Source organism: Aliirhizobium smilacinae, assembly GCF_006335145.1.
GTDB classification, from domain to species: Bacteria; Pseudomonadota; Alphaproteobacteria; order Rhizobiales; family Rhizobiaceae; genus Neorhizobium; species Neorhizobium smilacinae.
On record NZ_VDMN01000001.1, the window covers coordinates 170,981 to 397,695 of the forward strand.

Here is a 226,715-nt window from a genome sequence, read left to right on the forward strand (position 1 = left end):
TGCCCGGGCCGAAGACCATATCCATAGCGGATTGCCGCAAGCGTGGGCCTCGCAAGAGCCATGCGCTACTCCTTGTTCTATTTTAGAAACGTCACCGACAAGTAGGGCGGAAACGGTGACAGAATGTGGCGATTTCGAGAGATGGACGGATTGTAATCCAACGGTCGATTAATATTCAGGTTCCGGATACCCCCAGACCGTGAATGTCGATCGCATCCCCATCTCAACACAATGGTTTCGCCGGCTCATCTCACAGTTTCGGCATTAAAGCTGCAAGCCGGATAGAAAGGGCCGATCGCACACGGCGAAAGCCAGCATTTAACGGCATGAGAGCCTTAATTGCGCATGGCCAGGCCATCGGAAAGACTTTATTATTAGCTTCACCTTATGTTACACTCACCGCCCTTGAATGTGACGACCTAGTGAATGCTGCAGGATTCGACAAGTCAGATGAACGCCCCGCGACTAGAACTCGCGGTGAGGCGGGCGCAAGCCGCAGCCACACTTGAGCGCCTTCCGACGACGCTTACGGTGAATGCTGCCGTGTCGTTTTCGGCTCTGCTGATGAGTTCGATCAACCGAGGCATCACCACGTTTGCCGTCATCTGGTTCGGCGCTACTCTGGCAACGATCGTCGGGCGATTTGCCGTGGGCACGATGGTGAAACGCCGCCGGATGGACAAGCTGCGACCGAACCTTTGTCTTCGCCTGATGACCGGCGGCGCGTTCGTCAGCGGTATCGCCTGGGGTGCCCTGCCCTTTGTTCTCTCCGATTTCGATGCGCTGGGCGTCGATGGCGGCATCTATATCCTGATGTGCGGAATGGCCACAGGCGCGGTGCTGCTCGGTACTGGTCATGCAGTCACGGCACTGGCCTTTGCCTTTCCCGTCCATATTGCCGTCGTTACAACCCTGCTGATGAGCAAGGCGGCCGGGGGGCAGCTTCTCGCGCTCAACGTGCTGGCGCTGACCCTTGTGCTCTACAAGAGCAGCATGAAGGGCCAGGCGATCGTCATCGGCAATATCGAGGCGCAGGTAAAGGCGACGGCGCTGGCGCAATCGCTCAGCCGGGCGAATGCCAGCATTCTCAGCGCCAATGAAAGCCTCGAGGTTCTCGCCAATCGCGATCCGCTGACAAGCGTCGCCAACCGCGCCGCGTTCAACGTCTCGCTCGAACGCGGCATCGAAAATGCCCGCGCACATGACGAGCAACTGGCGCTGCTGATCCTCGATCTCGACCGGTTCAAGACGATCAACGACACGTTCGGCCATTCGGCCGGCGACGAGTTGCTGCTGGAAGCCAGCCACCGGCTGCGCGAGGCCGTCGGCGAACGTGGTTTTATCGCAAGGCTGGGCGGCGACGAATTCGCCGTCGTCATCGGCGGAGCCACCGCGGCGGCCGAAGCGCGCCAGCTGGCTGCCCGCATCCTCGACCGCGGCCGCGAACCGTTCGTCATCCGCGGACGCCCGGTCGTCTCCGGCGTGTCCGTCGGCTTTGCCACATGGCCGGAACATGCCGAAAGCGCTGCAGACCTGTTCGTATCCGCCGACATGGCGCTTTACCGTGCCAAGGACGAAGGCCGCGGCCAGTGGCGGGAATTCGACCCGTCGCTGAAAGCCCGCGCCGACCGCCAGCGACGGATCGAACAGGATCTTGCCGGCGCGATCGCGTCGGGTGCCCTCACCGTCTTCTTCCAGCCGCAGGTCGAACTTGCGCAGAATGGCGTCATCGGCTTCGAGACGCTGGTGCGCTGGACCCATGCGTCGCTCGGCGCCATCGCACCGCCGGAAATCGTCGCGGCAGCGCATACGGCCAATCTTTCCGAGGCCCTGACTGCGAGCATCGCAACCGGCGCCTGCCGACTGCTCACCACGCTGCCCTCGCTCGGCTTGCCGGAAGCGACCGTGTCGGTCAACGTCTCGCCGCGTGAATTCGAGCTCTATTCCGTCGCCGAAACGCTCGACCGGATCACCCATGCGCATGGCATCGATCCGGCTTTGTTCGAGATCGAGATCACCGAGGAAGCGATCCTCGACACGCTGGTGGCCGGCGAGCAGCTGAAACATATCGAACGCTCCGGTTACAAGCTCGCCGTCGACGATTTTGGCGCGGGCCATTCGTCTCTGGCCTACCTCGTCACGCTGAAGGTCGACCGGCTGAAACTCGACCGCCGTTTCGTCGCCGGCATCGAGACGAGCTTCCAGAACCAGGAAATCGTCGGCGCCATGGCGGGGCTGGGCAAGGCGCTGGCAATGGACATCATCGCCGAGGGCGTCGAGACGGCGGAAGAAGCCGCCACCCTGCGCGGCCTCGGCTGTCCCGCCGCCCAGGGCTATTTCCTCGGCCGCCCGATGCCGGTCGACGCCATCGCCGGCTGGCTGCTGACACGGGTGCTGACGCCGGCTGCCTAGGCAGCGAAAAACCGTTTCCCTTTTGTACTCATTTTCCGGTTCGCCCCCTTCACTTTGACGAAAACTCTCTCCATATTCGCGACATGGCCAGATCCCCGAAAAAATCCACGCCCGATACCCGCGAAGATCATTCCGGTTTCGGTGAAGCTCCCCAGTCGTCGTTCGAAGGCGCGCCGCTTGAAGGCAGCGTCTCCGACTGGGTGAGGCAGCTCGAATCGGAAGCCGAACTGTCGGGCATGGAGACACAGCGCCAGATCGCCTCCAAGGCGGGCAAACACCGCAAGAAGATCGAGATCGCGGCGCGCGAGGAAGCCATCAAGGCCGCCGCCAAGGAAACAGCCAAGGCGAAGCCGAAAACCGCAAAACACACCACCGCCAGCAAAACCGCCCGCGGCGTCTCGATCGGCGCCTCCAACGATCCGAAAACCCGCGCCGCCGCCGGCCTCAATCCGGTCGCCGGCATGGATGTCTCGCTGGAAGAAGCCGAACACCTCGCCACCGGCGCCGTCACCGCCACGGTCGAAGCCTTGTCGGCCCTGATCGAATCGGGCAACCCGCTGTTCAAGGACGGAAAACTGTGGACGCCACACCGGCCTGCCCGCCCGGAAAAATCCGAAGGCGGCATCAACATCCGCATGTCCTCCGAATACGAACCCGCCGGCGACCAGCCGACTGCGATCAAGGACCTCGTCGAGGGCATCAACAACAACGAGCGCAGCCAGGTGCTGCTCGGCGTCACCGGCTCGGGCAAAACCTTCACCATGGCCAAGGTGATCGAACAGACCCAGCGCCCCGCCGTCATCCTCGCGCCCAACAAGACGCTGGCCGCCCAGCTCTATTCCGAGTTCAAGAACTTTTTCCCGGACAACGCGGTCGAATATTTCGTTTCCTATTACGACTATTACCAGCCGGAAGCCTATGTGCCGCGCTCCGACACGTTCATCGAGAAGGAATCGTCGATCAACGAACAGATCGACCGCATGCGCCACTCCGCCACCCGCTCGCTGCTGGAACGCGACGACTGCATCATCGTCGCCTCGGTCTCCTGCATCTACGGTATCGGTTCGGTCGAAACCTACACCGCGATGACCTTCCAGATGGAAGTCGGCGACCGCCTCGACCAGCGCCAGTTGCTCGCCGACCTCGTCGCCCAGCAATACAAACGCCAGGACATCAATTTCATCCGCGGCAGTTTTCGTGTCCGCGGCGACACGATCGAAATCTTCCCCGCCCACTTGGAAGATGCCGCATGGCGCATCTCGATGTTCGGCGACGAGATCGACTCGATCACCGAATTCGACCCGCTCACCGGCCACAAGACCGGCGACCTGAAAAGCGTCAAAATCTACGCCAACTCGCACTATGTCACGCCGCGCCCCACCCTCAACGGCGCGATCAAATCGATCAAGGACGAGCTGAAAGTCCGCCTTGCCGAGCTGGAAAAGGGCGGCCGCCTGCTGGAAGCCCAGCGCCTCGAACAGCGCACCCGCTACGATATCGAAATGCTCGAAGCCACCGGCTCCTGCGCCGGCATCGAGAACTATTCCCGCTATCTCACCGGCCGCAATCCCGGCGAGCCGCCACCGACCCTGTTCGAATATATCCCCGACAACGCGCTGCTGTTCATCGACGAAAGCCACGTCTCCGTCAGCCAGATCGGCGGCATGTATCGCGGCGACTTTCGGCGCAAGGCGACGCTCGCCGAATACGGCTTCCGTCTCCCGTCCTGCATGGACAACCGCCCGCTGCGCTTCGAGGAATGGGATGCGATGCGCCCGCTCACCGTCGCCGTCTCGGCCACGCCCGGCAACTGGGAAATGGAACAGTCCGGCGGCGTGTTTGCCGAACAGGTCATCCGCCCCACGGGCCTGATCGATCCTCCCGTCGAAGTCCGCTCGGCCCGCTCCCAGGTCGACGACGTGCTCGGCGAAATCCGCGAAACCGCGCAAAAAGGCTATCGCACCCTCTGCACGGTGCTCACCAAGCGCATGGCCGAAGACCTCACCGAATACCTGCACGAACAGGGCGTTCGCGTCCGCTACATGCACAGTGACATCGACACGCTGGAACGCATCGAGATCATCCGCGACCTGCGCCTCGGCGCCTTCGACGTCCTCGTCGGCATCAACCTGCTGCGCGAAGGCCTCGACATCCCGGAATGCGGTTTCGTCGCCATCCTCGATGCCGACAAAGAGGGTTTTCTCCGGTCGGAGACATCGCTGATCCAGACCATCGGCCGTGCCGCGCGTAACGTCGACGGCAGGGTCATTCTCTATGCCGACAAGATCACCGGCTCGATGCAAAGAGCGATGGACGAAACCGCCCGCCGCCGCGAAAAACAGGTCGCCTATAATACCGAACACGGCATCACCCCGGAATCGGTAAAGGCCCGCATTTCCGACATTCTCGACTCTGTCTACGAGCGCGACCACGTCCGCGCCGACATTTCCGGCGCGTCCGGCAAGGGTTTTGCAGACGGCGGCCACCTGGTCGGCAACAATCTCCAGACCCATCTCAACGCGCTGGAAAAGAGCATGCGCGATGCCGCCGCCGATCTCGACTTCGAAAAAGCCGCCCGCCTGCGCGACGAAATCAAACGCCTCAAGGCCGCCGAACTGGCAACCATGGACGATCCGATCGCCAGGGACGAGGCAAGATCGCAGGAAGGCGGCGGCAAGGGCAGCAAGCGAGGTGGAGCAAGCGCTTCCCGCGAGTCGATCTCCCCCCTTGTGGGGGAGATGTCCGGCAGGACAGAGGGGGGCGCCTTACCCTCCGAGCCTGCGGCCATACCCCCCTCTGCCCCTGTCGGGGCATCTCCCCCACAAGGGGGGAGATCAGGGGAGCAAGCCTCCTACTTCGCCAAACCCACCCTTGACGACATGGGCCCGGGTACCGACGCCACGCGCCCGCTCTTCCGCCGCAACAGCCTCGACGAAATGACCGTCGGCCGCACCGAAAAGCCGGCCAACGCCCCCTTGCCCGAACGCCCGCCGGAAACCTACAGCACCAAAAAACGCTTCTCGCCGCTCATGGAAGGCCAACCCGAACGCGCCGATCCGTCCGCTGCTGGCGAGCGCAACGAGACCCGAGCCAAGGACGATCCAAGGCCGATCGTGCGCGGCAAGGTCGGTGCCGGGAGTTATGAGGATGCCGGAGAGCAGAAGCGCAAGGGACGGACGAAGGGCAAGACGGGCCGGCCGGGGCGGTGACCACGGCACATCTGAAATCTATCGGTGAATGGATCGGGACATAAACCCGGTCCATCATGCGTATTGGATGAAAGCTGTCTGGTCCGCATTCTGGTTATATGCCCGAAGAAATCCGACCGGAAAAATTGCTGCAGTATTCCTGCTGATTGCCTCCACCTGATTGCCGCCTCGTCGCTACGGCAGCCCGCACGACAGAAAACCTTCACCTAAGATCAGACGCCGGCTTCCGTTGAACATGCCAGGAAACGCTCCATGAGCATAATAACTTTGAAACGTCATTTTCTTTTAAATGAAACTACATTTTTTTCGCATTGAAACACCGTTTCAATTTCGTAGGCTCCGCGTGTTCATTCAGGAGGAAGGTAATGAATAGACGTCAATTTATCGGTTACGCGAGCGCAGCCGGAGCACTTTCCATAAGCGGTTTTCCGACGCCTTACGTGGCGAAAGCAGCAGCGTCGGATGCCCCGAAATCGTTTCGCGACCCACTGTCGGGCCATCTGGTTCGCCGATTGTCGCCAAATCCGGGCTCGCATGTGCTGTATTTCACCGACAATGCATTCACTGCAGATGGCCGTTACACGGTCTACGATTCCGCTCGGGGCTGCGACGTCGTCGACCTGCAGACATTCGAGGCTGTACCGCTGATCGAGGGGCCTTACGAATGCATGATGGTCTCGCGCAACGAGAATATCGCCTATGTGTATCACAAGGATGCCAAGGGTGGCGGCAAGGACGCGACGGGACTGAACTACTATGCCGTCTCTATACCCGACGGTAAGGTTACGCAGATTGCCGAGAATATGAACGGCACGCTGTTTCAGTCCAACGCCGACGAAACGCTGATGCTGGGCCGCTGGCAGGAGCGCGAATACGAACTACAGCCCGGCCCCAAGGTCGCGGGCACCGATGGCGGCTACAACGCCATCGGTCCCGACGGCAAGCCGATGAGCTTCGCAGATGCCAAGATGTACCGCATGGCAGAGCGACTGAAGCAGAGCATCCCGATGGAGATCTTCACCATCGACCTGAAAACGGGCAAACGCAACACGGTGCTGCAAGACGATCACAACTGGCTCAATCACGTCGTCTTCTCGCCGACCGATCCGGGCCAGATCATGTATTGCCACGAAGGGCCTTGGCACATGGTGGACCGGATCTGGACAGTGCGCGCCGATGGCTCAGCCAAAACCTGCATCCACCACCGCAGTATGGAGATGGAGATAGCCGGCCACGAGTTCATCTCGGCTGACGGCAAGGCGATTTGGTATGACATCCAACGCCCTCAGGGCGAAAACTTCTGGCTGGCGAGCTACGACATGACGACCGGCGAGCGTATCTGGCGTCACATGGAGCGCAACGAATGGTCGCTCCATTTCAACACCACGCGCGACGGCAAACTGATCGGCGGCGATGGTGCAGGTCTGGATCTCGATTCGCATGCGCCCGACGGCAAATATATCTATCTCTACGAAGAGGAACTCGTGGAGGACAAACGCACGCTCGGCGCCGATACGCAGGATCTGATCCGTCCGGGCAAGCTCAAGTCGAAAAAAGTCGTCGACCTGACCTCGCACGATTACCGCACCGAACCAAACGTGCAATTCTCCGCGGATTCGAAGTGGCTGACATTCAAGTCGAACATGCATGGAGAGATTCACGTTTATGGGGTTGAGGTCGAGAAATCGGCCTGACGTGACGCGATCTTGCCATTGAGGCGACCTCTTCATCCGCGCCATTGTAGGGAACTACAAAACGATGGCGCGGAATTGCGGCATTTGCGCTGAGATACAAACAGTTCGAACGAGATGGAGCCTGCACATTCTCATTGACCTCGCGGCTGCGCTCGAAGAAACGACCAACGCAAGAACGATCTCCTCAATAATACTCAATCACCGTATCGCTCAGCACCACCCTCACTACCCGGTAGAGATAAAAGAACCCGGCGATCCCGAAGGTGATGATGATCAATATCCCCCAGATGATCACGTGGCCGATCGAGGAGATCAGGTCGAAATTGCAGCGCAGTTTGCCGATCGGGCGGCCCGATTGGTCGAGCACTTCCGTCCGGTTCAGCACCGCCCGGTTGAGATAATAGGGAAAGACCAGCAGCGCGAGGCCGAAGGTGATGATCGTCAGGACGACCCAGACGATGACATGGCCGATCGACTGACCGATCGAAAATTCGCAGCGCAGACGCGCCGCCCGCGACCCGGTCTGAGCCGCCTGCAAGAGCTGGTTCATGCTGTCCTGTCCCCCGACACGATGATGGTTGCCCGAGGCCACAGTGCCAGAAGCTGACAGGGTGTCAATTGCGGCAGATTTTTCGTTGTAGGGTGAAATCTACTCTCGGAGGCGGTCAGCGAAACAGACCTATCCGTCTTGCTCATTCCCAAGACGCTGGAACGTCTGCAAGGCAACGGTCGCCGGTAGAAGACAAAGATCCCCTCACCAACAAAATCTAAGACTTAGCTTTGCTAAGATCTTGATTTTGTAACCTCTCCCACAAGGGGAGAGGTAAAGCGTCGAGGGTGCCGCACCCGTATCTCTCCCCTTGTGGGAGAGAAAGCAATTTCGAAATCTTAGCCGAAGGCTAAGTTTCAGAAATTGCAAGTGAGGGGATCCCTCCGTCCGGGGACGTTTCAAACCTCCCGCTCAACAAATCCAATCCTTTACATCTTTTTCCATCCCCACCCTCCAAACCCATGCCTACAATCCTCCCGTTCCGTCATGGATACACCGGCAGGCGTGCCGGCGAGGCGGGACCGGCGCTGGTGGTGGCGGGACGACGTGAATCGTCACCACCGGGGTCCGCGGAAAAAGGTCTCCCTCCGGCGACACGGGGGAAGCGGATAAGGTTTCGGACCGGCCTTTCCGCTTCTGATGCCCGAATGGCGCGTCGGATGTGCCTGTGCGGCACACAGGGTGGCTTCAGGGATGGTTTCGCCGGGCTGCTGAAGTCCGCCTGCCAAAAGCGGGTAGCCCGGCGGCGGTAAAGCGGAGTGTTGGCGGTAAGTCGTTCCGCCCGTGTTTCGTGGCATCAGACGAACACCATCCGGACAGGCCAAGGCAGAGGGACCGGAGTCGCGGATAAAAACTGCCGAACGGGGCGCTGAGAGGTGCCACATAAACTAAAACTTACGAGGCAGCTTTCAGCGCCCCGTCCGTTCAAGTCTCTCCTATCGGGGAGCGTTCTTCGGGCTGGACCCGAGGAAAAACGAGGATCGCCAAGGGGAAACCATGCCCAGTGAAAAAAACCACTCGATACCAATCTCGCCATGCGTACCGCCGAGGCGTTGGCGACACCCCATATTGCCTGCCGCCGCCGCAGTTGCAGGCGCGGCCAGCGTTGTCGCTGGTATTTTTCCGACACCGGCGAGCCCTGCTGCCTCGGCAATCTCAATTCCGCCGAGAGGGCAATGTTCGACGAGATCTATCAAGCAGCGCATTTCGCCAAGGGGTTTCTCGGGAGCGATGGCGCGTTTTTCAACACGACGAGCGGGCCGCAACGGCTGCTTGACGATCTGGCGATCGCGATTGCCCGCAACTTGCCGAACCGCTGGATGGCCAAACAATGGGACGCGGCCCGGCGCGCAAGGGAAAAGCGGATGGCAGCGGCCGACAGGCAGGCCAGTACGGACGGCTGAGGCAATGCGGCAAGCGTCCGGACGCGGCTTGAGCCTTCCCCTCGCCGCCTCGCCTTATCCCCGCTTTCGGAAGGGCGGCAGCTGGCGCAGGCCGGAGAGCACTTCCACCTCGCCGGCGCTTTTCGGCTTGCCGAGCAGAAAGCCCTGCAACTGTTCGATACCTTCCTCGATCACCATCCGGTGCTGGCCAAAAGTCTCGATGCCTTCGGCGACGACCGGCAGGTCGAGGCTCTTGCCCAGCCCGATGATCGCCTTGACGATGGCGCGGGCGCTCTCGTCCTCCTCCATCTGCCAGATGAAGCTGCGGTCGATCTTGATCTTGTCGAAGGGAAAGGTCTGCAGGTTGCTGAGCGACGAATATCCGGTGCCGAAATCGTCGATGACGATCAGTACGCCGAGCGCGCGAAGCTTTTTCAGCATGGCGAGCACCGCGTCGCGGTTTTCGATCAGCGAGGTCTCGGTGATTTCCAGCTCCAGCCGGTGCGGTTCGAGCCCGCTGTCGGTCAGCGCTGCTGCGACCGTATCGACCAGATCGGGGAAACGGAACTGCACCGCCGAGACATTGACCGCCACCGCCAGGCCGTCGTCCCATGAGGCGGCGGTGCGGCAGGCCTCGCGCAGCGCCCATTCACCGAGCGTGACGATGATGCCGGTCTCTTCCGCCACCGGGATGAAAGTCGCAGGCGAGACCTGGCCGAGATCCGGGTGGTGCCAGCGCATCAGCGCCTCGTATCCGGTGCAGGTGCCGTTCGAGGCATCGAACAGCGGCTGGAAGACGAGCGACAGCTGGTCGCGCAGAGCCGCGTGTCGCAGCTCGCTTTCCAGCAGGCGGCGCTGGCGCAGGTCCGCGTCCATGTCGGCGGAATAGAAGGCAGCCGTGCCGCGGCCGGAGAATTTGGCGTTGTACAGCGCCATGTCGGCGGCATTGCGCAACTCGTCGGCGGTGCGGCCGTCCTCGGGGAAGATCGACACGCCGATCGAGACGCCGACCGCCTTGGGATCGAAATTGACGTTCATCTCCTGCCGGAACGTATCGAGGATACGGTCGGCAAGCAGATAGGCGGCAGTCGGCTGGTCGAGGCCGGGCTGGAGGATGATGAATTCGTCGCCGCCGATGCGGGCCGGCGTGTCGGTCACCCCGGCGCAGCGGCGCAATATGTCGGCGACCTTGACCAGGACCCGGTCGCCCTCGGCATGGCCGAACACGTCGTTGACGGATTTGAAGCGGTCGAGATCGAGTGCCAGCACCGCCAGCCGCTCGTCGGCGCTGCCGGCGATATCGATCGCCGCCTCCAGCTTTTCGTTGAACAGCGAGCGGTTGGGAAGGTCGGTCAGCGCATCGTGGCGGGCCATGTGCTCGACCCTCAGTTCGGCGATGCGCTTTTCGGTGAGGTCGCGGACCGCAAGGACCTGGCACTGGCGGCCGCGATATTCGATCGTGTGGACCGCGACTTCGAGAAAGGCCTCCTTGCCGGGCTTCAGCGGTCCGGCCTTCAGGGGTTGTGCCTCGACGGCACGGGTGCGCTCGACATCGATCAGCGAGATCCCGTCGGCCGCGACCATCAGCGCGTCCGGCGAACGGCCGATCACATCGCGGTCACGCAGGCCGAGCATGGCGGGGAACCGCGCATTCGCCTCGATGATGACGCCCTCGCGGACAACCGCCAGGCCTTCGAGCGTCGCATTGGCGAAACCGCGAAGGTCGGTGAGATAGCGGTCGAGGAAACTTGCGATCATGCCGGCGACGATGATCATGCCGACAACGACCGAGACGGCCCAGACCATCCAGATCCGCCCGCTGCCGTCCAGCGAGGCCTGCGGCAGCGACGGATCAGGCACAAGCGTGGTGGCCGACATGGCGGAGAAATGCAGGAGGCATATGGACAGGACGCTCGCCGCAACGGCCGCCCACAGGCCGCGACGGCCCTTGCGGCGCATCGACATGCGGAAAGCGAAAGTGAGAAGACCGATCGACAACAAGGCTGCGACCGGAATGATGCCGATCTCATAGTGGATGGTCGCTGCTGCGCGTATCGAAGCGGTGCCGGTAAAATGCATGGCGGCAACGGAGACGGTCGCTGCCGTGCCGGCGAGGATTTCGCTCTTCAGCGTGCCGCCCTCGGCGATCTTGAGGCTTGCCCAGAAACCGACGGCGGCGATGATGGCGGAAAGCACCGTGCGGAAGAGCTCGAACTCGATGTCGATCGTGCCCTCATAGGCGAGCATGGCGACGAAATGGGTAGCCCAGACCGAAAGCCCGCCGGTGACGGCTGCAACGAGAAGCCAGATCTTCCGGCGTTTTTCGCTACATTCGATTGCCCGGCGATGGATCAGAAAGAAAGCCAGCATGCCAATGACGCATATGCCGGCTGCGAGAGCCACCAGGGCGTGATCGTGCTGGACCGCGACGCATTCCAGAACCTTGAACATCATACACTACCAGATCCAAGCGGTGATTGATTTCACCGTCTATGGCTGGAACATTACGGGTACGCTATTTAAGAAACATCTAATATGAAGCAACGCAAGCGTGTCGCATTTCGGGACGCGCACGTTTTCCCATAGAATACTGGGGGTCTAAACCGCGATCCGCTCAGCCTCGCGCTCGCGAATGCCGGCAAGATCGATGGCGGCGAAGGCGGCTGAAATGATTTCGGTCCCGGCGCCGGGTTTTGTCGCCTCTGAAGACAGGATCTGGCGGAACCGCCTTGCGCCTGCATAACCCTGAAACAGCCCGACCATGTGGCGGGTGACATGGTGCAGCCTGCCGCCAGAGGCGATCACCTCTTCGGCATAGGCGATCATCGTGTCGCGCAGTGCCAGCCAGTCGGTATCGGACGCGCCGCCCTCTGCACAATCCGAGCCTTCCAGCATGGCGTCGACGCCGGCCAGAAGACCGGTATTCTGATAGGCGGCGCGGCCTAGCATGACGCCATCCATCACCGCCAGGTGACTTTTCGCCTGATCGAGATCGGAAATGCCGCCATTGATGCCGAGAAAAACGTTCGGGTTCTCACGCTTCATGCGGTGGACAAGATCGTAGTCGAGCGGCGGGATTTCGCGGTTTTCCTTTGGGCTCAGCCCCTGCAGCCAGGCCTTGCGGGCATGGATCCAGATCGCATCGGCCCCTGCACCGATCATCCGGTCCAGAAAATCCGGCAGGACGTCCGAGGGCTCCTGATCGTCGATGCCGATGCGGCACTTGACCGTGACGGGTGCCGTCGAAACCGTCTTCATCGCGGCAACGAGATCGGCGACATGGCCGGCATCACGCATCAGGCAGGCACCGAACGTGCCGGACTGTACGCGGTCGGAAGGGCAGCCGACATTGAGATTGATCTCGTCATAGCCATAATCGCTGGCAATGCGGATCGCTTCGGAGAGCTTGCCAACGTCCGAACCGCCAAGCTGCAGCGCAACGGGATGTTCTGCCGGCGAAAAAGACAGGAGACGATCGCGCGGACCATGAATGATCGCATCGGCCACCACCATTTCGGTATACAGCAGTGCGCGCGACGAAAGCTGCCGGTGCAGATAACGGCAGTGGCGATCTGTCCAGTCGATCATGGGCGCGACCGCGAAAATCTTTTCCCCGGATGTCAACGCTGTCTGGTAAAAGCTCACGTCATCTGCTCCGCATAGGCTCGACACTATGCCATGTCCTGCGGCCTCGGGGATATTCCCGATCGAAAGGCCTGTGATAAATTCGGAAACCGTCCGCGCCTTCGGGCGGGTGGACGGAATTGCGGTGCTATACAGTCGAACGTCTGGAAAAGGAAGGCTCGGCTGGTGCAAAGCTGTCGGCAAGGGGAACCGGATCGCATCTTGTCCGTTGATGCTCGTATCCATTTCAACCAAGGAATTTCCATGGCCCGCGATTTATCCGCCGATATCGAACGCCTGACCGCCCAGCTGACAGACCTCCGTGCCGCTCTGGCGAAACAGGCCAGCGTGTCGGCGGACGATGCTTCAAGCTATATCGTGCCGCGTGCCCGCCAAGCGGTACGCCAGCTTCGCCATGAGGGTTACCAACTCTCCGACACCGTGCGTCGCAACCCGGGAACAACGACCGGCGCAATCGTCGGCGCATTGGCACTGACGGCTGCTTTTGCATTTCTGTTGTCTAAAGCCGGTTCGGACCGGGACTAAAATACAAAGGCGGCCGCAAGGCCGCCTTTCGAAAATTCCCAGATAGCAACGGCCCCTCTTTCCGTGGAACCTTGCCGAACTTTGGATTGGCGTCAGTCAAAACGGACGCCCGCAGGCCACCTCAATGAACCGAGGGTGCATCGTCTTCTTCAAGAAAACTCTTCACTCCGTCGCGTTCGGCAGTCGCCAGAAACTCTTCCCAAGCGGCCTGGTCGGTTTCGAAATTCTCTTCCCAGGTCGTGACGACTTCGGTCTGGCTGATGACTTCGAGCGTCCAGTCGCCATTGGTGCCGGCTTCGCGAAAAATATCGACCAGAACGGTCACGTCGTCATCTTCGAATTCGCCAGAGAATTCTGAATGCTCGAGTGAGGGTTCTTTGGGCGCTTTTGATGCTGACTGTTTCGGCTTTGGCGGTTTCGACATGGGGGCGACTTTCGATTCTTCTGCTGTTCAGCCTAAGGGATGACCGGAATATCGGCGCTGTGCAAGAGATAGATGGTGTCGGATCGCAGAAGCGGAAGCGTCTCTCGCAGCCTTTTTTGGCACCCCGATAAAATATCCCCCTGCCGTACCCAAGGGTTGGAAATGGGCTAGGATTGTTTGAAAAATTGTTGGACAAAGCCTTCCAGCATTTATCGTTTCAAGGATACCCAGATGCGCGCTACCGTGATCCCCGCCCCCGAATCCGTACTTCTCGACGTTGTCGGTGCGACCGAACAGTTCCCGGTTCGCCGGGTCTATTGTGTCGGCCGCAACTATGCCGACCACGCGATCGAAATGGGGCATGATCCTTCGCGCGAAGCGCCCTTCTTTTTCCAGAAGAATGCCGACAACGTTTATAACGGCGAAAGCTTTCCCTACCCACCTCTATCGTCCAACGTGCATTTCGAGGTGGAACTGGTGATGGCGCTTTCCGGCGGCGGTGCCGATATCCCCGCCGAAGACGCATTGTCCAAGGTCTATGGTTATGGCGTCGGCATCGATTTCACTCGCCGCGACCTGCAGGACCAGATGAAGAAGGCGGGCCGTTCTTGGGAAGTGGCAAAGGCATTCGAAAAATCGGCTCCGGTTTCGGCACTCGTGCCGGCTTCGAAGATCGGCCATCCGCAGGACGGTTCGATCTGGCTCGACGTCAATGGCAGCCGCAAGCAGGATGGCGACCTGAACCAGATGATCTGGAAACTGCCGGAAATCATCGCCGAACTTTCCAAACAGTTCGTGCTGGCGCCGGGCGACATCATCATGACCGGTACGCCGGCCGGTGTGGGCGCGATCGTCAAGGATGACAAGGTGACTTGTGGTGTGGCCGGCGTCGGCGAATTGTCGCTGACGGTGATCTAAGCCTTTCGGCAGGGAGACCGCGGATGCCGATCTACGCACTCGGAGAATTTGCACCGAAACTCCCTGAACCGGACCGCTACTGGGTGGCGCCGGATGCCAATGTCATCGGCAAGGTTGTGCTTGGCGATGACGTCGGCATCTGGTTCGGCGCGACCTTGCGTGGCGACAACGAGCCGATCACGATCGGCGCCCGCTCCAACATTCAGGAAGGCGTGATGGTGCATACCGATCCCGCCTTCCCCGTCACGATCGGCGCAGACTGCACGATCGGGCATCATGCGATCGTGCATGGCTGCACGATCGGCGACAATTCTTTGATCGGCATGGGCGCGACGATCCTGAACGGCGCGAAGATCGGCAGGAACTGCCTTGTCGGCGCCAATGCACTCGTCACAGAGGGCAAGGAATTTCCCGACAATTCGCTGATCGTCGGCTCACCAGCCAAGGCGATACGCCTGCTGGACGAAGAAGCGGCAGCAAAGCTCACCGCTTCTTCGGCACGGTATGTGGAAAACTGGAAGCGGTTTTCGCGGGACCTGCGAATTTTGTGACGAAGCCGGAGCGATTCAGCATGTCCGGGATGGCCTCGTGACAGCCATCAGAACAGCAGCTTTACCCCAGTCAGGTTTCGAATTGCGCTTTTCAGCAGGTTGAATACCGCGCTCAGAATTTTCTGTGCGGTCACATAAGCCATGAACGCGAACTGCTTGAGCGCACTGTTCAGGTTAACCTCCAGCAGATGCAGCGTCGCATCCGCTTCCTTGTCGTCGATAATACCGCCGGCGAGTTTGGCCGCGACTTCGGCCGTCTTTTCGGCGATGAATTTGAAGTGATAGGTCATTTCCCCCTTGATCTGAGTCCACTGTTCCAGTGCGACATCCTTCACCACCGACACGAGGCCATCAAACAGTTCGTCGGCAGATTTCGGTTTGAACTTCGATACATCAAAAGCCATGACATCCCCCTATTTGAGCGCGCCTTCCATCGTCTTCGGAATGGCGCAAATGTTCTTGACGATAGCGATATTATCTAGCTCGTTCCGGGCCTGCCCTTCACGCGCGAACCTCTTTCTGGAGAACTCGATCGCGTCCCAGCACGCCTGGATATTCTGGGCGACCAGTTCGGCCGCCTTCGCCGCTGGCTGACCTTCCAGATATGCCGGACGCTTCGTTGCCAGATCCTGAGCCTCCTTCGCGGAAGCGAGGGCAGAAATGTAGAGCGGTTCGACACCGGAATAAGCGACGGGCTGTGGCGCCCTGGTCTCGATCAGTATCTCAAGCTTCGTCAGCTCGGTCCCCACCACACCGAGCTTCTGAAAGATGACGTCGCTATATTTGGGCGCAAAGGTCAGGCATCCGGCAAGCAGAACCGGCAGGCATACGGATGATGCAAATGCAGAAAACCTCATGACGTCCCCCAATATTTCGATAGGGAAAACTCTACATAAGGTTTAGTTATTTTCAATAGGCGTATTTAGGGTTGTATTTTTTTATTTTATCAGGCGGCGCATTTTTCGCAAAGGCCGCGGATTTCGATCGTCGTCTTGGACGGCTTGAAGCCCTTGGATTTGGCCCAGTCGCCAAGATGATGATCGACCTCGTGATCATGGAATTCGATCACCTGGTTGCAGCTTTCACAGATCGCGAAAGCGACCGTGCCCTGGCCGTGATTGTGGCTTCCGCCGCAGCATTCGCTTTCCCGATGGGCGCAGGCAACGAAGGCATTCAGACTTTCCAGCCGGTGCACCATGCCGAATTCGGTGAGCTTGTCGAGCGCGCGATAAACCTGCAGCGGCGCGCGAAAACCGTGGTCGCGCAGCTTGTCAAGGATCGTATAGGCGCTCATCGGGCCTTCGGCGCGGTTTAGCGCATCGAAGACCAACGTCTGGTTCTTGGTCAGGGCCGGATTGACGATCGGGGCGTTCATCCTTGCACTCCCTTGTTGGCGGGCCGCTCGCGGGTGGTGCGGCCGAAGGCGGGAATCAAACTTACGACGAAAAGTAGGAGTGCCGCGACCACGATGGTAGGGCCGGACGGCGTATCATAGGTGAGCGAGCCGAAAAGACCGCCAACGACGGCCGCAGCTCCGATTAGAGAGGCGAAAACCGCCATCCATTCCGGGCTTGCCGAAAAGCGGCGCGCGGTGGCGGCCGGAATGATCAGCAAAGACGTGATCAGCATGATGCCGACGATCTTCATGGCGATGGCGATGACGAGCGCCATCAACAACATGAAGAACAGTTTTGTCCGCGCCGGGTTCATGCCTTCGGCTTCCGCGACATCCTCGCTGACGGTGGAGGCGACGAGCGGGCGCCAGAGCCAGATGATCGCGGCGACGACCACAGCCCCGCCGCCCCAGATCAGCGCGATATCCGATGGGGTGACGGCGAGAATATCGCCGAACAGGAAGGCGATGAGATCGATCCGCACCCAGGTCATGAAGGCGACGAGAACCAGGCCGATGGCCAGAGCGGAATGGGACAGGATGCCGAGAAGCGCATCGGCCGAGAGCGACTGGCGGCGCTGCAGCAGAAGCAGCACGGCCGAAACGAGGACGGAGACACCGAAGACGGAGAGGAGAAGATTGACCTCGAAAAACAGCGACAGAGCCACGCCGAGCAGCGCCGAATGGGCCATCGTATCGCCGAAATAGGCCATGCGCCGCCAGACGACGAAACAGCCGAGCGGGCCGGCGGTCAGCGCCACGCCGACACCGGCGACCAGTGCGCGAATGAAGAAATCGTCAAGCATGGCGATGACCCTCCCGTTCAGTCACCGGGTGGGGATGGGCATGGTCGTGGCCGTGATGATGATCGCCATGGGTATGGTCATTGGCGTGATCATGGGCTGCATCATCGTGATGGTGGCCGTCGTCGGGATGGCAATGTTCGGTGATAGAACCATCCGCATGGCGGACGCGGCCGTCCGGCAGATGGGTGTGGTCGTGGTGGTGATTATAGACCGCCAGAGAGCGTGCATTGCCACCGAACAGCTTCATGTAATCCGAGCTCTGGCTCACCACTTCCGGCGTGCCGCGGCAGCAGACATGGCCGTTGAGGCAGATCACCGTATCGGTGCCGGCCATGACCATGTGCAGATCATGCGAAATCATCAGGATGCCGCAGCCAGTGGAATTGCGGATGGTGCGGATGAGGTCGTAAAGGGCGCTCTCGCCGGCAAAATCGACGCCCTGCACCGGTTCGTCGAGCACCATCAGGTCCGGCTTGCGGGCAATCGCGCGGGCAAGCAGCGCACGCTGGAATTCGCCGCCGGAGAGATGGCGGACTTCCGCGCCGATCAGATGCGGAATGCCGGTCGCTTCGAGGGCCAAGGTGATTTCAGCTTCTTTCAGCGGGCCGGTCAGCGTCATCAGGCGGCGCACCGAGAGCGGCATGGTCCAGTCGATCGCGAGTTTTTGCGGGACGTAGCCGATACGAAGAGCTTTGCTGCGGATGACGGTGCCCTCGTCCGCTTTCAACACGCCGATCGCCATCTTCGCGGTGGTCGACTTTCCGGCGCCGTTGGGGCCGATCAGGGTAACGACCTCACCGCGGGCGATCGAAAAATCGACACCGCGGACAAGCCAGCGGCCGTCACGGCGAATGCCGGCATTTTCGAGTGAAACAAGGGTTTCGGCCTCACCGGCCTGTTTTTTGGGGGCAGAAGAGGCCCGGCTGGTCATCAGCATGATCGGCGAAATTTCCTGTTGTCACCCGTCATGCCACACGTTATAGCATAACGCAATTGATGTAATAACATTACGTCAGCAAACAAGGAAACTGACCATGAAATTTGCCGCCGCCCTTCTTCTCTCTTCGGCCGCCATGATCGCCGCGCCCGGCGCGTTTGCCGCGACACCCGAGGTCGTCGTCTCGATCAAGCCGATCCACTCTCTGGTCGCCTCGATCATGAAGGGCGTTGGCGAGCCGAAGCTGATCGTCGAAGGCGCGGCCTCGCCGCATACCTACAATATGCGACCTTCGAATGCGGCGGCACTGCAGAAAGCAGACCTGATCTTCTGGGTCGGGCATGGCATGGAGGCCTTCCTCGAAAAGCCGCTCGAAGCGCTCGGCTCCAAGGCAACGGTGGTAACGCTCGAGGATGCGCCGAGCCTGACCAAGCTGAAGTTCCGCGAAGGCGGCGTCTTCGAGCCCGAAGCGGAAGAGGAAGGCCATGATCACGGCCATAACCACGGCGCGGGCGAAGCACATGCCGACGGCGAGGATGACGGCGATCACGATCACGAAGGCAATGACGTGCATCTGTGGCTCGACCCGATGAACGCCAAGGCGATGGCTGCCGAGATCGAAAAACAGCTGGTGCAGGCCGATGCGGAACATGCCGTCAGCTATCAGAAGAATGCTGCCGAGCTGATGAAGCAGCTCGATGCACTCGATGCCGAGCTGAGGACGACGCTGGAACCGATCAAGGACAAGCCGTTCATCGTCTTCCATGATGCCTACCAGTATTTCGAACATCGGTATGGCGTAAAAGTCGCAGGCTCGATCACGGTCAGCCCCGAATCGATGCCGGGTGCCGAACGGGTGAAGGAAATTCACCGGAAGGTCGAGGATCTGGGCGCGACCTGCGTGTTCGCCGAGCCGCAATTCGAACCGAAGCTGGTAAAAGTGGTGAGCGAAGGCAGCAAGGCCAAGTCCGGCGTGCTCGATCCGGAAGCCGGCGCGCTGAAGGAAGGCCCGGACCTCTATTTCACGATGATGCGCGGTATCGCCACTTCGCTGAAGAGCTGCCTGTCGCAGTAATGCGAAGGACCGGTGGAGTTCCCCTCACAACCGGTCTCAAGGGCAGAGGATCGGCGGGCGCAAACCACACGCCCGCCGATCTCATTTCGGGATTTCTTAACGCGCCGCGATGATGCTGGAAATGACGCCGGTGGCGATGCCGATCATCAGATAGTCGTTATCGACCTTCACCCACTTGTAGCCGCGCGGCGGGGCCGACAGGCGGTAACGGCGGTAATCGCGCACGTCAGCCATGCGGCGGCGCTCGGCCGCAGACGCACGATGGCCCTTGGACCAGCGCTGCTTGTGGATGACGACCTTCTTGTCGACATGCACAGTCTTGTTGACGCGCTTGTCTACGTGCTTTTCGACCTGGCGACCGCGATCGCGGTCGTTGCGCCATTCCTGCGCCTGGGCGGCAGTTGCGATCGGGCCAGCCAGAACGGTGGCGGCGACAAGTGCGACAATGAACTTCTTCATGGCTAAATCCTCGCGTTGAACACATCCGAGAATTAAGGCTCAAGCGATGAACGACGTATGAATGCAAGATTAAATATGCGTAATGAAAATATGGACTTGCAGTAACGTTCTCACGACAGGAATTAACGATTCCGCAAGCCCTTCGGGAAATCAGCCGGGAATCGCCTCGTAGGAAAAACGGCTGAAATCCGCGGTCTTCGTCCTGCCCGACGTATCGAAGGCGAACAGGCCGGCAAAGGCGCCGGTAAACGAGCCGTGTTCACCACGGCCACCCTCATCGGAAATGACGCTGGCGTCCAGGACCGGGCCGATCGTTTCCCAATAATTGGTTCTGCTGGAACGCCAGGAAAACTGCAGGTCGTTGTCGCGGATCTGCATGGCAAGCTCGACAGGACCTTCCGGGATGGAGACGCCGCTTCCGGCCGGAAACTGCATGCGGCCATGCGGGAAGTCACCGGGGCAAGAGAAGATGGTCACGACGCGGCCGAGCTTTTCATGCAGGGTGACGACGAGGGCGTGGAACTTGTGGCGATTGTAATAATGGGTCAGGCCGCAAGCCTGCTGGTAGATATCCGGTGCAAAGGCCTCGAGCGTGGTTTCTGCGCGAAACCTGTGATGTTCCTGCCGGCGTGCGACGATCGCCTGTTCAAACCATGAACCGATGCTTTCCCGGCCGATCAGGCGCAGGCATCCCGGCCGGGCCGTCAGGCTGAAGATGCGGTCAGGTTCGGGCGTGCGCAGCCATTGGAAATCGATCGGTAGTTTTTCACCATCGAAGCTGTAATCGATACGGGCAGGTTTTGCGATCGGCTCAGCATCGGTCGGTGCGGGAACATCAACATTCGGCACAAGGCCGCCCTCAGCAAGATAAAGCCAGTCGTCATCCTTCCAGACACATTTCTGCAGACCGGTTTCGCGTCCGAGCGGGGAGCGGCGATGGGGAGAGAGCGGCCGGCTGCAGAGATGGGTGTGATAGATGTCACCATCCGGTGTCTCGACATATTGGCCATGCCCTGCCCGCTGCAGAACGGCTTCGGGATTACCTTTCGAGGTGATGAGATGCGTATCGGGATGCAGCTGATACTGGCCGTCGATCGTGCGTGATCGCGCCATGGTCACCGCGTGGTCGTAACCGGTGCCGCCCTCGGCGGTGGTCAGAAAATACCAGCCGTTGCGCTTGAAGAGATGCGGCGCCTCGACGAGGCCGAGCGGGCTTCCGGGAAAGATGTTGGTGATCGGGCCTTTCAGCATCTTCGTGTCGGCGTCCCATTGCTGCAGCAGGATGCCGTCGAAGGCCGGATGTTTCGGCGCGCCGCCGTAACTTTCGGTGCGGTGGTTCCACTGCATGTTGACGAACCATTTGCGGCCGTCTTCGTCATGAAAGAGCGACGGATCGAAACCGGAGGAATTGACATAGACGGGATCGGGCCAATTGCCCTCGATGGTCGGCGAGGTGACGATGTAATTATGAGCGTCCTTGAAATTGCCGTCGTACCGTTTGACGTCGGTATAGACGAGCCAGAACAGGCCATCGGCATAAGACAGGCACGGCGCCCAGACGCCACAGCTGTCAGGATTGCCACGCATGTCCAGCTGGCTTTTTCGCTCCAGCGGGCGGCGGACGAGCGTCCAGTTTACGAGATCGCGGGAATGGTGGATCTGCACGCCCGGATACCATTCGAAGGTTGAGGTGGCGATATAATAGTCTTCGCCGACACGGCAGATCGATGGGTCGGCGTTGAAGCCCGGCAAAATCGGGTTGCGTATCATATGTGTCTCCTCCCACATTGATTGCTTTGAGGTCGTGGCAGGCAAGTCCCCTCTGGCCTGCCGGCCATCTCCCCCACAAGGGGGGAGATGACTCGCGGCACCCACCTGCTCTCGTTGAGCCACGACGGAGGGACCAGGTTAAGCCCTCCCCCTTGTGGGGAAGGTTGGGAGGGGTCTTTTGTCCCTCGGCGCTATACCTAACGGAGGCAGGAAAGTGTGCGGGATTACTTGTTTCGCGCTGGCCCCTGACGTTCCGCCGAAGCAGCCCAGATGTTGATGTCGGCGTCCCTCGCGAACGTGTCGATCTCGGCCAGTTCCTCCGCAGTGAAATCACGCTTCTCCAGAGCCTTGACGCAATCCTCGACCTGCTCCGGTCGGCTTGCGCCGATGAGCGCGGTCGTTACCCGATCGCCGCGCAGGACCCAGGAAAGCGCCATCTGTGCCAAAGTCTGGCCGCGACGTTCCGCAATGGCGTTGAGGCCCTTGAGGTTCTCGATGTTCCGGTCGTTGAGGAAGGCCGGGCGAAGCGACTTGCCCTGGGCGGCGCGGCTGTCTTCCGGGATGCCGCCGAGATATTTCGACGTCAGCATGCCCTGCGCCAGCGGCGAAAAGACGATCGAGCCGACGCCCAGATCTTCGAGCGTATCGAGCAGGCCGTCTTCCTCTACCCAGCGGTTGATCATCGAATAGCTCGGCTGGTGGATGAGGACCGGCACGCCCATCTGCTTCAGAATTTCGACCGCCTCGCGGGTGCGCTTCGAATTGTAGGACGAGAGGCCGACGTAAAGCGCCCTGCCCGAGCGGACGATGTGCTCCAGCGCGCCGCAGGTCTCTTCCAGCGGCGTATCAGGATCGAAACGGTGCGAATAGAAGATATCGACGTAATCGAGGCCCAAGCGCTTCAGGCTCTGGTCGCAGGAGGCGATCAGGTATTTGCGGCTGCCCCATTCGCCATAAGGACCCGGCCACATGTTGTAGCCGGCTTTCGACGAGATGATCAGTTCGTCGCGATAGCCCCGAAATTCCTCGCGCAGGATCTGGCCGAAGGCGAGTTCGGCGCTACCAGGCTTCGGGCCGTAATTGTTGGCGAGATCGAAATGGGTGATGCCGAGGTCGAATGCCTTCTGGCAGATATCGACCTTGCGCTGATGCGGCGTGTCGTCACCGAAATTGTGCCAGAGGCCGAGCGAGATCGCCGGCAGCTTGAGGCCGGATTTGCCGCAGCGATTATAGGTCATGCTTTCGTAGCGGTTATCCGCCGGGAGCCAAGCCATATGAATATTCCTCCAAATGAAACCGGCGCCGAACCTCATTTCCGGCGCCGGGGAACAGTTCTAGCGTCTCACGCCAGAAGCGCCAGTGCTTCGTCTATGCCAAGTGCCGCAGGTTTGGTGCAGGTCGTGGTGGTGCCTATGAAATTTCCCTCGGCACCGGATCTCAGGATCGAGGTCATCACGTCGACGCCGTGCAGCGCCCGGTCGATCGAGCAACGGATATCGCGCCCTTCGATAAGGGCCATGGCCATATCGGCCAGGCCCGCGGTGCGGTAGTTGGCGCGCGGTCCGTTCGGATGTTCCTGGTTGGCCTTGCCGAAGGGATGATCCCAATCCTTCAGGGGCTTGATGTCCTTGTCGCGACCGCTCGCCTCGACTACGCCGCCGAAAAAGTTCGGATCCGGCACGTAGATCGAACCTTCCGTGCCGTAGAGTTCCATATTGGCATGGCGATGCGACCAGACATCCCAACTGGCCGATAGAGTGATCGTCGCTCCTTCGGCGAATTCTAGAAGCGCGTGGATATTGGTCGGAGTTTCGACGGGGATGATCGTACCCTTGAGCGGCTCGCTGGTGACGGTACGGGTCGGGTTCGCCATCGTGGTCAAAGCCGCGACGCGCTTTACGGGCCCCAGGAAGTTGATCAGGTTGGCGATGTAATAAGGTCCGAGATCGAGGATCGGGCCACCGCCATTGAGGAAGAAGAAACCCGGATTGGGGTGCCACATCTCCATGCCGGGGCTCATGACGTGGCAGGTGCCCGAGGTGATGCGCCCTACCCCGCCCTCCTCGATATAGGCGCGGGCAAGCTGGTGAGCGCCGCCGAGAAACGTGTCGGGGGCACAGCCGATGGCGAGACCTTTTTCCCGGCCGAGCGCCTGCAGTTCCTTGCCCTGCTGGAGCGTCACCGTCAGCGGTTTTTCGGAATAGACATGCTTGCCGGCCTGAAGGATGGCCTTGGAGACGGCAAAATGCGCATCGGGGATCGTCAGGTTGACGATCACGTCGAGTTCCTCATTGGCGAGCAAATCTTCGACCGTCTGCGCCCTGACGCCGTATTCCTTGGCTTTTACCTCGGCCGCCGCTGGATTGATGTCGGCACAGGCCAGAACCTTGATACCCTTGAACAGCGGCGACAGTGAAAAATAGGTGGTGGAAATGTTGCCGCATCCCAGGATGCCGACGCCAAGTTCCTTGGTCATTTTGAAGCTCCGAATGATTATCTGAGATCAATAGGTGTTGAAGGCAGCGATGGAGCGGGAGGCGAGCCGTTCGATATCCTTCGGGTTGTCATGCTCCAGAACGTAATATTTCGCCGAAGTCTTGGCCTTCAGCGCGGCGATCAGATCCTTCCAAGGAACGGTGCCGTGGCCGACATCGGCCCAGCCATCCTCATCTGCGTTCTCACCTACCGGCGCTATGTCCTTGACGTGAACCGCAGTGATTTTTCTGCCATAGCTTTCGATCCAGGCAAAGGGATCGGCACCGCCGCGGATGACCCAGGCGATATCGGCCTCCCAGGTGAGATCCGGTCCGCCGGCAAAGATCTGCTCCTGCGGTGTGGAGCCATCGGCGAGCTGTTTGAACTCGAAGTCGTGATTATGCCAGCCGAATGTGTAGCCGGCATCCTGATAACGCTTGCCGGCTTCAGCAAGGCGCTTGCCGAAGGCAAACCAGCCGGCGGCGTCAATCGGGCGCTGGTCGGCAACCAGATGCGGGCAATAGATCGCCTCGACGCCGAGCGTTTTTGTGATCAGCAGTGCCTGTTCCGGCTCCTTTTCGAGAAGATCGATGCCGAAATGGCCAGTGGGCATGGTCAAGCCATTGGCGTCGAGTTCGGCACGCATGGCCTTCAGGCCCGCCTCGTCGAGCGTTGCGTAAAGCGCGCCATAACCCTCGACATGTTTGTAACCGTTCTTCGCCACGAGTTTCAGCACATCGGACAGCGGCGGGAAATTGCGGGCGCTGTAAAGCTGGAAACCAAAGGTCGTCATGTCATCCTCCTTGAAATGAAATGTCACCCTGCGGACTGGCAGGATTGAAGATCGTAGATGCGGAATTTTGGTGGGCCTGCCGCCGGCTCGCTCGGGGTGAAGCGAACCTTTCGGTTTTCGCCGGCGGCAAGATCGAAAGCGTTGTCGGAATAACGGCCTGGCGTTTCGCTCTCGATCAAGACGAAGAGCGCGAGGCCGGCTGACTGGACGAGAATGTCGAATGAGCCATCACCGACCGGAGACACGGAGATTTCAAGACGCGCGGGCTGAAGCTCCAGCGCCTTGTAGCTTTCCATGACATGATGGCCCTCGCCGCCCGAACCGTTCGAGGTGGTGAAACTCCAGGCCAGGAGGCAATCCTTCGAAACAGCGTCTGAACCGATGGTCAGCGCCGTCACGGCCGCATCGGGCGAGCAGACTGCATCAACGCTCAGGAGTGAATGCCGTTTCCCGTCAAGATCCAGGAGCGAGACGTTAAGCGTGACTGTGACCTCTTCAAGCGTATCGTTGACCAGCGAGAAGCGGATTTCCTTACCGCCTTCCGACGGGATGGCGGCAACCGAGACTGGCTGGAAGAAGCGCCGGGCCATGTAATGCAGCACTTTCCAGCTGCCGCCGTAATCGAGGCTTGCCCAGGAGGCGACCGGCCAAGTGTCGTTGAGCTGCCAGTAGAGAGCCCCCATGCAATGGGGTTTCAGCGAGCGCCAGTAATCGACCGCCGTCTTGATGGCGATGCCCTGCTGGACCTGGCTCAGATAGACGAAATTGGCAAAGTCGCCGGGGAAGCGGAAATTGCGGAACATGGTGGCGGCGATGCGTTCGTTGCCGCCGACATTGCGCTGGTGATGCTCCATGACCGGAGACGCAATATTGAGGTCCTTCTCTTCCGCGTAGGTGTGGATGACCGGCAGCGACGTATAGGACTGGAAACCGAATTCGGAGCAGAAACGCGGTTTGACATCGCGATAGTGTTCGAACGGTTTATTCTCGTGCCAGACGGACCAGAAATGCATGTCTCCGGAACCATCGGCATGCCAGGCATCGCCGTAATCCAGATAACCGGAGGCAGGGCTGGACGGCCACCAGATAGCCTGCGGCACGGCCTTTTTCATCGCCCGTTCGATCGTGTGGTTCAGCCGGTCATAGGAGACGAGATAACGGTCGCGGTTGGTGCGGGTTTCCTCGTACCAGAGTAGCGCGCCGACAAGCTCGTTATCGCCGCACCAGAGGACGATCGAGGGGTGAGAGATCAGGCGTTTGGTCTGGTACTCGACCTCGTGTTCGACCTTTTCAAGGAAGTCGGGCGTCGAGGGATAGATATTGCAGGCGAACTGGAAATCCTGCCAGACCATCAGGCCCAGCCTGTCGCAGGTATCGTAAAAGGTCTCGTCCTCGTAGAATCCGCCGCCCCAGATGCGGATCATGTTCATGTTGGCGTCGACGGCGGATTGCAGAAGGTCTGCCGTCTTTTCCGGGCTCGTCAGAGAAAACAGCGCGTCGGCGGGTATCCAGTTGGCGCCGCGGCAGAAGATTTCGCGGCCGTTGATACGGAAGGCGAAACGGCTACCGGCCTCGTCCTTATCGGTCAGCAGTTCGACGGTACGGAGCCCGATCTGTTTCTTGATCGTTTCGGTCGGTGTGTCGACGGTGAGCGGATACAGCGCCTGTTCGCCGCTGCCCGCCGGCCACCAGAGTTTTGGCTGCTCGATATGGAAGACATGTTGAACCGTGTTCTCGCCGGGGCGCATGCCGCAATCGAGGCGGGTGCGTTCATCCCCGAGCTGGAGGTGGATCGGTATCACGCCCTGGGCGTCGGCATGGAGGGACACGGAAAGGTGGAGATCGACCGACCCTTCGTTGTGGTGTCTCTGCTCGGTGACGATATGTTCGATGCGCGCGGTTTCGAGGCGCCTGACGGCGATATCGCCGTAGAGGCCGAGCGGGGCGATGGCAAGGTTCCAGTCCCAGCCGAAATGGCATTGCGGCTTGCGCAACATGTTGCCATCGGGGATGGGGCAGTTCTTGGAGAACGGAAGGTAGAAAGGCTGTCTGGCCTGACGTTCCGCGCCTGCTTTTATGTTGGAATGGAAGAGGATGCGGATGGTATTTTCGCCGGGCTTGATGGCCTGCGAGACATCGGGGCGGTAGCGGCGGAAGCAATTGTCGGCCGAGAGAACCGGTACGTCATTGATGAAGATGATTGCCACCGTATCGAGATAGGTGAAATCGAGATACCACGAGCCCTCGGGGTCATCGACGTTGAAGCTCCGCTCGATCTGCCAGTCCTGATGGGCCACCCATTGGACGTCGTTTTCGTTGCGGCCGATATAGGGGTCGGGGATGATGCCGGCGGTTTTGAGCGCTGTGTGGATATCGCCGGGAATCGGCATGCTGGTGGCGTGGGCGCTGTCGGGGGATGAGAGGTTCCACTTGCCGGAGAGCGGGATGGTGGTCATTGAGGCCTCCCGGAGAGGTCACCATTTGCGGCAACCAGCCCCCCTCTGGCCTGCCGGCCATCTCCCCCACAAGGGGGGAGATCAGCTAGGCTCACCGGTCTTCTCCAATTTTCACCGGAACTCGTCTCACCAGTTTGCTTGCTCTGCATTTGAAGGCTCAGCAAAGAGCAAGCGTGGAGCTTGAGCAAAGGGCGCTCCACTTGTGCTCTCCCCGCTTGTGGGGGAGATGGCCGGCAGGCCAGAGGGGGGTGGAACGAGGGACGGAAGACAGCCATCAGATCCGCTCCTCCGTCTCCGCGTCGAAAAGCGAGGCCATGGTCATGTCGAAGCCTAAGCGGACTTTTGCGCCGACGGCGTAGCGCCGGGCACCACCGATGCGGACCGAGATCGTGTGGGCGGCGAGTTTCAGCCAGATCAGATTGTCGGCGCCCATCGGCTCCTCGATATCGACGATTGCGTCATGGGCTTCCTCGCCTGCCAGATCGCCATCGACCTTGATATGTTCGGGGCGGACGCCGAGCACGACCTTGCGGCCGGGAGTGAGCGCCTCAATCGTCTCGTAGCCGGCGAGCGAAAAGCTGGTGCCGTTGGTTCTGAACACCGTGCGGCCGCCATCGTCGGCCAGTTCGCCGGTCAGAAAGTTCATCGAGGGCGAGCCGATGAAGCCGGCGACAAACTTGTTTTTCGGGCGATTGTAGATGGTGATCGGGTCGTCCAATTGCTGGATGACACCGCTCTTCATGATGGCGATGCGGTCGGCGAGCGTCAGGGCTTCGATCTGGTCGTGGGTGACGTAGATCATCGTGTTCTTCAGCGACTGGTGCAGACGCTTGATTTCGACGCGCAGTTCCGAGCGCAGTTTTGCATCGAGGTTGGAGAGCGGCTCGTCGAAGAGAAAGACGTCGACATCGCGGACAAGCGCGCGGCCAATCGCGACGCGCTGGCGCTGGCCGCCGGAGAGCGCTGCGGGCTTGCGCTGCAACAGCGGCTCGATCTGCAGGATGCTCGAGGCGCGGGCGATGCGCTTGGCGATCTCGTCCTTGGGCATGCCGGCGACCTTGAGGCCGAAGGAGAGGTTTTTCTCGACCGTCATCTGCGGGTAAAGCGCGTAGGACTGGAAGACCATGCCGATGCCGCGGTCCTTTGGCTCTTCCCAGGTGACGTTCCTGTCCTTGATGAAGATCTGGCCGTCGGTCGGCTCCAGCAGGCCGGCGATGCAGTTCAAAAGCGTGGACTTGCCGCAGCCGGAAGAGCCGAGAAGGACGAGGAATTCGCCATTCTTGATATCGAGATCGAGGTTCTGGAGAACCGTCACCGCGCCAAAGGATAGTGACAGATCACGGATGGAAACACTGTTGGAGAGGTCGGTCATCAAGGCTTACCCCTTTACTGCGCCGGCGGCGATGCCGCGAACGAACAGCCGGCCGGAGACGAAATAGACGATGAGCGGAACAGCGCCGGTGAGCAGCGTTGCTGCCATGTTGACGTTGTATTCCTTCACCCCCTGGACGGAGTTGACGATGTTGTTGAGCTGGACGGTCATCGGGTAGGTATCCGGCCGCGTGAAGACGACGCCGAAGAGAAAGTCGTTCCAGATGCCGGTGACCTGGATGATGATCGCGACGACGAAGATCGGCAGCGACATGGGCAGCATGATGCGGCCGTAGATCTGCCAGAAGCCGGCGCCATCGATGCGCGCCGCCTTGAACAATTCCTCCGGCAGGCCAGCGAAATAGTTGCGGAAGAGCAGCGTCAGGATCGGCATGCCGAAGATCGTGTGGACGATGACGAGGCCGGTCAGCGAGCCGTAGATGCCGATTTCGCGCAGGATGATGACCAGCGGATAGATCATCACCTGGTAGGGAATGAAGGCGCCGATGATGAGGACGGAGAAGAACAGTTCCGAACCCTTGAAGCGCCAATTGGCGAGCGCATAACCGCTGACCGAGGCAACCGCGATCGAAACGATGACGGAAGGAACGAGGATGCGCACCGAGTTCCAGAAACCGCGCGAGAGGCCGTCGCAATTGAGACCGGTGCAGGCTTCGGCCCAGGCCTTCACCCAGGGTTCGAAAGTGATTTCCACCGGCGGCGAGAAGATGTTGCCGAGACGTACTTCCGGCATGCCCTTCAGCGAGGTGACGACCATCACGTAGAGCGGCAGGAGATAATAGAGCGCTGCAAGGCCAAGGATGCCGTAGATCATGACATTGCGACGGGAGAGCACTTTCCTCGGCTTTTTTCCGCGCGGGCCGGATGCGAGTTCAGTTCTGACTGCGTCCAATGCCGCGCCGGTCGCGTTGAGAGTGGAGACGTCAGCCACGCTTCTTCCCTCCGAATTCGAGATAGGCCCAGGGGACGATGACGATGGCGACGGTGAGCAGCATCATGGTGGAGGCTGCAAAGCCCTGCCCCAGATTCTGCGCCTGGAACATGTAATCGTAGACGTATTTCGCCGGGACTTCGGACGCATTGCCGGGGCCGCCCGACGTCTGCGCCACGACGAGATCGTAGAGCTTGACGATGCCGCTGCCGATCAGCACGAGCGTGGTGATGAAGACCGGGCGCATCATCGGGATGACGACGAAGATATAGGTCCGCCACATCGGGATTCCGTCGACGCGCGACGCCTTCCAGATGTCTTCGTCGATGCCGCGCAGCCCGGCAAGCATCAGGCACATGACGAGCCCTGTCCCCTGCCAGAGACCGGCGATCAGAATGCCGTAAATGACGATATCGGGATTGTAGAGCGGGTCGAAGGTGAAGCTGGTCCAGCCGAGCGAGCGGACGATGCCCTGAACGCCGAATTCCGGGTTGAGGATCCACTGCCATACAAGCCCGGTAACGATGAAGGACAGGGCGAACGGGTAAAGGAAGATCGTACGGAAGGCACTTTCGAAACGGATTTTCTGGTCCATCAGTGCCGCCAGAACGAAGCCGACCACGAGCGAGAAGATCAGGGACAGGATGCCGTAGATCATCAGGTTCTGGATCGAAATTATCCAGCGGGACGAGGCCCAGAGGCGCTCATACTGGTCTAAACCGACAAAGCTCGCCCGCGGCAGAAGCCTTGAATTGGTGAAGGAGTAGATGACCGTCCAGATCGTGCCGCCGAAGAAGACGACAGCGGCAACCAGGATCATGGGGGTGAGCGCAATCTTGGAATTGAGATTGCGGAAAAGCTGATTGGGGCGACCCGATGACTTGGGCATCGGCTTTGATACGCCCGACTGCTGTGGCATGGGATGGGGCATTGTTCCTCCTCGATCGGCATGCGCAAGGCGCAGCCTTTCCTTCCGGCCCCGCCCTCCTTGCGAAGGTGGGCGGGGCCAGCGCGGTTCAGGATCGTGATGGAGCTATCAGTCCGCCGAGCCGATGATGGAGGCGAAGCGCTGCTGGGCCTGTTCCGGCGTCATCGATTCCTTGGCGAAGAATTCGGACATCAGGTCCTCCTTCTGCTTCTGCGTATCGGCCGAAACGAGCTGGTCGGTGCTGATTGCCGTACCGCCCTTGGAGATGATCTCGATCCCCTTCTTCATGCAGTCGTTTGCGGCAGCAAGATCGACGTCACTGCGGATCGGAACCGAACCCTTCTTGAGGTTGAAAGCGACCTGGACCTTGGGATCGACAATCGTTTCAGCCAGCACTTCCTGCGCCTTGGATTTTGCCTCGTCCTTCAGAAGCGGGAAGTAGATGGCGTCGCCGCCGGTCGTCAGGGTCTGGTTCAGGCCAAGGCCTGGAAGGCAGCTATATTCCTTGCCGGCCGTCTGACCCGCCTGCTGGAATTCGCCCTGTGCCCAGTCGCCCATGATCTGGCCGCCGGCCTTGCCGGTGATGACCAGATTGGTGGCCTGGTTCCAGTCCTGCACGTTCGATCCCTTGGCAAGCTTGCGGGCGTCATCGGCCGCCGCGAAGATCTTTGCCATTTCGGGGCCTGCTGCAGTTTCTTCATCCTTGTCCTTGTAGACCTTGTTGTAGAGATCGGTGCCGCCCAGCGAGATCACCAGCGTGTCGAACAGGCCGTTGACCTGGAAGGCCGAGCCGCCGACGGCGAGCGGCTGAAGACCTGCTTCCCTCAGCTTGGGACCCGCAGCGACGAACTCGTTCCAGTCCTTCGGCACAGGCACGCCCGCTTTTTCAAAGGCGGCGTTAGACAGCCACAACCATTGCCAGGAATGGATATTGACCGGCGCGCAATAGATCTTGCCCTCAAAAGTGCAGCTGTCGAGCAGGCTGGTTGGCTTGATGATGTCCTTCCACTTGCCCTTTTCGGCGACGTCATTGAGATCGCGCATGAGGCCGGATTGAACCAGTTCCTCGGCCTGGCGGCCATGGTTGAACTGGGTGGCGCCCATCGGATCGCCGCCGGTAATGCGACTGATCATGATCGGGCGGGCGGTGCTGCCGGAACCCGCGATGGCACCATCGACCCATTTGTTGCCGGTCGCATCGAATGCGGTTGCCAGCTCCTTGACGGCCGCCGCCTCACCTCCCGATGTCCACCAATGCGTGACTTCCAATTCAGCGGCCATTGCTGCGCAAGGCAGTGCTGCAGTGGCGGCCAGAACGGCCGCAAATGCACGAATACGCATGAGTCTCCTCCCTCACTGAAACGTTGCAGTAAAAAGCTATGGCAATCGCCAAAGAGTAGCAACCCCGGATAGAGTAAATATTCTTGAGTAAAATGCAAAACACAATCATAAATGGAAAAAACTAAACACTGACGTGGATAAAAAGCCTTGTTATATCGAATTTTAGATCGATCCATGACGATTTCATTTCGCAATCGCACAAAAGTATGTGCGCCTGCGTTGTGTATCAACATAGTTGCATTTTTTCAAAATTATTATGGAAATGCGTGCGAAATTTACCTGTAACGTTTCAGTTTTTTGCCGTAAGAAGCTTTTTTAATATGAATGCACCCTAAAATTCGCTTTTCAGTGCGAGCGGCACAATGGACGACCACAGCAAACGATCTATCCCGGCTCCCATCGCCGGCGAACGCCCTACCCTGAAGACCATCGCCTATATGACGGGGCTCGGAATCACGACCGTTTCTCGTGCACTGAAGGATGCTCCGGATATCGGTTCGGAAACGAAGGAGCGCGTGCGGCTGGTAGCACGGCAGCTCGGTTACCAACCGAACCGGGCGGGTGTGCGACTGCGAACCGGCAAGACAAACGTGATCGCGCTCGTGCTGAGCATCGAGCAGGAGTTGATGGGCTTTACCAGCCAGATGGTACAGGGCATTTCGGAAGTACTGGGCGGCACCCAGTATCACCTCGTGGTGACGCCACATTCCTTCGAGAAAGATCCGATGGTGCCGGTTCGCTATATTCTCGATACCGGCTCTGCAGATGGCGTGATCATCTCGCGCATGGAACCAGACGACCCGCGCGTACGTCTGATGACGGAGCGTAATCTTCCTTTCGTCACCCATGGACGAACGGATATGGGAATCGCTCATCCGTTCCATGATTTTGACAATGAGGCCTATGTCTATCAGGCGGTGGAACGTCTTGTGCGGCGGGGACGTAGACGTATCGCGCTACTGGCGCCGCTCAGCCGGTTTTCCTATCAAATCCACAGCCGGATCGGCTTCGAACGCGGATTGACGGATTTTCAGGCGACCGAGGTTTCCATGGGGCGGATGACGACGGAAACACCGCTTGAAGAAATTCGCGCTTACGCCGAGCGTCTCTCCCGCCTTCCCGAGCCACCGGACGCGATTATCTCGCTCAGCGGATCCGCCTCGATCGCGCTGGTTGCCGGTACCGAAGCTGCGGGACGTCGATTGGGAAAAGAGATCGATATCGTCTCGAAACAATCGGCCGAATTCCTGAACTGGATCAGGCCGGAAATGCTCACCGTGACGGAAGATGTGCGCCATGCGGGTCAGGAACTGGCCAAGGCCGTGCTGGCCCGCATCGACGGCGTAGCGCCCGAATTGCTGCAGAGCATCGATGGCCCCGTCTGGTCGGAAATGGGACCGAAAGACTGACAGGTGATGCGAAAAAGCCCGGCACTTGGCCGGGCTTTTTTATCTCGTTCGTGAACTTCGATCAGGCGAAGTCGGCCAGACCGCTGCCCCAAGGGCCGTGATGCTTGTCGACGCCGTCGAGGCGGTCGAAGCCGTGGGCGCCGAAGAAATCGCGCTGGGCCTGGATCAGGTTGGCCGTGCCCCTGCCCCGACGGTAGGCGTCGAAATAAGAGAGAGCCGAAGTGAGCGCCGGAGCCGGAAGACCGTTCAGCGCCGCATAGGAGACGATACGGCGCAGCGCACCATCGGTTTCCTTGACGAGCTGCGAAAAGGCCGGCGTGACGATGAGGTTTGCCACGTTCGGGTCCTTGCTGAAGGCCGAGGTGATCTCATCGAGGAACTGCGAGCGAATGATGCAGCCGGCGCGCCAGATTTTCGCGATGGTCGGCATCGGCAGGTTCCAGCCGAATTCCTTGGAGGCTGCGGCCATGACCGCGAACCCTTGCGCATAAGCGCCGATCTTGGCGGCCAGCAATGCGAGTTCCAGATCGGCGAGGAAGGCCATGCCGTCCTTGGGACGTTCGACCAGAGCCGGTTTGCCGAGGATTTTTTCGGCGGCCTGGCGCTCTGACTTGAGCGAAGAGAGGACACGGCCGGCGACGGCGGCTTCGATCGCGGTCGCAGCGACGCCCATGTTCTGGGCCTCAATGACCGACCACTTGCCGGTGCCCTTCTGGCCGGCGCTGTCGACGATGACGTCGACCATCGGCTTTCCGGAGATCGGATCGTTGGCCTTCAGCACCTTTTCCGAGATTTCCATGAGATAGGAATCAAGGCGGCCTTCGTTCCAGCGACCAAAGACGCCGCCGATTTCGGCTGCGCTCATGCCGAGGCCATCGCGCAGGATGCCGTAGATTTCGGCGATCATCTGCATATCGGCATATTCGATGCCGTTATGGATGGTCTTGACGAAGTGTCCGGCGCCATTTTCGCCGAGCCAGTCGACGCAGGGTTCGCCGTTGAACTTGGCCGAGATCGAGGTCAGGACCTTCTCGACGCGCTTCCAGCTGTCTTCGGTGCCGCCGACCATGATCGAAGGGCCATGACGCGCACCTTCTTCACCGCCGGAAACGCCCATGCCGATAAAGGTCAGGTCGCTGCCTTCAAGGCTCTTGAAGCGGCGCATCGTATCGCGGAAGTTGGCATTGCCGGCGTCTATCATGATGTCGCCGGAAGACAGGTATGGCTTCAGGAGTTCCATCTGCTGATCGACCGGATCACCGGCCTTGATCATGATGATGATCGGCCGCGGCGGGCGGATTGCCTTGATGAAATCTTCCATCGTTTCGCACGGAATGATCTGGCCCTGAAGAGCGCCTGCATCCGCGTAGAATTTCTTGGTGACTTCAGTCGTGCGGTTGAAGACCGCGATCTTGTTGCCTTTTTCAGCAATATTGAGGGAAAGGTTGGCGCCCATGACGCCAAGACCGATTAGGCCGATTTCTGCCTGTTCCACGGGAGGAGCCTCCGATTGTGTTGCGCCTTCTTTTGGCACCGCAGCGACTGGGGGGCAAGGGACCGATTGTCTAAATCGGCCACATTGTGCATTTGTCTGACCCCATAATTCCAGCTCATCAGCCGGGGCGATCCTCACCATCGTCGATGATGCGCCAGGCGGCGCCATCGAGATCATCATACTGGCCGTTCTTCAGCGACCAGAGGAAGGCTGCAAGCCCCAGTCCACCGAGGAAGAGCGCGACCGGGATGAGATAGATGAGCATGTTCATGCCGCGCGCATCTCCTCTTTCGCGGACGGCACTGACGGCTCCGTCCGCGGCAGCAGGTCTTCGGTACGCACCCGGTTCAGCCGCAGCGCGTTGACGACGACGATGATCGACGAAGTCGACATAGCCACGGCCGCAATCAGTGGCGTAGCATAGCCGGCCAATGCAATCGGCACGGCGATGATGTTGTAACCGATGGCGAGTGCGAAATTCTGCCGGATCAGGTGGCCCGCACGGCACGAAATATCGATCGCCAGGGCAACGGAATTGAGGCTTTCGTGCATGAAGACGAAATCGGCTGCCTGACGGCCGATATCGGCGGCGGTGGCGGGCGCCATCGAGACATGCGCCGCGGCAAGCGCCGGTGCGTCGTTGATGCCATCGCCGACCATCAGCACCTTGCGGCCCTCATCGGCAAGCGAGGCGCAATAATCGGCCTTGCCCTTGGGCGAGATTTCCGCCTTCCAGCGGGCGAGGCTGAGCTGATCCGCCAAGGCCTTTACCGGCCCGATCCGGTCGCCCGATACGACGGCGACGGGCATGCCGTCGTGTTCGAGCGTGCGGATGGCCGCAGATGCATCCTGGCGCAGTGCATCCTCGAAACGAATGCAGGCGACTTCCTGGCCATCGCGCGACAGCATGACTTCGAGGTCGGTGTTTTCGCTGCCAGTCGTCTCGCCGCAAGCAAAACGACGGTTGCCGAGCCGGTAGAGACCCTCGGCGCGGCGTGCCTCAAGCCCGCTTCCGGGGATTTCGATCACGTCGTCGAACAGCGGGAAAGGGCCTGCGGCGACGGCGCAAATCGCGCGCGAGAGAGGATGGCGGGAATGGGCGGCAAGGCCGGCAGCGAGAGACAGGACGGGACCCGGGATATCACTGCCGTTGACGAGACGCGGGCGGCCGAGCGTCAGCGTTCCGGTTTTGTCGAAAACGACGCTGTCGGCCTGGGCGAGCCGCTCCATGGCCGAGCCGTCCTTGACCATTATGCCGTTCTTGAACAGGCGGCCGGCGGCCACGACCTGCACGACCGGCACGGCAAGGCCGAGCGCGCAGGGGCATGTGATGATCAGGACCGCGATGGCGATCAGCATGGCGCGCTTCCAGTCGCCGCCGGCAAGGCCCCAGGAGACGAAGGCGGTGAGTGCCAGAAGGTGGACGGCGGGCGAATAAAACTGCGCGGCGCGGTCTGCGAGCCGGCGATACCCGGCCTTGGCGCCTTCGGCCACTTCCATCAGGGTGATGACCTCAGCAAGGAAGGATTCCTTTGCGGTGGCGGTCACCTTGATGACGAGCGAGCCGGTGAGGCTCAGCGTGCCGGCATGCACGATGGCACCGGGAGCGACCGCCTGCGGCACGCTTTCGCCGTTGACGATCGAGACGTCGAGATCGCTTGCACCCCATTCCACTGTGCCATCGACGGGGATGCGCTCGCCGGCTGCGATGGCGACGCGGTCACCCGGTTTTACATCCTCGACAGGGCGATATTCGCGTGTTCCGTCGTCGGCCAAAACCATGGCACCGCGCGGTGACAGGCGTGCGAGGCCGCTGATCGCCGCCCTCGCCCGGTCGCGCATGATGTGGTCGAGCGTGCGGCCGATCAGCAGAAAGAACAGCAGCGAGACGGTCGCATCGAACCAGGCGTGTTCGCCGTGATGCATGGTTTCCCATAGCGAGACCGCATAGGAGAGCGTGATCGCCAATGCGATCGGCACGTCCATGTTGGTGCGGCCGCGTTTCAGCACGGCCCAGGCGGAGGCATAAAAGAAACGGCCGCCATAGATCAGCGCGGGCGCGGCGATGAAGGCCGAAATCCAGTGAAACATGTCTCGTGTGGCATCATCGGCGCCGGACCAGACGGAAACCGACAGAAGCATGATGTTGGCGGCGGCAAAACCGCAGAGGGCCACGGCACGCACGAGATCGCGCTGCAGCTTGTCGCCGTCATCCAGCGAGGCATCGAACAGATAGGCGTCGTAACCGGTAGCCGCTGTGATCGAGCCGACGAAATCGGCCGGATCGACAGCCGGCTCATCGGGTTTCTGGTGCCAGACGATCGAGACGCGTTTGGTCGAGAGGTTGACGCGGGCCTTCTCCACCGAGGGCATGGCTTTCAGCGCGTTCTCGATCGAGACGATGCAGGCGCCGCAATGGACGCCCGGCACGCTCAGATCCACCTGCCGCCTGCCCTCGCCGAGTTCACGGCTTGCCAGCAGCATTTCTTCCGAAGACGGTGCGGATCTGACGATCTCGCCTTCCGATCCGGGTGCACAGCAGCTCATTTTTTTGCTCCATGCACGGAGACACGCTCCGCATGATGCAGGATGCGCTCGCCGCCGCGTTCGGCTATCGCTTCGACGATCCAGTGTCCCGGCAGGATCTGGCGGGAGGCGGCGAAGACGCCCTGCCCTTCGGCCACCATTTCGATGCTGAAATCCTGATGTTCGCCGACCGGGCGCTTGAAGTTCAGGACGAGGCGATCTGTCGCGACCGGCTGGCCATCTGCGCCGAGAACTTCGTAACGGACACCGTCTGCTGTAACTGCGAGCCTGCCGTTGACGCCGGTTGCGGCAAGCGCTCGCGCCTGGGCGACCTTGCCGTTGAACTGCTGACTGGCGACATAGGTATTGGGGACGACAAGCCCGCTCCAGCTGGTAATGGCGTTATAGGCCATGAAGACATTGACCGAGATGATCGTGCCGAAGAAGAGCACCATCACGCCCGCCATGTGCCAGCCCGTGAAAACGAAGCTCTTTTGCGATGCTGTGCTCATCTTTTGCCTCCTGGTACGAAGAAATTAGCCGAATAACTGTTGTGCTCATTGCTGGAGCGGTCTTCGGCAATGAAATGGAAGGATGTTTCGGTTTTTGCCTGATCCCGTGGCAACGTGACGTAGACCTTCAGAGCCATTGCCTTGTCCGGCGGCACTTCGATGGCAAATGTCCGTCCCGGCACGTCGGTCATGCCGATGATCTTCATCGTCGCGTCCGGCACGCCGTCGAGCGACAGCATGATCGTGCGCGGTTCGGGGATCATGTTGAGTAGACGGACCGTATAACCGTTGCGGATCGAACCATCCGATTCCATGACGAATTGCGGGTTGCGGTCATGGAGCACGTTGATCTCCAGCCGGTCGCGGGACATCAGTGCCACGACGAGACCGATGCCGACCGCCGTCCAGACGCCCATGTAGAGCAGCGTGCGTGGCCGGAGCAAAATCTTCCAGTCGAAATGGCGGATACCTTCGACGAAACCACCATCCGGCTTGCGGGTGCGGGTGGGATCGATCGGCTGCGTGCTACCGGCCGTCGCCAGTGCCATGTTGGTGTCGTATTCGTCGAGCGTGGCATAAGCGATCAGGCCGCGCTCCTTGCCGATCTTGTCCATCACGCCATCGCAGGCGTCGATACAGAGTGCGCAGGTAATGCAGGCCATCTGCTGGCCGTCGCGAATATCGATGCCCATGGGACAGACCGCGACGCAGGCGTTGCAATCGACGCAATCGCCGACGATCTGCCCGCTGGCAGCCGCCTTCTTGGCGTGGCGGCTGCGCGGTTCGCCGCGCCAGTCATTATAGGTCACGACCAGCGAATGCTCATCGAGCATGGCGCCCTGGATACGCGGCCAGGGACACATGTAGATGCAGACTTGTTCGCGCATCAGCCCGCCGAGCAGATAGGTCGTGGCGGTCAGGATGGCGACGGTGGAATAGGCGACAAACGCGGCCTGACCGGTGATGAAATCGAAGGCGAGCGACGGCGCATCGGCGAAATAGAAAATCCAGGCGCCGCCGGTTGCGATCGCAATGGCGATCCATATGGCATGCTTGGCGACCCGCTTCGAGATCTTGTCAACCGTCCACGGGCCGGCATCAAGCTTCATCCGTGCGTTGCGGTCGCCTTCGATGAAACGCTCGACGACCAGGAACAGATCGACCCAGACCGTCTGGGGACAGGCATATCCGCACCAGGCGCGACCAACGGCCGAGGTCAGCAGGAAGAGGCCGAAGCCGGCCATGACCAGAAGGCCCGCGACGAAGATGAATTCCTGCGGCCAGATCTCGATGAAAAAGAAATAGAAACGCCGGCTGGCGAGATCTACAAGCACAGCCTGATCGGGCGCGTAAGGACCACGGTCCCAGCGTATCCACGGCGTGAGATAATAGATACCGAGCGTGACAAGCATCACCAGCCATTTAAACTGGCGGAATCGTCCCTCGGCCCGCTTGGGAAAAATCTTCTTGCGCTTTTCGTACAGCGGCTGGCGTTTTTCGCCGGGCGAATGAACCGCCTTGACATCAATCCGTTCGACAGATGCATCGCTTGAGGCAACGCTTTCGGCGGTATAGAGATTCATCGGAACATTCCTTCGTCCCATGCCTTTTCCCACCGCGCGGCCCTATATTCCTTGACGCAAGTCAAGCCACGCGGCATTCGCAGACTGGTTCGCGCTTCCGCCCATGCCGGCGACAGAACGGAGATCACCATGACCCCAATGCCTGCGCGCATCATTCATCTGACGATCGACAGGCCCTGGCGTGACGTCTATACATTTGCTGCCCAGCCGGAAAACATGCCCCGCTGGGCTGCGGGCCTCGCCTCCGGCTTGAGCCGCGAAGGCGAGGACTGGATTGGCGACGGCGGCTCGATCGGCAAAATCCGGGTACGGTTTGCACCCGAGAACGATTTCGGCGTCATGGATCACACAGTCACGCTTCAGACCGGTATCAGCGTCGAAAACGCCCTGCGGGTCGTACCGAATGGTGACGGTGCGGAAATCATGTTCACCCTGCTCAGACAGGCGGGAACGGACGACCAGGCTTTCGAGACGGATGCCGAGGCGATCCTTAAAGACCTCAGCACCCTGAAGGCTATTCTCGAAAAGTCGTAGCCACCCACGCGCGCGCCGTCTTGAAAGAAGATTGATGGCCGGGATCCGAGGATCCCGGCCCCGAGAGAGTTTCCGACCTGAACGGCCTGAAACTCTACTCCCCGCCCCCCAGGGAATGGACATAGACAGCGAGCTGCTTGACGGTGACATCACCAAGACGAGTGGTCCAGGCTGGCATGACGCCATGCTTCGGTGCGCGAATCTGGCCTGCGATCTGCTCTTCGCCATGCACTTTCAACCAGATAGCGTCAGCAAGGTTCGGGGCGCCAAGATCACGATTACCCTCGGCATTTTCGCCATGACAGGATGCGCAATTATCAAGGAAAACCTGCTTTCCCGGCTCGACCATCGAAGGATCCCGTGGGTTCCCCGTCAGGCTGACGACATAGGCTGCGGCCTGACGGATTTCTTCGGGCTGAAGCACATCGGCGAAAGCCGTCATTTCTCCGATACGGGTATCAGGATCGACGGCATCGCGAATGCCATGCGCGACCGTCTGGTAGATCGCATCCACGCTGCCGCCCCAGAGCCAGTCGTCGTCGTTCAGGTTCGGGTAACCTTCTCCACCGGCTGCGCCGGTGCCGTGACAGGGCGTGCAGTTGACGCGGAAAGCCGCTGCACCACCCGCCGTGGCGAACTGGTTGAGTTCCGGATTGGCGATGATTTCCTCCGGCGTTGCGGCCGCAAGCTTTTCGAGGATCGCACCTTGAGCCGTTTTCGCGGCCGCCAGTTCGGTCACAAGTTCGCCACGGCTGGAATAGCCAAGAACACCGCGGGTTGCATCATTCACCAGCGGCCATGCCGGATAAAGGATCGTGTATCCGAGAGCCCATACGATGGTGGCGTAAAACGTCCATACCCACCAACGGGGCATGGGGTTGTTCAGTTCGCGGATGCCATCCCACTCGTGACCGGTGGTTTCGACGCCGCTGATCTCATCGATGTGTTTGTCCGCCATCTTAGTCCTCCTTCAGAGGGATCTGGGCGGCCTCGTTTGCATGAGACTTCGAGCCCGGGCGCAGGGTGAACAGAATGACGCCGGCAAAGAAAAGGGCCATGGCAAGCAGCCCCCAGCTATCGGCGAATTGGCGGAGTGCGGTATAGGTTTCCATATCGCGCCCTCCTCAGCGGTAACCGGTTGTGTCGTCATAGGTCGAGAAATCGACCAGCGTGCCGAGCATCTGGAGATAGGCGACCAGCGCGTCCATTTCGGTCAATTTGGCCGGGTTGCCGTCGAAATCGCCGACCTTTGCCTTCGGATAGCGGGCCAGCAAAGCGCTGGTATCGGCATTGGGATCCGCCTGTGCCTTCAGATCGGCATTCGCCTCGGCAATCATCTCGTCGCTATAGGGAACGCCGACGGTGCGATTTGCCTTGAGGTCCATAGAGATGTCGGTGATTTCCAGCGGCGTTTCCTTCAGGAAGGAATAGCTCGGCATGACCGATTCCGGCACGACATCACGCGGCTCGACAAGGTGCTGAACGTGCCATTCGTTGGAATAACGATCGCCGACGCGGGCCAGATCAGGCCCGGTCCGCTTCGAACCCCACTGGAACGGATGGTCGTACATCGATTCCGCCGCAAGGCTGTAATGACCGTAACGTTCCACTTCGTCGCGGAACGGGCGGATCATCTGGCTGTGACAGACATAACAGCCCTCGCGGATGTAGATGTTGCGCCCGGCAAGTTCCAGCGGCGAATAGGGCCGCATCCCGTCGACTTTCTCGATGGTGTTTTCGAGATAGAAGAGCGGTGCGATTTCCACGATGCCGCCGATCGAGACGACGAGCAGCGAACCGACCAGAAGAAGCGTGGCATTTCGCTCGATGAATTTGTGTTTATCGAGAAGAGACATGTGTCAGCTCCTTATTCGGCCGGCTGCAGACCGGCAGGGGCGACACCGGGAGTGCGTTCCTGCCGTTCGTGACCGAGAATTGTCATTGTGACGTTGAATGCCATGATCAGTGCACCTGCCAGGAACATCAGACCGCCAAGGGCGCGCAGCAGGTAATAGGGGAACATGGCTGCGACCGATTCCGCGAAGGAATAGACGAGGAAGCCCTGGTCATCGTATTCGCGCCACATCAGGCCCTGCTGGATACCGGCAACCCACATGACGGCGGCGTAGAGAACAATGCCGAGCGTGGCGAGCCAGAAGTGCCAGTTGACCAGTTGGATGCTGTAGAGCCGGTTGCGATTCCACAGTTTCGGCACGAGGAAGTAGATCGCGCCGAAGGTGATCATGCCGTTCCAGCCGAGTGCGCCTGAGTGAACGTGGCCGATGGTCCAGTCGGTATAGTGGCTGAGCGAGTTGACGGCTTTTACCGACATCATCGGGCCTTCGAAGGTCGCCATGCCGTAGAAGGCGACGGCCATGACCATCATGCGGACGATCGGGTCGGTGCGGATGCGATCCCAGGCACCGGAAAGCGTCATCAGGCCGTTGATCATGCCGCCCCAGGAGGGCATCCAGAGCATGATCGAGAAGACCATGCCGAGCGTCTGGGCCCAATCGGGCAGCGCCGTGTAATGCAGGTGGTGCGGACCGGCCCAGATATACATGAAGATCAGCGCCCAAAAGTGGATGATCGACAGGCGATAGGAATAGACCGGGCGGTTCACCTGCTTCGGGATGAAATAATACATCATGCCGAGGAAGCCCGCGGTGAGGAAGAAGCCAACCGCGTTGTGGCCGTACCACCACTGCGTCAGCGCGTCCTGCACACCTGAGAAGGCCGAGTAGCTCTTGACCCCGAGGAAGGAGACCGGCATCGCCAGATTGTTGACGATGTGCAGCATCGCGATGGTGACGATGAAGGCCAGATAGAACCAGTTCGCCACATAGATATGCGGCTCCTTGCGCATAAGAATCGTGCCGAGGAAAACCACGAGATAAGCGACCCAGACGATGGTCAGCCAGATGTCGACATACCATTCCGGCTCGGCATATTCCTTGCCCTGGGTGATACCGAGCAGATAGCCGGTTGCCGCCATGACGATGAAAAGCTGATAGCCCCAAAACACGAACCAACCGAGATTGCCGCCGAACAGGCGGGCCCGACAGGTGCGCTGGACGACATAAAACGATGTGGCGATAAGGGCGTTGCCACCGAAGGCGAAGATGACCGCCGAGGTGTGCAGCGGCCGCGTGCGACCGAAATTGAGCCATGGCTCGATGTTAAGATCGGGAAAAGCCAGCTGAAGGGCGACGACCAGGCCGACCAGAAAGCCGACGACGCCCCAGAAAACGGTGGCGATCGTGCCGTATTTAATGACTTCGTCGAAATATTCCGACTTAACCGGAACGGACCGCGGTGCGCCGGCCGGTGCGAAAGAGACGCGGCGCAGCATGACGATGCTGCTGATGCCGAGTACCAGGAAAAGCACCCACATATGGGCGGAGAACAGGCTATCATGCGCATAGGCCGCGCCAAGCAGCGCCAGGAATGTCCCGATTACCAGCGCTGCAGTTTCCAAAGGGTAGTTCATTGTTGGTATCCCCCAACGGCGTGATTGGCCGTCGCGAGGGTGGCGAAACATCGATTCCCATCGAATCCCCCTGCCACTTTCCGTCGCGACCACCGCGACAGATGGCAGCAGCCAACGCCAAACGCCTTGATTTGAATCAACGCAAATAAGCCGGCCATGATGGAACGTCGGATGATCAACGGCCAATGCAGGTTTCGGAGGTCAGACTTGAGACACGATATCGATCTGACGAATGCAATTCTGTCCGCTCAACCCGTCCGGCACTCCAGTCAGGACGTCATGATGTCGTGGATACGGCACGCGCATGAGGAACAGCTCGCGCTCTGCGGCGCGTTGGAAGAGATCGCCGATTCGCTGCCGGCGAGCGTCAATCGGCAGAAGTGCATTTATGCCGCCAAGGCGCTCTGTCCGCTGATCCGCAGCATGCACCAATATGAAGAGAACGTGCTTTTCCCTTATCTGAGCCAGCGGCATGCGAATGCCGGACCGATGCTTGCGACGCTTTCCCGGCTGAAATTCGAACATTTCGAAGATGAAGGTTATGCGGAAGAGTTGACGGAAGCGCTTCTGCGCCTCGGGTCGGGCGAGCCCGTCAACGACGAGGCGGTGGGTTATATGCTGCGCGGTTTCTTCGAGGGTGTCAGGCGTCACATCGCTTTCGAAAAGGCACATCTGCTGCACGACTATCTGCCGTTCAGCCCGATATCGGAATAGACGCGGCACTCAATCAGTCGCCCCGGCGCCGACGGCGATCTTCCTTTTCCTGCATCACCACCAGCGCTCCGATCAATGTTCCCGACCGGCTTATCGGCGACATGCGGCAGTGAATGACGACCGTACGGCCCTCGATCTTGTCGGCATAGGTGAAAGTCAGGCTTTCGCCGGAAAAACAACGATCGAGACAAGGCTGCAGGTCATGGCGGAAATGGTGCAGGCCGACAAACTCGGCGAAATGACGCCCGATGAGGGTATCGCGCGGCATATCCATCCGCTGCGCATTGGTGTCGTTGCTGTAAAAGATGCGGTAGCCAGGTGCGACGACCACGACCCGTTCCGGCAATTTATTGAGCAAAGCATCGTCGAGATAGCCGTCGGCGATCGCTTGGGCGACATCGACCGGCTGCGAAGTATCTTCGGCGGCTTCCGATTTAGATGGCAGTGACTGGCCGGTCACCAGATAACGCTCGACCAGCATTTGCAGCAGATGGCCGTTACGCCTTACGCAGCCGCCATCATCGGCTTCCTCGTTCAGGAGATCGAGCGCGAAACGGAACTGCACGCCGATCGCCGACTGATCGCGCCCCTGGCTACCAAGTATAGCCTTGACGAGCGGATCGATTTCCCGGTCGATCCGAGAAACAGCATCGTCGTCTTCTTTTTCGACTGCCTGGCGAAGGTCGGAATATTTCGCCCAGAACAGATCAATCAATGCTTTCAAAATCGACCCCTCTCAAAACAACGCGAGAAGTGGTGCCTTCTACCTGATGCGAGCCTAGCCTGCATAAGATATGATTATAATTAATCAATTCGTCTAGTGCGGCCCCCATTTATGGCTCACAACTTACCATAGAGTCACAGATTACCAAGGAGACGGGTCAACGCTCGACCGTTTTCTTGATGTTCCAACGGTCGTGGTACCAGAGCCATTGCTCGGGATACTCGCGAACCCAGCTTTCAACCTTGTCGTTGAGAACCTGCGCGGTGCCCTGGACATCGAGATTGCCCTTCTCATCGCGCGGCAGATCGATCTTCGACTCGATTTCCAATCGGAACCTGTTGTCGGGCAAACGGATGCAGCGGGCCGGATAAACCTCGGCATCGAATTGCCGGACCAGCTTGGCCAGCAACGGGTTCGTCTTCACGGGGCGGCCGAAAAAGGAGGTCCACAGGCCCTTCTTGAACTTCTGATCGACGAGAACCCCAACCCCGCCACCGGCCTCTAGCCGACGCGCAAGCGCGAAGGACGAGCCTGCATGCGAAGGAACTAGCTGCCCCATGCGGGCGGCGCGGAAGGAAAACACTTTATCGGCGATGTATGGATTGTTGGGCGGCCGGAAGAGAACCATGACTTCAAGGCCGAAGGCCTTGCCGGCGACCGGCAGCAGTTCGAAATTGCCGGTATGCGCCGTGAAGACGATGAACGGCCGCGGATTGTCGCGCAGGTCGAGGAAGATCGGGATCCCCGAAACTTCCACCCTGCCAGACGTCTTCTGCTCCGGATCGAAATCGAACAGACGATCCAGAAAGACGTATTCAGCGGCCATGCGGCCCATATGTCCCCAGCTGGCGACAGCGATATCCTCAAGCTCTTTCTCAGATTCTTCCGGGAAGGCATTGCGGAGATTGGTCATCATCAGCTTGTGGCGCCACAGCTTCGGGCCGACGAAGCGGGCAACGCGATCGATATAGCGAATGGCCGGATCGGCCGGCAGGATCTTCAGGAGATTTAGCAGACCGAAGGTCGCCTGCGCCACTGACCATTGCTGGAAGTTGCGAAGCGTCAGGACGATGCGGGTGATGACCATCTTCATGGGGATGGCCTCAGTCCATCCTCAGGACGATCTTGCCGAAGATCTGGCGGGTTTCCATGCGCTCCAGCGCCTTGTCGATCTCGTCGAAAGTGACTTCGGTATCGATGACCGGATGAACTATGCCGCGCGCCATCTTCTGCATGGCATCGGCCATGTTCTCCATACGGCAGCCGAAGGAGCCGAGGAGCTTCAACTGTTGCTGGAAGAGCATCATCAGGTTGAGGTCGGTCGAAACGCCGGAGGTCGAGCCGCAGGTGACGAGGCGGCCGCCGCGCTTCAGGCAGAACATCGAGGCAGCGAACGTGTCCTTGCCGACATGTTCGAAAACGACATCGACACCCTTCTTCTTGGTCAGCTTGCGCACGACACCCTCGAAGCGGTCCTTGCGGTAGTTGATGACGTGATCGGCGCCGAGCGCCTTGGCCTTCTCGATCTTGTCGTCGGAGCCGACGGTGGTGATGACGGTGCAGCCAGTCTTCTTGGCGAGCTGGATGGCCGCCGAACCGATGCCGGAACCCCCGGCATGGACGAGGATCGTTTCACCCGGCTGCAGCTTGGCATTGTCGAACAGCATGTGCTCGACCGTGCCGAAGGTGACCGGAGCAAGCGCTGCCGCGACGGCATCAACGCCCGGAGGGGCCGGAACGAGGAGACGCGCCGGGAGATTGGTCTTTTCCTGCGCAAAACCATCGAGATGGAAGCCGTGAACACCGGAGACGTTTTCGCAGAGATTGTCACGCTTCTCACGGCAAGGCTTGCACAGGCCACAGGTACGGGCGCCGTAGATCGATACGAGCTGGCCGGGAAGGACATTGGAGACGCCGGAGCCGATGGCCTCGACGACGCCGGAGGCTTCTGCGCCTATCGTCAGCGGCATCTTGCGCTTGGCGAATGCCATGCCGCGCCAGCCCCAGACGTCAATGTGGTTGAGCGCCACGGCCTTGACGCGCAACGTCACTTCACCCGGACCCGGTGCTTCCGGCTCGGGGATATCGACGGCTTCGAGCTTGCGGTCATCGATCAGTTGCAGCGCGCGCATGTTCTTCTTTTCCTTCCGGATGCATCAGGCAGGCATGGCGCGGCCATACACCACGCGTCATGCTCGGGCTTGTCCCGAGCATCTACCGACTTTCATTCTTATTCTCGACGTCAGCAGATCCTCGGCACGGGGCCGAGGAAGACGTCCTTTAGCTGTGGCGCAGGCCTTAGACCGGTTCCAGCGTCATGACAAGGCTGGCGTTCTGGCCGCCGAAGCCGAAGGAATTGGACAGGACTGCCTTTGGCGCTCCATCCCGCTTCACATTCGGCACCACATCGAGCTCGATCGTCGGATCGGGATTGGTGTGGTTGATGGTCGGCGGCAAGGTGCCGGTCAACATGGTCTGGATCGAGAACACCGCCTCGACTGCACCCGCTGCCGTCAGCGTGTGACCGATCATCGACTTGTTCGACGAGGCCGGAATGTTCTTCAGGCGATCACCGAAAACGGCGAGCATGGAGCCATATTCCATCTTGTCGTTTTCAGGCGTCGATGTGCCGTGGGCATTGATGTAGCCGATACCGGCTTCGTCCATGCCGGCATCTTCCAGCGCTGCGCGAATGGTGGCAATCGCCGGGCCGCCATCCGGCGAAGACCGGGTGCGGTGGAAATGATCTGCCTTTTCGCCCAGCCCCTTGATGATGCCGAGAACCGTTGCACCACGGGCAAGTGCGGATTCGACCGATTCGAGCACGAGTGTGGCCGCACCTTCGGCGATGACGAAACCGTCGCGATCCTTGCTGAAAGGTTTTGATGCCTTTTCCGGCGGGTCGTTCTGGGTGGAGAGAGCAGAAAGCAGCGAGAAGCGTACCAGTGCCTCGACGCTCACGGAACCATCGGTCGCGGCCACGAGAGCCCGGTTGGTGCGACCCTGACGGATTGCCTCGACGCCGAGCTGGATCGCGGTCGCGCCGGAAGCACAGGCCGTCGACAACGTTACCGGCAGGCCACGCGTGCCGAACATGTCGGAAAGGCGCTCGGAGATTGAGCCAAACTGGACGGCTTCGAGGAAGACCGGATCGGGCCGTTCACGCATGGCTGTCAGGAAGCGCTCGTAGGCATCGCCTTCGACCCTAGACGGCGGTGAACGATCCGCGAGCGCGAAACGGTCGTGCCATTCGGGCTCGACCGGAGGTGCTGCAAGAAATAGCGGGCCATCGAAATCGCCGGAAAGCCCTGCCTGGGCCAGTGCTTCCTTGGTCGTTTCGCGGGCAAAGGCGAAGGAGCGTTCGACCGAATTGTTTGCCGGGACGGCAATAAAATCCACTGTGCCGCTGATGCGGGTCGACAGGCCATCGGTCGGGAATCGGGTGATCTTGTGGATACCGGACGTGCCGGAGGTCAGTGCCGCCCAGTTGTCGGAAAGCCCCTGGCCAAGCGATGTGATGACGCCCATGCCCGTGACCGCCACGAGAGGACGGCCGAGATGATCCGTGAAGCGATTGTCACTCATCTTCAACTCCTTCAGGCGTTGGCCGAGAGGACGGCAACGCCCTCGCCGCGTATGTAACCGACCGTGGTCACCACCGCATGTTTCGCGGGCTTGGTCATCGGCTTTTCGTGTTCGGCGTCGAAAGCGGGAACAAGCGCCGCACCGTCGAGCGAAAGGGCCGCGAGCGCCAGACCCAGCGGGAACTGAGCTTCCATCGCATGCCCTGTCGCACCGCCGAAACCACGGATCGCCGCGCCGTCGAATTCCTTTTCCAGCACCGCCTTTTCGCGTGCAGCCAGATCGACAAGGCCGCTGGCGCCGGAGAACACGACCGTGTCGTCGCCCTTAAGGCCGGAGGCCGGAGCGGAGAGACGCGACAGGCGCTTTTCGAGCCTGCCTTCGTCACGGTTGCCACGATCGCCTTCGACAGCGTCAACGACAGCGTAGATATGGGCACCGCGGGCTTCGGCACGGGCACGGGATTCGAGAACGAGGAATGCCCCGACCGAACCGGTGATCATGCCGCCGCCATTATCCGGCGAGCGCGACCATAGCGGCTGCCAGTCGCCCGTCGCATGGGCACGGATGCCTTCGACGAGGAGCAGGATGTCAGCGCGCTCGGCAATGAAGGCACCACCGACGAGGCTGTGGCTGGACTGGCCGGCCTTGATGCGGTGATAGGCAGTCTCGACGGCAGAGATACCGGCCGCTTCCTCGCCCATGAAGGTGCGCGACGAGCCGGTGACCTTGTGGACGATCGAGATATTGCCCGCCATCAGGTTTGACAGCTGTGCGAGAAAGAGCGTCGGCCGAAGTTCGGTGGTCAGCTTCTCGTTCAGGAGAATGTCGCGGTCGTTGCGCTTCAGCGCTTCATCGACGATCAGCGAATCGACCTTGATGTCGCGCTCGCCGCCGCCTGCAGCAACGATCATATCCATCGAGGCGCAAGCTTCCGCATCTTGCTTGAGACCAGCGTCATCGAGCGCAAGACCGGCCGAAAAAACGCCGAGGCGCTGCCAGTTTTCCATCTGCCGCTGGTCACGCTTGACGATCTGTGCAGACCAGTCGATTTCCGGCAGCGGATGAACGGGATAGGGCGCGAAACGCTCGGTCTCAACCTTCGGCGCGCCGGCGGCCGACTGCGACAGGAGCGCGACATGCGCTTCCTTGCCGACGCCCTGCCCCGTCACGATGCCGATACCGGTGATCACAACATCATTGTCAGACTTCATCTTTGTCCTCTTTGCGGACTTCACCCGCGACGCGGGCTTCAGGCGGTAATATTCTAATCGCATGTCGTGGTCGCAAAACCGACGGACATGTTTGCGCGACCTGGTTCAGCCGCGGAGTTTCATCGCAGCGACCAGACCGACCTCTTCCGCGCGCTTGCGCACGATGGGCGCCAGCGGGATTTCGGAAAACGGCATGGTGCGCAGCTTCAGCTGTGCATCACAGACCTTCTTGCCGCCAGACGTTATCTTCGCCTTGGTGACGGCATAACCCGAGCCTTCGTGTTCCAGAAACGCCTCGATGTCGAGCACGGCTTCCGGCTCGACGAACGCGCGCATCTTGGCGCCATCGACGGACATCAGGAACGGCATGGCGGCAAAATCGGTCACGGCAAGAACCAGCATGCCGGACGCCTGCGCCATCGTTTCAATAAGAAGGACACCCGGCACGAGAGGCATGCCGGGGAAATGGCCCTCGAAGACCGGGCTTGTCGCCGGCACAATCGAACGCGCCTTCAATGTCTTTCCGTCGAGATCGAGCGTTTCCACCCGATCTATCATCTGGAAATATTCAAGCAGCATGGCAGATCAGCCTTTGGCTGCCTTCAGCTCGTCAATCTTGGCGCAGAGGTTTTTCAGGACGAAATACTCTTCCGTCGAAACCTTGCCCTCGTTGACTTCCTGGGTCCACTGCTCGAGCGGAATCTTGATGCCGAATTCCTTGTCGATCGCGAACACGATGTCGAGGAAATCGAGGCTGTCGATGCCCAGATCGTCGATCGTGTGGCTTTCCGGGGTGATGGTTTCCCGGTCGATTTCGCTGGTTTCAGCAATGATGTCAGCAACTTTGTCGAATGTAGCAGTCACGCCCATGTCCTCTGAGAATAGGTAATTCAGAGCCCCACATAGGGAAAATGGTTCCAAATGCCAATGGCTTCGTTTTTCCCGCAGTCAATTTGCACCGAAACTGTTGCCGAAACAGCGACCGCCTAGACCGCAATCGAGTGCCTTCCCGCACCGGTTTCGAGGTATCTATCGAAGACTGCGGCGATCGTTCGGGCAAAAGGCCTGCCTTCCGGCGTGATGGTGAAGGAGGTATTACCGACCCGGCAGATATCATCCGGGTTCTGCCTGGCAAATGCGCGGGCCTCGGTGATCAGGTCATGTGCGCCCGCCGGAAACCGTGCCAGCAAAGGCATGAAATCGAAGCCGAAATCGCACATCAGCCGCTCGATGACATAAGCGCGCATGCGATCGTCTTCCGACAGTTCTATCCCCCTCACCGCAGCGAGTCCGTCCCCCTCCACCATCCGCTGATATTCGCCGGTCGCCGGCATGTTCTGCACGTAACCGTTGGGAAGCTGGCTGATCGACGAGGCGCCGAGCCCGATCAGCGCATCGGCACTATCGGTCGTATACCCTTGGAAATTGCGCCGCAGCCTCCCGGCGCGCGCAGCAATGGCCATCGAATCGGTCGGCTTGGCAAAATGATCTATGCCGATCTGCTCGTAACCGGCGTCCAGCAGCATGCGGGAGGCGAATGTGCTCTGATGGAAACGCTCAGTTACGTCAGGCAAAGCCGTTTCGGGAATCATCGTCTGGTGCTTCTTCATCCACGGAACATGGGCATATCCGAAAAGCGCGATACGATCGGGCGAGAGCGAGAGAATATCCGAAACCGTGCGCCCGACACCTTCCAGCGTCTGATAAGGCAGGCCGTAGAGAACGTCGCAATTGACTGATCCGACGCCACGCGCCCTCACGGCATCGACGACCGATTTCGTCTGCTCGAAGGTCTGGATGCGGTTGATCGCCTTCTGCACCGTCGGGTCGAAATCCTGAACGCCGAGGCTTGCCCGCGTCAGACCGATTGCGGCAAGCGCATCGTAGCGCGGCTCATCCAGGTCGTTCGGGTCCATCTCGACGCTGATTTCGGCATCGTCCGCAATATCGAACGATGCCTTCAGACAGTCCATCAGATCGACCATGTCCTCCGGCTTCAGCATCGTCGGGGAGCCGCCGCCGAAATGGATGGCCGTGACCCTTGCGCCTTTGCCGATACGTTTGCCGACGGCTTCGATCTCCCGGCGCAACGCGACGAGATAAGTGGTGATCGGCTCGTAGCGCAGAATCTGCTTCGTGTGGCAGGCACAGAACCAACAGAGCCGGTCGCAATAGGGGATGTGCAAATAGAGTGAAAGGCTGTTTCCAGCCCCAAGTTCGGACAGCCACTGCGAATAGATGTCGCAATTTACACCAGTGTGAAAATGCGGCGCAGTCGGATAGCTAGTGTAACGCGGCACCGAGCCTGAATATTTCGCAAGCAATCTTTCACTCATGGCGCACCTTTTCTCATGTGCTTCAAGAGCTACCTGCGGAATATTTTAGCGACTTTGACTTGAATCAAGCATGAGAACGTCAAGTGAACCAAGTTCGGACCATTAATCGCCGCCTGCAGCGCCGCGCGTCACTTCTGGCGCACCGATAACGCTGTTGCTTTTGGGCAGTGCATCCAGATGCCGAAAATCAATTCCGATTTTCGCACCGGGTGCGCCGGTGTGGGGGAATGGGAATGGATGCGCAGCTGAAAATCTTGGACATTCACGAAGTGCCGTTGGTTTGTCGTGGCTGCGACGCGCGCCATAACGGCGTCTGTTCCACCCTCACTCCGCATCAACTGACCGAACTGAACAAGCATTCCCAGCGCAAGGCAGTAGAAGCCGGCACCGAGCTTATCGGTCAGGGCCAGCAGGTTCATTCCTATTCGAATATCCTGAAGGGCGTCGTGAAGCTATCAAAGATCATGGCGGATGGTCGCCAGCAGATCGTCGGCCTGCAATTTGCCCCCGATTTCATGGGACGCCCATTCCACGGCGAGAGCCTGATGGCCGCTGAAGCCGCTACCGACACAGAGCTATGCGTGCTGCCGCGCAAGATCCTCGAGCGGATGATCTCCGAATCGTCGGAACTCGGCAGCCGTCTGCATAATCAGGCGCTGACAGAGCTGGACGAGGCGCGCGACTGGATGCTGACGCTCGGGCGCAAATCCGCACGCGAGAAGGTCGCCAGCCTGCTGGTGCTGGTGGCCGCCCATGCCGATCCCGACCGTCTGGGCGACTGCGCATTCGAGCTGCCGCTATCGCGCGCCGACATTGCCGATTTTCTCGGCCTGACTATTGAAACCGTCAGCCGGCAGATGACCAAGCTGCGCAAGGATGGCCTCATTCACATCGAGAACAACCGGCAGGTCTACGTGCCGGATCTCGACAAGCTGGCCGTAACCGCGGGCGGCGACTGATCGCCCCCGCTGGTCGTTTCCTGACCGCCCGCGCCACGACTGCACCGATCGTTAAGGCGCGCGTCCTTCCACGAGAACGGCACGGATGGCTTCAAGGACCGCTTCCGGCTGGATACCGTTGCAGACGATCTGGCTCGGCACGCCATCCCAGGCGCTGCCGATGTATTTGCGACCATGGTCGGGAGCCTGAATGGTCTTTCCGTCCGCAAGGCCGCCACAGACGACCCGGACCGGACCGGTCGTGACCTCGAAGAGATGCGGCTCGGTGAGATAGACGCAGGCGCAGCTGTCGTGCAGTGCCATGCCGTCGAGACCGACGCGCTGGCGATAGAAATCGATGTAATATTGCGAAAGATCCGACAGGAGCTTGAGTTCGGCGGGTCCGGCCTCGACCATTTTTGCCAGATAATCCGCCGACATGGTGGTCTTCAGGGTCACGTCGAGGCCGATGATCGTGACCTTCCAGGGCGCCGTGAAGACGACATCCGCGGCTTCCGGATCGCCATGGATATTGGCCTCTGCCGCCGGCGTCACATTGCCGTTGACGTCGAAGGCGCCGCCCATAATCACCACTTCCTTGACCAGCGCGGCAATTTCCGGATCGGCTTTCAGCGCCAGCGCCAGATTGGTCATGCGGCCGACAGCGACGAGCGTCACATTGCCCGGATCGGCTTTCACGGTGTCGATGATGAACTGTGCAGCCGAGCGCTCGTCCAAAGGATGGTCGATATCCAGCGGCACGCCGATATTGCCGAGCCCGTCCTCGCCATGGACGACCGGGGCGAAATGCGCGGCATCACGGCCATCGTCGTAAGCCTTGCCTGCGCCTTTGGCGATCGGCGCCTCGATTTTCCATTTCTGATGAAGGAACTGTGCGTTTCGGGTGGTGATCTCGATCGGCGCATTGCCGAATACGGTCGTGACGCCAATCAGATCGATGCCCGGATGTCGGTGGAGATAAAGGAGTGCCATGGCATCGTCTACGCCAGGATCGGTGTCGAATATCACTTTGAGCATGCGGGCTTATCCAGTCTTAATATCGAATGCGAGGCCGCGCACCATAACGGCATTCGGACGAGGTGCAATCCCGCCAAAACATCCTTCAGCGACTGTGCTTTCGGCAGGCCTTGCCCGTGACCGGGTTCGGTGCCACAAGGCGGCTCCCGCCTGAAATTCTCCAGACTGAGTGCATTCCCCCGTGCCTGATATCGCCTTCGAACTGCTGTTGATCCTGTTTCTTGCTGCCTGTTTTGCCGGGTTTGTCGATTCGATCGCCGGCGGCGGCGGACTGATCACCATCCCGGTTCTGTTGATCGCGGGCATACCACCACTCGAAGCGATCGCCACCAACAAGCTCCAGGGGCAGTTTGGCGCGGCTTCCGCAACGATTGCCTATGCGCGCAAGGGCCATATCAACCTACACAGCCAGTTGCCCATGGCACTCATGGCGGTGGTGGGCGGAGCGGCCGGGGCGGTTCTCGCCTCGGTCGTGCCGGCGTCGGCGCTGGCGGCCACGATCCCGTTTCTGCTGATTGCGATCGCCCTGTTCTTCGCGTTCAAGCCCAGCCTCTCGGACGTGGATGGTCGCAGGCGGATAACACCGTTCGTTTTCGGCCTGACCGTCGTACCGCTTGTCGGGATCTATGACGGGCTGTTCGGGCCGGGTGCCGGCTCCTTCTACATGCTGGGTTTCGTTCTGCTTGCCGGTTTCGGCATGCTGAAGGCGACGGCTCACACGAAGCTCATCAACTTCGGCTCGAATTTCGGCTCGTTCGTGGTTTTTGCGCTGAGCGGATCGATCCTCTGGAAGGTCGGGCTGCTAATGGGTGTCGGCCAGTTCATCGGCGCGCAGATCGGATCGGGGCTGGCGATGAAAAAGGGCGCCAAGATCATAAAACCGCTGCTGGTACTGTCATGCCTCGTGCTGGCAACGAAACTGCTTGCCGATCCCAACCACCCTGCCCGGCTCTGGCTGGGCTGGTAACAGCATCACCGTTTACCCCTTCATCCGAAGCGGCAGTCCGGCGGCGACGAAAAACACCTCGTCGACTACTGCCGCAACCTGCTGATGCAAACGTCCGGCATGATCGCGGAACTCGCGCGCCATCTTGTTTTCGGGCACGATCCCAAGACCGACCTCGTTCGAAACGAAGATGATCCTGGCTTCAAAAGTGGAAAGCTGCGCGGCGAGCTGGGCGGAGCGCGCCGGAATGTCTTCACCCTGCATCATCAGGTTGGTGACCCAAAGCGTCAGGCAATCGACAAGCACGACACGGCCGGGTGCATCTATCGCGCCAAGGGTGCGGGTCAGTTCGACGGGCTCTTCGTGGGTCACCCAGGATGGCCCCCGATCGTCCTGATGGCGTGTAATGCGCTCACGCATCTCGTCGTCATAGGCCCGTCCGGTTGCGACATAGTGCCGTTCAAGCCCGGTCGCCTGGGCCAGACGTTCGGAGAAGGACGATTTTCCCGAGCGAGCGCCGCCAAGCACAAGAGCAGTTTTACCGGATAGGATCATCGGGAGAAGGTCGCGTGAAAGCCAGACGAAACCGGACGATTCGTAGATGTCGGAGGCGTCCGGTCCGTGTTCGGGTTTGTCTGGATTCGCATTACCATTTCATGGTCAGCCATGTGCGCGATGAAGTCAACAGGCCGGGCGGAATAGGGACTGACGACCGGCGGACTGCGCATTTGGACGCACTATCCTTTTTGCGACATCACGTGACGATTTACAGAGTGGCGCGACGACTTTTGCAGGCGTATTGGATTATCAAAATATAAGGCTTCGCGATCAAATCGCGGCCACCGAGGAAACACCCAAATGCTTTACGTGTTCAAGAACAGCAACGGCGTTCAGATCGCCTGGAATTCCGAGGCTCCCAAGGCTTTCAGGAACTCCCGTCCGTCGGACAATGCGCGACGTATGTCGATATTCGGGTTCATCAGAACGTCGAATTCCGGCTGAGGATTCCAGGCCGGAATTTCACCCCGTTTACATGAGGGTGCTCGAAGATCAGAGCCTACTGATCGTGTACTTGCGCGAAGCACATCTATCGCAAAAAGCGACAACAGCACCATGACCAAATCTTTTATCCCGGAAAACGCCTGAGGCGAATAAAGGGGCAACCGGTACGCTCTACAAAATCCGGTGCCACTGGCGGTGCATTCGTCCGCGCCCAGATATTTAGCGCGACTTCCTTACCGGATGGTTATTGGCACGCACGCGAAACGCGTAATATTCGCCCTTCGCGTATTTTTTTCGTCACAATACGATTTATTCCAAAACTTTTCCGCGACGCTAATCGACTACAAAACGTCAAATCTCGGGCGTGACTTTGTCGTCCATTGTGATCGCCCCATGAGGGCGAAAGTCAAACAGCGCATATAGACGGCATTTGATCGTTTTTAGCCCTTGCGCACAGCACAAATCACGATCTTCCAAAGAGTTACGCTTGAGTGTCGGATAAGCGCTACTCACAGCTACTGTTGATTTATTTGATGGAAGCCGTACGTTGACGGTGCTGACACGGAAATGCGCGCACTCTGTGGCGGTTGCCCAGATGACGAAAAGACGCATGGGGAACAGCGACCACACATCGGACGGAGCCCTTGCGGCTCTCCCAAAAAGTGGATTTTCGCCAACGGATTTCGGTAGCACCGGCTCCACGTATCGATTGTCAACACTAAGACTGGGAGGTCTTAACGATGCAAAAACTCCTCGCTTCCACCGTCTTTGCAGCCGGTCTCTATGCATTCGCCGGGTCAGCCTACGCGGAATGTGGTTCGGTCTCCATTGCGGAAATGAACTGGGCTTCGGCCGGCGTCGCTGCGAATGTCGATAAGATCATTCTCGAAGAAGGTTACGGCTGTACCGTCGAGCTCGTCACCGGCGACACGATGCCCACGTTCACCTCGATGAATGAAAAAGGCCAACCGGACATGGCGCCGGAATTCTGGGTCAATGCCGTCCGCACGCCGCTCGATGCGGCGGTCAAGGAAGGCCGGCTGATCGAAGCCGCCGAAATCCTCGCAGATGGCGCAGTCGAAGGCTGGTGGATCCCGAAATTCCTGGCGGACGCACATCCGGACATCAAGACCGTGCAGCAGGCGCTGGCACATCCTGAACTCTTCCCCGCTCCGGAAGATCCGTCCAAGGCTGCCGTGACAAACTGCCCGTCTGGCTGGAACTGCCAGGTTTCGACCGCCAATCTCTACAAGGCGCTCGGCGCCAAGGAGAAGGGTTTCGATCTGGTCGACACCGGCTCCGCCGCCGGCCTCGACGGATCGATCGCCAGTGCATTCGAGAAAAAGACCGGCTGGCTGGGATATTACTGGGCACCAACAGCCATTCTCGGCAAATACGAGATGGTGAAACTGTCCTTCGACGTGCCGCATGACAAGGCAAACTGGGACGCCTGCACCGCCATTCCTGATTGCGCCGATCCGAAGGTCAATTCCTATCCGACCTCCCAGGCCTTCACCGTCGTGACAAAGCAGTTCGCCGACAAGGCAGGCGTTGCGATGGATTATATCAAGGCCCGCAAGTGGACCAACGCGACCGTCAACGGCATCCTCGCATGGCAGACCGACAACCAGGGCACCAATGCCGATGCCGCCAAGCATTTCCTTGAAAACCAGCCGGACATCTGGACCAAGTGGGTCGCGCCCGACGTTGCCGAAAAGATCAAGGCATCGCTTTGAGCCTAACAAGGGGTGGCGAATCTCGCTGCCCCTTACCCTCGCGACGTCGCTGAGACCTGCGGCATGTCGCGGCGAGATGCGCGGCATCAAACGCCGTCCAGCAATATTGCCTATCTGGGTATAAGCCATCGCGACCGGAAAGCCATGCTGGTTCGCGGAGCCCACGCAGACTATAGAAGCCCGGAGCAATTTCCGCAAAACTGGACACACGCTTTGCGTCTGGAATTGGGCTGAAACAACGAGATAGAGCGGTTTCGCGTTTCGAAGAAAGGCGAAAATGTTCTTGGCAGAAGAAGGGGAAAAACATGGCGATCTGCGAGTACCTGCCGCGAGCCCTCTGTCGGTTCCCGGCCATCAGCGACAGCTATATCCGCCAGGCGCGTCAGGTCATCGACGAGGGCTTCAAGGGTATCGTGCGTGAATACGGCAGTATCATCGATATCGTCGTGCGCCCTCTGCAATTGTTCCTGAACTATCTGGAGCGGCTGTTTACCACATCGCCCTGGACGGTGGTTCTGATCGTGATGCTGCTGGTCGTCTATTTCGGCAGCCGCAGCATACGCATCACCATCGGCACGGCGATCGGCATGGTCCTCATCGGCGTGGTAGGCCTTTGGGAAGACACGATGACGACGCTGGCGATCGTCACCGTTTCGACCCTGATCGCAATCATCATCGGGCTTCCGATCGGCATCCTTATGGCCCGTTCGGACAGAATCCAGGGTGTGATCAACCCGATCCTCGACGTGATGCAGACTATGCCGAGCTTCGTCTATCTTATCCCGGTCGTGGTGATCTTCGGGATCGGCAAGGTGCCGGGCCTGATCGCCGTCGTCATCTATGCCGTGCCACCGATGATCCGCCTTACCAATCTCGGCATACGGCTCGTCGACAAGGAAGTGCTGGAAGCGGCCGACGCCTTTGGCTCCTCGCCCGGCCAGAAACTCTGGAACGTGCAGATGCCTCTGGCGCTGCCGACGATCATGGCCGGCATCAACCAAACGATCATGATGTCGCTCGCCATGGTGGTCGTCGCATCTATGGTCGGGGTCGGAGGGCTCGGACGCAACACGCTGCAGGCGATCAACAACCAGTTCTTCACCTTCGGCTTCCTCAACGGTTTTGCGCTTGTGGCGATCGCCATCATCTTCGATCGGACCAGCCAGGCCTTCGGCAAGCGACTTCAGCGTCATTCGGAGGTAGTCCATGGCTAGTCACGGCATCGAGATCAAAGGCCTCTACAAGATCTTCGGCCCTCGCGGGCGCGATCATGTCGAGGCGGTCAAGAACGGCCTTTCGAAGGCGGAACTCAACGAGCGATATGGCCATGTGCTTGGCCTGAAGGATATCAACATTTCCATGCCGGCCGGTGGCATCACCGTCGTGATGGGGCTGTCGGGATCCGGAAAATCGACGCTGATCCGCCATATCAACCGGCTGATCGAGCCGACCTATGGCGAACTGATCTACGACGGCGTCAACATCTGCGGCATGAACGAGCGTGCGTTGCGCGAATTCCGCCGCCACAAGACGGCGATGGTATTCCAGAAATTCGCATTGCTGCCGCATCGCACGGTGATCGAGAACACCGTCTATGGCCTGGACATACAGGGCATCTCGCGCTCGGAAAGCACAAAAAAGGCAAAATACTGGATCGAGCGTGTCGGTCTTTCCGGTTTCGAGAACCACTATCCGAACCAGCTTTCGGGCGGCATGCAGCAACGCGTCGGACTTGCCCGTGCACTGACCAATGACGCCGATATCCTGCTGATGGATGAAGCCTATTCGGCTCTCGACCCGTTGATCCGCGTCGATATGCAATCCGTACTTCTCGACCTTCAGGCGGAACTGAAAAAGACCGTGGTCTTCATCACCCATGACCTCGACGAGGCATTGAGGCTCGGAGACAAGATCGCGATTCTGCGTGACGGCCAGGTAGTGCAGCAGGGAACCGGTCAGGAGATCGTCCTGTCACCGGCCGATGACTACATCACCGCCTTCGTCAAGGAAGTAAACCGCAGCCGTGTAATCCAGGCAAAAACGGTGATGAAGCCGTTCGACGGACAAGCGGAAGGAGTACGCATCGGAGCGACGACCACGCTCGAATCCGCGGCCAAAACGATGACGGAGAACGGTCAGACCAAAGCGACGATAACCGACGACGCCGGCACGCCGATCGGTACGCTCGACCTGCAGACGATGATTGCGGCGATGGTGACGCCGGCCGGTTCCGAAACCTCGAAGATGGCAGCCGAATAAGGACGGAAACAGAAGTGCAGGCGTCGCAGCCGGCACATTGCCTGTCAGTTGAAAGCATATAAAGGAAGCTTTATATCCGAATTTCGATTTTCAGGAGGACGCCATGCCGACGACCAATCCATTGACCGATCTGCTTGCTGAAAAAGGCGTCCTTCTGGCCGACGGTGCAACGGGTACCAACCTGTTTGCAGCGGGGCTCGAGGCCGGTGAGGCGCCGGAACTGTGGAATGAGGCGCATCCGGAGCGGATCACCAAGCTGCATCAGGATTTCGTCGATGCGGGCGCCGACATCATTCTGACAAACACATTCGGCGGCACGCGCCATCGCCTGAAGCTGCATCACGCGCAGGATAGGGTATTCGATCTCAACAAGCGCGCGGCCGAGATCGCCAAGGCGGTGGCGGATAGCGCCGGCCGCAAGGTGATCGTCGCGGGTTCGGTCGGTCCCACCGGAGAGTTGCTCATCCCGCTCGGGGCGCTGTCCTATGAAAATGCCGTCGAGGCCTTTGTCGAGCAGATGGAAGGCTTGAAGGCCGGCGGCGTCGATGTCGCCTGGATCGAGACCATGTCGGCGGTGGACGAGATCCGTGCGGCCGCCGAGGCCGCAACCAAGGTCGGCCTGCCCTACACCTATACCGGATCCTTCGACACGGCCGGCAAGACGATGATGGGGCTCAATCCCAAGGATATTCATAGCGTTGCCGGTGACATCGGTTCCGGGCCGGAGGCGGTTGGCGCCAATTGCGGCGTCGGCGCATCCGACATCCTCTCCTCTCTGCTTGACATGACCGAGGCGGCGCCGGACGCGATCACCATCGTCAAAGGCAATTGCGGCATTCCGGAATTCCGTGGCTCGGAGATCTATTATTCCGGCACGCCGCCGCTGATGGCGGAATATGCCCGGCTTGCCCGTGACGCCGGCGCAAAAATCATCGGCGGGTGCTGCGGCACGTCGTGCGAACATCTGGCCGCCATGCGCGTCGCGCTCGACGATTATACACCGCGCCCTCGCCCGACGATCGAGGAAATCGTCGACAAGATCGGTCCGCTCCGCAATAAGACCGCGAGTGAATCCGGTGGCGATTCCGGCCGGGAGCGCCGTCGTCGCCGGGGCTGAAGGCAACGGGGACAAGAGCATGACCAGTGTATCGCCAATCGGAAGTCGCGAAACTGTCGCCGAAGGGCTGACCAGCCTTTCGGACGACAAGCAGAGCTGGCTGAAGCTGCTGATGGAAAATCCGGCGCAGGACGACCTGATCCTGGCCGGGGTTCACCTCTATCTCGATCAGGCATCCGAAGGGCGTTTCCTCAATACGCTGAAACTGCAGAAATGCGGCGAGTGGCTTGGCAATACAGCGCCGGACCGGCTGCAGATCCATCTGGCGGAAGCGGCAAAATCCAGCCAGCATCCCGCCTATCAAGCCTTCAGGCAGGGCCTGACCCACTCCGGAGGCCTGGAGCGGGCCTATCCGAAGGCACCGGTCTGAAGAATGCTCTCCTTCTAGCGCTTTAGCGTCTCGGCAAGCCGGACCAGATCCATGAATACCGATCGATAACCGAACGGGTCTTCGCCGCGCGCCTTGCGGGCGATATCGAGGATCGAGCCATAAGAATAGGCGTCGAGCGCTCGTGTGCCGCGCAGCTTCTGGCCAAAGGCGGCAACGGCCGTTGCAAAACGGACATCCTGCGGAGCGGCACCGAAATCGCCCACTGCATTTTCCGGCGTCACCGCCGTGGTGATCAGTTTGCTCGTGTCACCATCCGGTTGCTTGTAGCGAATCTTGACGAAGGCGAGTTCATCGGAAGCCGGTGCCGGCACGGGCTCCGATTGCGGCGTGGAATACCGCAGCGGATCATTGAGCACCGCCTCGCTGCCCTTCGGCGTCACTTCGTAGATCGCCGTCACCGAATGTCCGGAGCCGATATCGCCGGCATCGACGCGATCGTTGTTGAAATCCTCGCGCTTCAGGGCGCGAGTCTCGTAACCGATCAGCCGGTATTCGGCGATCTTTTGCGGATTGAACTCGACCTGGATTTTCACGTCCTTGGCGATCGGGAAAAGTGTCGAGCCCGCCTCCTCCACCAGCGCCTTTTGGGCTTCGGCAAGCGTGTCGATATAGGTGGCCGTACCGTTGCCGTTCTGGGTGAGGGTCTGCATCAGGCTGTCGTTGAGATTGCCCTGGCCGAAACCGAGTACTGAAAGATAGATACCATCTCGGCGGCGGTCTTCGATCAGGCGCTTGAGATCCTCGTCGCTCGATGCGCCTATATTAAAATCGCCGTCCGTCGCCAGCATGACGCGGTTGACGCCCCGACTGATGAAAGCCCGGCGCGCCAGACTATAGGCTGCCTCGATCCCCTGTGCGCCGGCGGTCGAGCCACCCGGCTGCAGCGTATCGATGGCGTTCAGGATTTTCTCACGCTCGCTGGCAGACGTAGGCTCGAGCACGGTGCCGGCAGAACCGGCATAGGTGACGATCGATACCTTGTCTTCCGGCCTCAGCTTGCCGACCAGAAGGCGGAAAGCGCCTTTCAGAAGCGGCAGCTTGTCGGGTGCATTCATCGAACCGGAGACATCGATCAGGAAGACCAGATTGGCGGGTGGGGCCGCGGATGGCGCCATATCATAACCCTTGATCGCGACGCTCATCAGCTGTGTACCGGCATTCCAGGGCGTCGGCGTGACGGTAACGGTGGTGCGGAACGGTGTGTCCGCCGATTGCGGACGTGGCCAGTCGTAAGGGAAATAGTTGACCATTTCCTCGACGCGAATGCTGTCGGGATCGGGAAGCCGCCCCTGCATCAATGCGCGACGGACAACGGAGTAGGATGCCGTATCGACATCGACGGAGAGGGTCGATACCGGATCGGTGACGACGCTTCTGACGGGATTGGGGTCGGCATTGGCGAAACGATCGCGGCCCTGTTCCTGCTTCGGCGGAACGGCATCAAAGGTTGCAGTGTTGCCATAACGCATGTCCGCCTGAGGGGCGGCTCGAGAAGCCATAGGCGCCGCAGGCGATGGAGATACGGGCTCGACCATGGGGGCTGGCGATGGCTTGGCCAATTGCAGCGTCGATCGTTTTGCAGCTCCGCCGGATGCCTGCTCCTTGTTCAGCAATCTCGCGGTTTCACCTGCATTGAAATCACTTTGCCGTTCGACCTGTGGTCCGACATCTCCCTTTTGCGCCTGCTGCATCGGCGCCTCTGCTGGAGGTGGAACTGAGATCTCGGTCGCCACCGGTAGACTGCCACGCTTCAGTTCGAAGGTGAGATAGGCGGCGGATGGGACGAGCAGAAGCGCGGCAAGTGCCGAGCCTGCAAGATAGTGATGCCGGGTAATCATGTTGTTGCTCCAGATCCGGTTGAGGATGGAGCTTTGACGGTGCCACCAGGTTTTTCCTTGGGTATGTGTCGCGTTTTTTTCATCCGTATCGAAAGCCTGCATGGCGGCGGCAAGCGCACGGGCGCGCGCTGCTTCCGATGGCGCGGGAGCCGGCGGACTGTTGCGCAATCTGTCGAATTCGTCGGTCATGGTCAGACTGCCTCCCTGTTCAAAAGGTCTTTCAATCGCTTGCGGGCCTCGTGCAGGTGCCAGGAGACGGTCTTTTCGGAACAACCGAGCACATCCGCCGCTGCCGCATGGCTGAGCCTTTCGGCATAAACGAGCAGGACCGCATCGCGCTGCTTTTCCGGCAAGGTGCGAACAGCCGTCCAGAGAGTGTCATCTCCGCCATCATCGCGTTCACAAGACGCCGCGGCATAAAGCGGATCTTTTGCGAGCCGTTGCTCGTCGCGGCTGCGGCGGGCGGTCCGGCGCTGGTGATCCCGGACAGCATTGAGCGTCAATGTGTAGAGCCAGGTGCGAAAGGTTGAAGCGCCGCGGAAGCCACGGATGGCCCTGCCCAGCCGGAGGCAGACATCCTGGGTGATGTCTTCCGCATCATTTGCGGTACCGCACCACCGCCAGGCGACCGCATGGATGAAATCGTAATGCGTTTCGATCAGTGTCGAGAACGCATCCCGGTCACCTTCGCACGCTTTCTGGAAGATCTCGGCGTTCAAGCTCGTCGCGTCCGCTTCTCTGTCATTTCAAGCTTAGACGCTGGATGCGAGAAAATCCTTGGGTGACCGGTGAAAAAATCTGCGATGTGCCTCTGTCGAGATAAAGCAACGGCCGACCCCTATCATCAGGGGCCGGCCGATATCTGGCAGGTCGCCACATTTGCAATGGTCAGTGAGCCCGATCAGGCTGGAACGGCGGGCTCTCGCACGTCGTCGAGCAGGAAATAGGCGACGACGTATTTTGTCGTGTATTTGACGCCGCTGTCGGAGACGCCCTCCACAGATCCGCCATCGGCCGGATGCCAGGTGTGATAATGCGGATTGTTGGTAATCAACGTGATCGCCTTGCCGGAAAACCGTCCATCCAGCCGGTAACGGGTCTCGGCCAGCGGCCAGATCCGCTCGAAATCCTGCTGTGACAAGCGAACTTTCAGTGCCGACCGGTGGATCGCTTCGACCTCCAGGCCATCCTCGTCCACCGAGGCTGGGGCCTCCAGCACGACTTCCTCGGCGTCGTTCAGTACGTAGTCATATTCGTCAGGCCACATACGTTTCATTCAGTCACTCCTCCCAGATGGCTTTATATGTCAGGCCTCATAAATGTAGCGCGTCAATTCGCAGACGCAATGTCCATTGTGACGCGTCTCACTTCAGGGCCTGCATGTGGAATTTCAGCTGGTCCGGCGGGTAGCGGTATGCGGCGCCGATCGGACAGGCATTGCGTGCGAGGCAGCCGGAGATCATGCAACGGCTCTGCCCTTCTTCCGTGACCAGATGGCTTTGACAGGCGCAAACGGCAAAGTCAGCAGGATCAGGGCGGATGGCTGAGACGGGACAGGTCGTCAGGCACGGTTTCGTGTGGCAATGGTCACAGGCATGTCTCCCAACGGTGACAGCATCAGCCATATCGTCCCGTCCAATCTGCTCCGCGAAGCCGATCGCGCCGCGATAACCGTGCCAGAGGCCGTATTCGGGATGGATGAGGATACCGAGCGGCGAGGGTTTCAACCCTTCCGCGCGCATCGCCCATTGCTGAAATGGCTGCCATGGAGGATCGGAGGGGAAATAGGCGGTGCCGCCAAGTGTTTGCGCCAGCGGGTAAATGATCTCCTTCGACCATGTGTCGAGTGGATCGGGGCCATCATAGGTCTGCTTCCATCGAGAAAAGGCCGGCCAGATCGAGCCACCGACATTGCCGATCAAGACCACCGAGGCGGCGTGACTGCCACTCGCCAGCATAGGCCCCTCGCCCGCTGCAAAATCCACCGTGCCGCGGACCAGGATACAGCTCGAGTTCAGGGCGGCTTCGATCTCGCGACGGATAGGGTGGGTGCCGCTCATGGTTTCAGCGCGGCCCCTTGTATTCGTAATGTGGTCGCCAGACGCTGCCCTGAATGAAATCAGCGACCTGTCTCGCACCGCCTTGCTCCCTGGCGGCCTCGGGCTCTCTTCAGGTGAAGGCGTCGGGCATCGAATCCTTGCGACCCTTGATGAAGGCAAGCAAGGCCTCGTCGATCGCCGGATCAAGCGGCGGGGCTTCATACCTGTCGAGCCATGAGCGGCACAGCGCGTTGGCGCGGTCTTCGATGCGCTTGGCTCCTTCGATTTCCCACTGTTCGAAGGAATTGTTGTCGGCAAGCGCCGAGCGATAAAAGGCCGTCTGGAAATGCGCCTGGGTGTGGGCGCAACCGAGATAATGGCTACCCGGGCCAACCTCACGGATAGCATCGAGCGCCTGCCCCTCGGCCGACAGGTCGATGCCTTCGGCCATCTTCTGCATCATGCCGAGCTGATCCTGGTCGATCATGAATTTCTCGTAGGACGAGACAAGGCCGCCTTCGAGCCAGCCGGCTGCATGCAGCACGAAATTCGTGCCCGCCAGAAGCGTCATGTTCAGCGTATTGGCCGATTCGTGCGCCGCCTGTGCATCCGGGACCTTGGAGGCACAAAGCGAGCCGCCGGTGCGAAACGGCAGGCCGAGACGACGGGCGAGCTGGGCGGCTCCATAGGATACCAGTGAGGGTTCCGGCGTGCCGAAGGTCGGCGCTCCCGACTGCATCGAGATGGAGGCAGCAAAGGTTCCGAACAGAACGGGCGAGCCGGGGCGAATCAGCTGGGTGGTTGCGGCACCGGCCAAAACTTCGGCCAATATCTGCGTCAGCGTGCCAGCGACCGTGACCGGGCTCATGGCGCCCGACAGGATGAAGGGCGAGACGACCGAAGCCTGATTATGCCGCGCATAGACTTTCAGCGCGCCGAGCATGGTGCCGTCGAAGACCATCGGCGAGTTGGCGTTGATGAGGTTGAGCGTGACGCAGTTGTTCTCGACGAATTCATCACCGAAAACGAGCTTTGCCATGGCTATCGTGTCTTCGGCGCGTTCCGGCGCGGTGACCGAGCCCATGAACGGCTTGTCGGAATATTTGATATGGCTGTAGATCATATCAAGATGGCGCTTGTTGACCGGAACATCCACCGGCTCGCAGACCGTGCCGCCGGACGAATGCATCGAGGGTGCAAGGTAGGAAAGTTTTACGAAGTTGCGGAAATCCTCGATCGTCGCGTAGCGGCGATTGCCTTCAAGATCGCGGACGAAGGGCGGGCCGTAGACGGGAGCGAAGACCGTGGCCTTGCCGCCGATATGCACACTGCGTTCCGGATTGCGGGCGTGCCAGGTGAATTCCTTCGGCGCGGTTTTCAACAGTTCTCGGCAAAGGCCTTTGGGGAAATGCACGCGGCTGCCGCGGACATCGGCGCCGGCCTTGGCCCATAGTTGCAGCGCTTCCTCATCGTCGCGGAACTCGATGCCGATCTCCTCCAGGATTGTATCGGCGTTACGCTCGATCAGTTCCAGACCTTCTTCGTCGAGAGCCTCGTAGGTTCCGATCTTGCGGGTGATATAGGGCAAGGATGCGCCGGGGCCTCCACCGGTGCGCGCCGCACGCCTGCCGGCTGCACCGCGTTCGCCGCGGCCGCGCCGTCCGGAACCGCCTGCGTCCGTCTGCTGGCTGATGTCGTCCATGATCGTCCTCACCTTGCGTCACTTTGTCTTTTGATGCGCCATGCTATGCCTCCAGACAAGTCCTCTTCTGCCTTCCTGCGCCACGCACTTGTGCGAGACAGACATTCTCTTCTGTCGCGACAGGTGTCGCTTTCCGACGTGCAACGTCGCTTACGAAAGAAATTGCGAAACAAAATGAGGCTAGACATAGTTGCGGGTGTAACGCGATCCGGAACATCGCCTCAAATCAGGGAAGAGAATTCATGTCAGACGACGACATCATTCTTTCGGAGCTCTCCGACGAAGAACTTGTTCAGCAGATGCATGACGATCTCTATGACGGCCTCAAGGAGGAGATCGAGGAAGCGACGAATATCCTGCTCGAGCGCGGCTGGACGCCCTATGACGTCCTGACCAAGGCGCTTGTCGAGGGCATGCGCATCGTCGGCATCGATTTCCGCGACGGCATTCTCTTCGTGCCGGAGGTGCTTTTGTCTGCCAATGCAATGAAGGCGGGGATGTTCATCCTGCGGCCGCTTCTTGCCGAAACCGGTGCGCCAAAGCTCGGCAAGGTGGTGATCGGCACTGTAAAAGGCGACATTCACGACATCGGCAAAAATCTCGTCGGCATGATGATGGAAGGTGCCGGCTTCGACGTCGTCGATCTCGGGATCAACAATCCGGTCGAGAACTATCTCGACGCGATCGAACGCGAAAAGCCGGATATTCTCGGCATGTCGGCGCTTTTGACCACGACCATGCCTTATATGAAGGTCGTGATCGACACTTTGAAGGAAAAGGGCATTCGCGACGATTATGTCGTGCTGGTGGGCGGAGCGCCGCTGAACGAGGAATTTGGCAAGGCTGTCGGTGCCGACGCCTATTGCCGAGACGCGGCGATTGCGGTGGAGACCGCCAAGGATTTTCTCTCTCGCCGGCACAACAGTCTCGGCGCGGTCGGCTGAAGGTTTGCCGCCGTGCCCGTGGACACGGCGGCACCGAACTTATCGAGCCGCGGCGCGGTCTACACGACGGCCGGCGTCCTGCGTGGCATTCACGGTATTTGCCGTATCCTGGCCCATTCCGCGGATGGTGTTGCCGCAGGAGGTGAGCGAAATCGTGGTCGCGAAGAGTGCGGCGATAACTGTAACTGTCTTGGCCGTCATGGTGGAATACTCCGATGGGTAAGGATCAAATTGTGTCGGAAAGTGATTTTCCGGCTATGGAACGTTCCAATCGCGAAAAAGTTCACGTGATTGCGTGTGGAGCGATCGCAAGGGAAATTATCGCTGTTTCCCGGCAACAGGGGCTCGACCATATCGACCTCAATTGTCTGCCCGCGATCTGGCACGCCTACCCGCAGAAGATCGTTCCAGGACTGGAAAAAGCGGTCGCCGCAGCACGCAAAAGCGGCTTTTCACGCATCTTCTTTGCCTATGCCGATTGCGGCACCGGCGGCGAGATCGACCGGCTCTGCGAGCGCGAGGGCATTGACCGGATCGAAGGACCGCATTGCTATTCGTTCTTTTCCGGCAACGATGCGTTCAACGACAAGGCGGACGACGATCTGCTTGCTTTTTTCCTGACCGATTTTCTCGCCCGCCAATTCCGCGCTTTCGTCATTGAGCCGCTCGGCCTTGATCGCCATCCCGAGCTGAAACCGATGTATTTCGGCAATTACAGGAAGCTGATCTATCTCTCGCAGGAAGAGGACGAAGACTTGAAGCGCAAGGCGCAGGAGGCGGCGGATTATCTCGGGCTGGAATACGAATATCGCTTCACCGGCTATGGCGATCTGACCTCGGCGATGCGATCGGCGTGAAGCCTTGTCGGATCCATGCAATGCAAAACGTTACGAATACCGAACGGCGTCGTTTTTTGCTTGCCGCTACGTCGTGTGAAGCACAGAGCGAACGGAAAGGCCGGTGCATGTTCAACATGGTCATACGGAGGAATTCATGGCGGATCGCATCGTCGTCTTCTGGCGGGATATCCCGGCTCAGGTAATCATCAAGAAGGGACGACAGACCGCCAAGCGCGAGCTTTCGTTACGTTTCACCGAGGCGATCGATATGTGTGCCATGCGCACGGGTGCTGCCGAAACCGACGATTATCTCGCCGAATGGCGCAAGGCCGATTCGGTTCCGGTGTCCGACGATTTGGAAGCTGAGGCGGACAGGGCCGCTGCCGAGCTGGAAGCAGCATACGACAAGGAAAAACTCGTGGCGCTGGTAAAGGCCGGCGGCCGCGAAAGCGCCTGAACCCAACCAGCATTCGACAATCAGCCTTCCCAACAGCCGGAGAAAGATATGACCCGCACCATCGTCGCATCCGCAAGCCGGGAAGTCATCATCGGTTTCGACCAGCCCTTCTGCGTCATCGGCGAGCGGATCAACCCGACGGGGCGCAAGAAACTCGCTGCCGAGATGATCGCGGGCAATTTCGACACGGTCATCAGGGATGCGCTGGAACAGGTGGCCGCGGGCGCGACGATGCTCGACGTCAATGCCGGGGTCACTTCGGTAAACCCGAACGAAACGGAGCCGGGCCTGCTGGTACGGACGCTGGAAATCGTCCAGGGGCTCGTCGACGTGCCGCTGTCGATAGACAGTTCGGTGACGGCTGCAATCGAGGCGGCGCTGAAGATTGCCAAGGGTCGGCCGCTGGTCAACTCCGTCACCGGCGAGGAGGAAAAACTCGAAGCCATCCTGCCGCTTTGCAAGAAATACGACGTACCGGTCGTGGCAATCTCCAATGACGAGACCGGCATCTCGATGGACCCGGACGTGCGTTTTGCGGTGGCGAAAAAGATCGTCGAGCGCGCCGCGGATTACGGGATCAAATCGCACGATATCGTCGTTGATCCGCTGGTCATGCCGATCGGCGCGCTGGGCGATGCGGGCCGGCAGGTCTTCGCGCTTTTGCGGCGCTTGCGCGAGGAGCTGAAGGTCAACACGACCTGCGGGTTATCGAACATTTCCTTCGGCCTTCCGCATCGTCACGGGATCAATGCCGGCTTCATTCCGATGGTGATCGGCGCCGGCATGACGAGCGCGATCATGAACCCGTGCCGGCCGCAGGAAATGGAGGCGGTACGCGCCGCCAATGTGCTAAATGGCACCGACCAGAACTGCACGAACTGGATCATGACCTATCGCGACTATAAGCCTGCCGAAGGCGGCGCGGCGGCGGCCAGCCCTGCCCCATCGACCAGCGGTGGTCGCCGTGGCGGACGGGCCGCACGGGCGGGCGCAGGTGCGGCGACGGAGTAGGCAAACAAGAATGGCAGACCTTTCCCAACGAGATCCCCTCGTCCTGTTCATGCCGTCCGGCAAGCGTGGCCGGTTTGCTGTCGGCACGCCGGTGCTCGAAGCCGCGCGGCAACTCGGGGTCTATGTCGAGAGCGTGTGCGGCGGGCGGGCGACCTGCGGGCGCTGTCAGATCTCGGTGCAGGAAGGCAATTTCGCCAAACACGGGATCACCTCGTCAGTCGACCACCTCTCGCAGGTCGGGCCGAAAGAGGAGCGTTACGACCGGGTGCGCGGACTGCCCGATGGACGCAGGCTTTCCTGTTCGACGCAAATTCTAGGTGATCTGGTCATCGACGTGCCGCAGGATACTGTCATCAACGCTCAGGTGGTGCGCAAGGCTGCCGACGAGCGGGTTTTCGACCGCAATCCGGCGGTGCGCATGTGTTATGTCGAGGTCGAGGAACCCGACATGGAAAAGCCGCTCGGTGATCTCGACCGGCTGAAACTGGCGCTTTCGACCGACTGGCATTTCGATGATGTCGAGGTCGATTTCCATATCATCCCGCAGGTGCAGCAGATCATGCGCAAGGGCGAATGGAAGGTGACGGCTGCGATCCACAAGGACCGCGAAGACGAGCGCCCTCGCCTGATCGCGCTTTATCCGGGTCTGAAGAACGAGGCTTACGGGATCGCCTGTGATATCGGCTCGACGACGATCGCCATGCACCTGTCGTCGCTTCTATCCGGCCGTACGGTGGCGTCGGCCGGCACGTCCAATCCACAGATCCGCTTCGGCGAGGACCTGATGAGCCGGGTTTCCTATGTGATGATGAATCCTGACGGGCGCGCCGCGATGACGGAGGCCGTACGCGAGGCTCTGAACGGGCTGATCGACAAAGTCTGCGCAGATGGCGAGATTTTTCGCACGGACATTCTCGACAGCGTGTTTGTCGGCAATCCGATCATGCATCATCTGTTTCTCGGCATCGACCCGACCGAACTCGGTGGCGCGCCGTTTGCACCTGCTGTTTCCGGTGCTGTCGAGGTGAAGTCGGCTGAAATCGGCCTGCCGATGAATGCCGGCACACGCACCTATCTTCTGCCCTGCATTGCCGGGCATGTGGGGGCCGATGCAGCCGCCGCAACGCTGTCCGAAGGGCCGCATCGGCAAGACGAGATGATGCTGATGGTGGATATCGGCACCAATGCGGAAATCGTGCTCGGCAATCGTGCCCGCGTGGTTGCCGCATCTTCGCCCACAGGGCCCGCCTTCGAAGGCGCGGAAATTTCGTCGGGCCAGCGGGCGGCACCGGGCGCAATCGAACGTGTGCGCATCGACCCGCTCACACTCGAACCGCGTTTCCGGGTAATCGGCGTGGAGCCTTGGTCCGACGAGCCGGGTTTTGCCGAGGGCGTAGCGCAGGTCGGCGTGACGGGCATCTGCGGCTCCGCGATCATCGAGGTCATCGCCGAAATGTTTCTTACAGGGATCATTTCCGAAGACGGTGTCGTCGATGGAGCAATGGCCGGTCGCAGCCCGCGCATCCTCGAAAACGGTCGCACGTTCTCCTACCTGCTGCATGATGGCACGCCGAGGATCACGGTAACGCAGAACGACGTGCGCGCCATCCAGCTTGCCAAGGCCGCCCTTTATGCCGGCGTCAAACTGCTGATGGACAAACAGGGCATGGACCACGTGGACCGGATCGGGCTTGCCGGCGCCTTCGGCACGTTCATCGACCCGAAATATGCGATGGTGCTGGGCCTGATCCCCGATTGCGATCTGGACAAAGTGAAGGCCGTCGGCAATGCGGCGGGCACGGGAGCCCGGATGTGTCTGCTCAACCGCGACTACCGGCGCGAAATCGAAAGGACTGTCCAGCAGATCGAGAAAATCGAGACTGCGCTGGAACCGAAATTCCAGGAGCATTTCGTTGCCGCGATGGCATTGCCGAACAAGGTCGATGCCTTTCCGAACCTTGCTCTGGTTGTCACATTGCCGGAACGAAAGGGCGCTGCGGATGCAGGCGGAGACGGTGGACGCAGAAGGCGCCGCTCACGCGATACGTGAACAGCGCCTGATAATTCTCTGAAATATCTGCGTTTAAGCCGCGACGGATTCCAGCGACGAGAAGGCATCCCTGATGCTTTCGGCAACCGCCTTGGCGGGAACCGACAGGTTTGGCGCTGTCAAAAGCCGGATGTCGAAGGTGATGAGATCCGGCATGCCTTCCTTGGGCCCGAGAATCTGCATGTCGCCGGTGATGTAGGAAAGCGGGAACGGCGCGATCGCCAGATCGGAGACAACCGCGGCACGCTGCGCCATCGTGTGGGCGCTGGCATAGGCGATACGATAAGGCCGCTTCTGCTTGTCCAGCTGCGACAGCGCATCGTTGCGCCAGACGCAGCCTTCTTCCCAGACAGAAACCGGAAGCGGATCGCGCAGATAGGCATTGCCGCATTTGGCGCCGGCCCAGACCAGCTTTTCGGTATGGATGATCTCGCCGACAGTCGGGAACGGCCGTGTGGCGCAGTTGATCAGCGCCAGATCCAGCCGCTGCTCCTCCATGCGCTTGCGCAGCAACAGGCTCTGGTCGACGGTGACATCGACCATTATCCCGGGAAAATGCTCGCCGAAATCCTTCAGGATCTTCGGCAGAAGCCTTTCGGATACATCGTCCGGGGCACCGAGACGCACGACGCCGGAGAGTTCCGGCATGACAAAGCGCGACACGGCCTCGTTGGAGAGCGCCAGCATCCGCCGGGCATAAGACAGCAAAATCTCTCCATGCTGTGTGAGCGTGACCGAACGGGCATCGCGCAGGAAGAGCGTCGATTTCAGCTGCTCTTCCAGCTTTTTGATCTGCATCGAGACCGCGGAAGGCGTTCGCAGTACGACATCGGCAGCCGTCGAGAAATTGCCTGTCTCGGCAATGGCGACGAAGGTGCGCAGGACATCGTTATCGAGGAGTGGAAGCGGTGTGCGGAACGGTACGGTCATCGGAACACCTATCAATTTTTCTGAACATAAGCACCATATCATTTCGTTTGATTGAATGTCAAACCGGGAGGATACTGCAAATTGTCAAATGCAGGCGTCGGTTGAAAACCAAAACAAATGAGTTCCGCCGCAAGCATCTGACCGATTGATGAATTGGCGTTGTCCGCTCTCCCGGCGGAAGGCGTCCGTGAAACAGGATAGAAACACCCAAGGAGCAAATAACATGACCACGATCACCTATCTCGACCAGCGCCGCCTAGGCGCTCCATCGAAGCCCCGCAACACTCGTCCGGAACCGGCTATGTCTCTGTTCGAGCGCGCAGCTGCAGCCTGGAACCGTCGCAAGACGGAACGCATGCTTGAAGGACTTCCACAGGAAATCCGCAAGGATATCGGCTGGCCGACAACGACCGGCAAGTGATGGCCGGAGCGGGGATGCCCCGTTTTACCGGCCGGACATTTCCGGCGACAATGAAATCCGAACAATAAACATGGTCCGCCAGCTTGCTGCTGCGGACCATGTCGCATTCCGGCAATAGGCTGAAATAGCTGAAAACCGATGGCCTATCACGAGTGCGACGCCTGGATGTCGCAAATATGCCATTTCCCTGTCGTCAAAAGCTCTTGTAATCAATTGTGTCCATGCGAATGTCGCTTTTGAAGCAATGCAAGACCGCATCAAGCGGCGGCAAGGGGAACTACGACAATGGATCTTACCAGCAAGCCACAGGTTCAGAAGCGCGCGATCGTCTTCTTTCTCGTCCCGCACTTCACCATGCTGCCGTTTTCAGCCGCGATCGAAACGCTGCGCATCGCCAACCGTATGCTCGGATATTCCGCCTATACTTGGCGGCTCTGTTCCGCCGATGGCCAGAAGGTATATTCGTCGAGCGGCATCGGCATAGAGGTCAATTCGTCGCTGGCGGACGAACGGCGAAATCTCGGCGGAGAAAGCCGGCCCAACATGGTTCTCGTCTGTTCCGGCATCTATGTCGAGGAATTCAACAACAAGTCCGTCAACGCCTGGCTGCGCGAGACCTATAATCGCGGCATAGCCGTCGGCAGCCTGTGCACCGGCGCGCATGTCCTGGCCCAGGCAGGCCTGCTCAACGGCAAGCGTTGCGCCATCCATTGGGAGAACCTTCCCGGTTTCTCCGAGGCGTTTCCGCAGGCGGAAGTTTATGCCGATCTCTATGAAGTCGACGGCAATCTCTACACCTGCGCCGGCGGCACCGCCTCGCTGGACATGATGCTCAACCTGATCGGTCAGGATTTCGGCGACAACCTCGTCAACCGTATCTGCGAGCAGCAGTTGACCGACCGGGTGCGCAACCCGCATGACCGTCAACGCCTGCCGTTGAGGGCCCGTCTCGGGGTGCAGAATTCGAAGGTGCTCTCGATCATCGAACTGATGGAAAACAACTTGGCGGAACCGCTGTCGCTGATCGAGATCGCCGACGATGCCGGCTTGTCCCGTCGCCAGATCGAACGGCTGTTCCGCCAGGAAATGGGACGCTCCCCTGCCCGCTATTATCTCGAGATCCGGCTGGACCGTGCCCGCCATCTCCTGGTGCAGTCATCCATGCCGGTGGTCGAAGTGGCCGTCGCCTGCGGCTTCGTTTCCGCCTCGCATTTTTCCAAATGCTATCGCGAGGTCTATAATCGCTCGCCGCAGCAGGAGCGCGCCGAGCGCAAGCTGACGCTCAACACGGTGCGCACCGGCGTGGTGGTCTGATTTCTCGATGAGTTTACGGCTCAACGCAGCCGTTACCCTCGGGCTTGTCCCGAGGGGCTGCTACGGTTCATTTTTTTTGCGATGTGAATAGATCCTAAGGACAAGCCCTAGGATGACGGAGGAGAGCGACAAGCCTATCGTGTAGGCAGAGCCCTCGTTAAGCCTCGTCCTTCAACGTCTCTTTCTGGGTGATGAGACGCGCACTGTGCTGGCCGGACAGATAGATCCACAACCAGCTCCAGGCGACCGCGAGCCGCGATCGTGTGCCGATCAGGAAGTAGATGTGGGCGAGCCCCCATATCCACCAGGCAAGTCCACCCTTCAGCTTGATTTTGCCGAAATCGATGACGGCGGCGCGTTTGCCGATCGTCGCCAGGCTGCCCTGATGGAAATATTTGAAGGGAGCAGGCGCCGTTTTGTGCGCCAGCCGCGCCTTGATGACCCTGGCGACGTAGGAACCCTGTTGCTTGGCAGCAGGCGCGATGCCGGGAACCGGCTTGCCGTTTTCCTGTTTGACGAAGGCCGTATCGCCGATGACGAAGATGTTCGGATCATTCTGTATCGCGAGATCAGGACCGACGATTGTCCGCCCTGCCCGGTCCGCCTCGGCGCCGATCCATTGTGCGGCGGGAGATGCCTGCACGCCGGCGGCCCAGATCACGGTGCGGCACGGGATGAAGGTTTCGCCGACGGTGACGCCGTCCTCGGTGATGGCGGTCACCGGCTGGCCGACACGGACTTCGACGCCGAGCTTCTCCAGAGCGCTTTGGGCATAAGTGGAAAGGTCTTCGGAAAAAGCTGCGAGTACCCGCGGTCCGGCCTCGATCAGCATGACCTTCGTGCGCTTCGTATCGATCCTGCGGAATTCGGGGGCCAAAACCTCCTGCGCCAGCTCGGCGATCGTTCCGGCCATCTCGACACCGGTCGGGCCGGCACCGATGATTGCAAACGTCAGAAGCGCGTCGCGATCGGCGGTTTTTTCCGCCATCTCCGCGTGCTCGAAGGCGAGAAGGATACGTCGGCGCAGGGTCGTTGCGTCTTCCAGCGTTTTCAGGCCAGGCGCCAGCTTTTCCCATTCGTCGCGGCCAAAATAGGCGTGCCGCGCGCCGGTTGCCAGAACCAGCGTGTCATAGGGAACCTCTTGACCGGAATTCAGCTTCACCAGCCTCGCCGTCGTATCGACATCCACGACTTCGTCGAGAATGGTGGTGACATCCGGCCGGTCGCGATAAAGTCGGCGGATGGGCCAGGCGATTTCCGAGGTGGCGAGCAAGGTGGTGGCGACCTGATAGAGAAGCGGCTGAAACAGATGGTGATTGCGTCGGTCGATCAGCGTTATTTCAGTCCCGGTGCCTTTCAGCCCGTGAACAGTCTGGACTCCTCCAAAACCTCCGCCGACGACGACAATCCTATGTTTGGTCACTTTGAGCGCTCTTTCTGTTGGCAACTGACAACCCATGCTGCAAGGCAGCATGCCCAGATGCCGTTCCCAACCAAGGGAACCGCATCAACAGTGACTTAGGTTGACAATCCTCAAGAACAAATGCGTTGAGCGCATAGCACTAATCCAATTCAGGTCGATCCGGTCGAAGGCGTGTCCATACTGGCGCGACCGCAATTGCCTACACGGTCTGGCCGCAGGCGCGGCGGAAGCGGCGAACGGTTTCGGCCATGCCGAATTCCAGTGCATCAGCGGTCAGTCCGTGGCCGATCGACACTTCCGCCAGATGCGGAATACGTTTGACCAGCGCCGGCAGGTTGGCGACGATCAGGTCGTGACCGGCATTGACGCCCAGACCGAGAGCAAGCGCGGCATCTGCGGTTTTGCCCAGATCCGCAAGGATGTCTGCTGCCTTCTGCGGATCGTCGAAGCAGCCGCCATAGGGACCGGTATAGAGCTCGATACGATCTGCCCCGGTCGCCTTGGCCAGTTCGACGGCTTCCAGATCACCATCGCCATCGGCAAACAGCGAGACCCGCATGCCTGACTTTTTCAGACGGGCGACGATCGGCTTGAGCATCTCGCCGTCACGGCGGAAATCGAATCCATGATCGGAGGTCGCCTGTGACGGGTCATCCGGCACGAGCGTGACCTGCTCGGGTTCGATCCGCTCGCAAAGATCGAGAAAATCCTCGCTCGGATACCCTTCGATATTAAACTCCGCCTGCGGGAACTCGTCATCGGTCAAGGCCCGGATCACCGGCAGGTCGGAAAAGCGGATATGCCGCTGGTCGGGTCGGGGATGGACCGTCAGTCCTGACGCACCCGCCTGAAGCGCGATCCGCCCCAGATTCTCGACGCTTGGCCAGGGCAGATCACGGCGATTGCGCAGCATGGCGACCGCATTGAGATTGACGGAAAGCAAGGTTGGCATGATGGGCATCCGCTGATGAAACGACAATCCTTCTTAGATGACGAAAAGAGCAAAAACCACCAACCGGAGGCCATGATTGCCATCAAGATTTTTCATCGAAGAGATTTTGGCGACCAGCAGGGTTGGATTTGGTCGCATTTTATATTAGATTTATCTAACAGAATTCGCCTCACCACCCACCAGACCGAGGCGGCGGACCGGGACTGGCGAAGCGAATTCTGTAACTTCCCACCTGATTCTCCGACCGAGATAGGCAGAAGAGACAGACTCTGACTGCCAGAGCCTCTCCAGTTGCCGACAAAAGCGCGTACAAAACGCTGGCACAAGCCCATTAAAGCTGTTCGAGATCAAACTGTCTTGGCGAATGTCCATTTTAGCAGTTGCGGCCTGCACAGGAACCGTGTATCTCGCCTGCACCTTAGGACGGAGTGTAGCGCAGTCTGGTAGCGCATCTGGTTTGGGACCAGAGGGTCGGGAGTTCGAATCTCTCCACTCCGACCAAGTTCTTCCCAAAAATTCTCATTTTCCAAGCGTTTGAGCACCAATTCATAGAAATGGTGCGACCAGTGCTCGATAACGCTTTGTAAGCGCGTATCAAATTCTCAATCGGTTTTGGATTTTGCGTTACCGCTGCGCTGATGAGGAAGTTCAGCCGCCGTTATGGAGCGGCTTGCCAATCACCTTGTCGCCGACCTTGATGCCCAGCGCCTTGGTGCGGCCGGCATTAAGTTCCAGCACGTATTTCACCGGACCACGCGAATCGATGATGTCGCGGGAAAAGGGAACGGCATTTTCTGTGATATGGGAGATCGTGCCATCCGGCTGTATGAAGACCATGTCGAGCGCCAGCACGGTATTTTCCATCCACATGGATACCTGGCGCGCGGTGCCGAAATCAAACAGCATGCCGTGGTCAGCATCCATCTGCTTGCGGAACATCAAGCCGCGTTCGCGCTGCGGATCATCAACCGCAAGTTCAATTGTGAACGGGTAGATTTTTCCGCCCGCGGTGCGAATCGATAGCTCGGATTTCGGGAAGACGATGTTCTGTTGCGTCTGAGCCTGTGCCGTCTGCTGGGGTGGCGCAGCAGCGACGAAAACGAAGAAAAGCGCCATGGAGGCGCCTCTCACTGCATTTTGGATTTTAGACGGTACAGTTGCAGACATCAGTGGGATCGACTCGCGGGTGCAACGTTGTCGGGATGGATTTCTGCGGCCATTAAGCCCTTTTCTCCGGGTCCGAAGCGCACCAGCACGACCTGACCGGGTCTCAATTCGGCCAGACCGAAGCGGCGCAGCGTTTCCATATGGACGAAGATGTCTTCTGTCCCCTCGCCGCGCGTCAGGAAGCCAAACCCCTTGGTGCGGTTGAACCACTTGACCAGCGCACGCTCCAGACCGCTTGTCGGGGTTACCTGAACGTGGGTACGCACAGGCGGCATCTGTGAAGGATGCACTGCCGTCGACTGATCCATGGAAAGGATGCGGAAAACCTGGTAGCCGCGATCGCGTCGCTGGATCATCGCGACGATGCGCGTGCCTTCCAGAATGGTCTGGTACCCGTCGCGACGCAAGCAGGTAACGTGCAGCAGCACATCCTGCATGCCGTTATCCGGCACGATAAATCCGAAGCCCTTTGCCACATCGAACCATTTCACGACGCCGGTGACCTCGATCAGATCGACCGGTTCGCCCGCAAATTCTTCGAAACTGGCAATGCCCTTAGATGACATTCTGTCTGCCATACCTGTCGGCCCCTCGGTTACGCGCCACACATGACGGTTAACTGATTCTTAGAGGATAGATTAACATTGCGCCAACCGTCCAGCGCAAGTCTTGTGTTCTTGTTATTCACGGCCTTTCTATTTGCGGTGGCTTGCTCCAAGCTGGCGGCTGTTCCATATCCGAGGCGGCAAAACCGCTTAAATCGAGGGATCCAAATGCGTTATCTCCACACAATGGTCCGGGTCAAAGACCTGGATGCCTCCCTTCATTTTTATACAACTCTACTGGGTCTGAAAGAGATCCGCCGGACCGACAACGAAAAGGGCCGTTTCACCCTCGTTTTCCTCGCAGCAAGCGAAGATGTCGATCAGGCAAGCGAGACTCAGGCACCCTGCCTTGAGCTGACCTATAACTGGGACACCGAGGACTATACGGGCGGCCGCAATTTCGGCCACCTCGCCTACGAGGTCGACAATATCTATGACTATTGCGAGCATCTGCAGAAGAACGGCGTGACGATCAACCGGCCGCCGCGCGAAGGCCGCATGGCCTTTGTCCGTTCTCCCGATGGCATTTCGTTCGAAATCCTGCAGAAGGGCGGCAATCTTCCAGTCGCCGAGCCGTGGGCCTCCGCGCCGAATATCGGCAGCTGGTAAATAACCTTAAGAGGCGGCGCATCATGCGCCGCCTACCGCGCTCCGGGTCCGCGCAAGCTTGAGGGTGATGATTAAAGACACGCGATTCGCGGCTTCAATCTGCATCACCAGCCGGAAAGGCCAGAGCGTTGGCGACCATTTCATCCATCCGTTTTTCACGTTCTTCCGCAGGCACTGTCATCAGGCAGATCGCCATCACGGGGTTTTTGGTGACTATGCTCGGCAGTTGCGCCACGACGCAAAAAGTAGCCGAGGCAGAGACGCCCGAGGATGCGACTGCCATCCTGGCCAAAGAAGGACCGACCGCATCCGGCACCTATGTCGATCCGATGGTGACGACTGCACATGGTCGCAAGCTTGCCCAGAACGCAATACCCGCATCAGGTATCCGGTCCCCGGCGGGTGGCAAGCCTGCCCAGAACGCCCTGACACAGATGTATCCTTCCGCACCAACCTCGATCGCTGGCGCCGTGACGGAGCCGACAGGCGTTCGCGCCGGCAGCGTCAGCATCTTCTCCGGGCACGGCCCGGCAGCTGCACCGGCAACAACCATGGCATCGGCTGCGCTCGATTCACCCTACCCGGCGGCAAGCCCCATGCCGACAGGCGGCGTGAACGCCATGACGCGCAGCGTATTCAGCACCGGCACGCCCGTAGCCTGCGGAAACGACGCAAATGGGAACATGATAAGCTGCTGATTTCACGTGCATTATCTGGATTTTCCACAGCCCTTTCCGGACTGTCATTTTTTTGCAAAAAAGATCGCTTTGCAGCTTGCGGGAAATAAATCACCTCTCTATAAGGGCGCCACGAAGCGTATGCGCCCTTCGTCTATCGGTTAGGACACCAGATTTTCATTCTGGTAAGAGGGGTTCGACTCCCCTAGGGCGTACCACTTCCTTCCCCCAAGTCTTTGTTCGCAAAATGTAATTCGTTTCGGCGAATATTTGTTTTTTTGCGCAAATAGCGTCTCCAGATCGCATTTTTCACTTGCGGTCTTCGAGCACTGCCCCTAAGAAGGCGCCACGAAGCGTATGCGCCCTTCGTCTATCGGTTAGGACACCAGATTTTCATTCTGGTAAGAGGGGTTCGACTCCCCTAGGGCGTACCACTTCCTCCCCCCCCCAAGCCTTTGTTCACAAAATAGAATTCGGTCAGGCGGATGTCTGATTTTTTGTGAATATAACATCCTTAAACCGCATTTTTCACTTGCGGTCTTCGAGCGCTACCCCTAAGAAGGCGCCACGAAGCGTATGCGCCCTTCGTCTATCGGTTAGGACACCAGATTTTCATTCTGGTAAGAGGGGTTCGACTCCCCTAGGGCGTACCACCTTCTCTTTCCCCCGGAATAAATAGACGAGTTACTTTGCCGACACCGCGTCCAGAACGCGCAACTGAATGCGCCTGCTGCCTTGCCAGTAGTCGGCGCTCAGGGTTCCGGCGGCGTGGATCTGCATGCCACGAGACTTCATCAAGAGATCGCCCAGCGGCGTGTCGGCGGCGCGGAAGGCGATGCCGTCAAGACGCGAGCCATCCATGGCTTCCAGTGTGATCTTGATGTGGGCCGTTCCCACAGGCCGGACATCCTTCAGGCGATGGGAAGGAATGGCGAAGATCGGCTGCGGATGGCCCGATCCGTAGGGGCCTGCCTTTTCCAGCTGATCGAACAGGTCCAGTGTTGCACCGGATGCCGAAAGGGCACCGTCGATCTTCAGCGAATGGCTCGAGACCAGAGAAGGTACACGCGATGCAGCGCTTTCCTCGAAGAATGCCCGCAGTGCACCAAGTTTTCCGCGCTCGACTGTGAGACCTGCGGCCATCGCATGGCCGCCGCCCTTGACCAGCAGCCCCATCTCCACGGCAGCGCGCACCATATGCCCCATGTCGAAACCGTTGATCGAGCGGCCGGAGCCAGTGCCCTTGCCGGACGGATCGAAAGCGATGGCAAAAGCCGGACGCTTGAATTTTTCCTTCAGCCGAGCCGCCAGCAATCCGACGATTCCGGGATGCCAGCCCTCGCGTGCGGTGACGAGCACGTTGGCGCCTTCACCGTCACCGTATTCGGCCAGAACTTCGGCTTCCGCCTCGGCCAGCATTGCGGCTTCCATCGCCTGCCGCTCGCGATTGAGCTCGTCGAGGCGGGCGGCAATCTCTTCCGCCTGCGTATCATCGTCGAGGGTCAACAGGCGGCTGCCGAGTGCGGCATCGCTGATTCGCCCACCGGCATTGATGCGCGGACCGATCAGAAAGCCAAAATTATAGGGGGTGACCGGACCGGATAAACCGGCCTTCCTGAACAGAGCAGCCAGGCCGGCATTTGACATATGGCGTGCGGCGACAAGGCCTTTGACCACATAGGCGCGGTTAAGCCCCTTGAGCGGCACCACGTCACAAACCGTCGCAAGCGCCACCAGATCGATCCACGAGAGAAGGTCAAGGCTTGCCGCGCGCCGGTCGCCCTGCTCGCGCAGAAGACGCGCCGTCGCCACCAGGACAAGAAAGACAACGCCTGCGGCGCAGAGATGCCCCTGCCCCGACAGATCGTCTTCGCGATTCGGATTGACGAGAGCAACCGCTTTCGGCAGCTCTGTGCCTATCTGGTGGTGGTCGATGACGACCACGTCGCAGCCTTTGGCGGCTGCGGCAGCCAGCGATTCGTGGCTGGTGGAGCCGCAATCGACCGTGATGATCAAACCGGCTCCACGCTCGATCAACTGCTCCATGGCCGCGACGTTCGGGCCATACCCTTCGAAAACGCGATCGGGAATGTAGATCTCGGCCTCTACGCCGAAATGTTGCAGGAAGCGGTAAACGAGAGCCGATGACGATGCGCCGTCCACGTCATAATCGCCGAAGATCGCCACGCGCTGGCGATTGCGCACTGCAGAGGCGATCCGAGCGGCGGCCTTGTCGCAATCGGTCAGCGAAAAGGGTTCAGGCATCAGCGAACGGATGGTCGGATCGAGAAAGGCTGGCGCGTCATCAAGCGCAACACCTCGCCCGGCCAGAACTCTGGCGACGATTTCCGGAATACCATGGACCTGCGCGATCGCGAGCGCACGGTTCTGCGCCGCCTGGTCGAGGCGGGACATCCAGCGCTGGCCGGCGGAAGAACGCTCGACACCGAGGAATGCCCGCTGAACAGGATCTGTGGGTTCCGGCGGAGTCAGGGCGGTAAATGTCTTTGTCGTCATCGGCTATCCATAACCGACGACGTGCAGAAGCGGAAATCCTTTCAAGCGCAAAGCCGTCAGAGCAAGCTGTGGATCAACAACCACACCGCAGTGAACATCGACGCCGATGCAACGGCAAGGATCGCAATAACAAAGGAGCCGGCCCTTTCGGGTTCTCCATCATCGTTGCCAACCAGGTCGTCGTTGAAAGAATAGACAAGCCTCAGGTATGGTACATCACCATGCCTGCCCCGCCGCAGATTTGGCTGGGTATAAATCTTTTCACTCAGATCAATGGACATCACGCAAACGCCTCCTCCTGCGATGGTGAATGAGGAGAGTGTAAGGCGATTTACTCCCGACGACCAGTCATCAAACTGTCATTCGAGAACATTTTTCATAAAATGCTGAAATAGGCCGGGAAACCCTGAGCAATTCCGACGAAACAGGATCGCCTTCAATGCTCAAGGATTTTCGTTTCTGTGCGCAATTCGCGACGCAAAACAGGTTCGCGCTTGCGCCGGATCAGCTCTACGACGCGCGCGGCCGCTCTATGCGGATCACCTGCGGTTCACCGACCAGATAGCTCTCCTGCTTGATGCCCTCGACTGCCTTGCGAATAGATGCCTCGGTCGTCGCGTGGGTGACCAGAATGATCGTCTTGGAGCTGTCCGTCTGGGCCGGCTTCGGCCGCTGGACGATCGATTCCAGCGAGATGCTGTTTTCAGCCATCCGGGCCGCGACGCTGGCAAATACGCCGGTGCGGTCCGCAACAGTCAGACGGATAAAGTAACCGCCCTCATGGCTCCGCATCCGGGCCTTCTGATAGGGAGCGAGTGCTAGCGCCGGAGTACCAAGCACCGGCACCCGCTGGGCGCCCGGCTGGCTCTTGGCAATATCGGCGATGTCACCTAGTACGGCTGACGCCGTGGCGTTGCCGCCGGCACCGGGGCCAACCATCAGAAGTTCACCGAGGATATCGGATTCGATCGCCACCGCATTGGTGACACCATCGACCTGCGCAATCACGCTGTCATGCGGCACCATGGTCGGATGAACACGCTGTTCGATACCGCTCTCGGTGCGCTGGGCAACGCCGAGCAGCTTGATGCGGTATCCCAGATCGGCAGCGGCGAGAATATCGTCGATCGAGATATTGGTGATGCCTTCGAGATAGATCTCGTCGGCCGCGATCTTCGTGCCGAAGGCAAGCGTCGTCAGGATGGACAGCTTGTGGGCCGTGTCGTTGCCCTCGATATCGAAGGCCGGATCGGCTTCCGCATATCCCAGGCGCTGGGCTTCCTTCAGGCATTCCGCGAAGGAAAGACCTTCCTTCTCCATCTTGGTGAGGATGTAGTTGCAGGTGCCGTTCATGATCCCGTAGACGCGGGAAACGGTGTTGCCGGTCAGGCTCTCACGCAACGCCTTGATAACCGGGATACCGCCGGCAACGGCAGCTTCGAAATTCAGAAGCGCGCCTTTTTCCTCGGCGATCGTCGCAAGCTCGACGCCGGATGCGGCCAGAAGCGCCTTGTTGGCCGTCACCACATGGAGACCACGCTCAAGAGCGATCTTAACGGAATCGGCTGCAGCACCCGTGGCCCCGCCCACAAGTTCGACGAAGACGTCGATATCGGCTTCGGCCGCAAGCTTTTCGGGCGTCTCGAACCACGCCATACCGGACATGTCGAAGCCACGGTCGCGGTTGCGGTCACGGGCGGTAACGGCAGTGATCTCGATCGCTCGTCCGCAGGTGACCGCCAGTTCATTGGCGCGCGTCTGGATGATCTTGACCAGCGAAGCACCCACGGTTCCAAGACCCGCGATGCCGACTTTGAGGGCGTCTGCCATTTCCGCATTCCCGATGTTTGAAAAAGCGGCCACGAACGGGCCGCTTGAGGATAATCACGGTCGAAGACCGAACGTTAGCGACGGGTGTTCAACGAAATGACGTTGTGCATCGTGTCGTCGGCTGTCGAAAAGAACTTCTTGATGCTGCGCGCCGCCTGGCGGATACGGTGCTCGTTCTCGACAAGCGCGAGACGAACATAGTCATCGCCCATTTCACCGAAGCCGATGCCGGGGGCGACAGCGACGTCAGCCTTCTCGACAAGAAGCTTGGAGAATTCAAGCGAGCCGAGGTGGCGGAATTTTTCCGGGATCTTGGCCCAGGCGAACATGGTGGCAGCCGGCGGCGGAACCTCGAAACCGGCCTTGCCGAAAGCATCGACCATGACGTCACGGCGGCGCTTGTAGATGTTACGGACTTCGGCAATATCGGATCCATCGCCATTCAGCGCGTGGGTCGCGGCCACCTGAATCGGCGTGAAGGCGCCGTAGTCCAGATAGGATTTCACCCGCGTCAGTGCCGCGATCAGGCGCTCGTTGCCGACGGCAAAGCCCATGCGCCAGCCGGGCATGGAGAATGTCTTCGACATCGAGGTAAACTCGACGCAGACGTCTATGGCGCCCGGTACTTCGAGAACCGACGGCGGCGGGCTGTTATCGTCGAAATAGATTTCCGAATAGGCCAGATCCGAAAGCACGATGATGTCGTGCTTCTTGGCGAAGGCAATGACGTCCTTGTAGAAATCAAGCGTCGCGACATAGGCGGTCGGATTGGACGGATAGTTGATGATCAGCGCCAGCGGCTTGGGGATCGAATGCTTGATCGCACGCTCCAACGGCGGGAAGAAGCTATCGTTCGGCTCGACCGGCAGAGACCGGATAACGCCACCCGCCATCAGAAAACCGAAAGCGTGGATCGGATAGGTCGGGTTGGGGCATAGGATGACATCGCCTGGCGCGGTGATCGCCTGCGCCATGTTGGCGAAGCCTTCCTTCGAACCGAGCGTCGCGACAACCTGGGTATCGGGGTTAAGCTTCACGCCGAAACGGCGGGCGTAATAACCGGCCTGAGCGCGGCGCAGGCCCGGAATGCCCTTCGACGACGAATAGCGGTGGGTGCGCGGATCCTGGACGACTTCGCACAGCTTGTCGACAATCGACTTCGGTGTCGGGAGATCGGGATTACCCATGCCGAGATCGATAATGTCCGCACCACCCGCTCGCGCGCTGGCCTTCAAACGGTTGACCTGTTCGAAAACGTAGGGTGGCAGTCTGCGGACTTTATGAAACTCTTCCATCTCTCTTCCCATTGGGGCACGAAGCGGCCTTGAGCGACACCAATCTGTCGCATCTGCCTGCTTTGCGGCCAAACAGGACGAAAGGCAAGTGCTAAGAGAGAAGAGGCGTTACTTCGAGATGTCGTTCAGGGCGTCAGTGCCGTGTTCGGCGGCAAGTTTGCGGTATTCGGCAACCCGCTTCTGGTATTCCGCCTCGCTGATCGAACCGCTGCGGCGGGCACGCGCAAGCGCCGCCATGCGCGGCTCTGACTTATTGTAATCCGCATCTTCGATCTGCTCGTTGGCAGCCACCAGCGTCCTGTCGAAGGTCGGATAGGTTCCGGTGTTCTTCCTGACCAGCGGGCCGGGAGCGCGTTCCGAAGACGATTGCGATATCACGGCGGGTGGCGCCGTGTTCGGAATGCCGTCATCAAGCGCGAAGCTCTTGCTGTTACAGGAAGCCAGAAGTGGCAATACAGCCAGAGGTGCCAAGACAGACAAGCATCTGATCCCGTGCCTTAGAATTCCCATAAGCCTGCCCCATCTCCGTCAATGCTGTCAGGCGATCACTCGCCACCGTCGTCCTTTCGGGCACTTGTATTCGGTTTCGGGGCCGATGTACAAACGAAAACAACGGTCATGCACGGGAGGCTGCGATTGGCGCAAAAGTCCGACGATCACGGGCATTCCGGACGGGATTTCCCGGGCTTCGATGCAAGCTTGTTCGAGGCCTATGCGATCAAGGATCCGCAATCCCTGATGATGAATGCTGCGCGCGCGATGGAAAATCTTGGCCGCGCAGCATCGGAATGGCTCGGCCCGCGTGAGCGCGGCGAGACATCGGACGATCTTTTTGCCGGGCCGATCAGCGATTTCGTCAAGACGATGTCGGCACTCACCGAATACTGGATGTCGGATCAGAAGCGCATGCTCGAGGCCCAGACCCTGCTTCTGTCGACCTATTTCGATATCTGGATGCGCAGCGTCCAGCAGGCGGGCGGGCCTGAGGAAAAAAGTTCCGAGGCCGAAATGGCGGCAAACAAGGATCGGCGCTTCGCCGACGAGGACTGGTTCCGCAATCCGTTCTTCTCCTTCCTGCGGCAGGTCTATCAGGCGAGCGCATCCTGGGCAGACAGGCTGGTGGCGGAGGCCGAAGGCCTCGACGAGATGACGAAATACAAGGCCCGCTTCTACGTCAAACAATTCACGGCCGCGTTTTCACCCAGCAATTTCGCGATGACCAATCCAGAGGTTTATCGCGAGACGATCGAAAGCCACGGCATGAATCTCGTGGCCGGCATGCGGATGCTGACCGAGGACGTGATGGCCGGCGGCGGGCATCTGAGACTGCGCCAGACGGACGCCGCCCAGTTTGCAGTCGGAAGCAATCTCGCATTGACCCCGGGCAAGGTGATCGCCCGCAACGAACTGTGCGAAATCATCCAATACGCCCCCTCGACAAAAACCGTATTCAAGCGGCCACTGGTGATCGTGCCGCCGTGGATCAACAAATTCTACATTCTCGATCTCACGCCGGAAAAGAGCTTCATCAAGTGGTGCGTCGATCAGGGGCACACCGTGTTCGTGATATCCTGGGTCAACCCCGACAGCGCCCATGCGGCAAAGGACTGGGAATCCTATATTCGCGAAGGCATCGATTTTGCCTTAGATACGGCGGAACAGGCGACCGGTGAAAAACAGGTCAATGCCATCGGTTATTGCGTCGGCGGCACGCTGCTTGCTGCAGCACTTGCCTGGCATGCGCAGACGAAGGACGCGCGTATCGCATCCGCGACGCTTTTGACCGCGCAGGTGGATTTCGTCGAGGCCGGTGAACTGAAAGTGTTCGTCGATGAGGAACAGCTTGCCGTGATCGAAAAGCAGATGGGGGTCAGCGGCTATCTGGCGGCATCGCAGATGGCGGCGGCTTTCAACCTTCTCCGTTCGTCGGAACTCATCTGGCCTTATGTCGTCAACAACTACCTGAAGGGCAAAGCGCCGATGCCCTTCGACCTTCTCTACTGGAATTCCGATTCGACGCGGGTGGCTGCCGCCAATCACGCCTATTATCTGCGCAACTGCTATCTCGACAATGCACTCTCCGCCGGCCAGATGAAGCTTGGCGGCGGTGCGATCGATCTGCGTGACATAAAGATTCCCGTCTACAATCTTGCAACGCGGGAAGATCACATCGCCCCTGCCCGCTCGGTGTTTCGTGGAAACGCCTTATTCGGTGGGCCGGTCGAATTCGTGCTGTCCGGTTCCGGACATATTGCCGGCGTGGTCAATCCGCCGAGCCGGAAGAAATACCGTTACTGGGCCAAAGGACAGACAGCTGGCACGGCAGCGACGAATTTGGACGGCTGGCTGGAGAATGCCGAGGAAACGGCCGGTTCGTGGTGGCCGCATTGGCAGGCATGGATAGAGGCCCGAGATCCCGAGCGCGTGCCTGCCCGACTTCCCGGAGATGGCGCGTTGTCACCCCTTGGAGATGCCCCCGGGACCTATGTTCTGGCGCGTGCCTGACGGACCAATCATGCGGTTTGATCCTACTCTTATTCCCGCCACTCTGGTGCAGCGCTACAAACGGTTTCTGTTCGATGCCGTTCTGGACGATGGCACGCCGATCACCGGCTCCTGCCCGAATACCGGCTCGATGCGCGGCCTGACGACACCCGGATCACGCATCTGGCTTTCCGAGCGTGACAGCCCGACACGCAAATACCGGCATGTATTCGAGATGATCGAGGCCGCGGGCGAAATGGTCGGCGTCAATACCGGCCTGCCCAACAGGCTGACGGAAGAAGCCATTCGTACCGGTCTCATACCCAGTCTCGCCGGTTATTCGACGATCCTGAGGGAGCAGAGATACGGCCGCAATTCGCGGATCGATTTCCTGCTGAAGGACATCGGTCTGCCGGATGCCTATGTGGAAGTGAAGAACGTTCACTTCAGCCGGCAAGAGGGGCTCGCCGAATTCCCCGATACGGTGACAAAGCGCGGTGCCAAACATCTGGAAGAACTTGGCGACATGGTGGAGGTCGGTCACCGGGCGGTGATGGTCTACCTCATCCAGCGGTCGGACTGTGACCGGTTTTCAATCTGCGCCGATCTGGATCCGCTTTACGCCGCGGCGTTCACCCGCGCGAAAAGCCGGGGCGTGGAGGCTTACGCCTTGCGATGCAGGGTTTCGCAGGAGGGCATAGAGCCGTTCGGGCTCGTGCCGATAGCCGAGCTTCGTCAGAACATGTTGATCTAGCGTTTTTTAGCAGCCTCATAGACCGAATTCCGATCACGACGGCCCACAGCGATGACCAAAACCAGCAATTGCCCGTCACGTACTTCGTAGACAAGCCGATAGCCAGCGGCTTTCCACTTCATCTTGTAGCGATCCTTGCCGCCGTGAAGCTGTGCCGTCGGGACGCGTGGGTTTTGCAGCCTCTCAGCGAGCTTCTTCTTGAATTGCCCACGGATGTTGCTGTCGAGTTTTTTCCACTCTTTCAGAGCGGCATCAAGGAAGGCGAGCTCATAGATCATCCAGCGTGACCTTGATCACGGGCTCATCCATCCGGCTATCGGCGATCAGATTCAACTCGATGTCTTCCAAGCGTTCCAGCATGGCTTCGTAGGCTTTGGCGGGAACGCAATAAAACGCTGGTTCGTTTCGATTAAGTATCGCAACCGGCGCACCTTCACCTGCCGCAACGGTACCCATCGGATTTCGCTTCAGTTCGGATACGCTGGCAGTAATTTCTGCGAGAACGACACTGACCATAGCACTCTCCAAGGCATCTTTAACCACACCTTAAATAGCACTCCACGAACGAAATTTAAAGATACACCGCATGCGACCTCTTTTCATTTTCGCGCGACAAACCCTCGACAAATCGCTGTTCGGCATGGACGAGGATGGGCGTGCTGCATTATGAACGGGGGAGTTGAGAGAGAAACATGATGGTCAATTATATCGAGGCGGTTTCCGCCCCCCCTAAAAATACGGGTGCAATCCGCCTTTACAACACGACTGACGATTTCGCCGGCATGCGCAAGGCGTGTCTTTTGACGGCGCGCTGCCTCGACGAACTCGCTTCGATCATCCAGCCGGGCATCACGACCAGCGCGATCGACCGATTCGTCTTCGAATTCGGCATGGATCACGGCGCGCTTCCCGCGACGCTGAACTATCGCGGTTACAAATATTCCGTCTGCACATCGATCAATCACGTCGTCTGCCATGGCATGCCGGACGACAAGCCGCTGCGCGACGGCGACATCGTCAATATCGACGTCACCTATATTCTCGATGGATGGCATGGCGATTCCAGCCGCATGTATCCGGTTGGGCAGATCAAGCGCGCCGCCGAACGACTGCTGGAAGTGACTTATGAATGCCTGTTGCGCGGCATCGCCGTGGTTAAGCCCGGCGTCAAGACCGGTGCCATCGGTGAAGCGATCCAGACCTATGCGGAATCCGAGCGCTGCTCGGTGGTGCGCGATTTCTGCGGCCACGGTGTCGGACGGCTGTTCCACGATTCGCCGAACATCCTGCATTACGGCCGGTCCGACGAAGGGCCGGAATTGAAGGAAGGCATGATCTTCACCATTGAGCCGATGATCAATCTCGGAAAGCCGCATGTGAAGGTTCTGGCCGACGGCTGGACGGCAGTGACCCGCGACCGTTCGCTTTCAGCGCAGTATGAACATGCGGTCGGCGTGACTGCAACGGGCTGCGAGATCTTCACCCTTTCTCCCGGCGGCTTCGACCGCCCCGGACTGCCGCCGCTCGAAGGCTAACCCATGAACAAGCGCCCCGCCTCCTCGAACGGACTTGATCAACCAGCCGAGGAGACCGGGCGTGACGACCTGTTTGCCGACGAGCGCGGCCATTTTGCCGAACACGTCGGCAAACGCACTCCTCTCAAGACCGAACGAATGGCCGACGCTGCAGAGCACTACCTTGGGCATCGCGAACGGTTGCGCGACAAATATCGCGACCATGGCGACACGTCGCTCGCCGACTACGAAATTCTCGAACTATTGCTATTCCGCTCGATCCCTCGCCGGGATACCAAGCCGCTCGCCAAGGCCCTGCTCGCCCGCTTCGGCTCTCTTGCCGGCGTATTCGGCGCACCGGTCGGTCTTCTGCAGGAGGTCAAGGGGATCGGCGAGAACGTAGCACTCGACCTCAAGCTGGTCGCCACGGTCGGCCAACGGATCTTGCGGAGCGAGCTTCGCGAAAAGCAGGTGCTTTCCTCATGGTCATCGGTGATCGACTATTGCCATGCGGCGATGGCTTACGAGTCGCGCGAACAGTTCCGCATCCTGTTTCTCGACAAGCGCAATGCGCTGATCGCCGACGAGATCCAGGGCAAGGGCACGGTCGACCATACACCGGTCTATCCGCGGGAGGTGGTGCGGCGGGCGCTGGAATTATCCGCCACCGCCATCATTCTCGTCCACAACCATCCGACTTACGCTGCAAAAGTCACGCTCGATCACGCTCAAGCACATTGAAACATCGTAGTTTTTTGTACTTGCGCACTGGGTGCGGCTTTGGCAAATTGGGGGCTGTTTAAGGGGTAGCAGACGGCCTCCAGATCCCGAGCGCCGATCCCTACTTCCTCGACCGATCCCAGTAGCCAAGAAAGGAAAACGCCGTGCCGAGTCTGACCGATTCCGCCATAAAACAAGCGCTGAAGCGAGTGGAGAGCAGCCGGAAGCAGGAAAATCTAGCGGACGGTGAAGGCCGCGGAACTGGCCGCCTGGTCCTAGTTCTCAAGCCCATGCCGAAGCGCGTAACTGCCGACTGGATGGCTCAGCAATGGCGTGATGGAAAGCGGACGAAGAAAAAGCTCGGGGCTTACCCGTCGATGTCGCTCGCCCAGGCTCGTGAGATCTTCAAGCGCGACTTTGCCGACGTCATCCAGAAAGGCCGCAGCATCAAGATCGCGACCGACACCCGTCCAGGCACCGTCGCTGATCTATTCGAGGGCTACGTCGCATCGCTGAAGGCGGCGGGAAAGCCATCCTGGAAGGAAACGGAAAAGGGTCTCAGCAAGATTGCTGAAACGCTTGGTCGCAATCGCCTCGCTCGTGATATTGAGTCTGAGGAAGTCGTCGGATTGATCCGGCCGATTTACGAGCGTGGTGCCAGATCGATGGCGGATCATGTGCGGGGCTATATTCATGCCGCTTATGGCTGGGGAATGAAGTCAGACAACGACTATCGCAACACCTCCCCTCGCCGCTTCCGTATTCCATACAATCCCGCAACGGGCATTCCGACAGAGCCTAAGGTACAAGGCACCCGCTGGCTCGGTGAAGAGGAATTCGTGCGGCTCTATCGCTGGCTTGAATGCCCGGACACACCGGTTCATCCCTCATACCCACGGGCGGTGCAGCTCATCATGTTAACGGGCCAACGCGTCGAAGAGATCGCACGCCTCCATATTGACCAATGGAATGCCGAGGAGAGGATCATTGACTGGTCGAAGACCAAGAACCTCCAGCCACATGCCGTCCCGGTTCCATCGCTTGCAGCCGAGCTGATCGAGTCGATCAAGCCGAATGAGTACGGTTGGTTCTTCCCTTCTGCGAAAGATCCATCCACCCCGGTCAGCCATGCGACTCTTTACAGTTTTGTTTGGCGTCAACGTGATCGTGGGGTTATTCCCCACGCCACGAACCGCGATCTGCGCCGTACGTTCAAGACGCTCGCTGGCAAGGCCGGCGTTTCCAAGGAGATCCGCGATCGGCTTCAGAACCATGCGTTGCAGGACGTCAGTTCGAAGCACTACGATCGCTGGAATTACATGGTCGAGAAGCGCGCGGGCATGGCGAAGTGGGACAAGTTCGTGCGCTCCCTCCTGAAAAAGAAGATGAGCGACGGTGGCGCGCTGAAAAAGGCCGCATGACCGTTCGCATGCTACTTATCGCGGGCGGTCTTCCACTCGTTGGCTTCGTGACCCCGCGCTTGCCGATCCATGCGAGACTAGCGTCCCGTGTCAACAGGACGGGAAGCCAAGAGTTTTACGCGCGACGTCTGCCTCAAGATGGCGCGGGAGAACTCTGAGCTCTACCTGATCAAGATGGCGAAGAACCAGCGCAACGGCCGCATCTTTCTTGACTACCTGCGCAACGATCGCATGGCCACAGCGGTCGCGCCGTTGTCGCCACGCGCCCGGCCCGGCGCCACCGTTTCAATGCCGCTGACGTGGACACAGATGAAGTCGGATCTCGGTCCGAAACGGGTTACCATCCGCACCGTGCCGGCGCTCCTTGAGAAGTCGAGCGCCTGGCATGACTATTGCGACGGCCAACGGTCGCTCGAACAGGCGATCAAGCTGCTGGCCAGGTCGATCAAGCAGGCAGCCTGACCACGCGATCCGTCAGATGCCATAGCGCCGATCAAGCTCTTTGAGTGCAGACTGCACCTCGTCGATCGGCACTGGTTCTGGCGTTCCCGGCACCTGCCGCAGCGCCGGCTTTGAGTCGACTGCGTAAAAGTCCGACGCCCAAGCCGCGAGGATCGCCCGCTTGTCATCAACGGAGATAGACGGCGCTCTCACCACATCGATTGGCCTAAGAAGTCGCATTCCCTGAACCAGGGCAGTTGGGCCCATCGCCATAGCGTTGGTGGCCGCCTGCTGCAAAGTGCTGTGCACCATCTCCTCTACCTCACTGCACGTGCGGGTCTCTATCGCGGCGAAGGCTTGAGGCGGCGATCACATTCGGTTCGGGCGCCAGCAAATCATGTTTTTCCGCGAAGGCCGCGAACAGGCCACGCGCGGTCTCCGCTTCAATTTCACCTCGGAGCGCGGCGCTGCACGCCTTGAGCGCAACCGAGTGTGCGCTATCCCGTAGCGAGGCCGGCCACTCAGTGAGGCGTCGGTAGGCGTCCATCACGCTGCCTACCTCCGCCGGAAAGCCAAGGCCGACAAGTATGGAAACAGGTTGTCTGAACCTATCGGGTTTCATGTCTCTCTCCTTCCCAACCCGGAATGTTTACGGGCGCCGTAGCCACGGCGCCCATACTAAGCGACAAAGTGGATTAAGCCGCCTTCTGCGCTTCGATCTGCGCAGGAGCAGCCGACGGTAGCGCGGGGGCGCTTTCGATGGTGATTTTGCGCGGCTTAAGCGCTTCAGGGATCTCGCGAACCAGATCGATCGACAACAGACCATTGCTCAGATCCGCCCCGTTCACCCTGACATGATCGGCGAGTTCGAACCGGTGTTCGAACGGCCGGCCGGCAATGCCGCGATGCAGGTAACCTTCGTTTGCTGTCTCCTGCTTCTTGCCGGTCACGGTCAGAAGATTGGATTGGAAGGTGATGTCGACATCGGCCTGCTCGAAGCCTGCGACGGCAACCGAGATCCTATAGCTGTCATCGCCGGTCTTGACGATGTCATACGGCGGCCAGTCACTGATCAAGCGGGCGCGCTGGGCGTTTTCCAGAAGATTGGAGACCCGGTCGAACCCGACGCTCGAACGGAATAGCGGTGCGTAGTCGTAAGATGTTGCCATAGCCATATCCTCCTTGAAGCAACATGGGTACGGAAGCGCCGAAAGACGGCGCTCCCAGCAAGGCCAGCCCTGTCTCAGCGGCTGGCGTCAATCGATTTGGTTTTTGAAGTTTTCGAATTCAAGAGATGAGAATGAAAAATTTGGAGATCTGTTAAGCAGCGACCACAGCTACACGAGATCCATGATTTCGGCCACGAAACATCGAATGACCGGCCATCGCGGTCAGTTCCGCTGACAGAGCTTCGTCAAGACTGAGATCGGCACGAATGAGACCGTGGCTCCAGCGGTTGCGAGACCGGGGCGCATGCCAGGGCGGGCAATCGACGATCGGATACCAGCACACCCCGGCGATGATCGCTCCGCGTTGTCTGGCGATGTCGGCTTCATCCAGCACATGGCGCAGCCACGATCCTTTGTTAAGGCCGGGATAGCGGCGGTGATGAACGGGATGGCCGTCATGCCAGCTCGTCTCCGAGACCATGATTGGCTTGCCGTAACGGCGCCAGGTCTTGATCAGCACTTTCGACAAGCTGGTTCTTGCCGTATGCGGATAATAGTTCACGCCGACGATATCGACGTCCACGGCCGCCACGATCGCATCGGTCGCCTCGTATTGCCGTTCGCCGATGCCGGTGATCGGATCGTTGGTGAGGATGCCGACGGCAGGATGATTATCGCGTGCGACGCGCGCCATGGTGATCGCCATGTCGATAGACTGATGGCGCGGCATTCCGGCCAGCATGGGATACAGCGACGGCTCATTAACCGGACACAGCCACAAACGCTCCGTGCCGTTGATGGCCATGGCAGCCGAGGCGGCGATACGCGCACATCTGACCGGATCGACGTTCCGGTGATAGTGAGACAGATCCCACATGCCCCTGACACCAGCATCTCTCGCCGCCTTCAGCCGCTCGACCGCATGGTGACCCGGAACCAGGCCATCCCGTATCGTTGTGACGCCGTGGGCTCGGACGATATCGAAATGTTCCCGCATGCGCTGCTCGGGAGTGTGTTTCGTCGTCGCCAGGAGGTCATGGCGCCCGCCGTGGACCAGCCCGCACTCGAAACCGGCAATGACTCCACCGAAATCGGGTGGGTCGAGGCTTTCGAAGGGAATATTGAACTGATTCTCGTGTTTCATCGGGGGACTTTAGCAAATTGTCTAAGCTTGGAAGCAAGCTCCAAATAGACGATTGCTCACCGTTCGAAATCGTGCTGCACTGCAGCTGACCTATTATCGCTTTCGATGCTTTTGAGTTGTGCCCCTTCAGGTCAAGGAGGTGACAATGCTAAATACTGGTGACCCAGGCTATAGCAGCAAGCGTGAAGACGACGGAAGCTGGAGCATTATCGATCGTGAAACAGGGACGGTGGCCGACATTGGCGGCTGCGTCCTCAGAAGACTTGACGCTGGTATGGCGGCCGGGCTTGTCGAGGATTTAAATAAAGCCCACGCGCTCCGAAGAGGTCAGCACATCGCAGTTCATAAGGACGGTCATGGCCGAGATTGAGCACGATCATTTCTTTACCTGCTCCAGCCGTAACGCTCTCAGCCGTGCGGTCTTTTCGTCACGGGCAGTCTTTTGCAAGGCAATCGTCATCGCGGCGGCTTCGTCCGTCTCTTTGGCGCGATCTTCTTTGTTTCTACGCGGCGACCGCGGTTTTTGCGGTTGTTTCATAGTCAGTGAATTGGAGCAAGCTGCAGCGGCGTCAATGCCCGTTCACGTTCCGACGCAGCGAACGCGGCGACGACCTGAGACCCCCATAAATCGGCACCAAAGCGATTGCGCTTAAGACGGGCTTCTGCACTGGCGCCGCGTGCGGTCATTATCGCCTTCGAAGGCCCCATTCCTTCTCGAACTCCGTTTCTAAATCCGAGCCCACGCCACCGGCGTTTGGCCGCTGTTGTTTCGCAACGGGTTTTGGAGCCAGGGAGAGCCCTTCTGCAAAGGACTTTCCGTTGCGCGATCCGATAGGATACTTAAGGGACGTGCCGGCTTCCAGGGTGGGCAGATTTGCTTCCTGAACCTTTGTCAGATGCAGGAAGAGATCCGGAGCCCCGTCGTCCGGCGTAATGAAGCCGTAGCCCTTGCTGACGCTGAACCATTTCACCTTGCCGACGGGCATTCAATTTCCTTTCGTATGCATGTCACGACTTTGCCAGTGGCATCACCCTTAGGCAACGTCAGCGGCACTGGTTTCTGCTTGCCCTATCAGGGACGTGAACAAACAACAGTGGCAAAACGTTATCGGCCAAACAAAAAACGTCGCCCCAACCGCGAATGGCTCTGCGCGATACCTGGAGACCCTCTCTGAAGAGGTCTCATGGCAGTTGGTGGAGGGCAATGAGCTACAGGCTGCGTATTCAATGCGTGCAGAAGGCTGCGGGTCTCGATGAGTGTGAGCAGATCACTCATGTTGGGGGTGCCGGTTCCGCCCGGTGGAGGCTCTCGGTCAAGGACGTGATCCGCCAGATCCGGGATGGCGAACGCGAGTTTTTTGTCAAGCGGCCGATTGGCGACGAAGTCGACGTCGTTGTCGCCGTCAGCCCTTCTGGCAAAACATATCTCATGACCCTGGCAGATCTCGACACTCCGGATACCCTTTTGAAGCTTCCGCCTTGCAGGCCGGACGAGGGCAGTTCCACGGCTTATGGAACAATTATTCGTGAGCCGGGTTGTCCAGACGACTTCTCTGGAGGATAGACGATGAGCGATCGTTGGGAGCAGGAAGTGACCGTCGAACTTGATGGTGAGGTGCGGTTGATCGCAAGCACAATGGATGCCGCTGATTGTCTGTTTACCTGTATGGCCGATAGGCAGGGATCTGAATACGATAAGGCGATGCAAAGTTTTGCCGACGTCTTTGATGGGCGTGAACCACCGGAAACCGCACGCAATGCATTCCTCCAGGTTATAGATTGCGCGGGTAATCGTCCGTCCTAACGGATACCAAGGTATGCCCTCCCCTCGGACGGGCCGGCCGCCTCAGCGCTCTTCAACGATATTGTCGACGACCAGCCTCAGCGTCGCCTTGTCCCGGCGACCTTTCTGCATCTGTTGAACGAGGATGAGCGCCAAAGCCTCGGCGTCTTCGCTGGTTTTTGGGATACGATGACCATCACAAGCCTCCTCGAAGATCTCGCGAAGCAGGGCGATATCGTCCGAAAGAAGCGTGTCTCTGACGCGTGGTGCCGACATAGGTATCTCCAACGCAACAGGGTACGATCCGGTGTAGTTCGTTGTTCGAGCTCTGATTAAGTGTCGGAGCTTGCCTTGACCTTGTCTTCGGACAGAAAGTGCGCCTCGAACTCGCCTGCCGGCATAGGTTTGCCAAACAGGTAGCCCTGCACCTCGGCACAGTCTTCTGTCTTGAGGAAATCCAACTGCTCTTCCGTCTCGACCCCTTCGGCAATCACCTCCATGCCGAAACTGCGGCCGAGATAGATTACCGCTTTGACCACAGCCGCATCTTCCGGATCGGTTGTTACATCCCGAATGAAACTGCGATCTATTTTGAGACGCGTGACGGGATAGCGCTTGAGGAGGCTGAGCGAGGCGAAACCCGTGCCGTAATCGTCGAAGGCCAGTCCGACGCCGAGGGACCTGAGCTCCTGCAGAAGTCGCAGGGTACTGTCGTCGTTCCGCAACAGGATGTTTTCGACGATTTCGAGCTCCAGCGATGCCGCGGACAGACCGGTATCCGCCAACGCCTTTTCGACGACGTGAGTAAGCTGGCCGGTACGGAACTGCGCCTCAAACAGGTTGACGCCAATGCGGAAGTTCGGGATTGAACGCTGCCAGCCTGCCGCCTGCGCGCAAGCCGTTCGCAAGATCCATTCGCCAATCTCGGGCGCCGACGGCTTCTGGCTGAGCACGTCGATGAACGAGACGGGGCTCAGAAGACCGCGTGTCGGGTGATTCCAACGGATCAGCGCTTCGGCGCCGCTGATCGCGCCAGTCTCAGTGTGAAGCTGCGGCTGATAATAGAGCTCGAACTCACCGTGTTCGAAGGCCTGGCGCAGTTCAAGCTCGAATGCCCGACGGGCGATGGCGACTTCCCGGAACGCTGGCTCGAACATCTCCGATCGTCCCCTGCCCGCGGCCTTTGCCTTGTAGAGCGCAAGATCTGCAGACCCAAGCAGTTCGTCATCCCGCTGGCTGTGATCCGGGGTAAGGGCGATACCGACGCTGACGCCGATCTCGATCCTCTGACCGGCAAACTCGTACGACGCGCCAATTGCCTCTATCAGCCGGTCAGCCGTGTCCCTCGCCGTCTGCGGGTGATTGCCGGGCAGCAGAGCGACGAACTCGTCACCACCAAGCCGGGCCACCATGATCGCATCCGGACACCCGGCTTTGAGCCGCGCGCCAGCCTCACGCAGCACGGCGTCGCCGGCATTGTGACCGAGCGTGTCGTTGACCTCCTTGAAGCGGTCGAGATCGAGCAGCAGCAGCGACGCCGGCGTGCCAGCGGCCAGTGTCTCCCTCAAGCGGTCGCGCCATGCTGCCCGGTTGGGCAGATCGGTGAGCGGATCGAGGCAGGCCAGCCGGAACAGCCTTTCCTCGTTGTGCTTTCGCTCGGTGATGTCGCGGACAATGATGCCGACGCTGTTGGTGTTGCCCTCCCGCCAGGTCGACAGCGACAGCTCGGACGGAAACTCGCTGCCATCCTTGCGCAGACCCGACAGTTCGATCACCCCGTCTTCTAACGCGAGGTGCTCACCGTTGCGCAACCGCTGCAGCTCGCTTTGATAAATAGGCTGCAAACTGACAGGCACGATGATCTGGACATTGCGGTTCGCCGCCTCTTGCGCGGAGTAGCCGAACAGCTTTTCCGCGGCCCGGTTCCAGAAGGTGATTTCCTCGCGGTCGTTGTAGCAGATGATCGCGTCAGGTGAGGTCGAGGCGATGTTCTCGAACCGGGTCTGACTGACGTCCCGCGCAATCTCAAGCCGCCGCATCTCCATTCGGTCCATCACCAACGCGGCAATGTCGGACAGGTTTTTTCGATCCTCGGCAGAGAACGTCTGGTGCGGTTGCGAGTCGATCAGGCAGACCGTGCCGATCTTTTCCCCCGTCGGCGTGACCAGAGGCTTGCCGGCATAGAAACGGATGAAGGGCGTGCCAAGCACCAACGGGTTCTTTGCAAACCGCTCATCCTTCAATGCGTCCGGAATAAGCAGGATGTCGTCCTGCATGATCGCATGGGCGCAGAAGGAAATCTCCCGGCTGGTCTCACAGGGGTCGAAGCCGACCCTCGCCTTGAAGAATTGCCGGTCGCTGCCGATCAAGGAGATCAGTACTGTCGGGACCTTGAACAGCCGCGCTGCCAACTCCGCCAGCCGATCGAACTCCTCCTCCGGCGGCGTGTCCATCAAATGGAAATCCGCCAGCGCCGAAATCCGGGCGTCTTCATTCGCTGGAAGCGGGAACGGGCTTATCGTCATGCTCACACAGTATCAGAAAAGTCTTAACTAAGCTTTTCCTCCACCGGGCTCAGGGGGAACTGTCGGCCAGCTTCGCAGTGCTGTGGCAACCTACACTTCTTTGACAATTGTCAGATTTATGCGGTTTCTTAACTTTCTGAAACTAGGACCAAAACGGGGAAGATTATGGGGTCCTGGGATGCTGTGGCGGGAGCGCTATTCATTTCGATTTCGAGCCGCGGTCGTGCTTCTTTTGCCACTTCTGGCCGTCGGTATTATCTCTGGCCTTTTATGGTGGGCTGCAGAAAAAACCGATCGCATTGCAGCCAGCCGGCAGGAGCAGTTCATCGACTTCGCGGTCAGCCAGTTGCGGATCCAGGTGGCGCATAGCCAGGAGAGCTCGACCGTCTGGGATGACGCTGTCCACGCCGTGGAAGATCCGCCGAGGCTGGAGTGGATCGACGCCAATCTCGGATCCTGGATGCATCGCTACTTTCGTCTCGATGCGTTGTTCGTCTTGAAGCCCGATCGGACACCCATCTATGCTTTTGACGATGGCGCGATCCGCGAACCTACCCGGTTCGACCGCGTCGCGGATGCGGCCCGGCCACTGCTCGATCGCTTGCAGGACCGCCTGCGTCGCAACGACACCGAGGGCATCAGCGACGAGATGCTGTCGATCGGCGAGAGCGATTTCGCGATGGTGGAAGGCCACCCCTCCGTCGTCAGCGTCAAGCCTGTTATGTCCGATACCGGCGCAGTGACACCGAAGCCTGGCACCGAAGCGCTGCATATTGCCGTGCGCCATCTCGACAGCGATTTCCTCGAAATGCTGGAAGCAAAATATCTGCTTGAAGATGTCCAGTTTCAACGCAACGAGCTCAAGGGATATTCCTCTTCTCCACTGGCATCCGAGGATGGGAAGATTATTGGCTATCTCGTCTGGAAGCCATTTCGGCCGGGGTTTGCAGTTTTCCGTCAAGTCATACCGAGCCTGATCGTCTGTGGTGTGATGTTCATGGCAATCCTGTTGGTTCTGATGAACGTGCTCGAAGGCCGATCTGTTCGCCTTGACGTAAGCGAACAGGCGCTGTCGTTTGCGCGATCGCACGATCCGGTCACCGGCCTTCCAAACCGCTCGCAGATGGAGATAGCGCTTGCGGCGCGGAATGATGATTATGACGTCCTCTACGTGGATATCGACGACTTCAAATCCGTTACCGATGCGTTGAGCCTTCGACAGTCGGAAGCGATCCTGATGGAGACGGGGCGCCGCCTCGCTCGGCTCGGCGAGATTTATCACCTGGACAGCGATCGGTTCATTCTGATTGTGACCCCACAACCGGAGGCCGCCGTTCTGGGTCTCTGCGAACGGATACTGGCCAAAATCCGGCAGCCTTTCCACCTCGACAGCGACATGATAGCGCTCAGCGCCAGCATTGGCGTCGCGACAGCTCCTAAGGGCCTGGCGTCGCCGGAAGAGACAATCCGGCGCGCTGACATCGCGCTTTACCATGCAAAGGCGGCCGGCAAAGGCCGTTATGCGATCTTCGGTGAGCACATGGAGGCACTTCTTCAAGAGCGGCGTTTGCTTGAGACGGATCTTCGATCAGCACTTAACGTAGGCGACCAGTTTCTGGTGCTTTATCAACCGGTCTTCGCCATCGACGGCGTGACGATCGTCGGGGTAGAGGCTCTGGTTCGCTGGAGGCATCCTGAAAAGGGTATGATCGCTCCCGACCGGTTCATCCCGATCGCTGAAGAAACAGGGGAGATAACCCGGCTTGGAGAGATCGTCCTTGAGCAAGCATGTCTGGCCGCGCTGCTATGGGACGGCCTGGTCTTGTCGGTCAACGCATCGGCGATCGAACTTTCCGGCCCGGAATACGCCTCGATGGTTCAGCAAACCCTGAAACGAACATGTTTCCCGGCCGAGCGGCTGGAAATCGAGTTGACCGAGACAGCCCTGATGAAATCAGACGATGCGCTGATGACAAACGTCAACGCCCTGCGAGCGATGGGCGTCAGAATAGCTCTCGACGACTTCGGGATCGGCTATTCATCGCTGGCCCGCCTGCAGAAACTGCCTGTCGACCGTTTGAAGATCGACAAGCTGTTCGTCGATGACCTCGGTGCGGACTCGGCGGCAGAGGAATTTCTGGCAACGATCATTAAGCTTGCACGATCGAAAGGACTGTCGACGACAGCGGAGGGCATGGAAAGAGCAGAGCAACTCGACGTCTTGCGGCGTCTTGGCTGCGACTGCCTTCAGGGCTATCTGCTCGGCAAGCCCATGCCTGCCGACGCCATTGGCCAGTTGATCTCAGACAACTGAGGCTGACAATCAGCTGGCTTGCGCTAGCGCCGGGAAAGGATCTTGTTCCGGAGCCCACTGCTCGAACGCGACAGGCGTTTCGGATGATTGACCAAGCGTCAGACGGTAGCTGTTTTTTCCCGCGTGCTTGGCCCTGTACATTTCCTGATCGGCATCGGCTATCCACGCTTCCGCCGGGCGTCGATCCTGTCCAGACACAACAGTTACGCCCATGCTACAGCTTAGGGGATGCGGGGCGTGCGCCAGAATAAGCGACAAACGGTGATGCATAACGCGAGCAATGTCGTCGGTGCTGGCGTTGTCCGGAACTACACAGGCGATGATAAACTCATCACCACCGACCCTTCCCAAAAGATAAGGCTCCGAGAAGGCCTTCCCCAGCTCCTCGGAAAACGCCTTCAACACAGCATCTCCTTCTGCATGGCCATGGCGATCATTGATAGCCTTAAAACCGTCGAGGTCGATATATGAGACTAAAATGGACCCTTTGCGAGCGTCTGCACCACGGCGGAGATTCGATATCTCATCGACGATCGCGCCCTTGTTCAGGAAGCCGGTCATCATGTCATGGCGTGCGAGAAAGGCGTAGCGGTCATGGGATCGTCTCAGCGCCATCAGCACAGCGGCGTTCAGTCCGAACGAGAACAGGCGTCCGAGGTGATTGTTGATCGCCTGCCAGACCTCCGGATCGGGATGAAACAGTGGATAGCGTAGCGCTGACAGCAAGGCGACAACGACCGTGAAGGCGACTGCCTGCCTCGGCCTCAAGCTCCAGCAGGCAATCGAAATCGGAAGTATGTACAGGGCCGACAGTGAAAGGCGGGGCTGGTAAGTGGCAAAATCCAGAGCAACGACCACAACCGTCGTCGAAATGAGGATCGCCCAGACTTGCGCAGCCGCCCGAGAGATCAGCCAGTCGCCGAACGCCTCGCCGACGCCAACCCAGGACGTCGGATATCCTTTGGCCGAATTGCTCAATGTCACCCCCTGTCATCCAAAGTGCCGATGTTCAGCACTGGCGCCACAGATATGCGCGCCCATTCGGATCTCAATCCCGGGTTCAAATTCTGCATGGGCAAACGTTAATACCGCGGGCGGAAGATCATTTGAAGTTTAACGAAACGACAGTTGATCGCAGAAGACACCTGCTACCGGTGGTCCAGCACACTCGTAGACGACCCGATGCTAACGTGATGCAATGCCTTCAGCCAGCCTCTGTGTCTCCAGCTGTTTGTTCATTATCTTGAAGCTTTGAAAGGGGCGCTCGTAATTCCATCACCAGCCCCGAAGGATTGTAGTCGAGCGATACGGTGCCGTAGCCTTGCAGGCTCGACAAAACCAGCTTCGATCCAAATCCCTTGCGCGTCGGTGACTGTACCTCAGGTCCTCCGCTTTCTCGCCATGAGAACGCCAGTGTCTGTCGTCCGTCGAGATCGGTCACGGACCATGTGACGACGACCTGCCCGTCCGTGCCGGAAAGCGCACCGTACTTGGTGGCATTGGTGCCGAGTTCGTGCAAAACCAGCGAGAGCGAGAGTGCCGCCTGCGGCCCAAGCTGAACCGGCGAGCCGTCGAACCGGAAACGAGGGCTTCCATCCAGTCCAAGACTGACGGCCGCCGCTTCGACGATCGCAGCGACCGTAGTGCTGGACCAGTTCTCGTGCAGCAAGATGTCGTGGGCTCTGGCATAGGCGGCGATGCGCGATTGCAGAACCGACCCTGCTTCCTCCACCGTGTCCGCACTGCGAAGCGATTGGGTGATGATTGACTGGACCACAGCGAGAGAATTCTTGAGGCGGTGATTGAGTTCGTGCATCAGTAGCTTCTGCTGCTCGATGGCCTGACGTTCCTGGGTGCGATCGCGCAGGATTTTTAAAAATCCTTCGGCCGAGCCCGTCTCCGATCGCAGCACCATCATTTCGCCGGAAGCCCAGAACCGGGAACCGTCCTTGCGCAGGTGCCAGCGTTCATCGGCGCCGCGGCCGTGCTCGAGCGCCGACTGCATTTCCGCCTGCGGAATGCCGGCCTGCCGGTCTTCCGGCGTGAAGAAGATGGCAGCCGGTTTGCCGAGCATCTCCTCCTCGCTCCACCCGAGGATCCGCGATGCGCCCTCGTTCCAGATCGTCACCAGCCCATCGAGGTCCGTCGAGACGATGGCGTAGTCGATTGCGCTATGAAGAACCGCCTCCAGGAAGCGCTCACGCGCCGATGCCTTTTTGCCGTTTCGCTCGATAGGTTGATCCATTATCCTCGCCCGAATCCCGTCTTGCGTCCTCGCGCTCTACCATAGGGTAATACGGGTAAAATCAAGGCGTCAAAGGCTTTGTAAGCAATAGCTTAACAAGATTGCGCGAGGAGGGAATCTGGCAACCCCACCTGAACGCGAGCCAGTGGCGCGGTGAGTGTCCAGACGACCCTACCTCCGGCAAAACTCCATGCGGCCTGACCCGAGAGCGCCGATGGCACGAGCCGGCAGAGAACCAGCGCGCCGAACCCTTCGTCCTGCGCCAGCAGTTCGGCATATTGGACGGCAGGCTCAGACCAAGTCAGCTCGAATTCGCCGGTCTCCGCGCTGTCTCCTTGGCTGATCTTCCACGTCACCGATATGCCGTCGCCGTCTTCCGTGCCGAAGCGCATCGCGTTCATGATCAGTTCGTGAAGCGCCATGCCGATGTTGAGCACGGCATTGGCGTCGAGGGCGATGTCCGGCCCCACCGCCTTGACCGTCTGAACGGCCTCGAAGGGCTTGAGCTGGTGGGCGACCAGGTCGGCCATGCTGACCCCGGCCCAGTCGACCTGTGAGAGCAGATCGTGGGAATGAGAGAGCGCCATGATGCGTTCGCGGATCCGTTTCTCGAAGTCCTCGATCGACGCGGAGCGCGTGGCCGTCTGGCGGATGACAGCAAGTACTACCGCATACTGGTTCTTGACCCGGTGATTGATCTCGCGCATCAGCAGGCGAAGTCGCCGCTCGCTTTCTCGCGTCTGTGTCACATCCCGGGCGATGCTCGATGCGCCCACCAGTTCCCCTGCCCGGCTCTTGATCGGCGAGATGGTGATCGAGATCGGAACCAATCGGCCATCGCGGTGGCGGCGGGTAGTTTCGAAAGTCTCGATCCGCTCGCCGAGCGTCAGACGACGTAAAATCTCCGCTTCCTCGTCTCGCTTATCGTCGGGAACGATCAGGTAGATGGGCTGGCCGACCGCTTCCGTCTCGGTATAGCCGAACATCCGTTCGGCGGCTTTATTCCAGCTGACGATCCTGCCGGACAAGTCCTTGCTGATGATCGCGTCGAAGGAGGATTCAACGATGGCCGCAAGGCGTTCTTCGGTATGTTTTTTCATGTCCGACGATTTGGCTGTGAGGCTGCTGGCAAGAGATTTAGGCGGAAGTTTCCGAGGTCAAGTCGGAAAACGCAATCATCACGCTGCAACCGAAGCGGCGACTGTGACCCGACACCTTCCGGGCGAGTACAGCCGTGTGAAGGACGGGACATTCAACTTCTGATTCCTGGCGCGGTAATCCTCTCAGCAGCATAAACCCTTTGGAGCCCGTACCCCCGGCTGGAAACAGCCGCGGGCTCCATTTCGACCTCCGAACGGGCGCGCGTATATTAGAGTGACCGCCGAACCGTTACCATGGGCGATTCGATGAGGGCATTGACTGCAGCAATTGCCAAGCCAAGCCTGCGCGGCAGGCCAGCCGGATAACACCGCATGAAGTTGAATCCCGCACCAAGACCGATCCTCGGTGGAAGCGCGTATGACACAAGCGTGTCATACGGATGCGATAGCGAGTTTCCGAACAGGTTGGAACGAATGACCCGCACTTCGGAATCGGACATTGAAGAGATCGCCCGGACCATTTCCGGTCTCGCGGGCCCCGGCATGCGGCCGAAGCAACTGGTCGAGGCTGTCCGGAAAAAACATCCCGACGCGACGAAAAAAGAGATTTCTCGCGCAGCGTTCTATGCGGTGATCCTTGCCGCCGAGAAAGAGCCCGTTCGCGCTGAAGGGCTGCACGAATTGGCAAGTGTCACCCGCAACGAACTCGACGACTAAAAGTCCCCCATCTCGCGAAACAGTCCAACCCGCTGGAACTTCGGAGCTTTCCGGAAGTTGATCTGCGCCAGCAAAGGGAGCAGCGCCAATGGCCGAAGGTTCTAAATCCCCAGCAGTCCAAGCGCTAGAAATCGAACAGGCAAAACAACGCGAGCAAGAGGGCAAGGGCGATCTCGACAAAGCCCTTGAAGATACCTTCCCTGCATCAGATCCGGTTTCCCAGACCTTCACGGCGATCCCGTCTGGCCGAACCGATCCAGCCGAAGCGCATCGCGTGAGAAACAGTGCTGACGACAACGGCGTCGTTCCGACGTCCTCGGGCTATCCGGACACCATCCGCAGCTGGATTCGCGAGCGGCCATTGACGGCGGTGGCGTTGACCGCGGCGGTCGCATGGATTCTCGGCGCTTCGCGATAAGCGCCAAGATCGATCTCGCCCAAGCCGGACAACCAAATTGACAAGCCCTGTCGAACCACTCTCCCCCGCCTCGCCTTCACAGCAACATTCTTCTTCCCGCCCCAAATCAGGTTCGGTGCTCCGAAAGCTCGGCCCGGGCCTGATCACCGGAGCGGCGGACGACGACCCGAGCGGCATCGCCACCTATTCCCAAGCGGGCGCGCAGTTCGGCTTCAACATGCTGTGGACGATGCTGCTGACCTATCCGCTGATGTCCGCCATCCAGCTCGTCAGCGCCAGGATCGGCCGGGTGACCGGCTGTGGTCTCGGCGTCAACATGGGCGCCATCTGGCCAAAGCCGCTGGTCACCGGCCTGATGCTGCTGCTGTTCGTCGCCAACACCATCAATATCGGCGCCAATCTTGCGGCGATGGGCGCTTCTGTCGAACTCGCCACCAGCGTTCCAAGCTTGCCTATCACCATCTTCTTCGCTGTCTTGTCGCTGACGCTGCAGATGTTCATCCCCTATCAACGCTACGCCAACATCCTCAAATGGCTGACCCTGGTGCTGCTCGCCTATGTCGCAGTCCTGTTCACCGTGAAGATCGACTGGTTGGCTGCGCTTAAAGGTTTTGTCTGGCCGTCGTTTCCGCTGAACGGCGACAGTTTTACGATGATCGTCGCCATTCTGGGCACGACGATCAGTCCATACCTGTTTTTCTGGCAATCCAGCCAGGAGGTCGAAGAGATCGATCGAAAGGACGAAGCCGAACCGCTCAAGGATGCACCGAGGCAAGCGCCGAAAGAGCTGAGCCGGATGCGGCTCGACACATTCGCCGGCATGGCCGTGTCCAATCTGGTGGCCATCGCTATCCTGATGTGTGCGGCGGCGACGCTGCATGCCAGCGGCAAGACGGAGATTGGATCGGCGGCCGACGTCGCCGAAGCGCTAAAGCCGATTGCCGGCAACTTCGCCTTCGTGCTGTTCAGCATAGGCATCGTCGGCACTGGCCTCCTCTCCATTCCGGTGCTTGCGGGCTCTGCGGCTTACGCCTTCGGCGAAAGCCAAGACTGGAAGTGCGGCCTGGAACACAAACCTTGGGAAGCGGTCGGGTTTTACAGCGTCATCGCCGCGGCGACGATCTTCGGGCTGGGGCTGGAGTTCGCGCCGATCGATCCGATCAAGGCATTGTTCTGGAGCGCGGTGATCAACGGCTTCGTCGCCGTGCCAATCATGATCGCCATGATGGTGGTGGTCGGCAGCCGCAAACGCATGAAGGACTTCGTCGCACCGACCTCAATGCTGGTCTTCGGATGGGCAGCGACCGCCGTGATGGGCGTTGCCGCTATCGCGATGCTGGTGTTCTAAATAAACCGCGCGCCTGCGAAGAACAGCCGGAGGAGGTCCACCCGCGGGTTCGGCACACGCTAATCATTGAAACGCGATGAACCGCTGCGGCGCAATACCGCCTCGACCGGCATGATGATCTGTCGCGTATTGAATAGTTTCAACCAGTTCCAGGTCGAACATCGGCTTGGCAATCACGCCCAAGGTCCCCTCGATCCCGCCGCCGAGTTGCTCCGGGTTGCCGGTCATGAAGATGACCGTGACGCCTTGAGCTGCCAGCCGCCTACCGATCTCCGGGCCGGTTGCGCCATCGATCAGATTGACATCGACGAATGCGACTTCAGCCCCTTCGGCGAGGTCGTATGCCTCTTTTGCCGTCGTCGCTGTTCCAATGGCCTCATGCCCGAGCGACGTCACGGCCTCTTCGACCGCGCTGGATAGCAGCCACTGGTCTTCGACAATCAGGATATTCATCATGCGTATCCTACCTTTCTGCGTGCGCTGCAAAATCTCCCTGAGACGAGTTTGTTCCTCGGAAACCTCAACTTTGGTGCGCTCGATGAAAGCGCATAGGGCGGCTTGGAAAATAGCCACCGATCGCGACCACCGGATTGTTTGTCAGGAACAACGCTGGACTCTGCTCGTTCTTTGCCAGTCGCAACGATCTGGAATGCCGATGACGGAACCTTCCGAACAACTCTCGCTCATGGAGGAGCAGCTGGTCGTCGACAAGCGTCCGGTGAGTGATGGCCGGGTGCGGGTCAGCACGCGGACGGAATTCGTCACCGAAGCCGCCGAGGCCCGGCTCGACAGCGAAAATGTCGAGGTCACCCGGGTTGCGATCGGTCGTGAGGTGTCCGAGGCGCCTCAGGTCCGGACCGAAGGTGACGTCACCATCGTGCCGGTCATGGAGGAGGTTCTCGTCATTGAGAAGCGCCTGATGCTGGTCGAGGAAATTCATATCCGCCGCGTGGCGACAAGCGAGGATGTCTCCATCCCCGTCGAACTACGCAAACAACGCGCCACGATCGAGCGCGAAGACTGATCGACCCAATCCATTGAACTCACAGAAGGAGAGAGATCATGACTTACAGCGAAACTACATCGTCCTACGGCGCCTCGTCCTCGAACACGATCACGGCGTTCTTCGAAAATCGCAGCGATGCAGAGGCCGCCGTAGAAAGGCTGGTCGAGGCCGGCATCCCGCGCAACGGTATTCGCCTCGTCGCCGGCAAGGAGTCGAGTGTCTCGACCGACGCGGTCTCCGAAAGCAAGGGCTTTTGGGAAAAGCTGGAAGACTTCTTCTTTCCCGATGAAGACCGGGCGGTTTATTCCGAAGGTCTGCGCCGTGGCGGTTATCTGGTGACGGTCACCGGTGTTACCGCTGCAACCTACGACAAGGCTCTCGATATTCTCGACGACGAAGGCAGTATCGACCTGGAGGAACGGGCCGAGAGCTGGCGTTCGGAAGGCTGGGATCAGAAGAACGTCTACGGCGCTTCCGGCTCTGTTGCCAGCGGTACAACCACGACCAGCGCTTCGACAGTCGCTGACGGCCGGGAAGAAGTGATTCCGGTGGTCGAGGAAGAGCTTCGCGTCGGCAAGCGCGATCTCAATCATGGCCGCGTGCGGGTGCGCTCCTACGTTGTCGAAAATCCGGTGAGCGAACAGGTGTCGCTGCGTGACGAAAACGTCAGCATCGAGCGCCGCACCGTCGATCGTCCATTGACAGGGACGGAAAACGCCTTCGTCGATCGGACGATCGAGGCGGAAGAACATCACGAAGAAGCGGTCGTCTCGAAGGATGCCCGCGTCGTGGAAGAAATCTCGCTGCGCAAGACTGCCGATCAGCGCGAGGAGACGATCCGCGATACCGTCCGCCGCACCGAGGTGGAAGTCGAGGACGACCGCTCGACTGGTGCAATCCGCAAGGAATAGTCTCGGTCGCATCTGATGCAGTCGATCATCGAAAGGCCGGTGGAATAACCATCGGCCTTTTTGCTTTTGGGGTCGAGAGGAACCCTCGACTGATTGCGGCGTTATCGTGGCACTCACGAACCCGTGAACCCATGAGGTACCTTCCATGACCGAACCCGTCTCCGTCCACGTCTCGCGCGAAACAGCCTATGTCGATCCCGCCCTGACGGCGTCTTTGAACAAAGTCTCTTGGAGTGCGATCTTTGCCGGCGTCGTTCTGGCCCTGGCCATTCAGTTCCTACTCAATCTTCTTGGCGTCGGCATCGGTGCCGCGGTTCTCGATCCTGCACAATATGATAACCCGGAAGCCAGCACGTTCTCGATCGCAGGCGGGATCTGGTTCGTCGTGGCCGGCATCATTGCATCCTTCGTAGGGGGCTATGCAGCCAGCCGGCTTTCCGGTCGTCCGAGCCATACGACGGGCGGTTACCAAGGCGTCACCACCTGGGCTGTGACCACGCTCGTCATCCTCTATCTTCTGACCACCTCCGTCGGCGCTCTGATCGGCGGAGCCTTCAGCGGTCTTTCAAGCATTGTCGGCGGGGTTGGCCAGACGGCGGCAACCGCTGCGACAACCGCCGCCCCTGCCCTGGCAAATTCGACCAACCCGATGGCCGGGATCGGGCAGCAGATCCGCGACGCCTCTGGCGGTAATGATCCGGCAGCACTGCGCGATGCCGCCGTCGCGTCGGTTCAGGCTGCCGTCACTGGAAACGAGGCGACCGCAGCTGATGCTCGCAATCGTGCAGCCGATGCTGTTGCCAAGGCTCAGAACATTCCGATTGAACAGGCGCGCACTCAGGTCGCGCAGTACGAAAAGACCTATCGCGACAACATCGCCGCCGCCAAGCAGAAGGCACTCGATGCCGCCCAGACTGCCACCAAGGCAGTGTCGGCCGGCGCGATCCTCGGCTTTATCGCACTTCTGCTCGGCGCTGTTGCCGCATGGTTTGGCGGCTCCTACGGCACCAAGAAGGCGCTGCTGCTCGCAGAGACCACCACGCGTCGCACCATCTGATTTGCGAAAAGGCCACCCGATGCGGTGGCCTTTTTGCGTGCAGCTCAAATCTCAAAGGGAGATTTCATTATGATAAGTGGTCCATTGAAGGCCCTCCTCGGCGTGCTTGCCGTCGCCGGCTATCAGAACAGAGACAAGATCGGCGAACTGCTGCGCGGCATTCAAACCGGACGCAATCCGGGCGGTGCGCCAGGACAAACCGATCAGCAGCCCGGTGGGCTTGGCGGGCTGCTTGGAGGTCTGGCTGGCGGGCAAGGTGGTCTCGGCGATCTTCTCGGCGGTATGACCTCCGGGGGAATTCTGAGCGGCGGGCTCGGCGATCTCTTGAAGACCTTCCAGCAGAATGGTCACGGCGACAAAGCGGAATCATGGGTCCGCCCGGGCCCGAATGCCGACATCGATCATGGCGAACTGGCGCAGGCCATTGGACCGGAAATCCTCGACGAGCTGGCGGCAAAGACCGGCCTCTCCCATGAAGAAATCCTCGGCCGGCTGCGCCACGATCTGCCCAGGGCCGTGGATGATCTGACCCCGAATGGGACCCTTCCTGAGACCGACGAAGGCTTCGGCCATCCTCGCCCGACGGCGGTCTGAGCATGGCATCTGCAGTCGCACGGTTGCTCCTCTCCGCTGCCCTGGCCACCCTCTGCGGCCAGGCGCTCGCGGCTTCCATCGATGCGCAAGCCGTCAACACGGCCGCCATCGCTTCCCTTCCCGTCGAAGCGCCAGCGGAAAAACCAAAAGACCCGAATCCGGCCGCCGTCCACCTTCAGGTTTTATTGGATCGTGCCGGCGCGTCGCCTGGCGTGATTGATGGGTACTTCGGCGAGAACCTGACAAAGGCGATCGCCGGTTTCGAGGCGCTGCAACGCTTGCCCGTGGATGGAAAGCTCGATCCGGAGGTGCTCGCACGGTTGCCCGACGATGTGCCGGCCGTTCAGGCCTATGCGATTACCGCGGACGACGGCAAGGATATCGTCGAAAGCATTCCCAAAGACTATGCAGAGCAGGCAAAGATGGAGCACCTCGGCTATACGAGCGTTGCCGAGAAGCTCGCCGAACGCTTCCACATGGACATCGGTCTTCTCAAGACCCTCAATCCAACCACGACGTTCAAACCCGGCGAAACGATTGCCGTCGCGATCCCGGGCAACCCTAAGACCGGCTTGGTGAAACGCATCGAGGTGCATCGGAAGGTGGCGCAGGTGTTTGCCTTCGCAGAAGATGGATCGCTGCTGGCCGTCTATCCCGCCACCATTGGCAGCGAGGACACGCCCTCGCCGACGGGCACGCATAAGGTCAAGGGCGTTTCCCGGAGACCGGTCTACACCTACAATCCTAAGATCAATTTCCAGCAGGGCAGCAACAAGAAGGTCTTGGAATTGCCAAGTGGCCCGAATGGTCCGGTGGGCACCGTGTGGATCGACTTGACCGAGCCGACCTATGGCATCCACGGTACGCCCGAGCCGGAGCTGATCGGCAAGGTGGGGTCGCATGGATGTGTTCGGCTGGCAAACTGGGATGTCGAGGAACTGGCGGGTATGGTCAAACCCGGGGTCGTCGTGGAATTTATCGAATAACTAACGAGAGACAGCAGTTGGCGGATCTTGGTAGACGGGCAATTCCTTGCGGAGGTCAAATCTCCTGCCTTTCCGAAACAGCAAATCCATCTCGCATCAGAGTTAGAACATCGCCATGAAAGAGACTTCCAAAGCCGTGCCACTGCCGGACGGTGTCGACGATCATGGACGGTTCCAGCGCCGTTTTTGGATCGTGCAGCGCTGTGCCTGGGTTGTGTTCGCGGTCGTTCTTATTGCGTGCTTGTTGGGGTTGCTCGGTCGCGGCGGGCCGTTTTCCCGCTCTGTCGTGCAGACGGCTCAAGGCTCGCTCGACCTGCCAGCGATTTCCCGTTGGAACGCGCCGGACGAATTGAAGGTAACACTTTCCGCATCCGATCAGGATCGGACCGTCATCCTCGATCCGCCATTCCTGGAAGCCTTTTCCGTGGAAGGGATCGATCCACCCCAAAAGCAGACCTTCGCACGAGACGGCCACATCGGCTACGTCTTTGCCGCAGACGCCACGGCTGAAACCACCGTGATCTTCCGATTGCAGACCCAAAGACCCGGATTGCGCTCCTATGCGATCGGCATCGGGAACGACGCCTCCGAGCGGTCCACGTTCATTTTTCCCTGAGGTATCGTTATGGACGCTGTCATCCGTGGGCTCGCGATCTACTTCACGCTTCTGGTAATCATCCGGCTCTCAGGACGGCGAACCCTTGCCCAGATGACCCCATTCGATCTGGTGATCGTTCTCGTCATCTCGGAGACCACCCAGCAGGCCATGCTCGGTGACGACTTCTCGATCACCAATGCCATCATCCTGATCCTGACGCTCTTCACCACCGACATCGCTCTCTCCTATGTGAAGCGGTGGTGGCCCAGGACGGCCCATGTCATCGATGGCGTGCCGACCGTGCTGGTCGTTGACGGGCGCTATGACGAACGCGCGCTGAGAGGATGCCGCCTCGACAAGGAGGATGTGATGGAGGCAGCCCGCAATCAGGAAGGGATCGAGCGCGTAAGCGACATCAAGTTCGCGATTCTTGAAGTGAGCGGCAACATCAGCGTGATCAAGAAGCAATCTTGAATACAGCACGGCGGAACGTTGTGAATAATCGATCGGCCCGTTCGCCCAGGCATAAAATCAATTCGATCTGTCGACCAGGGAGGCGTCTCACTCCTCTTCACCGGGATACTGAGACCGTTTCAGTAGGCCGGCGAGATGAGCGGTGTTGCGTGCCAGCATCGAGATCATTGTTTCGACTTCCTCCGGGGTTTTGTCAAAGTCCACGAAGTTTTTGGATCCCATTGCTTCGCCGACCCAGTATGCCACGGCATTGGCGGCAACGGTGAAGCCGACATCATTAAGGGCTTGATATACCTCGGCCGAAACATGGTGGGCGCCATCTTCGTTGCCGACGACCGCAACAGCTGCCACCTTTCCGTAGGATACCATCCGCCCCTGGTCGTCGGTCTCCTCCAAGAACGCGTCCATGCGTTCCAGCGCCCGCTTGCAAACACTCGACGGCTGTCCCAGCCAGATCGGCGTTCCGATCAACAGGATATCGGCCTCAAGCACTTTCTTGCGGATCTTGGGCCAATCATCCCCTTCGCCTTCGTTTGATGTCACGCCCGGCTTGATATTGTGATCAGCGAGACGGATTGTTTCGGTTTCGACGCCGTGTTTTTTGAATTCCTCAGCGATCAGCTCAAGAAACTTGCCCGTCGAGGACTGCTCCGAAGAGGCGGAAGATTTTAGGGTGCTGTTGAATGCCAAAGCCTTGAGTGTCATGGAATTTCCTTTCAAAAATTACTGTTTACGGAGGGCTGATCTCGCCGCCGCGCTCCGAGCCGACCTGTCCGACGGACGTTTGCCTTCCGGATAAAGCCTCAACGACCCGCCGGTTCCCGGCTTCATGTCCACGATAAAAATTCTCCGTCTTCGCCAGATCGAGTTGCAACGCGAAACAATCGCCCAGCGATTCGACAGCGTTGTGGCCGGTTCTGTTGGCAACACCGCCCCAGCGGGCATCGCTAAGCACAGATGGGGGCCGCGATCGACAGCGCCCAGCACGGTCGCCAGCACCCGGAGACCGTTTGGTCGGCGACAAACTGCGGTCTCTACCTTTTGCTGCCGCTCCACGAAGCCGCTTCGTGTTGGTACGAGTCGTGCCAGAAGACGTTATTTCCAGCATATCGATGACAAAGCCGGCCTGATGTCATCCCCTCCTCCTTGCAGCGGCAGCTATACGGCGCAGGGATGACGTCGATGGCTAAATCAAGGTTGGTGAGAGCGATGTGCTCGCCGCTAAATTCTCACCCACGGGCCTCGCCTCGATCGCACTGGCTGGGGGACAGACTTGAGTGGGGCGACTCCGCCGTCGGCTCCGTCCGAAGTGACCCAAGCACCGATTTTCCCATTTTCCGCGATACCGGATGCCATGGTATATAAAATAAAAGACATGTCTTAAATAATATGCGTAGTGCACGTAAATTCCATTTACGACGTCCGCTTTCACTTTCTAAAATCGCCCCTCGCCATGCTGCCAAGAAGTCGTCATGCGTATCCATTGCCTCGGGAGTATTCGTATGAAGTTTGATCAGAACGACAGTCATCATGACGAAGCGGTTATGAACCTTCTGGCGCTCGTCCGCGACCTGAAAGGGAAAGCCGCGACGACGGGGGCAGTGGATGATCAGCGACGCCGCGCCAACGTTCAGTCCGTCCTCGCGTCTCTCCTTCGTGCGTCCGCCTCAACCGATAGCGACTGAAGGCCTCAGGACCAGCGTTGGATGACTTGAAGCACCGTTCGAAGCTGGCCTGCCACTGTGCGCTGTCCGGATTGCTCGGCAATCTCCAAAGCCGCGCGACAGTGGAACGTCAGGGCGCTCTGGTGCTCTAACTGCTCAAGGGGATCGGCGACGATCATCCCTACCCAACAGGCCGGCGTTCCCGTCTCGTCCCTGAAACAACGGCCCGAGGCCAGTACCGTCAGCGCATCTTCCTCAGGCTGAAGGATACGGTAGGTCTCCTGGTAAAGCCCTCCTTGAACGATGGCTGTATGGATGGCCTGAGCAATTCTCAACCGGTCGTCGACATCAATGCGCTCGAGGATCGCCTCTATCGGCAGTCCCTGGCGCAGTGTCGGAATGTTGAATCCGAAAAAAGCGGCAAAGTTGTCGTCTCCAAAGACAAGATTTTCTGGCACGTTCCAACTGTAGAAGCCGAGACTATCCGTATTCGTCCCGGTTCCAGATGCCTGCGACTGTACATTCCTCACGTAAGCCTCCCGATGCGGCACGACTGAGCAAGCAGAAGGAACCCGCGGCATCACGAGACTTCGGGACAAACGCCATCACAGCATCCTGGATACTTGCACCTCTAAACATTTACGCAAATTGGAAGTTCCTGGATCACGTAAGAGTTGAGACATCAGAAGAATTTACCTGCCATAAAAGCAACGACGGGCATAATTGTTGCGCCAAAGTTACTTCGTTTATCCTAATATGTATGAGAGGTCGATCAGCAGATTAAAAATGCCGCCGTCGCGGCATAACGCTCCTTTCGGCTCAATCGGTCATTCCATTTTGTCGGATTGAACCGATTACGGCTCGTCTCTGTCTTGATTTGTGATACATGGCCAAACTCTTGCGACCATGCGGAACGGCCGATCGCGCATTCGCCGGACGCGAGTGACCCGCCAACCCTCACCGAATCGGTTCGATCGGCGGATTTGGACGGCCGTCCGACAGGCTACGTCTGTGATAGCGGCAGGCGCACAGCCACTATCTAGGATCAGCTGTTTACGGCTTCCTTCAGCGCCTTGGCGGGCTGGAACACGAGCTTCTTCGACGCCGCGATCTTAATCGTCTCGCCAGTCGAGGGATTGCGACCATCACGTTCCGGCTTGTCCTGAACCTTGAATTTCCCAAAACCGTTCAACGAGACTTCCTCGCCTTTTGACGCCGCTTGCGAAATGCCTTTCAAGACATCTTCGACAATGGTTTTGGCCTGGGTTTTCGTCAGCCCGTGTGCCTCGGCAAGGCTTTCAGCCAGATCGTTCGTACTAATAGCCATTTGTTATCCTCCCTCGTTGATTCGACGGTGCATGGTATCGCATTCACGTACCGCCGTCGTAACCGAATATTTAGTGGAGCGTTCCCAAGAAACTCTGTAGCATTTCGTTGAATATGTGGTGTTGCATCCAGTGCGGACCGTGTCCGGCACCAGCAAGACGCAAGGGGCGGTCGGTCCACAACTGGCCGTAATTCAGCGAGTCAATATAGTCGAGGTTGATCACCGGATCGTCAGCGCCGTTAACGATCGCCAGCGGCACGGTTGACCTTTGAACAAGATCGCGCTGATCGAGCTGCGTTCCGGCAAGTACGGCGTCCACCATATATTGCCGTGAGCGCCCGTCCGTGCGGCGGACAGCCGATGTGTAAAACAGATCGCGCTCGGCCCCCGGCCCCAGTGCCATAGCAACCACACCTTCGACCTGTTGGTCGGTGAGGATGGGATTGCCAGTGTATGTCATTTCAGGATTGGGCAGGAAGCCAAGCTGCGCACCTTCCGGTCCGGGCGGAATAGGTGGGGTACCGAAGACCATTACGCCAGCAACATCGTTTAATCGCGCTACAAGATCCAGGGCAATATGCCCGCCCAGCGAATGCCCCAGAATAGCAACCTTCGCGATGCCAATCTTTGCGAGGACTTCGACTATTGCTTCAGCGTAACCGCCGAAGCAATATGTGCGCCGAGGATCGAGCGCGTCAGACGATGCACCATGTCCGGGCAGGTCCACTGATACGAGCCGCCGCGTCCCTGCCAGGGCCTGTTTCTGAAACTCGAACATCTCCTTGCAGCCCGAATTGCAATGCAGCATCAGAAGCGGCGTCCCGGCTCCTCCGACGTCGGTGATTGCGACCCGCCCGTGGGATGTTTCAATGACTGTCTGCTTTTCCATGCGTTTAATCCGGATTCCTATCGCTCTTCTCGGTTCGCCTCCTTCTGATGATAGGAAGACAGCAAGAAAATGGCACGCATCGGCGGCGCATAGGATTCGCCCTACAGCAGCGAGCAATTTTGAACTCGATTAGAAGATGGAATTTAACTTGCACGCGGAAACTGGAGGTAAAGTCAAGGTCAGCGGCGACATACTTCAGGCGTTGCCTTACTTGCATCACTTGGGTGTCGTCGGTAACCCTCGGCCTGCAATAAATTCAGGGCCATTGATCAGCTGACCACCGGCAATGGCTCAATCCGCCGCCAGCTTGAACGCGGCACGAAGGTCTTCACTGGAAAATGGCTTTGACACCAGGCTTACCCCAGCTGGCAACCCTCCGGGCAGTTCGTGCCGACCGCTCGCTATGATAATCCCAAGACGCGGATGCATCTCCCTTGCCTTGACGACCAGTGTCTCTCCACTTATTCCCGGCAGGCCCAGGTCGGTCACGAGGAAGTCGAAGTGGCCGCTTTGCAGCATCTCGATCGCCTGTTCGCCGCTCCCCGCTTCTTCCACCTGATGGCCGTCGTTAGCGATCATGTCGCAAATATCCATCCGGATCAGCACGTCGTCCTCGACAACCAAGACCTTGAACGGGCGTCCCTGAGGTTCAGATGACGCTGGAACCGTAGGGACTGGCGCGGATGTTCCTGTCTGCGGTTGTCGCGCCGTCAGCACCTGGCGGATCTTCCTCGCCAGAGCGTCACGGGTGTATGGCTTGGAAAGCAGTTCGACCCCCGCATCGAGTCGCCCATGATGGACGATAGAATTTTCCGTGTAGCCTGAAGTGAAGAGTACAGACAGGTTTGGTAGCCGCTCCTTGGCTTTGCGTGCCAGTTCCGGGCTTTTGAGCGTGCCGGGCATGACGACATCGGTGAACAACAGATCAATAGGAACGCCGCTTTCTATCACGGAAAGCGCACTTTGAGGATCCGATGCTTTCAGAATGCTGTATCCGAGATCCGATAGCAGCTCGATGACGGTGTCGCGGACGTTGTCATCGTCCTCGACGACCAGAATGGTTTCCGACCCGCCGAGCGAAGGACCGACGTCTTGCCTGATTTCCACGTCTTCGGCGGCCGCCGTCTTCGGAAGATAGAGCTTTACGGTCGACCCGTGACCCGGCTCACTATAGATCTTCACGTGCCCGTTCGACTGCTTGACGAAGCCATAGACCATCGAAAGCCCGAGTCCGGTGCCCTTCCCTTCGGCCTTGGTGGAAAAGAAGGGTTCAAACACCTGCTCGATGACGTCGGGCGTCATTCCGGCACCCGTATCGGTGATCGCCAGCATGACGTATTGGCCAGGCTCGACCTCTGCATGGCGTGCCGCATAGGCGTCGTCCAAAAAGGCGTTACCCGCTTCGATCGTCAGTTTGCCAGCTCCATCCATCGCGTCGCGAGCATTGATGGCCAAGTTGAGAACAGCGTTCTCCATCTGCGTCGGATCAATCGACGTGTTCCACAGGCCGCCTGAGACGATCGTCTCGATCTCGATCGCTTCGCCGATAGAGCGACGCAAGAGATCATCCATGTTCGTTAACAACCGGCCGAGATGAACGACTTTCGGCGCGAGAGGCTGTCGTCGCCCAAATGCAAGAAGCTGGCTTGCCAGCTTGCCTCCTCTGACCACACCGGCCAGAGCATTATTAACACGTCGCTCGGCGCGCTCGTTTCCGGCCACGTCCTTGGCCAGAAGATTGAGATTCCCCGAAATGACCTGGAGAAGATTGTTGAAGTCGTGCGCAACGCCGCCGGTCAGCTTGCCGATCGTCTCCATCTTTTGGGATTGCTGCAAAGCGTTTTGCATTTCGAGCAGCTGTGCTGTTCGCTCCTCGACGCGGGCCTCAAGCTGCGCGGCGCTGTTTTCGAGGGCTGCTTCTGCTTCCTTCTGGTCATGAATGTCGGTATTGGTTCCGATCCAGTGAGCGACCCCGCCGCCATCGGCCTTGATCGGGACGGCGCGCGCAATGTGCCATCGATAGGCACCGTCATGGCGGCGCAGTCGAAATTCCACCTGATATTGCCTGGCGGCGGCCCGCGCTTCTGTCCATTCCTGCGCCGCCACGTCAATATCATCGGGATGCACCATCGCGGCCCAACCATTGCCAGCCAGGTGGTCCAGGCTCATGCCACTATAGGAAAACACCTGATCATTGAACCAGTCGAGTGATCCATCCGAGCGGGCCGTCCAGACATGGTTTGGCATTGACTGCGACAGCGTCCTGAAGCGTTCTTCGCTCTCCAAAACCCGTTTCTCAGCAGCTTTGCGGATTGTGATGTCAAGGAAAAGCACTGCGAAGCGTTCAGGCCCTACCTTGCGGGCATGCGCCTCATACCAGCGGTTTCCCAGTGCCGGGATATAGACCTCGAACTGTCTGGCCTGTCCGGTGTCGACGATCTCTCCATACGTGGCGATCAACTCGTCCTGGACGCCTGGTATCGCGTCCCGGACCGGCTGTCCGATCGTCTGGGCTGCAATCAGCCCCGTCTGTCGCTCGAATGCCGGGTTGATATCGATAAAGACGAAGTCGATGACCTTACCTTCGGCGTCCCGCACCACCTCGGCGGTGAAGAAGCCCTCATGCATCTGTTCAAACAGCCCGCGCCAGCGCTCTTCGCTCTTCTGCAGCGTGACTTCCGCTTGCTTGCGGTCGGTTATGTCGAAAGCGATCCCGACGAAGCGTCTCCGGCCGCTGCGTTCGCTGGATATCACCTGACCTCGCCGTGCGATCCAACGGGTGTTCCCCGTCTTCGGATCGATACGGCGGTACTCGGCATAATCGAGCGGGTTGCTTTGTCCCAGTCGTTCAGGGCCGGAAACCGCGCGGTCATCCGGGTGAAGCAGGCTGATAAGAAGATCGTCGGTGACGCGGATATCCGGGTCTAGACCCCAGACTTTGCGGTATTCCTGCGAGACATGGAGTTCGCCGCTTTCCGGAAACCATTCGAATGTGCCAACACCGCCAGCCTGTTGGGCGATCTCCAGCCGCTGCTCGACACGAACCCTCTGCGTCGTATCTTTCAGAATCACCAAAACGCCGGCCGGTATCCCAGTCGCATCGAGGATCGGGCTGAAGTCGAGATTGAGCCAGACATCCTCTGGGCCTGCGCCCCGTTCAATCACGGCATGACGATCGCGAAACGAAAGAGTTCGGCCGCCCAAGACGGCCTTCACGACCCTCTTATTAAGCGCCGCAAGCTCCGGCCAGGCTTCTGAAATCGGCCGGCCGAGAAACGCGGAATGCCTCTGACCGACGAAATCGGCGTAGGCATTGTTATGGAGGACCAAGCCGTCCTCACCCCAGAGAATTGCCATTGGAACGCCGGCACTGAGGACCAGACTCAGAGTCTGCTCAAGCACCGTCGGCCACGCCGCGCGCGGCCCTAACCCCGTGAAACTCCAGTCGATCGTGTCGATCGACCGGGCCAGGTCCCCCCGCCGTCTGTTAGAAGGTGCTTGAGCATTCAGTTTCGGCATGTTGATTTCGTGCAATGATAAAAGCCGCGCTATATCAGACATTCGCAAAAACGTACATGACAATAGCTCTCATCAGGAGCGCTCACGGCAGCCGATCAAGATCTCAGTCAGCAGGTGGCCGTCCGCCATCTCGTCATATCACTGTCTGGCAGCTTCTTTCGAGAAAACAAGCGTGACACTCATGCCGGCCTGCGGCGTCGAGTTGACTTCGATATCGGCCCGGGCGTTCTGTTTCAAAGACTGAACGATCATCGCGCTCAATTTCCCGCGCTTCGGCCATGTGGCATCCTGAGGGAGGCCCGCGCCGTTATCGGCAACGGTGATACGGCAGCCGGTGTCATCGACGACGCAGCGTAGGGTAATTTCTCCGCCATCTCGGCCGATGAAAGCGTGCTTCAGCGCGTTGGTCAAAAGCTCGTTGACGACGAGGCCCGCAGGCATCGCGACATTGACCGATAATGGCCAGGTGTCGACCTTCATGTCCAGCCTGATCCCTTCGACGGCGTGCGCGGTCATCACCGAGGCAGCGATCTGGCTGACGTAGGAGCCAAGGTCGATCGTCCCGCCTTTTTCCTCGTCCGACAGCGAGCGATAAAGCAGGGCGAGTGCCTCGATCCGCCCTGCAAGCTGCGCAAACCGCTCACTTGCTTCGCTGTGCTGAACGTTGCGGGCCTCCATCCTGATTAGCGCGGTGATCATCTGAAGATTATTTTTGACGCGGTGCTGCAGTTCCCGCAGAAGGACGTCTTTTTCCGCCAGCATTTCACTGACACTTTGATCCGACGAGGCCTGGTTGCGAGTGGCGAAGGCGACCAAGCGAAAAAGTGGAGCACCGTCATCGTCGACGATCGTGTTCGACCACACATCGATCGTCAGGCTCTCGCCCGGCCCGCCGGCCAAAAAGAACGCCCCGATATACTCTTCTCCGGACGTCACTGCAGATGTCAGCGATACTTCGCCTGCGACTGCGCCGGCATTTAGATCGATCGTCGACCAGGATTTTCCCTGAACGTGGTTCGCGGTCAGCGACGTCAGCCGCTCAAATTCCAGATTGACATAAATCAGCGCCTCGCTTTCTCCAAGCTCGGATACGGCGACGGCAAACGGCACATGATCGAGAAACTGTCGAAACCGGTGGTCATCCAAGGCTTCGGCGAGATGGGGTAGACCAGCTATACCTTCCGGAGAAAGGTTATTGTCTTCGGGGTCACTCATTGAAACGTGCTCGACAGAGGGGAAGGACGGCTCTGCATAGCACGATAGATCTCCAACCGCTTCAAAAACCTTCGTGGCGAAAATCCAAGCGTCGAAATGTCACCGACAGCCTACTCGACCATTCGTTTGATGGCAGAAACAATATCAGCATGAGCATAGGGCTTTGGGAAAAAGCAACTGCGCGAAGGCATCTGTGCAGGTCCGACCCGCTTGTGTCCGGAGGTGATGATGATTTCGATCGGCGGCCAGCGATCTCGCACCACATGAGCAAATTCGATGCCGTTCAATTCGCCGGGCAAATCAATGTCGGTGAAGATCGCACGGATATCGTTGCGCTCGTTCAGGACTGCCAATGCGTCGCTGGCATTAGCCGCCTCACAGACGTCAAACCCCGCATCGGTCAGATCGTCTGCGATCGTCATACGAATAATCGGCTCATCTTCCACAATCAGGACCTTGATAGGCACCATGCTTCTTCTCATTCCACCTACGGTCGCGGATCGTCCCAAATAACTGCCTGAAGTCGCCTTTGTTCCTCTATTTGTCGCTGTATTTGAGGTGGCCGCTCGGGGAAAATCTTCGCACCATCGTCGCCATTCGGCGAGCCTTCTCAAGACATTGCACCTCTTGATGAGGCTGAGTTAACCAGTATAGGTTTTGTCAGCTTCGATTCGAGATAGTACGGGGCCTCGCGCTCGATGATCATGAGGATCAGAATGTATTTCGACACACAGATATCGCTGGATTGGCAACAGCGCGGCATGAATGCTCGAGTGCTCGGGCTAAAGATTGATGCCAATCCTGTCCTGCCCTACGTGTCTGGTGCACAAGAAGCTGGAGAAAAAGACGAATGGGTACAGAAGGCTGAAGCTTGGTCATTCGGCTGGTGCATCGAGGATGCAAGCCGATCGGTCGGTGATCGGCGGGACTTCTTTGAAAGATTCGACCCTGTCCCGCCGTTGCGAGAAACTCATCAGTTTTAAGCAGTTCAAGCTGCACTGAAAACCGTTAGCCAAGCAGTTCGACGGCAGCATCGTGGGTCTTGTCCGCGCTGCTACAGACTGCGTCCCTGAGGGTCTTAGACACCGGGGCGTTGACATTGTAGAAACGAATGAACCCCCGCATGGCTGTTGCCCACTGGGTGAACGGGAGACAAAGTGGACACCACATTGATCGTCGGCTATCTGGCCTCCGCTTGCTCGGTTACGAGCTTCGTCCCGCAGGTCTGGAAGGTATTGAAGACTGGCGATACCGCGGCGATCTCTGCCCGCATGTACACGCTCACCGTCGTTGGCTTCGCGCTTTGGTCTGCCTTCGGAATACTCAAGCAAGAGTGGCCGATCATCCTGACCAACTCGATCTGTTTCTTCCTGTCCGGATTTATCTTGATCAAGAAGCTTTGGACATAGTCGCCGTCAGTAGCAAAAGAGGGTTTTGGAGGCCAGCATCCGTCCCGGCAAAGAAACCTTTTTGCCCACCTAAGGACAAGAAGGCTTACCGCGGCGCAGGCGCGCCAGAACCTTGTTACCGTGTGCAAGAGGTTGTTCCTCGTGGCCCCAGCTGTAGCGGAACTTCGATCCACTTCGAGTGTTATTGTGGCTCCCACTCTCGAAATTGTGATCGGAACCCACCATGGCTACGGAAAAAACACTTAATGATCTTTTCCTCGATACTCTCAAGGACATTTACTTTGCCGAAAAGCAGATCCTGAAGGCTCTTCCCAAAATGGCCCGTGCCGCCCAGTCCGAGGAAGGCAAGGCCGGCTTCCTGCAGCACCGCGACGAAACGCAAGGCCAGATCGAACGCCTTGAACAGGTGTTCGAAATCCTCGGCAAGCCGGCGCGCGGTAAGACCTGCGAGGCCATACAGGGCATCATCGCCGAAGGCGAAGAGATCATGGAGGAATACAAGGGCACGTCGGCGCTCGACGCTGGCCTCATTTCTTCTGCCCAGGCTGTCGAACATTACGAAATCGCCCGCTATGGCACGCTGAAGTCCTGGGCGAACCAACTCGGTCTGACGGACGCGATCCCACTGCTGGATGCCAATCTCCAGGAAGAGATCGCCACCGACCAGAAGCTGACGGCGCTCGGCGAAGCGTCAGCGAACCCCAAAGGCGCCAAGAAAAAAGCCAGCTAAAATTCTCCGACACGGATAGGGCCGCCTCCAAGGCGGCCCTTTCTGTATGCGGCAAATCTTTTCTCCTATGCAGCCCCCAATTTTCGATCGGAGAGTACCATGGCCAAGAGAACCACAACGAAACCAGCCGCCCCGAAAGCATCAATCGCGACGATCCATGACCAGAAGCTTCAGCGCGGCGCTGGCGGTGAGCTGCATCAGATCGCCGAGGGCGATACGCCTGTCCTGACGACTGCCCAGGGCGGACCGGTCGCCGACGACCAGAATTCGCTGCGCGTCGGCCCGCGCGGTCCCCTCGTCGTCGACGACTTCCATTTCCGCGAGAAGATCTTCCACTTCGACCACGAGCGCATCCCCGAGCGCGTCGTCCATGCCCGCGGCTATGGCGCCCATGGCTATTTCGAGACCTATGAATCGCTTGCGGCCTATACCAAGGCCGACCTGTTCCAGCGTCCCGGCGAGCGCACCGAAGCCTTCGTCCGCTTCTCCACGGTAGCGGGCAACAAGGGCTCCGCCGACCTCGCGCGCGACGTTCGCGGCTTTGCCGTCAAGCTATATACCCAGGAAGGCAACTGGGATCTCGTCGGCAACAACATCCCGGTGTTCTTCATCCAGGACGCCATAAAATTCCCTGACCTGATCCATGCCGCCAAGCAGGAGCCGGACCGGGCGTTCCCCCAGGCGCAGACAGCCCACGACAATTTCTGGGACTTCATCAGCCTGACGCCGGAAAGCATGAACATGATCATGTGGATCATGTCAGACCGGACCATCCCCCGCTCCTTCCGCTTCATGGAGGGCTTTGGTGTGCATACGTTCCGATTCGTCAACGCCAAGGACGAGTCCACCTTCGTCAAGTTCCACTGGAAGCCAAAGCTGGGCCTGCAGTCGGTTGCCTGGAACGAGGCGGTGAAGATCAATGGCGCCGATCCGGACTTCCATCGCCGCGATCTCTGGCAGGCAATCCAGTCGGGTAATTTTCCCGAATGGGAATTGCAGGTTCAGCTGTTTGACCAGGAGTTCGCCGATAGCTTCGACTTTGACGTCCTTGACCCGACGAAGATCATCCCAGAGGAAATCCTGCCGCCGCAGCCTATCGGACGCCTGGTGCTGGACCGCATGCCCGACAATTTCTTCGCGGAGACCGAGCAGGTCGCATTCATGACCCAGAATGTGCCGCCGGGCATCGATTTCTCCAATGACCCGCTGCTGCAGGGCCGCAACTTCTCCTATCTCGACACGCAGCTTAAGCGCCTCGGCGGCCCGAACTTCACGCATCTGCCGATCAACGCGCCGAAGTGTCCCATGCACACCTTCCAGCAGGACGGCCATATGGCGATGCGCAACCCTGTCGGCCGCACCAACTATCAGCCCAACTCGCGCAACGAGGGGCCACGCGAGTCGCCGATGCAGGGCTATCGCCACTTTGCTTCTGAGGAACAGGGCACCAAGGCACGCCTGCGTCCGGAAAGCTTTGGCGACCATTACAGCCAGGCACGGCAGTTCTACATCAGCCAGACGGGCGCCGAGCAGCGCCATATCGCATCTGCGCTGACATTCGAGCTCGCCAAGGTCGAGGCGCTGGTCATTCGCGAGCGGATGGTCTCCCATCTGATGAACATCGACGAGACGCTGGCGACGACGCTTGCTCAGAAGCTCGGCTTCCAGTCCATGCCGAAGCCGGCCGATGCGGCAATGCCGACACGACAGGATCTCGAGCCATCGCCGGCACTCAGCATCGTCGAACGCGGCCCGAAGCGCTTCGAGGGACGAAAGCTCGGGATCTTCATCACCGACGGCGTCGACGTGGCGTTGTTGAAGGGCCTCGCCGACGCCATCGTCGAAGAGAAGGCCACATTCGAACTCATCGCACCAAAAGTCGGCGGCGTCACCGCCTCCGACGGCACTCTGATCGAGGCACATCACATGATCGACGGTGGCCCGTCCGTCCTGTTCGACGCAGTTGCCGTGCTAACGTCGGCTGCGGCGATCGACAACATCGTCAACGAGGCCGCTGCACGTGATTTCGTGGCCGACGCTTTCCAGCATTGCAAGTTCATTGGCTACGACCAGTCGGCACTGCCGCTGCTGGAAAAGGCCGGTATCGCCGGTGCACTGGATGAGGGCGTGATCATGCTCCCTGGCGAAGAAGGCCTGGCCTCGTTCGTTGCCGAGCTTGGTAAGCTCCGCGTCTGGGGTCGAGAGCCGTCGGTGAAGCTCGGCAAGGCATCGCCGCCGATTGCATAATGCGACGCGGGCGCGTTTCTCTCCGCGCCCGCCACGACATCAAGGCCATCCAGGCGACTATTGACAGGGATTTTCGGCGGATCTTGTTTGCCAAGGTCGACGTTTGCTGCACGTCGACCGATGGCTTTGCATCGATTTGTCCGACGATCCCGTGTGCCATCAAACGCATCTAGCGGGACGAGCTGCATAACTACGGAACTCACGGCAATCTCGACTGTTTCTCGTCTATAACCATTGCCGGAGTCGATCATGACAGAAGTGCGCCGTCCATCCCCTCCTCATCCCCAACAGCATCAATCACCGCCGGGCAAGACGGCCTTGATGCAACCGGTCCCGGATCACGGTGAGCATTCCTACAAAGGTGATGGCAAACTCGAAGGAAAGGTAGCTCTGATCACGGGTGCCGACTCTGGAATAGGCAAGGCCGTTGCGATCGCTTTTGCCCGCGAAGGAGCCGATATCGTGATCTCCTATCTGTCGGAAGATGAAGACGCGGAGGACACGGCCAACTGGGTGAGAAAGGCGGGGAAAACCGCAATTATCGCCCCCGGCGACATCAAATCAGAGGAATACTGCAAATCCCTGGTGCAGCGGACCGTGAATGAGCTTGGCGGCATCGATATCCTCGTCAATAATGCCGCCTTCCAACGGACGTATGGCGATATCGCCGACATCACCGCGGAGGAGTGGGACGAAACCTTCCGAACGAACATCTACGCGCCGTTCTTTTTTGCCAAGGCAGCCGCGCCGCACATGAAACCGGGAAGTTCGATCATCAATACCACCTCGATTCAATCGAGGCAGCCCTCGCCACAGCTCCTGGCTTACGCATCGACCAAGGGCGCTATCTCAAACTTCACGGCTGGCCTTGCAGAAATGCTGGCCGATCGAGGAATCCGAGTGAACGCAGTAGCGCCCGGCCCGATTTGGACCCCCCTTATTCCGTCGACGATGCCGCCGGAAAAAGCGGCGAAGTTCGGCGAGCAGACGCTGCTCAAGCGGGCCGGACAGCCGGCAGAACTGGCCGGTGCATTCGTGTTGCTCGCTTCCGAACTGGGCAGCTATATGACCGGAGCGGTCATTCCCGTCACCGGCGGCGAAATTATGATCTAACAATCTTTGTGACCGTGGGAGACTTGGATGCCTGCTCGACGCCTTTCGAGTTGGAAGTCTGCCTCTCCCTTGTATCAATTTTTTTGCCAGGGCGGTGGCGGCGTGGCAATTGTCGGTCTGTTTAGCGCTGACAAAGTCTCCTACAGGACCAAACTTTGATTCAGACGCTCTCAGGCAAAAACCGATGCGGCCCCCCGCATCGAGACCACTCCGTATTTCCCCGACAACAACTCACGCATGATAATCAACGGCCCTGAGCGGCGATAACCGAACGCAGGCATTGTCGAACCTTTTACTACCGCTCGCGCAACCGGAAAGGAACTAACGAAAATATGGAAAGTCAGACCACAGACGCAATCATGACAAGCCCCAACGCTCTTGCTCAACTCGGTGCAATGGCCATTCATTACGGACTGTCGTTGGCTGGCGCTATCGTCCTATTGGTCGGCGGATGGATCCTGTCGGGCTTCGTCAGCCGATGGGCATATAGCGGCCTTTCTCGGATCCACGGCATTGATGAAACTCTTGCCCGTTTTTTCGAAAAGGTCTTACATTACGGGCTTTTGATCCTTGTCTTTGTCATGGTGCTGGGGCAGTTCGGCGTCCAGACGGCGTCAATCGTTGCTGCTCTTGGCGCCGCCGGCCTTGCTATTGGTCTGGCATTGCAGGGGACGCTTCAAAACATTGCCGCAGGCATCATGCTTCTCGTACTCAGACCCTTCCGTGTCGGCGAATATATCGAGACGTCGAGCGTCAAGGGCAAGATAGTTGATGTCGGTCTGTTCGCTACCGAGCTTAGAACCGGCGACGGGCTCTATCTGATGGCGCCAAATTCTACGCTTTGGAACACGCCGATTATCAACCACAGCCGCGAACCCGAGCGTCGACAGGAGCTCTCAGTCGCCATCGGAAACGACACCGATGTTAGCGTGGTAAAAGAAACTATCCTGGCGATCGTGGCATCCGACAAGAGAGTGAAAACCGATCCGCCACCACGGGTTGTCTCTGATGACCTGACGGCGGACAAAACGGCACTCAAGATTGAGTATTGGGCGTCCACTGGCGAGTGGACCGAAACGCGCTACGACATGATCGACAAGCTCAAGATCGGACTCGCTCAAAAAGGAATCGCTATCAAGTAGGCGTTGTTCGAAGTGAGCAAGTCCAGCTGCCGCACATAGCAAGGCCCGATGCTCTCGCACCGGGCCATTTTTCTCTTGGTTGTTTCTGATCACTCAACGATCTGAACGACCGTATGAGTTCGAGGATCGACGATCACACGCTGGTCGTTCACGACGGCATAGGCATAATGTTCATTGCTAGGAACGGGTGTCAGCACCACCGTTTCGGGGATTGGCTTGCCGACAACCACCTGCTGCTGAACGCGGACAGGAGCGGAAACCGGCTGTTCCTGCACGTAGGTTACGACTTCACGCGGCGGTGGATCGATCGCCGTTCCGACGATTGCTCCGGCCACGCCGCCCACGGCTGCGCCGACAGGACCACCGACGATGGCACCCGTGACCGCGCCGCCAGCAGCGCCGTTCACTGTGCTGTTTTGAGCGTTAGCGGTGGCTGCGAATACACTCGCCAGGATGGCCGTAGAAGCGATGATGATCTTACGCATTGGTTTCTCCTTTGAATTACCAATGCCAACACAATTCAGAAGGCAGGAGTTGTGTTCCACTCAGCTTGTCACGAACCGTAACCGACTGAGATAATTAGAGATATTTTGCCCAGCCCCTCGCTTCCACCGGGCAGCACATTTGTCCGCGGCTGGTGTAAGGCGTGTCGTTTACTCGCGAGCGTTAAGACGTTTTGTTGATCTATGCTCAGCTTTCTTATGTGGATGTGATACAAATTTATGAAAGCACAGGGAAATAGGATTTGGCAGATTTCGCCAGCAGACCAACAACGCGCTCATTCCGGCGCAGACCAAAGCAACGGCGCGGTCGCGAGCGCGTCGAAATAATCCTTGCGGTGGCTTTAGGACTCATCGCGCGTGACGGGGTGGACGCGGTAACGATGACGGCGATCGCGGCTCTGTCCGGTGGTCCGATCGCTTCGGTGTACCAGTATTTCCCCAACAAATCGGCGATCATCGCCGCACTCCACAGCGACTATCTGAGTAAGGTGGAAAAGTTAATTGGTGAAGGCGGCGGCAACGTTGACGACATCGCGACTCCAAGAAAAGCTCTGGCGTTGTTCGAGCGGACCTTTGATCTTTACCGCCGATATATAATCGAAAAGCCACACAGTCTCGACCTGTTGAATGCCGTCCACGCCGACAAGGCACTGGCCGTCCGCGATATCGCCGCTGCTCGCGCTCAAGCAAATTTCTTGTCCGACAGGACGAAGCATCTCGTGAGAAAAGAAAGATGGCGGGATTATTCAGACACAGTGTTTATTTTCTGCCACACCGCCGCATCCACCATACGTCTGTCCTTCATGGTCGCAAGTGCGGAACGCGAAAAGATTGTTGCTGAGTTTAAATCGATCGCCCGCATGCGATTGGAGAGTTATTTTACCGGCGTGCATCCAAGATTCCCCTGAGGCTATATGCACACTTGTTCACGAAGCGGGGCGAAATTTACCGCTACGCGATCGTGGAGACGCTGCAAAAAAGTCGGATCTCCGTTATAGAAATCCGATGCGCCAAAAGATCATCGCAGTGCTTATTCTAACGTTGGGGCCATTGATCATCTCCCTTTTGGGTCTGACAGCCTGTGCTGTTTATCCGGGCCGTGTGCCCGCCATTGTAAAGGCAACGGACAGTGCCCGGGAAATCGTTCGCACCACTGAAGGACTATTGGCCGGAGCCTCATCTTCTGAAGGACGGGCATTTCTGGGAATTCCCTACGCCAAGCCGCCGGTCGGACCTCTGCGCTGGCGTTCACCACAGCCTATCACGTCCTGGACCGTAGCGCGCGATGCGACCCACACCGGTTCCCCGTGCACGCAGTCGATTGGGCTGAACGTCGCCAGCGGCGGCGGTGGTGGCCTGGTGATTGGCGGTGAAGACTGCCTGTACCTGAACGTTTACGGGCCTCCCGCTACAAAGACACGGCCAGCCTCTCCTTTGCCGGTTATGGTTTTTCTGCCGGGCGGAGCCTTCATTCTCGGCTCCGGCGACAATTATGATCCAAGCAGGCTTGCGCAGACACAAGATGTCCTCGTAGTCACCGTCAATTATCGTCTGGGCGCTTTTGGATTTCTCGCCCATCCCGCATTGCAGCGCGAGAGCGTTAACGGTGGGTCAGGTAATTTCGGCCTGCTGGATCAACAGGCGGCGTTGCGCTGGGTCCAACGGAACATCGGGGCGTTCGGCGGCAATCCCCGAAACGTGACACTGTTTGGAGAATCCGCCGGCGCCTGGAGTGCCTGTTACCAGGCGGTGTCACCAACAGCGAAGGGTCTGTTTCAACGCCTGATATTGGAAAGTGGGTCCTGCACCGACACGCAATCTTTGGTCTCCGCCGGCGAAGCAGAGAAAGGGGGTATCGCGTTCTCCAGCAACCTGCAATGTGAGAACGTGGCCGATGTACCCGGTTGCCTCAGACGCTTACCGACCTCTCGTATCGCGCGTGCCCCTGCGACACGGCGCGGAATAGCAGGACCTACGAGTTGGGGGCCAGTCTGGGGGGACGTCGTTATTCCTCTCAGCCCAAGTGACGCCTTCCGCACCGGGCGCTTCCATGCCGTCCCCGCCATCATCGGTTCCAATCTCAATGAGGGACGCCTGTTTTCACTTTTGGTCAGAAGCGAAGGCGGATATCGAGCGCGTTTGCAGCGAGAATTCGGCGGAGGTGCTGCACGGGTAATGGCTCGATATCCTGTGGACGCTTATGGATCGCCGGGTCTTGCCTACGCAGCGGTGATGACGGATAGCCGCTTCGCTTGCCCAAGCGAGGATCTGAGGCGAGCGTGGGCTTTACATGCGCCGGTCTATGGCTACGAGTTTGCCGATCCCGCCCCGCCCTTCAGGCTCCCACGCCTCTTGATAGGTCATTCCATGGGCGCCTACCATGCCTCGGAACTTGCCTATGTATTCGGCACCCCGTGGGCGCTGGCAAGCCCGAGGCGTTTTACGGAGGCTCAGCGGCTCTTGTCTAATCGGATCATGAGTGCGTGGGGACGTTTTGCGCGCGGCGATCAACCGCTACCGCATTGGCCGCTCTCGACAACGGCAACCCCCAGTGTTCAGCAGCTGCTGCCGGGAGGAGATAGGGCCGTAGTGGACTTTCGCGATCGCCATGCTTGTGAGTTTTGGAACGGTGTCCTGACGGGATCACAGTGATGCTTCAACGCTACGTCAAACGTAGATTGTCGCCCCGAGTTGGGAGCGACAACCAATGGCATCAGATCACGTCTCCATGCCTTAGGTCTTGAACTTGTCTGCCTCCTCGACGACACGGTCCTTTACGGCGTCGTGAAGATCGGAAGCGACCGCGACCGCTTTGTCATAGGCGTCGGAGGCGATCTCTTTTCCCTGGTCGGCCAGCGCGGAGGCTTGGGCTGACACCGCTTCCTTGGTTGCGTCGGCAGCATCACCCAGAAGAGCATCTTCCTGTTCGGTGTGAGGCAAAGCAGCTCCGATTGCCGCACCCACAGCAAAAGCAAGAGCACCGCCGACGAGTGGTTGGTCGCGAAACTGCTTCAGGATCGCGTCGTTTAACCTGCCAACCTGTTCCTGCGCCGAGCTGCGTGCAGACGACGAACTGCGGGACAGGGATGCGGCAGTATCGGACACTTTGTTACCTATGCTGGTCGCAGACTCCTTGATCTGGGACCAAGTGTCCGAAGCCCATCCTGAAGCCTTATCCAGCGACGCGCCGGTCTCATCGGCAATGTGCTCAATCTGTTTGCCGCTCGCGTCGGCAAACCCGCGATAAGTCTTCCCCGCTTCATCGATAAAATGGCCAGCACGGTTGCCGGTCTCGTCCGTCAGCGCCTTAAGGCGCTTGCCGGAGTTGTCGCCAAAATGGCTGTAGCGGGATCCGCCAACCGTTTCGGGTGGACCGAGGCGACGCACAGGGCCATCGGCGGGATAAAGAGGATAGTCTCGGGCATAGGTGTCGGGTGCGGGGGCCGGATTAGCGGTTGTTCCCTGCTTGGCCATCAGCCAGGCCAGACCTACACCCATGAGAGCAACGGGAATGGGGTTGGTTTTTACCGCCTGACCTAGATTGCTCACGTATTCGCCGCCGCCGCTTCCCTTGGCGTAGGCCATGACCTCATCAATCAGTTGGCCCGGAGACATTCGCTCCTGGATTGCGTCAATGCGGCTTCCGATGCGTTGGCGATCGGCATCGATTTCGCGCTGGATATCGGCGGAGGTTCTTTCTGTCGTATTTTCCATCAGATTTTCTCCTTAACGGCGTCAACGTCACGACGAAGCGACGTCGTCGTCCGGTCAAGTTTCAAGTTGCCTGCACGCAACGTGCTCAAACCCTTGGACATCATCGTCCAGGCTATCGCTGCAATGATCACGCCGACAATTACCGCCGCGAGGGAGCTGGCGCTGGTCTCCATCATGCCCCACTTGATAAACAGTGCTGCCAGGCCACTGACCAACGCACTCAGAAGCACACCTATCGCGCCGATCGCGAGGACTAACCCGACGAGCAGCGCTTCGATGCCGACGAGTGCTTTCGACGCCTTTTCTGAGACCTCGGTCTTTGCGAGGTCGATCTCCTTGCGCAACAAGCCTGTCACATCGGATACGAGCCCTGACACAAGTTCTGACAAGGGTGCGTTGTCTGGAGAATTAGCCATTATCGATATCTCCCACACGCCGCGACTCGCTCGACTGAGACGGCCTTGGCTGGTCCGTTGAGCTCGTCTTTGTCGAATTATCGGTGCGTGCCGATGACGCAGTCAGGAAACGGCTGGCCGCAAGGCCGGCAAGCGCGGCAACACCGAGGAATGCGAGCGGCTGTTTGCGACCGAACTCCTCCGCCATGCTGGCGATCTCACCGAGATCTTTGCCTTCGATATCCTTTGCAAAGCTCTGAACGCTGCTGCCGATTTGCTTCGCATATCGTCCGACATGCTGCTGATCGGCTCCCTCAAGCTCGGCACCAACTTTTTCGAGGGCAGTCGCGATACCGCCTACTTGGTGAGCGGCAAAAGTCTTCTGGTCGGTCACAACGTCCTTGACCTTTTCGACAGCCGCCTCCCCGCCCTCCTTGACAGCATCGCGCGCAGAGGTGACATCTTCCCCCACCTTAGCTTTCAGATCCTCGAACTGCGTCGATGAGGTTCCAGAGCTCTGGGATGCGGGTGACGTGGGTTGTAGTCCGAACGAGGGCGGCGTCCCGCTCGCGGTCCTTCCAAATTCGTTTGTCATCGGTCTCTCCATCAGGGGGTAAATCAGCGGTTGCCGATAGTCATCAACACGCGCTTTAGATCTTTGTTCCAGCTTGCCAACGAGCGTCCCCGGCTGCCGAGTTAAGCGATTATTGGAAAAGTACCTGCGCGGTCCAAGTCGTTCCTACGCGACACAACAAGCAGAACATAATGTCAGATACGAAACCCGCGACAAATTCATCACCGGACTAAAGACGCGTGTGCCATGGAAAATCAGGGACTGTCGATCATGACGCCGTAGCTCGGCCGTATCGACAATTTTTCCAATGTCGCGGCTAAGCTCTCAGCGTATACGTGAAACAGAGACGCAGATTGTCCGTTTGGACGAAATTCTGAGAGGCTTGAACGAAGAGTGCTCCAACCTGAAAGCCAAGGTTCCGGATGGAGCGGCACGCTTCCTAGGGCCTGGAAGACTGGGGCGAACCATCTAACCTTCGCTGTATCCCACTCCCCTCCCCCATTTTATTAAATCCAAGCGGGTCATTCCTTTTTTGTCCGGCGTGCGAAACCAGGCGTGCGCGTACGGGCTTTTGTGTGATCTAGCGTGATCCAAAGTGCCTGAGCATGATGCACAATCATCCAAGTGGTGACCCGACCCCTTCACGCGCCGATATCGACATGACGAAGACGATCGTGGATACGGCAAAACCTCTCGGCATTACCGTCCACGACCACATCATCATCGGCAAGGACGGTCATGCAAGTCTCAAAGGACTGAGGCTTATCTGACTGTCTTCATCAGCTTTTTAGCTGGCGAAATAAGCATCCTGATCGAGATCCTCCAGCAGGCCAGACTGAGTCGGCTGCCAGTTCAACCATGCCTGTGTTTTTGCGCTGGATGCCGGGCTGTCCATTCCGGCAAAATGTGTGAACCAGCCGAAATGCGCGGCGGCCTCTTCCTTTGATTTGGAGACGACGGGCAGGCCGAGGCGACGGCCGATGATCCCGGCGATGTTTTTGAACGGCACCCCCTCCTCGGCCGCCGCATGGTATCTCGCTTCCGCAGCGCCTCTTTCCAGCGCAAGTCGATACACCTTAGCTGCATCAAGCCGATGCACTGCCGGCCAGCGATTCTCTCCTTCGCCGATATAGGCGGAAATACCGGTCTCGCGCGCCTTGGCAATCAGCATCGGCACAAAACCGTGGTCGCCAACACAGTGAACAGATGGTGGCAGGCGGATCAGGGAGACTTTGACACCGCGCTCGGCAATGGCCGCGACGGCCTCCTCGGTGGCGACACGCGGAACGGTGGCGGAATCGGCGTTCGGCTGATCGTTTTCCGTCGCCGTCCGCCCCAGTTGCATGAGACCCGTGCCGGATGTCACCAGCAAGGGACGATCCGAGCCGGAGAGTTCATCGCCAAACGCTGCGATGACCCGACGGTCCGCTTCGCAATTTTCCTTGAATTTGGAAAAATCGTGATTGAACCCGGTATGGATGACAGCGTCTACCGCAACTGCGCCTGCCTGCAAGCTGGCAAGATCATCCAGCGAACCGCGATGCACCTCGGCTCCAACGGCCTGCAGCGAAGCGGCACCGGCATCCGAGCGCGACAGGCCCAAGACCTGATGACCGACAGAAAGAAGCTCGCGGACGACTGCGGAACCGACGAAACCCGTTGCACCCGTAACGAAGACACGCATATGAAAACCTCATGCTCGCATGTTGATGGATGTCGAATAAGATCCGGATGCCGGCGTTAAAAGCCGTGACATTATACCGGTATCGGAACTAACAGGCTGACGACCATGGCAGAGATGATCAACGACATGCCCCAGCAAGCGATTCGGAAAACGCCGGATGACAATCCGCTTGGAAGCTATTTGAAGGATCGGCGTGCAAAACTCGATCCGGCAGAATTCGGCATTGTCGCAACGCGTCGGCGCACGCCGGGCCTCAGGCGCGAGGAAGTCGCTCAGCGCGCCAATGTCAGCGCCACATGGTATACATGGCTGGAACAGGGACGCGGAGGCGCGCCATCGACGGATGTGCTCGACAGGCTCGCCAAAGCACTGTCGCTGTCTTCTGCTGAACGAGAACATCTCTTCCTGCTGGCACAACATCGGCCGCCGGAGATACGCCATCAGCCCTTCGAGCCCATTTCACCCCAATTGCAGCGAGTTCTCGATGCGATGACATTCAGCCCGGCGGTGTTGCGCACTGCACTCTGGGATGTCGTCGGCTGGAACGCGGCGGCGAGCGCGGTGATGACCGACTATGCGCTTTTGCCGCTGGAGGACCGCAATATTCTGAAGCTGATCTTCTGCAATGACCGTGTTCGCGGGCATATGGTCAACTGGGAACGGGACGCTCGTTCGGCGGTCGCGGCTTTCAGGGCAGAAGCGATCAAGGCCGCACCGGCCGAAACACTTCAGGTCATGGTCGATGATCTGAGCCGGAAAAGCCCGGAATTCGATGCCATCTGGCGTGACTATGACATCCAGAATTATGGTGCGGGGACAAAACATTTTCGGCACGAGATCGCCGGTGACCTGATGATGGAATATTCCTCCTTCACGGTGGATGGTCGGCCGGATCTCGGCCTCGTCATCTTCACCCCGATGACGGTGATGGATGCCGAGCGCGTCATGCATCTCGTCGAGACAAAAAGGGCTGCGCTGTAGAAGCGAGTTGCCTCCAGCCTTTGCCATTCGGCTTCCCCACCAGATCCGCCTGCCCTCCCCACAGATTAAACATCCACTGCTGCAACTTCATGCGGGAGATAATTTCGGCCGTCGCGCGGCAGGCTTGTGATATGACTTTCATCAACTTTAATACTTGCCTCCGTTTTGGTCATTTGTCATTTTTTCAAAGGATACCTCCATGCAATCAAAACTTTAGATTAGCCATATATAGAGTCGGCTCTGATCATTTCAGCCGGCGGTAGCCTGCGACCTCAAGCGGAGAACCTTATGCACCAGTATGACCTCATCGTGGTTGGCAGTGGACCGGCCGGGCGCCGGGCGGCCATTCAGGCTGCCAAGCTCGACAAGAAAGTGCTCGTCGTCGAGCAGGGGCGCCGCGTCGGCGGCGTATCGGTCCATACCGGCACCATCCCGTCAAAAACGCTCCGCGAGACTGCACTCAACCTTTCCGGCTGGCGCGAACGTGGCTTCTACGGCCGCTCCTACAGGGTCAAGCAGGAGATCAGCGCAGAGGATCTGCGTCGCCGCCTGCTGATCACGCTCGACCATGAAGTGGATGTGCTGGAGCACCAGTTCGCCCGCAATCGCGTCCAGCATATCCGTGGCAAGGCGAGTTTCGTCTCCAAGGACACGATGCAGATCGCCAAGGATGATGACGAGATCGTCCAGGTTTCCGCCAAAAGCATCCTGCTCGCCGTCGGCACTCGTCCCTATCGGCCGACTTCCATTCCGTTCGACGGAAAGACTGTCCTCGACAGTGACGAGCTTCTCGAGGTCCATAGCATTCCCCGCTCGATCGTGGTCATCGGCGCCGGCGTCATCGGCATCGAATATGCGACGATCTTCAGTGCGCTGGATGCGGCTGTGACGGTGATCGATCCGAAACCCGCTCTTCTCGATTTCATCGACAAGGAGATCGTCGAGGACTTCACCTATCAGCTGCGCGACCGGAATATGAAGCTGCTTCTCGGCCAGAAGGCCGAAAAGGTCGAACATCTGCCAGGTGGCAAGGTCTGCGTCTCTGTCGATACGGGCCGCAAGATCATTGCCGACATGGTGCTTTATGCTGCCGGACGCGTCGGCGCGACCGATACGCTCAACCTTCCCGCCGCTGGACTTGATGCGGACAGCCGGGGAAGGCTGCGGGTCAATCCCGAAACTTTCGAGACATCCGTCCCCGGTATCTACGCTGCGGGCGACGTTGTCGGCTTTCCGAGCCTTGCGTCAACCTCGATGGAACAGGGACGAATCGCGGCCCGCGTCGCCGTTGGCGCGATCGCCAAGGAACCGCAGAAATACTTCCCTTACGGCATTTATGCCGTTCCGGAGATTTCCACCTGCGGCCTGACCGAAGAAGAAATGAAGGAGCGTGGCATTCCCTATGAATGCGGCATTGCCCGTTTCCGCGAGACATCACGCGGCCACATCATGGGTCTCGACAGCGGCCTGCTGAAGCTGATCTTCTCGCTGAAGACACGGCGCCTGCTGGGCGTCCACGTCGTCGGAGAAGGCGCCACCGAACTGGTCCATATCGGCCAGGCCGTCCTGAACCTCAAGGGAACGGTCGAATATTTCGTCGAGAACACGTTCAACTATCCGACTCTTGCCGAAGCCTACAAAATCGCCGGCCTCGACGCCTGGAACAGGATGGGGGAAAAGCCGCGTGACGAAACATCGTCCGAAACCGTCAATTTGACGGATAATGCGACACCGACGACGGTTGAGACAAAAATCACGACGGAAAAGAAGAAGGCCTCCCTGAAATAGGACAGCCTCACGCCGCATCAAAAAGCCGCCCCGAAAGGAGCGGCTTTTTTTCGTGATGGTTTTCCTGCACCCGGCAGATACAAAAATGGCCCCATAAGGGGCCATTTTCGCAAATTTCGGCACGATTAACGCGAGTAGAATTCGACGACCAGCGACGGTTCCATGATGACGGCGTAAGGCACGTCAGCAAGGGTCGGTACGCGGGCGAAGGTGGCAACCATCTTGTTGTGGTCGACTTCGACATAGTCTGGAACGTCGCGTTCAGCGAGCGAAACGGCTTCGAGAACCGTAACCAGCTGCTTCGACTTCTGGCGAACTTCGATGACGTCGCCGGCCTTGCAACGGTAGGAACCGATGTTGACGCGAACGCCGTTGACCGTGACGTGGCCGTGGTTGACGAACTGACGGGCAGCAAAGACCGTCGGTACGAACTTGGCGCGGTAGACGATGGCGTCCAGACGCGATTCCAGCAGACCGATCAGGTTTTCACCGGTGTCGCCCTTGCGGCGGTTGGCTTCTTCGTAGATCGCGCGGAACTGCTTCTCGCGGATGTCGCCGTAATAGCCCTTCAGCTTCTGCTTGGCGCGGAGCTGAACACCGAAGTCGGAGAGCTTGCCCTTGCGGCGCTGGCCGTGCTGGCCAGGGCCGTATTCGCGGCGGTTAACCGGGGACTTCGGACGACCCCAGATGTTTTCGCCCATACGGCGGTCAATTTTGTACTTGGACGATTCGCGCTTGCTCATCGCATTTCCTTTCGAACGGTTACACCGGTTTGTTGCCAAACCGGATGAAGGAAACACGCCCTCCTCTGAACCTCGATTTAGAAGTTCTGACAGGCTTCTCACGACAGCGATCGGAGAATGCCACGGGACATGTCAAATAAAACACCGGGCGTTGCCACCCGGTGCTGGGGCGGTCTTTAGGCGGCTGTCATGGAATTGTCAACAGCGAATGGACTTAAGCCCCTTATTCTGCTGCGATCTTGATATCGCCCTCGTCCGGCGCCTCGGCGCTTCCGGGTGCGGTTTCCGCCTGCAGGTCGGGAAAGGCCACAATGCGCTTGCCGGCGAAATCCGCATGCACGACGATCAGACCCTGCTCCTCGAAATACCCGAGAAGGCGTCTGGCGCGGCGTGCTGAATGGGTGCCATAGGCGCGGGCGATGCGGGCATCGGAGGGGCAGGTTTCGGCGCCGAGTGCGGCCTTCGCCATCATCAGAAAAACGCCCTGCAGGTCATCCGAGACGCCATTAGACAGAGAAAGTACGGTCGCCCAGGCTTCGCTTGCCGCCATGGTCGCATCGACGCCGGAACGGGCGATTGCGGTGCGGCGACGGAAATCGCTGAGCGAGATCGGTGGGCCGGCCAGACGGCGCATGCGGGCACGCACGAGAAAGTCCTGATAGAGCACGGAATCGGTGCGGTAGGCCGATTGCGGGTCATCGAGAATTTCCGACATGACCGCCATCAGGCGCTCTTCGCGCTCTTCTTCCGTAAGCTCAGGCATCGGCGTGCGCGATTCGCTGCCCGAAGGCTGGATGGCCGCCGGCGTGGAACGGGAGAGTTCGGCCAGGATATCAGTGGTGGGACGAGGCGTTGGCGTCGGGCGGCGTACGGCTGTAAGCGGGCGGGCGAACTCTTCCGGATCCGGCGTGAAAATCAGCTCTTCGACATCCTGCGGCGAATCCGGCAACGGCATCAGCTTCGGGCTGGACGAACGCGCGGAGGTTTCCACGTTACCGATCACGATCGGCAGAGGGCGGCGTGACAGAGCCGGACCGAGGGCGACAAAATTGCCGCGCTTCAGGTCGCGGAACATTTCCGCCTGGCGACGGTCCATTCCGAGCAGATCGGCTGCGCGCGCCATGTCGATATCGAGAAACGTACGGCCCATCAGGAAGTTGGAGGCTTCGGCCGCAACGTTCTTGGCAAGTTTTGCAAGGCGCTGGGTGGCGATGACGCCGGCAAGACCACGCTTACGTCCGCGGCACATGAGGTTGGTCATCGCGCCAAGCGACATTTTACGGGCATCTTCGGAGACGTCACCGGCGACGGAGGGGGCAAACATCTGGGCTTCGTCGACAACGACGAGCACCGGATACCAGTAATCGCGATCGGCATCGAACATGCCGTTGAGGAAGGCGGCCGCGGCGCGCATCTGCTCTTCGAGGTCGAGGCCTTCGAGGGTGAGCACGCAGGAAACGCGGTTCTTGCGGATACGGTTGGCAATGCCGGCCAGCTCGGCTTCGGTGCGTTCGCCATCGACGACCACATGGCCGTATTTATCCGACAGCGTGACGAAATCGCCTTCGGGATCGATGACGACCTGCTGCACCCAGGGAGCCGACTGCTCCAGCAGGCGCCGCAGAAGATGTGATTTTCCCGAACCGGAATTGCCCTGAACGAGCAGACGCGTCGCCAGAAGCTCCTCGATATCGAGCTTGGCCGGCGCGCCGCCGGTCACAGTTCCCATATCGATGCCGACCTGCAATGTGCTGCCCTCGTATGCCGTCTAGTGATGGTTTTCCGACGCTCTTTTGCGGTGACGCAATTCGCCGGCTCATCCCAATAACAGAGATCGAGATTCGTTTCGCCGGGCAAGTGAGAAAAATCAACAGGCTTTGAGAGCGGAAATTTGCGATCAGGCAGCGGCGCGCTTGAAACCGAGCGACAGGAGCCCTGCCCCGATCATTAACGAACCGCCGGTGCGATTGACAATACGCTGAACCTTCGGCTTGCGGATCGTGTTGCGCGCCATAGACGCCAATAGCCCGTATAGCGCGGCATTGATGGTCGCCAGAACGAGGAAGGTCACTTCGAAGACCGCCATCTGGAAAAACAGAGGCTTCGACAGGTCGAGAAACTGCGGCAGGAAGGCGACGAAGAAAACGATGCTTTTCGGATTGAGCGCCGTTACGGCATAAGTGTGCAGGAAAACGCGAAGCGGTCGAATGGCCGGCGCGTCCGCGCCGTCAATTGTTTCTGCCTGGTCGGAGACCGGGGCGCGCCAGAGCTTGACGCCCAGATAGATCAGGTATCCTGCACCGACCCATTTCAGCACCGTGAACAGCATGGCGGATGTCGCCAGCAGCGCCCCGAGGCCAAGCATGGACGCGGTCATGGCGGTAAAATCGCCCAGAGCCACGCCTGCGACTGTCGCGCTTGCCACCTTTCGGCCATGGCTCAAGGCGTAGGAAATGACGAGCAGGATGGTCGGGCCAGGGATCGCCAGCAGCACGGCGGATGCGGCGACGAATGCAAGCCAGTGTTCGAGCGACATGGTGGTTTCTCCTCACTAATAGGGCGAGCAAGCCACGGGAAAACAAGCTTGGCAAGCGACGATCATTCGGCCCCATCCGCCAAGCAACGCGGCAGTTTCGCGCAGGCAGGCATTGCTTGAGAACCGGGCAAAGCAGCTTGATTGCCATGTCCGCCGCCGTAAACGGCGACGACGGACATGGCTGTCACAGATATTGTCTCCACTGGTGAAATCGCGCGCGTTCGACGGACTCCACGTAAGGAGAGATTTCGGGCAGGCCGATATCGCGACGCATGCGATTATCGAGATCGCCAGAGTGATTGGCGGCAGAAAACGATTGCCGAAGGATGGTTGCGACAAGTGCCCGCATCAATCGCCACGGACCGTGGCGACGATGTAAAGCGTCCAATTCAGCCGACAGAACATCGGCAACCATTACGTGCATTTCACGCATAGCTTTTCCGCCCCGGCTCGCAACAGCGATCGGGTCCTTTCGAGATTTTGAAGGACGCGCGGACATGCAGACGGCATCAGCCGTCAGACGGTTAGGTCGGTCGCGTCAGATTGAGATAGAGAGATATGCCAAAAGGCGGATTCCGGGCGTTATCAGCCCTTAAATGCCTGTCCGAGCAAATTGCGCGGGTGATTCACCCGCATGGTTCGGACGGCTCCGCCAGAAAGGCGCGTATAGGCAAAAAAAACAGTCATGTATGCGCTCCCTTCTTGTGAGTTGCGGATGATGGGAACATGGCACGGTCTTTTAAAACGCGCAAGCATCCACAATCGAAAATTGCACTCACAGGATAAACCGTTGCACATTGGCAACAATTTTCGGTCTAGCAGCTTTTCAGCCGGTGCGAAGGCCGAAACCCTGCATTAGCCGGCGCGTGGCGAAATCAGGATTGCCTGAGGTGAAGACCGCAAAGTCGAAACCATCGGGATGTTCCGCCCCATCGATCAACGGCACCTTGCGGCGCGCCTGCCTTGCGATCGCTTCGGCGGGATCGAGCCAGTCGACCGGCCATGGCGCAAGGCGGCGAAAAAGATTGGCCATGAAAGGGTAGTGCGTGCAGGCGAGCACGACGATATCGGTTTTATCGCTATCCTTCTCGACGAAGCATGGAGCGATCTCGGCAAGTACGGCGTCATCGGAAATCGGTTCGCCGCGGATATAACTTTCCGCCATGCGGGCGAGATTTTCGGATCCGACGAGGCGGACGTGACACTGGGTGGCGAAGGACTGAATGAGGTCCCGCGTATAGGCACGCCTGACGGTGCCCGGTGTTGCCAGAACAGAGACGAGGCCCGAGCGGGTGCGCTCGGCCGCGGGCTTGATTGCCGGCACCGTGCCGACAAAGGTCATTTCGGGGAATTTTTCGCGAAGTGCCGCACCAGCCAGCGTGAAGGCCGTATTGCAGGCGATGACGCAGATTTCAGGCTGATGTTGCGCAAGAAGCTTTTCGAACAGCGACAGGATGCGCTCCTGCAGAGCGCCCTCTTCCCAGCTGCCGTAAGGGAAAGCCGCATCGTCCGCGACATAGACGAAACCGCGTTCCGGCATCAGCACGCGTGCCTCGCGCAGCACCGTCAGTCCGCCGATGCCCGAATCGAACACCAGGACGGGCTTCAGCTCATTCGCCGCTGTCATTCCCCTCTGTCTCCCCTGCCTCGCTGGCCTTCTTCTGTCTCGGAACGACCTTTTCCGGCCATTGGCGCGGGAATCGGTCGAGCGAGCGTATCACGCCGCGAAACACGCTGATCTCCTGTTCGGAAAAGGCCCGCCGCGACAGTACCGCACGCAGGTTGTCGATCATTTTGGGCTTTTTTTCAGGCGGATGGAAATAACCGCGGGCGTCCAGCGCTTCCTCGACATGCTCGAACATGCCGAGCACCTGTTCTTTCGTCGAAGGGCGCTGCTCTATCGGCTGGAAGCGGGTATCCTCAAGATCGTCGATGCCGGACTTCATCCAGTCATAGGACATCAGCAGCACGGCCTGGGCAATATTGAGCGATGCAAAGGCGGGGTTTACCGGGAAGGTGACGATCTCGTCGGCAAGCGCCACTTCTTCGTTGTTCAAGCCCCAGCGTTCGCGACCGAACAAAATTCCGGTCTTCTCGCCTGCCTTGAATTTCTCACGCAGGGTTGCTGCGGCGAAGACCGGGGAACGTACGGGCTTGAAGCCGTAACGCTCGCGCGCGGTCGTCGCGTAGACGAAGTTCAAATCGGCAATCGCGTCTTCAAGGGTCTCGTAGACTTTCGTGCCGTCGATCACATGATCGGCCTTGGAGGCGGCGGAGCGCGCCTTCTCGCTCGGCCAGCCGTCGCGCGGGTTGACGAGACGAAGTTCAGCCAGGCCGAAATTGGCCATGGCACGGGCGACCATGCCGATATTTTCACCGAGCTGCGGCTCGACCAGAATGATGGCCGGCCCTTCGGCAATGAGTTCACGTTCGCTATTGGTGCCCGACATATTCGCTTCCGCTTGTTCTTGAAGGCGGGAAATACCCCCCTCGGACCGCAACAGCAAGCCGGTTATTGGCTCTTTTGCTTGTCGGCAGCGGGCGGATAAAGGCGGTTCAGCAGATTGGCGACCATATCCGCCCCATGCGCCACGCCCTCACCCGGTGCGGCCAGATTGGCGCCGGCAGTCGCGTGCCGCGGCGTTTTTGAGGAAAAACATTCCGCTCCCCTCGCCGCCGCCTTCCCAAGCGCCAGCCTGGCGTCGTCGATCGCGCGGCGGATCTTCGGGTCGTCGCGATTTTCGGTGTTGGAAAAATCCCGTGCCAGAATGCGCGCCCAATAGGAGGATGCCAGAAACACCGCCAATGTCTGGCGGATCGGCCCCAGACGCGTGACCAGCGACCAGGCACTTCCGAGAGGTCGTGCGGCAACGGTCAGATCGCGATAGGCCTCGTCGAGCCGATTCGACAATTCGATCAGCCTGTAGCGGCTTTCGCCGCCGCTCACCCCGTCCAGCACTTGTCCGAGCGCGTCATACCACCGGGCCAGCGCCAGCTCGACGGTCGAGCGGGTCGAGGATGGAAAGATGACGAAGGCGACGAACATGCCTGCCACCGAGCCGATCACGGTTTCTTCCAGGCGCAACAGCAGTACCTCGTATGTCAGCTGGCCGATCAGGCCATAAACGAGACAGAGAACAATGGTGACGAAGAAGCTGAGCAGCGCGTAGGAAACCTGCAGAAAATAGAAGGCCAGAAACACGCAGGCCGCGGCGAGCATGACTGTTGCCGTCATGTTGCCAGACAGAAGTGTCGCGAGACCGAGGCCTATGGCGACGCCGACCAACGTGCCGACCGATCGCTGGATTGCGCGCAAGGCCGCATCGCCGCGCGATCGTGTGTTGTTGAATACCAAGAAAGCGGTCAGCACCGCCCAGAACCAGCGCTCGCGGGACAAAAGCAGCCCGAAAATCATGGCGATACCGGATGCGATGGTGATCTGCACCGCAGCACGGACAAGCGGGTTATTCCAGGAAAAATCCGGCTTGATCGACATCCCGGCCTGCGGCAAGCCACCGAAAGCCATCAGTTGCAGAAAACTCCGGTCATTGGCGGCTTCGCTCAGCGCCAATGATGCCCGATGAAGCCAGAGAAGCGCATGAACGCTTTGCTTCGTCCGCTCGTCTCCGCCCGCAGTATCCGGATCTTCCGCGATCTTTTTCGCCGACGCCGCATCGCCACGAAGCACCGCGTCGAACAGAAGGGCCGGCGCCAAGGCGCCGAGCGATTGCACGATCACGCTTTCGGCCGCCAAATGAAGATCAAATATGGCCATCGAGACAGCCGTCACCGGACCGTCCCCGGTCGGCATGGAGCCGTCGGCATTGCGCGGCAGCAGGCCCTCTGCCATCAGCACGACGTCCTTCAACTGCTCTTCCATCTGCCGCAGCTCAAGACGGTCCTTGTCGGTCAGGGCTTCGCTTCTGGAAAGTTGGGCAAGGCGCGAAAGGATATTCGATACCCGGCGCTGTATCGCCCGAAGCGATTTGACCAGATCGCGGCGCCAGTCATCTACGAATAGGTATCTGCGAATCAGGTGTCCGAAGGCGACGGCGAAAAGCGGCCCGAGTGCTGCCAGCGGCAGCTCAGCCAGCGTCGGCTTCAGGTAGGCGCCGATGAAATAGGAAATGAAGGCGAACATGCCGACTGCAAAACCGCGCGGACCGAAAACCCGCGCCAGACTCGCCGCAAAGATCACGAACAGGAAGGTCAGGTCGGCGACAAGCCTATAGCCTTCCAGCGTCGCGGCGAGCGTGATGCAGAAAAGGCTTGCAGCACAGCCCATCATTCGAGTGGTGAGCTGGTCTGCGGGCGTCTTGTCCTTCACGGCGACGCCGCCTTCGATCGAAAGCACGATGGCCAGCGCGTAGGAAATCGGCGGCAGCGGGATGAAAGTCAGATGGATGGTGATCAGGGTGAGGATCGAGGCAAGGATGGTGAGCGTCACGCGAGCGCCCATCTTCACACGGGACAATGCAGGGTCATGGGCCAGGAGACGATCGACAAATGTCGCAGCCAAAGCCCAGGCCGTCCGTGGCGCCCTAAACGTCGGCATTGTCGGTCCGAAGAGCACGCTTCGTCAGGAGCGGAGAACGAAGCCGATCTGCCAGGATCGCGTCGGGCATCACTCCCCCTTGGCGATCGACTGCATTTCCTCGATGACGCTGTCACTTTCGCCATCGGCCACGCGATGGATATCGTCGATGACGGGCTTGCCGCCCTCTTCGATCACATCAAAATGCACTTCCGAAACGCTGTCCTTCAGATCGGCATCATCGATGCAGGTCCACTGCTTGAAGGTGACCTTGAAGTCGGTCTTGCCGTTTGCCGAGGCACCTGGCGCGATCGTGACGTCCTGTAACGGGCAGCCATCCTGCGAGGCGGTGACGATGTCGTAGCCGAAAGGATCTCCGGGCTGGTTGTTTTCCGTCTCATAGGCCGGATGTTTGGCGGCATCGGCATAGACGGTCTGGAACCGCTTGCTGAACAGGCGCGCCAACGGATCAGGATCGAGAATGAACTTCCAGTCGCTGTCGTTGCTGTTCCAGTTGTCCTCGGTGATCTTCATCACCTCCTTGACCGGGTCGGCGATATCGGCCGCCAGCGAAACCGTGGAAAAAAGCGACAGGGCAAGGGCGAGCGGCAGAGTTCGCATTTTGGCAATCCGTATTCGAAGCGATTTTCGCGGACATTACCCCTGAGCCGTTATTTGGCAATGACCAATCTTACTGGTTTCGCGTCACGCCATTGCCTGTCCCAGCGCCTGTCGTTGAAATCTCACAGAAAAGCAGCCAATCCCGGTCTCACGGCTTTGCACACTTCTCCTGCGATGTTATAGCGCAACCCGTTGATCCATTCGGGGCCGGCCTGGCCCATTCACGACAAGAGGAAGTCCATGCAAAAGATCAAGGTAGCCAACCCGGTCGTCGATCTCGACGGCGATGAGATGACCCGCATCATCTGGCAGCTGATCAAGGACAAACTGATCCTGCCCTATCTCGATCTCGACATCGAATATTACGATCTCTCGGTCGAAAATCGCGATGCCACCGACGACCAGGTGACGATCGATGCTGCAAACGCCATCAACAAGCACGGCGTCGGCATCAAGTGCGCCACCATCACGCCGGACGAAGCCCGCGTTGAAGAATTCAAGCTGAAGAAGATGTGGAAGAGCCCGAACGGCACGATCCGCAACATTCTCGGCGGCGTCATCTTCCGCGAACCGATCATCATGCAGAACGTACCGCGTCTGGTTCCCGGCTGGACCAAGCCGATCATCGTCGGCCGTCACGCTTTCGGCGACCAGTATCGCGCAACCGATTTCAAGTTCCCGGGCAAGGGCAAGCTGTCGATCAAGTTCGTCGGCGATGACGGCCAGGAAATCGAGCACGAAGTGTTCAACGCACCGTCTTCGGGCGTTGCGATGGCGATGTACAATCTCGACGACTCGATCCGCGATTTCGCCCGCGCCTCGTTCAACTACGCTCTTCAGCGCGGCGTTCCCTGCTACCTGTCGACCAAGAACACGATCCTCAAGGCCTATGACGGCCGCTTCAAGGACCTGTTCCAGGAAATCTTCGACGCCGAATTCAAGGCTCAGTACGACGAAGCCAAGATCTGGTACGAACACCGCCTGATCGACGACATGGTCGCTTCCGCTTTGAAGTGGTCCGGCGGTTACGTCTGGGCCTGCAAGAACTACGATGGCGACGTGCAGTCGGATATCGTGGCACAGGGTTTTGGTTCGCTCGGCCTGATGACCTCGGTTCTGATGACGCCGGATGGCAAGACGGTGGAAGCCGAAGCCGCACACGGCACGGTGACCCGTCACTACCGCCAGCACCAGAAGGGTCAGGAAACCTCGACGAACTCGATCGCCTCGATCTTCGCCTGGACCCGTGGCCTCGCACATCGCGCCAAGCTGGACGACAATGCCGAACTGACGAAGTTCGCACTGACGCTCGAAAAGGTCTGCATCGACACTGTCGAGTCCGGCTACATGACCAAGGACCTGGCGCTGCTCATCGGCCCGGATCAGCCATGGCTGTCGACCACCGCCTTCCTCGACAAGATCGACGAAAATCTGCAGAAGGCGATGGCGTAAGCCTCAATCTTCGGATTAGATTTGAACGGCGGGGTTTTCCCCGCCGTTTTCTTTTGCGAGGAGACTTAAGAATGTCCAGCAATCGTCCCGTCGAAATCCGTCCTCTGGCAGCATCCGACCGCGAGGCGTGGCAGCCATTGTTCGAGGCCTATATAAGCTTCTACGAATCTGAGCTGCCGAAAGAGCAGTACGACATCACGTGGTCGCGTTTCCACGATCCGGAAGAGCCCATGCATGTGCTCGGCGCCTTCGACGAGGGCAGACTGGTCGGCATCGTGCATGCGCTTTTCCACCGCTCGACCTGGCTGCCGGATACGACCTGCTACCTGCAGGATCTCTATGTCGATGACAGCCAGCGCGGTCGCGGTGTCGGCGAAGCGCTGATCGAAAAGGTGGCACTTCTGGCGCGTGACAAGAATGCCGGGCGGCTCTACTGGTTGACGCAGGAGAAGAACGACGCGGCCCGGCGTCTCTATGATCGGGTCGCGGTGGCGCCCGGCTTCATCCAGTACCGCAAACCGCTGTAACCGGCCTGACATATCCGGCAATTAAGGCGTAGAACCTTGATTGTCTGATTGCGATCCCAAAACAATGGCGGCAACAGGAGGATTACGGATGGCTGACGAAATCGTATTCTACACCAACCCGATGTCGCGCGGCCGCATTGCCCGTTGGATGTTGGAAGAGACCGGCGTTGCCTACCGGACGGAAATTCTTCAATTCGGAACAAGCATGAAGGACGACGGCTACAAGGCCGTCAACCCGATGGGCAAGGTACCGACAATCATTCACGGCAAGAAGACCATCACGGAATGCGCCGCTATTTGCGCCTATCTAGCCGACGCATTTCCGCAGGCAGGTCTTGCGCCCTCACCTGCCGACCGCGCCGAATATTACCGCTGGATGTTCTTCGCCGCCGGTCCGCTGGAATCTGCCGTCAGCAACAAGGCGCTTGGCTTCGAGGTGCCGGCCGGCCGCGAGCGGATGATTGGTTATGGCAGCTTTGCCGATGTGATGGATGCACTCGAACTCGCCGTTCGGACCAATTCCTACATCGCGGGAGAAAAATTCAGCGCTGCAGACGTCTATGTCGGTTCGCAGATCGGCTGGGGACTGCAATTCGGGTCGATCGAGAAGCGTCCGGCCTTCGAACAGTATTTCGGACGTCTTGCCCTTCGCGACGCCTATCAGCGAGCCGCCGAAAAAGACGACAAGGCGGTCGGTGAAATGCAGCGTTCCGCCTGAATTAAAAGTCAAAATTCATCATGAATCAAAGGCTCGATTGCGGCTTTATAAGGGCATGCTAATCATATTTCGCCCAATCATGGGCGGAGATCACCCCGATGACCAGGTTTACGTCCATTGCTGCGGGCGCTGTTGCGGCGCTTTTTCTGTCTGTCGGCACATCCTATGCTGACGATCTCGTTTTCATGCTGACCAACAATACCAGCGGCACGCTGGAGCGTTTCTATACGTCGCCGGTCGGCGTCAACAATTGGGAAGAGGACGTCTTTGGTGACGATGTGCTCGAACCCGGCGAAAGCATGAAGATCACCGTCGCCGACGGACGTCGCGTCTGCAAATACGACATGCGCTTCGAATTCACCGAGGAATCGGCATTCGAGGACATGGAAGACACCCAGGACCTCTGCGCTACCGGCTCCTATACGATCCACCAGTGACAAATCCTTCGACAACCTGTCACTAAGCCAACGGTTCGTTCAAGATCCGTTAAGGCAGACAGGCGCAATGTCCGGTATCGAAGCGTCAAGAACAACCCGGCGCCCAGGGACGAAACACATGAAGAAGATCGCTCTTTCTGTCCTCTCCATCGCAATCCTTACCAGCGCCGCTCTCGCACCGGCCGGGAGCGCCATGGCACAATGGCGCGACGGACCTCCGCCACGCTGGGACGATCGCAGACCACCACCGCCACGCTGGGATCGTGACCGTGATCGCCATCACCATCACAGCAATGGCGGTGCCATTGCCGGAGGTCTTGCTGCCGGTGTGATCGGTGGACTGATCGGCGGCGCCATCGTCAATAGCGGCGGCCCGCGTTATGTCGAGCCGCCACCACCACCGCCGCGTTGCTGGTTCGAGGATCGTCAGGTGCAGAACGCCTATAACGGCGGCTGGCACATGGAATCGATCCGCGTCTGCCGCTGACAGCGCATCGACCTCAGACACCGAGAAAGCCGCGCATTGCGCGGCTTTCTGCTTTCCTGGTGCCCGATTACAGCTATTGCGATTTTTTCTTCCTGGCATAAATCAGGCAATTATCGATCATGCTGACGCAAAGGCCGTTGATATCGGTCGATGTATTGTTGTCACCGGCAAATTCCACCTGCCTCAGCTTGTTGTCGGTAAAACGGAACTGCGTGCTGCAATTGCCGCCCGATGAGCCGCTTGTCGATGTATTGACCGCGGGTATTGCACCGAACAGCGTGAATGACGGGTTTACGACATTCCAGCTTCCGCGCGGCATGTCGCGCCGATAGGCCCATATCGTGCCTGCGTCGGCCGTCGAGCTGCTGGCGCTCGGGAACCCGGCGCACATACGAATATCGTCCTCGTCCAGTCCGACGAGTTCAGTGCGGGCGGCCGCAACCGTCGAATTCTCGCTGATGACCCGCGATGTATCTGGCGGGATCGTGCAGGAAAAAAGTACCACACTCAAAATCGATATCCGGGCAATCGCCCGCAAATGCAAAGTCTGAAAAACCATATTTCGACATCGCCCTGTTTTCCTCCCAGAAAGCCTCCATGGGTCTAGCTAGGGAGCAGCGATGATCGATCAAGGCAATTTTTCCGCATGATCGGCAGATAAAAATATCCGCCGATCACGTTTTTCGTAAATCGCGTCGCAAATCAGGCGACGAGGCCGGGCGCCTCGTATCCGGTGCGCTCGACATATTCGCGGTAACCGCCGTCATATCGATGAATGCCGTCGGCAGAGACTTCCAGCACGCGGTTTGAAAGCTCCGACAGGAAGTGGCGATCATGGCTGACGAAAAGCATCGTGCCTTCGTATTCAGACAGTGCGTTGATCAGCATTTCCTTGGTGTCGAGGTCGAGGTGGTTGGTGGGCTCGTCGAGCACCAGAAAGTTCGGCGGATCGAACAGCATACCAGCCATGACGAGCCGTGCCTTTTCGCCACCCGAAAGCACCCGGCATTTCTTCTCGACGTCGTCGCCTGAAAAACCGAAGCAGCCGGCCAATGTCCTGAGTGCGCCCTGGCCTGCCCGCGGAAACTCTGCCTCCAGCCATTCAAAGACCGTCTGTTCGCCATCGAGCAGGTCCATAGCGTGCTGGGCGAAATAACCCATCTTGACGCTGGCGCCGATCGCGACCGACCCCTGATCGGGCTCGGCCGAGCCGGCAATCAGTTTCAACAAGGTCGATTTTCCGGCGCCGTTGACGCCCATGATGCACCAGCGCTCCTTGCGGCGGATCGAGAAATCGAGCCCGTCATAGATCGTCTTGCTGCCATAGGCCTTGTGTACACCCTTGAGGTTGGCCACGTCTTCTCCCGAGCGCGGCGGCGCCTGGAATTCGAAGGCAACCGACTGGCGGCGTTTCGGCGGTTCGACACGCTCGATCTTGTCGAGTTTCTTCACACGGCTCTGGACCTGGGCGGCGTGGGAGGCACGTGCCTTGAAACGCTCGATGAACTTGATTTCCTTGGCAAGCATCGCCTGCTGGCGCTCGAACTGCGCCTGCTGCTGCTTTTCGTTCTGCGACCGCTGCTGCTCGTAAAATCCGTAGTCGCCGGCATAGGTGTTAAGCGAACCGGCATCGATCTCGATGATCTTGTTGACGATGCGGTTCATGAATTCGCGATCGTGCGACGTCATCAGCAATGCGCCGTCATAGCCCTTGAGGAACTGTTCGAGCCAGATCAGGCTTTCGAGATCGAGATGGTTAGACGGTTCGTCGAGCAGCATCACGTCGGGGCGCATCAGCAGGATGCGGGCGAGCGCCACGCGCATCTTCCAGCCGCCAGACAGCTTGCCGACATCGCCGTCCATCATTTCCTGACTGAAGGACAGGCCTGCGAGCACTTCGCGGGCACGGCTTTCCAGACCGTACCCGTCGAGTTCCTCATAGCGCGCCTGAACTTCACCGTAACGCTCGATGATGGCGTCCATCTCGTCGATGCGATCGGGATCGACCATGGCGCTTTCCAGCTCGCGCAATTCGGCTGCGACGGAGCTGACAGGCCCTGCGCCGTCCATGACCTCGGTGACGGCGCTGACGCCCGACATTTCACCGACATCCTGGTTAAAATAACCGATCGTAACGTGCTTTTCGACAGCGACTTGACCCTCATCGGGTATTTCGCCGCCGGTGATCATGCGGAACAGCGTCGTCTTGCCGGAACCATTCGGCCCTACGAGACCGATCTTCTCGCCGCGATTGAGCGCAGCCGACGCCTCAATGTAGAGAATACGGTGGCTGTTCGACTTGCTGATATTTTCGATACGGATCATGACTGCCGGTGTTCCTGAAGGAATTCGGCCTGCCTTATGTCATGGGATGATGGTAATGTCGCCGGGTTTCGAAGAAAAACCGTTCTACTCGCCCGGATGATGATTCGGTCGTGTCTTCTTTTCTATATAACGCGAATAGAAGGCGACCGCGAGGCCGAGCGCTCCAATGAGCAGAGGTAGGATATACCAGAAGAAAAATGCAGAAGACATCACGACCGCAAGCCTCCCAAGATGATACGACCAGCTAGATGTAATACGAGCGCACCGAAAATATAACGTGAAATCACATTAATCTTTGCAGTAGAGCCGTTTCAAGCCAACATATAATGCAAAAGGCCAGGTCGTTTCCGACCCGGCCTCTCTCAATTTGCGTATCCGAAAAGATTATTCGGCGCTGTCTTCAGCGGCCTTCTTCTTCGGTGCAGCCTTCTTCTTCGGAGCTTCTTCGCCTTCCTCAGCTTCAGCTTTTGCCTTCTTCGGCGCAGCCTTCTTCTTGGCCGGCTTATCGTCGCCTTCGGCTTCGTCGTCAGCCATCAGCTCTTCCTTGGTGACGGTCTTGTCGGTGACCTTCACTTCGGTAAGCAGCTTGTCGATAACCTTCTCTTCGAAGATCGGGGCGCGCAGCGAGTTCGAAGCGCCAGGCGTGTTGCGGAAGAAATCGAGGATTTCCTTCTGCTGGCCCGGGAACTGCTGAAGCTGTGCGTAAAGCGCGCGCTGCAGTTCTTCCTCGGTGACTTCGACGCCGGCCTTTTCGCCGATTTCGGAGAGGACGAGGCCGAGACGAACGCGACGTTCTGCAAGCTTGCGGTATTCCGCGCGAGCTTCCTCCTCGGTCGTTTCTTCGTCTTCGAAGGTCTTGCCGGACTGGGCGAGATCGGTGTTGATCTGGCGCCAGATATTGTCGAACTCGGCGTCAACGAGGCCCTGCGGGGTATCGAACTGATACATTTCGTCGAGCTGGTCGAGAATCTGACGCTTCACCTTCTGGCGTGTCAGGTTACCGTACTGGCTTTCGATCTGGCCACGGACGATTTCCTTCAGGCGATCGACAGATTCGATGCCGAGCTTGGAGGCGAGTTCGTCGTTGATTTCAACTTCACCAGCAGCAGCAACGTCCTTGACGGTGATGTCGAAGGTGGCTTCCTTGCCTGCAAGATTTGCGGCCGGATACTGTTCCGGGAAGGTTACCGTGATGACCGTCTCATCGCCAGCCTTGACGCCGACCAGCTGGTCTTCGAAGCCTGGGATGAACTGGTTGGAACCGAGAACCAGCTCGGCATCTTCGGCAGCACCGCCATCAAAGGCTTCGCCATCAACCTTGCCGAGATAGTTCATGGTGACGCGGTCGCCGTTGGCGGCCTTGCCCTTCTTGGTCTCGTAGGTACGAGCGCTTTCGGCGATCTTGAGGATCTGCTCGTTGACTTCGTCTTCAGCGATTTCGACGACTTCACGGGTCACCGTGATGTTGTCGGTCGGCTTCAGCTCGATCGGCGGAATAACTTCGTAGGATAGCGTGAACTCAAGATCTGCCTGTGCAGACAGGATCTTTTCTGCTTCGTCCTGGTCCTCGGTCATCGAGATCGACGGCTGGGTCGCCGACTTCTCGCCGCGCTCGGAGAGAATCGTGCCCGGACGGTCGCGGATGATCTCGTTTACGAGATCGGCCATGATCGACTTGCCATAGGTCTTCTTAAGATGCGCCAATGGCACCTTGCCCGGACGGAAGCCGTTGATGCGGACCTTATCCTTCGCGTCGGCGAGGCGCACGTTCAGCTGTGCTTCCATCTCCTGCTTCGGGATGACAACTTTGATTTCGCGCTTCAGCCCTTCAGCGAGCGTTTCGGTAACCTGCATTTTCAAACCTTCATATCGTGGCGGCGGTGCCTGACCATCCGGCATCTCCAGCCGTTCAACAGTCAGCACCCGCCGGAACTTCAAAGAGACCAGCTGCGGCATTAAAGGCGCCGGTCGTTCGCCTGTCTTTGGCTCAAGACCACACCTTGGCGGTGCTGGTGCGGGTAGAGAGACTTGAACTCCCACGCCTTGCGGCACCAGAACCTAAATCTGGCGTGTCTACCAATTTCACCATACCCGCGCCCCAAACCGCATCGAAATACCTCGTCGCCAGAGGCCTTCCGGAGCGCGCGTCTCTATAACATCGGTTTTCTTGCACGCAAAGGAAAAATGACAGCGACCAAAGAAGACTTCCCGCCGGCTGAGAGACCGAAAGATTATCACTTCGCCGGTGATTAATAGCGCCACCACGAAGCAGCCGGGCCGGCAAAAATAGCCATGCAGTTCAAGCATGCCATCCATTCAGCGTTTGCAGTGCACAACTTCCTTGTCTTTCTATAGGTTCAGCCCAACAAACGAAGCGGAATGCAGAACCGTCGTAGTTACCTGCAAAGAGGCTTCACAAGCGGATTTTCCGCAAGGAATTCGGGGCACGCACTCCTCCTCCCAAGCGTGAACCCGTGTAGACTGGCGATACTCCTCCTCCCATTCGCCGGTCACCCATATGACGCCCACCGGATCTCCTCCCCCGGTGGGCGTCGTTCGTTTCAAGCCCACCTTCATTTTTTGAGCATTATCGCGGCAGCAGCCATTATGCCGGAATGCACCAGACGCATAGGTGGCATACCTAACGGGCGCTGTTTTTTGTGCAGAAGAACATTTAAAACGATTAGCAGATGAAGAGGGCGGAGATGACGCCCACAGGGCAAAGGATCCCCACAATGAGCATCGCAAAGAAATTCAACGACTGGCGCAAGTACCGCGAAACCATTTCCGAGCTCGGCCGCATGACCGATCGCGAACTTGGTGACCTCGGCATCGGCCGCGCCGACATCCGTCGCGTAGCCCGGACTGCAGTCGGCTTCTAATTCAGCCTCGACTCTCCAGTCGATAAAAAGCGCCTCCTTCGGGAGGCGTTTTTCGTTTGTGCATTTTATTTAGCCTCAAAGATCTGATCTCCGCTTATTTTTCGCGCATCGCTCACAAAAGCGACAATTCACCGCACAAATGCATGGCAGTTGCACACTATTTGCACTGCACATTATTATTATTCGCGCGTATAAGAGGTGCATCGCCGGGGCCGATAACGAGCGCCGGAAAAAGACGACTTTGAGGAAACCACCATGAACCCGATCCGCATCGCCAAGAACTGGGTCAGCTACCGCCGCACCATGAACGAGCTCGGCAACCTGTCGAACCAGGCCCTTTCAGACATCGGCCTGACCCGTTACGACATCCGCAACATTGCTGCTCGCTCCTTCCGTTAATCCCCAACGGATTGCGGTATCCCAACCGCGCAGGGTGAGCAGGTCTAGCGACCGAAATGCCCAAGGATGATCAAAGGCACCTTCTCAGGTGCCTTTTTGATTCCAGCGCCAAGTTGATTTCGAATCGGTCTCCTTTTTCATTCCTGTCGGCCGCGGCGCATGATAATGACGCGCCCCATGACAGAGACATCCTATTCCCCCATTCACGTGATCGGCGGCGGCCTTGCGGGTTCCGAAGCAGCCTGGCAGATCGCACAGGCCGGCATTCCGGTCATCCTGCACGAGATGCGCGGCGTTCGCGGCACCGATGCCCATCAAACGGACGGCCTTGCCGAACTCGTGTGCTCCAACTCCTTCCGCTCGGACGACGCAACGGCGAATGCCGTCGGCGTGATCCATGCCGAGATGAGACTTGCCAATTCGCTGATCATCGCGTCAGCAGACAGACATCAGGTTCCGGCGGGTGGCGCGCTTGCAGTCGACCGTGACGGTTTTTCCGATGCGGTGACGGCTGCAATCTCCGGCCACCCGCTGATCACCGTCGTGCGCGAGGAAATCCAGGGCCTGCCACCGAAGGAATGGGACCTCGCAGTGGTCGCCACCGGTCCCCTCACCTCGCCTTCGCTTGCCGCTTCCATCCAGTCAGAGACCGGCGAAGACCAGCTCGCCTTCTTCGACGCGATCGCACCGATCGTGCATCGTGATTCGATCGACATGGATATCTGCTGGTACCAGTCACGCTACGACAAGGTCGGCCCCGGCGGCACGGGCAAGGATTATATCAACTGCCCGCTCGACAAGGATCAGTATGAAGCCTTTGTCGATGCACTGATTGCCGGCGATACAGTCGGCTTCAAGGAATGGGAAGGAACGCCCTATTTCGATGGCTGCCTGCCGATCGAGGTGATGGCGGAACGCGGCCGCGAGACGCTTCGCCACGGGCCGATGAAACCAATGGGTCTCACCAACGCGCATAATCCGACGGTCAAGGCCTATGGCGTGGTGCAGCTTCGCCAGGACAATGCGCTTGGCACGCTCTACAATATGGTCGGCTTCCAGACAAAATTGAAATACGGCGCCCAGGCCGAAATCTTCCGGATGATTCCGGGCTTGCAGAATGCCGAGTTCGCCCGTCTCGGCGGGCTGCATCGCAATACCTATATCCAGTCGCCGATCCTGCTCGACCGCTCGCTGACGCTGAAGAGCCGGCCAGGGCTGAGGTTTGCTGGCCAGATCACTGGTTGCGAAGGATATGTGGAAAGCGCCGCGATCGGCCTGCTTGCAGGGCGATTCGCTGCAGCGGAGCGCAAGGGCGAGCCATTGACGCCGCCGCCTGCGACAACGGCGTTCGGCTCACTTCTCGGCCACATTACCGGCGGCCATCTCATCCACGACGAAGAACCCGGCAAACGATCCTTCCAGCCGATGAATATCAATTTCGGACTGTTTCCGGAACTAGAGCCCGGCTCGATCGTCAAGCCCGAAGGCGTCAAGCGCTTCCGTGGCAAGGACAAGACGATCATGAAACGGCAGCTCATGTCGGCGCGAGCGCTGAAAGATTGCGCTAGTTGGCTCGGTCTGGCGTAGTCGCATCACCATCGGCGGCGGCCATTTCCGGGCCGCCGGCCTTTTCTTCGGCACGAGCTTCATCTGCGACAGCATTCCTGTCGGCGACGCTGACATAGTTATCGAGCAGCCAGAGAGAAACTTCGGCAGCTTCCTTCTCATTTGTGAAGATGAAATTGCCGTTCAGGGTCGGCGCATCGAGGAATTCGGCAGAGAAACCCTTTGCATCCGGTAAAGGCAAGATCCGCACGCGTCCCGGCTGAATCAGATGGCAGGCGTAGTGATTGCGCCGGTTGCGCATGAAGCCCGTCTTATCATCATGCAGACGAACGAAGACGTCGCCCTCTTTCGTAGCATGAAGACTGCGGATCGCCTCTTCGGGAAACGCGCGGCCAAATTCAAGGATTGCCGTTCCCACATCATGCTGCCCTTGGTCATCGTTCTTCCGGGCAATTCGCCTTATATAAAAAACGAGAATTAGAATCAGCGCGACGATCGTTATCCAGATGACAAGGGCACTCAAACTGCTTCTCCTAGGCACAGCAGGTGTTTGGGTTGCATAGTGCCTAGCGTGTGAGGCTTGCGCGAGTGTTGCCGATCAGAGGCGACGAAGTATTGCCGCTTTCATCATCCGGATCTGGCGACGCCATTGCGCCTGCTGCAGGCCGCCGGAAGTCGCGCGGGCGCCGATTTTTCTCGCAGCCTTCAAAACCTGTTCCGACAGCGCGACCGGCAGGAAAGCGGGAAAGAGCTGTGCCGGGATAGGGCCAGCGCGGCGCGCCTTTTCCAGATGGTCCAGCCCCAGTCCGGCAAAAGCCTCGATTGCTCCCGAAATACGCGCCTTGTCCTCGCCGGCAAGAAAGCTTTCACGATCGAGACCAGTTGCAGAGAGAATATCCAGGGGCACGTAGACCTGTCGCCGGCGGCTATGGATCGGCAGAAGCATGAGCAAGCCGGCTATCGACTGCGCCACACCCGCATGTCCGGCGGCGTCGGCCGACTGCACAGCGGCCTGCGGAGACAAAACGAGACCCGCCAACTGGATCAGCGCCGATGCGGTTTCGCCCGAATACCCCTCCAGCGCATGTCTGTCCGGCAGAGGGTCGTCGTAAAGATCGAAGATACGCGCTTCGGTCATGGCGACCAGCGTCTGACGAGGCAGACGGTAACGATCTATGGTTTCCAGCAGCCCGACCGCCACCGGATTCCCCCCGGTATCACCTTCAGCGCTGCCTTCCAGCAGATCTCGCCACCATTGCAGACGGATTTCACCGGGTAGTGGTTCGCGTACGACATCGCGAACACGGGCAATCTCGGCATTAAACGCATAAATAGCCGCGAGCGCGCCCCGCTTGTCCTCCGGCGACAGGAGACAGGCCAGATAGCGGTCGCGATCCGTCTCCCGCAGCATGGCGAGGCAAAGCGCAGCATTGTCGGAGGATGTGCCGGTCATATCAGACAGCAATGAGAGCGACCGCAACAGCGCGGGACTCGGCAAGCATGATGTTGAATGTGCGCACGGCGGCGCCGGTACTCATCGGATCGGAAGAAATGCCTTTCGCCTTCAGTGCAGCTTTCACGTCAGCGGGTATCGGCCTCAGATTTGCTCCGAAACCCACCAGCAGCACCTCGATTTCGGATGCTTCGGCCAGAACCTGCTCGAGAGAAGCGATAGTGAGGGCATCGCCCTCCTGCATATCCCAGCCATGAATGCCCGATGGCAGGCAGAGGATGGAGCCGCGATGGGACATGTCGGCAAAACGAAAGCCGCCATTGCCATAGGCATCGATCGGCGCACGGCCCGGGAAATGGGCGTCTCGAATTTCGATGCCTTTCGCCATGGGCTCGGCTTCCTTCCAGAATGATTTTGCCCGGATCCAGTCTCCGTCGAGCCGACGAAAACGATCCGGGCAACCGTGTACCCGGCCTGATAACAAGCCGGTGAAATCTACCGTTACTTGGAAGGGATTTCGGTCTTGACCGGTTCGCCCTTGACCTTCACTTCGGCGATATAAGTGCGCATTGCACGAACCTTGACGCCTTCGGCGATCTCGATTTCGAGCTCGTTATCGTCGATGACCTTGCTCACCTTGCCCATCAGGCCGCCACCGAGAACCACCTGGTCACCACGACGGACAGCGTTCAGCGTTTCCTGGCGCTTCTTGGCCTGGGCGCGCTGCGGACGGATGAGGAAGAAATACCACACCACCATCAGGGGTGCGAAAAGCATGACCATCTGGAGGATGGAATCAGTGCCCGAGGGGGCTGCTGCGCCACTCGCCTGGGCGAATGCTTCGGTAATAAACATCGAGAAACTCCTAAAACTATCGGAGACTCCCCGCCCCCGTTCAAGCCGCCGGAATATAGTTGCGATGGCCCGGAATGCAACAGAAAGCGGCACTTGGCCGTACCGAATCCACGGCTCAACGCCTTTCTATGCAATGACGAGCGTGTTACCCGGCCTGAAACCACGAAGAAAAGAAAGGGAAGCGTGATGAGCGACGACATAAACGCGCAGGTGCTTGCCGAAATCCGGCGCCTTGCAGATGCGGTCGAGCGTCTCGCGGGACCGCCGCCTGCCGTCAACGACTGGAATGCTGCCGACTGTTTCGTCTGGGTGCCGGCAAACCTGAAGCTTCAGCCGGTGCCGCGACCGAACCGCATAGCCCTCACGCTGATCCGCGGCGTGGATCATGTCCGCGACATCCTGCACGAAAACACGCTCCGTTTCGCCGAGGGGTATCCGGCAAACAATGTCCTGCTCTGGGGCGCGCGCGGTATGGGGAAATCGTCTCTGGTCAAGGCTGTCCATGAGGACGTGCGTTCAGTAACCGGCGTCTCGCTGAAGCTTGTGGAGGTCCATCGCGAGGATATCGCCTCGCTGCCCGGCCTGCTGGATATCCTCAAATCGTCGGCGCAACGTGTCATTCTCTTCTGCGACGACCTGTCCTTCGACCATGACGACACCGCATACAAGTCGCTCAAGGCCGCGCTCGACGGCGGCATCGAAGGGCGGCCGGACAATGTCCTGTTTTATGCGACGTCCAACCGTCGTCACCTCCTGCCCCGCAACATGATGGAGAACGAGCAGTCGACGGCCATCAATCCATCCGAAGCCGTCGAGGAAAAGGTCTCTCTTTCCGATCGTTTCGGCCTTTGGCTCGGCTTCCACAAATGCAGCCAGGACGACTATCTGGCGATGATCGACGGTTATGCGACGCATTTCGAGCTTGGTCTCGATCAGTCAACACTGCATGCGCAGGCGCTCGAATGGGCGACCACGCGCGGCGGCCGCTCCGGCCGCGTCGCATGGCAATATATCCAGGATCTCGCCGGCCGAATGCGCAAGCCACTGGATCGCATCTGAGAATAACCTACTGCAAGACGCAAAAAAGCCCGGCACTGCCGGGCTTTTTCGTTGTCCCCTTGAAACGCACTACATTACTCAAGGAAAGTATTCGGATTGACCGGGGTGGCGTCCTTGCGCACCTCAAAGTGAACCTGTGGGCGCTGCGCGTCGCCGCTCATGCCGGACGCTGCAAGCGTCTGGCCACGGGTGACCTTCTGGCCGCGGGTAACGTTGATCGCGCTGGCATGGCCGTAAACGGTGACCTTGCCGTCGTCGTGGCGCACGAGAACGGTGTTGCCAAGCTGCTTCAGACCGTTGCCGGCATAGATGACGACGCCGTTTTCAGCAGCCTTGATCGGCGTGCCTTCCGGGACCGAGATGTCGATGCCATCGTTGCGGCTGCCGTTGACGTTCGATCCGTAGCCGGCGATCACTGCGCCGTTGACCGGCCAGCGATACTTGTCGATGCCCGTGGACTGCGGAGCCACGGACGCCATGTCGGACTTCTTCTCGACTTCGCTCAGGGATGCATTTTCCGCAGCCGCCGGCTTTGAAGGCGAAGCAACTGCAGGCTCGACCTTGGCCACAGCTGGCTGCGGCGCTGCAGCCTTCGGCGCTGCCGGCATCTGCTCGGCAGGCTTCTGCGGAACAGATGCAGTACGCACAGGATCCGTTGCCGCACCAGCGTTTGCGACCTTCAGCGTCTGGCCGATGCGGACGGTGCCGTCGGTCATGCCGTTTGCCGCTTTCAGCACATCGACGGAAGTGCCGGTTTCCCGGGCAATTTTCGTCAGCGTATCGCCGGGCTTAACCGTATATGTGCCGCCGAGCGGCTTGCCACCGGGAGGCGTGAGCTTGCCCGGTTCGGCGAACGACTTGTCGCGCGACGGCAGGACCGCAAGCTTCTGCTCGGACTGATTGCCCGGTGCAGGTGCATTTTTCTGGAGATCGATATCGCCGGCTGCCGTCTTGGCGGAATTGCGTGCAGGACCGAAAGTCGGAATGACGACCGACTGGCCGGCAGCGAGCGCGCCGCCATTGGCCCGAAGGATTTCTTTTTCCGGAACGCCATAACGGTTTGCAAGCGTCTTTGCCGTTTCGCCCGGCTTCAGAGTGATGCGCGGCGCATTGACGGTCGACCAGCCGGACATCGGCTTGACCGTACCGGTGGTCAACTCGTCTGCATTCCGAGCAGGCGCTTGTGCAAGCGGACGGTTTCCAGACTGCTGTTGCGGGAAAGGCTGCGCCATGGCCTGCTGACGCATCTGCTGACCGGAACCCGAAACAGGCGGAAGCTCACCCGGAGCGGAAAGCTCGGAACGCTGAACGCTGGAGGGAGCCGAAGCTACGCGCGCCGGAGACGAATAACCGCCCGAAGCCGGATAAGGCTGCGCCGAAGCAACGTTATTCGAACCGTATTGCGGCTGCATGCCCTGGGATGACGAAACATCTCCACGCGGAACAGGCGCCTGACCGTATGCACCACCACCCTGCCGCTGCGGGATGGATGCCGTGGTCATGTTGTCCGTACCGTCGAACAGACCGGAAAAACGCGTGGCGTCCGAGCTGCAGCCCGTCGCAGCACTGGCCAGCAAGGCTGCCGCTGCGAACTTTACAACGGATGTACCGAACTTGGATGAACTCTTAAAACGCATTGACTCGACCTACTCATGACGCAACCATCATGAGAGTCATTAAAGCCTGTTAGTCTTACTGGCAGGTTAAGGCACCGCACCAAAAGTCGGTATTTTGTCAAATTGCTAACCATGCCCGACGCGTCAGAGGGCGACGGCGATATGCGGAACCATTGGGAGATAGGGAGCCGGGAAGAGATCTTCCCGCTCGAATCGGCTGCCGGTTTTCGTCAGGCGCGTCATTAGACATGTCTCGTCGTCGATGATCAACGGCGCGATCATCGAACCGCCATGGGTCAGCTGATCGGCATAGAAACGCGGCAATGTCGTAAAGGCGGCGGTGACCAGAATGCGGTCGAACGTGCCCTCACCCGGCTGGCCGTTGCTGCCATCGGCCTGCCTGATGATGACGTTGCGAAGACCGAGCGCGTCCATCCGGGCATTGGCGGCCGTGACCAGTGTGCGATACCGCTCGACAGTGGTGACCCGTTCAGCAATCCGTCCCATCACAGCAGCGGTAAAACCGCTACCTGTGCCGATTTCGAGCACGCGATGGCCGGGCTTTACCTGCAGGCGATGCAGAAGGCGAACAGCGAGGTCGGCACCTTCCATGAACGCGCCGCAGTCGATCGGAATCGTGCGACTGGAATAAGCCTCCTCGGCAAGCGGGGCCGGCACGAACTGGGAGCGGGGCGTCTGTTCCACGGCGGTCAGAAGGTCGAGATCGGAAATGCCTTCGGCACGAAGCCGCAAGACCAACGCAGCAAAACCTTCCTTCTCGACCATTCCGGTTTTCAAGCGTCGACTCCGAATCCCAATGCCGATGCAAGGCGATCTTGAACCGAATAGTCGGTCAGGTCCAGCTTCAGCGGCGTCACGGAAATCTTGTTCTGCTTGAGTGCCTGGATATCCGTTCCATCACGGAAATTACCCTTCCGCTCGGAAAATTTCAGCCAGTAATAAGGACGGCCGCGGCCATCCTCGCGCGCATCGATCAAAAGGCCGAAATCGAGCTTGCCCTGCGAAGTGACCTCGATGCCCTGCACTTCTTCCGGAGCGCAATGCGGGAAATTGACGATGAGGAACGTTCCATCCGGAAGCTCGACCTCGATCAGTTTGCGCAGCAGATCCGACGCGTACGCCTCGGTCACGTCCCAGGGCGTGAAACGGCCATTCTCCTTGCGAGCAGCCTGGCTGAGCGCGATCGATCGAACACCCTGAAGCGTGCCTTCGATCGCGCCTGCAACGGTACCGGAATAGGTAATGTCATCGGCCATGTTGCCGCCGTCGTTGACGCCCGACAGAACGAGATCGGGCTTGCCGCCCATGATCTCGCTGATCGCCATGATGACGCAATCCGTCGGCGTGCCGCGCAGCGCATAACGTTTATCGTCGATCTTCCTCAGCCGCAGCGGTTCCGAAAGCGTCAGCGAATGCGCCAGACCACTCTGGTCCGTCTCCGGCGCAACGATCCAGACGTCGTCGGTCAGTGTCCTTGCGATCCGTTCCAGAACCGCAAGGCCTTCCGCGTGGATGCCGTCGTCGTTGGTGAGGAGAATGCGCATCCGATCTGTCCTTATGCCTTTTCGATTTTCGTCAGGCCGCCCATGTAGGGCAAGAGCGCATCCGGAATTGTGACCGAACCGTCTTCGTTCAGGTAATTTTCCAGAACCGCGATCATGCAACGGCCGACAGCCGTGCCGGAACCGTTGAGCGTATGAACGAAACGCAGCGCCTTCTCGTCCTTGACGCGATGACGGGCGTTCATCCGGCGCGCCTGGAAATCGCCGCAGACCGAGCAGGACGATATTTCGCGGTAAGCATCCTGCCCCGGCAGCCAGACCTCGATGTCATAGGTCTTGCGGGCGCTGAAGCCCATGTCGCCGGTGCACAGCGTCATGGTGCGGAAATGCAGGCCGAGTCGCTTCAAGACGTTCTCGGCGCATTCCGTCATGCGCTCGTGCTCGGCAACCGCGCTCTCGGCATCGGTGATCGATACCAGTTCGCATTTCCAGAACTGGTGCTGGCGCAGCATGCCGCGCGTATCGCGCCCGGCAGAACCGGCTTCCGAGCGGAACGACGGCGTCAGCGCGGTAAAGCGAAGCGGCAGCTTTTCCTGATCGAGGATTTCACCCGAAACGAGGTTGGTCAGCGTCACTTCGGCCGTGGGGATGAGGTAACGGCCGTCGGTCGTCTTGAACAGGTCTTCCTCGAACTTCGGCAACTGGCCGGTGCCGAACATCGCCTCGGCCTTCACCATCAACGGCGAAGAGACTTCCGTATAACCATGCTCCATCGTGTGCATGTCGAGCATGAACTGGCCGAGCGCGCGTTCCAGACGGGCGAGCTGGCTGGTCAGCACCGTGAAGCGCGAACCTGAAAGTTTTGCGGCGCGGTCGAAATCCATATAGCCGAGCGCTTCGCCGATTTCGAAATGCTCCTTGGCCGGATGGTTCCAGCGCGGCTTCTCGCCAAAAACGCGAGCGACGACATTGTCATGCTCGTCCTTGCCGACCGGCACGTCATCGAAGGGGATATTGGGAAGGCGCGACAGGACATCATCGAGAGCGGCGATCGCCTCGCGCTCCTCCTGCTCGGCGGCAGGCATGGTGTCCTTGATCTGTGCAACTTCGGCCTTGAGCTTTTCCGCCAGTTCAAGGTTCTTCTGCCCCATGGCGGCGCCGATCTCCTTGGAGGCGGCGTTGCGGCGGGACTGCATGTCCTGGAGCCTCTGGATCACATTGCGGCGGCGTTCATCCATCGCCACGAGTTCAGCTGCAATAGGCACGGCGCCGCGCTTTTTCAGCGCCTCGTCGAGAGCCTGTTCGTTTTCACGAATCCATTTGATATCGAGCATAATTCCTAGCCTTCAACGCGAGATGCCGCGCGCATCAGGCCAGGAAAATCCTCAAGCCTTCTCGGTCTCGGCGACGTCCGAGGAGGATTCTTCGGTCTCAGAATCCTCTTTGCGTTTGCGCTCGACGAGTCGCGCGGCGTAGATGGAAATCTCGTAGAGAAGGATGGTCGGTATGGCAAGACCGATCTGGGACATCGGATCCGGCGGTGTCAGGATCGCCGCGGCGATGAATGCGATAACGATCGCATACTTGCGCTTTTCCCTCAGCCAGTCGCTTGTCAGAAGGCCGACACGGGCGAGCAGCGTGGTGACCACAGGCAACTGGAACACCAGCCCGAAGGACAGGACCAGCGTCATGATCAGGCTCAGATATTCCGACACGCGCGGCAGAAGCGAAATGCCGACTTCACCTTCGGTCGGCGCCTGCTGCATGGCAAGGAAGAACCACATGACCATCGGAGTGAAGAAGAAATAGACCAGCGCGCCACCCAGAAGAAACAGGATCGGGGACGCAATCAGGAACGGCAGGAAGGCCGAGCGCTCGTTCTTGTAGAGGCCGGGTGCGACGAACTTGTAGATCTGCGAGGCGATCACCGGAAACGCGATCACCAGCGCGCCGAACATCGCAACCTTCACCTGGGTGAAGAAGAATTCCTGCGGCGCTGTGTAGATGAGTTCGGACTTGGCAATATCCAGTCCCGCCCAGATGACAGCCCATTTATAGGGAATGACGAGCAGGTTGAAGAGCTGCTTGGCAAAGAAGAAACAGACGACGAAGGCGACAAAGAACGCGCCAATCGACCACATCAGGCGGGTGCGGAGCTCCATCAGATGTTCGATGAGCGGCTGCGGCTTGTCCTGGTAGTCGCTCATGCTTCGTCCTTCGGAGTGTCAGTCTTTTTTACGGCGCGCTTTCGTGCAGACGCTTTCGTAACCGGTGCCTCAACGGCAACGGATGCAGTCTCGACAGCCTTTTTCGGCGCAGCCTTAGCCCGATTCGGCTTTTCAACGGCAGGAGCGGTTTCGGTGATCTTCGCCTTGGAAGCTGCGGAGGTCCTGACAGACTTGCTGGCCGCCTTGACTTCGCCTGCAGCCTTGACCGGGGCTTTGCGTGGTGTGCGAACCTTCGCGCCGGGTTCAGCCGGGACCGAAACAGCTGCAGCAACAGGCACCACCGGGGCTGCGGGCTTTGTCTCGGTCACAACCGGCGTCGGCGTCACCGATGCAACGGCAACGGCCGGAGCCTTTGTGGCGGCAGACGGCTCGACACTCACCGGAACCTCGGGAGCGACAGAGGCCGGCTCGGCGCCTTCGATTGCCTGCTGCGCCTCGACATCCGCCGGCGCAAGATCGGTCGTGTTGTCAGCGAGAGGGTTCGGGATCTGCGTCGCCTTCTGCAGATCAGACTTGAGATCCTGTCCCATCTGTCTCAGCGGATTGATCGCATCACGCAAGGCATTGGTCGGATTGAGCTTCTGCGCATCCGAAATCGTCTTGCGGACGTCATCCATATCCGCTTCGCGCAAAGCTTCATCGAACTGCGCACGAAAATCACCTGCCATCTTGCGGAAATTGGCAGTCATCTTGCCAAAAGCCCGTATCATCGGCGGCAGGTCCTTGGGACCAACCACGACAATGAGTACGACTGCAATGACGAGCAGTTCGGTCCAACCGATATCAAACATGCAAAGAAGCTCCTGAAACCCCTTGCCCGACCATTAAGAGCGGGTGGTTTCTTTCGCCTCGTCAGCCTTGTGGTCGACGGTCTTCGCAGTGGTCGTTTCAGGAGCGTCTTCGTCGGTCATACCCTTCTTGAAGCTCTTGATGCCCTTTGCGACGTCACCCATCAATTCCGGAATCTTGCCACGTCCGAACAAGACAAGCACGATGACCAGAACGATCAGCCAATGCCACACACTGAAAGAACCCATTAGTCCAACTCCAATTCGAATTAGACCCCGATGTAAGCGCTTTGTGGCGCTTTTTCAAACAGCAAATTTGCATGATACATCTGTAATCACGTGGTCGTTAGCGCCATGCGGGATCATTGATCGCCGCCACACGCTCCGCGATACATGTCAGAGAGTTAATCGTCGGAAGCGCCGCCGGGGCTCAGCAGACCCAGCTCCTCGAGATCGAGCTGGGTGATCGGATCCTCTTCATCCGAGAGATCCGAATCCGCTCCCGGCATCGGGATATGGAAACCGGGCGGAATGCGGCCGCTCAACAGACCGGCTCCCTTCAACTCTTCCAGTCCCGGAAGATCGCGCAACTCCTCGATGCCAAAGTGATCGAGGAAATCCGTCGTGGTACCGAGCGTGACGGGGCGACCCGGCGAGCGCCTGCGTCCGCGAAACCGGACCCAGCCGGCCTCCATCAGCACGTCCAGCGTACCCTTGGATGTCTGGACGCCGCGAATATCCTCGATTTCCGCACGGGTCACGGGCTGATGATAGGCGATGATTGCCAGCACTTCGAGTGCCGCGCGCGAGAGCTTCTTGACCTCATTGTCGTCCTTGCGGATGACGAAGGAGAGGTCGGCAGCCGTGCGGAAAGCCCAGCGATCGGCCATGCGCACCAGATTAACGCCTCGACCGGCATAGTTTTCGGCAAGCCGAACCAGCAGCGCCGCAATATCCGTTCCCTGAGGCAGCCTATCGGCCAGGAAGCTTTCTGGGACAGGTTCGGCCGAGGCAAAGATCAGTGCTTCGACAATGCGTTCGGCTTCAAGGTCGGAGAAGTGCGAATTCTGCCCACCTTCCAAATCACGGTCTGGATGCATGGTTGTTTCAATTTCGTCGGTGACGGATGTCATTCTCCACCTCCCGGCGTCTGCGCAGACCGTGCAGGATTGCCGCTGCGAAGGTATATCGGCTGGAAGGCGCCGTCCTGGCGGATTTCCAGCTTGCCCTCGCGCACAAGTTCCAGCGATGCCGCAAAAGCACTCGCAGTCGCCGTTACCCGGTCCTCCGGCGGCAGATATGGGAGAAGATAAGTCTGCAGCGCCGTCCAGTCGGCGATCTCACCGAGCATCCGCGTCAAAAGTTCGCGGGCATCGACCAGCGACCAGACCTTGCGCCGTTCGATCGTCACCTGGGTAATGGCCGTGCGTTGCCTCAGGTTGGCATAGGCGGAAAGAAGATCATATAGGCTGGCGTCATAGGCGGACTGCACGCGGGTCGGGATATGTTCCGGCGCACCGCGGGCAAAGACGTCACGACCGAGCCGGTTTCGGTTGACGAGCTGGTTCGCCGCTTCACGCATGGCTTCAAGCCGTCTCAGACGGAAAGCAAGCGTTGCCGCCATCTCTTCGCCGGTCGGGCCGTCGTCGACCTTTACCTGCTGCGGAATGAGCAGCCGGGATTTCAGATAGGCGAGCCAGGCGGCCATGACCAGATAATCGGCCGCGAGCTCGATGCGCACGCGTCGGGCGCTGTCGACGAAGAGGAGATATTGCTCCGCCAGCGCGAGCACAGAGATGCGGGACAGGTCCACCTTCTGGCTACGTGCCAGATGCAGAAGCAGATCGAGTGGACCTTCGAATCCGGCGACGTCAATGACCAATGCCGGGTCGTCGGCAGCACGCTCGGAGACGTCCTGCCAGAGCTTGTCCATCGGAATGGCGCCCTGCCCCGAATTCACCGCCAATCCACTTCACCTCTCTCGTTCTGCGGTCCCTCGTCAGGCGACCGCCAGCATGTCATGGAATTCCGTGCGCAGCGCGTGTTCGTCGGAATTGTCAGGCGCCGAAAAGCCGCGCTCGACGGCTTCAGTGCGCTGCAAAGCCTTGCCAGACAGAGGTACCACTTCCTTCACCACGGCCTTCATTTCGTCCATGAAGCCGTTGCAATGCAAGACAATATCGCAACCTCCCCCCATGATTCGTTCAGCTCGTTCGCCGATCGTGCCCTTCAGGGCGTTCATCGAGGTATCGTCGGAGATCAGCAGGCCATCAAAACCGATATGGCCGCGAATGACCTCTTCGATCACAACCGGCGAAATGGTCGCCGGGTCCTGATTGTCATAGGCCGTGAAAACGATATGCGCGCTCATCGCCATGAGTTCGTTCTTCATCGCGACGAAGGGTCGGAAATCATGCGCTTCGAGTTCCGCGCGCGATGCGGTGACGACCGGCAATTCGTGATGGGAATCGGCCATGCCGCGGCCGTGGCCCGGTATGTGCTTCATCACCGGAAGCATGCCGCCCGCTTTGAGGCCATCGGCCGCCGCCTGCCCCATCGACGCCACTGCCTGGGGATCGAAACCATAAGCCCGGTCACCAATGACATTGCTGGCGCCTTCCACAGGCACGTCGAGGACGGGAAGGCAATCGACCGTCACGCCGAGTTTCAGAAGATCGAATGCGTGCAGGCGCGACATCAGCCATGCGGCACGCAATCCCTTTTCCTTGTCTTGCCGGTAGATTTCTCCGAGCGCCGCGGCAGACGGATATCGGTCGATCATCGGCGGACGGATGCGCTGCACGCGCCCGCCTTCCTGGTCGATCAGAACCGGCGCATCCGGCCTGCCGACCGCATCACGCATCGAGGCTACGAGATCGGTGATCTGCGGCAGTTCCAGGCAGTTGCGGGCAAACAGAATGAAACCCCAGGGCCGTTCGTCACGATAGAGCGAAATTTCGTCGGAGGTCAGCGTGGCGCCGCTCGCGCCGAGGATCATGGCTTTCGATACACTCATGTCAAATTATCCAATGTGAAGAACCCAACGAAAAACGGGGCGCCACGCGCCCCGTCTGTCTCAGTCTGATTGCCGATTTAGCGTGCCACGAGGCAGCTGCCGCCGGCCGCACGATATTTTTCGCAAAGCTCCACGGCCTGATCCTTGCTGCCGGCCGGGATGCGGACGCGGTAGAAAGTGCCTTTGCCGGCGATTTCAGCCGACTTGATATCGACGCCACGACCACCGATGACACTGCCGAACTTGCCCGACAGGCTCTGGTAGGATCGCTGCGCATCTGCCTCGGACGGCAGCGAAGCAATCTGGATCACATAACCGCCGTTGCCGAGGGATGCGACCTGCGTGTTCTGTGCAGCGGGCGCAGCAGGTGATGCCGACGTGGCGGCAGGTGCTGCAGCCGGGCGGACATTGCCCTGCCCGCTAACGCTTGCGACGACATTGGCAGGCGGCGCCGAGGGACGGGTGGCAGGAACTGGAGCACGCTCAGCGGGAGCCGTATCAGCCAGCTGCTCTATCGCTGCCGGGGCCTGGGCTGTAACCGGCACGGCCGATGCGGCACCTGCCGGAGCGGATACAGGAACCAGACCGGTCGAAGGAGCGGCAGACGCCGGGGCCGAAGTCGGGAAGGCTGCAGCCGTCTGTGCTGGAGCATCGGTTCTCACCGGAGCTGCGGCAATCTTTTCTGCAGCGGCAGGTTCGATTTCCTGCTCGACCAACTTGCCGTCAGCGCGAACGATCATCGTCTTGACCTTGCGCGGCATGACAGTCACGGGCTGCTGTTCGGCAGCCTGCTGCTGATCCTGCGGCAGAAGACGTGGATCTTCGGTATCCGCAACGTCGGTCATCTGGACATCGTTTTCGCCTTCCAGCGGAAGCGTGTCCGGCATCAGGGTCTTCTGGACCACATCGACCGGTTCTTCGCTGCTGGAAATCAACTGCTGCTGCTTGGGAGCGCCAGATCCGGCACCGGCAACACGATCATAAACAGCCTTGTCCTGGTTGGGCACAGTCTTGCCGCCCGGATTTGCCGGAGCGACCTTGACCGGCTCGCTGTCGGCGGCAATCACCACCGGCTCACCATTGCCGGCGAGACCCGTGGCAGAGCTGCCAAACCAAGCGTAAGCACCGGCTCCGCAAATGGCCAGGACGCCAACGGCAGCGAGAGGCGCGATCCAGCGACGCACGGGCGCACGCGCCTGCTCCTCATCGACGTTCTGCTCATAGTCTTCGGCCGCGGCATAACGCTCGTTGGCCGGCAGAGGCGTTGCCAGGCTGCGACGGAAATCTTCTTCCAGTGCCCGCTCGAAGTCATCCAGATCCGCATAAACGGATTTCTGGGCAGCCGGAGCGGCTGCCGGCTGCTGTGCGGCGCTTCCGCGTTGAATCGATGGCACCGTCTCCGGCGCCTCCAGCAGAGAGGCAAGTTCCGCGTCGATATCCAGGTCGAAATCGTTGCGATAGACCGGCTGCTCTTCCTTTTCCTCGATAGGAAGGACGGGCACGTCGAGCTCGGCGATCACTTCCGGCTGTTCTTCCGATTCGGCGATCAGGGCCGGATCGAACGGAACATCGTCTTCAGGTTCGGCATCGCCAGGACGCTGCGAATCGAATGCAGCCTGAGCGTTGAACGCGGCAGCGTAAACAGGGGCCGCAATCGGGGCTTCGACTGCCTGCGAGATGACAGGCGCCGGAGGTGCGGGCGCCATGACCGGAGCAACCGATACGGCCGGTCGGCTTGCGACAACAACAGGAGCCGCAACCTTGTTATTTTCTTCGACCACCATGTCGGTGAGATCAAGTTCGAGATCGTCGAGTGCCAGCTCGAAGTCGAGATCGGCAAACGGATCAGCCGAATCATCGAGAGATGTGACCGGAGCAACGGATGCCACCGGAGCAGCGACCTGCGGTGCAGGAGCTACATTCAAGTTATCTTGTGCCGGCATAGGAGCAATGTCGGCAGCCACATCGCTCTGTACCGCCGCAAACGCCGGGACATCTAACTGGGGCCGGGCGGAATAACGATCCACGCCGTAAAGAAGCTCATCCAGTTCAGAGAACTGATTCTTCTCCACCCGCACGCCCGATTCGGCGGAGGCTGGAGAAACATTCGCGGCGATCGACTCAGCCGGGCCGGCCAATGGAATATCCATCTGGGGCATTGGCATTGCCGCGACAACAGGGGCAGCAACAGATACGGCGGCCACGCTCGAAACCGGCGCAGAAACATTCCAGCCATCGAAAGAGACGGGTTCGATCTTGGTCGGAGCGATCTGCTGTTCTTCCTTCGTCTCCACCCGCTGATGCGAAGCGACGCCGGCACCGGACTGGAAATTGGCAAGCGGCATACGGAAGCTTGGCGTATAGCCTACACCCTTGCGCTTGGCGTCCGCGACAGAAGGCTGAGCCTCGGAATGTCCCGACTGAACCGGGACAAGCGGCTCGGCGGCGATAGAGGTCTCCAGTTCTGCGGCCAGATCGAAGTCATCGAAGGACACATCAGGCTCTGCAGCAGTTGCCACCAGAGGTGATGGAACCTGATCAACGGGATCGGCAAGAACTTCAGCGACTTTTTCCGCATCTGTTTCCAGCGCGAAGGCAGAAAGCTCGTCTTCGACGGAAGCATGAAAAGCCGCATCATCAAGGCGGTGATCGACAAAATCGTTTTCAGGGGCCGAAGCCGGGGCCTCATACGATGCATCTCTTACCGTCCACTGTTCGAGCGGATGGTTCTCTTCACGGTGCTCATCTTCGCCTGCCGGCTCTTCAAAGCCAGGAGTAAACAGAGGGCGTGCATCGAGCACGGGTTCCGCGGAAGCATCGTCGAACGCAGGCATCGACGGCACCGAGACATCGAGATCATCGGCAGGATCGAGACGCGGCGCGTCGTAACGCTCGAACTCCCGCAGAAGCTCATCTTCAAGATTGAAGACAGGATCGGTCCGCTTTGCCGCTACTGGCTCGGCAGCCACCGGCTCCGGGTTGGCAACAACCCGATCTTCGTAACCGACAATCCGCGCCAGTTCCGCCAAAGGGTCACCATCAGCAAAGAAATCCGGTACGTCATTCCGGCTACGCGCAAGGTTGTTTTCTGCCATGACCTCGTCCACTCACCTACATTACTACGCTTCTGCCAGAGCAATATGGGCAAATGAGGGCGTTTTTAGCGCATCTCCTCCGGCGCGGCCGTGCCCGTAATACCGAGGCCAGACCTCAATACGGAAGCGACCGCACGCACCAGCCCAAGTCTGGCGATACTCAATTCTCGGTTTTTATCGTTAACAAAACGTAATTCAGGTTGTTCTTTACCTTTATTCCAGTGCGCATGGAAGAAGCTGGCCAGATCATAGAGGTAAAACGCTATGCGATGCGGCTCCTGCGAAAGTGCTGCGCTCTCGACTATCCGTGGGTATTCGGCAAGCTTGGCGACCAGCTGCAACTCGTTCGGATCGCTTATGGCACCGACTGTCGAGGCTAGATCGAGCGAATCGAAATCGAGATCCGGGAAAGCATCCTTCGCCTGCCGGAAGACCGACATGCAGCGGGCATGTGCATACTGAACGTAAAAGACCGGATTATCCTTGGACTGCTCAGTAACCTTGGCGAAATCGAAGTCCAGCGGCTCGGAATTCTTCCGGTAGAGCATCATGAAGCGAACCGAATCACGGCCAACTTCATCAACGACTTCGCGCAGGGTGACGAAATCGCCCGAACGCTTCGACATCTTGACCGGTTCGCCGTCGCGGTAAAGCTTCACCAGCTGGCACAGAAGCACCGTCAGCTTCGCCTTGCCGTCGGACACGGCACGCGCGACGGCCTCAAGCCGCTTGACGTAACCGCCGTGGTCGGCGCCAAGCACATAGATCATCTCGTCGAAGCCGCGATCATACTTCTCCTTGAAGTAGGCGACGTCGGCGGCGAAATAGGTATAGCTGCCATCGGACTTGATCAGCGGCCGGTCGATATCGTCACCGACTTCCGTCGAACGGAACAGCGTCTGGTCACGGTCTTCCCAGTCTTCCGGAAGCTGCCCCTTCGGCGGCGGCAGCTTGCCCTTGTAGACATGGCCCTTAAAGGTCAGGTCGTTGATCGCCGCACGGATCAGCTTTGCGCCTTCCGCATGCAGCGTCCGCTCCGAAAAGAACACGTCGTGATGAACATTCAGGGCTTCGAGATCCTCGCGGATCATCACCATCATCGCGGCGACAGCACGATCCTTGACGAGCGGCATCCACTCTTCTTCCGGCATGTTGTGCAGACGCGGACCGAACTCGTCGGCAAGCTCCTTGCCGACCGGCACAAGATAATCGCCAGGATAAAGCCCGGCCGGGATGTCGCCGATGGTTTCACCCAAAGCTTCGCGGTAGCGCAGGAAGACAGAGCGCGCGAGCACCTCGATCTGGCCGCCCGCGTCGTTGATGTAATATTCCTTGATGACATCGTAGCCGGCAAAGGACAGGAGATTGGCCAGCGCATCGCCGACCACAGCACCACGGCAATGACCGACATGCATCGGGCCGGTGGGGTTTGCCGAGACATATTCGACATTGGTCTTCTTGCCGGAACCGACCACCGAGCGACCGTAATCGGTGCCGGCGCTGATGATCGAGCTCAGAAGCCGCTGCCAATAACCGGTCGAAAGACGGATATTGATGAAGCCGGGTCCGGCGACGGAAACCTCGCTGACGTCAGGATCATTGCGCAATGCAGCCGAAATCAGGTCTGCCAGCGCGCGCGGATTGGTGCCCAGCGGCTTTGCCAGCACCATGGCGGCATTGGTGGCCACGTCGCCGTGGCTCTGGTCGCGCGGCGGCTCTACCGTCAATCGTCCGAAATCGACTTCGCTGCGCTTTTCCTTGATAAAATCAATCGTTTCCAGCGCATTCTTAATTCTTGTATCGAAGTCAGCAAAAAGGTTCATATCTCGTATCCACGCGCAATGCGAAGCGGGCCTTTGAAAAGCCGTTGGTGTTTGGAGGTCGGCCTAGCGCAAATCGGGAGTCTGGTCAAACAACTCCCCATGTACCCGGATGGCATAGGTGTCGGTCATCCCGGCCAGGTAATCCGACACATGCCGGGCGCGCGCGGCATCCGTCAGGCCGGAAATATGATTGACCCAGTAATGACTGCGCATCAGCGTCGGGTCGTTCATGTAGGCCGCGAAAAGATCCGTCACGATCCGTGACGCGCCCTCGCGGATGCGCATGATCTCGGGGTGGCGGTAGATGCGCGAGAACAACAGCTTCTTGATGGCGCGGTCCGTCTGAGCCATTTCCGGCGAAAACGTCGCGATAACCTGCCCTGCCGCTCTCACATCAGCCGCGCTATGCGGTCGGACCGTATCGAGATTGACCTGCGCCACGCCGATCACGTCCTCGACCATGTGGGTGATCTGGCGGCGCGTGACTTCATAGGCGAAACGCGAAGCTTCGAGGCCGGGATAACGATCCCTCACCTCTTTCATCATGCCCGCGAGGAACGGCACTTCCTCCAGCATGTCGAACGTCAGCAAGCCCGAGCGCAGCCCGTCGTCGATATCATGGGTGTTATAGGCTATGTCGTCCGAGATCGCTGCGACCTGCGCCTCCAGGCTGGCAAAGCTTGCCAGTTCGAGATCATGAAGCTGGCAATAATCGCGGATCGGCTGCGGTACCGGGCCGTGCAACCCCTTGCCATCCGGCGTCATCAGTGGACCGTTGTGCTTGACGAGACCTTCGAGGCTTTCCCAGGTCAGGTTGATGCCGTCGAAATCCGCGTAACGTCGCTCCAGCTTGGTGACGATGCGAAGCGACTGGGCATTGTGATCGAAGCCGCCAAACGGTTTCATCACCTCGTCGAGGGCATCCTCTCCCGTATGCCCGAAGGGCGTATGGCCGAAATCGTGGACGAGCGCCACGCCTTCGGCCAGATCCTCGTCGAGCTTCAAAGCACGCGCAAGCGCACGGGCGATCTGGGCGACTTCGATCGTATGGGTCAGACGAGTCCGGTAATGATCGCCGTCGGGGCTGATGAAGACCTGGGTCTTGTGTTTGAGCCGGCGAAACGCGGTCGTATGGACGATGCGGTCGCGGTCACGCTGGAACTCCGAGCGCGTCAGACTGCCGTCTTCGGGAAACAGCCGGCCCCGCGAACCCCATGGGTCCGACGCATAAACCGCCCGCTCACCGCCTCCGAAACCGAGCGCTCTGGTATCGATCGTCATGCCTTCACCTGCATTTCCATTGCAATTCCATCCCGCACGGCCCATTGACGTGCCGTTCACGCCTTCATACCTATAGTGAAACCGTGCGCAAAGCCGGTGACACCTATCTTCGAGTTATTCGGGCACCGGCCCGAAACTCACCGGGCCTTCACCCCGGCAGGAGACACGAAATGACTGAAAATGTAACCCTCTCCGATGCCGCGGCCAAGCGCATCACCCAGATCGTGTCGGCAGATGCCGGTAAGCAGGCGCTGCGCGTCTCTGTCGAAGGTGGCGGCTGCTCCGGCTTTTCCTACAAGTTCGATCTGACAGACTCGCCGCAGGACGACGACGTGGTAATCGAGAACGGGGACGCCAAGGTGCTGATCGACAGCATGTCGCTCATCTACATGGCCGGATCCGAAATCGATTTCGTCGATAACCTGCTCGGCCAATCGTTTCAGATCAAGAACCCCAACGCGGTCGCCAGCTGCGGTTGCGGTACGAGCTTCTCCATCTGATCCTTCTTTCCCGATCGGCATTTCGATCTGATCCGTCTTCCCTCCAGCGCCCGATCGTCTAAAAGAGACGAACGGAACATTAAGGTGGATACGGCATGAAGATCGCGACCTGGAACATCAACGGCGTCAAGGCGCGGATCGACAACCTGCGCCAGTGGCTTGCCGATTCATCGCCGGACATCGTCTGCCTTCAGGAAATAAAATCGATCGACGAAGGTTTTCCGCGGCTCGAGATCGAATCACTCGGCTATCATGTGGAAACGCATGGCCAGAAGGGTTTTAACGGCGTCGCTATCCTCTCGAAGACAAAACCCGACGAAGTGATGCGCGGCCTGCCGGGCGCTGAAGCTGCGGACGGCACGGTGGATGAGCAATCGCGTTATATCGAATGCGTGTTTTCCGTCGCAAGCGGCGTCATCCGGGTCGCCTCAATCTATTTGCCCAACGGCAATCCGTCCGACGACCCGGTCAAATATCCCTACAAGCTTGCCTGGATGGAACGGCTGCGTCGCCATGCGGAAAGCTGCCTTGCTCTGGAAGAGCCGCTGATCCTGGCAGGTGACTACAATGTCATCCCCGAACCGCATGACTGCTTCGATCCTGCCGTGTGGGCGACTGACGCGCTGTTCCTGCCGCAGACAAGGGAAGCCTTCCGCCGGCTGGAAAATCTCGGCCTCATCGATGCCGTGCGCGCCACGACCGACGCGACAAAACTTTATTCATTCTGGGATTATCAGGCCGGCGCATGGCCGAAGAACAACGGCATCCGCATCGACCATCTTCTGCTGTCACCGGAAGCCGCAGACCGGCTCAAGGCAACCTCGATCGAAAAACATGTTCGGGCGTGGGAAAAACCATCGGATCACGTTCCGGTGGTCGGCATATTCGATTTCGCGGCCTGATCGTCAGCCACCATCGGCCCGAACGCGCTTCTTGAGCGCTGCTCGGGTCAGTCGTCCGTATCTGCCAGCTGGTGCGACAGCGCGACCGCGCCGCGGCGATCCCGTTCGTCGGCGACGGAGAACGCCTGTTCCTGAAGCTGTTCCATCCAGCCGCAATCCTTGGCGATGCAGCGGTCCAGTGCGGCCGTCATGAAAGCCAGGCCGCGTACCGCCTGCCCTTCCTGAAAAAGAATATTACCAAACACCGCCATGGCGCCGGCATGGCCGGTCTTGCGGGCCTGATTGAGCCACTTCTTGGCCTGCTGGATGTTGGAGCCGCCGCCCTCACCCGACAGCATCATCCTGGCGAGCTGATATTGCGCTTCCGCCACGCCGAAGGTCGAGGCAACCTGAAAATAGAGCTGACGTGCCTGATAAAGATCAGGCTTTACCGGGCTTCCGGCAATTCCATGGCTATAGTAGCCGGCAAGCGACAGAAGCGCATTGACGAAGAAACCCGTATCCTCGGATCCCGGCTCCACGCCCTGAGCGGCAATTTCGTTGTATATCTTGAAGGCCGTATAGTCGTCCTTGGTCACACCATCGCCATAGGCATACATATTGGCCAGCGCCCAGCGCGAACCGGTATGGCCTTTTTCGGCGGCGTAACGATAGGCCTCGACCGCGTCTTCCTTCTGGCCGTTCTTGTAAGCCTTGAAGCCGAACTTGAAGAGATCGAACGGGCCGGACTCCTTCGACACACCTGCCTTGATGTCGAAGGCAAGAGCGTTTCCGGCACAGAATGCCGCCAGCGATATTCCAAGAAGCAATACTCTCATGGATCCAGTGCCAGACTTCCGCATGGTTCAGTTTCTTTCGACCCGCGCACGGCTGGGAGCCGAGGCGTGCATTATTGGCCGTGCGTACGAAAGATCAGGACAAGACGATCCCGACATTTCGCCTCCCGATAGGCGAGAGAAACTGTAGGTTCCATTTTCGGCAAGACTTGGACCCCAAAACAAGGTTGCTGCGAAAGCGGAAAACGAATTCGAAATCCGTCTGTCCGAACCAGCAAAGCCCCGTTTATCTTCAGAAAACCCGCCCATGATACTCCAACATGCACATTCCGCCCCCGCAGTCCGTGCTCTCTACTTCCCTACCGCTGCGCTTCGTTTGTGGCGGGAAATGGACAAAAGTCCTAGCCTTGAAGCGCGGCGTGATCGTCACAAAAAAGTGTTGCGAAATCGTCACAACATTTTAGTGGTCGCGCGAATAACCAGCCAAGAAAAAGCCCGATCGAAACCGGGCTTTTGTCTGCTCATGCAAGCTGAGATCAGAAACGAACCTTTATACCCGTCGAGATCGCAGCGACGATATCGTCGTCGAAATCGTAGTTCGCTCTCTGGCCGTAAGTCTGGCCGTCCAGCACAACGGTGCGGGAAGAGCCGCCCGTCATCAGACCGAGAACGCCAGCGAGACGGAATTCGACATTTTTGGTGGGCGAGTAGCTACCAAGCACGCCGAGTGCCCAAGTATCTGTCTGCGAGCCGAAGCCCTGCGACGTACCGCGATCCCAGGTCAGGCTGACGGCACCGCTCCACTGTTCAGTGAACTTGTGACCGACCCCCCCCATGACCGTCCAGCCGTCCCGGTAGCCGAGGTCGAGTGTTGTGACCTGAGTGCCGGCAGCACATACACCTGCAACCCCGGAAGAGCAGAAGAACGGCACCTTCTGCAACTGACTCCAATCGACCCACTTCACTGAACCGAAGGCCAACCAGTCGGGCGCGATACCGGATTGCACCTTGAGTTCAAGAACGTCCGGCATGGCCTGAGAGCCATAAACGTCGAATTTTGGGGTGCCAGAAACCTGGGAGAGATTAAGCGTGCCGGTGATATCGTTCAGCTTGACTTCGCTATTATAGACCAGGCTGGCACGGAATGCGTATTCCGGAATTTCGTAGGCAACACCTGCACGCCAACCCCAGCCCTCGCCTTCCAAATCAAGACGACCAACGCCCGAAAGTGGAAATCCGGCCGGAAAAGCCTGAACCAGACGTTCCTGGAAGCCATAGACTTCCTGATAGAAGCCACCGCCGATCAGGCGAAGCTGCCCCGGTCCCATATCAAAACGATAAGAACAGGTTAGCGCGTAGTTGCGGCTCTGGACCTTGGTCTCGACATCCTCGTTTGCGCCTGCCCAGTTGGTGCCAGGATTCTTGTGCGCGCCCCATGGTTCCGAGTAATCGAACATGCAGTCCGTAGCATCACCTATACCGGCCTTCGCGCCGATACGAGGCGACCAGTAGTTCTCGCTGCCATCTGCCGACGTCGGCAGGCCCGTCAGATCACCGCCACCGGCGGTTCCCCCCGCAGGGTTGAACGGCGTCGGATCCGTATCCCTGACATTCTTCAGCTTGCGATCCGGCATCACAAACGTCGATGTCGCTTCCGCCGTGAAGCGTGACGTATCGAACAAGAGATCGATATTGTAACCGCCGCGCTCAAGCCCTCCCGCGAGCGCTGGTGATTGCAGAATCCCGACCGCCGCCGCAGCCAGAAATCCGCCAGAAACAAAGCGTCTTACCATGTTATCTCCCATTCCCGGTAAGTTACCGGCACCACTGTAAATGGCTGAACCTAAACAACAACTTTCGGCTGTCGGGACGACTGCAATGCACAATCGCTCAAAATTTACGTAAGCTCTTCAGCAACGGGGAGAGAATCGGCCGACAAGAGATGAAATTACCTGCGGAATTGACAAATCGCAGCCGGCTGTAGAATTTTATCTTGTGGTAACATGCGGTTGTGACCTTCTCGCAACATCGCGGATTTCTCCGGTTGCGCAGTCGCACAATAAATCAATAGGACATGTAAACGCACGCAAAAATGCCGCACCCATGACTGGATGCGGCATTTGAAGTTAATGAAACCATTTGAAAATCAGCCGGCTTCGGCGATCCGGATCAGCGCGATCTTGAGGTTGGCAAGCTGCACTTCGAGTTCCGCGTAACGCTCGCGGTCTGCCGCCACCACTTCCGGATCGGCATTGGCGATGAACTTCTCGTTGGAGAGCTTCTTGTTCAAGCGCTCCATTTCCTGTTCCGTCTTGACGATCGCCTTTTCGATACGAGCCTTTTCGGCAGCCAGATCGATCAGGTTGCCGAGCGGCAGGCACACGGTCGCTTCGCCGACAACGATCTGCGCAGCACCTTTCGGCGCAACATCCGCCGGGTCGATGCTTTCGACGCGCGCCAGCCGCTTGATCGCAGCTTCGTTGCGACGCATGCGGAAGGCGGTCACCTCATTGGCGCCGACGACGATCAGCGGTGCGGTGGCGGACGGCGGCACGTTCATTTCCGAACGGGCGGAACGCAGGCCGGAAACGAGATCGACCAGCCAGTTGATCTCGCCGGCTGCGTCTTCATCGCTGAAATCGGCCGTCGGCCAGTCGCCATGCGCGAGAAGACCGTCACGCTCTGCCGTATGCTCCCACAGTTCTTCCGTCATGAACGGCATGAACGGATGCAAAAGCGCATAGGTCTTTTCCATGACATAGGCCATGCAGGCCTGTGCTTCCGCCTTCGCCTGTTCGTCCTCACCCATGAAGACCGGCTTCAGCAATTCGACATACCAGTCGCAGACCTGGTTCCAGACGAATCGGTAGAGACCGCCGGCCGCTTCATTGAAACGATGCGTCTCGATCGCGGTGGTGACTTCGTCCACCGTCTTCGAAAGTTCGGTCAGGATCCAGCGATTGACCGTCAGCTTGGCATCTTCCGGCTTGAAGGCGGCATCGCGGGCAACGCCGTTCATCTCGCCGAATCGCGTGGCGTTCCACAGCTTGGTGCCGAAGTTGCGGTAACCGGCAATGCGGGCCGGATCAAGCTTCACGTCCCTACCCTGCGCGGCCATGATGGCCAGCGTGAAGCGCAGCGCATCGGCGCCGTATTCGTCGATCAGGTCGAGCGGATCGATGACGTTGCCCTTGGACTTCGACATCTTCTGACCATTCTTGTCGCGAACCAGCGCGTGGACGTAAACGGTGTTGAACGGCTCGACCGGATTGCCTTCGGCGTCCTTCATGAAGTGCATGCCCATCATCATCATCCGGGCCACCCAGAAGAAGATAATGTCGAAACCGGTGACGAGCACGTTGGTCGGGTAATAGCGCGCCAGTTCCGGCGTCTTGTCCGGCCAGCCGAGCGTCGAGAATGGCCACAGTGCAGACGAGAACCAGGTATCGAGAACGTCTTCGTCACGGGTCAGGATTTCGCCCGGCAGGAAGTTCTCAAGCTTTTCCTGAACCCAGGCCTTCCAGGGACCTTCATGCGCAAGATAATGCTGGATAGCAGCCTCAAGCGCTTCTTCCTCGCTTTTTTCAACGAAGCACTGACCATCCGGTCCATACCAGGCCGGGATCTGGTGGCCCCACCAGAGCTGGCGCGAAATGCACCACGGCTCGATGTTCTCCATCCAGTCAAAATAGGTCTTTTCCCAGTTCTTTGGCACGAAGTTGGTACGGCCCTCGCGAACGGAAGCGATTGCAGGCTCCGCGAGCGTCTTGGCGTCGGCAAACCACTGGTCGGTCAGCATCGGCTCGATGACGACGCCGGAGCGGTCGCCGAACGGCTGCATGATCTTCTTCTTTTCGACATAGGGAATGTCGTTGCCTTCGGCATCATTGACCGTGACGGCAAGGCCTTCGGCATTGATCGCCTCGATGATCCTCGTGCGGGCAACCATACGATCGAGACCACGATATTCTTCCGGCACGAGATTGATCTCGTCGACATCGCTTTCGTTCGGCAACTCGCCGGACTTGGCGATTTCGAGCGCCTTGGCCGCATAGACGGCATAAGCCTCGCCGTCTTCACGCATCGACGCCGTCGTATCCATCAGGCGGTAGAGCGGAATCCGGTTGCGCTTGGCGACCTGATAGTCGTTGAAATCGTGCGCGCCGGTGATCTTGACGGCGCCGGAGCCGAAATCCGGTTCCGGATATTCGTCGGTGATGATCGGGATCAGGCGGCGATGCTCTTTCGGGCCAACCGGGATCTCGCAGAGTTTTCCGATGATCGGTGCATAACGCTCATCCGACGGATGAACAGCAACCGCGCCGTCGCCCAGCATGGTTTCCGGGCGGGTCGTGGCGATCGAGATGTAATTGCGCTCTTCGGAGAGGACGATATTTCCGTCCGCATCCTTCTCGACATAGGTATAGGTTTCGCCGCCGGCCAGCGGATACTTGAAGTGCCACATATGGCCGTCAACTTCCTTGGACTCTACTTCGAGGTCGGAAATCGCCGTCTCGAATTTCGGATCCCAGTTGACCAACCGCTTGCCGCGATAAATCAGGCCTTCCTTGTAGAGTGAGACGAAGACTTCGAGCACGGCCTTCGACAGGCCCTCGTCCATGGTGAAGCGCTCGCGCGACCAGTCGCAGGAAGCGCCAAGACGCTTCAGCTGGTTGAAGATCACGCCGCCGGATTCGGCCTTCCAGTCCCATACGCGCTCGACGAAAGCCTCACGGCCCATCTCGCGGCGGCCGGGGAGCTGGCGCTCCATCAGCTGGCGCTCGACGACCATCTGAGTGGCGATGCCGGCATGGTCCATGCCCGGCTGCCACAATACGTCCTTGCCGCGCATGCGCTCGAAGCGGACCATGATGTCCTGCAGCGTATTGTTGAGCGCGTGGCCCATATGCAGCGAACCCGTCACATTCGGCGGCGGAATCACAATGGTGAACGTGTCCGCACCCGGCTTGGCATTGGCGCCGGCGCGGAAAGCATCGGCATCGTCCCAGGCCTTGGCGATCTTCGGTTCAACGGCGGCGGAGTCGTAGGTCTTCTCGAGCATTTCCTGACCTGTTTTTCTTTTATGAATAAGATGGTGCGGTGTTAAAGAGATGGGGCACCGGTAGTCAATAAAAAAGCCGCCCCGTTACCGGAGCGGCCATATTCAATAACGCCAGAGCCGAAATATCGGCTCGATTAACGGCGGGGACCGCGGGCGACGCGCTCGATTTCTTCCCGCACGAGACGCTCGACGAGCGTCGGCAGATTGTCGTCCAGCCATTCCTGCAGCATCGGGCGAAGCATTTCCTGGGCCATTTCCTCGACGGAGCGGCGCTGCAAGCCGTCGAAAACCTCAGCCAGCTCGCCGAACGATTTTGCCACCTGCGCACCTGCCGCTTCGGACAGAAGGCCAGCCATGGCCGCGATCGACGTTCCAGCCGGAGCAATGTCCGTCTGCGTTTCCGTTTGCAGAGGCTGATGCGGCGCCTCGACGGGCTCCGGCATTTCCGGCTCGGAAACCACAGCGTCCTGCGATGGCTCGGCAGCAAGCTGATACGGGGCCTCTTGTTCCGCTGGCGGCGCTGTTTCGATCAAGGCCGGACGGCTTGGCTCCCGGATTGCCACGTCGGCAAAAGAAGGGCGCAGTTCAGGTAGCGCCAGGGAAATCACCGGTGCAGAAGGCTCCCTGAACGCGGCTGGCGTTACCGTTTCGGTGCTGGACGATGCCGTATCAGGCGCCAGAGAGGACGGCACATCCGCTCCACCAAAAGACCGGGATACCGCCATGTCCTGGTGGCGCGCGGAGGCGGCACGAACCCTGGCAGCAACATCGGCAAGCGACAGCGATCTTTCTGCCGCAGCAGGAGCCTCAACCGGCTCCGCCCGCACGGCAAATTCCGGCTGGCGCGGAAGGCCGGCGTCATTGGCAGCCAGATCGGGGGCGAAAGCGCCTTCGTCATCAAAGCTTTCAAGCTCGTCTTCATCGTAAGCGGAAGATGCGCCATGCAGGCCAGCCGTATCCGAACCCGGATCATTGCTTTCGATGATCCGGCGGATCGACGCCAGTATCTCCTCCATGGAGGGTTCACGCGCTACATTTGGCTGAGCCATTTCGTCCTCGTAATTGCCAAGTTCTGCCGCCTGTTCGACGGTCGTAACCTTGTCCTCAGTGTAAGGGCTTGGCGACAAGACACAATGTGACGAGGAGCGGCAAAGATGGCGATACACAGATTTTGCACAGGCATTGAGTCCTCTGCGCAACAACCTCCATGGGCCGAAAACGAAAAAGGGGCGCCAGGCGCCCCTCGTCAGATGGTCACTGACACCCGAATCAGAAGACGAATTCCCTGATTTTGCCGAAGCCCGGCAGCGGCTTTACGGAAAGATTGAAACGCGAGCTTTCGGAGATCGCGCCGTGTTCCTTGAGCAAGATTTTCGCCTGCGCGGCGTTTCCATAACCGACGACAGCAACGAGCCGTCCGCCCTCGGTGAGTTGATCCAGAAGCGCAGAAGGCACCTCTTCCACCGCGCCATTGACGAAAATAAGATCATAGGGTGCGTTGGGCGCATGGCCCTTGGTCAGCTCGCCGGTGACGACATCCACGTTCTGACAGTCCAAAGACTTCAGATTGCCGGCAGCCAGTTCGGCCAAGGCCGGATCGCTTTCGAGCGCTGTCACCGAACCTGCCAGCCGCGACAGCAGGGCGGCCACATAACCGCTGCCCGTTCCGATTTCCAGAACCCTGTCATCCTTGGTGATTTCGGCCGCCTGAAGCAACTTGGCCAAGGGTGACGCCTCCATGAGATAGCGACCGGGTGACAGTTCGATATCCGCATCGAGATAAGCCAGCGGCTTTGCCTTTTCAGGCACGAACGCCTCGCGCGCCACCGAAAAAAAGGCGCGCAGAACCGAATGCGACGTTACGTCAGTGGTCCGGATCTGGTGTTCCACCATCTTTATCCGGGCAGCCTCGAAATCTATCATGTCCTGCGCCTCGTATCCTGTTTGCCGACCGTATTACTGGCGCAAGCCGCCGGTTTCAAGACGGTGCGTGACGGCTCGATGAGAAACCGCCATCGTCCTGTTCCGCCGAACGGTCCCAACAGGCTTCAGGAATGAGGCCTTAAAGGCTCGTTGAGCTTTTTCGCCACCGAATAATCCTGCTCATAGGAGGACCGCAGGCCGGCTGCGCCATCGAATTGCGGCTGGCGCGCAATCACCGCGGCGAACAGGCCATCCGGATACGTGCCGGTTCCTTCAGCATCGACAACAGACGGGCGAAACGCATTGACGAATTTGGTGAGCACGGATCCGATCCTCCATTCGCGGGAATTGCGACCATAAAAGCGCGCGACGCGCCTTCTGGTTCCAGGCTGGCGTAAAGAAGTTGAAAATTAACCATGACACGTGGCAGGACTTGGGTGGACGTATGAAATTTCTGCGACACCGGATGCGACAAGAAAAATATGCGGGTTGGCCTTCAAGGCGCTTGCGCGGCAATTCGATTCGTTCTAAACGCCCCGGCACACACCGCAAAATACTGCATGGATGGCCTCGTGGCGGAGTGGTGACGCAGAGGACTGCAAATCCTCGTACCCCGGTTCAATTCCGGGCGAGGCCTCCAATCTCCCCTTGAACATACCCTGTGATCGAACATTCGCCGCGGAACTGTTGTCGCGTGTATATATCGCCTCCCCATCCGTGGTTGCGGCATTCAAACTTGAATGCGCGTCTTGGCCTCCGCGTCCCGCTTTGCGACCTTGAAAAATCCGATCGAGACCCCGGAACCTTACCTATCCTCACCCGTTTTCTGCGCCGCGATGAAGGTGCAGCAGATGAACGATATGTATATCCAGAATCCGATTTTATGGTCCCAGCCGGTACGCGTGAGGGTCGGCTACGGTTTTCAGGAGACGATCAGAGGCCCGCGCGAAGCGCTTGAATATCTGAAATGGCGCTGGCCGGTTCGGGACGGTGTCTATTACCTGAAAGCTCTGAAGGAATGTGCCGAATCCCTGCAGCGGCAGGTTTCACTCGACACCGTGAGAGAGACCTTCGTGCTCGCCAGCATAGAAGCGAAAATGCTCGGATGACCGGCCGATCGAAACCAGCCGTCATTTAACCGATCATTTACAATTCCCATTAGGCCATTTTTTAAATCACGCCGCCTAATCATGTCCGAAGCGGCGATGTTGCCGCCAGAACCTTTTTTTCAGAAGGATCGCCATGACGGCGATGATCGACATGAAGCTCACTTTTTCAGACGCCTTTGCGGCGCTCGCGACCATCATATCGCTTTCTAGCATACTCTATGTTCTGCATATGGTACTGGCACTCTTCTAGATCCAGCTTCCAAAAACCACTTCCAGCACCCCGCCTGATCGCCACGAACCGACACCTCGACAGATCCGAACGTCTCCCTGCGCGCCGCTGCAAAATGCTAAAAATAAGCCTTTTGCAAGCCATCAAGTCACGCTCTCCATTCTCCGTCAATTTTCCTGCCGAATTGGTTCAATCCGACAGCTGCGGCATTTTGCCGGGTAACAATTTTTGCATCGAAAGCACGTTGGTGATAACATCCACGTGTACCGGTCGGGAAGGAACCCGGTATCGAACATGCAGTAGGAGGAGACTGGCATGCACTACGTTGAATTTTTCACATCCATCAATCCCATTGTTCTCGGCGTTTTGGCCGTGGTCGTTATTTGCGGCGTCTATGACCACTGGCTAGAGACACACCAAAAGTAGCAAAAACGCAGAAATACATCTCGGATCAGGCTCCATTTCCCGCAGAAGTAGGAGCTTCGACTTTGCTTGATGAGCTGTTGCTGCTATCCATTGCCACCCCTGTGGCGGCAATGGAGTATGGTTTTGCACGCGAAATTCGACTTTCAGGACACCAGTACTTCGCTGAGTGAAACTCTTCGGGATCTCATCAGAGGCATTCAGGGACCAACGGTATCCCTGCGGGATCTGATGGAGCGGATCGGGGAACAGGGACTGCTGCTTGTTTGCGCCGTCGCCGCGCTGCCGTTTCTCATTCCAGTTTCTATTCCCGGAGTGAGTACCGTCTTCGGCGCGGCTATCATCCTAATCAGCATAGCCATCACACTCAACCGGATGCCCTGGTTGCCGAGCAAGATCCTGGATCGCCAACTCGATACCCAGAAGCTTATTCCGGCGCTGGATAAAGGCGCCAACATCGTCTCCCGCCTGGACCGCTTTCTCAAACCGCGTCTGCGTAGTTTGACGACCGGAGCGGCCGTCAATCGGTTGAACGGGCTTGCGATCACGCTTGCGGGCGTACTGCTGATGTTTCCCCTGGGCCTGATCCCCTTCTCAAACACGCTTCCCGGTATAGCCATCCTTCTGCTTGCGGCAGGCATATTGCAGCGGGACGGCGCGGTCGTGCTCGCAGGCCACTTCTTCAATGTGATCACGATCGTCTATTTCGGGGTTCTTGCCTATGCAGCCTTCAGCGCGGGCCAAGGGCTTGCCACTTTCTTCAGCTGATCCGGCCAAGCCGCTCAGGCTACATAAAAACATCCTGGCACGGCGCAACCGTGTCGGCATTATTGCAGGTTCAATCTGAGCTGGATCCCCTTTGGGATATTCGGCTTTCGCAGCGAGGCTAGCTGCACCCGCTCGTAAACTTCCTTGCGCTGCTTGTCATGACGCTCCCGTAACGCACGGGAAGCGGCGACCATGGCAAGGGCGCGTTCTGCGACATCTTCGGCACGTTTCATCTGCACCTCCATCATGTTCACTTTATGTTCTATTTTTCCTTATTAAAAGTCAACACCAGAATGAAGAGACATGGATGGGAATTCAGCATTCGCGGGACAAATGTCCTGGCTGAGCGTTGAGCGCAAAGCCGGCACCCGCTTTTTCTTGAGAGAGAATAAAATGGCGGCCAAAGGATCCGACGTGCCGCGACATATAATGAACCCGCCAGGAGATGACGGAGCTGCTCGCGGGTTTATCCAGAACAACAAGAATAAAAAAAGCCCTGTCTTCATGGTTATCCATGAAAACAGGGCCTCTTTAAATCTGGCTCCCCGGGCCGGATTCGAACCGGCGACCTGTCGATTAACAGTCGAATGCTCTACCGCTGAGCTACCAGGGAACACCGCGTCGCGGCGTGTGCGGCGGGTAATACGCATGCTTTTCCGATTTGCCAAGCGGTTTTTTCTAAAAAAACCAAATTGCTTGTTTAATCCCCAGTTCCTCCCCATCTCGCAGGCAGACATCGTGCAAATTCAAAGGGATTTTTGACTGGATGGTCTCGGCACCGCACAAACGGCATTTCGGTATTGACCCTCGCAGCGGCAAACTGGCCCTCGGAACATGGCGAATTCCCATGCCGAAATCACGCGCCGGCCGCATTGGCCTAGGGTCGGCCTTGATGGTGGGAGGTACGCTCGGGTTTCTTCCCGTACTCGGCTTCTGGATGTTGCCGCTCGGATTCGTCGTCCTGTCGAACGACATATCCTTCATCCGGCGCAGGCGCCGCCGCATGGTGATCTGGTGGTCGCGACGCAAGCGACGCCCGGATGCCAAAACAGCTTCCGAAACCCGCCAACCATCTGACAGGTAATGCTAACCACCGGTACCGATCTTCCGGAACACTCTTCAAGCGCAAGCGGTTTCTACGAAAAAACGCATATGCGGCAACTTGGCCCAACAAACACACTCTAAACGAGAAAAAATTCGTAGCAGCAACAGAACCCGAGGTGTAAGCTCATGTCAGTTCGGGGCTGATCACTGGGAGGATGGTTCATGCCGCAGGGAAATTGGCAAAAGCCGGTTCAAATCGCATTCGGGAATCTCGGTATCGAGATGATCAGCAGCCCATCGGAAGCATTGCTTGTACTGACCGATCGCTGGCCTGATTTGCGCGGGCCGCATTTCGTCAAGGCAAGGAGTTGCTGCCGCGCAGCCCTTGACGGGCGCCGTACGCCGGAAGAAGCCCGGCAACAGTTCGAAAATGCCGTGAGTGAAGCTCAACTTCACGTCAACTGACGCCTGGAGCTTTCATTCTGCTAATGAGTGGTCGCCTTCCGGGCGACCGCTGTTTTATGCGCGGATAGAATTGGCTAAAGCATATCGCGATCCTTCGGATGCCCTTTAGCCTATGTTTTATCTCATATTCCGCGCAAAAACCGCTGCACACTTTCGCGCGGTAACGCTCTAGATGCCCAATATGTCGCCGACAATCCTGAAAGTCGGGCCGCTTAGTGTGATCGGTGCCAGCAGGACCGAAAAGCACAGGCATGAGCTGTTTGCACCTGCTACGGGTCGATGCGTAATCGTCTCATCGGCAACGGAGACGTCCCCTTCCGAAAACGCGCCTCTATGGTCATGAAACTGCCCTTGCAATACCAGGGTGAGTTCAAGACCGCGATGATGATGGTGTGGTAGAGCCCGACCCGGCCTTGCCCATAAAAGGCTGGCCTCCATGCCGGAGTCTTTTTCGATCACGTGCTGCTTCAGGCCGGGCAGCTTGGTTTTCCAGGGAACGTCATCAAGATTTCGTCCCGCATAGGAACGCAGAAAGCGCGGTAGCGAATCGTCGTGTTCCGTCATCAATAGCGGCGTTTGAATCTGCGGCCTTGATTCGAGGATCGCTTTCAAACGATCAGGCGAAGAGGACAATGCGCTGGGCTCGGCGTCATCAAGACTTTCTCCAGCCAGAATTTCCAGTTGATCAACCAGACGGCCCGATGACGGCTGCATCTCCAGATGAGAGCCCACGAGGATATGCGCCGGCTCCGGAAGGCAACCGGCGACGTAATGCGCAATCAGCAGATTCAGCCGTTCAAGGTTCAGCAACATGTCTGTTGTCAAATCTAGAGGCGTATTCACACAACGTAAAGATGGTAGATTTTGGGGGTTCGCCCGATTGGGTCAAAATCGCGCATGCGCGTCTTATCTGACCGGCAATCGGAAGCTGCTCCGCCACGGTCGGCTTTTGACATCTGTTCCGCAACACGGCAGAGCATTTCTCATCAGAAGCAGAGCCAAGAACGGATTTTCTTGCGCTCTAGCGCTTGTCCGTGGAAAAGACGCTGATTAAATCAGCCAAAAAGGCGCGTTATCATGATCTCTTATCCCAATGTCATCGATATCATCGGCAATACCCCGCTCATCCGATTGAAGGATGTGTCGGAAAAGACCGGCTGCGAAATTCTCGGCAAGGCCGAATTTCTCAATCCCGGTCAATCGGTGAAGGACAGGGCCGCTCTGTTCATCATCCGCGATGCCGAGCGCAAGGGACTGCTCAGGCCGGGCGGCATCATCGTCGAGGGCACCGCCGGTAATACCGGGATAGGCCTGACGCTGGTGGCGAAGTCGCTCGGATACAGAACGGTCATCGTCATTCCGGAAACTCAGAGCCAGGAAAAGAAAGATGCGCTGAAACTTCTCGGCGCCGAACTGGTCGAGGTTCCGGCGGTTCCCTACAAAAACCCCAACAATTACGTGAAAGTCTCAGGCCGGCTTGCCGAACAGCTGGCCAGAACCGAACCGGCAGGTGCGATCTGGGCGAACCAGTTCGACAACGTTGCCAACCGGCAGGCGCATATCGAGACCACGGCACCGGAAATCTGGGAACAGACGGGCGGCAAGGTCGATGGTTTCATCTGCTCTGTCGGCTCCGGTGGAACGCTGGTCGGCACGGCAATGGGCCTGAAAGCCAGGAATGCGGATATCAAGATTGGCATCGCCGATCCCGACGGCGCGGCGCTCTACGAATATTATGCGCATGGCGAACTGAAGTCGGAAGGTAACTCGATCACGGAGGGCATCGGTCAAGGCCGGATCACCGCCAATCTCGAAGGCTTTACGCCGGACTTCTCCTATCGCATCTCCGACGCGGAGGCCCTGCCCTACATCTTCGACCTGGTGGAGACAGAAGGCCTTTGCCTTGGCGGATCATCCGGCATCAATATCGCCGGCGCTATCCGGCTGGCGAAGGATCTCGGCCCGGGCCACACGATCGTCACCGTGTTGTGCGACTACGGCAACCGCTACCAGTCGAAATTGTTCAATCCGGATTTCCTGAAGTCGAAAGGCCTGCCGGTGCCGCAGTGGCTGACGCAGAAGCGGCATATTACCGTGCCGTTCGAGACCGTCTGACCCATAGCTGCGAGCATGCCATGCCCACCCAACTGCTTTACCGCGACGACTTCTATCTGACCACCACAGAGGCCATCGTGACCTCCGTGCATGAAGACGGCGGGATCGAGTTTGATCGCACCTGCTTTTATGCAACGTCCGGCGGCCAGCCGGGCGATACCGGTTTCGTCGAAAGGGCAGATGGAAGCCGCATTCTGCTTGGCCAGACGAAACATGGCGCGACGAAGGATATCGTCGTCCACGTACCGCTCGAAGGACAGGCGCAGCCTCTGGTCGGCGAGACGGTTACGCTTTCGATAGACTGGCAACGCCGCTTCAACCTGATGCGGATGCATACCGCCTGCCATCTGCTTTCGGTCGTCTGCCAATATCCGATCACGGGTGCAGCCGTCGGTGAAGAAGACTCGCGCGTCGATTTCGACATGACCGACACGATCGACAAGGACGACGTCACGGCAAAGCTGATGGAGCTCGTCAGGGCGGATCACCCGGTCTACCTGCAATGGATCACCGACGAGGAATTGGCCGCCAATCCGAGCATCGTGAAATCCAAGAATGTTCGCCCGCCGGTCGGTCTCGGGCGCGTCAGCCTGGTCTGCATCGGCGAGAATTCCAGCGTTGACAGCCAGCCCTGCGGCGGAACACATGTCGCGACAACATCTGAGATCGGGGCGATCCATATCGCCAAGATCGAAAAGAAGGGCAAGGAGAACCGCCGGTTCCGAATCCGGTTCGGCGAGCCCGAAGCACAGGCCTGAACGGGCCAAGGGAGACACGACATGAGCGAAGCGATTGAGGTCCAGACGAGCCGTTTCGTGGTTTCATCCGACTGGCTGGCGAAGGAGCTGGGTGCGCCTGACCTGAAGGTCATCGATGCGTCCTTCTATCTGCCGGCGCATAGCCGCGATGCCGACGCCGAATATCTTGCCGGCCATATTCCCGGCGCCATCCGCTTCGACCACGACAAGGTCGCGGACCATTCGACCGGTCTTCCGCACATGGTCCCAGCTCCAGAGGTTTTTGCCGAGGCAGTCGGCAAGATGGGAATCAAAGAGACCGACCGGATCGTCGTTTATGACGGTCCCGGCATTTTTCCCGCGCCGCGCGGCTGGTGGCTGTTCCGAATCATGGGGGCGCAAAACGTCTTCGTGCTTGATGGCGGTCTCGACGGCTGGAAGGCCGAGGGGCGGCCTTTGGAAACGGAGACTCCCACTCCTCAGACCACCACATTCAGGACGGACCTGCGCCTCGACAAGGTGATCGATTTCCGTGAAATGCTGTCGATCGTCGTCGACGGCAAGCGGCAGATCGCCGATGCCCGCAGCGCCAGCCGGTTTGCAGCGACCGAGCTGGAAACCCGACCAGGATTGCGCTCCGGCCATATGCCTGGCGCCCGCAGCCTTCCGTCAGGCACCTTTTCGCTTAACGGCAAGCTGCGCAGTCTACCGGAACTGCGTCAGGCCATCGAAGAAGCCGGCATCGATTTCGGCCAGCCGATCGTCACCACCTGCGGATCGGGCATCACCGCCGCGATCATCACGTTGGCGCTCGAATCGCTCGGGCATAAAAACAACGCGCTTTATGACGGTTCCTGGACCGAGTGGGGTGCACGCGAGGATGCTCCGATCGTGACCGGTCCGGCAGACGCACGATAGGGCGGAACAATCCCGATGGCGAAGAAACCTCTCCCGCTGAAGGTGCGTGTCACCCGGCTCGAAATGTCCGCTGCACCGCGTACCAGCTTAGCGGTGCCGGTCAATGTCCAGACGGCGATCATGCGCACACCGGAAATCCCGTTGCATTTCTACCGTTATCTCTACCGACAGGTGGGCAAGCGCTGGAACTGGTATGAGCGCCTTCGGATGAGCGACGAAGAGCTTGGCGCGATCATCCACAATGCTCAGGTTTCCATCTGCGTGCTTTATGTCGATGGTGCGCCGGCCGGATTTTTCGAGTTTGCCAAACAGGCAGACGATGTCGTCGAGCTTTCCTATTTCGGCCTGTTCGAACGGGCGATCGGGCTCGGTATCGGAAAGTGGTTTCTGCTGCAGGCGCTTTATGCGGCGTGGCAGGACAATCCGTCGAAGGTCGTCGTCACCACCAACACTCTCGATCATCCGCGAGCGATACAGCTCTACCAGATGATGGGATTTTCGCCGGTCAGCACCAGCGACGGGCTGATCCTGCCGATGACGGATGCCGAACTTCTGAAAGCGCTCGACGGATAGGCTCGAATATCGACGGCAAGAATCGGGTGGCGACGATGCGAAATCATCGTCATCACAGGGCTTTTCCAGTTCAAGGAGATGCCCCATGTCGACAATCCGATTTCATGCCATGCCGACGGCAGATGCCGAAACTCTCTGGAACGGCGGTACCGATGCCTATGGCAATTTGCCCGAGACGATGGTTTCCGATGGCCCCGGTCATCCGTGCCGCCACTGCCTGAAGAACATAGACGAGGGAGAAAGCCTGCTGGTTTTCGCCTATCGGCCGTTCCCCTCGCTGCAGCCCTATGCCGAGACCGGGCCGGTCTTCCTGCATGCAACGCCCTGCCCGCGATATGATTGCCAGGAGGTTTTGCCGACGATCCTTTCGAGCCCGGATTACATCGTTCGCGGATATGGTCACAACGACCGTATCGTCTACGGAAGCGGCGCGGTGACGCCGACCGAAGAGATCGCTGCACGGGCGGAACAACTGCTCAAGCGCTCCGACATTGCCTATGTTCATGTGCGCTCCGCCCGCAACAATTGCTATCAGTGCCGGATCGAGAAAGTTCAGGCTTTCTCCGATGCCTCACACGCGATCTGAACGAAACGAAACGGACCCGATCAGCAGACAGGGTCCGCCCTTGGTGCGGGAGCGTTTTTCAGTTTCGGCCGGGACACGTCGGGTGCCTCGAATTGATTTTTTAGTAATGACACTCGGCGTGTCCCGTTCGGTGTGTTTTTCCGCGCAACTCCGGTCCGTCTGCAGCGGCCTGGACGCTTGAGCCCTTGCGGGCTGCCTGACCGGTTTGTGTGCGACACACGCACGCCTTGTTCAGGGGCAGACCATTTTCTGCGCAGCCCCGCATGTCCCGCCTGCATAAGGGCGGTCCACGCGATCACCGGCTCCACTTCGCCGGTAATGCTGACCGGTGTAGCCGAAGCGGAACGGGGGGATTGTAGACACAGGTTCGGAGGGCGGGGATGAGATTTTTCACAAGGGATTGATTTTGTTGAGCGGCGGGCCCGAAATGTCCCCGAGAGAGGGCTCCCCTCTCTCGGAATTTCTAACGCCTAGCTCACGCAAAGAGGCTAAAATCCGAGGACCCCAGCGTTCAGCTCAGGCCGCCGACATCCTTAGTTCCACCCTCGTCGAGATCCTCGGCCAGCTGCAACAGCAGCTTGACGAAATCACCGGCCTTTTTCTCGTCGGTGGCGAGCTTTGCGGCGATGACTTCGCGTAGGTTCAGCAGTGCGGCATCGATGCTGCGTGGCAATTCCGGGCCTCTTTCCCTGTGCTGGTGGTGTTCGCTACGCTCCTGCCGCTGCTTGATCCGTTCGGCAAACTCGGAAAGCCTGTCGAGAATGGTGGAGGCGAAGCTGCGGTTTTCCTCGAGATGAGCCCTGCCCTCCTCGGTAATGGCGTAACGCTTCTTGTTGCCATCCGCTTCGGAGACCACGTATCCGGCCTCTTCGAGATAGGTGAGCGTCGGGTAGATCACGCCCGGGCTCGGCGCATAAAAGCCGTAGGTGATATCTTCGATATGCTTGATGATCTCGTAGCCGTGGCGCGGCTCCTTTTCGATCAGCGCCAGAACCAGAAGGCGAAGATCACCCTGCATCAGGAACCGGCCGATACGACCGTCGCCCTCATCACCGAAGCCGCGGCCACCGCCACCGCCTGGGCCGCCTTTCCCGCCACGACCCGGCCCGCCGAAACCACGACCGAACGGCCCGCCACGCGCGGCAAAGATTTCCTCGAAGGCCCTGCGGCCTCCACGTTCGCCGCATCCATGGCGGCCGTCAAACTTGTGTCCAAACATTTCTGTCTCCTTAGACTGCCTTTCGATATATCTAAAGATAGTCGAAATAGAAAAATACGCAAGGACTTAGATATATCTAAATCATATCGAATTGATTTTTCGGACGAAAAAACGCCGGGGGCTTTTGCACCCGGCGTTGAGACTGACAAATGGCAACGAATCAGGCGACGTTCAGCAGGCTTTCAGGCGCAAAAGCCTCGTAGCCGAGCGCTTCGGCAACAGCCGCGTTGGTGACCCGCCCCTTGTGGATATTCAGCCCGTTGCGCAGATGCCTGTCTTCGGCAATAGCGCGCAGGCCGCGATCGGCGAGTGCGAGGCCATGCTGGAGCGTTGCGTTGTTGAGCGCATGAGCCGACGTCACCGGAACGGCACCCGGCATGTTGGCCACGCAATAATGAACGATACGATCCACTTCATAGGTCGGGTCGGAATGGGTCGTGGCATGCGATGTCTCGAAGCAGCCGCCCTGGTCGATCGCGACATCGACCATCACCGCACCCTGCTTCATGCCCGACAGCATTTCGCGCGTGACGAGTTTGGGGGCTGCGGCGCCTGGAATGAGCACGGCACCGATGACGAGATCGGCCGAAAACGTCTCTTCTTCCAGCGCATCGATCGTCGAATAACGGGTATGCACGCGGCCGCCGAAAATATCGTCCAGCTGGCGCAGGCGCGGCAGCGAGCGGTCGAGAATGGTTACGTCGGCGCCAAGGCCTGCCGCCATGCGGGCCGCGTGAAGGCCGACCACGCCGCCGCCGATGACGGTCACCTTGGCAGGCAAAACGCCCGGCACACCGCCGAGCAGGATGCCGAGGCCGCCATTGGCTTTCTGCAGCGCCGTGGCACCTGCCTGGATCGCCAGCCGCCCTGCGACTTCCGACATCGGCGCCAGAAGCGGCAAACCGCCACGCTCGTCGGTAACCGTTTCATAAGCGACGCCCGTGACACCTGAAGCAAGCAAGCCTTTGGTCTGTTCCGGATCGGGCGCGAGATGAAGATAGGTGTAGAGGATCTGGCCTTCGCGCAACTGCGCCCATTCCGCCGGCTGCGGTTCCTTGACCTTCACCACCATGTCGGATTGTTCGAAAATTTCCCTGGCCGAACCTACGATCCTGGCACCGGCTGCCTGATAGGCAGAATCATCCGCGCCGATACCGGCACCGGCTTTGGTCTCGATAATGACATCATGGCCATGGGCCACATATTCACGCACGGCTCCGGGCGTTAGGCCAACACGATATTCATGGTTCTTGATTTCCTTCGGGCACCCGACACGCATGCAGCATTCCTCTCTTTTATCGTGGCATTCGCCAATTGATTTTGTGCGCGACGAGCACACCAGAAAAGCGGCGGAATGTCCTTGCAAAGAGCGATTGCCGTAACGGCCTTTTTCGGGGATTATTGCGTGAAATCGTCATTTTTCGAAAGAAACCCCGATGAACAGCTTCGATGCCATCGATCGTTCGATCATGCGGATTTTGCAGGACCGTGGGCGAATCTCGAATGCGGAACTGGCCGAGCGTGTCGGCCTTTCGCCTTCCGCCTGTTCGCGCCGCCTCGACATTCTGGAAAAGAGCGGCACGATCAGCGGTTATCATGCGCGTCTTTCCCACGCCGCGCTCGACTACAAGATGATGGTCATCGTGCATATCTCGCTATCGGGTCAGTTCGCCAAAACGCTGACGGAATTCGAAGCGGCTGTTAAACTCTGTCCCAACGTTCTTGTCTGCTACCTGATGTCGGGGGAATACGACTACATATTGCGCGTCGCAGCCAAGGACCTTGCGGATTACGAACGCATCCACCGCGACTGGCTCTCGGCCCTGCCGCATGTGGTGAAGATCAACTCCGGATTTGCACTGCGCGAAATCATCGACAAGCCAAATGTCGGATTATAGCTATTTATGGTTGCATAAAATCAATATTGCACCCTATCTTTGATTGTCGTTCAAAGGAGGGTTCAGATGAAGCGAAGTTCACTGGAATTAGGCGCAGGTATCGTCAGCATTATCTCCATACTGCTCGTCATCGGTGAGGTGATCGGCTACCAAACCAGTGACAGCGCGAAAATCGCGACATATCTCGCCATGGCGATCATCGCGCTACTCGCTCCCAAACTCGCCAGCATCAGTGTCGGCAAGGATGGTCTGGTTGATTCCCTGGCGGATAAGGTGGAAGAAAACGGTCAGCGTATCGAGCGGACGAAAAACGTTGCGATCGAACTCGATGAACAACTGAACCAGAAGATTACGCAGATATATGAAGAGCTTCGGCAGCTAAGGCAATTTTCCTCTGCGTCGGAAAGTGGCTTTCAGCCCCAGAGTGTCTCCACCGGCGACGAGTTCGGGCTGCCGGCCGTCACTTTCGTCAACGACTCGCAGAAACAGCGTTTCGGCGGCAGGGAGATCAACGACGGGCTGCAGATTTCGGCCATGGTCGAGAAATCGGATGTCGGCGACGATTGGCAGAAGGTCTCGATCACCGTTCGGGCGACGAAGAGTGCCACGCTCACTGGCATCGTCGACTTTTTCCTGCATGACAGTTTCCGGCCGAACCACTATCGCATCCCGGTTGCGAAAGGCGAAGCCAAGCTGGTCGTCAGGGCTTGGGGAGGCTTTACCGTGGGTGCTCTTGCCGGCGAAGACCGGGTGCCCCTCGAACTCGATCTGGCTACCAGCCCCAATGTGATTGCGCCGTCCGGCTGGAAAGGCCGGTAAGGACGGATGCCGCCGTACGGAAGCTTCGACAAGAAAGCTGCCTGTAGCACCTTTTGCTCCAATTCGGAGCCGTGCCCGCGCGGAAGTAAAGCGACGGTTACCGGATCCGCTAGAATTTTGTGACGCAAACTAAAGGCGTTTCAATTCATGCCAGTTATGAATCGGATAAAAGGACAGGAGGTATCACGATATGCCGGTCAACAATCTCAACATGAAGGTGCGTTCTGCTCCGCGGCGGAAGGCCCGCATCCCCGGAACGGTGAAATATTACGGGCAATCGGTGAATGGACGGGTAGTCGATATTTCCACGACCGGGCTGGCGCTCGACCTTAGCGCGCCGTTAAACGCAGCCGTCGGAAGCCCGGTCAGGATCGATAGCGAGGAACTGGGCGTTCTGGAAGGTATCGTCAAATGGAGCCATAACGGACGCGTCGGCATCCAGTTTCGGCCGAACACGAATGCGGCAGCGCAGGTGGCGGCCTATTTCCGCTTCTTTCATCAGGACATCCAGCCGGTCCTGAGGCGATAGGCCACAAAGGCCTGATTTCCCCCTGTCATTTTGGTGATGCAGGCTCATGCGAATGAGCCTAGTGTCACGCTTTTCGATGACGAATAGGGAGATATCATGCCGTCCTCCACCCCACCCCTGACGACGTCGCGCCGCGCGGTTCTCGGCGGAATAGCTGCGTCTTCCGCGCTGGTCGCGCTGCATCCGTTTGCGGCCCGGGCGCAGGCCAACCAGGCGCATCTGCGGATCATGGAAACGACGGATATCCATGTCCACGTCTTCCCTTACGACTATTATGCCGACAAGCCTAACGACACTCTGGGTCTTGCACGCACCGCCTCGATCGTCGACGCGATCCGCGCCGAGGCCGGCAATTCGATGCTGATCGACAATGGCGACTTCCTGCAGGGCAATCCGCTCGGCGACTATATCGCCTACGAGCGCGGCATGAAGGATGGCGACAAACACCCCGTCATCACGGCGATGAACGTGTTGGGCTATGATGTCGGTACGCTTGGAAACCACGAATTCAACTATGGGCTGGGTTTTCTCGACAAGGTGCTAGCCGGGTCCGGCTTTCCCTATATCTGCGCGAATCTTACCAAAGGCATGCTGGCATCCGATGCCAAAAAGGATGAGCTTTTCTTCAAGCCTTATGTGATCCTTGAAAAGCAGATCCGTGACGGTTCCGGCGCCACTTCGCCCATCAAGGTCGGTTTCATCGGTTTCGTGCCGCCGCAGATCATGGTCTGGGATGCCAAGAACCTGGAAGGCAAGGCGCAGACCCGCGACATCGTCGATGCGGCCAAGGCCTGGGTGCCGCAGATGAAGGAGGAAGGTGCAGACATCGTGATCGCGCTTTCGCATTCCGGCATAGACGGCTCCGGCCAGAGCGAGCGGATGGAAAACGCCTCGCTTTATCTCGCCGGCATCGAAGGTATCGATGCGATCTTTACCGGTCACCAGCATCTCGTTTTCCCCGGCCCGAAGGACTTTGACGGGATTGTCGGCGCCGACGCCAAGAAGGGCACGCTGATGGGCAAGCCCGCCGTGATGGCCGGCTTCTGGGGCTCGCATATGGGCCTGATCGACCTGCTGATCGAAAAGGACGGCAATGGCTGGAAGATCGTCTCTTCCACGTCTGAAGCTCGGCCGATCTACCACCGCGACGAGAACCGCAAGGTGGTCGCCGACGTCAAGGACAAGCCTGAAATTCTGGCTGCTGCAAAAGTCGAGCATGAGGCGACGCTTGCCTATGTGCGCCGGCCGGTCGGCAAGACGTCCGCGCCGCTCTATTCCTATTTCGCGCTCGTCGCCGACGATCCTTCGGTGCAGATCGTCTCCAACGCACAGACCTGGTATATCAAGCAGATGCTGAAGGACGGTCCGTACAAGGATTATCCGGTGCTTTCGGCGGCAGCGCCGTTCAAGGCAGGCGGGCGCGGCGGCGCTGAATATTACACCGACGTCCCAACGGGCGATATCGCGATCAAGAACGTTGCCGATCTCTATCTCTACCCGAATACGGTTCAGGCGGTGCTGATTACCGGCGATCAGGTGAAGAACTGGCTGGAAATGTCGGCCGGCATGTTCAACCAGGTGAAGGCCGGCGCCAAGGATGCGGCGCTGCTCAACGACGGTTTCCCATCCTACAATTACGATGTCATCGACGGCGTGACCTACCAGATCGACCTGTCGCAGCCGGTTCGCTTCGACAAGGACGGCAAACTGGTCAATGCCGATTCGCATCGTATAATTGACTTGAAGTTCGACGGAAAAACGATTGATCCGGCGCAGAAATTCGTTGTCGTGACGAATAATTACCGTGCCGGCGGCGGCGGCAAGTTTCCGGAGATCGCCGGCGACAAGCTGATCTTCGTCGCGCCCGATACCAACCGCGACGTGATCGTGCGCTACATCGTCGATCAGGGCACGATCAACCCGTCGGCCGACGGCAACTGGTCGTTCAAGCCTTTGCCGGGCACGACTGCGGTGTTCGAGAGCGGGCCGAAGGGGCGCGACTTTGCCGGCGAGATCAAGGGCGCAAAGATCGAGGATGCCGGTGACGGCGAAAACGGTTTCGCGAAATTCCGACTGGTGCTGTGAGGCACCTGTCTCCCTATAAACAATTGTGGAATCAGACGGCAGCTGAAAGGCTGCCGTTTTCATTCAAACCAACGCAGTGATCCTCATGCCAAGCTTTTCCTTCCAACAGGTCGATGTCTTTTCCAGTGAGCCGATGCGCGGCAATCCCCTTGCCGTGGTCATCGGTGCCGACGCGCTCGACGACAAGCAGATGCAGTCTTTCGCCAACTGGACCAATCTCAGCGAAACCACCTTTCTGCTGAAGCCGACGGTGGCTGGCGCGCATTACCGTGTACGGATCTTCACGCCGGCGCAGGAACTGCCGTTTGCTGGGCATCCGACGCTCGGCAGCGCGCATGTCTGGTTGAGCCAGACGGCGAACGCGCCCGACGGCGAGATCGTGCAGGAATGCGGCGCCGGACTGGTGCGCATTCGCCGCGACGGCCAGCGGCTTGCCTTTGCCGCACCGCCGCTCGTGCGCAGCGGTCCGGTCGATCCGGTTCTGGTGGAGAGGATCGCCAAGGGGCTTGGTGTGGTGACGACGGTGATAGAGGACAGCAACTGGGTCGAGAACGGACCGGACTGGATCGGTGTGCGGCTGCGCTCGCGTGCGGATGTGCTGGCGGTAAAGCCGGACTATTCGATACTGGCGGGAGCGCGGGTCGGGCTGGTCGGCCGTTTCGATCCGCAGTCGGATGGCGAAGACGCGCAGTTCGAAGTGCGTGCCTTTACCCGCAACGGCTACGAGGACCCGGTGACGGGTAGCCTCAATGCCGGTCTTGCCCAATGGCTGATCGGCTCCGGCGTTGCGCCGGAAAGTTACGTCGCAGCCCAGGGGACAGTGCTCGGCCGCGCCGGCCGGGTGCATGTCGACAAGGTCGGCGACGATATCTGGATCGGCGGCGAAGTTGCGACATGCATTTCCGGCAGCTTGAGGCTGTGACGCGGTCAGGCGGGGTTTGCGGTTAACGGCAAGCCCGCCGCCTGTCTGTTGCGTGTCGGAGCTTTCACGGCTGAATTTCCGACCTTACGCAGGAGAAGTCCCAGTTCCGGCGGCGGTTTCCTTTCGACACGGCGATAATCGCTGCCGTCTCTCTTGCGGGTGACGAGGCCGAGATCGAAGAGATCGCGCCTGAGCAAAGCTGCATCCTCGAAGAGATGCAACTCGTTCAGGAATGTGCTGATCTCACGTTCGGAAACGGATTTTGCGCGCGGGATCTTCGACCAGAGATACCAGAGGCACAATTGCTGCTGCGCGCGCTTGCCCGGCCAGCGCGTGAGGCGCCCATCACGGTCGAAGACGCGAAGGGTGTGCATCACGCGGCGTTCGTCAGCCTGTGGTTCGGGTGCTGCAGTGACATCGGGAATGTCGACGGGATCGCTGGTATGCGCCGTTGCGCGGAAATGCTGGTAATTGCGGAAACCTGCGGCTCGGCTGACAATATTCAGCATCTCAACATGGCTCGGCTTGTTGTCGAACTTGGCGATTTGATCGCGCAGGGATTTTGCAAAGGCCGACACATCTGAAACGGCCATCGGAAAGATGGTTCTGGGCATAGCTTATCCTTCAAGCGTGCCGGTCCGTCTGGTATGTCGCTGGTCACCGTCTTGTCGACTTCGGCACAGGATAAGTGCTGATCATCTGAATTTGCAGGTTTAGCTTCCCATAAGAGACGGCGACGCCTCGGTGAACTGCTGACCGTGGCAGAGCTATATCAAGATCAGCCGGCCGGGGTCAATCACCCGCATCCGTGAACCCTATTCCGCAGCTTCGGAAAAACCGGGCTGGTCGATATCCGCGTGGAGCATGGTCGTGAAATGCTGCTTGTTCGGGCAGGTCGAAAGCCGGCGGGCGAAAGAATCGATCAGCCACTGACCGGCCGGGCCGGGCGGGCTTGCCGTCCTGCGCAGCGCATAAAGCGGGTATTCCCCTTGTTCGTAGGCTTCGATATCGAGAACGACGAGATTGCCGTCGCGCACGTCATCGCGCACCAGCGATGCCGGAAGGCCACCCCATCCGAGCCCACCCTTGACGAGGTGATGCTTGGTGGCGATGTCGCTGACCCGCCAAATCTTGTAGGAAAGAACGTTGAAATCGCGACCGGCGGTTATGCCCGATGCATCGGTGACAACCAGCTGCGTCTCTTCGCGGACATCGGCAAGCGTCAGGGGCCGCCCCAGTTTCACAAGCGGATGATCCGCGGCTGCGACGGGCAGCAGAAAGGCGTGGCCGATCCGTTCGGCGATCAGGGAATCATCCTGTTTCAACAATGCGCCGCCGATGCCGATATCCGCCTTGCCGTTCATCACGAGGTTCATCACCATGCCGAGTTCACCGACATTCAGGTTGAGCGCGACGGTCGGAAACTCGGTCCTGAATTCCTTGAGTTCCGCAACCAGGGCATCTGCTGGAACCATGACGCTGATCGCCAGCGTGATTTCCGCCTCGAGCCCCTGCCGGATACCCTTGGCACGCGAGCGCATGACCTGCAGGTCGGCGACGATCCTGCGGGCATCAGCAAGCATTGCCCTGCCCGCTTCCGTGAGTTTCGGCTGGCGCGCGCCACTGCGCTCGAACAGCGTGACTTCGAGCTGCGCTTCGAGATTGCCGATCGTGTAGCTGACGACAGATTGCGCCCGGTTGAGCGATCGGGCTGCAGCCGAAAAACTCCCCGTTTCAGCAACGGAGATGAAGACCTGCAATTGATCGAGAGTCGGATTGGCGTCCATTCAAGCTATCCAGATATTCGATAATAACCTTCGATATTATCCCCGTTTTATCGATAGCGGTCCAGGCCTATTTCTCTCTCACACGAGCTTCCAGTCTCGCCGAACATTTCAAGGTCAATACAAGGCCTCCAAGATAATCAAGGAATTGGCACCATGTCTTCCATTCTTCTCATCACCTCCAGCCCGCGCGGCGACGAATCGCTCTCGACCAAGATCGCCAACGAATTCGTCGATAAGTTGAAAGCCCACAATTCCGGCTCAACTGTTGTCAGCCATGACCTCGGCCAGAACCCAATCGCCCATCTCGACACCGTCACCACATCGGCTATCCGCAAGCCGGCCGTTCAGCGCAATGCCGAAGAGACGGCAGCTGCCGAGCTGTCGGACAAGCTCGTCGCCGAATTGCTTGCCGCCGATACCGTCGTTCTGGCAACAGGCCTGATCAACTTCAACATCTATTCGCAGCTGAAGAGCTGGATCGACAACGTTGCCCGCGCCGGCTTGACCTTCCGTTACACGGCAGAAGGCCCGGAAGGCCTTGCCACCGGCAAGAAGGTGTATGTCGTGCTCTCGGCCGCCGGCATCTATTCCGAAGGTCCGGCCGTCGCCATGAACCACGCAGTTCCTTACCTCAAGACCGTTCTTGGCTTTATGGGTATGACGGATATCGAAGTCATCTATGTCGAAGGCACAGCCTTTGGTCCGGAAGCCTTCGAGAAGGCAATTGCTTCGGCACAGGAGCGTACCCAGCAGCTGGCACTCGCCGCCTGATCGATTTTTCGATAGTCAGACTTTTCCGTAACGGCCGTGGACCCTGTCCCGGCCGTTATTTTTCGCCTGGTAGAGTCGCTCATCCGCCCTGCTCAGAAGCAGGTCGAGCGTCCGTCCATCATCAGGCCCTGTCGCCACGCCGACCGAAACAGTCAATGCCGTACCGTCGGGGCGGGATACAAATGCTGCAATATCCTGCCGAAGGCGCTCCGCCACTTCCAGCGCCTTTTCGTGATCTGTTTCGGACAACAGCAGCACGAACTCCTCGCCGCCGAAACGAGACAGGTGATCGCTCGAGCGCGCGCTTTTACTCAAGCATGCAGCCAGATCCTTCAGCACCGCATCCCCGCGCTGATGCCCGAAGCGATCGTTGACATCCTTGAAGTGATCGGCGTCGACAATGACCATGCTGATCGATTGGCGCATTGCGAGGCTCTTTCGCACCAGTTCCGGGCCGTCCACTTCATAACGGCCTCTGTCGAGCACTCCGGTCAACCCGTCGACTCCGGCCTTTGCCAGCAGCGCCTGATAGCGCTCTCGAAAGGTCAGGTCGTGGAAAATATCCTTGATCTGCCGCGAAGAGGCCGACCATCGGTCGTTCTGGTCGATTTTCAGATAGACGGCAAAAAGGGTGGAGTAGATGAGCACAGCAAAGAGCTTCGCATACCAGCCGCCAAAGAAGACCGGCAGCGGCACGCCAAGAAGAATGTGAAGTACGGAGAAGAAACCGATCTGGTCGAAGGTCAGAATGATCGCACCGCTGATCGCGAACCGTACGACAATATTCTCGATGAAACGCCCCAGCCTCTCGTAAATCAGAATGATGGCTATCGCATCGATGTAAAGAATTGTCGTGCCCCAGACCATGAGCCAACCCATCTCATCGAGAAAGCCCATATCGGCAGCACGCCCGCCAGGCAGCATCACAGCCGCGTGCAGCTGGAGGATCTGGGCAATGCCGACAGTAAGCAGGTTTCCGAGAAACAGGCCGTAGATTGGCTGCCGCACGGTTGCCGCATCTTCCTTGATGTACAGCATCAGGATCATCATCAGCTTGCCGGCAAAAAAGACGGAAGATCCCGGCGACACGGTTCCAAACGGCAGCTGGACATAAAAAACGGCCGCCAGATAGGTTTCCATGAAATGCATCACGCCGAGCGCAGCCAGGAAAACACCCAGCCCGAGCGGGCGCCGGAAATGCAGGAACGCCGTCATGACGGAAAAATAGACGACCGCTTCGATCAGAAACAGGCCGAGATTAAGCCATTGCATGGGAGCTCCTGCCCCATTGAGAACAAGCTCTTTTAGGGGCTTCTCAGTTAAGTTTTTCTCAAATCCCGGTTGGCCTTACGCAAGTTTGCCAACCAAACGCGAGTCTGCGTCCCGGTGGAAGCCGCTATCGCGAATTTCCGGCAGCCTCCTCGGCATATGCTTCAACTGAACGGCGATCGCGGGATCGATCTGCCGCGCGATATCGGACACTTTTGAGGGCCGGCCGAGCAGGTATCCCTGAAGTTCGTGGCAGCCCGCGTGAGCGAGAAAAAGCGCCTCTTCGGTCGTCTCGACACCTTCGGCGACAACCTTCATGCCAAGCCTGGTGCCCAGATCGATGATCGTTTTGACGATCATGCGGGCATTCTCCGCGATCGCAAGATTGGCCACGAAGCTGCGGTCTATCTTGAGGGTGTCGAAAGGATAACGGCTGAGATAACTGAGCGAGGAATAACCGGTGCCGAAATCGTCGAGCGCAATGGTAAAACCCATGCGCTTCAGTTCGCCTAGGATCTGAACTGCTCGCGCATCATCATCGATCAGTACGCTTTCGGTTATTTCCAGCTCGATGCGCCGGGGATCGGCACCGGTGCGTTGCAGGAGACCGGCAAGGTTGGCGACGAAATCGCCGTGACGGAACTGAAGCGGGCTGACATTGATGCTGATATGTCCCTCGATGCCATCGAGCAAACCGACCGCCTCGGCTAAGACCCACTCTCCGAGCTGGATGATCTTGCCGGATGCTTCCGCTACGGGGATGAAGTCTGCAGGGCTGACCATGCCTCTTGTCGGATGGCTCCAGCGCAAAAGCGCTTCGTAACCGCTGATGGACGCATCCTGGACATCTATGCGGGGCTGCAGATAGAGCTCGAACTGACCATGCTGCAAGGCCAGTTCCAGATCGCCTTCCAGCGCACGACGTTTTTCAATCAGGTCGTTCATGCCACAACGAAACAGGCGGAAGGCATTTCTGCCGGAATGTTTGGCGTGATAAAGCGCGATGTCGGCGCATCCGATGAGCGCATCCTTATCCGCCGTGTGGTCAGAATAGAGTGCGGCCCCGATGCTGAGCGTGACATTCACCTGCTCGCCACGACGGATATCAATCGGCACCGCCATTGCTTCCAGCACACGCTTGCTGAATGCTTCCAGATCCTGTTCGGTCGATATGCTTCCCAGAATTGCCGCGAATTCGTCTCCGCCGAGACGGGCGACCATATCCTGCGGCCCGACCGCTGCCATCAGCCTGGCAGACACTTCGCGGATGACCGCATCGCCGGCCTGATGGCCGTGAATGTCATTGATGTCCTTGAAGCGATCGAGATCGATCATCGCGATGCCGAAGACGTGGCCATCGCCGGCATGCGCCATGATGCCGTTCAGGCTTTCGGTGAACAGGACACGATTCGGCAGACCCGTCAGCGGATCATGCAGTGCGAGGTAGCGGATGCGCTTCTCTGCCTCTTTTCTCTCCCGCAGATCGACGAAGCAGCCGACACGCGCTTTCTCGCCATGGAAGCTGATATCGCGACCGCGTGCGGCGACCGGCACCATAGATCCATCAGGCAGCTCGATCGAGATCTCGTGCCTTGCATCATCGTTGAGCTTGATGATCTCGGAAACACGGATCGCCTCCCCGTCCCGCAGGAAATCGAAGATGGAACGACCGATCAGGTCGGGCAGCGGGCGCCCGACGAGTTTTGCCAGTTCTTCGTTGCCATCAACCACGATGCCGTTGCGGTGGATCATGATCGCTTCGAATGTCGCCTTCGCCAGGGCTGCAACACGCTCGGCATCGTCATATTGGCGCGACCACTCGGCGATCACTTCATCACGACCATCCTGAGCGTTTTCCTCCCTGCGGATGAGCATGACGCGATCGAGAATCCGGAAAAAGAGATAGGTTGCGCCAAACGCCCAGTAGAAATTGATACCGACGCCGACGACCTGCACCCAGAGCTGTTCCAGCCTTCCACCCGCAGGCAGATAAGCGAGCGGAGCAATCAGCGGCAGCAGCACGGCACCGGCCGATCCGGCAAAGGCGTAGATGCCCACCACCCCCATCGGATCACCAACCTTCAATCGGTGTGCGACAAAGAGGTTACCACAGATCGCGACAGCCCCACCGATGCCGCCGATGACCAAGGCGCCGGTGACGTCAACAAGGCCGGCACCCGCTGTTACAGCCGCCAGCCCGCCCAGCATGCCGGAGATCAACCGTTCCGGCAAAACCTGTCGATCCGTGCGCAGGGCGATCAGGGAACCTATGCAGGCCCCCATTCCGGCGGCCAGGAGTGAATTGACGATAACGGCGGGAGCACTCCCCCCATAGGCGATTGCAAAGCCACCATTCAGGCCAACCCAGCCGACGAAAAGCAGCAAGGCCCCGGCAGCGGAGAAAATCGCGTTGCGGCCCGGCACCTGCGAGCGGAGGAAGAAAGCACCCTTATCCTGCGAGCTGATCGCCATGCAGGCGGCGAGCGCGACCCATCCTGCCGTGGCATGAACAGAGACGCCGCCGGCAAGATCGACAAAATCGAGATTGGCCAGGAATGCCGTGAGATTGGGAAAGAGCAGATCCCCGCGCGCCCAATGCAGAAACACCGGATAGACCAGCCCCGCGACGAACAGACAGGTAGCAGCGAAGGCTTTCGGAGTCATCCGCTCGGCAACCGAGCCGGAAAAGATGGTGATCGCCACACCGCCAAGCATTAGCTGAAAAATAATTAAAGCGGACTGGCCGGATGTCAGATCGTCGAACAGGGAGAGGCCCGGCCCGGTTCCAAACGGGAACACCTGCGATTGCCCGAAGGCAAGAGTGGCGCCAATGAAGGCGAAGGCAATAACGGCGAGAACAAAGCCCAGAAGATTTGTTCTGGCGACCTTGAGCGAATTTCCCGGCCGCCCGGAACCGGCTGACCGAAACAGCAGACCGACCTGCATGATCATTACGCACGCTGCGACGACGATCATCCATATATCAGCGACTGCCGGCGAAATCGTGTGATCGCCGGGCAACCCGCTTTCAGCATAGGCATAAGGGGCGGAAAAAACTGCCACTATTAAAAACCATACAACGTGCGTCGAACAGAGCCGCTGTGATCTCATCGAAAAAGCCGCTGGGAAATTGATAAATGCCCAGCCAACCTAGATCGCAGGTTTTAATATTGAGTGAGTATCGTGTTGCCCCTGATCACCAATGGTTGAACAGGGTCGGAAACGGATCAGGCAGAGCGGGACTTTTCGCCGCCGGAGAAAAGCGACGGGCCATTCTGGTCGATGATCTGTTCCGCCTTGCGGACCGTGAAGGTCACAGCGTCATCCATCGAGGAGAACATGTCGGCCCGGATGATATTCCGCACCAGCGTTTCGCCGTTCACTTCCTTCTCGATCCGGCCGGCTAGGCGGTACTGGCCGCCTTCGGGAAGCGGCGCCGGATAGATCAGGCAATCGTTGTAGGGAACGGGCTCAGCGCCTTTGGCAGATTGCGCCGGCTTTTCCTTGCCCGAAAAGGCCGAAAGGAGAGAAGAGAAAAAAGATGCCATGATGTTTGCCTACCACATTGCTCCCGGCGCCGAAACGCACCCACCCGGCTGTAACCGTTTCATGCCGGGAGCGCCAGCCCATCAGATGATCAGGTTGGCGAGGATTTCGTTTTCGGTGATGTCTTCGTAACCAAGGCCTGCCGCTTCGAAACGCTCGTAAAGACCGGCAAAATTTTCCGGCGCCGTCGTTTCGATGCCGATCAGGATCGAGCCGAAATTGCGAGCCGACTTCTTCAGATATTCGAAGCGGGCGATATCGTCATCCGGCCCCAGAAGATTGAGGAAATCGCGCAAAGCGCCGGGGCGCTGGGGCAGACGCAGGATGAAATACTTCTTCAAGCCTGCATAACGCATGGCCCTTTCCTTCACATCCGGCAGGCGCTCGAAATCGAAATTTCCGCCGGAAACGACGCAGACGATGGTCTTGCCGGCGATCTTTTCAGGCGGGAGAAGCAACAGCGCGGTGATCGAAAGACCACCTGCCGGCTCGAGCACGACGCCTTCCACATTCAGCATATCGGTCATCGTGACGCAGATCGCGTTTTCGGGAACGAGCAGGACCTGTTCCGACGAAAAGCCTTTCAGCGCCTCGAAATTGAGCGTGCCGATGCGCGCGACCGCCGCGCCATCGACGAAATTGTCGACCTTCGAAAGCGTTATCGGCGATCCGGCTTCCAGACTTGTCTTCAGGCTCGGCGCGCCGGTCGGTTCAGTGAAGAGGAAACCGTCTTTAGCAACCAAATTCTTCAAATAGCCGGTGACGCCGGAGGCAAGGCCGCCGCCGCCGACGGGAAGGATGACCATGTCCGGGTGCACACCATCGGGCAACTGCGTTTCGATTTCCGCGGCAACGGTCGCCTGCCCTTCGATGATATCAAGATCATCGAAGGGGGGCACCATCATGCCGCCGATCTCTTCCACATGGGCGCGGGCCGCCGCATAGCATTGGTCGAAAATGTCGCCGACCAGCTTGATGGTGATGAACTCACCGCCGAATATGCGTGTCTTGTCGATCTTCTGCTGCGGCGTCGTGACCGGCATGAAGACCACGCCCTGCACTTCGAAATGGCGGCAGACGAAGGCAAAACCCTGGGCATGATTGCCGGCCGAGGCGCAGACGAAGGTCTTGTCGCTCGCGCCGGTGGTTATCGCCTTGCGCAGGAAATTGAACGCTCCGCGGATCTTGTAGGAGCGGACGGGCGACAGGTCTTCGCGCTTCAGCCAGATATCTGCGCCGTAACGACGGCTCAGATGCTCGTTCAACTGCAGCGGCGTCTCCGGAAAGATCGTCCGCATCGCCGCCCTGGCATCGTCCACACCTGTCTTCATCACTTAAACCACCCAAAGATCATCAAGATTTTCCCCGCTATGACACAGCAGGCGGAGGAAGACCAAGCCCGATTTGGCGTCTTTCCGTTCTCCGCCTGCGCCTTGCGTCCTGATCAAGGGTCGGAAACCGCCGAAACCGATCCGCTATTGATGAAAGACCTTGCCGAGAAAAGCCGTCGCCTGCGGCAGACCGGTCCGCCAATAGGTCCAATCATGGCCGCCTTCGCGCGCCATGAAATGATGCGGCACCTTCAGCTTCTGCAGCTTCAATGTCAGTTCGGCATTTCCGACGAAGAAATCGTCATAGGAGCCGCAGTCGATATAAAGCTCGGTCTTCTTGATGTCTTCAGCCGGCGTTTTGTCGACCAGATCCAGAACGCTGTTGGCGTAATAGGGCTGGTTGAGGCGATCGCGGCCGGTCAATCCGACACCCCAGGCTTTGCCATAACGGCGATCATACCCGGCCTGATCCATATCGACGATCTGCTGGTCGGTGCGGAAGGCCGCGCTCAAGGCCGCAGCACCGGCGAAAAGATCGGGATATTTCATCGAGAAGGCTATCGCCGCATAACCACCCATCGAAAGGCCTAGGATGCCGCGCGACTTCTTGCCAGGGAGGACCGGAAAGCTCTTTTCCACATGGGGGATGAATTCCTTCACGAACATGTCCTGCCATAGATACTGGCCGTCCGCATCGTTCATGTAATAGGTGTTGAACTTGTTGTCGTCGTCGCGGCGGCCTTCCGGCGTGACTGCGATGAAGGGTGGCACCTCGCCGCTTTCGATCAGCCTGTCGAAGACGAGATTGGCGTTGCCAAACCGATACCAGTCCTGGTTCTGGCCATCACCGCCGCCATGCATCAGATAGATGACGGGATAACGCCGTTCGTCGCGGCCGTAACCCGGTGGCAGGTAGAGCGTGAACTCGACATTCTTTCCCAGAATGCGGCTGGCCATGAACTGGCCCTCTTTCACCGTGCCCTCCGCATGGGCCGCAGTGCCGGTGAACAGAACCACCAGAAGAAACAACATCTTCCTGACCATATTTTCCTCCTCGTTGAAGCTGAGGACATAGCCCCGGGCCGAGCCGCGTCAACCTGCAGCGATCCGGCCATTTCGGATAAAGCCGCCGCCGACAGGAATTCGTTTCGTTTCGGCACGAGCCCCATTTCCCTCGCGCATTGAACGCCCTAGTTTCTCCCTCGTCACACTTTGAGGAGAGAACCCATGAGCATCTTCAGCAAGATCAAGAATGCGATCTTCGGTCATCCGGCGGCGGCGGCTGAAAATCCGGCCGCGGCCCCTGCCGCCACGACAGCCGCACCGGCTGCAGCTTCATCACCCACTTCGTCAGCAGCTCCGACTGCTACAAGTGCCGCTCCAGCTGCCACCCCGTCCGCCTCTTCACCGGTCGATGTTGCGCCGATCCTCGACGCTGCCGTCAAGAAGAGCGACCAGAAGCTCGACTGGCGCCATTCGATCGTCGATCTGATGAAGGCGCTCGGCATGGATGCCAGCCTTTCGGAGCGCAAGGAACTGGCAGACGAACTGGGTTATACCGGCGACACCGGAGACTCCGCCAAGATGAACATGTGGCTGCACAAGGCGCTGATGAAAAAACTGTCGGAAAATGGCGGCAAGGTGCCGGCTGATCTTCTCGACTAGAAACAATTGCGGCAAACGCGACAAGTCGGTCAGGCCGGTGCGATCAGCACTGGCCTTTCTCTTTATTGGCCCGCTTGTTCCCAAGGCTATCGCCATTCGGTCGCCGAGCAGGGCTCAGAACGACCAAAATTCAAACTTTGCAGAACTCTACCATCTGTTTTGCAAAGGTGAGCTTGACGGAATCGGCTATCTACCTGAAAAGCAAGGCAACGCGGACGTGGCGAAACTGGTAGACGCAAGGGACTTAAAATCCCTCGACTTCGGTCATGCGGGTTCGATCCCCGCCGTCCGCACCATCCTCAAGATTTAGCTTGAGATGTCAGTTAGTTATTGATTATTAGAGCCTTTTCGTCGCCCTACCCCTACAAAGGGCGCTACAAATGGTTGCTATGACTTCACTTCGACGTGCCGCCAATGGCGACTGGTTCAGCCGAAAAGGCATTCCCTCCGACATTCGTGAGGCCTACAAGGCAACCTATGGGGTTGCGATGGAAGAGCGTTTCCGCCTTTCCTCGTCAGCCACGATGGGGCAAGCGAAGGCAGAGCTACGTGACTGGGACGCCACGATTAGCAGCCGTATCGAGACGCTGAGAGCCGCGAATACGGGAGCAGTGATATCGCTGACCCAACGCCAAATCAGCGCGTTGGCCGGTGAATGGTATCGATGGTTCACAGAACTGTATGCGGATGATGCCGGCCACAAGGATGATTGGCCTTCTCGATACCGACCACTTCAGGAAATCTATGATCGGTTCGACATCGAGAGCATGGAGGAAGGTCAGCAAATCGGAATTGCCGCACGGAAGCGCATCAGGGCCAAGGTCTCCGAGATGGGGTGCCTCGCCACATTTCTCGCTGAAAAGGCCACGGCGCTGGATGAGAAATCCTTGAACGCCGTCATAGATGCAGTCGAACTCGAAATTGCACCAGCCTTCGCAGCCTTGGAACGGCGAGCGGCTGGGGACTATTCACCGGACGCGCGGCTTACTCGTTTCGCTGACCAGCCAGCCCATGCCAATGCAAAGGGTTTGAAGTTGTCAGGGTGGAATTTCTGGCAGGCCTTCGAGAAATGGGTGGCAGAGCGCAAGCCGGCACCTGCAACGGTAAGCCGCTGGAGGAGCGTCTTCCTCGGTTTGGACAGCTATTTTGACCAGCGTGACGTGGCCACGATCACCGACGATGAGGTGATAGGATGGAAGGGCACGCTAGTCACCGAAAAGCGGTCTGCTGCAGTGGCGAACGATGTGTGGATTACTGCGGCAAAAACAGTCTTCAACTGGTTGCTGGAAAACAAGAAAGTGGCTGCCAACCCGTTTGAGGGCGTCCGCATTGCCACGATTAAAAAGATCAAGGTGCGGGAGCGGGCATTCGAGCCGAGCGAGTGGAAGGCTATTCTCAGTGCGAGCCTTGCTCCACCATCGCCACGGCTGAAGCCCGAGAAGGCGGCGGCTCGTCGATGGGTACCGTGGCTGTGTGCATATACTGGATCGCGCCCCGGCGAGATGACCCAATTGCAGGCGACGAGTGTACGGCAGCAGGACGGCATCTGGATCATCGATATCAGCCCCGAGGACGGCACCGTAAAGGGCGCTTCATATCGCCGCGTTCCAATCCATGAGCATCTGATCGAGATGGGCTTCTTGGACTTCGTTGCCGAGAAAAAGACAGGCCCCTTGTTTTATGATCCAGCGGACAAACGTGTCACCACAGGGGACGACCCAACAAAGCCCGTTCGCCCGCCGTATGTAATCGCTCGTAATAAGCTTGCAGAATGGGTGCGGAATGATGTCGAGGTTACAGACCCGAACATCAGCCCCAATCACGCATGGCGGCACACGTTCAAGCGGCAGGCCGCAAGGGTCAATATGGAGAAGCGTTTCCGGTTTGCGTTCTGTGGCCACGAGAGTGACGATGTTGGGGACATCTACGAGACACCGACGCTGGAAGATATGGCCGAGGAGTTGAAGAAGTTTCCGCGTTACGTGGTCGACTGATAGCTATGGCTAATCGACTTGTATTTCCTCCAAAAAGAGCGAAAGCTTCATCTTTTTTGAAGACGGCGCAGCTCTTCATTTATTACGTCGATCGATATGGTGCTGAAGTCAAACTGCTCATAAAGTGGCACTAGGAAGCTGTGTAGGATTTCGGCCAAATTTTCCTCGATTTGAGTGGTCGTTACCTGCATTTCCATCACCTTGCTGTCCGTCATGCTGATGCCACGACGAACCGCGTACCGCCTATCGAAAATCGTATCTATATGGCGCCCCTTTAGTCCACTGTACTCGGCTCTTATCCTGATATCGAATTCGCCCTCAGCCAAAGCGAAACGCTCGCAACCTAACCCGCTGGCCTCGTCGATGCTGGAGGGAAGAAATTCCCTTCAGTCTCAATAGACCACGCCCTAATGACTCCAGCGGCATGACTGCCGAACGTGTGCCACATGAATGGTATTTGACTTTTGAGACGGATAGCGCCAGAAGATCTAAAACTTCAATGACACCATCGGAGCTGTTTCAAATGCCCACCACCATCATCGGCTACGCCCGCACCTCGACCCTTGATCAGACCTATGGCCTTGATGCCCAGCTCCACGAGTTGGAGGCGGCAGGCTGCGAGAAGGTGTTCAAGGAGCAGCTCTCCTCGGTCGATAAGGAGCGGCCTGAGCTGACCCGTGCGCTGGACTATGCCCGCGAGGGGGATGTATTCGTCATAACAAAGCTGGACCGACTGGCCCGCTCCATGACCGACCTCGTAAGGATCAAGGACACGCTGGAGGCCAAAGGGGTCACGCTCAAAATCCTCAATCTCAACATCGACACCTCGACCCCTACCGGCAAGCTGATGCTAAGCCTGTTGGGTTCCATCGCTGAGTTCGAGCGCGACATCATGTTAGAGCGGCAGCGGGAGGGCATTGCCAGGGCGAAAGCTGACGGCAAATACAAGGGCCGCGCTCCAACCGCTCAGCGGAAAGCCGATGATGTGAAGCGCCTGAAGGCTGGGGGGAAGACCGCCGAGCAAATAGTTGTGGAATTAGGCATCAGCCGGTCGAGCGTGTTTAGGGCGCTGCGGGCGGAATAGTTGCGCCTGCGTTTGTCATGGGGTGATTATGTGTTTTCAGAATTTGTTCGGCAAGTTTCATGGGAGAGATGAAACCAAATGAGTGAGGCGTTCGCGGCAACGGACAACCTTGGTGTAACCAAGATAACTTCCCCATTGATGGAAGTCTTGGATAATAGACTTCTTCGCTTGGCTGTCCACGATGACCACGATGAGTTCGTTGTTGCTTACTCGCGTCTACATCGCCATCTAGCACGATCATTCTTGCGCGCCTTGCAGGTAGCTGAGAAGTACGAGAAAGCGCGAAATCAAGAGATTGCGGAAAACAATGAATTGCTCAGTTCTGATGCTGACGAGTTGAAGGACGCGTTTTTAGAAGCTGCATATCGGTTCGCGGAGTTGAATGAATTTTATGAGAAAGATCTAAGGTCGTATTTTCCTCAGATACACAGGTCCGAAGCATATCAGCATTTTTCAGCAAATCTCAAAAGGTTAAGCAGACCATGGGATTTGCTGTGCAACCGATCCAAACACAATCACACTTACCTCGTGATCGCGGAATGTGTTTATGAGGACAGTTCACGGTGCTGGGGCTTTTCCATGTATCACCGAGATGGCGACTTAATCTCTGTTGATCATCGATTTCACAAAAGCCTCGATATCGTATCATTTCGAAGAGCGTTTCGAACATTGCTCGATACGATATTGCACATAGATATATTGGCAGCCGATCTATTCAAGGAAATCCCTGATGAGCAGGGAGCAGCTCCTCTAGAGACCTATGTTGTCTTTCTTCCTTATGAGGCCGTGATTTTAAAAGTCCTCGCACAGTCATGGATAGGAATGCCGGGAGAGAGTGTCCCCGCTTTTAACGTTGGAGATCAGCCCCAGTTTAGAGGCTTAGGTGGCTCCATCTCTCCGGGCATAGGCGATGCGACAATGAGTTTCATCTTCGACTTCTACGGAAGAAACGTTCGGGTCAGAATTCCATACGGAAAAGGCGAGTTTGGTTCGGAAATAAGCTTCCCTGAGTATCGCGCTCGGCTTCCATTCCCAATGTATCTGCGAATGGTAGTGCAGAACATAACGGTCGAGCCAATACCCGCGCCAGCCTATCCCTTCACAAACATCGGAGTATCGTTCGAACAGTAACCCCTCTCTGCATTGCTCGGAACTGAAATCCAGAATTTCAATCGCAAACCACGGGATTGGATCGTCCATCCCATTCCGTATAGCAATCTGAGTTGCCCAAGTCGCTCAACCTTTTTCCAACACCCGGAAGCCCCTCAAAGAGACCTGTCACTGGACCGGCTATGACCACCACGACAACGAGGCCAACCACCCAGCCCAGCCAACTCTTGCCAGTCTTAGCGGCCACCTTCAGGCCAGCCCAAATTGCCCCGCCAAAAGCTAAGGCGATGAGACCCCAATGCAGGCTGAGAGCCACGAAGTTTTGGAAGAGTGCCGGCAGGAAATGACGCTCGTTTAAAGCTGGCCCTATTGAGGACCAGAGGAACACAACCGCTAAGCCGCTGACCCATTTACCCCATAGCGGCAGCCTCAGCCATCGAGCCCTCATCGTATAAAACATCACTGTCCCCACAGCCAGAAAGCTGGTCAGCTATCAGCAGGGTGACTGCTCGTCAACGAACGGGCGATTTACGGAAGTGTGTTGTCATCCGCTACAAAGAGCGCTACAAAGCCGCTCCGTCGCGATGGAAATAATGCTTTAAAATCAACAACAAGACATGCGCATGCCGGTTCCCCGCCGTCCGCACCAAGCGATCAAGCTTCTGATATAAAACACCTAAATCTCGTTCCAGATACTTTTTCCCGAGGCCCGGACCGGGAAAACCTGGTCACAGGTTCGGTATTTGTGACCAAAACCGTCTCCGAAACGAAAAAGGGAGCAGCGAATGCCACTCCCCTTGGTATCGATCATGCGGCCAATCGAGATCAGGCCGAAAGCTTGGCAGCGATCTTGGCGACGTGGGCGCCCTGGAATCGTGCACCTTCCAGTTCGATTTCGGAAGGCTGGCGCGAGCCGTCGCCGTTGGCGATCGTCGTTGCGCCGTAGGGAGAGCCGCCCTTGACTTCTTCGGTGCCCATCTGGCCCTGGAACGAATAGGGAAGACCTACAACCGCCATACCGTGGTGCAGCAGGGTCGGAATGAAGCCGAGAATGGTGGATTCCTGGCCGCCGTGCTGGGTGGCGGAAGAGGCGAACACCGAGCCGACCTTGCCGACCAGCTTGCCTGCGAACCACAGGCCACCGGTCTGATCCCAGAAATTGCGCATCTGCGATGTGACTGTGCCGAAGCGCGTTCCAGATCCGACGATGATCGCGTCATACTGGTCGAGTTCATCGACGGTGGCGATCGGTGCAGCCTGGTCGAGCTTGAAATGGGAAGACTTGGCGACTTCTTCCGGAACCAGTTCCGGAACGCGCTTCACGGTGACTTCGGCACCGGCGGACTTTGCGCCTTCGGCGACCGCATAGGCCATCGTTTCGATATGGCCATAAGAGGAATAATAGAGAACCAGAACTTTCGTCATTTTCTTCATTTCCTTTGGGGATGTGGAAGCCGTTGCGGAACTTGACGTAGGTGCGCCGCCGAACAGATTTTTCAAGAACTCGATTATCATCGACCTGCCTTGTTACAAGCGTATGGCCGGAAGCTATCGGACACCAGCATGCGCCGCCAGACGCTAGCCTCACGACGCACTGTCCACTATTTTCGAACGACCTCAGCATACCTTCTTCAATTTGCGCGTTATCAAGTCCTAGCCGGTGGGATTGCATTCCCCGGCAGGCGGGCTAACGTCCAGCCATCGAAAAAAGCGAGCCCAAACATGTCCAGTCATACCGCCTCCCCCATCATCGTGACCGCAGCCATGCTTGCCATCGGCGACGAACTGCTTTCGGGGCGCACCAAGGACAAGAATATCGGACATCTGGCCGATATGCTGACGCTGTCGGCGATCGACCTGAAGGAAGTTCGGATCGTCGCAGATGAGGAAGAGGCGATCGTCGAGGCGCTCAACGCATTGAGGGCGCGCTACGATTATGTCTTCACCTCGGGCGGGATCGGTCCGACCCATGACGACATCACCGCCGATGCGGTCTCCAAAGCCTTTGGTGTCGATTGCATTCATGATCCCGACGCGATGACGCTGCTCGCCGAGATGTACAAGCGGCGCGAGATGGAATTCACTCCTGCCCGCCAGCGCATGGCGCGGATGCCGGAAGGCGCCACGCATATCGCCAATCCGGTTTCCACGGCACCCGGCTTCATTGTCGACAATGTCTATGTGATGGCGGGTGTGCCGCAAGTGTTCCAGGCGATGGTCGACAATGTTCTGCCGACTTTGCGCAGCGGCGCCAAGATGTTGTCCCGTGCCGTCTCCTGCCCCTATGGCGAGGGCGATATCGGCACGCTGCTGTCGGATATTCAGAAGGCGCATCCGGACACCAGCATCGGCTCCTATCCGCGCTTCGACGGAAAGAAATTCTCCACCGAGATCGTCGTGCGGGCCCGCGACGCCGAGGCCATGGATGCGGCGGCAGACGCCGTCTCAGCGATGATTGCAAATCTTGATGGCAAGGGAATTTCGGCCAATCCTACTGCGGATGCATGATGCATGACGGGCAGCCGTTGACCCTCGCCGCAGCAGCCCCACCTTATTGGAACAAGGCTCGAAACGAAGCCGGTAATGAGGAGATGTCCATGTCCTACAAGACGGTTCTTGCCGTTCTCGACACGCAGCGGAATGCACCGCAAATCACCGACTTTGCCGTCGCGATCGCCGAGCAGTTTTCTGCGCATCTCGTCGGAGTTCACACGGAAACGCTCGCCGCGGTGCCGCTGATCGCGCCGATGGAAATTCCCGATCCAACAGCGATCGAAATCCTGCAGGAAAGCGCGCAGAGAGAAACACAGGCGATCGAACAGATCTTTCGCCAGAGGACCACCCGCGAGGGGCTTTCGGCCGAATGGCGTAGTTACATGCTGGCAGCCGGTTATGCGTCGAGTTCCGTGCAGGAGGTCGCGCGGACCGCCGACCTGATCGTTGCCAACCAGAGCAGCCCTTCCCAAGCCGATCATCGCGCCGATCTGGAAACGTTCCTGTTCGAAAGCGGCCGGCCGATGCTGCTGGTACCCTACACGCTGAAGCAACCGAAGCCGATCGAGCGTGTTCTGATCGCCTGGAACGGTTCGCGTGAGGCCGCTCGCGCCACTTTCGATGCCCTGCCTCTGTTGAAGCAGGCCTCCTCGGTCGAAGTGCTGGTCATAGACCCGCCGGACCGCGGCGACAGGGATCGCGAGCTTGCCGGTTCGGATCTGGCCGCCACGCTTGCCCGTCACGGTATCTCCGTCACCCTGACGACGCAGGACAGCGGTGGCGCCTCTCCGGCTGCGGCGATCGAAAACCGCTTGGCCGATAAAAGCATCGACCTGCTGGTCATGGGCGGCTACGGGCACTCGCGCTGGTGGGAGATGTTCTTCGGCGGCGTCACCCGCAGCCTGCTCGATTCGATGACGGCGCTGACGCTTCTGTCGCGGTAAAGCTGGATGCGGCAGCGGCTGATTGGCCGCTGCCGTTGCTCTTTTCACCAACGCGGCTATTTGCGGCCAAAAGTCTGTCGTTTTTCATCTTCCGCAGTAATCTCGCGAATCACCCGCGCCGGGTTGCCGGCTGCAACGACATTTTTCGGGATATCGCGTGTGACGACGGCGCCGCTGCCGATCACGGCACCATCGCCGATCGTGACCCCTGGCATGATCGAGACCCCGCCGCCGATCCAGACATTATTGCCTATGGTGATCGGGAGGGCATATTCGAGGCCGGCATTGCGGCGCTGATGATCGAGAGGATGACCGGCCGTGTAGATGCCTACATTCGGGGCGATGAAGACATTGTTGCCGATGGTGACCTTTGCGCCATCGAGAATGACGAGGTTGACGTTGGCGTAGAAATCGTCGCCGATCTCGATATTGAAGCCGTAATCGCAGTGGATCGCGCCGTCGAAGACGAAATTCCTGCCGATCCTTCCCATCAGTCCCCGGATCAGGTCTGCACGTTCTACATCCTGATCCGGTGAGAGCGCATTCAGCCGGTGCAGGACACGTTTTGCCGCCTTGCGTTTTTCCAGAACCGTCGGATCGTAATTTGCGTCATACAGCAATCCGCGCGCGGCCTTTTCCAGTTCGTCCATCCAATACTCCTTACGACCAAATGGGCGGTACCCGCTTCGCAGAGGATTGAGGCCATATCTGGCCGCGATCGCGGTCGATCCTACACGGCCCGCTTGCCTTCCTGCCTCGTCTGCCGCTATTAGCGAGAGCCAACGAAGCTCTCACGCACCTGGCAGAACCCTATGTCTCTTCCCGAAAAAGCATTCCCCGTTTCCTGGGACCAGTTTCACCGCGATACACGCGCCCTCTCCTGGCGCCTTTCCGGTCTGAATCGCGAGTTCAAGGCAATCGTCTGTATCACCCGCGGCGGCCTGGTTCCGGCGGCGATCATCTCGCGGGAACTCAATATCCGCCTGATCGATACGGTCTGCATCGCCACCCGCCACGACTATGTCGATCAGGGCGAGACGGTGCTCCTGAAGGGCATCTCGGCGGAGCTTCTGGAAAACGACGGCGAAAGCGTGCTGGTCGTCGATGACCTGACCGATACCGGCAAGACGGCCAGGGAAGTGCGCGAGATGCTGCCCAAGGCGCATTTCGCCTGCGTCTATGCAAAACCCTCCGGCGTACCGACGATCGACACGTTCGTCACCGAAGTTTCCCAGGATACCTGGATCTACTTTCCCTGGGATTTGGGCTTCACATATCAGGAGCCGATCGCAAAGGGACATCGCGGATAATCTGGCCCTCGCGGTTTTGCATGGTCCGCCTTACGAAGTTGCCTGCCGTTTTGGTGTCAATAGCCGGCCCGTCATCCACAGGATGACGGGCCGTTCTGTATTTAGGGGAGCGTGTTACCCATATGTCTCAATATGGTATAACCAAGTGCTCAAATGCCCGTTGAGACAGGGGTTCTAAAAGACTTCGGCTGCCCAGATGGCGCCACAATCGAAACTCGCAAGTCTTGCGCAAGCTTCAACCTTCTCCCGCAACACATTGAGAATCCTAGGGCTTTTTTATTCCCCGTTATCCACAGGCATGAACCACAATATCTTGTGGTTTAAAAACTCCTACGAACTACGGCTTGACCGAATCGCGCCATCGCCGCATGAATAAACCCATGTTGCGGCGGCGACTGGACCGGGAGTACTGAGGCCGGTCTTTTTCGAGTTTGACGGAAACAATTGAGCGCCAGGTGTGTTTTGACATACCGCCCGGCGGCGGGTTTTCATGCGCTCGAAAACGTTTCCGCAATCGTGATTGGCACTGGCGGAAAGAACCTGTTAATACTATATTTAGTGTTTGCAGCCACCATCCAGCACAATATACAGATAAGCATCCACGATGAGTCTGGATGGAATTTTTAGCCGGCCGCCCATGATGGCGAGCGGCCGCAGCGGACATGTGCGCCTTTCACGGCGACAACGGATGAAGGATCTAAGGCAATGCGCATCGAACGTCGTTTCACCAAGCCTGCGACAGGCGCCTACGGGGAAATCGAATTCCGCAAGGCGACCAGCGAGATCCGTAATCCGGATGGCTCCATCGTCTTCCGGCTGGCCGATATCGACGTTCCGACGCAGTTTTCCCAGGTGGCAACCGACGTTCTGGCGCAGAAATATTTCCGCAAGGCCGGCGTTCCGAAGATCCTGAGAAAAGTCGAGGAAAACGACGTTCCATCCTTCCTGTGGCGCTCAGTTGCCGACGAGAAGGCGATGAAGGACATTCCAGAAGGCGAACGCTACGGTTCGGAAATCGATGCCCGCCAGGTGTTTTCGCGTCTTGCCGGCACCTGGACCTATTGGGGTTGGAAAGGTGGCTATTTCACCTCCGAAGACGACGCGAGCGCTTTCATGGACGAGCTTGCCTATATGCTCGCCACCCAGCGGGTCGCGCCGAACAGCCCCCAGTGGTTCAATACCGGCCTGCATTGGGCCTATGGCATCGACGGCCCCGGCCAGGGCCATTTCTATGTCGATCCCTTCACCGGCAAGCTGACCAAGTCCAAGTCGTCCTATGAACATCCACAGCCGCATGCCTGCTTCATCCAGTCCGTCGGCGACGACCTAGTCAATGAAGGTGGCATCATGGACCTGTGGGTTCGTGAAGCACGCCTGTTCAAATACGGCTCCGGCACCGGCTCCAACTTCAGCCACCTGCGCGGCGAAGGCGAAAAACTGTCCGGCGGCGGCCGTTCAAGCGGCCTGATGAGCTTCCTCAAGATCGGAGACCGGGCAGCCGGCGCGATCAAGTCGGGCGGAACGACACGTCGCGCGGCCAAGATGGTCGTCGTCGATATCGACCATCCGGATATCGAGGAATATATCAACTGGAAGGTCAAGGAAGAGCAGAAGGTTGCCGCTCTCGTCACCGGCTCGAAGATCGTCGCCAAGCACCTGAAAGCGATCATGAAGGCCTGCGTCAACTGCGAAGGTTCTGACGACGATTGCTACGACCCGTTGAAGAACCCGGCCCTGAAGCGCGAAATCAAGGCTGCCAAGAAGGACCTGGTCCCGGAAAACTACGTCAAGCGCGTCATCCAGTTCGCCCAGCAGGGCTACAAGGATCTGCAGTTCAAGACCTATGACACGGATTGGGATTCGGAAGCCTATCTCACGGTTTCGGGCCAGAACTCGAACAATTCCGTCTCGCTGAAGGACGACTTCCTGAAAGCCGTCGAAAACGACGGCGAGTGGAACCTGACCGCCCGCAAGGACGGCCGGGTGATGAAGACGCTGAAGGCCAAGGACCTGTGGGAACAGATTTCCTATGCCGCATGGGCATCTGCTGATCCGGGCATCCATTTCAACACGACGATGAACGACTGGCACACCTCGCCGGCCGGTGGCCCGATCCGCGGCTCCAACCCGTGCTCGGAATACATGTTCCTCGACGACACGGCCTGCAACCTCGCTTCGCTCAACCTTCTCCAGTTCAAGGACAAGGCGACCAAGAACATCGCGATTGCCGATTACGAACATGCCGTTCGCTTGTGGACCGTCGTGCTCGAAGTGTCCGTCATGATGGCACAGTTCCCGTCGAAGGAAATCGCTGAACTCTCATACCAGTACCGCACGCTCGGCCTCGGCTATGCGAATATCGGTGGTTTCCTGATGTCGTCGGGTATCCCCTACGACTCGAAGGAAGGCCGTGCGATTGCCGGTTCGCTCACCGCGATCATGACTGGCGTCGCCTATGCGACTTCTGCCGAAATGGCAGGTGAACTCGGTCCGTTCGCCAACTTTGCACCGAACCGCGAGAGCATGCTGCGCGTCATCCGCAACCATCGCCGCGCCGCTTACGGTGAATCTACCGGCTATGAGCAGCTGTCGGTCAATCCGGTTCCGCTGGTCGATGCGGAAAACCCGGACCAGGATCTGGTCGCGCATGCCAAGGCTGCCTGGGACAAGGCCCTGATGCTCGGCGAAAAGCACGGCTACCGCAATGCCCAGACGACCGTGATCGCCCCGACCGGCACGATCGGCCTCGTCATGGATTGCGACACGACCGGCATCGAGCCTGACTTCGCACTCGTCAAGTTCAAGAAGCTCGCCGGTGGCGGCTACTTCAAGATCATCAACGGTGCGGTTCCGGAAGCTCTGCGTACGCTCGGTTATACCGAAAGCCAGATCGCCGAGATCGAGGCCTATGCGATCGGCCACGGCAACATCAACCAGGCGCCCGGCATCAATCCCGGTTCGCTGAAGGCCAAGGGTTTTTCCGACGAGAAGATCGAAGCGATCAACGGCGCCACCAAGGCCGCCTTCGACATCAAGTTCGTCTTCAACCAGTGGACCTTGGGCACCGACTTCCTCAAGAACACGCTGAAGGTCTCCGACGAGCAGCTCGCCGACATGAGCTTCAACCTGCTTGAGCATATCGGTTTCTCGAAAAAGGACATCGAAGCCGCCAACATCCACGTTTGTGGTGCGATGACGCTGGAAGGCGCGCCTTTCCTCAAGGACGAGCATCTGGCCGTTTTCGATTGCGCCAATCCTTGCGGCAAGATCGGCAAGCGTTACCTCTCGGTCGAAAGCCATATCCGCATGATGGCGGCTGCCCAGCCGTTTATCTCGGGGGCGATCTCCAAGACGATCAACATGCCGAACGATGCGACCGTAGAAGATTGCGGCGCCGCCTACATGCTGTCGTGGAAGCTGGCCCTGAAGGCCAACGCGCTCTACCGTGACGGCTCCAAGCTCAGCCAGCCGCTGAATGCCTCGCTGATCGACGAGGACGATGCGGAAGAAGCTGTCGAAGAACTGATGCAGCAGCCGATCGCAGCCCAGGCGGTGCAAATCACCGAAAAGATCATCGAACGCGTCATCGAGCGTGTGACCCGCGAACGCGAAAAGCTGCCGAACCGCCGTCAGGGTTACACCCAGAAGGCCAATGTCGGCGGACACAAGGTCTATCTGCGCACCGGCGAATTCGGCGACGGCCGGATCGGCGAGATCTTCATCGACATGCACAAGGAAGGCGCTGCCTTCCGTGCGATGATGAACAACTTCGCCATCGCCATCTCGCTGGGTCTCCAGTACGGCGTGCCGCTGGAAGAATATGTGGAGGCTTTCACCTTCACCAAGTTCGAACCGGCCGGCATCGTGACCGGAAACGACGCGATCAAGAACGCCACGTCGATCCTCGACTACGTGTTCCGCGAACTCGCCGTCTCCTATCTCGGCCGTCACGATCTTGCGCATGTCGACACGTCTGACTTCTCGCAGACGGCGCTCGGCAAGGGCATTCAGGAAGGCAAGACCAACCTCGTCTCGACCGGCTGGACCCGTGGCTACAAGCCGACGCTGGTCTCCAGCACCGGCGGCATCGACCGCGCTTCCGGCGAGCCCAAGGGTTCGGCAACCGCCGCCCCTGCCCGCGCCTCGGCCACGGTAACCTCGTTTGCCGGCTCTGCCGCCCGCAAGCTGGAACCGACGCTCGCCATCTCGACCTCGGAAGTCGTCTCCTTCAAGCGTGACTACGAAGAACGCGCCAAGGAACTGGCCGAAGAGATCGCCGAGGAGGTCCATGAGGAACTGGCGAGCGAAAGCAAGCAGGCCGCCACTGCGCTCTTCTCCGACAAGGCTGCAGCAGACGCCGCTGCCGCCAAAACGGAAGCCAAAAAGATCGAAGCCGACCGCCGCATGAAATCGATGATGCAGGGTTATACCGGCAACATGTGCTCCGAGTGCCAGAACTTTACGATGGTGCGTAACGGGACTTGTGAGAAGTGCGACACATGCGGCGCGACGAGCGGTTGCTCTTGATAATTGCAGGGATAAGTGGCGCCGCCACTTTCCGGCAACCCGAGTTTAGATAAACTAATCCCCGCGGTGATTGAGTTCACCGCGGGGATTAGTTTATGACGATACGAATCGGAAAGTTTGCGATTTGCTCTGAATGTTTTACCGACGATGGCCTACGTATTGAGGCCGAGAAAATAGGTAAGAAGGCGATCGGCGGTTGCAAAAGATGCGGTGCATGGAGCGGCAGGAAACTCACGCGTGAAAACGCCGAAGAATTGATGGTCCGCTTCTTCTGGGACGGTTCGTTTTATCGTTCAGAGTTCGGCGGAGCCTCAAGGATAGTCTCCAACCCCTATCACTATCGAAACTCCAATGTGACCTTTCCCGTCTGGCTGCAGAAGGATGCCGAACTTTTGCAAGATGTGCTGGAGGTCGGCCTTTTCCACTACGGCCCACCTCTGTGGCGACTAGGGGAGATCGAGCCGTTAAG

General features: G+C 58.8%; 222 protein-coding genes, 8 tRNA genes and 3 pseudogenes (2 of these 233 running past the window's edge). 101 read left to right on the top strand and 132 right to left on the bottom strand.

All coding sequences use genetic code 11. The features are described from left to right. Positions 1-62, bottom strand: partial view of a DUF1800 domain-containing protein gene (locus tag FHP24_RS00770; protein ID WP_139671505.1) — the beginning only. Its footprint begins 1,414 nt before the window's first position; only the first 62 of its 1,476 coding nucleotides appear in the window; its start codon is at positions 60-62; its stop codon lies beyond the left edge, outside the window. A 388-nt stretch (positions 63-450) separates the two neighbouring features. Between FHP24_RS00770 and FHP24_RS00775 the strand changes: the two genes are divergently transcribed. The 3 genes from FHP24_RS00775 (at position 451) to FHP24_RS00785 (ending at position 7,315) form a co-directional block, all read left to right on the top strand. Further along, a complete protein-coding gene (locus FHP24_RS00775; protein ID WP_180355845.1) occupies positions 451-2,412 on the top strand; it encodes a putative bifunctional diguanylate cyclase/phosphodiesterase in 1,962 nt (653 codons plus the stop codon). 83 nt (positions 2,413-2,495) lie between these two features. After that, a complete protein-coding gene (uvrB, locus tag FHP24_RS00780) occupies positions 2,496-5,621 on the top strand; it encodes an excinuclease ABC subunit UvrB (protein WP_139671511.1) in 3,126 nt (1,041 codons plus the stop codon). Positions 5,622-5,986: 365 nt separating this feature from the next. Then, positions 5,987-7,315 carry an oligogalacturonate lyase family protein gene (locus tag FHP24_RS00785; protein WP_139671514.1) on the top strand — a complete coding sequence of 443 codons (1,329 nt, stop codon included), beginning with the start codon at positions 5,987-5,989 and terminating at the stop codon, positions 7,313-7,315. 184 nt (positions 7,316-7,499) lie between these two features. Here the strand turns inward: FHP24_RS00785 and FHP24_RS00790 are convergent, their stop codons facing one another. Continuing rightward, positions 7,500-7,865: a DUF6693 family protein gene (locus tag FHP24_RS00790; RefSeq protein WP_139671517.1), complete on the bottom strand. Its 366-nt coding sequence runs from the start codon at positions 7,863-7,865 to the stop codon at positions 7,500-7,502. A gap of 1,175 nt (positions 7,866-9,040) precedes the next feature. Here FHP24_RS00790 and FHP24_RS00795 point away from each other — a divergent pair. Then, entirely contained in the window at positions 9,041-9,268 is a 228-nt protein-coding gene (locus FHP24_RS00795; RefSeq protein WP_139671520.1) for a hypothetical protein, read from the top strand. 54 nt (positions 9,269-9,322) lie between these two features. Here the strand turns inward: FHP24_RS00795 and FHP24_RS00800 are convergent, their stop codons facing one another. Then, complete coding sequence (locus tag FHP24_RS00800; protein WP_246091557.1) at positions 9,323-11,701, bottom strand: bifunctional diguanylate cyclase/phosphodiesterase; 2,379 nt, start codon at positions 11,699-11,701, stop codon at positions 9,323-9,325. Positions 11,702-11,845: 144 nt separating this feature from the next. Beyond that, complete coding sequence (gene dusA / locus FHP24_RS00805) at positions 11,846-12,892, bottom strand: tRNA dihydrouridine(20/20a) synthase DusA (protein WP_281287384.1); 1,047 nt, start codon at positions 12,890-12,892, stop codon at positions 11,846-11,848. A gap of 243 nt (positions 12,893-13,135) precedes the next feature. Between dusA and FHP24_RS00810 the strand changes: the two genes are divergently transcribed. Then, the gene (locus FHP24_RS00810) at positions 13,136-13,417 is read left to right on the top strand and encodes a hypothetical protein (protein WP_139671526.1); all 282 of its coding nucleotides are present in this window, start codon (positions 13,136-13,138) and stop codon (positions 13,415-13,417) included. Between the two features lie 121 nt (positions 13,418-13,538). Here the strand turns inward: FHP24_RS00810 and FHP24_RS00815 are convergent, their stop codons facing one another. After that, positions 13,539-13,841, bottom strand: a complete 303-nt coding sequence (locus FHP24_RS00815; protein ID WP_139671529.1) for a hypothetical protein — start codon at positions 13,839-13,841, stop codon at positions 13,539-13,541. Positions 13,842-14,072: 231 nt separating this feature from the next. On the opposite strand from FHP24_RS00815, the gene FHP24_RS00820 reads away from it, so the two are divergent. Further along, positions 14,073-14,759, top strand: a complete 687-nt coding sequence (locus FHP24_RS00820; RefSeq protein WP_139671532.1) for a fumarylacetoacetate hydrolase family protein — start codon at positions 14,073-14,075, stop codon at positions 14,757-14,759. Between the two features lie 23 nt (positions 14,760-14,782). Then, positions 14,783-15,310: a gamma carbonic anhydrase family protein gene (locus tag FHP24_RS00825; protein ID WP_139671536.1), complete on the top strand. Its 528-nt coding sequence runs from the start codon at positions 14,783-14,785 to the stop codon at positions 15,308-15,310. A 47-nt stretch (positions 15,311-15,357) separates the two neighbouring features. On the opposite strand, the gene FHP24_RS00830 is transcribed toward FHP24_RS00825, so the two are convergent. The 5 genes from FHP24_RS00830 to FHP24_RS00850 all read right to left on the bottom strand — a co-directional run bounded on the left by FHP24_RS00830 (position 15,358) and on the right by FHP24_RS00850 (position 18,440). Further along, positions 15,358-15,714, bottom strand: a complete 357-nt coding sequence (locus tag FHP24_RS00830; RefSeq protein WP_139671539.1) for a hypothetical protein — start codon at positions 15,712-15,714, stop codon at positions 15,358-15,360. 9 nt (positions 15,715-15,723) lie between these two features. Then, entirely contained in the window at positions 15,724-16,167 is a 444-nt protein-coding gene (locus FHP24_RS00835; protein WP_139671542.1) for a hypothetical protein, read from the bottom strand. A gap of 89 nt (positions 16,168-16,256) precedes the next feature. After that, positions 16,257-16,685, bottom strand: a complete 429-nt coding sequence (locus tag FHP24_RS00840) for a Fur family transcriptional regulator (RefSeq protein WP_139671544.1) — start codon at positions 16,683-16,685, stop codon at positions 16,257-16,259. Next, positions 16,682-17,509 (bottom strand): zinc ABC transporter permease subunit ZnuB, encoded by an 828-nt coding sequence (gene znuB, locus FHP24_RS00845; protein WP_139671547.1) that lies wholly within the window; start codon positions 17,507-17,509, stop codon positions 16,682-16,684. Before znuB ends, FHP24_RS00840 begins: the two co-directional genes overlap by 4 nt. After that, positions 17,502-18,440: an ATP-binding cassette domain-containing protein gene (locus FHP24_RS00850; protein ID WP_394344606.1), complete on the bottom strand. Its 939-nt coding sequence runs from the start codon at positions 18,438-18,440 to the stop codon at positions 17,502-17,504. The genes znuB and FHP24_RS00850 overlap by 8 nt, the downstream gene beginning before the upstream one ends. Before the next feature lie 103 nt (positions 18,441-18,543). Between FHP24_RS00850 and FHP24_RS00855 the strand changes: the two genes are divergently transcribed. Further along, positions 18,544-19,521 (top strand): zinc ABC transporter substrate-binding protein, encoded by a 978-nt coding sequence (locus FHP24_RS00855; RefSeq protein WP_139671553.1) that lies wholly within the window; start codon positions 18,544-18,546, stop codon positions 19,519-19,521. A 96-nt stretch (positions 19,522-19,617) separates the two neighbouring features. Here the strand turns inward: FHP24_RS00855 and FHP24_RS00860 are convergent, their stop codons facing one another. The 10 genes from FHP24_RS00860 to FHP24_RS00905 form a co-directional block, all read right to left on the bottom strand. Further along, entirely contained in the window at positions 19,618-19,980 is a 363-nt protein-coding gene (locus FHP24_RS00860; RefSeq protein ID WP_139671556.1) for an RcnB family protein, read from the bottom strand. Between the two features lie 150 nt (positions 19,981-20,130). Continuing rightward, positions 20,131-21,750: a glycoside hydrolase family 43 protein gene (locus tag FHP24_RS00865; protein WP_139671559.1), complete on the bottom strand. Its 1,620-nt coding sequence runs from the start codon at positions 21,748-21,750 to the stop codon at positions 20,131-20,133. Between the two features lie 224 nt (positions 21,751-21,974). Further along, the gene (gene mgrA / locus FHP24_RS00870) at positions 21,975-23,024 is read right to left on the bottom strand and encodes an L-glyceraldehyde 3-phosphate reductase (RefSeq protein WP_139671562.1); all 1,050 of its coding nucleotides are present in this window, start codon (positions 23,022-23,024) and stop codon (positions 21,975-21,977) included. A 68-nt stretch (positions 23,025-23,092) separates the two neighbouring features. Then, positions 23,093-24,226, bottom strand: a complete 1,134-nt coding sequence (locus tag FHP24_RS00875; RefSeq protein WP_139671565.1) for a Gfo/Idh/MocA family protein — start codon at positions 24,224-24,226, stop codon at positions 23,093-23,095. A gap of 27 nt (positions 24,227-24,253) precedes the next feature. After that, on the bottom strand, positions 24,254-25,018 hold the full coding sequence (locus FHP24_RS00880) for a sugar phosphate isomerase/epimerase family protein (RefSeq protein ID WP_139671568.1): 765 nt from the start codon (positions 25,016-25,018) through the stop codon (positions 24,254-24,256). 23 nt (positions 25,019-25,041) lie between these two features. Further along, complete coding sequence (locus FHP24_RS00885; RefSeq protein WP_139671571.1) at positions 25,042-27,474, bottom strand: beta-mannosidase; 2,433 nt, start codon at positions 27,472-27,474, stop codon at positions 25,042-25,044. 274 nt (positions 27,475-27,748) lie between these two features. Next, a complete protein-coding gene (locus FHP24_RS00890) occupies positions 27,749-28,846 on the bottom strand; it encodes an ABC transporter ATP-binding protein (protein ID WP_139671574.1) in 1,098 nt (365 codons plus the stop codon). 6 nt (positions 28,847-28,852) lie between these two features. Next, positions 28,853-29,797 carry a carbohydrate ABC transporter permease gene (locus tag FHP24_RS00895; RefSeq protein WP_139671577.1) on the bottom strand — a complete coding sequence of 315 codons (945 nt, stop codon included), beginning with the start codon at positions 29,795-29,797 and terminating at the stop codon, positions 28,853-28,855. Continuing rightward, the gene (locus FHP24_RS00900; RefSeq protein ID WP_139676061.1) at positions 29,790-30,686 is read right to left on the bottom strand and encodes a carbohydrate ABC transporter permease; all 897 of its coding nucleotides are present in this window, start codon (positions 30,684-30,686) and stop codon (positions 29,790-29,792) included. Before FHP24_RS00900 ends, FHP24_RS00895 begins: the two co-directional genes overlap by 8 nt. A 147-nt stretch (positions 30,687-30,833) precedes the next feature. Continuing rightward, positions 30,834-32,066: an ABC transporter substrate-binding protein gene (locus FHP24_RS00905; protein WP_139671579.1), complete on the bottom strand. Its 1,233-nt coding sequence runs from the start codon at positions 32,064-32,066 to the stop codon at positions 30,834-30,836. A gap of 362 nt (positions 32,067-32,428) precedes the next feature. Here FHP24_RS00905 and FHP24_RS00910 point away from each other — a divergent pair, with 362 nt between their 5' ends. After that, positions 32,429-33,475 (top strand): LacI family transcriptional regulator, encoded by a 1,047-nt coding sequence (locus tag FHP24_RS00910; protein WP_139671583.1) that lies wholly within the window; start codon positions 32,429-32,431, stop codon positions 33,473-33,475. 61 nt (positions 33,476-33,536) lie between these two features. On the opposite strand, the gene gndA is transcribed toward FHP24_RS00910, so the two are convergent. The 5 genes from gndA to ccoG all read right to left on the bottom strand — a co-directional run bounded on the left by gndA (position 33,537) and on the right by ccoG (position 39,591). Beyond that, positions 33,537-34,970 (bottom strand): NADP-dependent phosphogluconate dehydrogenase, encoded by a 1,434-nt coding sequence (gene gndA / locus FHP24_RS00915; RefSeq protein WP_139671586.1) that lies wholly within the window; start codon positions 34,968-34,970, stop codon positions 33,537-33,539. Positions 34,971-35,088: 118 nt separating this feature from the next. Continuing rightward, complete coding sequence (gene ccoS, locus FHP24_RS00920) at positions 35,089-35,241, bottom strand: cbb3-type cytochrome oxidase assembly protein CcoS (RefSeq protein ID WP_112455538.1); 153 nt, start codon at positions 35,239-35,241, stop codon at positions 35,089-35,091. Further along, on the bottom strand, positions 35,238-37,517 hold the full coding sequence (locus FHP24_RS00925) for a cation-translocating P-type ATPase (protein WP_139671589.1): 2,280 nt from the start codon (positions 37,515-37,517) through the stop codon (positions 35,238-35,240). Before FHP24_RS00925 ends, ccoS begins: the two co-directional genes overlap by 4 nt. Continuing rightward, a complete protein-coding gene (locus tag FHP24_RS00930) occupies positions 37,514-38,008 on the bottom strand; it encodes a FixH family protein (RefSeq protein ID WP_139671592.1) in 495 nt (164 codons plus the stop codon). The genes FHP24_RS00925 and FHP24_RS00930 overlap by 4 nt, the downstream gene beginning before the upstream one ends. Then, a complete protein-coding gene (gene ccoG / locus FHP24_RS00935) occupies positions 38,005-39,591 on the bottom strand; it encodes a cytochrome c oxidase accessory protein CcoG (protein WP_139671595.1) in 1,587 nt (528 codons plus the stop codon). The genes FHP24_RS00930 and ccoG overlap by 4 nt, the downstream gene beginning before the upstream one ends. A gap of 129 nt (positions 39,592-39,720) precedes the next feature. Here ccoG and FHP24_RS00940 point away from each other — a divergent pair, with 129 nt between their 5' ends. Next, positions 39,721-40,125 (top strand): SRPBCC family protein, encoded by a 405-nt coding sequence (locus FHP24_RS00940; RefSeq protein ID WP_139671598.1) that lies wholly within the window; start codon positions 39,721-39,723, stop codon positions 40,123-40,125. 94 nt (positions 40,126-40,219) lie between these two features. Here FHP24_RS00940 and ccoP read toward each other — a convergent pair whose 3' ends face one another. The 4 genes from ccoP to ccoN are packed head-to-tail and all read right to left on the bottom strand — an operon-like array spanning position 40,220 to position 43,615. Then, positions 40,220-41,083: a cytochrome-c oxidase, cbb3-type subunit III gene (gene ccoP, locus FHP24_RS00945; protein WP_139671602.1), complete on the bottom strand. Its 864-nt coding sequence runs from the start codon at positions 41,081-41,083 to the stop codon at positions 40,220-40,222. Between the two features lies 1 nt (position 41,084). Beyond that, the gene (locus FHP24_RS00950) at positions 41,085-41,237 is read right to left on the bottom strand and encodes a cbb3-type cytochrome c oxidase subunit 3 (protein ID WP_139671605.1); all 153 of its coding nucleotides are present in this window, start codon (positions 41,235-41,237) and stop codon (positions 41,085-41,087) included. A 12-nt stretch (positions 41,238-41,249) separates the two neighbouring features. After that, positions 41,250-41,981 carry a cytochrome-c oxidase, cbb3-type subunit II gene (gene ccoO / locus FHP24_RS00955; RefSeq protein ID WP_139671608.1) on the bottom strand — a complete coding sequence of 244 codons (732 nt, stop codon included), beginning with the start codon at positions 41,979-41,981 and terminating at the stop codon, positions 41,250-41,252. 11 nt (positions 41,982-41,992) lie between these two features. After that, positions 41,993-43,615 carry a cytochrome-c oxidase, cbb3-type subunit I gene (gene ccoN / locus FHP24_RS00960; protein WP_139671611.1) on the bottom strand — a complete coding sequence of 541 codons (1,623 nt, stop codon included), beginning with the start codon at positions 43,613-43,615 and terminating at the stop codon, positions 41,993-41,995. Positions 43,616-43,822: 207 nt separating this feature from the next. Between ccoN and FHP24_RS00965 the strand changes: the two genes are divergently transcribed. Continuing rightward, on the top strand, positions 43,823-44,329 hold the full coding sequence (locus FHP24_RS00965) for a hemerythrin domain-containing protein (protein ID WP_246091558.1): 507 nt from the start codon (positions 43,823-43,825) through the stop codon (positions 44,327-44,329). 13 nt (positions 44,330-44,342) lie between these two features. On the opposite strand, the gene FHP24_RS00970 is transcribed toward FHP24_RS00965, so the two are convergent. The 8 genes from FHP24_RS00970 to hemN all read right to left on the bottom strand — a co-directional run bounded on the left by FHP24_RS00970 (position 44,343) and on the right by hemN (position 52,185). Then, positions 44,343-45,053 (bottom strand): PAS domain-containing protein, encoded by a 711-nt coding sequence (locus tag FHP24_RS00970; RefSeq protein ID WP_139671614.1) that lies wholly within the window; start codon positions 45,051-45,053, stop codon positions 44,343-44,345. A gap of 157 nt (positions 45,054-45,210) precedes the next feature. Continuing rightward, a complete protein-coding gene (locus FHP24_RS00975) occupies positions 45,211-46,146 on the bottom strand; it encodes a lipid A biosynthesis lauroyl acyltransferase (RefSeq protein WP_139671617.1) in 936 nt (311 codons plus the stop codon). Between the two features lie 10 nt (positions 46,147-46,156). Beyond that, complete coding sequence (locus FHP24_RS00980) at positions 46,157-47,185, bottom strand: zinc-binding dehydrogenase (protein ID WP_139671619.1); 1,029 nt, start codon at positions 47,183-47,185, stop codon at positions 46,157-46,159. Positions 47,186-47,351: 166 nt separating this feature from the next. After that, on the bottom strand, positions 47,352-48,638 hold the full coding sequence (locus FHP24_RS00985) for a beta-ketoacyl-ACP synthase (protein WP_139671622.1): 1,287 nt from the start codon (positions 48,636-48,638) through the stop codon (positions 47,352-47,354). Positions 48,639-48,649: 11 nt separating this feature from the next. Further along, complete coding sequence (locus tag FHP24_RS00990; RefSeq protein ID WP_139671626.1) at positions 48,650-49,849, bottom strand: beta-ketoacyl-ACP synthase; 1,200 nt, start codon at positions 49,847-49,849, stop codon at positions 48,650-48,652. A 105-nt stretch (positions 49,850-49,954) separates the two neighbouring features. Then, entirely contained in the window at positions 49,955-50,428 is a 474-nt protein-coding gene (locus FHP24_RS00995) for a 3-hydroxyacyl-ACP dehydratase FabZ family protein (protein WP_139671629.1), read from the bottom strand. A 6-nt stretch (positions 50,429-50,434) separates the two neighbouring features. Then, a complete protein-coding gene (locus FHP24_RS01000) occupies positions 50,435-50,719 on the bottom strand; it encodes an acyl carrier protein (protein WP_092662234.1) in 285 nt (94 codons plus the stop codon). 116 nt (positions 50,720-50,835) lie between these two features. Next, positions 50,836-52,185 carry an oxygen-independent coproporphyrinogen III oxidase gene (hemN, locus tag FHP24_RS01005; protein WP_139671632.1) on the bottom strand — a complete coding sequence of 450 codons (1,350 nt, stop codon included), beginning with the start codon at positions 52,183-52,185 and terminating at the stop codon, positions 50,836-50,838. A 233-nt stretch (positions 52,186-52,418) separates the two neighbouring features. Here hemN and FHP24_RS01010 point away from each other — a divergent pair, with 233 nt between their 5' ends. Then, positions 52,419-53,144, top strand: a complete 726-nt coding sequence (locus tag FHP24_RS01010; protein ID WP_139671636.1) for a Crp/Fnr family transcriptional regulator — start codon at positions 52,419-52,421, stop codon at positions 53,142-53,144. A 51-nt stretch (positions 53,145-53,195) separates the two neighbouring features. On the opposite strand, the gene FHP24_RS01015 is transcribed toward FHP24_RS01010, so the two are convergent. Next, on the bottom strand, positions 53,196-54,161 hold the full coding sequence (locus FHP24_RS01015) for a nucleoside hydrolase (protein ID WP_139671639.1): 966 nt from the start codon (positions 54,159-54,161) through the stop codon (positions 53,196-53,198). Between the two features lie 181 nt (positions 54,162-54,342). Between FHP24_RS01015 and FHP24_RS01020 the strand changes: the two genes are divergently transcribed. Further along, on the top strand, positions 54,343-55,128 hold the full coding sequence (locus FHP24_RS01020; RefSeq protein WP_139671642.1) for a TSUP family transporter: 786 nt from the start codon (positions 54,343-54,345) through the stop codon (positions 55,126-55,128). A 12-nt stretch (positions 55,129-55,140) separates the two neighbouring features. Here FHP24_RS01020 and cobU read toward each other — a convergent pair whose 3' ends face one another. Beyond that, complete coding sequence (cobU, locus tag FHP24_RS01025; protein ID WP_139671645.1) at positions 55,141-55,662, bottom strand: bifunctional adenosylcobinamide kinase/adenosylcobinamide-phosphate guanylyltransferase; 522 nt, start codon at positions 55,660-55,662, stop codon at positions 55,141-55,143. Positions 55,663-55,965: 303 nt separating this feature from the next. Here cobU and FHP24_RS28590 point away from each other — a divergent pair, with 303 nt between their 5' ends. The 6 genes from FHP24_RS28590 (at position 55,966) to FHP24_RS01050 (ending at position 61,591) form a co-directional block, all read left to right on the top strand. After that, a complete protein-coding gene (locus tag FHP24_RS28590) occupies positions 55,966-56,109 on the top strand; it encodes a hypothetical protein (RefSeq protein ID WP_180355846.1) in 144 nt (47 codons plus the stop codon). 740 nt (positions 56,110-56,849) lie between these two features. After that, positions 56,850-57,845, top strand: a complete 996-nt coding sequence (locus FHP24_RS01030; protein WP_139671648.1) for an ABC transporter substrate-binding protein — start codon at positions 56,850-56,852, stop codon at positions 57,843-57,845. Positions 57,846-58,150: 305 nt separating this feature from the next. After that, positions 58,151-59,059 carry an ABC transporter permease gene (locus tag FHP24_RS01035; RefSeq protein ID WP_139671651.1) on the top strand — a complete coding sequence of 303 codons (909 nt, stop codon included), beginning with the start codon at positions 58,151-58,153 and terminating at the stop codon, positions 59,057-59,059. Then, on the top strand, positions 59,052-60,104 hold the full coding sequence (locus tag FHP24_RS01040) for a quaternary amine ABC transporter ATP-binding protein (protein WP_139671654.1): 1,053 nt from the start codon (positions 59,052-59,054) through the stop codon (positions 60,102-60,104). The genes FHP24_RS01035 and FHP24_RS01040 overlap by 8 nt, the downstream gene beginning before the upstream one ends. 103 nt (positions 60,105-60,207) lie before the next feature. Then, positions 60,208-61,221 (top strand): betaine--homocysteine S-methyltransferase, encoded by a 1,014-nt coding sequence (bmt, locus tag FHP24_RS01045; protein WP_139671657.1) that lies wholly within the window; start codon positions 60,208-60,210, stop codon positions 61,219-61,221. A 19-nt stretch (positions 61,222-61,240) separates the two neighbouring features. Beyond that, positions 61,241-61,591 carry a hypothetical protein gene (locus FHP24_RS01050; protein WP_139671661.1) on the top strand — a complete coding sequence of 117 codons (351 nt, stop codon included), beginning with the start codon at positions 61,241-61,243 and terminating at the stop codon, positions 61,589-61,591. 14 nt (positions 61,592-61,605) lie between these two features. On the opposite strand, the gene FHP24_RS01055 is transcribed toward FHP24_RS01050, so the two are convergent. The 5 genes from FHP24_RS01055 to FHP24_RS01075 form a co-directional block, all read right to left on the bottom strand. Further along, the gene (locus FHP24_RS01055) at positions 61,606-63,639 is read right to left on the bottom strand and encodes a VWA domain-containing protein (RefSeq protein WP_139671664.1); all 2,034 of its coding nucleotides are present in this window, start codon (positions 63,637-63,639) and stop codon (positions 61,606-61,608) included. A gap of 2 nt (positions 63,640-63,641) precedes the next feature. Then, on the bottom strand, positions 63,642-64,169 hold the full coding sequence (locus tag FHP24_RS01060; RefSeq protein WP_139671667.1) for an RNA polymerase sigma factor: 528 nt from the start codon (positions 64,167-64,169) through the stop codon (positions 63,642-63,644). A gap of 182 nt (positions 64,170-64,351) precedes the next feature. After that, on the bottom strand, positions 64,352-64,717 hold the full coding sequence (locus FHP24_RS01065; RefSeq protein ID WP_139676063.1) for a hypothetical protein: 366 nt from the start codon (positions 64,715-64,717) through the stop codon (positions 64,352-64,354). Between the two features lie 97 nt (positions 64,718-64,814). Further along, on the bottom strand, positions 64,815-65,510 hold the full coding sequence (locus tag FHP24_RS01070; protein ID WP_139671672.1) for a ferredoxin: 696 nt from the start codon (positions 65,508-65,510) through the stop codon (positions 64,815-64,817). 109 nt (positions 65,511-65,619) lie between these two features. Beyond that, complete coding sequence (locus tag FHP24_RS01075; RefSeq protein WP_139671675.1) at positions 65,620-67,191, bottom strand: trimethylamine methyltransferase family protein; 1,572 nt, start codon at positions 67,189-67,191, stop codon at positions 65,620-65,622. Between the two features lie 242 nt (positions 67,192-67,433). Here FHP24_RS01075 and FHP24_RS01080 point away from each other — a divergent pair, with 242 nt between their 5' ends. Then, on the top strand, positions 67,434-68,135 hold the full coding sequence (locus FHP24_RS01080; protein ID WP_139671678.1) for a corrinoid protein: 702 nt from the start codon (positions 67,434-67,436) through the stop codon (positions 68,133-68,135). 39 nt (positions 68,136-68,174) lie between these two features. Here the strand turns inward: FHP24_RS01080 and FHP24_RS01085 are convergent, their stop codons facing one another. After that, positions 68,175-68,336, bottom strand: a complete 162-nt coding sequence (locus FHP24_RS01085) for an entericidin domain-containing protein (protein WP_139671681.1) — start codon at positions 68,334-68,336, stop codon at positions 68,175-68,177. 14 nt (positions 68,337-68,350) lie between these two features. Here FHP24_RS01085 and FHP24_RS01090 point away from each other — a divergent pair, with 14 nt between their 5' ends. The 4 genes from FHP24_RS01090 (at position 68,351) to FHP24_RS01105 (ending at position 72,492) form a co-directional block, all read left to right on the top strand. Next, positions 68,351-68,992 (top strand): DUF1638 domain-containing protein, encoded by a 642-nt coding sequence (locus FHP24_RS01090; RefSeq protein WP_139671685.1) that lies wholly within the window; start codon positions 68,351-68,353, stop codon positions 68,990-68,992. 136 nt (positions 68,993-69,128) lie between these two features. After that, the gene (locus FHP24_RS01095) at positions 69,129-69,431 is read left to right on the top strand and encodes a virulence factor (protein ID WP_139671688.1); all 303 of its coding nucleotides are present in this window, start codon (positions 69,129-69,131) and stop codon (positions 69,429-69,431) included. 48 nt (positions 69,432-69,479) lie between these two features. Next, a complete protein-coding gene (locus tag FHP24_RS01100; RefSeq protein ID WP_139671692.1) occupies positions 69,480-70,442 on the top strand; it encodes a methyltetrahydrofolate cobalamin methyltransferase in 963 nt (320 codons plus the stop codon). Positions 70,443-70,452: 10 nt separating this feature from the next. After that, on the top strand, positions 70,453-72,492 hold the full coding sequence (locus FHP24_RS01105; RefSeq protein WP_139671696.1) for an ASKHA domain-containing protein: 2,040 nt from the start codon (positions 70,453-70,455) through the stop codon (positions 72,490-72,492). A 33-nt stretch (positions 72,493-72,525) separates the two neighbouring features. Here FHP24_RS01105 and FHP24_RS01110 read toward each other — a convergent pair whose 3' ends face one another. Then, on the bottom strand, positions 72,526-73,464 hold the full coding sequence (locus FHP24_RS01110) for a LysR family transcriptional regulator (RefSeq protein WP_394344581.1): 939 nt from the start codon (positions 73,462-73,464) through the stop codon (positions 72,526-72,528). Positions 73,465-73,645: 181 nt separating this feature from the next. Between FHP24_RS01110 and FHP24_RS01115 the strand changes: the two genes are divergently transcribed. Continuing rightward, positions 73,646-73,843 (top strand): hypothetical protein, encoded by a 198-nt coding sequence (locus tag FHP24_RS01115; RefSeq protein WP_139671702.1) that lies wholly within the window; start codon positions 73,646-73,648, stop codon positions 73,841-73,843. Between the two features lie 285 nt (positions 73,844-74,128). Continuing rightward, on the top strand, positions 74,129-75,157 hold the full coding sequence (locus tag FHP24_RS01120; protein WP_139671705.1) for a GlxA family transcriptional regulator: 1,029 nt from the start codon (positions 74,129-74,131) through the stop codon (positions 75,155-75,157). Between the two features lie 157 nt (positions 75,158-75,314). On the opposite strand, the gene FHP24_RS01125 is transcribed toward FHP24_RS01120, so the two are convergent. Both FHP24_RS01125 and FHP24_RS01130 read right to left on the bottom strand, forming a co-directional pair. Continuing rightward, entirely contained in the window at positions 75,315-76,580 is a 1,266-nt protein-coding gene (locus FHP24_RS01125; RefSeq protein ID WP_139671709.1) for an NAD(P)/FAD-dependent oxidoreductase, read from the bottom strand. Between the two features lie 199 nt (positions 76,581-76,779). Further along, a complete protein-coding gene (locus tag FHP24_RS01130) occupies positions 76,780-77,532 on the bottom strand; it encodes a pyridoxine 5'-phosphate synthase (RefSeq protein WP_139671712.1) in 753 nt (250 codons plus the stop codon). Between the two features lie 424 nt (positions 77,533-77,956). Here FHP24_RS01130 and FHP24_RS01135 point away from each other — a divergent pair. Next, positions 77,957-78,033 (top strand) — tRNA-Pro (locus FHP24_RS01135). A gap of 147 nt (positions 78,034-78,180) precedes the next feature. Here the strand turns inward: FHP24_RS01135 and FHP24_RS01140 are convergent. Continuing rightward, entirely contained in the window at positions 78,181-78,648 is a 468-nt protein-coding gene (locus tag FHP24_RS01140; protein ID WP_246091559.1) for a DUF192 domain-containing protein, read from the bottom strand. Positions 78,649-78,698: 50 nt separating this feature from the next. Then, positions 78,699-79,277, bottom strand: a complete 579-nt coding sequence (locus FHP24_RS01145) for a cold-shock protein (RefSeq protein ID WP_139671719.1) — start codon at positions 79,275-79,277, stop codon at positions 78,699-78,701. A gap of 195 nt (positions 79,278-79,472) precedes the next feature. Between FHP24_RS01145 and gloA the strand changes: the two genes are divergently transcribed. From gloA to FHP24_RS01170, 5 genes are all read left to right on the top strand, one after another. Next, positions 79,473-79,913, top strand: coding sequence for a lactoylglutathione lyase (gene gloA / locus FHP24_RS01150; protein ID WP_139671722.1), 441 nt, complete (start codon positions 79,473-79,475; stop codon positions 79,911-79,913). Between the two features lie 209 nt (positions 79,914-80,122). Further along, positions 80,123-80,611 carry a hypothetical protein gene (locus tag FHP24_RS01155; RefSeq protein ID WP_139671725.1) on the top strand — a complete coding sequence of 163 codons (489 nt, stop codon included), beginning with the start codon at positions 80,123-80,125 and terminating at the stop codon, positions 80,609-80,611. A 122-nt stretch (positions 80,612-80,733) separates the two neighbouring features. After that, positions 80,734-80,808, top strand: a tRNA-Glu gene (locus tag FHP24_RS01160). Between the two features lie 141 nt (positions 80,809-80,949). Further along, positions 80,950-81,024: transfer RNA gene (locus tag FHP24_RS01165), tRNA-Glu, on the top strand. 144 nt (positions 81,025-81,168) lie between these two features. Further along, positions 81,169-81,243, top strand: a tRNA-Glu gene (locus FHP24_RS01170). A gap of 31 nt (positions 81,244-81,274) precedes the next feature. On the opposite strand, the gene recJ is transcribed toward FHP24_RS01170, so the two are convergent. The 5 genes from recJ to FHP24_RS01195 form a co-directional block, all read right to left on the bottom strand. Continuing rightward, the gene (gene recJ, locus FHP24_RS01175; RefSeq protein ID WP_180355847.1) at positions 81,275-83,107 is read right to left on the bottom strand and encodes a single-stranded-DNA-specific exonuclease RecJ; all 1,833 of its coding nucleotides are present in this window, start codon (positions 83,105-83,107) and stop codon (positions 81,275-81,277) included. 56 nt (positions 83,108-83,163) lie between these two features. Then, on the bottom strand, positions 83,164-83,388 hold the full coding sequence (locus FHP24_RS01180; RefSeq protein WP_139671727.1) for a hypothetical protein: 225 nt from the start codon (positions 83,386-83,388) through the stop codon (positions 83,164-83,166). Between the two features lie 229 nt (positions 83,389-83,617). Continuing rightward, a complete protein-coding gene (locus FHP24_RS01185; RefSeq protein ID WP_139671730.1) occupies positions 83,618-84,937 on the bottom strand; it encodes a homoserine dehydrogenase in 1,320 nt (439 codons plus the stop codon). A gap of 74 nt (positions 84,938-85,011) precedes the next feature. Further along, positions 85,012-86,232 carry an LL-diaminopimelate aminotransferase gene (locus FHP24_RS01190; RefSeq protein WP_139671733.1) on the bottom strand — a complete coding sequence of 407 codons (1,221 nt, stop codon included), beginning with the start codon at positions 86,230-86,232 and terminating at the stop codon, positions 85,012-85,014. A 108-nt stretch (positions 86,233-86,340) separates the two neighbouring features. Next, positions 86,341-86,712 carry a hypothetical protein gene (locus FHP24_RS01195; protein ID WP_139671736.1) on the bottom strand — a complete coding sequence of 124 codons (372 nt, stop codon included), beginning with the start codon at positions 86,710-86,712 and terminating at the stop codon, positions 86,341-86,343. A 156-nt stretch (positions 86,713-86,868) separates the two neighbouring features. Between FHP24_RS01195 and FHP24_RS01200 the strand changes: the two genes are divergently transcribed. Together FHP24_RS01200 and sfsA are read left to right on the top strand one after the other, a co-directional pair. Then, a complete protein-coding gene (locus FHP24_RS01200) occupies positions 86,869-88,737 on the top strand; it encodes a PHA/PHB synthase family protein (RefSeq protein WP_246091560.1) in 1,869 nt (622 codons plus the stop codon). Positions 88,738-88,747: 10 nt separating this feature from the next. Next, positions 88,748-89,470 (top strand): DNA/RNA nuclease SfsA, encoded by a 723-nt coding sequence (gene sfsA, locus FHP24_RS01205; protein ID WP_139671742.1) that lies wholly within the window; start codon positions 88,748-88,750, stop codon positions 89,468-89,470. Here sfsA and FHP24_RS01210 read toward each other — a convergent pair. Both FHP24_RS01210 and FHP24_RS01215 read right to left on the bottom strand, forming a co-directional pair. Next, positions 89,467-89,748, bottom strand: coding sequence for a type II toxin-antitoxin system RelE family toxin (locus tag FHP24_RS01210; protein ID WP_139671745.1), 282 nt, complete (start codon positions 89,746-89,748; stop codon positions 89,467-89,469). The two genes, sfsA and FHP24_RS01210, sit on opposite strands and share 4 nt — an antisense overlap. Continuing rightward, positions 89,738-89,986: a type II toxin-antitoxin system Phd/YefM family antitoxin gene (locus FHP24_RS01215; RefSeq protein WP_139671748.1), complete on the bottom strand. Its 249-nt coding sequence runs from the start codon at positions 89,984-89,986 to the stop codon at positions 89,738-89,740. Before FHP24_RS01215 ends, FHP24_RS01210 begins: the two co-directional genes overlap by 11 nt. Before the next feature lie 179 nt (positions 89,987-90,165). Between FHP24_RS01215 and map the strand changes: the two genes are divergently transcribed. From map to ligD, 4 genes and pseudogenes are all read left to right on the top strand, one after another. Beyond that, on the top strand, positions 90,166-91,005 hold the full coding sequence (gene map / locus FHP24_RS01220; RefSeq protein WP_180355949.1) for a type I methionyl aminopeptidase: 840 nt from the start codon (positions 90,166-90,168) through the stop codon (positions 91,003-91,005). A gap of 3 nt (positions 91,006-91,008) precedes the next feature. After that, a pseudogene (locus FHP24_RS01225) lies at positions 91,009-91,683 on the top strand (JAB domain-containing protein); the annotation flags it as partial. Positions 91,684-91,868: 185 nt separating this feature from the next. Then, positions 91,869-93,125, top strand: coding sequence for a tyrosine-type recombinase/integrase (locus tag FHP24_RS01230; RefSeq protein ID WP_139671757.1), 1,257 nt, complete (start codon positions 91,869-91,871; stop codon positions 93,123-93,125). A gap of 102 nt (positions 93,126-93,227) precedes the next feature. Continuing rightward, positions 93,228-93,587, top strand: a pseudogene (gene ligD, locus FHP24_RS01235) (non-homologous end-joining DNA ligase LigD); the annotation flags it as partial. 12 nt (positions 93,588-93,599) lie between these two features. Here ligD and FHP24_RS01240 read toward each other — a convergent pair. The 4 genes from FHP24_RS01240 to FHP24_RS01255 form a co-directional block, all read right to left on the bottom strand. Further along, positions 93,600-93,878 (bottom strand): hypothetical protein, encoded by a 279-nt coding sequence (locus tag FHP24_RS01240; RefSeq protein ID WP_139671761.1) that lies wholly within the window; start codon positions 93,876-93,878, stop codon positions 93,600-93,602. 10 nt (positions 93,879-93,888) lie between these two features. Next, positions 93,889-94,188 carry a DUF982 domain-containing protein gene (locus tag FHP24_RS01245; RefSeq protein WP_139671764.1) on the bottom strand — a complete coding sequence of 100 codons (300 nt, stop codon included), beginning with the start codon at positions 94,186-94,188 and terminating at the stop codon, positions 93,889-93,891. A 73-nt stretch (positions 94,189-94,261) separates the two neighbouring features. After that, a complete protein-coding gene (locus FHP24_RS01250; RefSeq protein WP_139671766.1) occupies positions 94,262-94,735 on the bottom strand; it encodes an Hsp20 family protein in 474 nt (157 codons plus the stop codon). 151 nt (positions 94,736-94,886) lie between these two features. Next, a complete protein-coding gene (locus FHP24_RS01255) occupies positions 94,887-95,879 on the bottom strand; it encodes a glycosyl hydrolase 53 family protein (RefSeq protein WP_139671770.1) in 993 nt (330 codons plus the stop codon). Positions 95,880-96,024: 145 nt separating this feature from the next. On the opposite strand from FHP24_RS01255, the gene FHP24_RS01260 reads away from it, so the two are divergent. Then, complete coding sequence (locus FHP24_RS01260) at positions 96,025-96,249, top strand: hypothetical protein (protein ID WP_139671773.1); 225 nt, start codon at positions 96,025-96,027, stop codon at positions 96,247-96,249. 316 nt (positions 96,250-96,565) lie between these two features. Here the strand turns inward: FHP24_RS01260 and FHP24_RS01265 are convergent, their stop codons facing one another. Next, complete coding sequence (locus FHP24_RS01265) at positions 96,566-96,865, bottom strand: cold shock domain-containing protein (RefSeq protein ID WP_139671776.1); 300 nt, start codon at positions 96,863-96,865, stop codon at positions 96,566-96,568. Positions 96,866-97,083: 218 nt separating this feature from the next. Here FHP24_RS01265 and FHP24_RS01270 point away from each other — a divergent pair, with 218 nt between their 5' ends. Both FHP24_RS01270 and FHP24_RS01275 read left to right on the top strand, forming a co-directional pair. Beyond that, positions 97,084-97,443 carry a DUF3892 domain-containing protein gene (locus tag FHP24_RS01270; protein ID WP_180355848.1) on the top strand — a complete coding sequence of 120 codons (360 nt, stop codon included), beginning with the start codon at positions 97,084-97,086 and terminating at the stop codon, positions 97,441-97,443. 3 nt (positions 97,444-97,446) lie between these two features. Next, positions 97,447-97,683 (top strand): DUF982 domain-containing protein, encoded by a 237-nt coding sequence (locus tag FHP24_RS01275; RefSeq protein ID WP_139671782.1) that lies wholly within the window; start codon positions 97,447-97,449, stop codon positions 97,681-97,683. 42 nt (positions 97,684-97,725) lie between these two features. On the opposite strand, the gene FHP24_RS01280 is transcribed toward FHP24_RS01275, so the two are convergent. Continuing rightward, entirely contained in the window at positions 97,726-97,938 is a 213-nt protein-coding gene (locus tag FHP24_RS01280; RefSeq protein ID WP_139671786.1) for a hypothetical protein, read from the bottom strand. Positions 97,939-97,994: 56 nt separating this feature from the next. Beyond that, positions 97,995-100,187, bottom strand: a complete 2,193-nt coding sequence (locus FHP24_RS01285; RefSeq protein ID WP_180355950.1) for a putative bifunctional diguanylate cyclase/phosphodiesterase — start codon at positions 100,185-100,187, stop codon at positions 97,995-97,997. A 223-nt stretch (positions 100,188-100,410) separates the two neighbouring features. On the opposite strand from FHP24_RS01285, the gene FHP24_RS01290 reads away from it, so the two are divergent. After that, complete coding sequence (locus FHP24_RS01290; protein ID WP_180355849.1) at positions 100,411-102,501, top strand: putative bifunctional diguanylate cyclase/phosphodiesterase; 2,091 nt, start codon at positions 100,411-100,413, stop codon at positions 102,499-102,501. 9 nt (positions 102,502-102,510) lie between these two features. Here FHP24_RS01290 and FHP24_RS01295 read toward each other — a convergent pair whose 3' ends face one another. The 3 genes from FHP24_RS01295 to FHP24_RS01305 all read right to left on the bottom strand — a co-directional run bounded on the left by FHP24_RS01295 (position 102,511) and on the right by FHP24_RS01305 (position 105,846). Further along, a complete protein-coding gene (locus FHP24_RS01295; RefSeq protein ID WP_139671793.1) occupies positions 102,511-103,479 on the bottom strand; it encodes a GGDEF domain-containing protein in 969 nt (322 codons plus the stop codon). A gap of 226 nt (positions 103,480-103,705) precedes the next feature. Beyond that, positions 103,706-104,746 (bottom strand): sensor histidine kinase, encoded by a 1,041-nt coding sequence (locus tag FHP24_RS01300; protein ID WP_139671795.1) that lies wholly within the window; start codon positions 104,744-104,746, stop codon positions 103,706-103,708. 92 nt (positions 104,747-104,838) lie between these two features. Next, the gene (locus FHP24_RS01305) at positions 104,839-105,846 is read right to left on the bottom strand and encodes a sensor histidine kinase (protein WP_139671798.1); all 1,008 of its coding nucleotides are present in this window, start codon (positions 105,844-105,846) and stop codon (positions 104,839-104,841) included. Between the two features lie 474 nt (positions 105,847-106,320). Here FHP24_RS01305 and FHP24_RS01310 point away from each other — a divergent pair, with 474 nt between their 5' ends. The 3 genes from FHP24_RS01310 to FHP24_RS01320 all read left to right on the top strand — a co-directional run bounded on the left by FHP24_RS01310 (position 106,321) and on the right by FHP24_RS01320 (position 108,329). Further along, positions 106,321-106,563, top strand: coding sequence for a hypothetical protein (locus tag FHP24_RS01310; RefSeq protein ID WP_139671800.1), 243 nt, complete (start codon positions 106,321-106,323; stop codon positions 106,561-106,563). Positions 106,564-106,651: 88 nt separating this feature from the next. Then, entirely contained in the window at positions 106,652-106,981 is a 330-nt protein-coding gene (locus FHP24_RS01315; RefSeq protein WP_139671803.1) for a hypothetical protein, read from the top strand. A gap of 37 nt (positions 106,982-107,018) precedes the next feature. After that, positions 107,019-108,329 (top strand): NRAMP family divalent metal transporter, encoded by a 1,311-nt coding sequence (locus FHP24_RS01320; RefSeq protein WP_394344582.1) that lies wholly within the window; start codon positions 107,019-107,021, stop codon positions 108,327-108,329. A gap of 63 nt (positions 108,330-108,392) precedes the next feature. Here FHP24_RS01320 and FHP24_RS01325 read toward each other — a convergent pair whose 3' ends face one another. Continuing rightward, positions 108,393-108,902: a response regulator gene (locus tag FHP24_RS01325; RefSeq protein ID WP_139671806.1), complete on the bottom strand. Its 510-nt coding sequence runs from the start codon at positions 108,900-108,902 to the stop codon at positions 108,393-108,395. A gap of 82 nt (positions 108,903-108,984) precedes the next feature. On the opposite strand from FHP24_RS01325, the gene FHP24_RS01330 reads away from it, so the two are divergent. The 7 genes from FHP24_RS01330 (at position 108,985) to FHP24_RS01360 (ending at position 113,955) form a co-directional block, all read left to right on the top strand. Continuing rightward, positions 108,985-109,353, top strand: a complete 369-nt coding sequence (locus FHP24_RS01330; protein WP_246091561.1) for a YsnF/AvaK domain-containing protein — start codon at positions 108,985-108,987, stop codon at positions 109,351-109,353. A gap of 38 nt (positions 109,354-109,391) precedes the next feature. Continuing rightward, on the top strand, positions 109,392-110,246 hold the full coding sequence (locus tag FHP24_RS01335) for a YsnF/AvaK domain-containing protein (protein WP_139671812.1): 855 nt from the start codon (positions 109,392-109,394) through the stop codon (positions 110,244-110,246). A 145-nt stretch (positions 110,247-110,391) separates the two neighbouring features. After that, a complete protein-coding gene (locus tag FHP24_RS01340; RefSeq protein WP_139671817.1) occupies positions 110,392-111,303 on the top strand; it encodes a PhnA-like protein in 912 nt (303 codons plus the stop codon). A 69-nt stretch (positions 111,304-111,372) separates the two neighbouring features. Further along, positions 111,373-111,897, top strand: coding sequence for a YidB family protein (locus FHP24_RS01345; RefSeq protein WP_139671820.1), 525 nt, complete (start codon positions 111,373-111,375; stop codon positions 111,895-111,897). 2 nt (positions 111,898-111,899) lie between these two features. Next, positions 111,900-112,883, top strand: coding sequence for a L,D-transpeptidase family protein (locus FHP24_RS01350; protein WP_139671823.1), 984 nt, complete (start codon positions 111,900-111,902; stop codon positions 112,881-112,883). Positions 112,884-112,998: 115 nt separating this feature from the next. Further along, positions 112,999-113,499, top strand: a complete 501-nt coding sequence (locus tag FHP24_RS01355) for a hypothetical protein (protein WP_139671827.1) — start codon at positions 112,999-113,001, stop codon at positions 113,497-113,499. A gap of 9 nt (positions 113,500-113,508) precedes the next feature. After that, positions 113,509-113,955 carry a DUF421 domain-containing protein gene (locus FHP24_RS01360; protein WP_139671831.1) on the top strand — a complete coding sequence of 149 codons (447 nt, stop codon included), beginning with the start codon at positions 113,509-113,511 and terminating at the stop codon, positions 113,953-113,955. A gap of 87 nt (positions 113,956-114,042) precedes the next feature. Here FHP24_RS01360 and FHP24_RS01365 read toward each other — a convergent pair whose 3' ends face one another. Beyond that, positions 114,043-114,660 carry a flavodoxin family protein gene (locus FHP24_RS01365; protein WP_139671834.1) on the bottom strand — a complete coding sequence of 206 codons (618 nt, stop codon included), beginning with the start codon at positions 114,658-114,660 and terminating at the stop codon, positions 114,043-114,045. Positions 114,661-115,457: 797 nt separating this feature from the next. Between FHP24_RS01365 and FHP24_RS01370 the strand changes: the two genes are divergently transcribed. Then, positions 115,458-115,640 (top strand): hypothetical protein, encoded by a 183-nt coding sequence (locus FHP24_RS01370; protein WP_139671837.1) that lies wholly within the window; start codon positions 115,458-115,460, stop codon positions 115,638-115,640. Positions 115,641-115,645: 5 nt separating this feature from the next. Here FHP24_RS01370 and FHP24_RS01375 read toward each other — a convergent pair whose 3' ends face one another. From FHP24_RS01375 to FHP24_RS01400, 6 genes are all read right to left on the bottom strand, one after another. Beyond that, positions 115,646-116,149 (bottom strand): PAS domain-containing protein, encoded by a 504-nt coding sequence (locus FHP24_RS01375; protein ID WP_180355850.1) that lies wholly within the window; start codon positions 116,147-116,149, stop codon positions 115,646-115,648. A gap of 515 nt (positions 116,150-116,664) precedes the next feature. Then, positions 116,665-116,946 carry an HU family DNA-binding protein gene (locus FHP24_RS01380; RefSeq protein ID WP_210237800.1) on the bottom strand — a complete coding sequence of 94 codons (282 nt, stop codon included), beginning with the start codon at positions 116,944-116,946 and terminating at the stop codon, positions 116,665-116,667. Between the two features lie 70 nt (positions 116,947-117,016). Further along, the gene (locus FHP24_RS01385) at positions 117,017-117,835 is read right to left on the bottom strand and encodes an alpha/beta fold hydrolase (protein WP_139671843.1); all 819 of its coding nucleotides are present in this window, start codon (positions 117,833-117,835) and stop codon (positions 117,017-117,019) included. Positions 117,836-118,126: 291 nt separating this feature from the next. Next, positions 118,127-121,192 carry a hybrid sensor histidine kinase/response regulator gene (locus FHP24_RS01390; RefSeq protein ID WP_342782279.1) on the bottom strand — a complete coding sequence of 1,022 codons (3,066 nt, stop codon included), beginning with the start codon at positions 121,190-121,192 and terminating at the stop codon, positions 118,127-118,129. 300 nt (positions 121,193-121,492) lie between these two features. Continuing rightward, entirely contained in the window at positions 121,493-122,569 is a 1,077-nt protein-coding gene (locus FHP24_RS01395; RefSeq protein ID WP_139671849.1) for a sensor histidine kinase, read from the bottom strand. Between the two features lie 110 nt (positions 122,570-122,679). Continuing rightward, entirely contained in the window at positions 122,680-123,039 is a 360-nt protein-coding gene (locus FHP24_RS01400) for a response regulator (protein WP_246091562.1), read from the bottom strand. 246 nt (positions 123,040-123,285) lie between these two features. Between FHP24_RS01400 and FHP24_RS01405 the strand changes: the two genes are divergently transcribed. The 6 genes from FHP24_RS01405 to FHP24_RS01435 all read left to right on the top strand — a co-directional run bounded on the left by FHP24_RS01405 (position 123,286) and on the right by FHP24_RS01435 (position 129,210). Continuing rightward, positions 123,286-123,552: a CrpP-related protein gene (locus FHP24_RS01405; protein ID WP_139671855.1), complete on the top strand. Its 267-nt coding sequence runs from the start codon at positions 123,286-123,288 to the stop codon at positions 123,550-123,552. 174 nt (positions 123,553-123,726) lie between these two features. After that, positions 123,727-123,978: a SemiSWEET family sugar transporter gene (locus tag FHP24_RS01415; protein WP_139671858.1), complete on the top strand. Its 252-nt coding sequence runs from the start codon at positions 123,727-123,729 to the stop codon at positions 123,976-123,978. A gap of 223 nt (positions 123,979-124,201) precedes the next feature. Then, on the top strand, positions 124,202-124,708 hold the full coding sequence (locus FHP24_RS01420) for a YciE/YciF ferroxidase family protein (RefSeq protein WP_139671860.1): 507 nt from the start codon (positions 124,202-124,204) through the stop codon (positions 124,706-124,708). Positions 124,709-124,807: 99 nt separating this feature from the next. Further along, positions 124,808-126,955: a catalase gene (gene katE, locus FHP24_RS01425; RefSeq protein ID WP_139671862.1), complete on the top strand. Its 2,148-nt coding sequence runs from the start codon at positions 124,808-124,810 to the stop codon at positions 126,953-126,955. Between the two features lie 249 nt (positions 126,956-127,204). Further along, the gene (locus FHP24_RS01430; protein WP_180355851.1) at positions 127,205-128,068 is read left to right on the top strand and encodes an SDR family oxidoreductase; all 864 of its coding nucleotides are present in this window, start codon (positions 127,205-127,207) and stop codon (positions 128,066-128,068) included. A gap of 332 nt (positions 128,069-128,400) precedes the next feature. Then, a complete protein-coding gene (locus tag FHP24_RS01435) occupies positions 128,401-129,210 on the top strand; it encodes a mechanosensitive ion channel family protein (protein WP_139671865.1) in 810 nt (269 codons plus the stop codon). Between the two features lie 89 nt (positions 129,211-129,299). On the opposite strand, the gene FHP24_RS01440 is transcribed toward FHP24_RS01435, so the two are convergent. Then, positions 129,300-129,695 (bottom strand): DUF1236 domain-containing protein, encoded by a 396-nt coding sequence (locus FHP24_RS01440; RefSeq protein WP_139671869.1) that lies wholly within the window; start codon positions 129,693-129,695, stop codon positions 129,300-129,302. A gap of 260 nt (positions 129,696-129,955) precedes the next feature. Here FHP24_RS01440 and FHP24_RS01445 point away from each other — a divergent pair, with 260 nt between their 5' ends. Together FHP24_RS01445 and FHP24_RS01450 are read left to right on the top strand one after the other, a co-directional pair. Then, positions 129,956-130,621, top strand: a complete 666-nt coding sequence (locus FHP24_RS01445) for a TetR/AcrR family transcriptional regulator (protein ID WP_139671873.1) — start codon at positions 129,956-129,958, stop codon at positions 130,619-130,621. Between the two features lie 97 nt (positions 130,622-130,718). After that, positions 130,719-132,365, top strand: coding sequence for a carboxylesterase/lipase family protein (locus FHP24_RS01450; RefSeq protein ID WP_139671876.1), 1,647 nt, complete (start codon positions 130,719-130,721; stop codon positions 132,363-132,365). Between the two features lie 81 nt (positions 132,366-132,446). Here FHP24_RS01450 and FHP24_RS01455 read toward each other — a convergent pair whose 3' ends face one another. From FHP24_RS01455 to FHP24_RS28955, 3 genes are read right to left on the bottom strand one after another with little or no spacing between them, the layout of a single operon-like run. Further along, the gene (locus FHP24_RS01455; protein WP_139671879.1) at positions 132,447-133,427 is read right to left on the bottom strand and encodes a DUF3618 domain-containing protein; all 981 of its coding nucleotides are present in this window, start codon (positions 133,425-133,427) and stop codon (positions 132,447-132,449) included. Beyond that, entirely contained in the window at positions 133,427-133,843 is a 417-nt protein-coding gene (locus tag FHP24_RS01460) for a phage holin family protein (RefSeq protein ID WP_070163894.1), read from the bottom strand. Before FHP24_RS01460 ends, FHP24_RS01455 begins: the two co-directional genes overlap by 1 nt. Continuing rightward, positions 133,836-134,417: a nutrient deprivation-induced protein gene (locus tag FHP24_RS28955; protein ID WP_246091563.1), complete on the bottom strand. Its 582-nt coding sequence runs from the start codon at positions 134,415-134,417 to the stop codon at positions 133,836-133,838. The genes FHP24_RS01460 and FHP24_RS28955 overlap by 8 nt, the downstream gene beginning before the upstream one ends. Before the next feature lie 578 nt (positions 134,418-134,995). On the opposite strand from FHP24_RS28955, the pseudogene FHP24_RS01470 reads away from it, so the two are divergent. Then, positions 134,996-135,166 (top strand): annotated as a pseudogene (locus tag FHP24_RS01470) (JAB domain-containing protein); the annotation flags it as partial. A 17-nt stretch (positions 135,167-135,183) separates the two neighbouring features. Here the strand turns inward: FHP24_RS01470 and FHP24_RS01475 are convergent. After that, positions 135,184-136,080, bottom strand: a complete 897-nt coding sequence (locus FHP24_RS01475) for an SDR family oxidoreductase (protein ID WP_139671882.1) — start codon at positions 136,078-136,080, stop codon at positions 135,184-135,186. A 105-nt stretch (positions 136,081-136,185) separates the two neighbouring features. Here FHP24_RS01475 and FHP24_RS01480 point away from each other — a divergent pair, with 105 nt between their 5' ends. Both FHP24_RS01480 and sthA read left to right on the top strand, forming a co-directional pair. Next, the gene (locus FHP24_RS01480; protein WP_246091564.1) at positions 136,186-137,061 is read left to right on the top strand and encodes a helix-turn-helix transcriptional regulator; all 876 of its coding nucleotides are present in this window, start codon (positions 136,186-136,188) and stop codon (positions 137,059-137,061) included. Between the two features lie 288 nt (positions 137,062-137,349). Continuing rightward, positions 137,350-138,849: a Si-specific NAD(P)(+) transhydrogenase gene (gene sthA / locus FHP24_RS01485; protein ID WP_139671885.1), complete on the top strand. Its 1,500-nt coding sequence runs from the start codon at positions 137,350-137,352 to the stop codon at positions 138,847-138,849. Between the two features lie 125 nt (positions 138,850-138,974). Here sthA and rpsD read toward each other — a convergent pair whose 3' ends face one another. The 8 genes from rpsD to FHP24_RS01525 all read right to left on the bottom strand — a co-directional run bounded on the left by rpsD (position 138,975) and on the right by FHP24_RS01525 (position 147,283). Then, positions 138,975-139,592, bottom strand: coding sequence for a 30S ribosomal protein S4 (rpsD, locus tag FHP24_RS01490; RefSeq protein WP_139671888.1), 618 nt, complete (start codon positions 139,590-139,592; stop codon positions 138,975-138,977). Positions 139,593-139,815: 223 nt separating this feature from the next. Further along, positions 139,816-141,339 carry an ATP-binding protein gene (locus FHP24_RS01495; RefSeq protein WP_180355852.1) on the bottom strand — a complete coding sequence of 508 codons (1,524 nt, stop codon included), beginning with the start codon at positions 141,337-141,339 and terminating at the stop codon, positions 139,816-139,818. A 150-nt stretch (positions 141,340-141,489) separates the two neighbouring features. Next, positions 141,490-142,128 carry a LysE family translocator gene (locus FHP24_RS01500; protein WP_139671891.1) on the bottom strand — a complete coding sequence of 213 codons (639 nt, stop codon included), beginning with the start codon at positions 142,126-142,128 and terminating at the stop codon, positions 141,490-141,492. A 184-nt stretch (positions 142,129-142,312) separates the two neighbouring features. Beyond that, the gene (locus tag FHP24_RS01505; RefSeq protein ID WP_139671894.1) at positions 142,313-142,561 is read right to left on the bottom strand and encodes a DUF1127 domain-containing protein; all 249 of its coding nucleotides are present in this window, start codon (positions 142,559-142,561) and stop codon (positions 142,313-142,315) included. A 393-nt stretch (positions 142,562-142,954) separates the two neighbouring features. Beyond that, positions 142,955-143,755, bottom strand: coding sequence for a glutamate racemase (murI, locus tag FHP24_RS01510; RefSeq protein ID WP_139671897.1), 801 nt, complete (start codon positions 143,753-143,755; stop codon positions 142,955-142,957). Further along, entirely contained in the window at positions 143,739-144,578 is an 840-nt protein-coding gene (locus FHP24_RS01515) for an RNA methyltransferase (RefSeq protein WP_139671900.1), read from the bottom strand. Before FHP24_RS01515 ends, murI begins: the two co-directional genes overlap by 17 nt. 62 nt (positions 144,579-144,640) lie before the next feature. Further along, a complete protein-coding gene (locus tag FHP24_RS01520; protein ID WP_139671903.1) occupies positions 144,641-146,683 on the bottom strand; it encodes an FUSC family protein in 2,043 nt (680 codons plus the stop codon). A gap of 69 nt (positions 146,684-146,752) precedes the next feature. After that, positions 146,753-147,283 (bottom strand): hypothetical protein, encoded by a 531-nt coding sequence (locus tag FHP24_RS01525; protein ID WP_139671906.1) that lies wholly within the window; start codon positions 147,281-147,283, stop codon positions 146,753-146,755. Between the two features lie 240 nt (positions 147,284-147,523). On the opposite strand from FHP24_RS01525, the gene FHP24_RS01530 reads away from it, so the two are divergent. From FHP24_RS01530 to FHP24_RS01550, 5 genes are all read left to right on the top strand, one after another. Continuing rightward, on the top strand, positions 147,524-148,735 hold the full coding sequence (locus FHP24_RS01530; RefSeq protein WP_139671909.1) for an NADP-dependent isocitrate dehydrogenase: 1,212 nt from the start codon (positions 147,524-147,526) through the stop codon (positions 148,733-148,735). A 71-nt stretch (positions 148,736-148,806) separates the two neighbouring features. Next, positions 148,807-149,262 (top strand): GNAT family N-acetyltransferase, encoded by a 456-nt coding sequence (locus FHP24_RS01535; RefSeq protein WP_139671912.1) that lies wholly within the window; start codon positions 148,807-148,809, stop codon positions 149,260-149,262. A gap of 88 nt (positions 149,263-149,350) precedes the next feature. Continuing rightward, positions 149,351-149,980 (top strand): glutathione S-transferase family protein, encoded by a 630-nt coding sequence (locus FHP24_RS01540; RefSeq protein ID WP_139671915.1) that lies wholly within the window; start codon positions 149,351-149,353, stop codon positions 149,978-149,980. A 98-nt stretch (positions 149,981-150,078) separates the two neighbouring features. After that, positions 150,079-150,417, top strand: a complete 339-nt coding sequence (locus FHP24_RS01545) for a hypothetical protein (protein ID WP_139671918.1) — start codon at positions 150,079-150,081, stop codon at positions 150,415-150,417. Between the two features lie 118 nt (positions 150,418-150,535). After that, positions 150,536-150,904, top strand: coding sequence for a hypothetical protein (locus FHP24_RS01550; RefSeq protein ID WP_139671921.1), 369 nt, complete (start codon positions 150,536-150,538; stop codon positions 150,902-150,904). Between the two features lie 73 nt (positions 150,905-150,977). Here the strand turns inward: FHP24_RS01550 and FHP24_RS01555 are convergent, their stop codons facing one another. From FHP24_RS01555 to FHP24_RS01570, 4 genes are all read right to left on the bottom strand, one after another. Beyond that, a complete protein-coding gene (locus tag FHP24_RS01555; protein ID WP_139671924.1) occupies positions 150,978-151,415 on the bottom strand; it encodes a hypothetical protein in 438 nt (145 codons plus the stop codon). A gap of 191 nt (positions 151,416-151,606) precedes the next feature. Continuing rightward, the gene (locus FHP24_RS01560; protein ID WP_139671927.1) at positions 151,607-153,229 is read right to left on the bottom strand and encodes an ABC-F family ATP-binding cassette domain-containing protein; all 1,623 of its coding nucleotides are present in this window, start codon (positions 153,227-153,229) and stop codon (positions 151,607-151,609) included. 384 nt (positions 153,230-153,613) lie between these two features. After that, positions 153,614-155,083, bottom strand: a complete 1,470-nt coding sequence (tig, locus tag FHP24_RS01565) for a trigger factor (protein WP_139676071.1) — start codon at positions 155,081-155,083, stop codon at positions 153,614-153,616. A gap of 156 nt (positions 155,084-155,239) precedes the next feature. Next, a tRNA-Leu gene (locus FHP24_RS01570) sits at positions 155,240-155,324 on the bottom strand. Positions 155,325-155,964: 640 nt separating this feature from the next. Between FHP24_RS01570 and FHP24_RS01575 the strand changes: the two genes are divergently transcribed. From FHP24_RS01575 to trmFO, 3 genes are all read left to right on the top strand, one after another. Further along, positions 155,965-156,111, top strand: coding sequence for a DUF1127 domain-containing protein (locus tag FHP24_RS01575; protein ID WP_112454806.1), 147 nt, complete (start codon positions 155,965-155,967; stop codon positions 156,109-156,111). A gap of 255 nt (positions 156,112-156,366) precedes the next feature. Further along, complete coding sequence (locus tag FHP24_RS01580; protein WP_119940433.1) at positions 156,367-156,510, top strand: DUF1127 domain-containing protein; 144 nt, start codon at positions 156,367-156,369, stop codon at positions 156,508-156,510. Between the two features lie 177 nt (positions 156,511-156,687). Further along, positions 156,688-158,097: a methylenetetrahydrofolate--tRNA-(uracil(54)-C(5))-methyltransferase (FADH(2)-oxidizing) TrmFO gene (gene trmFO, locus FHP24_RS01585; RefSeq protein WP_139671930.1), complete on the top strand. Its 1,410-nt coding sequence runs from the start codon at positions 156,688-156,690 to the stop codon at positions 158,095-158,097. Here the strand turns inward: trmFO and FHP24_RS01590 are convergent. The 4 genes from FHP24_RS01590 to yajC form a co-directional block, all read right to left on the bottom strand. After that, positions 158,075-158,599: a hypothetical protein gene (locus tag FHP24_RS01590; RefSeq protein ID WP_246091565.1), complete on the bottom strand. Its 525-nt coding sequence runs from the start codon at positions 158,597-158,599 to the stop codon at positions 158,075-158,077. The two genes, trmFO and FHP24_RS01590, sit on opposite strands and share 23 nt — an antisense overlap. 75 nt (positions 158,600-158,674) lie before the next feature. Next, on the bottom strand, positions 158,675-159,529 hold the full coding sequence (locus FHP24_RS01595; protein ID WP_139671933.1) for a phytoene/squalene synthase family protein: 855 nt from the start codon (positions 159,527-159,529) through the stop codon (positions 158,675-158,677). Position 159,530: 1 nt separating this feature from the next. Continuing rightward, entirely contained in the window at positions 159,531-159,917 is a 387-nt protein-coding gene (locus tag FHP24_RS01600; protein WP_139671935.1) for an Mth938-like domain-containing protein, read from the bottom strand. A gap of 113 nt (positions 159,918-160,030) precedes the next feature. After that, positions 160,031-160,384: a preprotein translocase subunit YajC gene (gene yajC, locus FHP24_RS01605; protein WP_139671938.1), complete on the bottom strand. Its 354-nt coding sequence runs from the start codon at positions 160,382-160,384 to the stop codon at positions 160,031-160,033. 186 nt (positions 160,385-160,570) lie between these two features. Here yajC and FHP24_RS01610 point away from each other — a divergent pair, with 186 nt between their 5' ends. Next, positions 160,571-161,443 carry an ATP-binding protein gene (locus FHP24_RS01610; protein WP_180355853.1) on the top strand — a complete coding sequence of 291 codons (873 nt, stop codon included), beginning with the start codon at positions 160,571-160,573 and terminating at the stop codon, positions 161,441-161,443. 74 nt (positions 161,444-161,517) lie between these two features. Here the strand turns inward: FHP24_RS01610 and FHP24_RS01615 are convergent, their stop codons facing one another. The 13 genes from FHP24_RS01615 to FHP24_RS01675 form a co-directional block, all read right to left on the bottom strand. Beyond that, a complete protein-coding gene (locus tag FHP24_RS01615) occupies positions 161,518-163,080 on the bottom strand; it encodes a LysM peptidoglycan-binding domain-containing M23 family metallopeptidase (protein WP_139671944.1) in 1,563 nt (520 codons plus the stop codon). A 123-nt stretch (positions 163,081-163,203) separates the two neighbouring features. Further along, the gene (locus FHP24_RS01620; protein WP_180355951.1) at positions 163,204-163,845 is read right to left on the bottom strand and encodes a protein-L-isoaspartate(D-aspartate) O-methyltransferase; all 642 of its coding nucleotides are present in this window, start codon (positions 163,843-163,845) and stop codon (positions 163,204-163,206) included. A gap of 8 nt (positions 163,846-163,853) precedes the next feature. After that, a complete protein-coding gene (gene surE, locus FHP24_RS01625) occupies positions 163,854-164,624 on the bottom strand; it encodes a 5'/3'-nucleotidase SurE (protein WP_139671950.1) in 771 nt (256 codons plus the stop codon). An 11-nt stretch (positions 164,625-164,635) separates the two neighbouring features. Beyond that, positions 164,636-165,916, bottom strand: coding sequence for a serine--tRNA ligase (serS, locus tag FHP24_RS01630; RefSeq protein ID WP_139671953.1), 1,281 nt, complete (start codon positions 165,914-165,916; stop codon positions 164,636-164,638). A gap of 51 nt (positions 165,917-165,967) precedes the next feature. Continuing rightward, positions 165,968-166,789, bottom strand: a complete 822-nt coding sequence (gene tatC / locus FHP24_RS01635) for a twin-arginine translocase subunit TatC (RefSeq protein WP_139671956.1) — start codon at positions 166,787-166,789, stop codon at positions 165,968-165,970. Continuing rightward, complete coding sequence (gene tatB / locus FHP24_RS01640; protein WP_139671959.1) at positions 166,786-167,601, bottom strand: Sec-independent protein translocase protein TatB; 816 nt, start codon at positions 167,599-167,601, stop codon at positions 166,786-166,788. Before tatB ends, tatC begins: the two co-directional genes overlap by 4 nt. A 33-nt stretch (positions 167,602-167,634) precedes the next feature. After that, positions 167,635-167,847: a twin-arginine translocase TatA/TatE family subunit gene (locus tag FHP24_RS01645; RefSeq protein WP_112507697.1), complete on the bottom strand. Its 213-nt coding sequence runs from the start codon at positions 167,845-167,847 to the stop codon at positions 167,635-167,637. A gap of 155 nt (positions 167,848-168,002) precedes the next feature. Next, complete coding sequence (gene scpB, locus FHP24_RS01650) at positions 168,003-168,698, bottom strand: SMC-Scp complex subunit ScpB (protein WP_246091658.1); 696 nt, start codon at positions 168,696-168,698, stop codon at positions 168,003-168,005. A gap of 29 nt (positions 168,699-168,727) precedes the next feature. Further along, positions 168,728-169,531 (bottom strand): segregation and condensation protein A, encoded by an 804-nt coding sequence (locus FHP24_RS01655; RefSeq protein WP_139676072.1) that lies wholly within the window; start codon positions 169,529-169,531, stop codon positions 168,728-168,730. A 66-nt stretch (positions 169,532-169,597) separates the two neighbouring features. Further along, entirely contained in the window at positions 169,598-170,614 is a 1,017-nt protein-coding gene (gene nagZ / locus FHP24_RS01660; protein ID WP_139671965.1) for a beta-N-acetylhexosaminidase, read from the bottom strand. 77 nt (positions 170,615-170,691) lie between these two features. Next, on the bottom strand, positions 170,692-173,709 hold the full coding sequence (locus FHP24_RS01665; protein ID WP_139671968.1) for an SPOR domain-containing protein: 3,018 nt from the start codon (positions 173,707-173,709) through the stop codon (positions 170,692-170,694). A 65-nt stretch (positions 173,710-173,774) separates the two neighbouring features. Continuing rightward, positions 173,775-175,532, bottom strand: coding sequence for an arginine--tRNA ligase (gene argS, locus FHP24_RS01670; protein WP_139671972.1), 1,758 nt, complete (start codon positions 175,530-175,532; stop codon positions 173,775-173,777). Between the two features lie 63 nt (positions 175,533-175,595). Then, positions 175,596-176,813, bottom strand: a complete 1,218-nt coding sequence (locus tag FHP24_RS01675; protein WP_139671975.1) for a deoxyguanosinetriphosphate triphosphohydrolase — start codon at positions 176,811-176,813, stop codon at positions 175,596-175,598. Positions 176,814-176,983: 170 nt separating this feature from the next. Here FHP24_RS01675 and erpA point away from each other — a divergent pair, with 170 nt between their 5' ends. Together erpA and xth are read left to right on the top strand one after the other, a co-directional pair. Beyond that, a complete protein-coding gene (gene erpA, locus FHP24_RS01680) occupies positions 176,984-177,313 on the top strand; it encodes an iron-sulfur cluster insertion protein ErpA (protein WP_139671978.1) in 330 nt (109 codons plus the stop codon). A 95-nt stretch (positions 177,314-177,408) separates the two neighbouring features. Further along, a complete protein-coding gene (xth, locus tag FHP24_RS01685; protein WP_139671981.1) occupies positions 177,409-178,215 on the top strand; it encodes an exodeoxyribonuclease III in 807 nt (268 codons plus the stop codon). A 47-nt stretch (positions 178,216-178,262) separates the two neighbouring features. Here xth and exoR read toward each other — a convergent pair whose 3' ends face one another. From exoR to FHP24_RS01715, 6 genes are all read right to left on the bottom strand, one after another. Beyond that, a complete protein-coding gene (gene exoR, locus FHP24_RS01690; RefSeq protein WP_139671984.1) occupies positions 178,263-179,057 on the bottom strand; it encodes an exopolysaccharide production regulator ExoR in 795 nt (264 codons plus the stop codon). A gap of 470 nt (positions 179,058-179,527) precedes the next feature. Then, entirely contained in the window at positions 179,528-180,784 is a 1,257-nt protein-coding gene (locus FHP24_RS01695; RefSeq protein WP_139671987.1) for an OmpP1/FadL family transporter, read from the bottom strand. A gap of 353 nt (positions 180,785-181,137) precedes the next feature. Beyond that, entirely contained in the window at positions 181,138-184,053 is a 2,916-nt protein-coding gene (locus FHP24_RS01700; protein WP_139671990.1) for a valine--tRNA ligase, read from the bottom strand. Positions 184,054-184,187: 134 nt separating this feature from the next. Next, positions 184,188-185,102: a DUF2497 domain-containing protein gene (locus FHP24_RS01705; protein ID WP_139671993.1), complete on the bottom strand. Its 915-nt coding sequence runs from the start codon at positions 185,100-185,102 to the stop codon at positions 184,188-184,190. A 220-nt stretch (positions 185,103-185,322) separates the two neighbouring features. Next, entirely contained in the window at positions 185,323-185,976 is a 654-nt protein-coding gene (locus FHP24_RS01710) for a protein-L-isoaspartate O-methyltransferase family protein (protein WP_139671995.1), read from the bottom strand. 125 nt (positions 185,977-186,101) lie between these two features. Further along, a complete protein-coding gene (locus tag FHP24_RS01715; RefSeq protein WP_139671998.1) occupies positions 186,102-186,299 on the bottom strand; it encodes a hypothetical protein in 198 nt (65 codons plus the stop codon). A gap of 243 nt (positions 186,300-186,542) precedes the next feature. Between FHP24_RS01715 and FHP24_RS01720 the strand changes: the two genes are divergently transcribed. The 3 genes from FHP24_RS01720 (at position 186,543) to FHP24_RS01730 (ending at position 188,505) form a co-directional block, all read left to right on the top strand. Next, positions 186,543-186,616: transfer RNA gene (locus tag FHP24_RS01720), tRNA-Cys, on the top strand. Between the two features lie 211 nt (positions 186,617-186,827). Further along, the gene (locus tag FHP24_RS01725) at positions 186,828-187,085 is read left to right on the top strand and encodes a DUF982 domain-containing protein (protein WP_180355854.1); all 258 of its coding nucleotides are present in this window, start codon (positions 186,828-186,830) and stop codon (positions 187,083-187,085) included. Positions 187,086-187,863: 778 nt separating this feature from the next. After that, positions 187,864-188,505, top strand: coding sequence for an exopolysaccharide biosynthesis protein (locus FHP24_RS01730; protein WP_139676073.1), 642 nt, complete (start codon positions 187,864-187,866; stop codon positions 188,503-188,505). Positions 188,506-188,564: 59 nt separating this feature from the next. Here FHP24_RS01730 and FHP24_RS28595 read toward each other — a convergent pair whose 3' ends face one another. The 3 genes from FHP24_RS28595 to FHP24_RS01740 form a co-directional block, all read right to left on the bottom strand. Continuing rightward, positions 188,565-188,738 carry a hypothetical protein gene (locus FHP24_RS28595; protein WP_180355855.1) on the bottom strand — a complete coding sequence of 58 codons (174 nt, stop codon included), beginning with the start codon at positions 188,736-188,738 and terminating at the stop codon, positions 188,565-188,567. Between the two features lie 82 nt (positions 188,739-188,820). Beyond that, positions 188,821-189,021, bottom strand: coding sequence for a hypothetical protein (locus FHP24_RS01735; RefSeq protein ID WP_139672004.1), 201 nt, complete (start codon positions 189,019-189,021; stop codon positions 188,821-188,823). A gap of 22 nt (positions 189,022-189,043) precedes the next feature. Then, positions 189,044-189,118 (bottom strand) — tRNA-Asn (locus FHP24_RS01740). 234 nt (positions 189,119-189,352) lie between these two features. Between FHP24_RS01740 and FHP24_RS01745 the strand changes: the two genes are divergently transcribed. Further along, positions 189,353-189,589 carry a hypothetical protein gene (locus tag FHP24_RS01745; protein WP_394344583.1) on the top strand — a complete coding sequence of 79 codons (237 nt, stop codon included), beginning with the start codon at positions 189,353-189,355 and terminating at the stop codon, positions 189,587-189,589. A gap of 182 nt (positions 189,590-189,771) precedes the next feature. After that, a complete protein-coding gene (locus tag FHP24_RS01750) occupies positions 189,772-190,014 on the top strand; it encodes a DUF982 domain-containing protein (protein WP_139672010.1) in 243 nt (80 codons plus the stop codon). Between the two features lie 168 nt (positions 190,015-190,182). Here the strand turns inward: FHP24_RS01750 and FHP24_RS01755 are convergent, their stop codons facing one another. Beyond that, positions 190,183-190,827 carry a ChrR family anti-sigma-E factor gene (locus FHP24_RS01755; protein WP_139672013.1) on the bottom strand — a complete coding sequence of 215 codons (645 nt, stop codon included), beginning with the start codon at positions 190,825-190,827 and terminating at the stop codon, positions 190,183-190,185. Positions 190,828-191,091: 264 nt separating this feature from the next. Here FHP24_RS01755 and FHP24_RS01760 point away from each other — a divergent pair, with 264 nt between their 5' ends. The 5 genes from FHP24_RS01760 to FHP24_RS01780 all read left to right on the top strand — a co-directional run bounded on the left by FHP24_RS01760 (position 191,092) and on the right by FHP24_RS01780 (position 194,943). Next, on the top strand, positions 191,092-192,129 hold the full coding sequence (locus FHP24_RS01760) for a cysteine synthase A (RefSeq protein ID WP_139672016.1): 1,038 nt from the start codon (positions 191,092-191,094) through the stop codon (positions 192,127-192,129). A gap of 20 nt (positions 192,130-192,149) precedes the next feature. Then, complete coding sequence (locus FHP24_RS01765) at positions 192,150-192,887, top strand: alanyl-tRNA editing protein (RefSeq protein WP_139672018.1); 738 nt, start codon at positions 192,150-192,152, stop codon at positions 192,885-192,887. 21 nt (positions 192,888-192,908) lie between these two features. After that, entirely contained in the window at positions 192,909-193,784 is an 876-nt protein-coding gene (gene sseA, locus FHP24_RS01770) for a 3-mercaptopyruvate sulfurtransferase (protein ID WP_139672021.1), read from the top strand. 15 nt (positions 193,785-193,799) lie between these two features. After that, positions 193,800-194,357 (top strand): GNAT family N-acetyltransferase, encoded by a 558-nt coding sequence (locus FHP24_RS01775; protein WP_139672024.1) that lies wholly within the window; start codon positions 193,800-193,802, stop codon positions 194,355-194,357. An 85-nt stretch (positions 194,358-194,442) separates the two neighbouring features. Further along, positions 194,443-194,943, top strand: coding sequence for a DUF1203 domain-containing protein (locus FHP24_RS01780; RefSeq protein ID WP_139672027.1), 501 nt, complete (start codon positions 194,443-194,445; stop codon positions 194,941-194,943). A gap of 511 nt (positions 194,944-195,454) precedes the next feature. Here the strand turns inward: FHP24_RS01780 and FHP24_RS01785 are convergent. Both FHP24_RS01785 and ald read right to left on the bottom strand, forming a co-directional pair. After that, positions 195,455-196,162 carry a PadR family transcriptional regulator gene (locus tag FHP24_RS01785; protein WP_139672030.1) on the bottom strand — a complete coding sequence of 236 codons (708 nt, stop codon included), beginning with the start codon at positions 196,160-196,162 and terminating at the stop codon, positions 195,455-195,457. 160 nt (positions 196,163-196,322) lie between these two features. Continuing rightward, on the bottom strand, positions 196,323-197,441 hold the full coding sequence (gene ald / locus FHP24_RS01790; RefSeq protein WP_139672033.1) for an alanine dehydrogenase: 1,119 nt from the start codon (positions 197,439-197,441) through the stop codon (positions 196,323-196,325). A gap of 157 nt (positions 197,442-197,598) precedes the next feature. Between ald and FHP24_RS01795 the strand changes: the two genes are divergently transcribed. The 5 genes from FHP24_RS01795 (at position 197,599) to FHP24_RS01815 (ending at position 202,415) form a co-directional block, all read left to right on the top strand. Beyond that, complete coding sequence (locus FHP24_RS01795; RefSeq protein ID WP_139672036.1) at positions 197,599-198,060, top strand: Lrp/AsnC family transcriptional regulator; 462 nt, start codon at positions 197,599-197,601, stop codon at positions 198,058-198,060. A 66-nt stretch (positions 198,061-198,126) separates the two neighbouring features. Then, positions 198,127-198,879 carry a pYEATS domain-containing protein gene (locus FHP24_RS01800; protein WP_139672039.1) on the top strand — a complete coding sequence of 251 codons (753 nt, stop codon included), beginning with the start codon at positions 198,127-198,129 and terminating at the stop codon, positions 198,877-198,879. Positions 198,880-199,069: 190 nt separating this feature from the next. Beyond that, a complete protein-coding gene (locus FHP24_RS01805) occupies positions 199,070-199,408 on the top strand; it encodes a PilZ domain-containing protein (RefSeq protein ID WP_139672041.1) in 339 nt (112 codons plus the stop codon). A 96-nt stretch (positions 199,409-199,504) separates the two neighbouring features. Next, a complete protein-coding gene (locus FHP24_RS01810; RefSeq protein ID WP_139672044.1) occupies positions 199,505-201,493 on the top strand; it encodes a bifunctional 2',3'-cyclic-nucleotide 2'-phosphodiesterase/3'-nucleotidase in 1,989 nt (662 codons plus the stop codon). 85 nt (positions 201,494-201,578) lie between these two features. Next, a complete protein-coding gene (locus FHP24_RS01815; protein ID WP_139672047.1) occupies positions 201,579-202,415 on the top strand; it encodes a PhzF family phenazine biosynthesis protein in 837 nt (278 codons plus the stop codon). 5 nt (positions 202,416-202,420) lie between these two features. Here the strand turns inward: FHP24_RS01815 and FHP24_RS01820 are convergent, their stop codons facing one another. Both FHP24_RS01820 and FHP24_RS01825 read right to left on the bottom strand, forming a co-directional pair. Continuing rightward, positions 202,421-203,029 (bottom strand): DUF2087 domain-containing protein, encoded by a 609-nt coding sequence (locus tag FHP24_RS01820; RefSeq protein ID WP_139672050.1) that lies wholly within the window; start codon positions 203,027-203,029, stop codon positions 202,421-202,423. Between the two features lie 201 nt (positions 203,030-203,230). Beyond that, a complete protein-coding gene (locus FHP24_RS01825; protein WP_139672054.1) occupies positions 203,231-204,202 on the bottom strand; it encodes a LysR family transcriptional regulator in 972 nt (323 codons plus the stop codon). 153 nt (positions 204,203-204,355) lie between these two features. Between FHP24_RS01825 and FHP24_RS01830 the strand changes: the two genes are divergently transcribed. Continuing rightward, positions 204,356-204,973 carry an FMN-dependent NADH-azoreductase gene (locus tag FHP24_RS01830; RefSeq protein ID WP_139672058.1) on the top strand — a complete coding sequence of 206 codons (618 nt, stop codon included), beginning with the start codon at positions 204,356-204,358 and terminating at the stop codon, positions 204,971-204,973. Between the two features lie 15 nt (positions 204,974-204,988). Here FHP24_RS01830 and FHP24_RS01835 read toward each other — a convergent pair whose 3' ends face one another. From FHP24_RS01835 to FHP24_RS01855, 5 genes are all read right to left on the bottom strand, one after another. Continuing rightward, positions 204,989-206,245: a GGDEF domain-containing protein gene (locus FHP24_RS01835; protein WP_139672061.1), complete on the bottom strand. Its 1,257-nt coding sequence runs from the start codon at positions 206,243-206,245 to the stop codon at positions 204,989-204,991. 75 nt (positions 206,246-206,320) lie between these two features. Next, positions 206,321-209,305: an EAL domain-containing protein gene (locus FHP24_RS01840; protein WP_246091566.1), complete on the bottom strand. Its 2,985-nt coding sequence runs from the start codon at positions 209,303-209,305 to the stop codon at positions 206,321-206,323. A 164-nt stretch (positions 209,306-209,469) separates the two neighbouring features. Beyond that, entirely contained in the window at positions 209,470-209,790 is a 321-nt protein-coding gene (locus FHP24_RS01845) for an HlyU family transcriptional regulator (protein WP_139672068.1), read from the bottom strand. A gap of 81 nt (positions 209,791-209,871) precedes the next feature. After that, entirely contained in the window at positions 209,872-211,119 is a 1,248-nt protein-coding gene (gene ilvA / locus FHP24_RS01850) for a threonine ammonia-lyase (RefSeq protein ID WP_139672072.1), read from the bottom strand. Positions 211,120-211,263: 144 nt separating this feature from the next. After that, a complete protein-coding gene (locus FHP24_RS01855) occupies positions 211,264-212,163 on the bottom strand; it encodes an alpha/beta hydrolase (RefSeq protein WP_139672075.1) in 900 nt (299 codons plus the stop codon). Positions 212,164-212,346: 183 nt separating this feature from the next. Between FHP24_RS01855 and FHP24_RS01860 the strand changes: the two genes are divergently transcribed. The 3 genes from FHP24_RS01860 (at position 212,347) to FHP24_RS01870 (ending at position 214,778) form a co-directional block, all read left to right on the top strand. Next, positions 212,347-212,784: a DUF3597 domain-containing protein gene (locus tag FHP24_RS01860; RefSeq protein WP_139672078.1), complete on the top strand. Its 438-nt coding sequence runs from the start codon at positions 212,347-212,349 to the stop codon at positions 212,782-212,784. 211 nt (positions 212,785-212,995) lie between these two features. Beyond that, positions 212,996-213,080 (top strand) — tRNA-Leu (locus FHP24_RS01865). Positions 213,081-213,164: 84 nt separating this feature from the next. Beyond that, positions 213,165-214,778 carry a hypothetical protein gene (locus FHP24_RS01870; RefSeq protein WP_139672081.1) on the top strand — a complete coding sequence of 538 codons (1,614 nt, stop codon included), beginning with the start codon at positions 213,165-213,167 and terminating at the stop codon, positions 214,776-214,778. A gap of 47 nt (positions 214,779-214,825) precedes the next feature. On the opposite strand, the gene FHP24_RS28600 is transcribed toward FHP24_RS01870, so the two are convergent. Next, on the bottom strand, positions 214,826-214,993 hold the full coding sequence (locus tag FHP24_RS28600; protein ID WP_180355856.1) for a hypothetical protein: 168 nt from the start codon (positions 214,991-214,993) through the stop codon (positions 214,826-214,828). A 308-nt stretch (positions 214,994-215,301) separates the two neighbouring features. On the opposite strand from FHP24_RS28600, the gene FHP24_RS01875 reads away from it, so the two are divergent. Together FHP24_RS01875 and FHP24_RS01880 are read left to right on the top strand one after the other, a co-directional pair. Continuing rightward, positions 215,302-215,862 (top strand): recombinase family protein, encoded by a 561-nt coding sequence (locus FHP24_RS01875; protein WP_139672084.1) that lies wholly within the window; start codon positions 215,302-215,304, stop codon positions 215,860-215,862. Between the two features lie 78 nt (positions 215,863-215,940). After that, complete coding sequence (locus FHP24_RS01880; RefSeq protein WP_139672087.1) at positions 215,941-216,993, top strand: hypothetical protein; 1,053 nt, start codon at positions 215,941-215,943, stop codon at positions 216,991-216,993. 37 nt (positions 216,994-217,030) lie between these two features. Here FHP24_RS01880 and FHP24_RS01885 read toward each other — a convergent pair whose 3' ends face one another. Beyond that, a complete protein-coding gene (locus FHP24_RS01885) occupies positions 217,031-217,432 on the bottom strand; it encodes a hypothetical protein (RefSeq protein ID WP_139672090.1) in 402 nt (133 codons plus the stop codon). 365 nt (positions 217,433-217,797) lie between these two features. Then, complete coding sequence (gene wrbA / locus FHP24_RS01890) at positions 217,798-218,397, bottom strand: NAD(P)H:quinone oxidoreductase type IV (protein WP_139672093.1); 600 nt, start codon at positions 218,395-218,397, stop codon at positions 217,798-217,800. Between the two features lie 297 nt (positions 218,398-218,694). Here wrbA and FHP24_RS01895 point away from each other — a divergent pair, with 297 nt between their 5' ends. Both FHP24_RS01895 and FHP24_RS01900 read left to right on the top strand, forming a co-directional pair. Then, the gene (locus FHP24_RS01895; RefSeq protein WP_139672098.1) at positions 218,695-219,480 is read left to right on the top strand and encodes a competence/damage-inducible protein A; all 786 of its coding nucleotides are present in this window, start codon (positions 218,695-218,697) and stop codon (positions 219,478-219,480) included. Positions 219,481-219,569: 89 nt separating this feature from the next. After that, complete coding sequence (locus tag FHP24_RS01900) at positions 219,570-220,409, top strand: universal stress protein (RefSeq protein ID WP_139672101.1); 840 nt, start codon at positions 219,570-219,572, stop codon at positions 220,407-220,409. A 56-nt stretch (positions 220,410-220,465) separates the two neighbouring features. Here FHP24_RS01900 and FHP24_RS01905 read toward each other — a convergent pair whose 3' ends face one another. Further along, positions 220,466-221,059: a sugar O-acetyltransferase gene (locus FHP24_RS01905; protein WP_139672105.1), complete on the bottom strand. Its 594-nt coding sequence runs from the start codon at positions 221,057-221,059 to the stop codon at positions 220,466-220,468. A gap of 162 nt (positions 221,060-221,221) precedes the next feature. On the opposite strand from FHP24_RS01905, the gene gpt reads away from it, so the two are divergent. The 3 genes from gpt to FHP24_RS01920 all read left to right on the top strand — a co-directional run. Then, on the top strand, positions 221,222-221,719 hold the full coding sequence (gene gpt, locus FHP24_RS01910; RefSeq protein WP_139672108.1) for a xanthine phosphoribosyltransferase: 498 nt from the start codon (positions 221,222-221,224) through the stop codon (positions 221,717-221,719). Positions 221,720-222,424: 705 nt separating this feature from the next. Beyond that, positions 222,425-226,246 carry a vitamin B12-dependent ribonucleotide reductase gene (locus tag FHP24_RS01915; protein WP_139672111.1) on the top strand — a complete coding sequence of 1,274 codons (3,822 nt, stop codon included), beginning with the start codon at positions 222,425-222,427 and terminating at the stop codon, positions 226,244-226,246. Between the two features lie 95 nt (positions 226,247-226,341). Next, a protein-coding gene (locus FHP24_RS01920) for an RES domain-containing protein (RefSeq protein ID WP_210237801.1) crosses the window boundary here: on the top strand, positions 226,342-226,715 show its 5' end (the start). 625 nt of this gene lie beyond the right edge of the window; 374 of the gene's 999 nt are visible here — the first part of the coding sequence; it begins with the start codon at positions 226,342-226,344; its stop codon lies off the right edge, out of view.

Bases quoted from the DNA above. Each gene is read 5' to 3' on its own strand.
- FHP24_RS00775 (WP_180355845.1), top strand. From the start codon at position 451: ATGAACGCCCCGCGACTAGAACTCGCGGTGAGGCGGGCGCAAGCCGCA.
- uvrB (WP_139671511.1), top strand. From the start codon at position 2,496: ATGGCCAGATCCCCGAAAAAATCCACGCCCGATACCCGCGAAGATCAT.
- FHP24_RS00785 (WP_139671514.1), top strand. From the start codon at position 5,987: ATGAATAGACGTCAATTTATCGGTTACGCGAGCGCAGCCGGAGCACTT.
- FHP24_RS00790 (WP_139671517.1), bottom strand. From the start codon at position 7,865: ATGAACCAGCTCTTGCAGGCGGCTCAGACCGGGTCGCGGGCGGCGCGT.
- FHP24_RS00795 (WP_139671520.1), top strand. From the start codon at position 9,041: ATGTTCGACGAGATCTATCAAGCAGCGCATTTCGCCAAGGGGTTTCTC.
- FHP24_RS00800 (WP_246091557.1), bottom strand. From the start codon at position 11,701: ATGATGTTCAAGGTTCTGGAATGCGTCGCGGTCCAGCACGATCACGCC.
- FHP24_RS00810 (WP_139671526.1), top strand. From the start codon at position 13,136: ATGGCCCGCGATTTATCCGCCGATATCGAACGCCTGACCGCCCAGCTG.
- FHP24_RS00815 (WP_139671529.1), bottom strand. From the start codon at position 13,841: ATGTCGAAACCGCCAAAGCCGAAACAGTCAGCATCAAAAGCGCCCAAA.
- FHP24_RS00820 (WP_139671532.1), top strand. From the start codon at position 14,073: ATGCGCGCTACCGTGATCCCCGCCCCCGAATCCGTACTTCTCGACGTT.
- FHP24_RS00825 (WP_139671536.1), top strand. From the start codon at position 14,783: ATGCCGATCTACGCACTCGGAGAATTTGCACCGAAACTCCCTGAACCG.
- FHP24_RS00830 (WP_139671539.1), bottom strand. From the start codon at position 15,714: ATGGCTTTTGATGTATCGAAGTTCAAACCGAAATCTGCCGACGAACTG.
- FHP24_RS00835 (WP_139671542.1), bottom strand. From the start codon at position 16,167: ATGAGGTTTTCTGCATTTGCATCATCCGTATGCCTGCCGGTTCTGCTT.
- FHP24_RS00840 (WP_139671544.1), bottom strand. From the start codon at position 16,685: ATGAACGCCCCGATCGTCAATCCGGCCCTGACCAAGAACCAGACGTTG.
- znuB (WP_139671547.1), bottom strand. From the start codon at position 17,509: ATGCTTGACGATTTCTTCATTCGCGCACTGGTCGCCGGTGTCGGCGTG.
- FHP24_RS00850 (WP_394344606.1), bottom strand. From the start codon at position 18,440: ATGACCAGCCGGGCCTCTTCTGCCCCCAAAAAACAGGCCGGTGAGGCC.
- FHP24_RS00855 (WP_139671553.1), top strand. From the start codon at position 18,544: ATGAAATTTGCCGCCGCCCTTCTTCTCTCTTCGGCCGCCATGATCGCC.
- FHP24_RS00860 (WP_139671556.1), bottom strand. From the start codon at position 19,980: ATGAAGAAGTTCATTGTCGCACTTGTCGCCGCCACCGTTCTGGCTGGC.
- FHP24_RS00865 (WP_139671559.1), bottom strand. From the start codon at position 21,750: ATGATACGCAACCCGATTTTGCCGGGCTTCAACGCCGACCCATCGATC.
- mgrA (WP_139671562.1), bottom strand. From the start codon at position 23,024: ATGGCTTGGCTCCCGGCGGATAACCGCTACGAAAGCATGACCTATAAT.
- FHP24_RS00875 (WP_139671565.1), bottom strand. From the start codon at position 24,226: ATGACCAAGGAACTTGGCGTCGGCATCCTGGGATGCGGCAACATTTCC.
- FHP24_RS00880 (WP_139671568.1), bottom strand. From the start codon at position 25,018: ATGACGACCTTTGGTTTCCAGCTTTACAGCGCCCGCAATTTCCCGCCG.
- FHP24_RS00885 (WP_139671571.1), bottom strand. From the start codon at position 27,474: ATGACCACCATCCCGCTCTCCGGCAAGTGGAACCTCTCATCCCCCGAC.
- FHP24_RS00890 (WP_139671574.1), bottom strand. From the start codon at position 28,846: ATGACCGACCTCTCCAACAGTGTTTCCATCCGTGATCTGTCACTATCC.
- FHP24_RS00900 (WP_139676061.1), bottom strand. From the start codon at position 30,686: ATGCCCAAGTCATCGGGTCGCCCCAATCAGCTTTTCCGCAATCTCAAT.
- FHP24_RS00905 (WP_139671579.1), bottom strand. From the start codon at position 32,066: ATGCGTATTCGTGCATTTGCGGCCGTTCTGGCCGCCACTGCAGCACTG.
- FHP24_RS00910 (WP_139671583.1), top strand. From the start codon at position 32,429: ATGGACGACCACAGCAAACGATCTATCCCGGCTCCCATCGCCGGCGAA.
- ccoS (WP_112455538.1), bottom strand. From the start codon at position 35,241: ATGAACATGCTCATCTATCTCATCCCGGTCGCGCTCTTCCTCGGTGGA.
- FHP24_RS00925 (WP_139671589.1), bottom strand. From the start codon at position 37,517: ATGAGCTGCTGTGCACCCGGATCGGAAGGCGAGATCGTCAGATCCGCA.
- FHP24_RS00930 (WP_139671592.1), bottom strand. From the start codon at position 38,008: ATGAGCACAGCATCGCAAAAGAGCTTCGTTTTCACGGGCTGGCACATG.
- ccoG (WP_139671595.1), bottom strand. From the start codon at position 39,591: ATGAATCTCTATACCGCCGAAAGCGTTGCCTCAAGCGATGCATCTGTC.
- FHP24_RS00940 (WP_139671598.1), top strand. From the start codon at position 39,721: ATGACCCCAATGCCTGCGCGCATCATTCATCTGACGATCGACAGGCCC.
- ccoP (WP_139671602.1), bottom strand. From the start codon at position 41,083: ATGGCGGACAAACACATCGATGAGATCAGCGGCGTCGAAACCACCGGT.
- FHP24_RS00950 (WP_139671605.1), bottom strand. From the start codon at position 41,237: ATGGAAACCTATACCGCACTCCGCCAATTCGCCGATAGCTGGGGGCTG.
- ccoO (WP_139671608.1), bottom strand. From the start codon at position 41,981: ATGTCTCTTCTCGATAAACACAAATTCATCGAGCGAAATGCCACGCTT.
- ccoN (WP_139671611.1), bottom strand. From the start codon at position 43,615: ATGAACTACCCTTTGGAAACTGCAGCGCTGGTAATCGGGACATTCCTG.
- FHP24_RS00975 (WP_139671617.1), bottom strand. From the start codon at position 46,146: ATGAAGATGGTCATCACCCGCATCGTCCTGACGCTTCGCAACTTCCAG.
- FHP24_RS00980 (WP_139671619.1), bottom strand. From the start codon at position 47,185: ATGCGCGCGCTGCAACTGATCGATGACCGCAAGCTCGAAGCCGTCGAT.
- FHP24_RS00985 (WP_139671622.1), bottom strand. From the start codon at position 48,638: ATGAGTGACAATCGCTTCACGGATCATCTCGGCCGTCCTCTCGTGGCG.
- FHP24_RS00990 (WP_139671626.1), bottom strand. From the start codon at position 49,849: ATGAAGTCTGACAATGATGTTGTGATCACCGGTATCGGCATCGTGACG.
- FHP24_RS00995 (WP_139671629.1), bottom strand. From the start codon at position 50,428: ATGCTGCTTGAATATTTCCAGATGATAGATCGGGTGGAAACGCTCGAT.
- FHP24_RS01000 (WP_092662234.1), bottom strand. From the start codon at position 50,719: ATGGGCGTGACTGCTACATTCGACAAAGTTGCTGACATCATTGCTGAA.
- hemN (WP_139671632.1), bottom strand. From the start codon at position 52,185: ATGAGTGAAAGATTGCTTGCGAAATATTCAGGCTCGGTGCCGCGTTAC.
- FHP24_RS01010 (WP_139671636.1), top strand. From the start codon at position 52,419: ATGGATGCGCAGCTGAAAATCTTGGACATTCACGAAGTGCCGTTGGTT.
- FHP24_RS01015 (WP_139671639.1), bottom strand. From the start codon at position 54,161: ATGCTCAAAGTGATATTCGACACCGATCCTGGCGTAGACGATGCCATG.
- cobU (WP_139671645.1), bottom strand. From the start codon at position 55,662: ATGATCCTATCCGGTAAAACTGCTCTTGTGCTTGGCGGCGCTCGCTCG.
- FHP24_RS28590 (WP_180355846.1), top strand. From the start codon at position 55,966: ATGCTTTACGTGTTCAAGAACAGCAACGGCGTTCAGATCGCCTGGAAT.
- FHP24_RS01030 (WP_139671648.1), top strand. From the start codon at position 56,850: ATGCAAAAACTCCTCGCTTCCACCGTCTTTGCAGCCGGTCTCTATGCA.
- FHP24_RS01035 (WP_139671651.1), top strand. From the start codon at position 58,151: ATGGCGATCTGCGAGTACCTGCCGCGAGCCCTCTGTCGGTTCCCGGCC.
- FHP24_RS01040 (WP_139671654.1), top strand. From the start codon at position 59,052: ATGGCTAGTCACGGCATCGAGATCAAAGGCCTCTACAAGATCTTCGGC.
- bmt (WP_139671657.1), top strand. From the start codon at position 60,208: ATGCCGACGACCAATCCATTGACCGATCTGCTTGCTGAAAAAGGCGTC.
- FHP24_RS01050 (WP_139671661.1), top strand. From the start codon at position 61,241: ATGACCAGTGTATCGCCAATCGGAAGTCGCGAAACTGTCGCCGAAGGG.
- FHP24_RS01055 (WP_139671664.1), bottom strand. From the start codon at position 63,639: ATGACCGACGAATTCGACAGATTGCGCAACAGTCCGCCGGCTCCCGCG.
- FHP24_RS01065 (WP_139676063.1), bottom strand. From the start codon at position 64,717: ATGTGGCCTGACGAATATGACTACGTACTGAACGACGCCGAGGAAGTC.
- FHP24_RS01070 (WP_139671672.1), bottom strand. From the start codon at position 65,510: ATGAGCGGCACCCACCCTATCCGTCGCGAGATCGAAGCCGCCCTGAAC.
- FHP24_RS01075 (WP_139671675.1), bottom strand. From the start codon at position 67,191: ATGGACGACATCAGCCAGCAGACGGACGCAGGCGGTTCCGGACGGCGC.
- FHP24_RS01080 (WP_139671678.1), top strand. From the start codon at position 67,434: ATGTCAGACGACGACATCATTCTTTCGGAGCTCTCCGACGAAGAACTT.
- FHP24_RS01085 (WP_139671681.1), bottom strand. From the start codon at position 68,336: ATGACGGCCAAGACAGTTACAGTTATCGCCGCACTCTTCGCGACCACG.
- FHP24_RS01090 (WP_139671685.1), top strand. From the start codon at position 68,351: ATGGGTAAGGATCAAATTGTGTCGGAAAGTGATTTTCCGGCTATGGAA.
- FHP24_RS01095 (WP_139671688.1), top strand. From the start codon at position 69,129: ATGGCGGATCGCATCGTCGTCTTCTGGCGGGATATCCCGGCTCAGGTA.
- FHP24_RS01100 (WP_139671692.1), top strand. From the start codon at position 69,480: ATGACCCGCACCATCGTCGCATCCGCAAGCCGGGAAGTCATCATCGGT.
- FHP24_RS01105 (WP_139671696.1), top strand. From the start codon at position 70,453: ATGGCAGACCTTTCCCAACGAGATCCCCTCGTCCTGTTCATGCCGTCC.
- FHP24_RS01110 (WP_394344581.1), bottom strand. From the start codon at position 73,464: ATGATATGGTGCTTATGTTCAGAAAAATTGATAGGTGTTCCGATGACC.
- FHP24_RS01115 (WP_139671702.1), top strand. From the start codon at position 73,646: ATGACCACGATCACCTATCTCGACCAGCGCCGCCTAGGCGCTCCATCG.
- FHP24_RS01120 (WP_139671705.1), top strand. From the start codon at position 74,129: ATGGATCTTACCAGCAAGCCACAGGTTCAGAAGCGCGCGATCGTCTTC.
- FHP24_RS01130 (WP_139671712.1), bottom strand. From the start codon at position 77,532: ATGCCAACCTTGCTTTCCGTCAATCTCAATGCGGTCGCCATGCTGCGC.
- FHP24_RS01140 (WP_246091559.1), bottom strand. From the start codon at position 78,648: ATGGCGCTTTTCTTCGTTTTCGTCGCTGCTGCGCCACCCCAGCAGACG.
- FHP24_RS01145 (WP_139671719.1), bottom strand. From the start codon at position 79,277: ATGGCAGACAGAATGTCATCTAAGGGCATTGCCAGTTTCGAAGAATTT.
- gloA (WP_139671722.1), top strand. From the start codon at position 79,473: ATGCGTTATCTCCACACAATGGTCCGGGTCAAAGACCTGGATGCCTCC.
- recJ (WP_180355847.1), bottom strand. From the start codon at position 83,107: ATGACGACAAAGACATTTACCGCCCTGACTCCGCCGGAACCCACAGAT.
- FHP24_RS01180 (WP_139671727.1), bottom strand. From the start codon at position 83,388: ATGTCCATTGATCTGAGTGAAAAGATTTATACCCAGCCAAATCTGCGG.
- FHP24_RS01185 (WP_139671730.1), bottom strand. From the start codon at position 84,937: ATGGCAGACGCCCTCAAAGTCGGCATCGCGGGTCTTGGAACCGTGGGT.
- FHP24_RS01190 (WP_139671733.1), bottom strand. From the start codon at position 86,232: ATGGAAGAGTTTCATAAAGTCCGCAGACTGCCACCCTACGTTTTCGAA.
- sfsA (WP_139671742.1), top strand. From the start codon at position 88,748: ATGCGGTTTGATCCTACTCTTATTCCCGCCACTCTGGTGCAGCGCTAC.
- FHP24_RS01210 (WP_139671745.1), bottom strand. From the start codon at position 89,748: ATGATCTATGAGCTCGCCTTCCTTGATGCCGCTCTGAAAGAGTGGAAA.
- FHP24_RS01215 (WP_139671748.1), bottom strand. From the start codon at position 89,986: ATGGTCAGTGTCGTTCTCGCAGAAATTACTGCCAGCGTATCCGAACTG.
- map (WP_180355949.1), top strand. From the start codon at position 90,166: ATGGTCAATTATATCGAGGCGGTTTCCGCCCCCCCTAAAAATACGGGT.
- FHP24_RS01240 (WP_139671761.1), bottom strand. From the start codon at position 93,878: ATGGTGCACAGCACTTTGCAGCAGGCGGCCACCAACGCTATGGCGATG.
- FHP24_RS01245 (WP_139671764.1), bottom strand. From the start codon at position 94,188: ATGAAACCCGATAGGTTCAGACAACCTGTTTCCATACTTGTCGGCCTT.
- FHP24_RS01250 (WP_139671766.1), bottom strand. From the start codon at position 94,735: ATGGCAACATCTTACGACTACGCACCGCTATTCCGTTCGAGCGTCGGG.
- FHP24_RS01255 (WP_139671770.1), bottom strand. From the start codon at position 95,879: ATGAAACACGAGAATCAGTTCAATATTCCCTTCGAAAGCCTCGACCCA.
- FHP24_RS01260 (WP_139671773.1), top strand. From the start codon at position 96,025: ATGCTAAATACTGGTGACCCAGGCTATAGCAGCAAGCGTGAAGACGAC.
- FHP24_RS01265 (WP_139671776.1), bottom strand. From the start codon at position 96,865: ATGCCCGTCGGCAAGGTGAAATGGTTCAGCGTCAGCAAGGGCTACGGC.
- FHP24_RS01270 (WP_180355848.1), top strand. From the start codon at position 97,084: ATGAGCTACAGGCTGCGTATTCAATGCGTGCAGAAGGCTGCGGGTCTC.
- FHP24_RS01275 (WP_139671782.1), top strand. From the start codon at position 97,447: ATGAGCGATCGTTGGGAGCAGGAAGTGACCGTCGAACTTGATGGTGAG.
- FHP24_RS01280 (WP_139671786.1), bottom strand. From the start codon at position 97,938: ATGTCGGCACCACGCGTCAGAGACACGCTTCTTTCGGACGATATCGCC.
- FHP24_RS01285 (WP_180355950.1), bottom strand. From the start codon at position 100,187: ATGACGATAAGCCCGTTCCCGCTTCCAGCGAATGAAGACGCCCGGATT.
- FHP24_RS01300 (WP_139671795.1), bottom strand. From the start codon at position 104,746: ATGGATCAACCTATCGAGCGAAACGGCAAAAAGGCATCGGCGCGTGAG.
- FHP24_RS01305 (WP_139671798.1), bottom strand. From the start codon at position 105,846: ATGAAAAAACATACCGAAGAACGCCTTGCGGCCATCGTTGAATCCTCC.
- FHP24_RS01310 (WP_139671800.1), top strand. From the start codon at position 106,321: ATGACCCGCACTTCGGAATCGGACATTGAAGAGATCGCCCGGACCATT.
- FHP24_RS01315 (WP_139671803.1), top strand. From the start codon at position 106,652: ATGGCCGAAGGTTCTAAATCCCCAGCAGTCCAAGCGCTAGAAATCGAA.
- FHP24_RS01330 (WP_246091561.1), top strand. From the start codon at position 108,985: ATGACGGAACCTTCCGAACAACTCTCGCTCATGGAGGAGCAGCTGGTC.
- FHP24_RS01335 (WP_139671812.1), top strand. From the start codon at position 109,392: ATGACTTACAGCGAAACTACATCGTCCTACGGCGCCTCGTCCTCGAAC.
- FHP24_RS01340 (WP_139671817.1), top strand. From the start codon at position 110,392: ATGACCGAACCCGTCTCCGTCCACGTCTCGCGCGAAACAGCCTATGTC.
- FHP24_RS01345 (WP_139671820.1), top strand. From the start codon at position 111,373: ATGATAAGTGGTCCATTGAAGGCCCTCCTCGGCGTGCTTGCCGTCGCC.
- FHP24_RS01350 (WP_139671823.1), top strand. From the start codon at position 111,900: ATGGCATCTGCAGTCGCACGGTTGCTCCTCTCCGCTGCCCTGGCCACC.
- FHP24_RS01355 (WP_139671827.1), top strand. From the start codon at position 112,999: ATGAAAGAGACTTCCAAAGCCGTGCCACTGCCGGACGGTGTCGACGAT.
- FHP24_RS01360 (WP_139671831.1), top strand. From the start codon at position 113,509: ATGGACGCTGTCATCCGTGGGCTCGCGATCTACTTCACGCTTCTGGTA.
- FHP24_RS01365 (WP_139671834.1), bottom strand. From the start codon at position 114,660: ATGACACTCAAGGCTTTGGCATTCAACAGCACCCTAAAATCTTCCGCC.
- FHP24_RS01370 (WP_139671837.1), top strand. From the start codon at position 115,458: ATGAAGTTTGATCAGAACGACAGTCATCATGACGAAGCGGTTATGAAC.
- FHP24_RS01380 (WP_210237800.1), bottom strand. From the start codon at position 116,946: ATGGCTATTAGTACGAACGATCTGGCTGAAAGCCTTGCCGAGGCACAC.
- FHP24_RS01385 (WP_139671843.1), bottom strand. From the start codon at position 117,835: ATGGAAAAGCAGACAGTCATTGAAACATCCCACGGGCGGGTCGCAATC.
- FHP24_RS01390 (WP_342782279.1), bottom strand. From the start codon at position 121,192: ATGGCAATTCTCTGGGGTGAGGACGGCTTGGTCCTCCATAACAATGCC.
- FHP24_RS01395 (WP_139671849.1), bottom strand. From the start codon at position 122,569: ATGAGTGACCCCGAAGACAATAACCTTTCTCCGGAAGGTATAGCTGGT.
- FHP24_RS01400 (WP_246091562.1), bottom strand. From the start codon at position 123,039: ATGGTGCCTATCAAGGTCCTGATTGTGGAAGATGAGCCGATTATTCGT.
- FHP24_RS01405 (WP_139671855.1), top strand. From the start codon at position 123,286: ATGTATTTCGACACACAGATATCGCTGGATTGGCAACAGCGCGGCATG.
- FHP24_RS01420 (WP_139671860.1), top strand. From the start codon at position 124,202: ATGGCTACGGAAAAAACACTTAATGATCTTTTCCTCGATACTCTCAAG.
- katE (WP_139671862.1), top strand. From the start codon at position 124,808: ATGGCCAAGAGAACCACAACGAAACCAGCCGCCCCGAAAGCATCAATC.
- FHP24_RS01430 (WP_180355851.1), top strand. From the start codon at position 127,205: ATGACAGAAGTGCGCCGTCCATCCCCTCCTCATCCCCAACAGCATCAA.
- FHP24_RS01435 (WP_139671865.1), top strand. From the start codon at position 128,401: ATGGAAAGTCAGACCACAGACGCAATCATGACAAGCCCCAACGCTCTT.
- FHP24_RS01440 (WP_139671869.1), bottom strand. From the start codon at position 129,695: ATGCGTAAGATCATCATCGCTTCTACGGCCATCCTGGCGAGTGTATTC.
- FHP24_RS01450 (WP_139671876.1), top strand. From the start codon at position 130,719: ATGCGCCAAAAGATCATCGCAGTGCTTATTCTAACGTTGGGGCCATTG.
- FHP24_RS01455 (WP_139671879.1), bottom strand. From the start codon at position 133,427: ATGGAAAATACGACAGAAAGAACCTCCGCCGATATCCAGCGCGAAATC.
- FHP24_RS01460 (WP_070163894.1), bottom strand. From the start codon at position 133,843: ATGGCTAATTCTCCAGACAACGCACCCTTGTCAGAACTTGTGTCAGGG.
- FHP24_RS28955 (WP_246091563.1), bottom strand. From the start codon at position 134,417: ATGACAAACGAATTTGGAAGGACCGCGAGCGGGACGCCGCCCTCGTTC.
- FHP24_RS01475 (WP_139671882.1), bottom strand. From the start codon at position 136,080: ATGCGTGTCTTCGTTACGGGTGCAACGGGTTTCGTCGGTTCCGCAGTC.
- FHP24_RS01480 (WP_246091564.1), top strand. From the start codon at position 136,186: ATGGCAGAGATGATCAACGACATGCCCCAGCAAGCGATTCGGAAAACG.
- sthA (WP_139671885.1), top strand. From the start codon at position 137,350: ATGCACCAGTATGACCTCATCGTGGTTGGCAGTGGACCGGCCGGGCGC.
- rpsD (WP_139671888.1), bottom strand. From the start codon at position 139,592: ATGAGCAAGCGCGAATCGTCCAAGTACAAAATTGACCGCCGTATGGGC.
- FHP24_RS01500 (WP_139671891.1), bottom strand. From the start codon at position 142,128: ATGTCGCTCGAACACTGGCTTGCATTCGTCGCCGCATCCGCCGTGCTG.
- FHP24_RS01505 (WP_139671894.1), bottom strand. From the start codon at position 142,561: ATGCGTGAAATGCACGTAATGGTTGCCGATGTTCTGTCGGCTGAATTG.
- murI (WP_139671897.1), bottom strand. From the start codon at position 143,755: ATGACAGCGGCGAATGAGCTGAAGCCCGTCCTGGTGTTCGATTCGGGC.
- FHP24_RS01515 (WP_139671900.1), bottom strand. From the start codon at position 144,578: ATGTCGGGCACCAATAGCGAACGTGAACTCATTGCCGAAGGGCCGGCC.
- FHP24_RS01520 (WP_139671903.1), bottom strand. From the start codon at position 146,683: ATGCCGACGTTTAGGGCGCCACGGACGGCCTGGGCTTTGGCTGCGACA.
- FHP24_RS01525 (WP_139671906.1), bottom strand. From the start codon at position 147,283: ATGCGAACTCTGCCGCTCGCCCTTGCCCTGTCGCTTTTTTCCACGGTT.
- FHP24_RS01530 (WP_139671909.1), top strand. From the start codon at position 147,524: ATGCAAAAGATCAAGGTAGCCAACCCGGTCGTCGATCTCGACGGCGAT.
- FHP24_RS01535 (WP_139671912.1), top strand. From the start codon at position 148,807: ATGTCCAGCAATCGTCCCGTCGAAATCCGTCCTCTGGCAGCATCCGAC.
- FHP24_RS01540 (WP_139671915.1), top strand. From the start codon at position 149,351: ATGGCTGACGAAATCGTATTCTACACCAACCCGATGTCGCGCGGCCGC.
- FHP24_RS01545 (WP_139671918.1), top strand. From the start codon at position 150,079: ATGACCAGGTTTACGTCCATTGCTGCGGGCGCTGTTGCGGCGCTTTTT.
- FHP24_RS01550 (WP_139671921.1), top strand. From the start codon at position 150,536: ATGAAGAAGATCGCTCTTTCTGTCCTCTCCATCGCAATCCTTACCAGC.
- FHP24_RS01560 (WP_139671927.1), bottom strand. From the start codon at position 153,229: ATGATCCGTATCGAAAATATCAGCAAGTCGAACAGCCACCGTATTCTC.
- tig (WP_139676071.1), bottom strand. From the start codon at position 155,083: ATGCAGGTTACCGAAACGCTCGCTGAAGGGCTGAAGCGCGAAATCAAA.
- FHP24_RS01575 (WP_112454806.1), top strand. From the start codon at position 155,965: ATGAGCATCGCAAAGAAATTCAACGACTGGCGCAAGTACCGCGAAACC.
- FHP24_RS01580 (WP_119940433.1), top strand. From the start codon at position 156,367: ATGAACCCGATCCGCATCGCCAAGAACTGGGTCAGCTACCGCCGCACC.
- trmFO (WP_139671930.1), top strand. From the start codon at position 156,688: ATGACAGAGACATCCTATTCCCCCATTCACGTGATCGGCGGCGGCCTT.
- FHP24_RS01595 (WP_139671933.1), bottom strand. From the start codon at position 159,529: ATGACCGGCACATCCTCCGACAATGCTGCGCTTTGCCTCGCCATGCTG.
- FHP24_RS01600 (WP_139671935.1), bottom strand. From the start codon at position 159,917: ATGGCGAAAGGCATCGAAATTCGAGACGCCCATTTCCCGGGCCGTGCG.
- yajC (WP_139671938.1), bottom strand. From the start codon at position 160,384: ATGTTTATTACCGAAGCATTCGCCCAGGCGAGTGGCGCAGCAGCCCCC.
- FHP24_RS01610 (WP_180355853.1), top strand. From the start codon at position 160,571: ATGAGCGACGACATAAACGCGCAGGTGCTTGCCGAAATCCGGCGCCTT.
- FHP24_RS01615 (WP_139671944.1), bottom strand. From the start codon at position 163,080: ATGCGTTTTAAGAGTTCATCCAAGTTCGGTACATCCGTTGTAAAGTTC.
- FHP24_RS01620 (WP_180355951.1), bottom strand. From the start codon at position 163,845: ATGGTCGAGAAGGAAGGTTTTGCTGCGTTGGTCTTGCGGCTTCGTGCC.
- surE (WP_139671950.1), bottom strand. From the start codon at position 164,624: ATGCGCATTCTCCTCACCAACGACGACGGCATCCACGCGGAAGGCCTT.
- serS (WP_139671953.1), bottom strand. From the start codon at position 165,916: ATGCTCGATATCAAATGGATTCGTGAAAACGAACAGGCTCTCGACGAG.
- tatC (WP_139671956.1), bottom strand. From the start codon at position 166,789: ATGAGCGACTACCAGGACAAGCCGCAGCCGCTCATCGAACATCTGATG.
- tatB (WP_139671959.1), bottom strand. From the start codon at position 167,601: ATGTTTGATATCGGTTGGACCGAACTGCTCGTCATTGCAGTCGTACTC.
- FHP24_RS01645 (WP_112507697.1), bottom strand. From the start codon at position 167,847: ATGGGTTCTTTCAGTGTGTGGCATTGGCTGATCGTTCTGGTCATCGTG.
- scpB (WP_246091658.1), bottom strand. From the start codon at position 168,698: ATGCATCCAGACCGTGATTTGGAAGGTGGGCAGAATTCGCACTTCTCC.
- FHP24_RS01655 (WP_139676072.1), bottom strand. From the start codon at position 169,531: ATGGACAAGCTCTGGCAGGACGTCTCCGAGCGTGCTGCCGACGACCCG.
- nagZ (WP_139671965.1), bottom strand. From the start codon at position 170,614: ATGAGTGTATCGAAAGCCATGATCCTCGGCGCGAGCGGCGCCACGCTG.
- FHP24_RS01665 (WP_139671968.1), bottom strand. From the start codon at position 173,709: ATGGCAGAAAACAACCTTGCGCGTAGCCGGAATGACGTACCGGATTTC.
- argS (WP_139671972.1), bottom strand. From the start codon at position 175,532: ATGAACCTTTTTGCTGACTTCGATACAAGAATTAAGAATGCGCTGGAA.
- FHP24_RS01675 (WP_139671975.1), bottom strand. From the start codon at position 176,813: ATGACGATCGATACCAGAGCGCTCGGTTTCGGAGGCGGTGAGCGGGCG.
- erpA (WP_139671978.1), top strand. From the start codon at position 176,984: ATGACTGAAAATGTAACCCTCTCCGATGCCGCGGCCAAGCGCATCACC.
- xth (WP_139671981.1), top strand. From the start codon at position 177,409: ATGAAGATCGCGACCTGGAACATCAACGGCGTCAAGGCGCGGATCGAC.
- exoR (WP_139671984.1), bottom strand. From the start codon at position 179,057: ATGCGGAAGTCTGGCACTGGATCCATGAGAGTATTGCTTCTTGGAATA.
- FHP24_RS01695 (WP_139671987.1), bottom strand. From the start codon at position 180,784: ATGGTAAGACGCTTTGTTTCTGGCGGATTTCTGGCTGCGGCGGCGGTC.
- FHP24_RS01700 (WP_139671990.1), bottom strand. From the start codon at position 184,053: ATGCTCGAGAAGACCTACGACTCCGCCGCCGTTGAACCGAAGATCGCC.
- FHP24_RS01705 (WP_139671993.1), bottom strand. From the start codon at position 185,102: ATGGCTCAGCCAAATGTAGCGCGTGAACCCTCCATGGAGGAGATACTG.
- FHP24_RS01710 (WP_139671995.1), bottom strand. From the start codon at position 185,976: ATGATAGATTTCGAGGCTGCCCGGATAAAGATGGTGGAACACCAGATC.
- FHP24_RS01725 (WP_180355854.1), top strand. From the start codon at position 186,828: ATGAACGATATGTATATCCAGAATCCGATTTTATGGTCCCAGCCGGTA.
- FHP24_RS28595 (WP_180355855.1), bottom strand. From the start codon at position 188,738: ATGAAACGTGCCGAAGATGTCGCAGAACGCGCCCTTGCCATGGTCGCC.
- FHP24_RS01735 (WP_139672004.1), bottom strand. From the start codon at position 189,021: ATGGATAACCATGAAGACAGGGCTTTTTTTATTCTTGTTGTTCTGGAT.
- FHP24_RS01745 (WP_394344583.1), top strand. From the start codon at position 189,353: ATGCCGAAATCACGCGCCGGCCGCATTGGCCTAGGGTCGGCCTTGATG.
- FHP24_RS01750 (WP_139672010.1), top strand. From the start codon at position 189,772: ATGCCGCAGGGAAATTGGCAAAAGCCGGTTCAAATCGCATTCGGGAAT.
- FHP24_RS01755 (WP_139672013.1), bottom strand. From the start codon at position 190,827: ATGTTGCTGAACCTTGAACGGCTGAATCTGCTGATTGCGCATTACGTC.
- FHP24_RS01760 (WP_139672016.1), top strand. From the start codon at position 191,092: ATGATCTCTTATCCCAATGTCATCGATATCATCGGCAATACCCCGCTC.
- FHP24_RS01765 (WP_139672018.1), top strand. From the start codon at position 192,150: ATGCCCACCCAACTGCTTTACCGCGACGACTTCTATCTGACCACCACA.
- sseA (WP_139672021.1), top strand. From the start codon at position 192,909: ATGAGCGAAGCGATTGAGGTCCAGACGAGCCGTTTCGTGGTTTCATCC.
- FHP24_RS01775 (WP_139672024.1), top strand. From the start codon at position 193,800: ATGGCGAAGAAACCTCTCCCGCTGAAGGTGCGTGTCACCCGGCTCGAA.
- FHP24_RS01780 (WP_139672027.1), top strand. From the start codon at position 194,443: ATGTCGACAATCCGATTTCATGCCATGCCGACGGCAGATGCCGAAACT.
- FHP24_RS01785 (WP_139672030.1), bottom strand. From the start codon at position 196,162: ATGTTTGGACACAAGTTTGACGGCCGCCATGGATGCGGCGAACGTGGA.
- ald (WP_139672033.1), bottom strand. From the start codon at position 197,441: ATGCGTGTCGGGTGCCCGAAGGAAATCAAGAACCATGAATATCGTGTT.
- FHP24_RS01795 (WP_139672036.1), top strand. From the start codon at position 197,599: ATGAACAGCTTCGATGCCATCGATCGTTCGATCATGCGGATTTTGCAG.
- FHP24_RS01800 (WP_139672039.1), top strand. From the start codon at position 198,127: ATGAAGCGAAGTTCACTGGAATTAGGCGCAGGTATCGTCAGCATTATC.
- FHP24_RS01805 (WP_139672041.1), top strand. From the start codon at position 199,070: ATGCCGGTCAACAATCTCAACATGAAGGTGCGTTCTGCTCCGCGGCGG.
- FHP24_RS01810 (WP_139672044.1), top strand. From the start codon at position 199,505: ATGCCGTCCTCCACCCCACCCCTGACGACGTCGCGCCGCGCGGTTCTC.
- FHP24_RS01815 (WP_139672047.1), top strand. From the start codon at position 201,579: ATGCCAAGCTTTTCCTTCCAACAGGTCGATGTCTTTTCCAGTGAGCCG.
- FHP24_RS01820 (WP_139672050.1), bottom strand. From the start codon at position 203,029: ATGCCCAGAACCATCTTTCCGATGGCCGTTTCAGATGTGTCGGCCTTT.
- FHP24_RS01825 (WP_139672054.1), bottom strand. From the start codon at position 204,202: ATGGACGCCAATCCGACTCTCGATCAATTGCAGGTCTTCATCTCCGTT.
- FHP24_RS01830 (WP_139672058.1), top strand. From the start codon at position 204,356: ATGTCTTCCATTCTTCTCATCACCTCCAGCCCGCGCGGCGACGAATCG.
- FHP24_RS01835 (WP_139672061.1), bottom strand. From the start codon at position 206,245: ATGCAATGGCTTAATCTCGGCCTGTTTCTGATCGAAGCGGTCGTCTAT.
- FHP24_RS01845 (WP_139672068.1), bottom strand. From the start codon at position 209,790: ATGGCATCTTTTTTCTCTTCTCTCCTTTCGGCCTTTTCGGGCAAGGAA.
- ilvA (WP_139672072.1), bottom strand. From the start codon at position 211,119: ATGAAGACAGGTGTGGACGATGCCAGGGCGGCGATGCGGACGATCTTT.
- FHP24_RS01855 (WP_139672075.1), bottom strand. From the start codon at position 212,163: ATGGTCAGGAAGATGTTGTTTCTTCTGGTGGTTCTGTTCACCGGCACT.
- FHP24_RS01860 (WP_139672078.1), top strand. From the start codon at position 212,347: ATGAGCATCTTCAGCAAGATCAAGAATGCGATCTTCGGTCATCCGGCG.
- FHP24_RS01870 (WP_139672081.1), top strand. From the start codon at position 213,165: ATGGTTGCTATGACTTCACTTCGACGTGCCGCCAATGGCGACTGGTTC.
- FHP24_RS28600 (WP_180355856.1), bottom strand. From the start codon at position 214,993: ATGACGGACAGCAAGGTGATGGAAATGCAGGTAACGACCACTCAAATC.
- FHP24_RS01875 (WP_139672084.1), top strand. From the start codon at position 215,302: ATGCCCACCACCATCATCGGCTACGCCCGCACCTCGACCCTTGATCAG.
- FHP24_RS01880 (WP_139672087.1), top strand. From the start codon at position 215,941: ATGAGTGAGGCGTTCGCGGCAACGGACAACCTTGGTGTAACCAAGATA.
- FHP24_RS01885 (WP_139672090.1), bottom strand. From the start codon at position 217,432: ATGTTTTATACGATGAGGGCTCGATGGCTGAGGCTGCCGCTATGGGGT.
- wrbA (WP_139672093.1), bottom strand. From the start codon at position 218,397: ATGACGAAAGTTCTGGTTCTCTATTATTCCTCTTATGGCCATATCGAA.
- FHP24_RS01895 (WP_139672098.1), top strand. From the start codon at position 218,695: ATGTCCAGTCATACCGCCTCCCCCATCATCGTGACCGCAGCCATGCTT.
- FHP24_RS01900 (WP_139672101.1), top strand. From the start codon at position 219,570: ATGTCCTACAAGACGGTTCTTGCCGTTCTCGACACGCAGCGGAATGCA.
- FHP24_RS01905 (WP_139672105.1), bottom strand. From the start codon at position 221,059: ATGGACGAACTGGAAAAGGCCGCGCGCGGATTGCTGTATGACGCAAAT.
- gpt (WP_139672108.1), top strand. From the start codon at position 221,222: ATGTCTCTTCCCGAAAAAGCATTCCCCGTTTCCTGGGACCAGTTTCAC.
- FHP24_RS01915 (WP_139672111.1), top strand. From the start codon at position 222,425: ATGCGCATCGAACGTCGTTTCACCAAGCCTGCGACAGGCGCCTACGGG.